Annotated in this window: 163 protein-coding genes, 2 tRNA genes and 1 pseudogene; 95 read left to right on the top strand and 71 right to left on the bottom strand. The window is 72.2% G+C overall.

The features are described from left to right. Positions 1–66: 66 nt before the first annotated feature. From ABT232_RS13915 to ABT232_RS13930, 4 genes are all read right to left on the bottom strand, one after another. A complete protein-coding gene (locus ABT232_RS13915) occupies positions 67–2,559 on the bottom strand; it encodes a transglutaminase TgpA family protein (RefSeq protein WP_351839904.1) in 2,493 nt (830 codons plus the stop codon). Continuing rightward, positions 2,559–3,944: a DUF58 domain-containing protein gene (locus ABT232_RS13920; RefSeq protein WP_351839906.1), complete on the bottom strand. Its 1,386-nt coding sequence runs from the start codon at positions 3,942–3,944 to the stop codon at positions 2,559–2,561. The genes ABT232_RS13915 and ABT232_RS13920 overlap by 1 nt, the downstream gene beginning before the upstream one ends. After that, positions 3,944–4,972, bottom strand: coding sequence for an AAA family ATPase (locus ABT232_RS13925; RefSeq protein WP_351839908.1), 1,029 nt, complete (start codon positions 4,970–4,972; stop codon positions 3,944–3,946). The genes ABT232_RS13920 and ABT232_RS13925 overlap by 1 nt, the downstream gene beginning before the upstream one ends. A 247-nt stretch (positions 4,973–5,219) precedes the next feature. Further along, the gene (locus ABT232_RS13930; protein ID WP_351839910.1) at positions 5,220–5,831 is read right to left on the bottom strand and encodes a beta-class carbonic anhydrase; all 612 of its coding nucleotides are present in this window, start codon (positions 5,829–5,831) and stop codon (positions 5,220–5,222) included. 359 nt (positions 5,832–6,190) lie between these two features. Here ABT232_RS13930 and rsmH point away from each other — a divergent pair, with 359 nt between their 5' ends. From rsmH to ABT232_RS14015, 17 genes are all read left to right on the top strand, one after another. Further along, on the top strand, positions 6,191–7,147 hold the full coding sequence (gene rsmH, locus ABT232_RS13935; RefSeq protein WP_351839912.1) for a 16S rRNA (cytosine(1402)-N(4))-methyltransferase RsmH: 957 nt from the start codon (positions 6,191–6,193) through the stop codon (positions 7,145–7,147). Positions 7,148–7,174: 27 nt separating this feature from the next. After that, entirely contained in the window at positions 7,175–7,756 is a 582-nt protein-coding gene (gene ftsL, locus ABT232_RS13940) for a cell division protein FtsL (protein ID WP_351839914.1), read from the top strand. A gap of 5 nt (positions 7,757–7,761) precedes the next feature. Beyond that, on the top strand, positions 7,762–9,729 hold the full coding sequence (locus ABT232_RS13945) for a peptidoglycan D,D-transpeptidase FtsI family protein (protein ID WP_351839916.1): 1,968 nt from the start codon (positions 7,762–7,764) through the stop codon (positions 9,727–9,729). Positions 9,730–9,901: 172 nt separating this feature from the next. Then, the gene (locus ABT232_RS13950; RefSeq protein ID WP_351839917.1) at positions 9,902–11,422 is read left to right on the top strand and encodes a UDP-N-acetylmuramoyl-L-alanyl-D-glutamate--2,6-diaminopimelate ligase; all 1,521 of its coding nucleotides are present in this window, start codon (positions 9,902–9,904) and stop codon (positions 11,420–11,422) included. A 4-nt stretch (positions 11,423–11,426) separates the two neighbouring features. Next, positions 11,427–12,848, top strand: a complete 1,422-nt coding sequence (locus tag ABT232_RS13955; RefSeq protein WP_351839919.1) for a UDP-N-acetylmuramoyl-tripeptide--D-alanyl-D-alanine ligase — start codon at positions 11,427–11,429, stop codon at positions 12,846–12,848. Continuing rightward, positions 12,848–13,918, top strand: coding sequence for a phospho-N-acetylmuramoyl-pentapeptide-transferase (gene mraY, locus ABT232_RS13960; protein ID WP_351840197.1), 1,071 nt, complete (start codon positions 12,848–12,850; stop codon positions 13,916–13,918). The genes ABT232_RS13955 and mraY overlap by 1 nt, the downstream gene beginning before the upstream one ends. Then, positions 13,900–15,339 carry a UDP-N-acetylmuramoyl-L-alanine--D-glutamate ligase gene (gene murD / locus ABT232_RS13965; protein ID WP_450871778.1) on the top strand — a complete coding sequence of 480 codons (1,440 nt, stop codon included), beginning with the start codon at positions 13,900–13,902 and terminating at the stop codon, positions 15,337–15,339. Before mraY ends, murD begins: the two co-directional genes overlap by 19 nt. A 109-nt stretch (positions 15,340–15,448) precedes the next feature. Further along, positions 15,449–16,795 (top strand): putative lipid II flippase FtsW, encoded by a 1,347-nt coding sequence (gene ftsW, locus ABT232_RS13970; protein WP_351839923.1) that lies wholly within the window; start codon positions 15,449–15,451, stop codon positions 16,793–16,795. Between the two features lie 6 nt (positions 16,796–16,801). Next, positions 16,802–17,899 carry an undecaprenyldiphospho-muramoylpentapeptide beta-N-acetylglucosaminyltransferase gene (gene murG / locus ABT232_RS13975; protein WP_351839925.1) on the top strand — a complete coding sequence of 366 codons (1,098 nt, stop codon included), beginning with the start codon at positions 16,802–16,804 and terminating at the stop codon, positions 17,897–17,899. Positions 17,900–17,934: 35 nt separating this feature from the next. Beyond that, on the top strand, positions 17,935–18,729 hold the full coding sequence (locus ABT232_RS13980) for a cell division protein FtsQ/DivIB (RefSeq protein ID WP_351839927.1): 795 nt from the start codon (positions 17,935–17,937) through the stop codon (positions 18,727–18,729). Positions 18,730–19,012: 283 nt separating this feature from the next. Further along, the gene (ftsZ, locus tag ABT232_RS13985) at positions 19,013–20,227 is read left to right on the top strand and encodes a cell division protein FtsZ (RefSeq protein ID WP_351839929.1); all 1,215 of its coding nucleotides are present in this window, start codon (positions 19,013–19,015) and stop codon (positions 20,225–20,227) included. Beyond that, positions 20,224–20,955, top strand: a complete 732-nt coding sequence (gene pgeF / locus ABT232_RS13990) for a peptidoglycan editing factor PgeF (RefSeq protein ID WP_351839931.1) — start codon at positions 20,224–20,226, stop codon at positions 20,953–20,955. Before ftsZ ends, pgeF begins: the two co-directional genes overlap by 4 nt. 6 nt (positions 20,956–20,961) lie before the next feature. Then, the gene (locus ABT232_RS13995) at positions 20,962–21,681 is read left to right on the top strand and encodes a YggS family pyridoxal phosphate-dependent enzyme (RefSeq protein WP_351839933.1); all 720 of its coding nucleotides are present in this window, start codon (positions 20,962–20,964) and stop codon (positions 21,679–21,681) included. 129 nt (positions 21,682–21,810) lie between these two features. Next, the gene (locus ABT232_RS14000) at positions 21,811–22,452 is read left to right on the top strand and encodes a cell division protein SepF (RefSeq protein ID WP_351839935.1); all 642 of its coding nucleotides are present in this window, start codon (positions 21,811–21,813) and stop codon (positions 22,450–22,452) included. A gap of 74 nt (positions 22,453–22,526) precedes the next feature. Beyond that, positions 22,527–22,811, top strand: a complete 285-nt coding sequence (locus tag ABT232_RS14005) for a YggT family protein (protein WP_016435858.1) — start codon at positions 22,527–22,529, stop codon at positions 22,809–22,811. A 53-nt stretch (positions 22,812–22,864) separates the two neighbouring features. Further along, positions 22,865–24,040, top strand: a complete 1,176-nt coding sequence (locus ABT232_RS14010) for a DivIVA domain-containing protein (protein ID WP_351839937.1) — start codon at positions 22,865–22,867, stop codon at positions 24,038–24,040. Positions 24,041–24,189: 149 nt separating this feature from the next. Then, positions 24,190–24,263, top strand: a tRNA-Ala gene (locus tag ABT232_RS14015). 112 nt (positions 24,264–24,375) lie between these two features. Here ABT232_RS14015 and ileS read toward each other — a convergent pair. Further along, entirely contained in the window at positions 24,376–27,513 is a 3,138-nt protein-coding gene (gene ileS / locus ABT232_RS14020; RefSeq protein ID WP_351839939.1) for an isoleucine--tRNA ligase, read from the bottom strand. Positions 27,514–28,102: 589 nt separating this feature from the next. Here ileS and ABT232_RS14025 point away from each other — a divergent pair. From ABT232_RS14025 to ABT232_RS14045, 5 genes are all read left to right on the top strand, one after another. Next, positions 28,103–29,200 carry a TraR/DksA family transcriptional regulator gene (locus ABT232_RS14025; protein ID WP_351839941.1) on the top strand — a complete coding sequence of 366 codons (1,098 nt, stop codon included), beginning with the start codon at positions 28,103–28,105 and terminating at the stop codon, positions 29,198–29,200. 61 nt (positions 29,201–29,261) lie between these two features. Continuing rightward, on the top strand, positions 29,262–29,894 hold the full coding sequence (gene lspA / locus ABT232_RS14030; RefSeq protein WP_351839943.1) for a signal peptidase II: 633 nt from the start codon (positions 29,262–29,264) through the stop codon (positions 29,892–29,894). Positions 29,895–29,937: 43 nt separating this feature from the next. Next, entirely contained in the window at positions 29,938–30,882 is a 945-nt protein-coding gene (locus ABT232_RS14035) for an RluA family pseudouridine synthase (protein ID WP_351839945.1), read from the top strand. After that, positions 30,879–31,349, top strand: coding sequence for a GNAT family N-acetyltransferase (locus ABT232_RS14040; RefSeq protein ID WP_351839947.1), 471 nt, complete (start codon positions 30,879–30,881; stop codon positions 31,347–31,349). Before ABT232_RS14035 ends, ABT232_RS14040 begins: the two co-directional genes overlap by 4 nt. 139 nt (positions 31,350–31,488) lie before the next feature. Beyond that, positions 31,489–33,075 (top strand): Na+/H+ antiporter, encoded by a 1,587-nt coding sequence (locus tag ABT232_RS14045; RefSeq protein ID WP_351839949.1) that lies wholly within the window; start codon positions 31,489–31,491, stop codon positions 33,073–33,075. Positions 33,076–33,097: 22 nt separating this feature from the next. Here ABT232_RS14045 and ABT232_RS14050 read toward each other — a convergent pair whose 3' ends face one another. Then, a complete protein-coding gene (locus tag ABT232_RS14050) occupies positions 33,098–34,222 on the bottom strand; it encodes a mechanosensitive ion channel family protein (RefSeq protein ID WP_351839951.1) in 1,125 nt (374 codons plus the stop codon). Between the two features lie 107 nt (positions 34,223–34,329). Between ABT232_RS14050 and ABT232_RS14055 the strand changes: the two genes are divergently transcribed. Continuing rightward, a complete protein-coding gene (locus ABT232_RS14055; RefSeq protein ID WP_351839953.1) occupies positions 34,330–34,899 on the top strand; it encodes a dienelactone hydrolase family protein in 570 nt (189 codons plus the stop codon). A 19-nt stretch (positions 34,900–34,918) separates the two neighbouring features. Here the strand turns inward: ABT232_RS14055 and ABT232_RS14060 are convergent, their stop codons facing one another. From ABT232_RS14060 to ABT232_RS14080, 5 genes are all read right to left on the bottom strand, one after another. Beyond that, positions 34,919–35,914: a zinc metalloprotease gene (locus ABT232_RS14060; protein WP_351839955.1), complete on the bottom strand. Its 996-nt coding sequence runs from the start codon at positions 35,912–35,914 to the stop codon at positions 34,919–34,921. 330 nt (positions 35,915–36,244) lie between these two features. After that, a complete protein-coding gene (locus ABT232_RS14065) occupies positions 36,245–37,903 on the bottom strand; it encodes an alkaline phosphatase D family protein (RefSeq protein ID WP_351839957.1) in 1,659 nt (552 codons plus the stop codon). 96 nt (positions 37,904–37,999) lie between these two features. After that, the gene (locus ABT232_RS14070) at positions 38,000–38,800 is read right to left on the bottom strand and encodes a DsbA family protein (protein ID WP_351839958.1); all 801 of its coding nucleotides are present in this window, start codon (positions 38,798–38,800) and stop codon (positions 38,000–38,002) included. A gap of 109 nt (positions 38,801–38,909) precedes the next feature. Continuing rightward, positions 38,910–39,614 (bottom strand): hypothetical protein, encoded by a 705-nt coding sequence (locus ABT232_RS14075; protein WP_351839960.1) that lies wholly within the window; start codon positions 39,612–39,614, stop codon positions 38,910–38,912. 72 nt (positions 39,615–39,686) lie between these two features. Beyond that, positions 39,687–41,039, bottom strand: a complete 1,353-nt coding sequence (locus tag ABT232_RS14080; RefSeq protein WP_351839962.1) for a DUF2252 domain-containing protein — start codon at positions 41,037–41,039, stop codon at positions 39,687–39,689. 192 nt (positions 41,040–41,231) lie between these two features. Between ABT232_RS14080 and dnaE the strand changes: the two genes are divergently transcribed. Continuing rightward, entirely contained in the window at positions 41,232–44,771 is a 3,540-nt protein-coding gene (gene dnaE, locus ABT232_RS14085) for a DNA polymerase III subunit alpha (protein WP_351839964.1), read from the top strand. Positions 44,772–44,898: 127 nt separating this feature from the next. On the opposite strand, the gene ABT232_RS14090 is transcribed toward dnaE, so the two are convergent. Then, positions 44,899–45,063, bottom strand: a complete 165-nt coding sequence (locus ABT232_RS14090; protein WP_351839966.1) for a hypothetical protein — start codon at positions 45,061–45,063, stop codon at positions 44,899–44,901. Between the two features lie 246 nt (positions 45,064–45,309). Here ABT232_RS14090 and ABT232_RS14095 point away from each other — a divergent pair, with 246 nt between their 5' ends. From ABT232_RS14095 to ABT232_RS14110, 4 genes are all read left to right on the top strand, one after another. Beyond that, on the top strand, positions 45,310–46,527 hold the full coding sequence (locus tag ABT232_RS14095) for an NYN domain-containing protein (RefSeq protein WP_351839968.1): 1,218 nt from the start codon (positions 45,310–45,312) through the stop codon (positions 46,525–46,527). A 231-nt stretch (positions 46,528–46,758) separates the two neighbouring features. Continuing rightward, entirely contained in the window at positions 46,759–47,733 is a 975-nt protein-coding gene (locus ABT232_RS14100; protein ID WP_351840199.1) for an ABC transporter ATP-binding protein, read from the top strand. A gap of 76 nt (positions 47,734–47,809) precedes the next feature. Beyond that, positions 47,810–48,631, top strand: a complete 822-nt coding sequence (locus ABT232_RS14105) for an ABC transporter permease (RefSeq protein ID WP_351839970.1) — start codon at positions 47,810–47,812, stop codon at positions 48,629–48,631. A 34-nt stretch (positions 48,632–48,665) separates the two neighbouring features. Then, positions 48,666–49,361, top strand: coding sequence for an AAA family ATPase (locus tag ABT232_RS14110; protein WP_351839972.1), 696 nt, complete (start codon positions 48,666–48,668; stop codon positions 49,359–49,361). Positions 49,362–49,409: 48 nt separating this feature from the next. On the opposite strand, the gene ybaK is transcribed toward ABT232_RS14110, so the two are convergent. The 3 genes from ybaK to ABT232_RS14125 all read right to left on the bottom strand — a co-directional run bounded on the left by ybaK (position 49,410) and on the right by ABT232_RS14125 (position 52,365). Then, positions 49,410–49,913, bottom strand: a complete 504-nt coding sequence (gene ybaK / locus ABT232_RS14115) for a Cys-tRNA(Pro) deacylase (protein WP_351839974.1) — start codon at positions 49,911–49,913, stop codon at positions 49,410–49,412. 39 nt (positions 49,914–49,952) lie between these two features. Then, entirely contained in the window at positions 49,953–50,693 is a 741-nt protein-coding gene (locus tag ABT232_RS14120; protein WP_351839975.1) for an LON peptidase substrate-binding domain-containing protein, read from the bottom strand. Positions 50,694–50,784: 91 nt separating this feature from the next. Next, a complete protein-coding gene (locus ABT232_RS14125; protein WP_351839977.1) occupies positions 50,785–52,365 on the bottom strand; it encodes an oxidoreductase in 1,581 nt (526 codons plus the stop codon). Positions 52,366–52,567: 202 nt separating this feature from the next. Between ABT232_RS14125 and hisD the strand changes: the two genes are divergently transcribed. The 8 genes from hisD to hisF all read left to right on the top strand — a co-directional run bounded on the left by hisD (position 52,568) and on the right by hisF (position 58,366). After that, a complete protein-coding gene (gene hisD / locus ABT232_RS14130) occupies positions 52,568–53,893 on the top strand; it encodes a histidinol dehydrogenase (protein ID WP_351839978.1) in 1,326 nt (441 codons plus the stop codon). After that, positions 53,890–55,002, top strand: a complete 1,113-nt coding sequence (locus ABT232_RS14135) for a histidinol-phosphate transaminase (RefSeq protein WP_351839980.1) — start codon at positions 53,890–53,892, stop codon at positions 55,000–55,002. The genes hisD and ABT232_RS14135 overlap by 4 nt, the downstream gene beginning before the upstream one ends. Continuing rightward, positions 54,999–55,592, top strand: a complete 594-nt coding sequence (gene hisB, locus ABT232_RS14140; protein ID WP_351839982.1) for an imidazoleglycerol-phosphate dehydratase HisB — start codon at positions 54,999–55,001, stop codon at positions 55,590–55,592. Before ABT232_RS14135 ends, hisB begins: the two co-directional genes overlap by 4 nt. An 85-nt stretch (positions 55,593–55,677) precedes the next feature. Beyond that, positions 55,678–55,842, top strand: a complete 165-nt coding sequence (locus tag ABT232_RS14145) for a CG2302 family histidine operon protein (RefSeq protein WP_351839984.1) — start codon at positions 55,678–55,680, stop codon at positions 55,840–55,842. Beyond that, positions 55,833–56,483 (top strand): imidazole glycerol phosphate synthase subunit HisH, encoded by a 651-nt coding sequence (gene hisH, locus ABT232_RS14150; RefSeq protein ID WP_351839986.1) that lies wholly within the window; start codon positions 55,833–55,835, stop codon positions 56,481–56,483. Before ABT232_RS14145 ends, hisH begins: the two co-directional genes overlap by 10 nt. A 4-nt stretch (positions 56,484–56,487) precedes the next feature. Continuing rightward, the gene (gene priA, locus ABT232_RS14155) at positions 56,488–57,213 is read left to right on the top strand and encodes a bifunctional 1-(5-phosphoribosyl)-5-((5-phosphoribosylamino)methylideneamino)imidazole-4-carboxamide isomerase/phosphoribosylanthranilate isomerase PriA (protein ID WP_351839988.1); all 726 of its coding nucleotides are present in this window, start codon (positions 56,488–56,490) and stop codon (positions 57,211–57,213) included. Continuing rightward, positions 57,210–57,614 carry a RidA family protein gene (locus ABT232_RS14160; protein WP_351839990.1) on the top strand — a complete coding sequence of 135 codons (405 nt, stop codon included), beginning with the start codon at positions 57,210–57,212 and terminating at the stop codon, positions 57,612–57,614. The genes priA and ABT232_RS14160 overlap by 4 nt, the downstream gene beginning before the upstream one ends. Continuing rightward, positions 57,611–58,366, top strand: a complete 756-nt coding sequence (gene hisF, locus ABT232_RS14165) for an imidazole glycerol phosphate synthase subunit HisF (RefSeq protein ID WP_351839992.1) — start codon at positions 57,611–57,613, stop codon at positions 58,364–58,366. The genes ABT232_RS14160 and hisF overlap by 4 nt, the downstream gene beginning before the upstream one ends. A 39-nt stretch (positions 58,367–58,405) precedes the next feature. Here the strand turns inward: hisF and ABT232_RS14170 are convergent, their stop codons facing one another. After that, on the bottom strand, positions 58,406–58,804 hold the full coding sequence (locus tag ABT232_RS14170; protein ID WP_351839994.1) for a VOC family protein: 399 nt from the start codon (positions 58,802–58,804) through the stop codon (positions 58,406–58,408). 11 nt (positions 58,805–58,815) lie between these two features. Further along, positions 58,816–59,451 carry a TIGR03085 family metal-binding protein gene (locus ABT232_RS14175; protein WP_351839996.1) on the bottom strand — a complete coding sequence of 212 codons (636 nt, stop codon included), beginning with the start codon at positions 59,449–59,451 and terminating at the stop codon, positions 58,816–58,818. 84 nt (positions 59,452–59,535) lie between these two features. Between ABT232_RS14175 and hisI the strand changes: the two genes are divergently transcribed. The 11 genes from hisI to lgt all read left to right on the top strand — a co-directional run bounded on the left by hisI (position 59,536) and on the right by lgt (position 68,455). Then, entirely contained in the window at positions 59,536–59,931 is a 396-nt protein-coding gene (gene hisI / locus ABT232_RS14180) for a phosphoribosyl-AMP cyclohydrolase (RefSeq protein WP_351839998.1), read from the top strand. An 11-nt stretch (positions 59,932–59,942) separates the two neighbouring features. Continuing rightward, positions 59,943–61,421 carry an anthranilate synthase component I gene (locus ABT232_RS14185; protein ID WP_351840000.1) on the top strand — a complete coding sequence of 493 codons (1,479 nt, stop codon included), beginning with the start codon at positions 59,943–59,945 and terminating at the stop codon, positions 61,419–61,421. A 52-nt stretch (positions 61,422–61,473) separates the two neighbouring features. Beyond that, positions 61,474–62,124, top strand: a complete 651-nt coding sequence (locus ABT232_RS14190; protein WP_351840002.1) for a TIGR02234 family membrane protein — start codon at positions 61,474–61,476, stop codon at positions 62,122–62,124. 139 nt (positions 62,125–62,263) lie between these two features. Then, on the top strand, positions 62,264–62,545 hold the full coding sequence (locus ABT232_RS14195; protein WP_351840004.1) for an HGxxPAAW family protein: 282 nt from the start codon (positions 62,264–62,266) through the stop codon (positions 62,543–62,545). An 86-nt stretch (positions 62,546–62,631) separates the two neighbouring features. After that, positions 62,632–63,063: a DUF2752 domain-containing protein gene (locus ABT232_RS14200; protein ID WP_351840005.1), complete on the top strand. Its 432-nt coding sequence runs from the start codon at positions 62,632–62,634 to the stop codon at positions 63,061–63,063. A 138-nt stretch (positions 63,064–63,201) separates the two neighbouring features. After that, the gene (gene trpC, locus ABT232_RS14205; protein ID WP_351840007.1) at positions 63,202–64,011 is read left to right on the top strand and encodes an indole-3-glycerol phosphate synthase TrpC; all 810 of its coding nucleotides are present in this window, start codon (positions 63,202–63,204) and stop codon (positions 64,009–64,011) included. A gap of 21 nt (positions 64,012–64,032) precedes the next feature. Next, on the top strand, positions 64,033–64,248 hold the full coding sequence (gene trpM / locus ABT232_RS38450) for a tryptophan biosynthesis modulator TrpM (RefSeq protein ID WP_450871779.1): 216 nt from the start codon (positions 64,033–64,035) through the stop codon (positions 64,246–64,248). Positions 64,249–64,305: 57 nt separating this feature from the next. After that, complete coding sequence (gene trpB, locus ABT232_RS14210) at positions 64,306–65,589, top strand: tryptophan synthase subunit beta (protein ID WP_351840009.1); 1,284 nt, start codon at positions 64,306–64,308, stop codon at positions 65,587–65,589. Next, entirely contained in the window at positions 65,586–66,401 is an 816-nt protein-coding gene (gene trpA / locus ABT232_RS14215; protein ID WP_351840011.1) for a tryptophan synthase subunit alpha, read from the top strand. Before trpB ends, trpA begins: the two co-directional genes overlap by 4 nt. An 86-nt stretch (positions 66,402–66,487) precedes the next feature. Next, a complete protein-coding gene (locus ABT232_RS14220; RefSeq protein WP_351840013.1) occupies positions 66,488–67,264 on the top strand; it encodes a DsbA family protein in 777 nt (258 codons plus the stop codon). A 78-nt stretch (positions 67,265–67,342) separates the two neighbouring features. Further along, positions 67,343–68,455, top strand: coding sequence for a prolipoprotein diacylglyceryl transferase (gene lgt / locus ABT232_RS14225; protein WP_351840014.1), 1,113 nt, complete (start codon positions 67,343–67,345; stop codon positions 68,453–68,455). Between the two features lie 82 nt (positions 68,456–68,537). Here lgt and ABT232_RS14230 read toward each other — a convergent pair whose 3' ends face one another. The 7 genes from ABT232_RS14230 to ABT232_RS14260 are packed head-to-tail and all read right to left on the bottom strand — an operon-like array spanning position 68,538 to position 76,661. Continuing rightward, entirely contained in the window at positions 68,538–69,362 is an 825-nt protein-coding gene (locus ABT232_RS14230) for an HpcH/HpaI aldolase/citrate lyase family protein (RefSeq protein WP_351840016.1), read from the bottom strand. Further along, the gene (locus ABT232_RS14235; protein ID WP_351840018.1) at positions 69,359–70,639 is read right to left on the bottom strand and encodes a CaiB/BaiF CoA transferase family protein; all 1,281 of its coding nucleotides are present in this window, start codon (positions 70,637–70,639) and stop codon (positions 69,359–69,361) included. The genes ABT232_RS14230 and ABT232_RS14235 overlap by 4 nt, the downstream gene beginning before the upstream one ends. After that, positions 70,636–71,529 (bottom strand): ribokinase, encoded by an 894-nt coding sequence (gene rbsK / locus ABT232_RS14240; RefSeq protein WP_351840019.1) that lies wholly within the window; start codon positions 71,527–71,529, stop codon positions 70,636–70,638. Before rbsK ends, ABT232_RS14235 begins: the two co-directional genes overlap by 4 nt. Beyond that, a complete protein-coding gene (locus tag ABT232_RS14245; RefSeq protein ID WP_351840021.1) occupies positions 71,526–72,896 on the bottom strand; it encodes an ADP-ribosylglycohydrolase family protein in 1,371 nt (456 codons plus the stop codon). Before ABT232_RS14245 ends, rbsK begins: the two co-directional genes overlap by 4 nt. Continuing rightward, a complete protein-coding gene (locus tag ABT232_RS14250; RefSeq protein WP_351840022.1) occupies positions 72,884–74,059 on the bottom strand; it encodes an ADP-ribosylglycohydrolase family protein in 1,176 nt (391 codons plus the stop codon). The genes ABT232_RS14245 and ABT232_RS14250 overlap by 13 nt, the downstream gene beginning before the upstream one ends. 8 nt (positions 74,060–74,067) lie before the next feature. Beyond that, positions 74,068–75,651: an ADP-ribosylglycohydrolase family protein gene (locus ABT232_RS14255; protein WP_351840024.1), complete on the bottom strand. Its 1,584-nt coding sequence runs from the start codon at positions 75,649–75,651 to the stop codon at positions 74,068–74,070. Next, positions 75,648–76,661: an ADP-ribosylglycohydrolase family protein gene (locus ABT232_RS14260; protein WP_351840026.1), complete on the bottom strand. Its 1,014-nt coding sequence runs from the start codon at positions 76,659–76,661 to the stop codon at positions 75,648–75,650. The genes ABT232_RS14255 and ABT232_RS14260 overlap by 4 nt, the downstream gene beginning before the upstream one ends. Positions 76,662–76,923: 262 nt before the next feature. Between ABT232_RS14260 and ABT232_RS14265 the strand changes: the two genes are divergently transcribed. The 3 genes from ABT232_RS14265 to ABT232_RS14275 all read left to right on the top strand — a co-directional run bounded on the left by ABT232_RS14265 (position 76,924) and on the right by ABT232_RS14275 (position 84,073). Continuing rightward, positions 76,924–77,655 carry a VIT1/CCC1 transporter family protein gene (locus ABT232_RS14265; protein ID WP_351840028.1) on the top strand — a complete coding sequence of 244 codons (732 nt, stop codon included), beginning with the start codon at positions 76,924–76,926 and terminating at the stop codon, positions 77,653–77,655. Positions 77,656–78,018: 363 nt separating this feature from the next. Next, positions 78,019–82,617, top strand: coding sequence for a glutamate synthase large subunit (gene gltB, locus ABT232_RS14270; RefSeq protein ID WP_351840201.1), 4,599 nt, complete (start codon positions 78,019–78,021; stop codon positions 82,615–82,617). Further along, the gene (locus tag ABT232_RS14275; RefSeq protein WP_351840029.1) at positions 82,610–84,073 is read left to right on the top strand and encodes a glutamate synthase subunit beta; all 1,464 of its coding nucleotides are present in this window, start codon (positions 82,610–82,612) and stop codon (positions 84,071–84,073) included. The genes gltB and ABT232_RS14275 overlap by 8 nt, the downstream gene beginning before the upstream one ends. A gap of 108 nt (positions 84,074–84,181) precedes the next feature. Here ABT232_RS14275 and ABT232_RS14280 read toward each other — a convergent pair whose 3' ends face one another. Together ABT232_RS14280 and ABT232_RS14285 are read right to left on the bottom strand one after the other, a co-directional pair. After that, on the bottom strand, positions 84,182–85,102 hold the full coding sequence (locus tag ABT232_RS14280) for a chitosanase (protein ID WP_351840031.1): 921 nt from the start codon (positions 85,100–85,102) through the stop codon (positions 84,182–84,184). Between the two features lies 1 nt (position 85,103). Further along, positions 85,104–86,027 (bottom strand): rhomboid family intramembrane serine protease, encoded by a 924-nt coding sequence (locus ABT232_RS14285; protein WP_351840033.1) that lies wholly within the window; start codon positions 86,025–86,027, stop codon positions 85,104–85,106. A 158-nt stretch (positions 86,028–86,185) separates the two neighbouring features. Between ABT232_RS14285 and ABT232_RS14290 the strand changes: the two genes are divergently transcribed. Beyond that, a complete protein-coding gene (locus ABT232_RS14290) occupies positions 86,186–86,908 on the top strand; it encodes a vWA domain-containing protein (protein ID WP_351840035.1) in 723 nt (240 codons plus the stop codon). Between the two features lie 52 nt (positions 86,909–86,960). Here the strand turns inward: ABT232_RS14290 and ABT232_RS14295 are convergent, their stop codons facing one another. Beyond that, positions 86,961–87,824, bottom strand: a complete 864-nt coding sequence (locus ABT232_RS14295) for an aldo/keto reductase (RefSeq protein WP_351840037.1) — start codon at positions 87,822–87,824, stop codon at positions 86,961–86,963. 69 nt (positions 87,825–87,893) lie between these two features. Here ABT232_RS14295 and ABT232_RS14300 point away from each other — a divergent pair, with 69 nt between their 5' ends. Next, positions 87,894–88,235 (top strand): MerR family transcriptional regulator, encoded by a 342-nt coding sequence (locus ABT232_RS14300; RefSeq protein ID WP_351840039.1) that lies wholly within the window; start codon positions 87,894–87,896, stop codon positions 88,233–88,235. 200 nt (positions 88,236–88,435) lie between these two features. Here the strand turns inward: ABT232_RS14300 and ABT232_RS14305 are convergent, their stop codons facing one another. The 6 genes from ABT232_RS14305 to ABT232_RS14330 form a co-directional block, all read right to left on the bottom strand. Beyond that, complete coding sequence (locus tag ABT232_RS14305) at positions 88,436–89,458, bottom strand: hydroxyacid dehydrogenase (protein ID WP_351840040.1); 1,023 nt, start codon at positions 89,456–89,458, stop codon at positions 88,436–88,438. Next, entirely contained in the window at positions 89,455–90,369 is a 915-nt protein-coding gene (locus ABT232_RS14310) for a carbohydrate ABC transporter permease (RefSeq protein ID WP_351840042.1), read from the bottom strand. Before ABT232_RS14310 ends, ABT232_RS14305 begins: the two co-directional genes overlap by 4 nt. A gap of 3 nt (positions 90,370–90,372) precedes the next feature. Continuing rightward, positions 90,373–91,293 carry a carbohydrate ABC transporter permease gene (locus tag ABT232_RS14315; protein ID WP_351840044.1) on the bottom strand — a complete coding sequence of 307 codons (921 nt, stop codon included), beginning with the start codon at positions 91,291–91,293 and terminating at the stop codon, positions 90,373–90,375. A 238-nt stretch (positions 91,294–91,531) separates the two neighbouring features. Continuing rightward, a complete protein-coding gene (locus ABT232_RS14320) occupies positions 91,532–92,842 on the bottom strand; it encodes an ABC transporter substrate-binding protein (protein ID WP_351840046.1) in 1,311 nt (436 codons plus the stop codon). Between the two features lie 161 nt (positions 92,843–93,003). Beyond that, positions 93,004–94,785, bottom strand: coding sequence for a glycoside hydrolase family 35 protein (locus ABT232_RS14325; protein ID WP_351840048.1), 1,782 nt, complete (start codon positions 94,783–94,785; stop codon positions 93,004–93,006). A gap of 230 nt (positions 94,786–95,015) precedes the next feature. After that, positions 95,016–96,119, bottom strand: a complete 1,104-nt coding sequence (locus ABT232_RS14330) for a LacI family DNA-binding transcriptional regulator (protein WP_351840050.1) — start codon at positions 96,117–96,119, stop codon at positions 95,016–95,018. Positions 96,120–96,330: 211 nt separating this feature from the next. Between ABT232_RS14330 and ABT232_RS14335 the strand changes: the two genes are divergently transcribed. Then, complete coding sequence (locus ABT232_RS14335; RefSeq protein WP_351840052.1) at positions 96,331–98,781, top strand: polysaccharide lyase 8 family protein; 2,451 nt, start codon at positions 96,331–96,333, stop codon at positions 98,779–98,781. 34 nt (positions 98,782–98,815) lie between these two features. Here ABT232_RS14335 and ABT232_RS14340 read toward each other — a convergent pair whose 3' ends face one another. Further along, positions 98,816–99,712 carry a hypothetical protein gene (locus tag ABT232_RS14340; RefSeq protein WP_351840054.1) on the bottom strand — a complete coding sequence of 299 codons (897 nt, stop codon included), beginning with the start codon at positions 99,710–99,712 and terminating at the stop codon, positions 98,816–98,818. Positions 99,713–99,912: 200 nt separating this feature from the next. Here ABT232_RS14340 and ABT232_RS14345 point away from each other — a divergent pair, with 200 nt between their 5' ends. From ABT232_RS14345 to ABT232_RS14380, 8 genes are all read left to right on the top strand, one after another. Continuing rightward, entirely contained in the window at positions 99,913–100,680 is a 768-nt protein-coding gene (locus ABT232_RS14345; RefSeq protein ID WP_351840203.1) for a S1 family peptidase, read from the top strand. Positions 100,681–100,781: 101 nt separating this feature from the next. Continuing rightward, positions 100,782–101,327 carry a GNAT family N-acetyltransferase gene (locus ABT232_RS14350; RefSeq protein WP_351840056.1) on the top strand — a complete coding sequence of 182 codons (546 nt, stop codon included), beginning with the start codon at positions 100,782–100,784 and terminating at the stop codon, positions 101,325–101,327. Positions 101,328–101,361: 34 nt separating this feature from the next. Beyond that, positions 101,362–101,712: a chorismate mutase gene (locus ABT232_RS14355; RefSeq protein ID WP_351840058.1), complete on the top strand. Its 351-nt coding sequence runs from the start codon at positions 101,362–101,364 to the stop codon at positions 101,710–101,712. A gap of 163 nt (positions 101,713–101,875) precedes the next feature. Then, positions 101,876–102,406 (top strand): response regulator, encoded by a 531-nt coding sequence (locus ABT232_RS14360; protein ID WP_351840060.1) that lies wholly within the window; start codon positions 101,876–101,878, stop codon positions 102,404–102,406. Between the two features lie 70 nt (positions 102,407–102,476). Next, on the top strand, positions 102,477–104,966 hold the full coding sequence (gene pepN, locus ABT232_RS14365) for an aminopeptidase N (protein ID WP_351840062.1): 2,490 nt from the start codon (positions 102,477–102,479) through the stop codon (positions 104,964–104,966). A 99-nt stretch (positions 104,967–105,065) separates the two neighbouring features. Further along, positions 105,066–105,899 (top strand): NmrA family NAD(P)-binding protein, encoded by an 834-nt coding sequence (locus tag ABT232_RS14370; RefSeq protein ID WP_351840064.1) that lies wholly within the window; start codon positions 105,066–105,068, stop codon positions 105,897–105,899. Between the two features lie 103 nt (positions 105,900–106,002). Further along, positions 106,003–107,373, top strand: coding sequence for a pyridoxal phosphate-dependent decarboxylase family protein (locus ABT232_RS14375; RefSeq protein WP_351840065.1), 1,371 nt, complete (start codon positions 106,003–106,005; stop codon positions 107,371–107,373). Continuing rightward, complete coding sequence (locus ABT232_RS14380; protein WP_351840067.1) at positions 107,370–108,794, top strand: lysine N(6)-hydroxylase/L-ornithine N(5)-oxygenase family protein; 1,425 nt, start codon at positions 107,370–107,372, stop codon at positions 108,792–108,794. Before ABT232_RS14375 ends, ABT232_RS14380 begins: the two co-directional genes overlap by 4 nt. A 59-nt stretch (positions 108,795–108,853) precedes the next feature. Here ABT232_RS14380 and ABT232_RS14385 read toward each other — a convergent pair whose 3' ends face one another. After that, positions 108,854–110,659 carry a 5'-nucleotidase C-terminal domain-containing protein gene (locus tag ABT232_RS14385; protein ID WP_351840069.1) on the bottom strand — a complete coding sequence of 602 codons (1,806 nt, stop codon included), beginning with the start codon at positions 110,657–110,659 and terminating at the stop codon, positions 108,854–108,856. A gap of 164 nt (positions 110,660–110,823) precedes the next feature. On the opposite strand from ABT232_RS14385, the gene ABT232_RS14390 reads away from it, so the two are divergent. Together ABT232_RS14390 and pyk are read left to right on the top strand one after the other, a co-directional pair. After that, positions 110,824–111,540 carry an SIMPL domain-containing protein gene (locus ABT232_RS14390; protein WP_351840071.1) on the top strand — a complete coding sequence of 239 codons (717 nt, stop codon included), beginning with the start codon at positions 110,824–110,826 and terminating at the stop codon, positions 111,538–111,540. A 229-nt stretch (positions 111,541–111,769) separates the two neighbouring features. Further along, positions 111,770–113,206: a pyruvate kinase gene (gene pyk / locus ABT232_RS14395; RefSeq protein ID WP_351840073.1), complete on the top strand. Its 1,437-nt coding sequence runs from the start codon at positions 111,770–111,772 to the stop codon at positions 113,204–113,206. A gap of 84 nt (positions 113,207–113,290) precedes the next feature. On the opposite strand, the gene ABT232_RS14400 is transcribed toward pyk, so the two are convergent. After that, positions 113,291–113,363: transfer RNA gene (locus ABT232_RS14400), tRNA-Leu, on the bottom strand. A 102-nt stretch (positions 113,364–113,465) separates the two neighbouring features. On the opposite strand from ABT232_RS14400, the gene ABT232_RS14405 reads away from it, so the two are divergent. After that, the gene (locus ABT232_RS14405) at positions 113,466–114,119 is read left to right on the top strand and encodes an ANTAR domain-containing response regulator (protein ID WP_351840075.1); all 654 of its coding nucleotides are present in this window, start codon (positions 113,466–113,468) and stop codon (positions 114,117–114,119) included. Between the two features lie 66 nt (positions 114,120–114,185). On the opposite strand, the gene ABT232_RS14410 is transcribed toward ABT232_RS14405, so the two are convergent. The 7 genes from ABT232_RS14410 to ABT232_RS14440 form a co-directional block, all read right to left on the bottom strand. After that, complete coding sequence (locus tag ABT232_RS14410; protein WP_351840077.1) at positions 114,186–114,902, bottom strand: ABC transporter ATP-binding protein; 717 nt, start codon at positions 114,900–114,902, stop codon at positions 114,186–114,188. Continuing rightward, positions 114,899–115,765, bottom strand: coding sequence for an ABC transporter ATP-binding protein (locus tag ABT232_RS14415; protein WP_351840079.1), 867 nt, complete (start codon positions 115,763–115,765; stop codon positions 114,899–114,901). Before ABT232_RS14415 ends, ABT232_RS14410 begins: the two co-directional genes overlap by 4 nt. A gap of 5 nt (positions 115,766–115,770) precedes the next feature. Further along, positions 115,771–117,597, bottom strand: coding sequence for a branched-chain amino acid ABC transporter permease (locus ABT232_RS14420; RefSeq protein WP_351840081.1), 1,827 nt, complete (start codon positions 117,595–117,597; stop codon positions 115,771–115,773). Between the two features lie 5 nt (positions 117,598–117,602). Next, positions 117,603–118,532 carry a branched-chain amino acid ABC transporter permease gene (locus ABT232_RS14425; RefSeq protein ID WP_351840083.1) on the bottom strand — a complete coding sequence of 310 codons (930 nt, stop codon included), beginning with the start codon at positions 118,530–118,532 and terminating at the stop codon, positions 117,603–117,605. Between the two features lie 115 nt (positions 118,533–118,647). After that, complete coding sequence (locus ABT232_RS14430; RefSeq protein WP_351840085.1) at positions 118,648–119,880, bottom strand: branched-chain amino acid ABC transporter substrate-binding protein; 1,233 nt, start codon at positions 119,878–119,880, stop codon at positions 118,648–118,650. Between the two features lie 655 nt (positions 119,881–120,535). Continuing rightward, on the bottom strand, positions 120,536–121,024 hold the full coding sequence (locus tag ABT232_RS14435; protein ID WP_351840087.1) for a PaaI family thioesterase: 489 nt from the start codon (positions 121,022–121,024) through the stop codon (positions 120,536–120,538). 47 nt (positions 121,025–121,071) lie between these two features. Next, positions 121,072–123,351, bottom strand: a complete 2,280-nt coding sequence (locus ABT232_RS14440; RefSeq protein ID WP_351840089.1) for an FdhF/YdeP family oxidoreductase — start codon at positions 123,349–123,351, stop codon at positions 121,072–121,074. Positions 123,352–123,616: 265 nt separating this feature from the next. On the opposite strand from ABT232_RS14440, the gene polA reads away from it, so the two are divergent. After that, a complete protein-coding gene (polA, locus tag ABT232_RS14445) occupies positions 123,617–126,343 on the top strand; it encodes a DNA polymerase I (protein WP_351840091.1) in 2,727 nt (908 codons plus the stop codon). Between the two features lie 410 nt (positions 126,344–126,753). Beyond that, complete coding sequence (locus tag ABT232_RS14450; RefSeq protein ID WP_351840093.1) at positions 126,754–127,215, top strand: hypothetical protein; 462 nt, start codon at positions 126,754–126,756, stop codon at positions 127,213–127,215. On the opposite strand, the gene ABT232_RS14455 is transcribed toward ABT232_RS14450, so the two are convergent. After that, positions 127,136–128,035, bottom strand: a complete 900-nt coding sequence (locus tag ABT232_RS14455; RefSeq protein WP_351840095.1) for a DUF4184 family protein — start codon at positions 128,033–128,035, stop codon at positions 127,136–127,138. The genes ABT232_RS14450 and ABT232_RS14455 overlap by 80 nt on opposite strands. Positions 128,036–128,284: 249 nt before the next feature. On the opposite strand from ABT232_RS14455, the gene ABT232_RS14460 reads away from it, so the two are divergent. Next, a complete protein-coding gene (locus ABT232_RS14460; RefSeq protein ID WP_351840097.1) occupies positions 128,285–130,045 on the top strand; it encodes a lytic transglycosylase domain-containing protein in 1,761 nt (586 codons plus the stop codon). Between the two features lie 90 nt (positions 130,046–130,135). Here ABT232_RS14460 and hrpB read toward each other — a convergent pair whose 3' ends face one another. Together hrpB and ABT232_RS14470 are read right to left on the bottom strand one after the other, a co-directional pair. Continuing rightward, on the bottom strand, positions 130,136–132,691 hold the full coding sequence (gene hrpB, locus ABT232_RS14465) for an ATP-dependent helicase HrpB (protein ID WP_351840099.1): 2,556 nt from the start codon (positions 132,689–132,691) through the stop codon (positions 130,136–130,138). Between the two features lie 94 nt (positions 132,692–132,785). Further along, positions 132,786–133,694, bottom strand: a complete 909-nt coding sequence (locus ABT232_RS14470) for a class I SAM-dependent methyltransferase (RefSeq protein ID WP_450871812.1) — start codon at positions 133,692–133,694, stop codon at positions 132,786–132,788. A 307-nt stretch (positions 133,695–134,001) separates the two neighbouring features. Between ABT232_RS14470 and rpsA the strand changes: the two genes are divergently transcribed. The 4 genes from rpsA to ABT232_RS14490 all read left to right on the top strand — a co-directional run bounded on the left by rpsA (position 134,002) and on the right by ABT232_RS14490 (position 137,914). Continuing rightward, positions 134,002–135,492 carry a 30S ribosomal protein S1 gene (gene rpsA, locus ABT232_RS14475; protein WP_351840103.1) on the top strand — a complete coding sequence of 497 codons (1,491 nt, stop codon included), beginning with the start codon at positions 134,002–134,004 and terminating at the stop codon, positions 135,490–135,492. Between the two features lie 208 nt (positions 135,493–135,700). Further along, on the top strand, positions 135,701–136,639 hold the full coding sequence (locus ABT232_RS14480) for a PAC2 family protein (protein WP_351840105.1): 939 nt from the start codon (positions 135,701–135,703) through the stop codon (positions 136,637–136,639). 131 nt (positions 136,640–136,770) lie between these two features. Continuing rightward, entirely contained in the window at positions 136,771–137,388 is a 618-nt protein-coding gene (gene coaE / locus ABT232_RS14485) for a dephospho-CoA kinase (protein WP_351840107.1), read from the top strand. 148 nt (positions 137,389–137,536) lie between these two features. Continuing rightward, a complete protein-coding gene (locus ABT232_RS14490; protein WP_351840109.1) occupies positions 137,537–137,914 on the top strand; it encodes a tetratricopeptide repeat protein in 378 nt (125 codons plus the stop codon). Positions 137,915–137,949: 35 nt separating this feature from the next. On the opposite strand, the gene ABT232_RS14495 is transcribed toward ABT232_RS14490, so the two are convergent. Next, the gene (locus ABT232_RS14495) at positions 137,950–138,216 is read right to left on the bottom strand and encodes a DUF6343 family protein (RefSeq protein ID WP_351840111.1); all 267 of its coding nucleotides are present in this window, start codon (positions 138,214–138,216) and stop codon (positions 137,950–137,952) included. A 143-nt stretch (positions 138,217–138,359) separates the two neighbouring features. On the opposite strand from ABT232_RS14495, the gene ABT232_RS14500 reads away from it, so the two are divergent. Together ABT232_RS14500 and ABT232_RS14505 are read left to right on the top strand one after the other, a co-directional pair. After that, a complete protein-coding gene (locus ABT232_RS14500) occupies positions 138,360–139,058 on the top strand; it encodes a class I SAM-dependent methyltransferase (protein ID WP_351840113.1) in 699 nt (232 codons plus the stop codon). A 66-nt stretch (positions 139,059–139,124) separates the two neighbouring features. Then, positions 139,125–139,652, top strand: a complete 528-nt coding sequence (locus ABT232_RS14505) for a DoxX family protein (protein ID WP_351840115.1) — start codon at positions 139,125–139,127, stop codon at positions 139,650–139,652. A gap of 165 nt (positions 139,653–139,817) precedes the next feature. On the opposite strand, the gene ABT232_RS14510 is transcribed toward ABT232_RS14505, so the two are convergent. After that, positions 139,818–140,465, bottom strand: a complete 648-nt coding sequence (locus ABT232_RS14510) for an RNA-binding S4 domain-containing protein (protein WP_450871813.1) — start codon at positions 140,463–140,465, stop codon at positions 139,818–139,820. A 210-nt stretch (positions 140,466–140,675) separates the two neighbouring features. Between ABT232_RS14510 and ABT232_RS14515 the strand changes: the two genes are divergently transcribed. Then, a complete protein-coding gene (locus ABT232_RS14515; RefSeq protein ID WP_351840117.1) occupies positions 140,676–141,407 on the top strand; it encodes a uracil-DNA glycosylase in 732 nt (243 codons plus the stop codon). 145 nt (positions 141,408–141,552) lie between these two features. Here ABT232_RS14515 and ABT232_RS14520 read toward each other — a convergent pair whose 3' ends face one another. From ABT232_RS14520 to ABT232_RS14530, 3 genes are read right to left on the bottom strand one after another with little or no spacing between them, the layout of a single operon-like run. After that, complete coding sequence (locus ABT232_RS14520) at positions 141,553–142,023, bottom strand: GNAT family N-acetyltransferase (protein WP_351840119.1); 471 nt, start codon at positions 142,021–142,023, stop codon at positions 141,553–141,555. Next, a complete protein-coding gene (locus ABT232_RS14525; protein WP_351840121.1) occupies positions 142,020–142,448 on the bottom strand; it encodes a RidA family protein in 429 nt (142 codons plus the stop codon). The genes ABT232_RS14520 and ABT232_RS14525 overlap by 4 nt, the downstream gene beginning before the upstream one ends. 46 nt (positions 142,449–142,494) lie before the next feature. Next, the gene (locus ABT232_RS14530) at positions 142,495–142,911 is read right to left on the bottom strand and encodes a hypothetical protein (protein WP_351840123.1); all 417 of its coding nucleotides are present in this window, start codon (positions 142,909–142,911) and stop codon (positions 142,495–142,497) included. Between the two features lie 246 nt (positions 142,912–143,157). On the opposite strand from ABT232_RS14530, the gene ABT232_RS14535 reads away from it, so the two are divergent. Beyond that, positions 143,158–144,036 (top strand): nucleotidyltransferase domain-containing protein, encoded by an 879-nt coding sequence (locus tag ABT232_RS14535; protein WP_351840125.1) that lies wholly within the window; start codon positions 143,158–143,160, stop codon positions 144,034–144,036. Between the two features lie 211 nt (positions 144,037–144,247). Next, complete coding sequence (locus ABT232_RS14540; RefSeq protein ID WP_351840127.1) at positions 144,248–146,143, top strand: FUSC family protein; 1,896 nt, start codon at positions 144,248–144,250, stop codon at positions 146,141–146,143. A 227-nt stretch (positions 146,144–146,370) separates the two neighbouring features. Here ABT232_RS14540 and ABT232_RS14545 read toward each other — a convergent pair whose 3' ends face one another. Further along, on the bottom strand, positions 146,371–147,309 hold the full coding sequence (locus tag ABT232_RS14545) for an endonuclease/exonuclease/phosphatase family protein (protein WP_351840129.1): 939 nt from the start codon (positions 147,307–147,309) through the stop codon (positions 146,371–146,373). 137 nt (positions 147,310–147,446) lie between these two features. Between ABT232_RS14545 and ABT232_RS14550 the strand changes: the two genes are divergently transcribed. From ABT232_RS14550 to ABT232_RS14560, 3 genes are all read left to right on the top strand, one after another. Continuing rightward, complete coding sequence (locus ABT232_RS14550) at positions 147,447–148,865, top strand: amidohydrolase (protein WP_351840131.1); 1,419 nt, start codon at positions 147,447–147,449, stop codon at positions 148,863–148,865. An 87-nt stretch (positions 148,866–148,952) separates the two neighbouring features. Further along, a complete protein-coding gene (locus ABT232_RS14555) occupies positions 148,953–149,642 on the top strand; it encodes a DUF899 domain-containing protein (RefSeq protein WP_351840133.1) in 690 nt (229 codons plus the stop codon). Positions 149,643–149,797: 155 nt separating this feature from the next. Continuing rightward, complete coding sequence (locus ABT232_RS14560) at positions 149,798–149,974, top strand: DUF8839 family protein (RefSeq protein WP_502975394.1); 177 nt, start codon at positions 149,798–149,800, stop codon at positions 149,972–149,974. 91 nt (positions 149,975–150,065) lie between these two features. Here ABT232_RS14560 and ABT232_RS14565 read toward each other — a convergent pair whose 3' ends face one another. The 3 genes and pseudogenes from ABT232_RS14565 to ABT232_RS14575 all read right to left on the bottom strand — a co-directional run. Further along, positions 150,066–151,928: an ABC transporter ATP-binding protein gene (locus ABT232_RS14565; protein WP_351840207.1), complete on the bottom strand. Its 1,863-nt coding sequence runs from the start codon at positions 151,926–151,928 to the stop codon at positions 150,066–150,068. 534 nt (positions 151,929–152,462) lie between these two features. Beyond that, complete coding sequence (locus tag ABT232_RS14570) at positions 152,463–152,891, bottom strand: hypothetical protein (RefSeq protein WP_351840135.1); 429 nt, start codon at positions 152,889–152,891, stop codon at positions 152,463–152,465. Positions 152,892–153,052: 161 nt separating this feature from the next. Further along, a pseudogene (locus ABT232_RS14575) lies at positions 153,053–153,691 on the bottom strand (ATP-binding protein); the annotation flags it as partial. A 241-nt stretch (positions 153,692–153,932) separates the two neighbouring features. On the opposite strand from ABT232_RS14575, the gene ABT232_RS14580 reads away from it, so the two are divergent. The 3 genes from ABT232_RS14580 to ABT232_RS14590 all read left to right on the top strand — a co-directional run bounded on the left by ABT232_RS14580 (position 153,933) and on the right by ABT232_RS14590 (position 156,047). Beyond that, positions 153,933–154,793, top strand: a complete 861-nt coding sequence (locus tag ABT232_RS14580) for a Sco1979 family transcriptional regulator (RefSeq protein ID WP_351840137.1) — start codon at positions 153,933–153,935, stop codon at positions 154,791–154,793. Then, the gene (locus ABT232_RS14585) at positions 154,794–155,069 is read left to right on the top strand and encodes a DUF397 domain-containing protein (RefSeq protein WP_351840139.1); all 276 of its coding nucleotides are present in this window, start codon (positions 154,794–154,796) and stop codon (positions 155,067–155,069) included. Between the two features lie 165 nt (positions 155,070–155,234). Continuing rightward, positions 155,235–156,047: an SAM-dependent methyltransferase gene (locus ABT232_RS14590; RefSeq protein WP_351840141.1), complete on the top strand. Its 813-nt coding sequence runs from the start codon at positions 155,235–155,237 to the stop codon at positions 156,045–156,047. Positions 156,048–156,144: 97 nt separating this feature from the next. On the opposite strand, the gene pdxR is transcribed toward ABT232_RS14590, so the two are convergent. Then, positions 156,145–157,587 (bottom strand): MocR-like pyridoxine biosynthesis transcription factor PdxR, encoded by a 1,443-nt coding sequence (pdxR, locus tag ABT232_RS14595; RefSeq protein WP_351840143.1) that lies wholly within the window; start codon positions 157,585–157,587, stop codon positions 156,145–156,147. A 167-nt stretch (positions 157,588–157,754) separates the two neighbouring features. On the opposite strand from pdxR, the gene ABT232_RS14600 reads away from it, so the two are divergent. After that, entirely contained in the window at positions 157,755–158,246 is a 492-nt protein-coding gene (locus tag ABT232_RS14600; protein WP_351840209.1) for a carboxymuconolactone decarboxylase family protein, read from the top strand. Between the two features lie 180 nt (positions 158,247–158,426). Here ABT232_RS14600 and ABT232_RS14605 read toward each other — a convergent pair whose 3' ends face one another. The 3 genes from ABT232_RS14605 to ABT232_RS14615 form a co-directional block, all read right to left on the bottom strand. After that, positions 158,427–159,914 carry a glutamate synthase subunit beta gene (locus ABT232_RS14605; protein WP_351840145.1) on the bottom strand — a complete coding sequence of 496 codons (1,488 nt, stop codon included), beginning with the start codon at positions 159,912–159,914 and terminating at the stop codon, positions 158,427–158,429. A 133-nt stretch (positions 159,915–160,047) separates the two neighbouring features. Next, positions 160,048–160,554: an anthrone oxygenase family protein gene (locus ABT232_RS14610; RefSeq protein ID WP_450871811.1), complete on the bottom strand. Its 507-nt coding sequence runs from the start codon at positions 160,552–160,554 to the stop codon at positions 160,048–160,050. Between the two features lie 296 nt (positions 160,555–160,850). After that, on the bottom strand, positions 160,851–161,549 hold the full coding sequence (locus tag ABT232_RS14615; protein ID WP_351840149.1) for a DUF2293 domain-containing protein: 699 nt from the start codon (positions 161,547–161,549) through the stop codon (positions 160,851–160,853). Between the two features lie 74 nt (positions 161,550–161,623). Between ABT232_RS14615 and ABT232_RS14620 the strand changes: the two genes are divergently transcribed. Both ABT232_RS14620 and ABT232_RS14625 read left to right on the top strand, forming a co-directional pair. Then, positions 161,624–162,265 carry a nucleoside/nucleotide kinase family protein gene (locus ABT232_RS14620; protein WP_351840151.1) on the top strand — a complete coding sequence of 214 codons (642 nt, stop codon included), beginning with the start codon at positions 161,624–161,626 and terminating at the stop codon, positions 162,263–162,265. Between the two features lie 157 nt (positions 162,266–162,422). Beyond that, positions 162,423–162,842, top strand: coding sequence for a CBS domain-containing protein (locus ABT232_RS14625; RefSeq protein WP_351840153.1), 420 nt, complete (start codon positions 162,423–162,425; stop codon positions 162,840–162,842). 93 nt (positions 162,843–162,935) lie between these two features. On the opposite strand, the gene ABT232_RS14630 is transcribed toward ABT232_RS14625, so the two are convergent. Next, a complete protein-coding gene (locus tag ABT232_RS14630) occupies positions 162,936–164,063 on the bottom strand; it encodes a magnesium and cobalt transport protein CorA (protein WP_351840155.1) in 1,128 nt (375 codons plus the stop codon). Between the two features lie 196 nt (positions 164,064–164,259). Between ABT232_RS14630 and ABT232_RS14635 the strand changes: the two genes are divergently transcribed. After that, a complete protein-coding gene (locus tag ABT232_RS14635; RefSeq protein WP_351840157.1) occupies positions 164,260–165,054 on the top strand; it encodes a methyltransferase domain-containing protein in 795 nt (264 codons plus the stop codon). 255 nt (positions 165,055–165,309) lie between these two features. On the opposite strand, the gene ABT232_RS14640 is transcribed toward ABT232_RS14635, so the two are convergent. Next, the gene (locus tag ABT232_RS14640) at positions 165,310–166,260 is read right to left on the bottom strand and encodes a carbohydrate kinase family protein (RefSeq protein WP_351840159.1); all 951 of its coding nucleotides are present in this window, start codon (positions 166,258–166,260) and stop codon (positions 165,310–165,312) included. 112 nt (positions 166,261–166,372) lie between these two features. Continuing rightward, positions 166,373–167,281: a pseudouridine-5'-phosphate glycosidase gene (locus ABT232_RS14645; protein WP_351840161.1), complete on the bottom strand. Its 909-nt coding sequence runs from the start codon at positions 167,279–167,281 to the stop codon at positions 166,373–166,375. A 103-nt stretch (positions 167,282–167,384) separates the two neighbouring features. Between ABT232_RS14645 and ABT232_RS14650 the strand changes: the two genes are divergently transcribed. Further along, positions 167,385–167,813: a VOC family protein gene (locus tag ABT232_RS14650; RefSeq protein WP_351840163.1), complete on the top strand. Its 429-nt coding sequence runs from the start codon at positions 167,385–167,387 to the stop codon at positions 167,811–167,813. Positions 167,814–168,047: 234 nt separating this feature from the next. Here ABT232_RS14650 and ABT232_RS14655 read toward each other — a convergent pair whose 3' ends face one another. Together ABT232_RS14655 and ABT232_RS14660 are read right to left on the bottom strand one after the other, a co-directional pair. Then, positions 168,048–168,602, bottom strand: coding sequence for a methylated-DNA--[protein]-cysteine S-methyltransferase (locus ABT232_RS14655; protein WP_351840165.1), 555 nt, complete (start codon positions 168,600–168,602; stop codon positions 168,048–168,050). Between the two features lie 51 nt (positions 168,603–168,653). After that, positions 168,654–169,529 carry a glycerophosphodiester phosphodiesterase gene (locus tag ABT232_RS14660; RefSeq protein ID WP_351840167.1) on the bottom strand — a complete coding sequence of 292 codons (876 nt, stop codon included), beginning with the start codon at positions 169,527–169,529 and terminating at the stop codon, positions 168,654–168,656. Between the two features lie 278 nt (positions 169,530–169,807). Here ABT232_RS14660 and ABT232_RS14665 point away from each other — a divergent pair, with 278 nt between their 5' ends. The 6 genes from ABT232_RS14665 (at position 169,808) to ABT232_RS14690 (ending at position 178,379) form a co-directional block, all read left to right on the top strand. Beyond that, on the top strand, positions 169,808–170,674 hold the full coding sequence (locus ABT232_RS14665) for an MHYT domain-containing protein (protein ID WP_351840169.1): 867 nt from the start codon (positions 169,808–169,810) through the stop codon (positions 170,672–170,674). 40 nt (positions 170,675–170,714) lie between these two features. Then, positions 170,715–172,859 carry an excinuclease ABC subunit UvrB gene (gene uvrB / locus ABT232_RS14670; RefSeq protein WP_351840171.1) on the top strand — a complete coding sequence of 715 codons (2,145 nt, stop codon included), beginning with the start codon at positions 170,715–170,717 and terminating at the stop codon, positions 172,857–172,859. Between the two features lie 192 nt (positions 172,860–173,051). Next, complete coding sequence (locus ABT232_RS14675; RefSeq protein ID WP_086172259.1) at positions 173,052–173,630, top strand: TerD family protein; 579 nt, start codon at positions 173,052–173,054, stop codon at positions 173,628–173,630. Positions 173,631–173,691: 61 nt separating this feature from the next. Beyond that, positions 173,692–175,686, top strand: coding sequence for a TerD family protein (locus ABT232_RS14680; RefSeq protein ID WP_351840174.1), 1,995 nt, complete (start codon positions 173,692–173,694; stop codon positions 175,684–175,686). A gap of 272 nt (positions 175,687–175,958) precedes the next feature. Then, positions 175,959–176,957 (top strand): TerC/Alx family metal homeostasis membrane protein, encoded by a 999-nt coding sequence (locus tag ABT232_RS14685; protein WP_351840176.1) that lies wholly within the window; start codon positions 175,959–175,961, stop codon positions 176,955–176,957. A 321-nt stretch (positions 176,958–177,278) separates the two neighbouring features. After that, positions 177,279–178,379, top strand: coding sequence for a calcium:cation antiporter (locus ABT232_RS14690; RefSeq protein WP_351840178.1), 1,101 nt, complete (start codon positions 177,279–177,281; stop codon positions 178,377–178,379). Here the strand turns inward: ABT232_RS14690 and ABT232_RS14695 are convergent. After that, positions 178,369–179,643: an MFS transporter gene (locus ABT232_RS14695; RefSeq protein WP_351840180.1), complete on the bottom strand. Its 1,275-nt coding sequence runs from the start codon at positions 179,641–179,643 to the stop codon at positions 178,369–178,371. The genes ABT232_RS14690 and ABT232_RS14695 overlap by 11 nt on opposite strands. 95 nt (positions 179,644–179,738) lie before the next feature. Then, positions 179,739–180,785: a S66 family peptidase gene (locus ABT232_RS14700; RefSeq protein ID WP_351840182.1), complete on the bottom strand. Its 1,047-nt coding sequence runs from the start codon at positions 180,783–180,785 to the stop codon at positions 179,739–179,741. 105 nt (positions 180,786–180,890) lie between these two features. Between ABT232_RS14700 and aroQ the strand changes: the two genes are divergently transcribed. Continuing rightward, complete coding sequence (aroQ, locus tag ABT232_RS14705) at positions 180,891–181,364, top strand: type II 3-dehydroquinate dehydratase (protein ID WP_351840184.1); 474 nt, start codon at positions 180,891–180,893, stop codon at positions 181,362–181,364. Positions 181,365–181,397: 33 nt separating this feature from the next. On the opposite strand, the gene ABT232_RS14710 is transcribed toward aroQ, so the two are convergent. The 5 genes from ABT232_RS14710 to ABT232_RS14730 all read right to left on the bottom strand — a co-directional run bounded on the left by ABT232_RS14710 (position 181,398) and on the right by ABT232_RS14730 (position 185,580). After that, positions 181,398–182,150 (bottom strand): amino acid ABC transporter ATP-binding protein, encoded by a 753-nt coding sequence (locus ABT232_RS14710; RefSeq protein WP_351840185.1) that lies wholly within the window; start codon positions 182,148–182,150, stop codon positions 181,398–181,400. Beyond that, positions 182,147–183,028, bottom strand: coding sequence for an amino acid ABC transporter permease (locus ABT232_RS14715; RefSeq protein ID WP_351840187.1), 882 nt, complete (start codon positions 183,026–183,028; stop codon positions 182,147–182,149). Before ABT232_RS14715 ends, ABT232_RS14710 begins: the two co-directional genes overlap by 4 nt. Then, positions 183,025–183,909 carry an ABC transporter substrate-binding protein gene (locus ABT232_RS14720; protein WP_351840189.1) on the bottom strand — a complete coding sequence of 295 codons (885 nt, stop codon included), beginning with the start codon at positions 183,907–183,909 and terminating at the stop codon, positions 183,025–183,027. The genes ABT232_RS14715 and ABT232_RS14720 overlap by 4 nt, the downstream gene beginning before the upstream one ends. A 277-nt stretch (positions 183,910–184,186) precedes the next feature. After that, positions 184,187–184,843, bottom strand: coding sequence for an MBL fold metallo-hydrolase (locus ABT232_RS14725; protein ID WP_351840191.1), 657 nt, complete (start codon positions 184,841–184,843; stop codon positions 184,187–184,189). A gap of 50 nt (positions 184,844–184,893) precedes the next feature. Next, positions 184,894–185,580 carry a maleylpyruvate isomerase family mycothiol-dependent enzyme gene (locus tag ABT232_RS14730; protein WP_351840193.1) on the bottom strand — a complete coding sequence of 229 codons (687 nt, stop codon included), beginning with the start codon at positions 185,578–185,580 and terminating at the stop codon, positions 184,894–184,896. A gap of 232 nt (positions 185,581–185,812) precedes the next feature. Here ABT232_RS14730 and uvrA point away from each other — a divergent pair, with 232 nt between their 5' ends. Beyond that, on the top strand, positions 185,813–188,839 hold the full coding sequence (gene uvrA, locus ABT232_RS14735) for an excinuclease ABC subunit UvrA (protein WP_351840195.1): 3,027 nt from the start codon (positions 185,813–185,815) through the stop codon (positions 188,837–188,839). The last annotated feature ends 161 nt before the right edge of the window (positions 188,840–189,000 follow it).

The following is a 189,000-nucleotide window of genomic DNA, read 5'->3' on the forward strand; positions in this document are numbered from 1 at the left end:
CTTGGTCGGGGTGCCCCCCCCCCCCCCCACCACCCCAAAACCCAATGTCCTGTTCCGGTCGGTCCCTCAGCCGCTCCGCTGACCGGACGGCCTGCGCAGCAGCGCCGCCCAGCGCTCCGCCCAGCGGGCCCGCACGGCGGACCAGCGGTCGGCGGCGTCCCAGACCAGGCGGACGGCCGAACGCGGCGCGAGCACCGCCCGCACCCGGGTCCGCCGGCCGGCCCGGGACCGCAGGGCCAGCCGCACCTCGCGGACATCCGCCGCCAGCCCCGTCGCCGTCCGCGGCCGCGGCGCGAACAGCACCTGCTCGACCGCCCCGGCCACCCGGTGCACCGCCCCCGCCGCCGGCTCGTCCAGCTCTCCCAGCCGGACGATCCGCGCCGCCGCCTTGCGGGGCGTCAGCGCGTCGTCCGGAGAGATGCCGTAGTCCCACGCCGTGTCCGTCAGCTCCCGCCAGATGGCGAGCACATGCCCGGCGGCCACCTCGGCGGCCCACCGCTCCTCCTCGCCCGGCAGGGCCTCCACCTCGACACCGTCCGCGCGGCCGGCACCTTGGGGTCGGCCCTTGCCGAGCGTGCCCGGCGCCCCGGACGGGGAGTGCCGGGTCGAGGTCAGGCGCACCGACCGCCGGCGCAGCCGCCACAGCATCGGCAGCAGCGGCAGTATGACCACCAGGAGCCCGAGGGCCACCCAGCCCGTCGTCCGGTACCAGGGCGTGCCCTCGTCCTGCGGGCCGCCCAGGTCCACCGGCACCGCCGCGCCGCACTCCTGGAGCTTCTTCTGCGCCACCGAGCAGCTGGTGCTCGCCGAGGGCTCGGCCGACGGGGCGTCGGCCGTCGGCCGGGACGCCTCCGGCAGCTCCGGAAGGGTGCTGCCCGGGATCTCCGGCACGGTCCACGACGGGGTGGTGCCCCGGTTCGGGGTCGGCTCGAAACGGGTCCAGCCCACGCCCTCGAAGTACAGCTCCGGCCAGGCGTGCGCGTCCCGCAGGCCCACCGAGACCGAACCGTCGGCCTGTGGGGTGCCGGGCGCGAAGCCCACCGCCACCCGGGCCGGGATGCCGAGGGTGCGCGCCATCGACGCCATCGCGAACGAGAAGTGCACGCAGAAGCCCTGCTTGTCCCGCAGGAACCGGGCGATGCCCTCGGAGCCGCTGCCGACCTCGACCTCGGTGTCGTACTGGAACCCGCCGGTCAGCGCGAAGTACTCCTGGAGCTTCACCGCCTGCTCGTAGGGGTTGGCCGCGCCGTCGGTGACCTCGCGGGCGGTCCGCGCGACCACCGCCGGCAGCGAGGACGGCACCTCGGTGAACTCGCGTCTGAGGGCCGCCGGAGCCTCCGGCGCCGTGGCCAGCTGTCGCGCGGTGGGCTGCACGTCGAGGCTGGTGACCGTGTACCGCACGCCGCGCGTCTTCTGGCCGTGGTCGCCGACCAGGGTCATGCCGACCGGCTCGTACCGCCATCTGCCGTCGACGTCCACGGCGCTCGGCGGGTAGGGCATCGGCAGCCAGTCCTGCGCGTACCAGTCCGCTGCGCTGATCTGGGTCCGCACCTCCGTGCGCCGCACGTCCGGGCCGAGGCCGATCGGGGTGGGCAGCTCGTCCGGCACCTCGACGATGTCGCGCCGGGACGGCTTCCAGGTGGTGCCGTCGAAGTCGTCCAGGGAGACGATCCGCAGATACAGGTTGGAGAGGTTGTTCGTCTCGGTGCGCAGCGAGAGCACCTGGCGGTCCTCGTCCACGTTCAGGCTGTCGCGCAGCGACACCAGCGGGTTGACCGCGGAGATCGTGCCGCCGCCCCCGGTGCCGGTGCCGACGCCGGTCCCGACGCCGTCCAGCAGCCCGCCGTCCATCGCGGGCAGGGCGAGCGGCACCACCAGGGCGACGCCCAGCGCCACCGCGCCGATCCGCCGCCCGGTGCGCACCGGCGCCACCGCCCCCGGCTCGTCGCCCGGCGCGCGCGGTGTGCCGCCGAAGACCCGGCCCCACTGCGACAGCCGCTCCCGCCCTTCGGCGAGCAGCATCATCAGATAGCCGACCGCCGCGATCAGGAACCACAGCCAGTCGGCGCCGCCGTCGGACAGCCCGGCGGCGACCGAGTACAGCGCGAGCAGCGGCAGACCGGCCGGGGCGGCGCTGCGGAAGGTCACCGCGAGCAGGTCCACGGCCAGCCCGATCAGCAGCACGCCGCCGATCAGCAGCAGCCGGATGCCGTCGGACAGCGGTGCGGGGATCGCGTACCGCCCCACGTCCTCGGTGCCCTGCTGGAGCAGGTCGCCGAAGCGGAGGAACGCCTCCGGGCCAGGGATCAGCCCGCCCAGCGCCTGCTGCCGGGCGAAGACCAGGGTGAGCAGCATCAGGGTGACCACGAGCTGCGCCAGGACGGTCAGCGGCCGGGCCAGCGGCACCCGGCGGGTCGCCGCGCCCACCGCACTCTGGATCACCAGCAGGATGGCCGCCTGGAGGTACCAGGTGGCCGGGTCCACCAGCGGCAGCAGGGCGCACGAGGCCATCAGCGTGGCCGCCGCCGCGCAGATCGCCATCCGGGCCCGTCCGCTCATCACCGCGTCTCCCCACCGCTCGGGCTCGCCGTGACCACGCCACCGCGGTCTCGGTCCGCCTGCCGCCACATGTCGTGCAGCGACGCCCCGCGCGGGACGCTCACCGCCGTCCAGCCCGCCTCGCGCAGCAGCCGCAGGCGCTCAGAGGCGCGGTGCGCCGCGCCCGGCCCGTCCGGCGACTCGCGCACCCAGGCGTCACTGTCCAGCAGGAACGCCACCGCGGCCCCGCTGCGCTGCCGCATCCGGGCGGCCACCGCGGCCTGCTCCTCGTCGAGGTCGCCGAAGAAGGCCACCAGCAGCCCCTCGTTCCCGCCGCGCAGCACGTCGTAGGCGCGCGAGAGTCCCGTGCCGTCGGAGTGGTCGATCACCGCGAGGGTGTCCATCATCAGTCCGGCCGCGTCCGCCGACTCCTGGCTGGCGCCCGCGAAGCCGTCCGCGCCCTCGCCGGGCACCGAGCTGCCGGTGTCCGTCAGCAGACGTACCGAGAAGCCGCGCTCCAGCATGTGCACCAGCACCGAGGCGGTGCCCGCCACCGCCCATTCGAAGGCCGAGTCCGGGCCGGCGCCCTGGAAGGCACCACCGCGGGTGTCCAGCAACACCGTGCAGCGGGAGCGCTGCGGCTGCTCCTCGCGGCGCACCATCAGCTCGCCGTAGCGGGCGGTGGAGCGCCAGTGCACGCGGCGCAGGTCGTCGCCGTAGCGGTAGCCGCGCGGGATCACGTCGTCCTCGCCGGCCAGCGCCAGCGAGCGCTGCCGTCCGTCGCCGTACCCCTTGGCCTCACCGGTCAGCCGCACCGGCGGCAGTGCCTCCACGCGCGGGATCACGGTCAGGGTGTCGTACGCCATGAAGCCCCGGGTCAGCTCGCACATGCCGAACGGGTCGGTCAGGCGCAGCTGGAGCGGGCCCAGCGGATAGCGGCCGCGCAGGTCGGAGCGGACCCGGTAGGACACCTCGCGCCGCCCGCCCGCCTCGACCCGGTCCAGCACGAACCGGGGACGCGGGCCGAGCACGTAGGGCACCCGGTCCTGGAGCATCAGCAGGCCGGTGGGCAGCCGGGAGACGTTGTCGACCCGCAGGTGGACGCGGGCCTCGCTGCCGGCCGGCACCCGCGCGGGGGAGAGGCGGCGGCTGCCCGCGACCCGGTAGCGGGTGCGGTAGAGCACGCCCGCGCAGACCAGCGGCAGCACCGAGAGCAGCAGGCCGACCCGGAGCAGATCGCTCTGCCCGAGGACGTACGCGCAGATCGCCGCCGCCACTCCGGCGGCGAGGAAGGAGCGCCCGCGGGTGGTCAGACCGGCCAGGGCGGTGCGCAGCCCGCCCCGCTCGCCCCGGTCGGCCTCCGCCGGACCGGACTGCCCGGGCTGCCCGGGCTGCGCCGAGCTCATCACAGCCTCCGGGGCGGCTGCCGGCCGAACACCGGGGCGCCGAGGCCGTAGGCGTTCTGCTGAGGTGCCGAGGGCACCGGGGTGTGCTGGAGGATCTCCTGGACGACCTGCTCCGAGGTGCGCCGGTTCAGCTGGGCCTGGGCGGTGGGCAGCAGGCGGTGGGCGAGCACGGCCACGGCGAGGGCCTGTACGTCGTCCGGCAGCGCGTACTCCCGGCCGCTGAGGGCGGCGGACGCCTTCGCCGCGCGCAGCAGGTGCAGCGTCGCGCGCGGGGAGGCGCCGAGTCTGAGGTCGGGGTGGTTGCGGGTGGCCGAGACCAGGTCCACGGCGTACCGCCGGACGGTGTCGGCGACGTGGACGCCGCGCACGGCCTCGATCAGCTTCACGATCTCGTGCGCGTGGGCCACCGGCTGGAGGTCGTCCAGCGGGTTGACCCCGCCGTGCACGTCCAGCATCTGGAGCTCGGCCTCCGGGCTCGGGTAGCCGATGGAGACCCGGGCCATGAACCGGTCGCGCTGGGCCTCGGGCAGCGGGTAGGTGCCCTCCATCTCGACCGGGTTCTGGGTGGCCACCACCATGAACGGGCTCGGCAGCTCGTAGCTCTGCCCGTCGGTGGTGACCTGGCGCTCCTCCATCGACTCCAGGAGCGCCGACTGGGTCTTCGGCGAGGCGCGGTTGATCTCGTCGCCGATCACGATCTGCGCGAAGATCGCGCCCGGCTTGAACTCGAAGTCGCGGCGCTGCTGGTCCCAGATGGACACCCCGGTGATGTCCGAGGGCAGCAGGTCGGGCGTGAACTGGATCCGCCGCACCGAGCAGTCGATGGACCGGGCCAGCGCCTTGGCCAGCATCGTCTTGCCGACGCCGGGGACATCCTCGATCAGAAGATGTCCCTCGGCGAGCAGCACGGTCAGCGAGAGCCGTACGACCTCGGGCTTGCCCTCGATCACGCCCTCCACCGACCCCCGCACGCGCTCGACCACGGCGGTCAGATCAGTGAGGCTCGCTCGATCGTCATAGGTCGTCACCCGGCCCTCCTCGGCCCGTTCATGAGGGCCTCCGCACTGGCGTGCGAAACCGGCCCACCCCGAAACACGGACACCGCGCATGGATGGTTCCGCGCGACGTCACCACCGCATTCTTGTTGCCGTTACCGGTTCGTGTCACTCGCCTGTGGACAACTGCCCGCGTTATGTCGGCTTTGATGCCTTTTGCGGCGTCCGGAGTGCGAATCGAAGTGCGAATCGACAGCGAATCGACAGCTGTGCGACGGGGTTACGCCGGGTCGATCTCCCGCAGCAGGCCGGTCTTCACATCGAAGACGAACCCGCGCACGTCGTCGGTGTGCAGCAGGAACGGCGAGGTACGCACCCGCCGCATCGACTGCCGCACGTCCTGGTCGACGTCCCGGAAGGACTCCACCGCCCAGGACGGGCGCTGCCCGACCTCCTGCTCCAGCTCGGTGCGGAAGTCCTCGGTGAGGCTCTCCAGACCGCAGCCGGTGTGGTGGATGAGGACCACGCTGCGCGTGCCCAGCTTGCGCTGGCTGATGGTCACCGAGCGGATCACGTCGTCGGTGACCACGCCGCCCGCATTGCGGATGGTGTGGCAGTCGCCCAGCTGGAGGCCGAGCGCCGCGTGCAGGTCCAGACGGGCGTCCATGCAGGCCACCACGGCGACCCGGAGCACCGGACGGGCGTCCATGCCGGGGTCGGTGAAGTCGGCGGCATACCGCTCGTTGGCCTCGACGAGCCGGTCGGTGACCGTACCGGGGCGGTGTATGGCGTCCTGGGTTTCGGCGGGAACCGATGCAGAAGTCGTCATGGGTATGACGGTAGTGGTCACCGGTGATCCGGTCCTGCTGTGAGGCGGGACAAAGAACGTCATCGGGTCGTTGTGTGAGGTAACCCACAAGCGCGACGCGGACACGCCCGGACGAGTGATCCATTCCCTCGTACGGCTTCCCGCCCACCGCCCCCGGGCGACGCGCAGGCCGGTTGATTGACCGGGCGACAGGGTGGACTAAAGTGACGCGAAGCGGGAGGCGAGGCGCGTCCTCCCCGCAGGACTGAATTCCCCCGGAGCCCCGGCGACGTACCGGAGATCCCCCACGTGCGCGGCGCGTACGTACGGCTCGGCCTCCACCCGCTCCGGCCGGCCGACGCCTCGGGCGCCGGCCGGCCTCCCCTTCACGAGCGGGCGGGGACCCGGCGGTGCGTACCGCCCGCCGGACCTGAGAGGGCCCCTTGAGCCAGAGTCGACACGTCCCGGTGATGCTCCAGCGGTGCCTGGACCTGTTGGCCCCCGCCCTCCAGGAGCCCGGAGCGGTGGTCGTCGACTGCACCCTCGGCCTCGGCGGACACAGCGAGGCGCTGCTGACCCGCTTCCCCGAGGCGCGGCTCGTCGCCCTCGACCGCGACAAGGAGGCGCTGCGCCTGTCCGGCGAGCGGCTCGCGCCGTACGGCGAGCGCGCCACCCTGGTGCACGCTGTCTACGACGAACTGCCCGAGGTGCTGGCCCGGCTCGGCATCCCGCGCGTCCAGGGCGTCCTGTTCGACCTCGGCGTCTCCTCCATGCAGCTCGACGAGGCCGACCGCGGCTTCGCCTACGCCCAGGACGCCCCGCTCGACATGCGGATGGACCAGACGACCGGCATGAGCGCCGCCGAGGTCCTGAACACCTACCCGGCCGGCGAACTGGTGCGGATCCTGCGCGCGTACGGCGAGGAGAAGCAGGCCAAGCGGATCGTCGCCGCCGTCGTGCGCGAGCGGGAGAAGGAGCCGTTCAGCAACAGCGCGCGGCTGGTGGAGCTGATCCGGGACGCGTTGCCGCAGGCCGCCAAGCGCACCGGCGGCAACCCGGCCAAGCGCACCTTCCAGGCGCTGCGGATCGAGGTCAACGGCGAACTGTCGGTGCTGGAGCGGGCGATCCCGGCGGCGGTCAAGGCGCTCGCCGTGGGCGGGCGGATCGCCGTGCTGTCGTACCACTCGCTGGAGGACCGGCTGGTCAAGCAGGTCTTCGCGGCCGGCGCCGCCAACACCGCGCCGCCCGGCCTGCCCGTCGTCCCCGAGCGTTACCAGCCCCGGCTCAAGCTGCTCACGCGCGGTGCCGAACTTCCCACGGAGGAAGAGGTCGCCGAGAACCGCCGTGCCGCCCCGGCCCGGCTGCGCGGCGCCGAGCGCATCAGGGAGGACGTCGAGTGAGCGAACCCGGACGCACCGGGAGGGCGAGTGAGTAGGAAACCCGAACTGAGGGGCCGCGCGGCGCGGCTCGCCCGGCTCTTCCCCACCGCCCCGGGCCAGGCGGCCCGCACCCCCTTCGTGCTCCTCGTCGTCCTGCTCCTCGGCGGCGGCCTCATCGGTCTGCTGGTGCTGAACTCGGCGCTCAGCGAGGGCTCGTTCCAACTGGACGACCTCCAGCGCGAGACCAAGACCCTCACCGACGAGGAACAGGCCCTCCAGCGCGACATCGACGCCTACTCCGCCCCCGACGCCCTCCAGCGCCGCGCCCGCGAGCTGGGCATGGTCCCCGGCGGCGACCCCGCCTTCCTGGGCCCCGACGGCACGGTCAAGGGCGTCCCCTCACCCGCTCCGGCCGCCGCCCGCTCCCCGGGCCGCACACCCCTCGTGCTCGCCCCCGAGGCGATGACCGGCGCCGCGGCCCCCGCGCCCGCCCCCACGACCCCCACGGCCGCAGCGCCCGCCCCCACCACCCCGGCGGCCTCCGCGCCGGCCGCCACGACCCCGGCGGCCCCCGTGCCCGCCACCACCCCCGCGGCTCCCGAGCCCACGCCCACGACCCCCGGCAGGTGACGGAAGTGACCGACAGGGAACCGCCGCGTCGCCGCGTGCCCGGACCCGCGCGGCCCGCGCGCCCCGGCCAGCAGCGGCGCCCCGGCACCGGCGCCCGACCGGCCCGGCGTCCGGCGCGTCCGGCACCGCCGCGCGCCACCGCCCCGCGGGTCATCCGGCTCGGCAGCCCCCGGCCCCGGCTGCGCCTGGTCGGTGTCGCGCTCACCCTCGTGCTGCTCGTCTTCGTCGTACGCCTGCTCCAGGTGCAGGCCGTCGACGCGAGCGCGTACGCGGCCAAGGCCGAGCAGAACCGGTACGTCGGCCAGGTGCTGGCCGCCGAGCGCGGCGAGATCACCGACCGCGCGGGCGTGGCCCTCGCGACCAGCGTGGCCGCCTACGACATCACCGCCGACCCCACGCTGTTCACCCGCGAGCAGCTGAAGATCGACGACGGCCCCGAGCAGGCGGCCGCCCTCCTCGCGCCGATCCTCGGCCAGGACCAGGAGGAGATCGTCGCCAAGCTCCGGCCGGAGAACGAGCAGCTCCGCTACGTCAAGCTCGCCGACCGCCAGACCCCGCAGGTCTGGAAGCAGATCAAGGACCTGAAGTCGGCGCTCACCAACAAGCAGCAGACGGACGGCGCCACCGTGAACGTCCTCGCGGGCGTCCTCGCCACCCCCAGCAGCAAGCGCGTGTACCCGAACGGCGAGCTGGCCGCCGGGATACTGGGCTGGGTCAACGCCGAGGGCAAGGGCGGCGGCGGTGTCGAGCAGCAGCTGGAGAAGCAGCTGGCCGGCAAGGACGGCGAGATCCGCTACGCCCAGTCCGGCGGCCGCCAGGTGCCGACCGTCGGCTCCACCGAGAAGCCCGCCGTGCCCGGCTCCGACATCGAGCTGACCATCGACCGCGACATCCAGTGGGCGGCGCAGAACGCCATCGCCGAGCAGGTCGAGAAGTCCGAGGCGGACCGCGGCTATGTGATCGTGCAGGACACCCGGACCGGCGAGATCCTGGCCATGGCCAACTCGCCCGGCTTCGACCCCAACGACCTGTCCCGCGCCACCTCCGCCAACATGGGCAACGCGGCCCTCCAGGACGCCTACGAGCCCGGCTCCACCGCCAAGGTCATGTCGATGGCCGCCGTACTGGAGGAGAACGCCGCGACCCCCGGCACGCACGTCGTGGTGCCCAACCGGCTGCACCGCGGCGACCGGCTCTTCCAGGACGACATCGACCACCCGACCTGGTACCTGACGCTGAACGGCGTGCTCGCCAAGTCCAGCAACATCGGCACCATCCTCGCCACCGGCCAGCTGGGCAAGACCCAGTCGGAGGCCAACCGGGTCCTCTACTCCTACCTGCGCAAGTTCGGCATCGGCGAGGAGACCGGCCTCGGCTTCCCCGGCGAGACCAACGGCATCCTCGCGCCGCCGGACAAGTGGTCGACCTCGCAGCAGTACACGATTCCTTTCGGCCAGGGCATGTCCATCAACGCGATGCAGGCGGCGTCCGTCTACTCGACCATCGCCAACGGCGGCGTCCGCGTCGAGCCCACCCTGATCCGCGGCAGCAAGGGCCCCGACGGACGCTTCACCCCGGCGCCGGAGCCCGAGAAGACACGCGTGATCAGCGCGAAGACCGCCAAGACGCTGGCCCGGATGCTGGAGTCGGTGGTCGACGACGAGGAGGGCACCGGCACCAAGGCGCGCATCCCCGGCTACCGGGTCGCGGGCAAGACGGGCACCGCCAACCGCGTCGATCCGGCCACCGGCAAGTACCGCGGCTACACCTCGTCCTTCGCCGGTTTCGCCCCCGCGGACCAGCCCCGCGTCACCGTCTACTGCGCCATCCAGAACGCCACCAAGGGCAGTTACTTCGGCGGCCAGATCTGCGGACCCGTCTACAAGCAGGTGATGGAGTTCGCCCTGAAGACCCTCCAGATCCCGCCCACCGGCGCGCGGCCCGCCAACCTGCCGGTGACCTTCGCGCCCTGATCAGTCCTGACCAGCACCGAGCAACCAGGAACCACCCGTGACAACGATCACCCCGGATTCCGGGAACCAAGGCGCCCCCCGCCCCTCACTTCGCTCCGGAGCGGGTGCGCCCGGTACGCTCACCGCCGTGCCACACGCTGATCAGTCCCAAACCACCCAGAAGGGCCATCCCGTGACATACCCCGGGCCGCCCCGGCCGGCGCAGATCTCCGCCACACCACTCGCGGAACTCGCCGGACAACTGGGTGTCGCAGCGCCGGAGAGCGCCGTCGAGGTCACGGGCATCACCCATGACTCGCGCGCCGTCCGGCCCGGCGACCTGTACGCCGCCCTGCCCGGCGCCCGCGCGCACGGCGCCGACTTCGTCACCCAGGCCGCCGGCCTCGGTGCCGCGGCCGTGCTGACCGACCCGGCCGGCGCCGAGCGCGCCGCCGCCACCGGTCTGCCGGTGCTCACCGTCGACGACCCGCGCGCGCGGATGGGCGAACTGGCCGCCACGCTCTACGGCCGGCCGGGCCGGGACCTGCTCCAGATCGGCATCACCGGCACCTCGGGCAAGACCACCACGGCCTACCTGGTCGAGGGCGGCCTGAAGACGGCCCGGTCCACCGGGCTCATCGGCACGGTCGAGATGCGCATCGGCGACGAGCGCATCAAGTCCGAGCGCACCACCCCCGAAGCCACCGACCTCCAGGCCCTGTTCGCCGTCATGCGCGAGCGCGGCGTCGAGGCGGTCGCCATGGAGGTCTCCAGCCACGCCCTGGTCCTCGGCCGGGTCGACGGCTGCGTCTTCGACATCGCCGTCTTCACCAACCTCAGCCCGGAACACATGGAGTTCCACTCCGACATGGAGGACTACTTCCGGGCCAAGGCGCAGTTGTTCACGCCGAAGCGCAGCAAACTCGGCGTGGTCAACGTCGACGACGAGTACGGCCGCCGGCTCGCCAGGGAGGCCACCGTCCCGGTCGTCACCTACTCCGCCGAGGGCCACCCCGACGCCGACTGGCGCGCCGAGGACGTCCGGGTCGGCCAACTCGACTCGACCTTCACCGTGATCGGCCCGAACGGTGAGCGGATCGCCGCCAAGTCCCCGCTGCCGGGCCCCTTCAACGTGGCGAACACCCTCGCCGCGCTGGTCGCCCTCGCCGCCGCCGGCCTCGACGCGCAGAGCGCCGCCGACGGCATCGCGGCCGTGCCGGGCGTCCCGGGCCGGCTGGAGCGGGTCGACGCCGGACAGCCGTACCTCGCGGTCGTCGACTACGCCCACAAGACCGACGCCGTCGAGTCGGTGCTGAAGGCACTGCGCAAGGTCACCAAGGGCCGGCTGCACGTCGTCCTCGGCTGCGGCGGCGACCGGGACACCACCAAGCGGGGCCCGATGGGCGCCGCCGCGGCGAGGCTCGCCGACATCGCCGTACTCACCTCGGACAACCCCCGCTCCGAGGACCCTCTCGCGATCCTCGCCGCCATGCTCCAGGGCGCGGCCTCCGTGCCGGTGCACGAGCGCGGCGAGGTGCTGCTGTTCGAGGACCGCGCCGCCGCGATCGCCGCCGCCGTGGACCGGGCGCAGCCGGGCGACACCGTGCTGGTCGCGGGCAAGGGTCACGAGCAGGGCCAGGACATCGCCGGCGTGGTCCGTCCCTTCGACGACCGCCAGGTGCTTCGCGAAGCTATCCAGAAGACCCAGGGATGAACTTGTGATCGCCCTCTCTCTCGCCGAGATCGCAGAAGTCGTCGGCGGGCAGACGTACGACATACCGGATCCGTCGGTCATGGTGACCGGGCCGGTCGTCCGGGACTCCCGTGAGGTGGAGCCCGGCAGCCTCTTCGTCGCCTTCGTCGGCGAACGCGTGGACGGCCACGACTTCGCGCCACAGGTGGTGGAGGCGGGTGCCGCGGCCGTGCTCGGTTCGCGGCCGGTCGGCGTGCCCGCGATCGTCGTGGCCGACGTCCAGGCGGCACTCGGCGCCCTCGCCCGCCATGTCGTGCGCAAGCTCGGCACCACCCTCGTCGCGCTCACCGGATCGGCGGGCAAGACGAGCACCAAGGACCTCATCGCGCAGGTGCTCCAGCGCAAGGCGCCCACGGTGTTCACGCCCGGCTCGCTCAACAACGAGATCGGGCTGCCGCTGACCGCGCTCAGCGCCACCGCGGAAACCCGGTTCCTGGTCCTGGAGATGGGCGCCCGCGGCATCGGGCACATCCGCTACCTCACCGAACTGACCCCGCCGAAGATCGGACTGGTCCTCAACGTCGGCTCCGCCCACATCGGCGAGTTCGGCGGACGCGAGCAGATCGCCCAGGCCAAGGGCGAGTTGGTCGAGTCCCTGCCCGAGGACGGCACCGCGATCCTCAACGCCGACGATCCGCTCGTACGGGCCATGGCGTCCCGTACGAAGGCGAAGGTGATCTACTTCGGCGAGTCCGACGAAGCGGACGTACGGGCCGAGAACGTGCGGTTGACGGACACCGGGCAGCCCGCCTTCACCCTTCACACACCCTCCGGGTGCAGCGATGTGACCATGCGCCTGTACGGTGAGCACCACGTGTCGAACGCGCTCGCCGCGGCCGCCGTCGCCCATGAGCTGGGCATGTCCGCGGAAGAGATCGCCACCGCACTCTCCGAGGCGGGCTCCCTCTCCCGCTGGCGGATGGAGGTCACCGAGCGCCCGGACGGCGTGACGATCGTCAACGACGCCTACAACGCGAACCCCGAGTCCATGAAGGCCGCGCTGCGCGCGCTGGCCGCCATGGGCGAAGCCTCACGGGCAAAGGGGGGTCGTACGTGGGCGGTGCTCGGCAAGATGGCCGAGCTCGGGGACGAGGCGCTCGCCGAGCACGACGCGGTCGGACGGCTCGCCGTCCGGCTCAATGTCGGCAAGCTCGTCGCGGTCGGTGGCATGGAAGCCGCCTGGCTGCAACTGGGCGCATATAACGAGGGTTCGTGGGGTGAGGAGTCGGTGCACGTGTCCGACGCACAGGCGGCGGTCGACCTGTTGCGCAGCGAGTTGCGCCCGGGGGACGTCGTGCTCGTGAAGGCGTCCCGTTCGGTCGGCCTCGAAAGCGTTGCCCAGGCGCTGCTCGAGTCCGGTGCCGAGGGTGAGGTTGCCGCCCGATGATGAAGCAGATCCTGTTCGCAGGAGTCATTGGCCTCTTCCTCACCCTGATCGGCACCCCGCTGCTGATCAAGCTGCTGGCCCGCAAGGGCTACGGCCAGTACATCCGTGACGACGGCCCGCGCGAGCACGCCAGCAAGCGCGGTACGCCGACCATGGGTGGTATCGCCTTCATCCTGGCGACCGTCGCCGCCTACTTCCTGTCCAAGGTCATCACCGGCTACCCCCCGACCTACTCGGGTCTGCTGGTCCTCGGCCTGATGGTCGGCATGGGCCTGGTCGGCTTCCTCGACGACTACATCAAGATCGTCAAGCGGCGTTCGCTGGGCCTGCGGGCCAAGGCGAAGATGGCCGGCCAGCTGATCGTCGGCATCGCCTTCGCGGTGCTCTCGCTCCAGTTCGCCGACAACCGCGGCAACACCCCGGCCTCCACCAAGCTGTCGTTCATCACCGACTTCGGCTGGACGATCGGCCCGGTGCTGTTCGTGGTCTGGGCGCTGTTCATGATCCTCGCCATGTCCAACGGCGTGAACCTGACGGACGGTCTGGACGGTCTGGCCACCGGCGCCTCCGTCCTCGTCTTCGGCGCCTACACCTTCATCGGCGTCTGGCAGTTCCAGGAGTCCTGCGCCAACGCGGGCACCCTCACCAACCCCGGCGCCTGCTACGAGGTGCGCGATCCGCTGGACCTCGCGGTCGTCGCCTCCGCCCTGATGGGCGCCTGCCTCGGCTTCCTGTGGTGGAACACCTCGCCGGCCAAGATCTTCATGGGCGACACCGGTTCGCTGGCGCTCGGCGGTGTGCTCGCGGGCCTCGCGATCTGCTCCCGCACCGAGCTGCTGATCGCCATCCTCGGCGGTCTGTTCGTCCTCATCACCATGTCGGTGGTCATCCAGGTCGGCTCGTTCCGGCTGACCGGGAAGCGCGTCTTCCGGATGGCGCCGCTCCAGCACCACTTCGAACTCAAGGGCTGGTCCGAAGTGCTCGTGGTGGTCCGCTTCTGGATCATCCAGGGCATCTGCGTGATCGTCGGACTCGGCCTCTTCTACGCGGGATGGGCAGCGGAAAAGTGACCTCAACGGCCGGCTCGGAGTTCCAGGGCAAGCACGTCACCGTCGCCGGACTCGGCGTCTCCGGCGTCCCGGCGGCCAAGGTGCTGCACGGGCTCGGCGCGATCGTCACGGTCGTCAACGACGGCGACGACGAGCGCGCCCGGGCGCAGGCCGCCGAGCTGGCCGAGCTGGGTGTCACCGTCCGCCTCGGCGACGGCGCCACCCTGCCCGAGGGCACCGAACTGATCGTCACCGCGCCCGGCTGGCAGCCGGACAAGCCGCTCTTCACCGCGGCCGCCGCGGCCGGCGTCCCGGTCTGGGGCGACGTCGAGCTCGCCTGGCGGCTGCGCGGACCCGACGCCGCGCCCTGGCTCTGCGTCACCGGCACCAACGGCAAGACCACCACCACGCAGATGCTGGCGTCCATCCTCAAGGCCGCCGGCCTGCGCACGGCCGCCGTCGGCAACATCGGTGTCTCGCTGCTGGACGCGGTGCTCGGCGACGAGGAGTACGACGTGCTGGCGGTGGAGCTGTCCAGCTACCAGCTGCACTGGGCGCCCTCGCTGCGCGCCCACTCCGCCACCGTCCTCAACCTCGCCCCCGACCACCTCGACTGGCACGGCTCCATGGAGGCGTACGCCAAGGACAAGGGCCGCGTCTACGAGGGCAATCGGGTCGCCTGCGTCTACAACGTGGCCGACAAGGCCACCGAGGACCTGGTGCGCGAGGCCGACGTCGAGGAGGGCTGCCGGGCCATCGGCTTCACCCTCGGCTCCCCGGCGCCCTCCCAACTCGGCGTCGTGGACGGCATCCTGGTCGACCGCGCCTTCGTCGAGAACCGGCAGAAGAACGCCCAGGAGCTCGCCGAGGTCGCCGACGTCGACCCGCCGGCCCCGCACAACATCGCCAACGCCCTCGCCGCCGCGGCCCTCGCCCGCGCCTTCGGCGTGCCCCCGCAGGCCGTACGCGACGGTCTGCGGGCCTTCCGCCCGGACGCCCACCGGATCGCGCACGTCGCCGACGTGGCCGGGGTCGCCTACGTCGACGACTCCAAGGCGACCAACACCCACGCCGCGGAAGCCTCTTTGGCGGCGTACGAGTCGGTCGTGTGGATCGCGGGCGGGCTGGCCAAGGGCGCGGCCTTCGACGAACTGGTCACGAGGTCGGCGAAGCGGCTCCGCGGGGTCGTGCTGATCGGCGCCGACCGCGCGCTGATCCGTGAAGCGCTCGCGCGACACGCCCCGGAAGTACCCGTCGTCGACCTCGACCGGACCGACACTGGGGCGATGCTCGCGGCTGTCCAGGAGGCCCAGCGCCTCGCCGAGCCCGGCGACACGGTGCTGCTGGCCCCGGCCTGCGCCTCCATGGACATGTTCGCCAACTACAACAAGCGCGGTGACGCGTTCGCGGAGGCGGTTCGCGCGCTCGGCGCGGACGCCTGACGGCGCGTCTCGGCCACTGCGGGTGCTTCGGGACCCTTGGAGGGACGGGTGACGCGGATGTGGTGGACCCCCGGCGGGACGTGCTCCCACGGCGAGGGGGGACGCGCCGATGCCCGGTAGCCGTACCGGGCGTCCGCCCGTCCAGCGGCGGGTGGTGCGGCCCGTCGCCCCGCCCCGGGAGAACCGCGTGCTGCGGCTCTACACACGGGCGCACAAGGCCTGGGACCGGCCGCTGACCGCCTACTACCTGATCCTCGGCGGCAGCCTGCTGATCACCGTGCTCGGTCTGGTGATGGTCTACTCGGCCTCCCAGATCACCGCGCTCCAGATGTCGCTGCCCGGCTCGTACTTCTTCCGCAAGCAGCTCCTGGCCGCCGTGATCGGCGGCGGACTGCTGTACGCCGCCTCGCGGATGCCGGTGAAACTGCACCGGGCGCTGGCCTACCCGATCCTCGCGGGCGCCGTCTTCATGATGGCGCTGGTGCAGGTGCCGGGGATAGGGATGGCGGTCAACGGCAACCAGAACTGGATCTCGCTCGGCGGCTCCTTCCAGCTCCAGCCCAGCGAGTTCGGCAAGCTCGCCCTGGTGCTGTGGGGCGCCGACCTGCTCGCCCGCAAGCAGGACAAGAGGCTGCTGGCGCAGTGGAAGCACATGCTGGTGCCGCTCGTTCCGGTGGCGTTCATGCTGCTCGGGTTGATCATGCTCGGCGGCGACATGGGCACCGCGATCATCCTCACCGCGATCCTGTTCGGCCTGCTCTGGCTGGCCGGGGCGCCCACCCGGCTGTTCGTCGGGGTGCTGGCGGTCGCCGCGGTGATCGGCGCCGTACTGATCAAGACCAGTGCCAACCGGCTGGACCGCTTCGCCTGCATCGGCGCCACCGAGATGGGCCCCGACGGCTCCTGCTGGCAGGCCGTGCACGGAATCTACGCCCTCGCCTCCGGCGGACTCTTCGGATCCGGGCTCGGTGCGAGTGTGGAAAAATGGGGTCAACTCCCCGAAGCGCACACCGACTTCATCTTCGCCGTCGCCGGTGAGGAGCTGGGTCTGGCGGGGACGCTGTCGGTGCTCGCCCTGTTCGCCGCTCTAGGCTATGCGGGTATCCGCGTGGCCGGACGCACGGAGGACCCCTTCGTGAGGTATGCCGCGGGAGGCGTGACCACCTGGATCACGGCCCAGGCCGTGATCAACATGGGTGCGGTGCTCGGCCTGCTGCCGATCGCCGGCGTCCCACTCCCGCTGTTCTCCTACGGGGGATCCGCCCTGCTGCCGACCATGTTCGCCATCGGGCTGCTGATCGCCTTCGCACGCGACGAGCCCGCTGCGCGGGCGGCGCTTGCGATGCGGCAACCCCGCTTTGGTAGAAAGCGGGGGGCTGGGGGCTCTGCGGGGCCTCGGAGATGGAACACGATGCGACGGCGCACCTCGGCGGTGCGTACGTCCGGAGAGCGGTGAATTTCGGTGCATGTCGTACTCGCCGGCGGGGGTACCGCGGGCCACATCGAGCCCGCGCTCGCCCTCGCGGACGCCCTGCGCAGGCAGGACCCGACCGTGGGCATCACGGCCCTGGGCACGGAGCGCGGGCTGGAGACCAGGCTGGTCCCCGAGCGGGGCTACGAGCTGGCGCTGATCCCGGCCGTACCGCTGCCCCGTAAGCCCACGCCCGAGCTGATCACCGTCCCGGGCCGGCTGCGCGGCACCATCAAGGCGGCCGAGCAGATCCTGGAGCGCACCAAGGCGGACGCCGTGGTGGGCTTCGGCGGCTATGTCGCGCTGCCCGGCTACCTGGCCGCCAAGCGCCTCGGTGTGCCGATCGTCATCCACGAGGCCAACGCGCGCCCCGGTCTGGCCAACAAGATCGGTTCGCGGTACGCCGCGCAGGTCGCCGTCGCCACCCCGGACAGCAAGCTCCGGAACGCGCGCTACATCGGCATCCCGCTGCGCCACTCCATCGCCACCCTGGACCGGGCCGCGGCCCGCCCCGAGGCGCGCGCGATGTTCGGCCTCGACCCCAACCTGCCGACGCTGCTCGTCTCCGGCGGCTCACAGGGCGCCCGCCGCCTCAACGAGGTCGTCCAGCAGGTCGCCCCCTGGCTCCAGCAGGCCGGGATCCAGATCCTGCACGCGGTCGGCCCGAAGAACGAACTGCCGCAGGTGCACCAGATGCCGGGGATGCCCCCCTACATCCCGGTAAGTTACCTGGACCGGATGGACCTCGCGTACGCCGCGGCCGACATGATGCTCTGCCGCGCGGGCGCGATGACCGTCGCCGAGCTCTCCGCCGTCGGACTCCCGGCCGCCTACGTCCCGCTGCCCATCGGCAACGGCGAGCAGCGGCTGAACGCCCAGCCGGTGGTCAAGGCCGGCGGCGGTCTGCTGGTCGACGACGCGGAACTCACCCCGGAGTGGGTGCAGCAGAACGTGCTGCCCGTGCTCGCCGACCCGCACCGGCTGTACGAGATGTCCCGCTCCGCCGCCGAGTTCGGCCGCCGGGACGCCGACGAACTGCTCGTCGGCATGGTGTACGAGGCGATCGCCGCCCACCGTGCACACCGTTAGGAACCGTATTCCCAGGTAAGCGGAAGGCAGGGAGCGTGGCCGGACCGACCACCGCCGAACGCGGTGTACGCCAGCAGGAGTCGTCCGGCCCGCCCCGCCCCACCCGGCCCCGACCACCACGGCTTCGTACGATCATCATCTTCACCGTCGCCCTGGCGCTGCTCGGCGCAGGCGGCGGCTGGGTGCTGTACGGCTCGCAGTGGCTGCGCCTGGAGCGCGTCTCCGTCTCCGGCACCTCGAAGCTCACCCCCGAGCAGGTGCGCGAGGCGGCCGACGCCCCCGTCGGCGCGCCGCTGGTCTCCGTCGACACCGAGGCGATGGAGAGCCGGCTGCGCCGGAAACTGCCCCGGATCGACTCGATCGACGTGGTGCGTTCCTGGCCGCACGGAATCAGCCTGAAAGTGACCGAGCGGACGCCGGTTCTCCTCGTCGAAAAGGGCGGAAAGTTCGTGGAGGTGGACGAGGAAGGTGTCCGTTTCGCCACGGTTTCCTATGCCAGAAAAGGCGTACCCCTCCTGGAATTGACGGTTTCCCGGTCCCGTTCGGCCGCGGCCAGTCTGCGGCGCTTCGGCGAGCCGCGGCTGGTGCGCGAGGCGGTGCGGGTGGCCGGTGCCCTGCCGAAGGAGGTCGCGCACCGGACCCGGGTCGTCAAGGTCCGTACCTACGACGACATCTCGCTGGAGTTGAGCGGCGGCCGGACCGTGGCCTGGGGGAGTGGCGAGAAGGGAGCCGCGAAGGCCCGTACGCTCACCGCACTGCTGAAAGCGGCTCCGCGCGCACGGCACTTCGACGTGAGCGTCCCCACCGCCCCTGCGTCAGCCGGGAGTTGACGCACATCAGCGCAGGCCAGCACCCTGGTTGGGCACTGCTACGGCTGATCACATAGGGTGAAAAGAAAAACGGGAGGTTCGGCGTGTTCGTTGAACGTGCGCCACTTGTCGACTTAGTGTCCTGTTCAGAAGACTCCAGAGAACAGACACACTGGTAACCCTAAACTTCAACGTTAGGGTTCGGGTCGGCGCTACGGACCGTCCCAATCGGCATCTGTCGTCGGACCACGGGTTCACCCCCGTGAGGCGGCGGCAACGTAATTCGAGGCGAGAGGCCTTCGACGTGGCAGCACCGCAGAACTACCTCGCAGTCATCAAGGTCATCGGTGTCGGCGGCGGTGGTGTCAATGCCATCAACCGGATGATCGAGGTCGGTCTCAAGGGCGTCGAGTTCATCGCCATCAACACCGACGCACAGGCGCTGTTGATGAGCGACGCCGACGTCAAGCTCGACGTCGGCCGCGAACTCACCCGCGGACTCGGCGCCGGAGCCAACCCGGCCGTCGGCCGCAAGGCCGCCGAGGACCACCGCGAGGAGATCGAGGAGGTCCTCAAGGGGGCCGACATGGTCTTCGTGACGGCCGGTGAAGGCGGCGGCACCGGCACCGGCGGCGCGCCCGTCGTGGCCAACATCGCGCGCTCGCTGGGCGCCCTCACCATCGGCGTGGTCACGCGCCCGTTCACCTTCGAGGGACGGCGCCGCGCGAACCAGGCCGAGGACGGCATCGCCGAGCTCCGTGAAGAGGTCGACACCCTCATCGTCATCCCGAACGACCGGCTGCTGTCCATCTCGGACCGCCAGGTCTCGGTCCTCGACGCCTTCAAGTCGGCGGACCAGGTCCTGCTCTCCGGTGTTCAGGGCATCACCGACCTCATCACCACCCCCGGTCTGATCAACCTGGACTTCGCCGATGTGAAGTCGGTCATGTCCGAGGCCGGTTCGGCCCTCATGGGCATCGGCTCGGCCCGCGGCGACGACCGCGCGGTCGCCGCCGCCGAGATGGCGATCTCCTCGCCGCTGCTGGAGGCGTCCATCGACGGCGCCCGGGGCGTCCTGCTCTCCATCTCCGGCGGCTCCGACCTCGGCCTGTTCGAGATCAACGAGGCCGCCCAGCTGGTCAGCGAGGCCGCCCACCCCGAGGCCAACATCATCTTCGGCGCGGTCATCGACGACGCCCTCGGCGACGAGGTGCGGGTCACCGTGATCGCGGCCGGCTTCGACGGCGGCCAGCCGCCGGCCCGCCGGGACAACGTCCTCGGCTCGACCTCCTCCTCCGCCGCTCCCGCCCCGGCCCGCCGCGAGGAGCCCGCTCCGCCGGTACGCCAGCCGGAGAGCCGTCCGTCCTTCGGCTCGCTCGGCAGCGTCACGCCGAAGGAGGAGCCGGAGCCCGCGCCCGAGCCGGTGGCCGACATCCCGGTCGCCCCGCCGGTCCCGCCGTCGCGGAGCTACACGGACAGCGCGGCCGAGGAACTGGACGTCCCGGACTTCCTGAAGTGATAGGACGGCGCGAGAGCGTGAGCGGCGCGCACTTCGCCTTCACCGACCGGTGGGGCGGGGTGAGCGCCGCTCCGTATGCGGAGCTGAACCTCGGCGGCGCGGTCGGCGACGACCCCGGCGCCGTGCGGACCAACCGGGAACTGGCGGCCAAGTCGCTCGGTCTCGACCCGGACCGGGTGGTCTGGATGAACCAGGTGCACGGCGACGACGTGGCGGTGGTCGACGGACCCTGGGGCGCCGACGCCGAGATCCCCTCGGTGGACGCGCTGGTCACGGCCCGTCCCGGTCTCGCCCTCGCCGTCCTCACCGCCGACTGCACGCCGGTGCTGCTCGCCGACCCGGTCGCCGGCGTCGTGGCCGCCGCCCACGCGGGCCGGCCCGGCATGGTCGCCGGGGTCGTCCCGGCCGCCGTACGGGCCATGACCGAACTCGGCGCCGAACCCTCCCGGATCGTCGCCCGCACCGGACCCGCCGTCTGCGGCCGGTGCTACGAGGTGCCGGAGCACATGCGCGCCGAGGTGGCCGCCGTCGAGCCGGCGGCGCACGCGGAGACGAGCTGGGGCACGCCGGCGGTCGATGTGACCGCCGGGGTGCACGCGCAGCTCGAACGGCTCGGGGTGCACGACCGGGCGCAGTCGCCGGTGTGCACGCGGGAGTCGCAGGACCACTTCTCGTACCGCCGCGACCGCACCACCGGGCGGCTCGCCGGCTATGTCTGGCTGGACTGATGGGGCATGACGGACCGTAAGGGCGAACTCGCCGTAAATCTGGCACGGGTCGAGGAGCGGATCGCCGCGGCCTGCGCGGCGGCCGGGCGCAAGCGCGAAGAGGTGACCCTGATCGTGGTCACCAAGACCTACCCCGCGAGCGATGTGCGGATCCTGTCGGAACTCGGTGTGCGCCATGTCGCCGAGAACCGCGACCAGGACGCCGCACCCAAGGCCGCGGAATGCTCGGATCTGCCGCTTTCCTGGCACTTCGTCGGGCAGCTCCAGACCAACAAGGTCCGCTCCGTGGTCGGTTACGCGGATCTGGTGCAGTCCGTCGACCGCGCCAAGCTGGTGACGGCTCTCTCCCGGGAGGCGGTGCGGGCCGAACGCGAGATCGGCTGCCTGCTCCAGGTCGCGTTCGACGCGGGGGCGAGCGGCCGGGGCGAGCGGGGCGGCGTGGCGCCCGAGGCGATCGAGGAACTGGCCGGTCTGGTCGCCGGGTCCCCCGGGCTGCGGCTCGGCGGGCTGATGACGGTCGCGCCGCTGACCGGGGAATACGCCGGGCGCCAACAGGCCGCGTTCGAGCGGTTGATGGATTTGTCGACCTCGCTGCGCCGAGTCCATCCGGCTGCGAACATGGTCTCCGCAGGGATGAGCGCGGACCTCGAACAGGCCGTGGCCGCCGGAGCGACACATGTACGCGTCGGCAGCGCGGTACTCGGAGTCCGCTCCAGGCTCGGGTAACGTCGCCAGGAAGTCGGACCACAGCAGAAAATATGGTCATTACCGTCGAAGGGCGGGCTTAACGACCTCGTGGATCGCGGGCACTTGGCAGTCGTCAGCCGATCCACCACAGAGCGGAGGACTCAGAGCATGGCCGGCGCGATGCGCAAGATGGCGGTCTACCTCGGCCTCGTGGAGGACGATGGGTACGACGGCCGGGGATTCGACCCCGACGACGACTTCGAGCCCGAGCTGGACCCGGAGCCGGAGCGGGATCACCGACGGCATGAACCGTCCCACCAGTCACATGGTTCGCATCAGCCCCAAAGGGACGAATCGGTCAGAGTGGTGCATCCTCCGGCTCCCCGTGAGCCGGTCGCCCATTCCGCTTCGCTACCCGCGGAATCCGGCCGCCCGGCGCGCATCGCGCCCGTGGCGTCCATCACACAAGAACGCGCAAGTCTGGAGAAGAACGCACCGGTGATCATGCCCAAGGTTGTGTCGGAGCGGGAGCCTTACCGGATCACCACGCTTCACCCGCGGACCTACAACGAAGCCCGTACCATCGGGGAACACTTCCGTGAGGGCACCCCGGTGATCATGAATCTGACTGAGATGGATGACACAGACGCGAAGCGACTTGTCGACTTTGCGGCCGGTTTGGTGTTTGGTCTTCACGGCAGCATCGAGCGGGTGACGCAGAAGGTGTTCCTGTTGTCGCCTGCTAACGTCGATGTCACGGCGGAGGACAAGGCCCGTATCGCAGAGGGCGGGTTCTTCAACCAGAGCTGAGACGCACGACCGGAATTCGCGGTACAAAGCAGTACCTACGCAGCACGGAAACAGGGGAGAGGGAAGCACGGGTCATGAGCGTGGTCCTGGATGTCATCTACATCGCGCTGATGTGCTTCCTCATCGTGCTCATCTTCCGGTTGGTCATGGACTACGTCTTCCAGTTCGCCCGCTCGTGGCAACCCGGCAAGGCGATGGTGGTCGTTCTGGAGGCCACCTACACTGTCACTGATCCACCGCTCAAGCTTCTGCGGCGGTTCATTCCGCCGCTGCGTCTCGGGGGCGTGGCGCTCGACCTGTCCTTCTTCGTACTGATGATCATCGTCTACATCCTGATCTCGATCGTGAGCCGGCTGTGAGCGATGTGACCTACCGTCTTGCCGAATGCCGACGACTACGTTGAGGTGAAGAGATGCCGTTGACCCCCGAGGACGTGCGGAACAAGCAGTTCACGACCGTCCGCCTCCGAGAAGGCTATGACGAGGACGAGGTCGATGCCTTCCTCGACGAGGTCGAAGCCGAGCTGACCCGTCTGCTCCGCGAGAACGAGGACCTGCGCGCCAAGCTGGCCGCGGCGACCCGTGCCGCTGCCCAGAACCAGCAGAACATGCGCAAGCCGCAGGAGCAGCAGGACCAGCAGCAGCCGCAGCAGGGTATGCCCCAGCAGGGTATGCCCCAGCAAGGTATGCCGCAGCAGGGAATGCCGCAGCAGGGTATGCGAGGACCCGGCGCACCGGTACCCGCCGGGATATCGGGCCCGCCGCAGCAGCAGATGGGTGGCCCCATGGGTGGCCCGCCCCAGCTGCCGAGCGGTGCTCCTCAGCTGCCCGCCGGCCCCGGCGGCCAGGGTCCGCAGGGTCCCGGCCCGATGGGTCAGGGTCCCATGGGTCAGGGTCCGATGGGCCAGGGCCCGATGCAGGGACAGATGGGTCAGGGTCCGATGGGCGGCCCCATGGGCGGTCCGATGGGCGGTCCCGGTCAGGGCCCCGGTGGCGACAGCGCCGCCCGTGTCCTGTCGCTGGCCCAGCAGACCGCCGACCAGGCGATCGCCGAGGCCCGTTCCGAGGCCAACAAGATCGTCGGCGAGGCGCGTTCGCGGGCCGAGGGTCTGGAGCGCGACGCCCGTGCCAAGGCCGACGCCCTGGAGCGGGACGCGCAGGAGAAGCACCGTGTCGCGATGGGCTCGCTGGAGTCCGCCCGCGCCACGCTGGAGCGCAAGGTCGAGGACCTGCGCGGCTTCGAGCGCGAGTACCGCACGCGACTGAAGTCGTACCTGGAGTCGCAGCTGCGTCAGCTGGAGACCCAGGCCGACGACTCGCTCGCCCCGCCGCGTACTCCGGCCACCGCGTCCCTCCCGCCGTCCCCGTCGCCGTCCATGGCTCCGGCCGGCGCGAGTGCCCCGTCCTACGGCGGCAACCAGACGATGGGTGGCGCTCCGAGCCCGTCCGCTCCGTCCTACGGCGGCCAGCAGCAGATGTCCCCGGCGATGACCCAGCCGATGGCTCCGGTCCGGCCGCAGGGTCCCTCGCCGATGGGCCAGGCTCCCTCGCCGATGCGCGGCTTCCTCATCGACGAGGACGACAACTGACGGTTCCCAGTACGGCGTAGACGTCGGCAGCGTTCAGGGCGGGGCCCCGGATTTCCGATCCGGGGCCCCGCCCTTTCGGCGTCCTCGCCGCCCGCGGCGAAATCGGTTGGGACGTGCGGGGCCGCGGGAGGTAGGGTGCTCGCGGCGCCGGGACGCGTAGCGCAGGGGTTGTCGCGTCTCGATGGCATCGAGGAGGACGCCGGTTCGAATCCGGCCCGTCCCGGCGTCCTCGTCGCCCTTCCGTGACCTGTGACGACGTGACGCCGAAGGCCCGGCCCCTCGGGGGGACCGGGCCTTCGGTGTGTCCGCCGGCGCTCGGTGCGCCGGCGTGTGCCCTACGCCTTGCGCAGGCGGAACGTCAGGGACAGGCCCTCGTCGGTGAACGGCTCGCCGTACCCGGCGTCCGCCTCGCCCTGGGCGAAGTCCGTGGCCAGCACCTCGTCGGCGATCAGCGCGGAGTGCCCGGACAGGGCGTCGATCACCGCCGGGTCCGTGGCCGTCCAGCGCAGCGCGATCCGGTCGGCGACGTCCAGGCCGCTGTTCTTGCGGGCCTCCTGGATCAGCCGGATCGCGTCCCGGGCGAGGCCCGCCCGGCGCAGCTCCTCGGTGATCTCCAGGTCCAGGGCGACCGTGGCACCCGCGTCGGACGCCACCGACCAGCCCTCACGGGGCGTCTCGGTGATGATCACCTCGTCGGGGGCCAGGCTGATCTTCTCGCCGTCGACCTCCACCGAGGCCGTGCCCTCGCGCAGCGCCAGCGACAGCGCGGCCGCGTCGGCGTTCGCGACGGCCTTGGCGACGTCCTGGACGCGCTTGCCGAACCGCTTGCCCAGGGCGCGGAAGTTGGCCTTCGCCGTGGTGTCGACCAGGGAACCGCCGACCTCGGAGAGCGACGCCAGCGACTCGACGTTCAGCTCCTCGGTGATCTGGGCGTGCAGCTCGCGGTCCAGCGTCTCGAAGCCGGTGGCCGCGATCAGCGCGCGCCTGAGCGGCTGGCGGGTCTTCACGCCCGACTCCGCGCGGGTGGCCCGGCCGAGCTCCACCAGGCGGCGCACCAGCACCATCTGGCGCGACAGCTCCGGGTCGATCGCGTCGAGGTCCGCCTCCGGCCAGGACGCCAGGTGCACCGACTCCGGCGCGCCCGGGTCGACCGGGACGATCAGGTCCTGCCAGACCCGCTCGGTGATGAACGGGGTCAGCGGGGCCATCAGCTTGGTGACCGTCTCGACCACCTCGTGCAGGGTGCGCAGCGCGGCCTTGTCGCCCTGCCAGAAGCGGCGGCGCGAGCGGCGGACGTACCAGTTGGAAAGGTCGTCGACGAACGCGGACAGCAGCTTGCCGGCGCGCTGGGTGTCGTACGCCTCCAGCGACTGGGTCACCTGGTCGGTGAGCGCGTGCAGTTCGGACAGCAGCCAGCGGTCCAGCACCGGGCGGTCGGCCGGGGCCGGGTCGGCCTCGGACGGCGCCCAGCCCGACGTACGGGCGTACAGGGCCTGGAAGGCGACCGTGTTCCAGTAGGTGAGGAGCGTCTTGCGGACGACCTCCTGGATGGTGCCGTGGCCGACGCGGCGGGCCGCCCACGGGGAGCCGCCGGCCGCCATGAACCAGCGCACCGCGTCCGCCCCGTGCTGATCCATCAGCGGGATCGGCTGGAGGATGTTGCCCAGGTGCTTGGACATCTTCCGGCCGTCCTCGGCGAGGATGTGGCCGAGGCAGACGACGTTCTCGTACGACGACTTGTCGAAGACGAGGGTGCCGACGGCCATCAGCGTGTAGAACCAGCCGCGGGTCTGGTCGATGGCCTCGGAGATGAACTGCGCCGGGTAGCGGGACTCGAACAGTTCCTTGTTCTTGTACGGGTAGCCCCACTGCGCGAACGGCATCGAACCCGAGTCGTACCAGGCGTCGATGACCTCCGGCACGCGCACCGCTTCGAGGGAGCAGCCCTCGTGGGAGCAGGTGAAGGTGACGTCGTCGATGAACGGGCGGTGCGGGTCGAGGGCCGACTGGTCGGTGCCGGTCAGCTCGGCCAGCTCCGCGCGGGAGCCGACGCAGGTGAGGTGGTCCTCCGCGCAGCGCCAGATCGGCAGCGGGGTGCCCCAGTAGCGGTTGCGGGACAGCGCCCAGTCGATGTTGTTGTTCAGCCAGTCGCCGAAGCGGCCGTGCTTGACCGTGTCCGGGAACCAGTTGGTCTTCTCGTTCTCCTGGAGGAGACGGTCCTTGACGGCGGTGGTGCGGATGTACCAGGACGGCTGCGCGTAGTACAGCAGCGCGGTGTGGCAGCGCCAGCAGTGCGGGTAGCTGTGCTCGTACGGCAGGTGCTTGAAGAGCAGGCCGCGCGCGCCGAGGTCCTCGGTGAGCTTCTCGTCGGCCTTCTTGAAGAAGACGCCGCCGACCAGCGGGACGTCCTCCTCGAAGGTGCCGTCCGGGCGGACCGGGTTGACCACCGGCAGGCCGTAGGAACGGCAGACCTTGAGGTCGTCCTCACCGAAGGCGGGGGACTGGTGGACCAGACCCGTGCCGTCCTCGGTGGTGACGTACTCGGCGTTGACCACGAAGTGGGCCTCGGCGGGGAACTCGACCAGCTCGAAGGGGCGCTGGTAGGTCCAGCGCTCCATCTCGGCGCCGGTGAAGGACTGGCCGGTGGCCTCCCAGCCCTCGCCGAGCGCCTTGGCGAGCAGCGGCTCGGCGACGACCAGCTTCTCCTCGCCGTTCGTCGCGACGACGTAGGTCACCTCGGGGTGCGCGGCGACCGCGGTGTTGGAGACCAGGGTCCAGGGCGTGGTCGTCCACACCACGAGCGCGGCCTCGCCGGCCAGCGGGCCGGAGGTCAGCGGGAAGCGGACGTAGACCGACGGGTCGACGACCGTCTCGTAGCCCTGTGCCAGCTCGTGGTCGGACAGGCCGGTGCCGCAGCGGGGACACCACGGGGCGACGCGGTGGTCCTGGACGAGCAGGCCCTTGTCGAAGATCTGCTTCAGCGACCACCAGACCGACTCGATGTACTCGGGGTCCATCGTGCGGTAGGCGTCGTCGAGGTCGACCCAGTAGCCCATGCGGGTCGTCAGCTCGGCGAAGGCGTCGGTGTGGCGGGTCACGGACTCGCGGCACCTGGCGTTGAACTCGGCGATGCCGTACGCCTCGATGTCCTGCTTGCCGCTGAAGCCCAGCTCCTTCTCGACCGCCAGCTCCACCGGCAGGCCGTGGCAGTCCCAGCCCGCCTTGCGGGCCACGTGGTAGCCGCGCATGGTGCGGAAGCGGGGGAAGACGTCCTTGAAGACGCGCGCCTCGATGTGATGGGCACCGGGCATGCCGTTGGCGGTGGGCGGGCCCTCGTAGAACACCCATTCGGGGCGGCCCTGGGACTGCTCCAGGCTCTTGGCAAAGATCTTCTGCTCGCGCCAGAAGTCGAGCACGGCGTGCTCAAGGGCGGGCAGGTCGACCTGGGCGGGCACCTGGCGGTACGTCGTCATCGATCTTCCTCCGGCGGACTTGCTGCCTTCCGTCGGAGGGACGAGAGCTGCGTCTGCCTTGCGCCGCCTTCGGCGCGCTCCCGCGGTACCACCCTCCTTGGCTCTCCGACGCAGGTCGTGCCTCGGCGAGCCCCCTCATTGGGGTCGCGATGCCGGGTCTACTCGCCGCGGCTCGCTGGCTGCGGCTTTCTTCCGGCGGCTCCGGGGTGATCTTCACGTCGCGCTCGCCCCCGGGCTCCCACCGTCCCCGGGTCGCTCTGGGCTGCGTACGCCGCTACTCGTCCCCATCCACGCTTTTCGCTCCGCCCAGTGTACGGCGCCGCACGGACAGCGGCCGACCGGTTTGCGGGGCCGGGGCGGGCCCGGTGCGCGCTGACCCGAATGGCCAGGTGGGCGGGTGCGGGATCCGGGGATGTCCGGCTCGGCGGATTACCGGGCGGGGAGCTGGGCACAACGCATGCATGCCGGTCGCGCGGGGGGTGCGGGGCGGGCGAATCGGGCGGCGTGCCCCGTTGCCGCGGGACTCAAGTCGATTTATCGTCCCAGCACGATTCGCGCGCAAGATCACAATATGTGAAGGGGCCGCGGCATGGTGGCGAAGAAGACCGCCGTACAGCAGTCGGCGTCCGGCAGGTCCACAGACGCCTCCGGCGGTGCGGCCAAGGGTGTGAGCGGCACCGGGAGCACCCGGGGAGCGGCGACGAAACGCGTGGTGAAGACCGTGCGGGCGGCTCCCGAGGAGGAGCCCGCGAGAAAGCGCGCGCCCGCGAGGAAGCCGGCCGACGGCGAGACGGTGGCCGGCGGCGGGTCCGCCGCCGTGCGCAAGACCGCCGTACGGAAGACCGCCGTACGCAAGACCGCCGAACGGAAGACCTCGGTGAAGAGGGCCGACGCCGTCGAGGATGCCGACGCGGTCGAGAAGGCCGAGAAGGCACAGAAGGCTGACGCGGTCAAGGAGACCCACGCCAAGACGCCCGCCAGGAAGGCGCCAGCCAAGAAGGCCGCGGCGAAGAAGGCGGCGTCCGCGAAGGCCGAGGGAGCGGCGGCGAAGAAGGCGTCCTCCGGCAAGGCGGCGCGGGCGTCCGAGGCCGGGGACGGCGCCGAGGGCGGTGCCGCGGGTGCGGAAGGTGCCGGGAAGGGCACGGCCGGGAAGAGAGCTGCCAGGACGGCGGGTGCGGCGCGGGCCGCTGAGCAGACGGGAGCCACGACGGTGGTTGCGAAGAAGACTTCTGGAACGGCCCCGGCGGCCCAGACCGCCGTACCCAAGGCACGCGCCGGCGCGGTGGAGCCCGGCGAGCTCGCGGTCCGCCCCGGCGAGGAGCCCTGGACCTCGGACGAGGTCGAGGAGGCCCGCACGGAGCTGACGGGCGAGATGGAGCGGCTGAGCGCCGAGATCGCCTCCTCGGAGGCGTCCCTGGTCGGTCTGATGCGGGACTCCGGGGACGGCGCGGGCCACGACGAGGCGGACACCGGCAGCAAGAACATCACCCGCGAGCACGAGCTGGCGCTGGCCGCCAACGCGCGCGAGATGCTGCTCCAGACCGAGCACGCCCTGCAACGCCTGGACGCGGGCACCTACGGCCTGTGCGAGAACTGCGGCAACCCCATCGGCAAGGCGCGGATGCAGGCCTTCCCGCGGGCCACGCTGTGCGTGGAGTGCAAGCAGAAGCAGGAACGCCGGTACTGATGGCCGCCTGAGGCGTGTCGTACCCTCGTCGTCAGTCAGGTACCTAGGTTGAGGGACTCACGTGGCAGAGGCGGAGCGCATCATCGGTACGCCGGACAACCCGGACGCGGCGCGGGCCGAGGAGCCGGAGCGGCCCGGCGGCGGGACGGACGACGGCGTCGCCGGCGACGGCGGCTCCGAGCCGGGCGCCGCCCCCGCGCCCTCCCGCGGCAGGCGGCGGATCGCCGTGCTGTTCGCGGTGGCGACCTTCGCCTACGTCCTGGACCTGGTCAGCAAGATCATCGTGGTCGAGAAGCTGGAGCACCAGGAGCCGATCGAGATCATCGGGGACTGGCTGCGGTTCGAGGCGATCCGCAACGCGGGCGCGGCCTTCGGCTTCGGCGAGGCCTTCACCGTGATCTTCACGGTGATCGCCGCCGCCGTGATCGTGGTGATCGCCCGGCTGGCCCGCAAGCTGTACAGCCTGCCCTGGGCGATCGCGCTCGGCCTGCTGCTGGGTGGCGCGCTCGGCAACCTCACCGACCGGATCTTCCGCTCGCCGGGCGTCTTCGAGGGCGCGGTGGTGGACTTCATCGCTCCCAAGCACTTCGCGGTCTTCAACCTCGCCGACTCGGCGATCGTGTGCGGCGGCATCCTGATCGTGCTGCTCTCCTTCCGCGGCCTGGACCCGGACGGGACGGTCCACAAGGACTGAACGCGTGTGCAGGGTCGTCCGACCCGTCCGGCATACTCGACGGGTGAGCACGCTTCCCGAGATCCGTACCCTGCCCGTGCCCGACGGCCTGGAGGGCGAGCGCGTCGACGCCGCCATCTCCCGCATGTTCGGCTTCTCCCGTACGAAGGCCGCCGAGCTGGCCGCGGCGGGCAAGGTGCTGGTCGACGGCACGGTGGTCGGCAAGTCCGAGCGGGTGAGCGGCGGCGCCTGGCTGGAGGTCGAGATGCCGCAGGCCGCCGCGCCGGTGCAGGTGGTGGCCGAGCCGGTCGAGGGCATGGAGATCGTGCACGACGACGACGACGTGGTCGTCATCGTCAAGCCGGTCGGCGTGGCCGCCCATCCCAGCCCCGGCTGGACCGGTCCGACGGTCATCGGCGGGCTCGCCGCGGCCGGGTACCGGATCTCCACCTCCGGCGCCGCCGAGCGCCAGGGCATCGTGCACCGCCTGGACGTCGGCACCTCCGGCCTGATGGTGGTCGCGAAGTCCGAGTACGCGTACACCTCGCTGAAGCGCCAGTTCAAGGAGCGCACGGTCGACAAGCGCTACCACACCCTGGTCCAGGGCCACCCGGACCCGACCAGCGGCACCATCGACGCGCCGATCGGCCGCCACCCGCAGCACGACTACAAGTGGGCGGTCACCGCCGAGGGCAAGCCCTCGGTCACGCACTACGACCTCATCGAGGCCTTCCGCGCCGCCTCCCTGCTCGATGTGAAGCTGGAGACCGGACGCACCCACCAGATCCGCGTCCACATGGCCGCCCACCGCCACCCCTGCGTCGGCGACCTGACGTACGGAGCCGACCCGACGCTCGCCAAGCGGCTGCGGCTGACCCGGCAGTGGCTGCACGCCGTGCGGCTGGGCTTCGAGCACCCGGGCAGCGGCGACTGGGTCGAGTTCGCGTGCGACTACCCCGAGGACCTCCAGCGGGCGCTGGAGCAGGTCCGGGAGGAGACGTACGGATGACCTCGCCGTCGTACACGGTCCGGGTCGCGGAGGAGTCCGGCGACCGTGAGGCGTGCTTCGCGGTGCGCAAGGAGGTCTTCGTCGCCGAGCAGGGCGTGCCGGAGGACCTGGAGTACGACGCGTACGACGCCACCGCGCTGCATGTGCTCGCCGTCCGTGCGGACGGGGTGCCGCTCGGCACCGGGCGGCTGCTGTACGGCGCGGGCGCCGCGGAGCGGACCGGGGGCGATCTGGGGCTCGGCTCGCTGGGGCGGCTGGCGGTCACCCGCGAGGCGCGCGGACTGGGCGTCGGCGTGGCGCTGGTGCGGGCCATCGAGGACGCGGCCCGCGCGCGTGGTCTGACGGCGGTGGACCTGCACGCGCAGACGCACGCGCTGGGGTTCTACGAGCGGCTGGGCTACACGGCGTACGGACCGGAGTACCTGGAGGCGGGCATCCCGCACCAGGCGATGCGCCGCGCGCTGTAGCGCGGCACGCGGCCGGACGGCACCGGGCCGGATGGCACGGGCTCGGACGTGGCGGTGGCGCGGCCGGGGTGAAACGGCGGGCGCGTGGCAGGCTGGAGGCGGGGAGTCTTGATCGCCTAGACCAGTCGGAGCGCTGAGCGTGGATCAGTTGGCCCTGTTGTTCGTGCTGTTGCTCGGGGCCGTGGTGAGTGTCCCGGTCGGGGACCGGCTGGGACTGCCGGCGCCGGTGCTGATGACGCTGCTCGGCATCGTGCTGGCGCTGCTGGAGTTCGTTCCGAACGTCGACATCCCGCCGGATCTGATCCTGCCGCTGCTGCTGCCCCCGCTGCTCTACGCGGCCGTACGGCGCACCTCGTGGCGGCAGTTCGCGGCGAACAAGCGGCCGATCTTCCTGCTCGCGGTGGCGCTGGTGTTCGTCACCACGTTCTGTGTGGCCGTGGTCGCCCACACCATCGTGCCGGGCCTGCCGATCGCCGCCGCCGTGGCGCTCGGCGCGCTGGTGGCGCCGCCCGATCCGGTCGCCGCGACCGCCGTCGCCGGACAGCTGGGACTGCCCCGCCGGCTGGTGTCCATCCTGGAGGGCGAGGGGCTGTTCAACGACGTGACGGCCATCGTGCTCTACCACGTGGCGATCGCCGCCGCGGTCAGCGGCACCTTCTCGCCCTGGCAGGCCGGGTTCGACCTGGTGCTGTCCGCCGTGGTCGCCGTCGCCGTGGGCCTGGCGCTCGGCTGGGGCGCCAACAAGCTGATGGACCTGCTCGGGGACGCCACCCTCCAGATCGGCCTCACCCTGCTGGTGCCGTACGCGTCGTACGTGCTGGCCGAGGAGCTGCACGGCTCCGGAGTGCTGGCGGTGCTCACCGCCGCGATGTTCCTCGCCGAGTACGCCACCGACGCCGACGACGTGATGACCCGGCTCGCCGGGCACACCTTCTGGGACGTCGTCGACACCCTGGTCACCGGGGTCGCCTTCGGGCTGATCGGCCTGGAGCTGCACAACGCGATCCGGACGGCCTCCGGGCGCTGGGGGGAGATGCTGGGCTGGGCGGCCGCGGTCGCCGGGGTCGTGGTCCTCGTACGGCTGCTGTGGCTGCTGCCGGCGACCTGGCTGACCCAGCGGCTGCACGCGCGGCGGGACTACGACGAGGAGATCCCGACCAGCTGGCGGGAGACCGTCGTCATGTGGTGGTCCGGGATGCGGGGCGTGGCGTCGGTGGCGCTGGCCCTGGCCGTACCGCTGGAGACCGACGACGGCTCGGCCTTCCCCGACCGCGACGAGATCATCTTCATCGCCTTCGGTGTGATCATGACCACACTGGTGCTCCAGGGGCTGACCCTGCCCCGGCTCGTGAAGTGGCTCGGGGTGCGCGCGGACACCGAGGAGGAGCAGCGGTTCGAGCGGACGCTGGCGACGCGGGCGGCGAAGGCGGCCCGGCGGCGGCTGCGGGAGATCGAGGAGGTCGAGGAGCTGCCCGAGGAACTGTCCGAGCGGATGCTCCGGCGGGCCTACGAGATCGGCGTGCGGATCAGCCCGGAGCTGGGCGAGGAGGAGCGCATGCAGGCGCACGCCAAGCGGGTGGAGCGGCTGAAGCGGCTGCGCCGTATCGAGGCGGAGATGCTGAGCGCCGCCCGCCACGAGGTGCTGGCGGCGCGCAGCGAGCCGGGAGCGGACCCCGAGGTGGTGGACCGGGTGCTGCGGCACCTGGACGTGCGCAGCCTGCGCTGAGCCCGGGCCCGGCTCGCCTGCCCTACCCCCGTTCCGCCCTCGGCGTCTGTATCGCGCGGCGGGACGAGGAGCCGTCCGGGGAGGTGCGCTGGCGGGGCGGGAAGCCCGGCGGCAGCAGCGCGTCGGCGGTGTTGACCCGCGGCAGCGCGTACGGGTGCTCCCGGACCAGCCAGGCGATCATCCGCTCGCGGACGCTCACCCGGACCGTCCAGACGTCGTCCGCGTCCTTCGCGGTCATCAGCGCCCGCACCTCCATGGTGCTCGGGCCGGTGTCGGTGACGGACAGGTCGTAGGCGCGGCCGTCCCACGCCGGGCACTCGCGCAGGATGTCGCGCAGCTTCTCGCGCATCTCCTCCACCGGGGCGGAGTGGTCGAGGTGCCAGAAGACGATTCCGGTCATCTGCGGGGTGCCGCGCGACCAGTTCTCGAAGGGCTTGGACGTGAAGTACGACACCGGCATGGTGATCCGGCGCTCGTCCCAGGTCCGCACCGTGAGGTAGGTCAGCGTGATCTCCTCGACGGTGCCCCACTCGCCGTCCACGACGACCGTGTCGCCGATGCGCACCATGTCGCCGAAGGCGATCTGGAACCCGGCGAACATATTGCTCAGCGTCGACTGTGCCGCGACACCGGCGACGATGCCGAGGATTCCGGCCGAGGCCAGCAGGGAGGCGCCCGCCGCGCGGAACGCGGGGAAGGTCAGCAGCATCGCCGCCACCGCCACCACGCCGACGACCGCCGCGACCACCCGCATGATCAGCGTCACCTGGGTGCGCACCCGGCGGACCCGCGCGGGGTCGCGCTGGGCACGGGAGTGGGCGTAGCGGGTGTAGGACGTCTCGACGACCGCCGCCGCGATCCGGATCACCAGCCAGGCGGCCGAGCCGATCAGCACCACGGTCAGGGCGTGGCCGATGCCGGTCCGGTGGTTCTGGAACAGCTGTGCCTCGTGGTACGAGCCTCTCAGCAGGGCCGCGCACAGCACGAGCTGGTAGGGGATGCGTCCGCGGCGCAGCAGCCCCCACAGCGGGGTGTCGCCCTGCCGTCCGTCGGCCCTGCGCAGCAGCAGGTCGGTGGCCCAGCCGATCACCACGGTGAGCAGGACCGAGCCGCCGACCACGATCAGTGGGCGGAGTATGTTCTCCATGCCCTCGAACGTAACCGGCCTCGGCCGGGCCTGAACATGTGTATTCGCCACGCTGCTGGGTACGGCCCCGGACCTGCGGTGTCACGGCCGGCTGGCACCATGGCCCCATGAACATCATGCTCTTTCACTCGGCCTACGGACTCAGGCCCGCGGTGCGCGCCGCGGCGGACCGGCTGCGCGCGGCGGGGCACGAGGTGTGGACGCCGGATCTCTTCGAGGGGCGCACGTTCGACACGGTCGAGGAGGGCATGGCCGCCAAGGACGGGATCGGCAAGGACGAGCTGCTGAAGCGGGCCGTCCTGGCCGCCGCGCCCTACTCGGCGCGCGGCCTGGTGTACGCCGGGTTCTCGTTCGGCGCCTCCGTCGCGCAGACCCTGGCGCTGGGTGACGAGAAGGCGCGCGGGCTGCTGCTCCTGCACGGCACCTCGGACCTCGCGCCGAACGCGTCGGTGGACGAGCTGCCGGTGCAGCTGCATGTCGCCGAGCCGGACCCGTTCGAGACGGAGGACTGGCTCGGCTCCTGGTACCTCCAGATGCGCCGGGCGGGCGCCGACGTGGAGGTCTACCGGTACGCCGGGGCCGGTCATCTGTACACCGACCCCGAACTGCCGGACTTCGACGCGGAGGCGGCCGAGGCCACCTGGCGGGTGGCACTCGGCTTCCTGGACTCCCTGTAGACGCTCGGGCCCGGCCGGCTCAGCCCGCCGCGCGGTAGGCGGCCCAGCTCTGCTGCATGCGGGTCACCTGGCCGGAGGTGAACTGGTACATGCAGGCGTCGTACGTGTAGTCCATGAAGTTGTGGATGGGGTCGGCGCCCGCCTTGCGGGCGCAGGTGTCCCGGCCCTCGGGGCACTCGTAGGCCGGGCTCTTCTCGGCCGGGGTGTCCTCGACGTAGTCGCCGTTGCCGTTGCAGCCGCCCTGGAAGGTGTGGTAGAGCCCCAGCCAGTGGCCGACCTCGTGGGTGCCGGTGTCGCCCTCGTCGTAGTTCTCGGCCGAGCCGCCGGGCAGCGAGGCGTCCAGCAGGACCACGCCGTCCATGGACGGGCTGGACCTGTAGGAGCTGGGGAAGGTCGCCCAGCCGAGCAGGCCGTCGCCGATGTTGGCGGTGTAGATGTTGAGCGCGCCCGCGCCGCCCTTGCGCAGGGCCGACTTCATCGCCTTCTCCTCGGCCGAGCCGGAGGCGACGTTGTACCAGGCGGCGTTGTCCGTGTAGTCGGTGCCGGCCAGTGCGAACTGGAAGCCTGAGTCGACGTTGCCGGTGCCCTGGCCGCCGAACGCCGCGTTCAGCACGCTCATCTGGGCGCTGATGTCCGCCGAGCTGAGCTGTCCGGCCGCGCCGTCGTGCACGACGTGGAAGTAGACCGGGACGGTGGTCGTGGCGGCGGCCGTCAGAGTGCGGCCGTTCGCGGGCAGCTTGTCGAGCCGCTTGCGCAGATCGGCGTCCATCGCCTGGGCCTTGGCGGCGCTCACCTCGTTGGGCTCGGCGGCGTGTTCGCCGGCCCCGGGGCGGGCCTCTCGGGCGGTGGCGTGGGTGTGCTCGGTGGTGTCCTCGACGCACTCGGCGGTGGGGGTGCCGGCGGCGGCGACGCCGGTGGGCGCCGACAGAGGGCTGAGCATCAGGGTTCCGGCCACGACGGCGGTGGCGAGAACACGTCTGCGCGTCGAGGGGGATATCCGGGCAAGCGCACGCATGCTGGCTCCTAGCGGATGCGGTGGGGAGTGGGGCGCAGGGGTCTTCCTGGCCGCCGCCCGGAGATTACGTGGACATGCCCAGACGGGAAGAGCAGTGATCAAGCCCAATCAAATTCCGGGCGAATGGGGAAAATTGGGGAACTTGATTGATGTCTTGTCCGAAGTGCGAGATCCCGGCGTAACGAGCGCCGTCACCAGGGCGGGTGGTGTGTCCGGTTTCGGCCACGACACGCACCACCCGCCGTAGCGATGTGCGGAGCGATGTGATCTCGCCTTAACGACGCGTCGAAGGGCCGCAGATGGCCGAAAATCGCTCCTCGGTCACAGCGGTCACACCGGGTCGTAGGCGCGCTCGACCTTCTGGGTGCCGCTGCGGGTCCGGTACGACCGCGCCCAGGCCGAGGTCGCGTCCGCCTTGGTGCGGTCCGACAGGACGTAGTAGTCCATCTGCGCGCGCTCGGCGGTGAGGTCGAGGACGCCGTAGCCGTGCCGGTCGGTGTCGACCCAGTGGACGTGCCGGTTGGCGGCGCGGATGACCGGGGCGGCCACCGCCGAGACGGTGCCTTCCGGGACCTTCACCAGGTCGTCGAGGTTGTCGGAGCTGACCGAGGTGACCACGAACTCCGTCGCGGCCGAGGCGGACAGCGGATACGTTCCCGCGTTCACCGGCACGTCGTTGGCCCACGCCATGTGGATGTCACCGGTCAGGAAGACGGTGTTGCGGATGGCGTTGGCGCGCAGATGCGCCAGCAGTTCCCGCCGGTCGTCGGTGTAGCCGTCCCACTGGTCCGGGTTGATCGCGAGCCCCTCCTGCGGCAGCCCCAGCAGCTTCGCCAGCGGCTTGAGCAGCTCGGCGGAGAGCGAGCCGATCGCGAACGGCGCGATCATCACCGGGTTGCCGACCAGCCGCCAGGTGGTGTCCGAGGCGGCCAGCCCGGCCTTCAGCCAGTCCAGCTGGGCCCGCCCGGTGAGGCTGCGCTCCGGGTCGTCGACCTCGCCGTCGCCGAGGGAGACCTGCTGCGAGCGGAACGAGCGAAGATCGAGCAGGGAGAGATCGGCCAGCTTGCCGAAGCGCAGCCGCCGGTAGGTCGTGCCGGCGATCGCCGGGCGGACCGGCATCCACTCGAAGTAGGCCTGCTTGGCGGCGGTCTGCCGCGCGGCCCAGGCGCCCTCGGTGCCCTCGGTGTGGTTCTCGGCGCCGCCGGACCAGGCGTCGTTGGCCATCTCGTGGTCGTCCCAGATGGCGACGACCGGGGCGGCGGCGTGCAGGGCCTGGAGGTCCGGGTCGGTCTTGTAACGGCCGTGCCGTACGCGGTAGTCGGCGAGGGTCAGGATCTCGTGCGCCGGGGCGTGCGGGCGGACGACCGTGCCGCGCGTGCCGTACTGGCCGGTGCCGTACTCGTAGATGTAGTCGCCGAGGTGCAGCCAGGCGTCCAGGTCGCCGCGGGTCGCGAGGTGGCGGTAGGCCGAGAAGTGCCCGGCCTCCCAGTTGGCGCACGAGACCACGCCGAAGCGGAGGCCCGCGACCGCGGCGTCGGCGGCCGGAGTGGTGCGGGTGCGGGCGGCGGGGGAGTCGGTGCCGCCGGCCGAGAAGCGGAACCAGTAGTCGGTGGCGGGCGCGAGGCCGCGGACGTCGGCCTTGACGGTGTGGTCGGAGGCGGCGGTCGCGGTGACGGACCCCTTGGCGACGACGTTCGTGAACGCCTTGTCCAGGGCGACGGTCCACTCGACCTCCAGGTCCGGGCCGAGCCCGGAGCCGGGAACGGCCTCCGGAGTGGGCGTCACCCGGGTCCAGAGCAATATGCCGTCGGGGAGCGGGTCGCCGGAGGCGACACCGTGCAGGAAGGCGGGGGCCTCGGCGGCCTGCGCCGGGAGCGCCGCGGCGAGCGGGGCGGCGAGAACGGCCCCGGCCGCGGCGACCTTGACGACCGTACGACGGCTCGGCGCGGGCGAGACGGGGCTGATGTGGGATCTGATACGACTGGTCACGGCCGATCAGATTACTGATCGGTAAGGGGCTTGGTAAGCCGACGGACATGAAGAGCGGGCGAACCCCGGGGAGTTCGCCCGCTCCGGTACCCCGCGTTACTTGGTGACGCCCGCGTCCTTGAGCGCGGTCTCCCACTCGGCGACGGTGCTCGGGTTGGTGACGACCTTGTCGTTGATCTTGATGGTCGGGGTCGACTCGACGTCCTTGGTGTTGTTGAAGGAGTCGCTCATCTTCATCGCCCAGGCGTCGTACGTGCCCTTCTCGACCGCGTCCTGGAACTTCTTGTTGTCCTTCAGCGCGTCCACCGTGTTCGCCACCTTGATCAGGTAGCTGTCCTCGCTGAAGTCGTCGGTCGACTCCGAGGGGTGGTACTTCTCCGAGTACAGGGCGGCCTTGTAGTCGAGGAACGCGTCGGTGCCGACGTTCAGCGCGGCGCCGAGCGCGCTCAGTGCGTTCTTGGAGCCCTCGCCGCCGAGGTTGCCGTCCAGGAAGGTGCCGAGGGTGAAGGAGAGCTTGTAGTCGCCGTCCTCCATGCCCTTGTTCACGGTCTCGCCGACGGTCTGCTCGAAGGAGGCACAGGCCGGGCAGCGCGGGTCCTCGTAGAGGTGGACGACGTTGTCGCTCTCGGAGTCGCCGACGAGGATCGTCGTGCCGTTCTTGCCGGAGGTGTTCGCCGGGGCGACCACCTTGGCGTCGGCGGCCGCCTCCCACGCGGAGGGCTGGTTGGTCTGGACGACCGCGTAGCCGATGCCGCCGGCTATCGCGAGCACCGCGACCATCGAACCGGCGACGATCAGCTGCCGCCTGGTCTTCTCCTTCTTGGCCTGGAGCTCGCGCTCCTGGCGCAGCCGCTCCCGGGCCGCGGTCTTCGACGCCTGGCTGTTCCGCTTGCTCATCTTCGTGATCTCCATGGGGGTCGCGCACCGGCGGGCGCGCGGATGACGGACGGTGGACCGATCGTGATCGCGGGTGCCGCTCCGGATGTCGTTCCGGATGTCGTTCCGCTCAGGCGAAAGCGACAGCGACAGGCTTCGACCACGGCGGTCCACGCCGTCCCAGGGAGTGCGAGAGCAGGAGGTCGCGGGCGGGGGCGGTGCGGTGCGCGAGGCGCGGCAGCGGGCGGACCGCCGGGGCGAGCCGGACCGTGACCGCGGCGACCGCCAGCAGCAGCGGGCGGAAGGTGGTCGCGGTCATCGCGTGCAGCAGCTGCTCCAGGGCCCGCTCGCCGCGGCGCAGCCAGGCCGCCGCCAGCAGCCCCACCCCGACATGCGCGCCCAGCAGCAGCCAGGCGGTCTCCGGGTGGGCGTCGGCGAGCAGCGCGGCGACCCGGTCGGTGCCGCTCGTCCCGGCCATCCGGGCCAGCGAGGTGCCCACCTCGCCGCCGCCGCACAGCACGTCGAAGCCGACCGAGCGCAGCGGGCCGGCGACCGGGCCGCCGGTGCGGCCGTAGCAGGCGTGCTGGCCGGCGGTGAAGACGGTGTCGGCGGCCAGCTCCAGCGGGATCAGCAGCGCGGCGATCCGGCCGAAGCCGCGCTCGCGGCCGGCCAGCGCGTAGGCGAGCACGAACACGGTGGCGGCGATCGCCGCCACCGTGCCGAGCGGCAGCGGGACCCGTGACAGCAGCACGTGCGACGCGGTGCTGAGCGTCACGACGATCGCCGTGAACAGCGCCGCGCGTACGGCTCTGAGCGGGGTCCCGGATATGTCCATCGTCCGCAGAGTCTGTCACGGGCTCCCGTAAGAGACCCCTAAAGGGTTGCTGTGAGGGAGCGGGCCGACGGGTCAGAGGCCGGGGATCCGGCCGTTGCGGAACAGGTCGACGAAGATCTGGTGGTCGGCACGCGCGCGTGCGCCGTAGCTGTGCGCGAAGTCGACCAGGAGCGGCGCGAAGCCCTCCTCGTCGGCCGCCAGGGCCGCGTCGATGGCCCGCTCGGTGGAGAACGGCACCAGCTCCGAGTGGCCGCTCTCGTCGTCCGCGGCGGCGTGCATGGTGGCCGTGGCCCGGCCCAGGTCGGCGACGACGCCGGCGATCTCCTCCGGGTCGTCGATGTCACCCCAGTCCAGGTCCACCGCGTACGGCGAGACCTCGGCGACCAGCTGGCCCGCGCCGTCCAGCTCGGTCCAGCCGAGCCACGGGTCGGCGTGCGCCTGGAGGGCGCGCTGGGAGATCACCGTGCGGTGGCCCTCGTGCAGGAAGTAGCCGCGGATCGCCGGGTCGGTGATGTGCCGGGAGACGGCCGGGGTCTGGGCCTGCTTGATGTAGATCACGACGTCGTTCTCCAGGGCGTCGCTGTTGCCCTCCAGGAGGATGTTGTACGACGGCAGCCCCGCGGACCCGATGCCGATGCCCCGGCGCCCGACGACGTCCTTCACGCGGTAGGAGTCAGGGCGGGTCAGGGACGACTCCGGAAGGGTCTCCAGGTAGCCGTCGAAGGCGGCCAGCACCTTGTACCGGGTGGCGGCGTCCAGCTCGATGGAGCCGCCGCCGGGGGCGAAGCGGCGCTCGAAGTCGCGGATCTCGGTCATCGAGTCCAGCAGCCCGAACCGGGTCAGCGAGCGGGCGTCGCGCAGGGCGTCCAGGAGGGGGCCCTCGGCGGTGTCCAGGGTGAAGGGCGGCACCTCGTCGCTCTTGGCGCCGGTGGCCAGCGAGTGGATCCGCTCCCGGTACGCCGCCGCGTAGACCGTCACCAGCTCGGTGATCTGCTCGTCGCTGAGCGCCTTGGCGTACCCGATCAGCGCGATCGAGGCCGACAGGCGCTTGAGGTCCCAGGTGAAGGGGCCGACGTAGGCCTCGTCGAAGTCGTTGACGTTGAAGATCAGCCGGCCGTTGGCGTCCATGTACGTGCCGAAGTTCTCGGCGTGCAGATCGCCGTGGATCCACACCCGGGAGGTGCGCTCGTCCAGGTACGGCCCGCGGCCTATCCGGGCGTCGCCCCGCCCGGCGCGCTCCGCGTCCAGGTCGTGGTAGAAGAGGGCCGCCGTGCCCCGGTAGAACGCGAAGGCCGACGCGGCCATCTTCCGGAACTTCACCCGGAACGCGGCCGGGTCGGCGGCCAGGAGCTGGCCGAAGGCGGTGTCGAAGACGGCGAGGATCTCCTCGCCGCGGTGCTCGTCGCTGAGCTGCGGGAACGACATCGCTGGGTGCCTCCTGGTACGGGTGGTGCCTGACCTGCGCGGACGCGCCGTCCGTCATCTTCCAACGTCCGAAGGTACGCCGGAGTGCCCGTCGGTTGTCAGTCCCGCGGCATAGACTTCGACGCTGTCCCCCAGACTGTCCGCAGCCTGTCGGACCCCCGTCGACCCACGTTTCCCCTGGAGGCCGCAGCCGTGTCCAAGCCGCCGTTCACGCACCTGCACGTCCACACCCAGTACTCGCTGCTGGACGGTGCCGCGCGGCTGAAGGACATGTTCAACGCGTGCAACGAGATGGGCATGACCCATATCGCCATGTCCGACCACGGCAACCTGCACGGGGCGTACGACTTCTTCCACACCGCGAAGAAAGCCGGAATCACCCCGATCATCGGCATCGAGGCGTATGTCGCGCCCGAGTCCCGGCGCAACAAGCGCAAGATCCAGTGGGGCCAGCCGCACCAGAAGCGGGACGACGTCTCCGGTTCCGGTGGCTACACCCACAAGACGATGTGGGCCGTGAACCGGATCGGCCTGCACAACCTCTTCCGCCTCTCCTCCGACGCCTACGCGGAGGGCTGGCTGCAGAAGTGGCCCCGCATGGACAAGGAGACGATCTCCAAGTGGTCCGAGGGGATCGTCGCCTCCACCGGCTGCCCCTCCGGCGAGGTGCAGACCAGGCTGCGCCTCGGCCAGTTCGACGAGGCCCTCAAGGCCGCCGCCGACTACCAGGACATCTTCGGCAAGGACCGCTACTTCCTGGAGCTGATGGACCACGGCATCGACATCGAGCACCGGGTCCGCGACGGCCTCCTGGAGATCGGCCGCAAGCTCGGCATCCCGCCGCTGGTCACCAACGACTCGCACTACACGTACGCGCACGAGGCGGGCGCCCACGACGCGCTGCTGTGCATCCAGACCGGCAAGAACCTCTCCGACCCGGACCGCTTCAAGTTCGACGGCACCGGCTACTACCTGAAGTCCACGGAGGAGATGTACGCCATCGACTCCTCGGACGCCTGGCAGGAGGGCTGCGCCAACACGCTCCTCGTCGCCGAGATGGTCGACACCGACGGCATGTTCGAGAAGCGCGACCTCATGCCCAAGTTCGACATCCCCGAGGGCTACACCGAGGTCACCTGGTTCAAGGAGGAGGTCCGCCGCGGCATGGAGCGCCGCTACCCCGGCGGCATCCCCGAGGACCGCCAGAAGCAGGCCGACTACGAGATGGACACCATCATCTCGATGGGCTTCCCCGGCTACTTCCTCGTCGTCGCCGACTTCATCATGTGGGCCAAGAAGCAGGGCATCGCGGTCGGCCCCGGCCGAGGCTCCGCGGCCGGCTCGATCGTCGCCTACGCCATGGGCATCACCGACCTCGACCCGATCCCGCACGGCCTGATCTTCGAGCGGTTCCTCAACCCCGAGCGCATCTCGATGCCCGACGTCGACATCGACTTCGACGAGCGTCGGCGCGTCGAGGTGATCAGGTACGTGACCGAGAAGTACGGCGCCGACAAGGTCGCCATGATCGGCACCTACGGCACCATCAAGGCCAAGAACGCGATCAAGGACTCCGCGCGCGTGCTGGGCTATCCGTACGCGATGGGCGACCGCATCACCAAGGCCATGCCCGCCGACGTCCTCGGCAAGGGCATCCCGCTCTCCGGCATCACCGACCCGCAGCACCCGCGCTACTCGGAGGCCGGCGAGGTCCGGTCGATGTACGAGAACGAGCCGGATGTGAAGAAGGTCATCGACACCGCGCGCGGTGTGGAGGGCCTGGTCCGGCAGATGGGTGTGCACGCGGCCGGCGTGATCATGTCCAGCGAGACCATCACCGAGCACGTCCCGGTCTGGGTGAGGCACACCGACGGCGTGACCATCACGCAGTGGGACTACCCGAGCTGCGAGTCGCTCGGCCTGCTGAAGATGGACTTCCTGGGCCTGCGCAACCTCACGATCATGGACGACGCCGTCAAGATGGTGAAGGCCAACAAGGGGATCGACATCGATCTCCTGAGCCTCCCGCTCGACGACCCGACGACCTTCGAACTGCTCCAGCGTGGCGACACCCTCGGCGTCTTCCAGTTCGACGGCGGCCCCATGCGCTCGCTGCTGCGGCTGATGAAGCCGGACAACTTCGAAGACATCTCCGCCGTCTCGGCCCTGTACCGCCCGGGCCCGATGGGCATGAACTCCCACACGAACTACGCGCTGCGCAAGAACGGGCAGCAGGAGATCACGCCGATCCACCCGGAGCTGGAGGAGCCGCTCAGGGAGGTCCTGGACGTCACCTACGGCCTGATCGTCTACCAGGAGCAGGTGCAGAAGGCCGCCCAGATCATCGCCGGCTACTCGCTCGGCGAGGCCGACATCCTCCGCCGCGTGATGGGCAAGAAGAAGCCCGAGGAGCTGGAGAAGAACTTCGTCATCTTCCAGGCCGGCGCCCGCAAGAACGGCTACAGCGACGCGGCCATCCAGGCGCTCTGGGACGTGCTGGTCCCCTTCGCCGGCTACGCCTTCAACAAGGCGCACTCCGCCGCGTACGGCCTGGTCTCCTACTGGACCGCCTATCTGAAGGCGAACCACCCCGCCGAGTACATGGCCGCGCTGCTCACCTCGGTCAAGGACGACAAGGACAAGTCGGCGATCTACCTCAACGAGTGCCGCCGCATGGGCATCCGGGTGCTCCCGCCGAACGTCAACGAGTCGGAGGCCAACTTCGCCGCCCAGGGCGACGACGTGATCCTCTTCGGCCTGTCCGCGGTCCGCAACGTCGGCACCAACGTCGTCGAGTCGATCATCAAGTGCCGCAAGGCGAAGGGGAAGTACTCCTCCTTCCCTGACTACCTCGACAAGGTCGAGGCGGTCGTCTGCAACAAGCGGACCACGGAGTCGCTGATCAAGGCCGGCGCCTTCGACTCCATGGGACACACCCGCAAGGGCCTGACCGCGCAGTACGAGCCGATGATCGACAACGTGGTCGCGGTCAAGCGCAAGGAGGCCGAGGGCCAGTTCGACCTCTTCGGCGGCATGGGCGAGGACGACAGCAGCGAGCCCGGCTTCGGCCTCGACGTGGAGTTCTCCACCGACGAGTGGGACAAGACGTACCTGCTCGCCCAGGAGCGGGAGATGCTGGGCCTGTACGTCTCGGACCACCCGCTCTTCGGGCTGGAGCACGTGCTGTCCGACAAGGCCGACGCGGGCATCTCCCAGCTCACCGGCGGTGAGCACGCGGACGGCGCGGTGGTCACCATCGGCGGCATCATCTCGGGCCTCCAGCGCAAGATGACCAAGCAGGGCAACGCCTGGGCGATCGCCACCGTCGAGGACCTGGCCGGCTCCATCGAGTGCATGTTCTTCCCGGCCACCTACCAGCTGGTCTCAACCCAACTCGTCGAGGACGCGGTGGTGTTCGTCAAGGGCCGCCTCGACAAGCGGGAGGACGTGCCGCGGCTGGTCGCGATGGAGCTGATGGTCCCCGACCTGTCCAACGCGGGCACCAACGCGCCCGTGGTCCTCACCATCCCGGCCACCCGGGTCACCCCGCCCATGGTCAGCCGCCTCGGCGAGATCCTGACCCACCACAAGGGCGACAGCGAAGTGCGGATCAGGCTCCAGGGCCCGACCAGGACCACCGTCCTGCGCCTCGACCGGCACCGGGTGAAGCCGGATCCGGCCCTCTTCGGCGATCTGAAGGTGCTGCTCGGACCGTCCTGCCTGGCGGGCTAGCGGCGCTCGTACCGGCGGCCGGACCCGTGAGGGCCGGCGGCGGGGAAGCGGTACGACGAGGGGCGCACCCCGCGCGGGGTGCGCCCCTCGTCCGTGTGCCGGGCCTCAACAGCCCGCCGTACGGACGTCAGTTGTGGCCGAAGCGCTTCTGACGGCCCTTGCGGGCTATGTCGCCCGGCGTCACCTGCGTGGTGTGCTGTTCGTCCTGCGGCTCCATCGTGGACTGCGCGGACTGCTGGCGCCCGCGCTCGGACTGCGGCTGCTTACGCTCACGGTTCTTGTTCTTGGCCATGGTGATCTGCCTCCTGTGGGGGATCTGAGGGCCAGAGCCGGGACCAGATTCACATAGGCTGACACAGGGCGCATGTCGGATAATTACCGTCTGTGACAGGGCTCGTCGGCGCGCGCCCGGGGCGCGGCCGCGGCGGGAATTGCACAAACGCCACGCCGAAGATCGAGTTCGGGCCGTTAACCCTCGCGCGGTCGGGCAGACTCGAAGGAAGCCCGAAGCAAACCTCCCGGGAAGAGGGTGAGTCGTGTGGACCGCTGCATCGTCCTGGTGGACGCCGGGTATCTGCTGGGGGCCGCGGCCAGCCTCCTCGCCGGAGAACCCTCGCGGTCCCGGATCACCGTGGACCACCATGCCCTCATCCAGGGACTGCGGGAACGCGCCGAGTCCGACACGCAGCAGCCGCTGCTGCGCATCTACTGGTTCGACGGCGCCCCCGACCGCGTCCCGCAGCCCGAGCACCGCCGGTTGCGCGTGATGCCCCGGGTCACCGTCCGGCTGGGCGCGCTGACCCGCAGCGACGGCCGCTGGGCCCAGAAGGGCGTGGACGCCGCGATGCACGCCGAACTCACCGAACTCGCGCGCAACCGGGCCTGCTCGGACGTGGTGCTGGTGACCGGCGACGGCGATCTGCTGCCGGGCATGATGGCCGCCAAGGAGCACGGCGTCGCCGTCCATCTGTGGGCCGTGCAGGCCGCCGACGGCGACTACAACCAGTCCGAGGACCTGGTCGCCGAGGCCGACGAACGCCGGGTGCTGGACCGGGTGTGGATCACCAAGGCGGTACGCGCGAAGGAGCTGGGCGGGGTGTGCGCGCCGCCGCCCGCGCCCCGGCCGGAGATCGCCGCGATCCTGTCCGCGCCGCTGCCCGAATCCGCGCCCGGCGGTGCGGAGCGGACCGCGGAGGAACCGCCGCACCCGGCGCCGGCCGCCTCGCGGAACGGCTCCGAGGAGCGGGTCCCGGCGCCCAAGGGGGTGCCGACGCCCAAGGACCTCGCCGCCCTGAAGACACACGGCACACAGGCGCCCGCACCGCACCCCGCCACCGCGACCCTGCGCTGGTCCTCCGACAAAGGGTGGGTCGACCGGCCCGGAACCGCCCCGGAACCGGCCGAGGCCGTCGCCATGCCGACGCTGGCCCAGCTGACCACGGCGGAGCAGCGGTGGGCCGACCGCGAGGAGGACATCACCACGGTCGGCGGCGATCCGTACGAGGTGGGGCAGGTCTTCGCCCGGCGCTGGATCTCCCGGCTGGGTGACCAGGGCCATCTGCAACGGCTGTCGGGGATGTACCCGCGCATCCCGCACCGCGTCGACGGCGAGCTGCTGCGCTACGCCGCGCGGTTCGGGCTGCTCGCCCACAAGGACGACCAGATCGACGAGCACGACCGCTATGCCATCCGGGCCGGCTTCTGGCGCGAGGTGGACGCCCGGACGGGCGCCGAGCACGCGCCGGTGGGGGAGTAGCCGCGGAGTAGCCGGGGCGGAGCCCAGGAGGTCGGGGGCGGTGTCCCCGGCGTGCCGGGTGCCGTTCCGCGGGGGTTTCGGGGGCGCCCCGCGGGGGCGCGGCGCACGGCGGGCGCGGGGGTTTTCGGGGTGCGGTGCGCGCCCCGGACGTGAGCGCGCCTTCCCGACCCCGTAGTCTCGTCCCTTGTGAGTACGCGCGCGGCACAGGGCTTCCGGGACAGTGGTGAGGTCGTGTGCGCGGTGCGCGGGCTGACCAAGACCTACCCGGCGGGGCGTGGACGGCGTGGGGTGCCCGCCACTCCCGAGGTGCGGGCCACCGACGACGTACGGCTCGATGTGCGCCGGGGTGAGATCTTCGGGCTGCTCGGGCCGAACGGCGCCGGCAAGTCCACCCTCGTACGCCAGCTCACCGGGCTGATGCGGCCCGACCGCGGCAGCGTCGAGATCCTCGGCCACGACATCGTGCGCCACCCCGAACGCGCTTCCCGCATCCTCGCCTACCTCGGCCAGGAGTCCACGGCCCTCGACGACCTGACCGTCTCCCTGGCCGCCGAGACCACGGGGCGGCTGCGCGGCCTGGACGTGCGCCGGGCGCGGGCCGAGCGCGACGCCGTGCTCGACGAGCTCGGGCTCACCCCGATCGCCCAGCGGCCGCTGAGGAAGCTGTCCGGCGGACAGCGCCGGCTCGCCTGCTTCGCCGCCGCGCTGGTGGGCGAGCGGCCGCTGCTGGTGCTGGACGAGCCGACCGCCGCGATGGACCCGGTGGCGCGGCGGGCCGTGTGGGCCGCCGTCGACCGGCGGCGGGCCGAGCGGGGCACCACCGTCGTCCTGGTCACCCACAACGTGATCGAGGCGGAGACCGTCCTCGACCGGGTCGCCGTCCTCGACCAGGGCCGCGTGATCGCCTGTGACACGCCGGCCGGGCTCAAGGAGCAGGTGGCCGGCGAGGTGCGGGTCGACCTGGTGTGGCGGGAGCGGGCGCCGTTGGAGGTGCCCGAGGTCGCCGCGCTGCGGGACCGGGCCGAGCAGGCCGGGCGGCGCTGGACGCTGCGGCTGGCCCCCGAGGAGGCCCGCGCGGTGGTCTCCACCGTCACCGGCGGGGCCGCCTTCGCCGCGTTGGACGACTTCACGCTGACCACACCGAGCCTGGAGGACGTGTACATGGCGCTCGGCGGGGCCGCACGGCAGGGACTGGTGAAGGCATGAGCATCCGGGCTGCCGCGTCCGTACGGAACAGGGCCACCGCCACAGCGGACGCCGGACTGAAGAGGAGCACCGCGACGTGAGTGTCGTACCCGCAGAGGTTCTGCCGGGCAGTGCCGTGGCCGGTGAACGGCCGGTCCGCGCGGCCGCCGAGCTGGCGCCCGCGGCGCGGCTGTGGCCGGCGCTCGCGGCCGTGTACCGGGCGCAGCTGTCGCGGGCGCGGGTGGCGCGGATCCCGCTGCTGTTCGTCGCCACCTTCCAGTCCGTCGGCATCATGATCATGATGCGCGGAGTGGTGGACGGCGGCGGCGAGGCGCAGTCGGTGGTGGCCGGCTCCTCCATCGTGGTGGTCGCCTTCGTCGCGCTGAACCTGCTCGCCCAGTACTTCGGGCAGCTGCGGGCCACCGGCGGGCTCGACCACTACGCCACGCTCCCCGTGCCGCCCGCCGCGGTGGTGCTCGGGGCGGCCGGGGCGTACGCCTCGTTCACCGTGCCCGGGACCTTCGTCACCGCCGCCTTCGGATGCCTGCTGTTCGGGCTGCCGCTGACCCATCTGTGGATCCTCCTCGCGGTCATCCCGCTGGCCGGCGCCGCGCTCGCCGGGCTCGGCGCGGTCTGCGGGCTGCTCGCGCCGCGGCCGGAGCTGGCCACACTGCTCGGACAGCTCGGCATGTCGGCGGCGCTGCTGCTCGGGGTGCTGCCGCCGGAGCGGATGCCGGAGATCGTGCGGCTCGCCCGCGATCTGCTGCCGTCCACCTACGGTGTGGAGGCGTACGCGCGGACCTTCTCCGCGCACCCCGACTGGGCCGTCGTCGCCGGCGACCTCGCGGTGTGCGCCGGGGTCGGAGTGATCTCGCTGGCCGCCGCGACCTGGGCGTACCGCCGGGCCGCCGTCCGGTGACGCGCCGCGCGGGCGGGCCTGGCACGATGTCAGGGTGACAGCACCGTTTTCGCCGCCTCCGCCGCCGCACGAACAGTCCTCGGACCGCACGTGGCCGCCCTCGGCCGCCGCCGGGTACGGAGGACCGGTGTCGCGGGGTGCGGGTGCGTACGGTGCGGACGGCGGGCAGGGACAGGACGGCCCCGACATGAGGACCGAAGTGCGGCAGGCCGTGGTGATCACGGTGGCGCTGGCGCTCGGCGGAGTGCTGCTGGGAGTGCTGTGGACCTGGCTGGCGCCCCGGGTGCCGCTGATCGGTGACGTGCTGGACGGCCGCTGGGTCGTGTACGTCAAGGACACCGAGGGCGAGCAGGCGGTCGGGGTCGACGGAACGTTCACCCTGCTCGCGTCGGCGTTCGGCGCGGTGAGCGGTCTCGTGGTCTTCCTGCTGCGGCGGCGCGGCGGCGTGCCGCTCGTGGTCGCGCTGGGCGTCGGAGGACTGCTCGGGTCGCTGCTCGCCTGGCGGGTCGGGGTGTGGCTCGGCCCGGCGCAGGACGTGCTCGCGCACGCGAAGGACGTGGGCCGCGGGGTGACGTTCTCCGCGCCGCTGGAGCTGGGCGCCAAGGGGGCCTGGCTGGCCTGGCCGGTGGTCGGGCTGCTGGTCCACCTGGGGCTGACGGCGGTGTTCGGCCCCCGGGACCCGGAGCTGCCGCCGTACGGTCACGCGCCGCAGGCGGAGAAGACCGTCTGATCCGGGCCCGCGGTCGATCCGGGCCCGCGGTCAGAGCCGTCAGAGCCGTCAGGTCCGTCCGATCGAGGCCACCGTCGCGTCGGTGAGCGCTGCCAGTTCCGTCGGCGAGAGCTCGACCTCCAGGCCTCGGCGGCCGGCGGAGACGCAGATGGTCGGGTGGGCGGAGGCCGAGGCGTCGAGGACCGTCGGGAGCCTCTTGCGCTGGCCGAGGGGCGAGATGCCGCCGCGCACGTAGCCGGTGGTGCGTTCGGCGAGGGCAGGGTCGGCCATGGCCGCGCGTTTGCCGCCGACCGCCGCCGCGAGAGCCTTGAGGTCGAGCGAGCCGGCCACCGGGACGACCGCCACGGTCAGGGCCCCGTCGACGTCCGCGACCAGGGTCTTGAAGACCCGGTCGGGGGAGACGCCCATCGCCTCGGCCGCCTCCTCGCCGTACGACGGGTGGGACGGGTCGTGCTCGTAGGCGTGGACCGTGTAGTCCACGCCCGCCGCCGTGAGGGCGACCGTCGCGGGCGTGCCGCCGGACTGCTGCTGCTTCTTCGACTTCTTCGCCATCCGGGCTGTACCCCGTCCGCTTCCGTACGTCTCTTCGGTTCAGTTCAGGCTCGTCGGCCCGCGCGTGAGGTCCGCACCGGGCAGTGACGGCAGGGTACGGATGATCGCCGTCTCCGAGCGAAGCAGTTTCAGCTCGTCGCGCAGCCTCGACGCGGTGTCCGGCGCCTGGAGGAGGCGCTGCTTGGTCGGGATGTCCAGCATCATCGCCGCGGCGACCAGGTACGACACCACCGACGGCTCGTCCGGCAGGTCCCCGCCGGTCGCCAGCGACCGCTCCCGCGCGCCCGCCAGCCGCTTCTGGTACTGCCGGAACGCCCGCAGCACCCCTTCGGCCAGCGCGCCCGCCTCGTCGCCGGGCTCCTCGGGCAGCTCCTCCAGCTCGGCCGTCAGATACGGCCCCGAAGCGTCCACGGAGAGCAGCCGCACCCGGGTCGTCCCGGTCGCCAGCACCTCGAAGGTGCCGTCGGCCCGCTCACGGATCGTCGCGGCGTCGGCGACGCAGCCGACGCCGTGGAAGGCCTTGGCGGGGTCGGGGCCGAACCCGGCGGCGGGCCCGGTCTCCGGCAGCGAGGTCGGGTCGGGCATGCCGGGCGCGCTCGGAGCCACCTCGTGGCCGTCGCGGATCGCCACGACGGCGAACCGGCGCGGATCGTCCTCGGGGGTCTTGGCCAACGCGCGCATCATGGCGCGATAGCGCTCCTCGAAGACGTTCAGCGGGAGGACGAGCCCCGGGAACAGCACCGAGTTCAGGGGGAAGAGCGGCAGCCGGACGGTGGTCACGGCGCAGAAGCCTAATGGTCGCGGCGGCCGGCGCGTCCGCCGCGCCCACCACATGGGCGGGCCGGGAGCGCCGGCCGGCCCCGTGATCCGGTCAGTTGCGGCGCAGCAGCCGGGTCGTCCCGGCCGCCACGGTCGTCGCCAGCACCCAGCCCAGAAGGATCAGCGCCGCCCCGAGCCACTGCCAGGCACCGTCCAGCTGCCAGACACCGGCCTGGCCGAGATCGATCACGGGCAGGAGCAGGTCGAGGGCGAACAGCGCCGGGTTCCACTGTGGCTGGCCGCTGCCGCCGCCCGCCCGGGGCGGCCCGGCACAGGCGAAGGCGAGCGAGCCCGCCGCCCACAGCACGGCCATCCACACGGCGGCGCGCCCCGGCCGGTAGCCGTAGGCCACGGTCCAGTCCTGGGCGTAGCCGACGAACTTCGCGGCCGGCGGCAGGGTCTCCCGGCGCCGGCGCTGCTTGGCGAGCAGCACCTCGCGGGCGTCCTCGTCCTCGCCGCCCGCCCGCAGCACGGCGGCGAGACGTTCGTACGGGTCCGGGTTGTACTCGGCGGTCGCCGCCGCCACCCACTCCAGCCGCTCGGCCAGCGGGAAGGGGCCCTGCGGGATGAGGTTCTCGTAGGTGAAGCCCGGCATGTGGATGCTGCCGGGGCCGGGCCAGCTGCTCGCCCGGTCGACGAGGTTGACCACCCGCGCGCCGGACAGCACCACCGTGCCGAGCCCGGGCCGCTCCCCGAGGAAGCGCAGTTCGGGCACCTGGATGCGGCGCAGCGACAGCTCCTGCTCGTCGGTGAGGACCAGGCGGGCGCCGTCCAGGTCGACGGCGTCCCCGAACCGGCCGTCGTCCAGCCGCAGCCCGCCATGGCACTCGAACCGCTGGACGCGTGTGCCCTGCGCCGGGGTGCGGCCGCTGAGCTGGAGCCCGCCGACACCGGCCGGGGTGAGGTACAGGGTGCGTTCGACGGTCAGCTGCGGGGCGTTCAGCGCGAGACGGCCGTAGGGGTTGCGCAGCCGGGCGCCGCGCAGGCTGAGCGAGACGCCGACAGTGGCGCTGCGCAGGCTCAGCTCGCCGTGCGACTCCAGCAGCTCGGCCTGGAGGTCCTGTCCGACGTTCAGGCCGTCCCCGGCGATCGAGCGGCCGCTGCGGTCGCGGTGCACGACGGCCTGGTTGAGCAGCAGGTCGGTGCCTATCTGGGCGTCGGTCAGGCGCATCCCGCCGAGGAACCGGCAGCGCGGCAGATGGAGATCGCCCTCGGTGTGCACCCGGGCCGCCTCCAGCCGGGGCAGCGAGCAGTTCACCAGCCGCACGGTGGTGAAGCGGGCCTCCGGCAGCCGCACCTCCTGCTCGAAGCGGCAGCCGTGCAGCTCCAGGTACGGCCCGACGATGCCGCCGGACAGGTCCATGGAACCGCTGATCTGCACCCCGGCCAGCTTCAGCGAGGACACCCGGCCGGCCAGCGCGGGCGGTCCGTCGAGCAGCAGCCAGCACACGATGCGCGCCCGCACGGTCCGCTCCGGGCCCCAGGGGTGCCCGCCGTGCGGATCGTCGGCGACCGGATCGCCGCTGCGCAGGTCGTACATGCTGCCGTTGCGGAAGGCCTGCCACATGCCGGCCTCGGCGGCGGTCAGATCGTCCGGTATGTCGTCGGCGCGCGTCGCGGCCCCCTCGGTCACAGCAGTGTCCTCCCTCCTCGGATACTCGCGGGTACTCCCGTTCGTACAGCTGTTCATGCCCGTTGTGTGACACGCCGAACACAAAACGTGAGGGGCGATCCGGGGATTCGCGCGGGCCTCGCGGGCCACCGCGCGCCGGGTTCTGTATCAGCCATTGATACGCGCGAACGACCGCCGACCGCGGTCTGCGAGAATTGAGCCTGTGATCTCCCGAATCGATCTGCGCGGCGACGCCCTCCCGGAGGGTCCCGCCCTGCGCGACCTGCTGCCCCGAGCCGACTTCGACGTTCAGGCCGCCCTGGAGAAGGTGCGTCCGATCTGCGAGGCCGTGCATCATCGGGGCGACGCGGCGCTGATCGACTTCGCCGAGAAGTTCGACGGCGTCACGCTGACGCAGGTCCGGGTGCCGGCCGAGGCGCTCACCCGCGCCCTCGACGAGCTGGACCCGGCCGTCCGCGCGGCCCTGGAGGAGTCCATCCGCCGCGCCCGCCTGGTCCACCGCGAACAGCGCCGCTCCACCCACACCACCCAGGTGGTGCCCGGCGGCTCGGTGACCGAGAAGTGGGTCCCGGTCGAGCGCGTGGGGCTGTACGCGCCGGGCGGCCGCTCGGTCTACCCGTCGTCCGTGGTCATGAACGTGGTGCCCGCCCAGGAGGCCGGCGTCGAGTCCATCGCGCTCGCCTCCCCGGCGCAGGCCGAGTTCGACGGCCTGCCGCACCCCACGATCCTCGCCGCCTGCGCGCTCCTCGGCGTCGACGAGGTGTACGCCGCGGGCGGCGCCACCGCCGTCGCGATGTTCGCGTACGGCACCGAGTCCTGCGCGCCGGCCAACATGGTCACCGGCCCCGGCAACATCTGGGTCGCCGCCGCCAAGCGCTTCTTCACCGGCAAGATCGGCATCGACGCCGAGGCGGGCCCGACCGAGATCGCGATCCTCGCGGACGCCGGCGCCGACCCGGTGCACGTGGCGGCCGACCTGATCAGCCAGGCCGAGCACGACCCGCTGGCCGCCGCCGTCCTGGTCACCGACTCCGTCGAGCTGGCCGACGCGGTGGAGCGCGAACTGGAGCCGCAGGTCGCGGCCACCAAGCACATCGACGACCGGATCGTCCCGGCCCTCAAGGGCAGGCAGTCCGCGATCGTCCTGGTCGACGGGGTCGAGGAGGGCCTGCGGGTGGTCGACGCCTACGGCGCCGAGCACCTGGAGATCCAGACCGCCGACGCCGCCGCCGTCGCCGACCGGGTGAAGAACGCCGGCGCGATCTTCATCGGCCCCTGGGCGCCCGTCTCGCTCGGCGACTACGCCGCCGGGTCCAACCACGTGCTGCCCACCGGCGGCTGCGCCTGCCACTCCTCGGGCCTGTCGGTCCAGTCCTTCCTGCGCGGCATCCACATCGTCGACTACACGAAGGACGCGCTGGCCGAGGTCGCGCACCACGTGGTGACGCTGGCGGAGGCGGAGGACCTGCCCGCGCACGGCGCGGCGATCAAGGCGCGGTTCGACTGGAAGGTACCCGAGGGCAAGTGAGCGACGTACGCATCGACGATCTCCCGGTCCGGGACGAGCTGCGCGGCAAGTCCCCCTACGGCGCGCCCCAACTCGACGTGCCCGTCCGGCTGAACACCAACGAGAACCCCTACCCGCTGCCCGAGCCGCTGGTCGAGCGGATCACGGAGCGGGTGCGCGAGGCGGCCCGCCACCTCAACCGCTACCCGGACCGGGACGCGGTGGAACTGCGCACCCAGCTCGCCAAGTACCTGACGGACACCTCCGGCCACGAGGTCGGCCCGGCCAACGTCTGGGCCGCCAACGGCTCCAACGAGGTCATCCAGCAGCTGCTCCAGACCTTCGGCGGACCGGGCCGCACCGCCATCGGCTTCGAACCGTCGTACTCCATGCACGGTCTGATCGCCCGCGGCACCGGCACCGGCTGGATCTCCGGGCCGCGCAACGCGGACTTCACCATCGACCCGGCCGCCGCCGAGAAGGCGATCGCCGAGCACCGGCCGGACGTCGTCTTCATCACCACGCCCAACAACCCCACCGGCAACGCGGTCCCGGCCGAGACGGTCCTCGCGCTGTACGAGGCCGCCCAGGCGGCGAAGCCGTCCATGGTCGTGGTCGACGAGGCGTACGTCGAGTTCAGCCACGGCGACTCCCTGCTGCCGCTGCTCGACGGCCGCCCGCACCTCGTCGTCTCCCGCACCATGTCGAAGGCGTTCGGCGCGGCGGGCCTGCGCCTCGGCTACCTCGCCGCGCACCCGGCGGTCGTCGACGCCGTCCAGCTCGTCCGGCTGCCGTACCACCTGTCCGCCGTCACCCAGGCGACCGCGCTGGCCGCCCTGGAGCACACCGGCACCCTGCTGAAGTACGTCGAGCAGCTGAAGTCGGAGCGGGACCGGCTGGTGAGCGAACTGCTCGCCCTCGGCTTCGAGGTCACCGCCTCCGACGCCAACTTCGTGCAGTTCGGCCGGTTCGCGGACAGTCACACCGCCTGGCGGCAGATCCTGGACCGGGGCGTCCTGGTCCGGGACAACGGCGTCCCGGGGTGGCTGCGGGTCACCGCCGGTACCCCTGAAGAGAACGACGCGTTCCTCGACGCGGTCCGTGAAGTGAAGAAGGAGCAGAGCGCATGAGCCGCGTTGGACGCGTACAGCGGACGACCAAGGAGACGTCCGTCCTGGTCGAGATCGACCTCGACGGCACCGGCAAGACCGACATCTCCACCGGCGTCGGCTTCTACGACCACATGCTCGACCAGCTCGGCCGGCACGGTCTGTTCGACCTCACCGTGAAGACCGAGGGCGACCTGCACATCGACTCCCACCACACCATCGAGGACACCGCCCTCGCGCTGGGCGCCGCCTTCAAGCAGGCCCTCGGCGACAAGGTGGGCATCTACCGCTTCGGCAACTGCACGGTCCCGCTGGACGAGTCCCTCGCCCAGGTCACCGTCGACCTCTCCGGCCGCCCCTACCTGGTGCACACCGAGCCGGAGAAGATGGCGCCGATGATCGGCGAGTACGACGTGACGATGACCCGGCACATCCTGGAGTCGTTCGTCGCCCAGGCCCAGATCGCCCTGCACGTGCACGTGCCCTACGGGCGCAACGCGCACCACATCGTCGAGTGCCAGTTCAAGGCGCTCGCCCGGGCCCTGCGCTACGCCTCCGAGCGCGACCCGCGCGCGGCCGGCATCCTCCCCTCCACGAAGGGCGCGCTGTGAGCGGCGCACGCGCGGCCACAGGGCCGCGGACGACGATGGCCGCACCGCCGCGCCGCGCGGGCTCAGAAGCGAACGGAGGGGCACAGTGAACGGCCTGTCGACCGTCCTGATCGTCGTCGGTCTCTTCCTCGTCGGCGGGATCATCTCCTTCGCCAGGCAGCAGATGCCGAAGGGCCTGATCGTGCTGCTGTCCATCGGCGCCGCGATGTGCCTGGTCGCCGGCGTCATGAGGCTGGAGGTGTGGAATTGAGCACCGGAAGCAAGAAGGTCGTCGTCTTCGACTACGGCTTCGGCAACGTCCGCTCCGCCGAGCGTGCCCTCGCGCGCACCGGGGCCGACGTCGAGATAACCCGTGACTTCGACACCGCGATGAACGCGGACGGCCTGCTGGTCCCCGGCGTCGGCGCCTTCGCCGCCTGCATGCGCGGCCTGCGCGAGGCGCGCGGCGACTGGATCATCGACCGCCGCCTCTCCGGCGGACGGCCCGTGATGGGCATCTGCGTCGGCATGCAGATCCTCTTCGCGCGGGGCATCGAGCACGGCGTGGAGACCGACGGCCTCGACGAGTGGCCCGGCAGCGTCGAACCGCTCCAGGCCGACATCGTGCCCCACATGGGCTGGAACACCGTCGAGGCACCCGCCGGCTCCGAGCTGTTCGCCGGCCTCGACACGGACGCCCGGTTCTACTTCGTGCACTCCTACGCCGTCCACGACTGGTCCCTGGAGACCGCCAACCCGGCGATGACCGCACCGCTGGTCACCTGGTCGACGCACGGCAAGCCCTTCGTGGCCGCCGTGGAGAACGGCGCCCTGTGGGCCACCCAGTTCCACCCCGAGAAGTCCGGCGACGCCGGCGCGCAGCTGCTCACCAACTGGATCGGAACCCTGTAGAGACATGGCCAAGCTCGAACTGCTCCCCGCCGTCGACGTCCGCGACGGCCAGGCCGTCCGCCTCGTGCACGGCGAGTCCGGCACCGAGACCTCCTACGGTTCCCCGCTGGAGGCCGCCCTGGCCTGGCAGCGGGCGGGCGCCGAGTGGCTGCACCTGGTCGACCTGGACGCCGCCTTCGGCACCGGCGACAACCGCGAGCTGATCGCCGAGGTCGCGGGGGCGATGGACATCAAGGTGGAGCTGTCCGGCGGCATCCGCGACGACGCCTCGCTGGCCGCCGCGCTCGCCACCGGCTGCACCCGCGTCAACCTCGGCACCGCCGCGCTGGAGACGCCGGAGTGGGTCGCCAAGGTCATCGCCGAGCACGGCGACAAGATCGCGGTCGGTCTCGACGTACGCGGCACCACGCTGCGCGGCCGCGGCTGGACCCGAGACGGCGGCGACCTCTACGAGACGCTGGACCGCCTGAACAAGGAGGGCTGCGCGCGGTACGTCGTCACCGACATCGCCAAGGACGGCACCCTCCAGGGCCCCAACCTGGAGCTGCTGAAGAACGTCTGCGCGGCCACCGACCGCCCGGTCGTGGCGTCCGGCGGCGTGTCGTCCCTGGACGACCTGCGCGCGATCTCCGGGCTGGTGCCCCTCGGCGTCGAGGGCGCCATCGTCGGCAAGGCCCTGTACGCGAAGGCGTTCACCCTGGAAGAGGCCCTGGAGGTCGTGGCGTCATGACGTCCGGAGCCGTACGGCGCGTGCAGAGCGGAAGCCCCTGGGAGGAGTCCTTCGGCTTCGCACGCGCCGTCGCGGCGGGCGACCGCGTCCTGGTGGCGGGCACCACGTCCTTCAAGGGCACGGTGCTCCATGGGGAGGGCGACCCCTACGAACAGGCCAAGGTGGCCTTCACCAGCGCGATCGAGGCGATCGGCGAGTTCGGGCTGGACATCGGGTCCGTGCTGCGCACCCGGACGTACCTGACCCACGCGCGCGACGTCGACGCCGTGGGCCGGGCCCACAAGGAAATCTTCGACACGGTGCGGCCGGTGTCCACCCTCCTGGTGGTCCAGGGCTTCGTCGATCCCCGCATCCTGGTCGAAGTCGAAGTAGAGGCATTCAGAGGAGCCGAGCAGTCATGACCCTGGCGGTCCGAGTCATCCCCTGCCTGGACGTGGACAACGGCCGGGTCGTCAAGGGCGTCAACTTCCAGAACCTGCGCGACGCGGGCGACCCCGTCGAGATGGCGAAGGTGTACGACGCCGAAGGCGCCGACGAGCTGACCTTCCTGGACATCACCGCGTCCTCCGGCAACCGCGAGACCACCTACGACGTGGTGCGCCGCACCGCCGAGCAGGTGTTCATCCCGCTGACCGTCGGCGGCGGCGTCCGCACCGCCGAGGACGTCGACAAGCTGCTGCGCGCCGGCGCGGACAAGGTCGGCGTCAACACCGCGGCCATCGCCCGCCCGGAGCTGATCCGCGAGATCGCCGAGCGGTTCGGCCGGCAGGTGCTGGTGCTGTCGGTGGACGCGCGGCGCACCCCGTCCGGCTCCTTCGAGGTGACGACGCACGGCGGCCGCAAGGGCACCGGCATCGACGCCGTCGAGTGGGCGCACCGCGCGGCCGAGCTGGGCGCCGGCGAGATCCTGCTGAACTCGATGGACGCCGACGGCACCAAGGACGGCTACGACCTGGAGATGATCCGCTCCGTCCGCAAGCACGTCACGGTCCCCGTCATCGCCTCCGGCGGCGCCGGCCGGCTCACCGACTTCCCGCCGGCGATCGAGGCGGGCGCGGACGCGGTCCTGGCGGCCTCGGTCTTCCACTTCGGCGACCTGCGCATCGGCCAGGTGAAGGACACCCTGCGGGAGGCGGGCCACCCCGTCCGGTGACACCCCGCCGGGTAAGCCGGGTCAGCGGGGTCAGCCGGCTCAGCCCTTCGGCTGGGCCAGCTGGACCAGGTTGCCGACCGTGTCGTCGAGCACGGCCGTGACGAAGGTGCCCTGCACCCGGGGCGCCTGCGCGAACTCGACGCCGAGCTCCCGCAGACGGGCGTGTTCGGCCCGGACGTCGTCGACCGAGAACACGATGCAGGGCAGGCCCGCCGCGCGCACCGCCCTGCGGTAGGGGTCGGCGATGGGGCCCTGGCCCGGTTCCAGGAGGAGCTGGAGATCGGGCTGGGCGCCCTCGGGAGCGCCCACGGTGACGAACGCGCTGCCGTTGCCGAGGTCCACATGGGTGCGGGTCTCGAAGCCGAGGACATCGGTGTAGAAGGCGTGCGCCTTGGCCACGTCGTCGACGTACACGCTGGTCACGGCGACCTTGATCATGGCGTGGCCTCTCAGATCCCCAGCTGCTTGCCGTCGCTGAGCCTGGCGATGGCGTCCGCGTCGCCCTCGAGGTCGACCCGCGCGGCGCTCTGCCGGCCGTAGAGGAACAGCAGCAGCTCGGACGGCTCACCGGTCACCGTCACCACCGGGGTGCCCCGGTGCGCGACGACCGTCTGCCCGTCGGGACGGCGCAGCACCAGACCGGTGGGGACGCCGCGGCCCATGAGACGGGCGGTGCGTTCCGTCCGGGACCACAGGGTGTCCTGGAAGACGGGGTCGAGCACCCGGGCCGTCCAGTCGGGCTGGGCGCGGCGGACGTCCTCGGTATGCACATAGAACTCGACCGTGTTCGACGCCTCGTCGAGCTGTTTGAGGGCGAAGGGGGAGAAACGCGGCGGGCCGGTGCGGATGAGCTGGAGCAGCTCCTCGTAGGGCTTCGCCGTGTACTCCTCCATCACCTTCTCCAGGCGGGAGGCGAGCTGTTTGATCAGGACCCCGCCGGCGGCGTCCGGGCGGCGCTCGCGCACCACCACGTGCGCGGCCAGGTCCCGGGTCTGCCAGCCCTCGCACAGAGTGGGGGCCTCGGGACCGAGGGCTTCCAAGAGGTCGGCGAGCAGGAGCCGTTCACGCTTGGCGAAGGTCGACATGCGATTCAGCCTACGACCGGCTCCCGCGTCCGCCCAGTGGACGCCGCGCCGTGCGTGTCAGTGGCGCGCGGCACAATGGCACCCATGAGCAGCACGCCTTCGCCCAGCAGGCCCAGCGGCCTGGACCCCGAGATCGCCGCGCGCCTCAAGCGCAGCGCCGACGGTCTCCTGCCCGCCATCGCCCAGCAGTACGACACCGGAGAGGTGCTCATGCTGGGCTGGATGGACGACGAGGCGCTGCATCGCACGCTCACCACCGGACGCTGCACCTACTGGTCGCGCAGCCGCGGTGAGTACTGGGTCAAGGGCGACACCTCCGGCCACTTCCAGTGGGTGAAGTCCGTCGCGCTGGACTGCGACGCCGACACCGTGCTGGTCAAGGTCGACCAGGTCGGCGCCGCCTGCCACACCGGCGCGCGCACCTGCTTCGACGAGGACGTGCTGCTCGGGGACGCCGGCGCGCCGGCGCGGGATCAGTAGGGTCGGCCGCCATGGACCTCGACACCTTCCGCAAGCTCGCCACCGACCGCCGCGTCGTCCCGGTCACCCGCAAGCTCCTCGCCGACGGCGACACCCCGGTCGCGCTCTACCGCAAGCTCGCCGCCGAGCGCCCCGGCACCTTCCTCCTGGAGTCCGCGGAGAACGGCCGGTCGTGGTCCCGGTACTCCTTCGTCGGCGTCCGCTCCGCCGCCACCCTGACCGAGCGCGACGGCCGGGCCCACTGGCTCGGCACCCCGCCGGTCGGCGTCCCCACCGACGGCGACCCGCTCGCCGCGCTGCGCGCCACCATCGAGGCGCTGCACACCCCGCACCAGGACGGCCTGCCGCCGTTCACCGGCGGCATGGTGGGCTATCTGGGGTACGACATCGTGCGCCGGCTGGAGAAGATCGGCCCCGGCGACCGCGACGACCTGCGGCTGCCCGAGCTGACCATGCTCCTCACCAGCGACCTCGCGGTGATGGACCACTGGGAGGGCTCGGTGCTGCTGATCGCCAACGCGATCAACCACAACGACCTGGACACCGGCGTCGACGAGGCGTACGCGGACGCGGTCGCCCGCCTCGACGCCATGGAGGCCGACCTCTCCCGCGCGGTCGCCCAGCCGCCCGCCGTGCTGCCGCCCTCCGAGCTGCCCGAGTACACCGCGCTGTGGGGCGGCCCCGACTACCAGGAGGCCGTCGAGGACATCAAGGAGCGCATCCGGGCGGGCGAGGCCTTCCAGGTGGTGCCCTCCCAGCGGTTCGAGACGCCGTGCACGGCGAGCGCGCTCGACGTCTACCGGGTCCTCAGGGCCACCAACCCGTCGCCGTACATGTACCTCTTCCGGTTCGACGGCTTCGACGTCGTCGGCTCGTCCCCCGAGGCCCTGGTCAAGGTCGAGGACGGGCAGGCCATGGTCCACCCCATCGCCGGCACCCGGCACCGCGGCGCCACCCCGCAGGAGGACCAGGCGCTCGCCGACGAACTGCTCGCCGACCCCAAGGAGCGCGCCGAGCACCTGATGCTCGTCGACCTCGGCCGCAACGACCTCGGCCGGGTCTGCGAGCCGGGCTCGGTGGAGGTCGTCGACTTCATGTCCATCGAGCGGTACTCGCACGTCATGCACATCGTCTCCACGGTCACCGGCAAGGTCGCCGCCGGCCGCACCGCGTTCGACGTGCTGACCGCCTGCTTCCCGGCGGGGACCCTCTCCGGCGCCCCGAAGCCGCGCGCGATGCAGATCATCGACGAGCTGGAGCCGTCCCGCCGCGGGCTGTACGGCGGCTGCGTCGGCTACCTCGACTTCGCGGGCGACTCCGACACCGCCATCGCCATCCGCACCGCGCTCCTGCGCGACGGCACCGCCTATGTGCAGGCGGGCGCGGGTGTCGTCGCCGACTCCGACCCGGTCGCCGAGGACAACGAGTGCCGCAACAAGGCCGCCGCGGTCCTGCGGGCCGTGCACACCGCCAACCGGCTCGGCGAGTAGGGCGCGGATCACGTCGGCCCCGGGTGACGGTTCGCCCGGGGTTCAGGCGATAGTGGAGTACGTGACTGCCCTACCGCACCCCCGAACCGAAGCCGCACGACCCGCGCGCGCCGGACGCCGGAGTCTCGCCGTGGCCCTGCTGTGCGGCGCGCTCGGCGCGGCCGTGACGCTGCTGGCCACCCGTCAGCAGTGGTCGCAGGGCACCGCGACCGTGGCCGGCGGCTCCTTCCCGCTGACCGCCAGGGGCAGTGACGTGACCGGCGTCCCGGCGGCCCTGGCCATAGTGGGCCTCGCCGCGCTCGTCGCCGTCTTCGCCGTCCGCCGCACCGGCCGCCTGCTGGTCGCGGCGCTGCTGACGCTCTCCGGCGCCGGCATCGTGGCGGCCGCCCTGCTCGGCGCCTCCGACACCGGCGCCCTCGACGAGCAGGCCGCGCGGGCCTCCGGCGACACCTCCGCCACCGTGGGCGCGCTCAGCCACACCGCGTGGCCGTACGTCGCGGCCGTCGGCGGGGCCCTGCTGCTGGTGGCGGGCCTGCTCGCGCTGCGCTACGGCCGGCTGTGGCCCGCGATGTCCGGCCGCTACGAGCGCTCCGGCGCCCCGCGCCCGCGCCGTGCCGCCCCGGCCGTCGACCCGGACCGGCCCGAGGACCTGTGGAAGGCCCTCGACCGCGGCGAGGACCCGACCGGCACCGGCCCGGCCTGACGCGAAGACCCGGTCCTTCGGGCCCCGGTCCGGATGTGGCGCATCAGACGCCACCCCCGCGCACGACGGGCATGCGCGTACGGGACAATGGACGACGAGCGTCAGGCTCACACACGTACACGGCTTCGAGGAGCAAGCAATGGCGGACAGCAGCCACGGGCACGGTCACACCCCGGCCGCCTGGACCGGTGTCATCATCTCCTTCATCGGTTTCACCGTCGCGGGTGCCTTCATGGTGATGGCGAACCCGGTGGGCTTCTGGGCGGGCATGGCCATCGTGGTCCTCGCCGGTGTCGTGGGCGGTGTGATGCGCGCGATGGGCCTGGGCATGCCGAAGGCGGAGCCCCTGAAGATGGTCCAGGGCGCCACCACGGCGAAGCGCGTCACCGCGACCCGCGAGCCGGTCGCCGTCGAGGGCTGATCCCGCGGCGCGCACCACAGCGACCTCGACGAGGGGCGGTCCGGCCGGGCCGCCCCTCGCGCGTGTCCGGGCACCGGCGGTGCACAATGCGAGGCGTGACCGCCGACACCCGCCGCACCACGCCGACCGCGGCCCGGCTGGCCGTGCCCGCCGGCCTCCTGGCGGCCGTGGCCGCCGCCTTCGCCTACGTCGGGACGGTCGACCCCAACGAGCCCGGCCACTACCCCGTCTGCCCGCTGCTGCGCCTCACCGGCCTGTACTGCCCCGGCTGCGGCGGTCTGCGCAGCGCGCACGCCGTGGTGCACGGCGATCTGGCGGCGGCCCTCCAGGCCAACGCGGTGGCGGTCGCCGGTTACGCGCTGTTCGCCGTGGTGTGGACCGTCTGGGTGGTCCGCGCGGCGCGCGGCCGGCCGCTGCGGCTCGACCTGCGGTCCGCGCATCTGTGGGCCGTCGGCGCGTTGGTGCTGGTCTTCACGGTTGTCCGGAACCTGCCGTTCGGCGGCTGGCTGCATCCTTGATCATCGAACAGGTGTCCAGGTAGTGGGACCGGCGTCAACCGGATGCGAGGCCTTCGCCCACCTCCGGATACCATCGCTATGACCATAGGTTTCGACCGACCGCTGTGACAGTCAGCCGACTGGAAGGGGGCCGCTCGCGTGAGTGTGCTCGACGAGATCATCGACGGAGTCCGTGCCGACCTCGCGGAACGGCAGGCGCGCGTCAGCCTCGACGAGCTCAAGGAGCGCGCGGCGAAGGCTCCCGCCGCCAAGGACGGGGTGGCCGCGCTCAAGGGCGACGGCGTCAAGGTGATCTGCGAGGTCAAGCGCTCCAGCCCCTCCAAGGGCGCGCTGGCCGCGATCGCCGACCCCGCCGGGCTCGCGGCGGACTACGAGGCGGGCGGCGCGGCCGTCATCTCCGTCCTCACCGAACAGCGCCGCTTCGGCGGGTCGCTCGCCGACCTGGAGGCGGTCCGCGCGCGCGTGGACATCCCCGTGCTGCGCAAGGACTTCATCGTCACCTCGTACCAGCTGTGGGAGGCCCGGGCCTACGGCGCCGACCTCGCGCTGCTGATCGTCGCCGCCCTCGACCAGTCCGCGCTGGAGTCGCTGATCGAGCGTGCGGTCTCCATCGGTCTCACCCCGCTCGTCGAGGTCCACGACGAGGAGGAGGTCGACCGCGCGGTGGACGCGGGCGCCAAGATCATCGGCGTCAACGCGCGCAATTTGAAGACCCTGGAGGTCGACCGCGGCACCTTCGAGCGGGTGGCGCCGGAGATCCCCGGAAACATCGTCAAGGTCGCCGAGTCCGGCGTGCGCGGCCCGCACGACCTGATCGCCTACGCCAACGCCGGCGCCGACGCGGTCCTGGTCGGCGAGTCGCTGGTCACCGGCAAGGACCCGCGCACGGCCGTCTCCGACCTGGTCGCGGCGGGCGAACATCCCGCATTGCGGCACGGCCGCAGCTGATCACCCGATAGAGTTGGCCCGATGACGCCCACGACGACGACCACCGACCGGTACGCCCGCCTCGCGCGCGGCTGCCGCCCGCGTGGTTGCCGCGCGCCCGCCCGCCGGGTGCACGGCCGTCGGGTGCGGTACGTCATCGGTGACGAACCCGGCCAGGTGAACGGCCGTCGATGGCAGCGCCCCCTCGGGGGCGCGGGTAACTGTGCGAGCGACCAGGGACGGCCCACGGCCGCCTGACGAGCCCCGCCCCCACGGCGTTGAGTGCATTCCACGATCACACCGTGAGGTTTTCGCATGCCCAGCCAGTTCTTCATTCCCGACCCGGAAGGGCGGACCCCGAACGCCGAGGGCTACTTCGGCGCCTTCGGCGGCAAGTTCATCCCGGAGGCCCTCGTCGCCGCCGTGGACGAGGTCGCCGTCGAGTACGACAAGGCCAAGGCCGACCCCGAGTTCGCCCGCGAGCTCGACGACCTGCTGGTGCACTACACCGGCCGGCCCAGCTCCCTCACCGAGGTGCCCCGGTTCGCCGAGCACGCCGGCGGTGCCCGGATCTTCCTCAAGCGGGAGGACCTCAACCACACCGGCTCGCACAAGATCAACAACGTGCTCGGCCAGGCCCTGCTCACCAAGCGCATGGGCAAGACCCGTGTCATCGCCGAGACCGGCGCCGGCCAGCACGGCGTCGCGACGGCGACCGCCTGCGCCCTGTTCGGCCTCGACTGCACCATCTACATGGGCGAGATCGACACCCGGCGCCAGGCCCTGAACGTGGCCCGGATGCGCATGCTCGGCGCCGAGGTCATCGCCGTGAAGTCGGGCTCGCGCACCCTCAAGGACGCCATCAACGAGGCGTTCCGCGACTGGGTCGCCAACGTCGACCACACCCACTACCTGTTCGGCACGGTCGCCGGCCCGCACCCGTTCCCGGCCATGGTCCGCGACTTCCACCGGGTCATCGGCGTCGAGGCCCGCCGCCAGCTGCTGGAGCGCGCCGGACGCCTGCCCGACGCCGCCGTCGCCTGCGTCGGCGGCGGCTCCAACGCCATCGGCCTGTTCCACGCCTTCATCCCCGACGAGTCCGTCCGCCTGATCGGCTGCGAGCCCGCCGGGCACGGCGTCGAGACCGGCGAGCACGCGGCCACCCTGACCGCCGGCGAGCCCGGCGTCCTGCACGGCTCCCGGTCCTACGTCCTCCAGGACGACGAGGGCCAGATCACCGAGCCGTACTCGATCTCGGCCGGACTGGACTACCCGGGCATCGGCCCCGAGCACTCCTACCTCAAGGACAGCGGCCGCGCCGAGTACCGCGCGGTCACCGACGACGCGGCGATGCAGGCCCTGCGGCTGCTGTCGCGCACCGAGGGCATCATCCCGGCCATCGAGAGCGCCCACGCGCTGGCCGGCGCCCTGGAGCTCGGCAAGGAGCTGGGCAAGGACGGGCTGATCGTGGTCAACCTGTCCGGCCGCGGCGACAAGGACATGGACACCGCCGCCCGCTACTTCGGCCTGTACGACACCGACGCCGAGGTCGCCGAGGACGCCTCCGGCACCGCCGAGATCGAGGGGGACGCCAAGTGAGCGGGAACATCCAGCTGTTGACCGACACCCTGGCCGCGGCGAAGGCGGAGGGCCGTTCCGCGCTCATCGCCTACCTCCCGGCCGGGTTCCCCACTGTGGACGGCGGCATCGACGCGATCAAGGCCGTCCTGGACGGCGGCGCGGACGTCGTGGAGGTCGGGCTGCCGCACAGCGACCCGGTCCTCGACGGCCCGGTCATCCAGACCGCCGACGACATCGCCCTGCGCGGCGGCGTCAGGATCGCCGACGTGATGCGCACGGTCCGCGAGGCCCACGCGGCCACCGGCAAGCCGATCCTCGTCATGACGTACTGGAACCCCATCGACCGCTACGGCGTCGAGCGGTTCACCGCCGAGCTGGCCGAGGCCGGCGGCGCTGGCTGCATCCTGCCCGACCTGCCCGTGCAGGAGTCCGCGCTGTGGCGCGAGCACGCCGAGAAGCACGGTCTCGCGACCGTCTTCGTGGTGGCGCCCAGCAGCAAGGACGCCCGCCTCGCCGAGATCACCGCGGCCGGCAGCGGCTTCGTCTACGCCGCCTCGCTGATGGGTGTCACCGGCACCCGCGAGTCGGTCGGCGCCCAGGCGCAGAACCTCGTCGAGCGCACCCGCGCCACCACCGAGCTGCCGGTCTGCGTCGGCCTCGGCGTCTCCGACGCGGCGCAGGCCGCCGAGGTGGCCGGCTTCGCCGACGGGGTCATCGTGGGCTCGGCCTTCGTCAAGCGGATCCTGGACGCCCCTGACCACGCGGCCGGCATCGAGGCCGTCCGCGCTCTCGCGGGCGAGCTGGCGAAGGGCGTGCGCCGACAGGCGTAACGGACACGATCTTCATACAGGTCGCTCGAACGGGTGGTCCTGGAGCCGGGGAGGCGCGCTGCGCCTCCCCGGTTCGTTCTGCGGATGTGAGCGAGAAGAACCGTGACGGAAAGCGCACTGCCCGGGAGCGGCTGGCGGCGGAGCGCGAGAAGCAGAAGAGCGCGGAGAAGCGGCGCCGCGCGTTGATCGTGGGCGCGAGCATCGTCTGCGTCCTGGGCCTCGCGGCGGTGATCGGCGTCGTCGCCGCCAACGCCGGCAAGGACGACGGCGACGACACCGCCGGCCCGGTGGTGGCCCCCTCGGGCGCCAACGGCGAGGACAGCCTGGTCATCCCGGTCGGCGAGAGCGGCGCCAAGTCGACGCTCACCGTCTGGGAGGACTTCCGCTGCCCGGCCTGCAAGGCCTTCGAGACGGCCTACCGGCCCACCATCCACGAGCTGTCCGAGGCCGGCCAGCTGAAGGTGGAGTACCGCCTGGCCACCATCATCGACGGCAACATGGGCGGCACCGGCTCCCAGACCGCCGCCAACGCCGCGGCCTGCGCCCAGGACGCCGGCAAGTTCGTCGACTACCACGACGTGCTGTTCGACAACCAGCCTCCCGAGACCGACGACTCCTTCTCCGAGACCGGCAAGCTCATCGAGCTGGCGGGCAAGGTCGACGGCCTCGACACACCCGCGTTCAGGAAGTGCGTCGAGGACGGCACCCACGACAGCTGGGTCGACAAGTCCGCCCAGGCCTTCAGCAGCGGCGGCTTCAGCGGCACCCCGACCGTGCTGCTCAACGGCAAGAACATCTACCAGGACCAGACGATGACGCCGGCGAAGCTGAAGCAACTGGTGCAGGAGGCCGACGCGGCGTGACGCCGGGCGCCCCGTTATGGACCCGTAGCCGGGCTGCCCGCCGCCCGGCCGGTCCGGCACGATAGCGTCGACCTTGCCATGGAACTTGCCTACATTCCCAGCCCGTCGCGCGGGGTGATCCACCTCGGACCCGTTCCGCTGCGCGGCTACGCGTTCTGCATCATCATCGGCGTCTTCGTTGCCGTCTGGCTCGGCAACAAACGCTGGATCGCCCGCGGCGGGCGGGCCGGCACGGTCGCCGACATCGCGGTCTGGGCGGTGCCGTTCGGCCTGATCGGCGGCCGGCTGTACCACGTGATCACGGACTACGAGCTGTACTTCAGCGAGGGCCGTGACTGGGTGGACGCCTTCAAGATCTGGGAGGGCGGTCTCGGCATCTGGGGCGCGATCGCGCTCGGCGCGCTGGGCGCGTGGATCGGCTGCCGCCGCCGCGGCATCCCGCTGCCCGCCTACGCCGACGCCGTCGCGCCGGGCATCGCCTTCGCACAGGCGATCGGCCGCTGGGGCAACTGGTTCAACCAGGAGCTGTACGGCAGCGAGACCGATCTGCCGTGGGCGCTGCACATCACCTCCACCGCGGACGGCCGGATGCCCGGCTACTACCACCCGACGTTCCTCTACGAGTCGTTGTGGTGCGTGGGTGTGGCGCTGCTGGTGATCTGGGCGGACCGGCGCTTCAAGCTGGGCCACGGCCGGGCGTTCGCCCTGTACGTCGCGGCGTACTGCGCGGGCCGGTTCTGGATCGAGTACATGCGTGTCGACGACGCCCACCACATCCTGGGGCTGCGTCTGAACAACTGGACCGCGCTGTTCGTCTTCCTGCTCGCGGTGGTCTACATCGTGGTGTCGGCGAAGAAGCGGCCCGGCCGCGAGGACGTGGTGGAGCCGGGCGCCCAGCCGTCGGACGGCGGCGACGAGGCCGCGGCCAAGACGGACGACGGTGACGCCGAGGACACGGACAAGACCGGGGACGCCGGCAGCGCCGAGAAGACCGGGGACGCGGCGAAGGCCGAGGACTCCGGTGACGCCGAGGGCTCCGAGGGCTCCCCTGATTCCGAGGGCTCCCGTGACGCCGAGGGCTCCCGTGACGCCGAGGGCTCCCGTGACGCCGAGGGTTCCGGCGGGTCCGGCGGGTCCGGGGCGGTGGACGAGGACGTCGTGGACGGGGCCGAGTCCGCCAAGAAGGGCTGACGAGAAGGGCTGACGCGCTTCCTGTGCCGCCGAGGGCGCCCGGAGATCTTCCGGGCGCCCTCGGCGTGTGGAGGGCGAGAGGTCAGCGGCGGCGGGCCAGGGACAGGGTCCGCTGGGCGGCCACCACCACCGCCGCGTCGATGAAGGTGCCGTCCTCCAGGGCCTGCGCGCCCCGCTCCAGGGCAGCCGCCTTCACCACCGTCTCCGCCTGCTCGATCTCCTCCGGGGTGGGGAGGTAGGACCGCTCGATGATGGGCAGTTGGCGGGGATGGATGGCGGCGCGGCCCAGGAAACCGAGGCCGCGCCCGTGGGCGCAGGAGGCGGCCAGGCCCTTCAGGTCCCGGGTGTCGGGGTGGACCGACTGGGCCGGCGGCGGCAGCCCGGCCGCGCGGGCGGCGACGATCACGCGGGAGCGCGGCCAGGCGAGACCCGCGTCGTCCCGTACCCCGAGGTCGGACCGGAGGTCGGCCTCGCCGAGGGAGATACCGCGCAGGGCCGGGTGGGCGGCGGCGATGGCGTAGGCGTTCTCGATGCCGAGGGCGGATTCCAGCAGGGCGTACAGGGCGGGGGAGCCGCTGTCGGCGGGTGCGGTGTGCTCGGCGATCCGGACGATCTGCCGCGCCGAGGTCACCTTCGGCAGCCGCAGCCCGGCCACCCCGGGCAGACCGGCCATCGCCCGGAGGTCGGCCGCCGCGAGCGGGCCGTCCAGGGCGTTGATCCGGACGTGGACCGGGACCGGCTGCGGCTCGGTGAGGAGTTCGGCGGTGGCCGCGCGGGCGTACTCCTTGCGGTCGGGGGCGACCGCGTCCTCCAGGTCGACGATCACCACGTCGGCCCCGCTGGTGAGGGCCTTGGCGACGGTCCTGGGATGGTCGCCGGGGGCGTACAGCCAGGTCAGCGGGATCACAGCGCGCCTTCCGAGCGCAGTGCCGTCAGCTCCTCGGCGGTCAGGCCGAGTTCGGTGAGGACGGTGTCGGTGTCCGCGCCGTGCGGGCGGCCGGCCCAGCGGATCGCGCCGGGGGTCGCGGAGAGCCGGAAGAGGACGTTCTGCATGCGCAGCGGGCCCAGTTCGGGGTCGTCGACGGTGGTGACGGTGTCGAGGGCGGCGTACTGCGGGTCGGTCATCACATCGCGTACGTCCTGGATCGGGGCGACGGCTGCCTCCGCCTTCTCGAAGGCCTCCAGGACCTCGGCGCGGGTGTGCCGCAGGATCCAGGAGCCGACCGCCGCGTCGAGGACGTCGGTGTGGCGGGCGCGGTCGGCGCCGGTGGCGAACCACGGTTCCTCGATCAGGTCGGGGCGGCCCACCAGCCGCATCACCCGCTCGGCGACCGACTGGGCGGAGGTGGAGACCGCGACCCAGGTGCCGTCCGCGGTGCGGTAGGTGTTGCGCGGGGCGTTGTTCTGGGAGCGGTTGCCGGTGCGCGGCTGGACGTGGCCCAGCTGGTCGTACCAGAGCGGATGCGGGCCGAGGACGGTCAGGATCGGCTCGATGATCGCCATGTCGACCACCTGGCCCTCACCGGTCCGCTCGCGGGCGGCGAGCGCGGTCATCACGGCGTACGCCGTCGCCAGCCCGGCGATGGAGTCCGCGAGGCCGAACGGCGGGAGCGTCGGCGGCGCCTCCGGTTCGCCGGTGATCGCGGCGAAACCGCTCATCGCCTCGGCGAGGGTGCCGAAACCGGGGCGGCGGGCGTACGGGCCGAACTGGCCGAAGCCGGTGACCCGGGCCAGCACCAGCCGCGGGTTCGCGGCGGACAGCTCCGGCCAGCCCAGGTCCCACTTCTCCAGGGTGCCGGGGCGGAAGTTCTCCACGACGACGTCGGCGGTGGCGGCCAGGCGCAGCAGGGTGTCACGGCCGCCGGGCTTGGACAGGTCGAGGGTGATGGTGCGCTTGTTGCGGCCGAGGAGCTTCCACCACAGGCCCACCCCGTCCTTCGACGGGCCGTGGCCGCGGGAGGGGTCGGGCCGGGTGGGGTGTTCCACCTTCACGACCTCCGCGCCGAAGTCGCCGAGCATGGTGGCGGCGAGCGGACCGGCGAAGAGGGTGGCGAGGTCGAGGACGCGCAGACCGGCCAGCGGTGCCGGGCCGAGCGGTGCCCGGTCGAGGGGTGCCGGGTCGAGGGGTGCCCGGTCGAGCGGTGCCGGGTCGAAGGGTGCCGGGTCGAGGGGTGCCTTGGTCATGAGGTGAACCGCGCCTCGATCTCCGGGCGGGTGGGCATCGAGGCCGACGCGCCCTCACGCTGCACGGACAGGGCGGCCGCCGCGCCGGCCCAGCGCAGCGCCTCCGGCATCGGGCGGCCCTCGCCGAGCGCGACGGCGAGGGCGCCGACGAAGGTGTCGCCGGCGCCGGTGGTGTCGACGGCGGTGACCCGCGGGGCGGGGACCACGAGGGGTTCGCTGCCGCGGGCGGCGTAGAGGCTGCCCGCCGCGCCCAGGGTGATCACCACCTCGGGCACCCGGTCGAGCAGCGCGGTGGCCGCCTCCCGTGGGTCGGTGATGCCGGTGAGTGCGGCGGCCTCGTGCTCGTTGGGCACCAACAGGTCGATGGCGGCCAGCAGTTCGGGTGGCAGAGGGCGGGCCGGGGCCGGGGTGAGGACGGTGCGCACGCCGTGCGCGCGGGCCGCCTCCGCTCCGGCGACGACCCCGGCCGGCGGGATCTCCAGCTGGAGCAGGAGCGCGTCGGCGGAGGCGATCACGCTCTCGTCGCCGGGGGCCAGGTGGTCGACGGTGCCGTTGGCGCCGGGGATCACCACGATCGCGTTGCCGCCCTCGTCGTCCACGACGATGTGGGCGGTGCCGGACGGGCCCTCGTTGGTGCGCAGGTGGTCGGTGTCGACTCCGGAGTGTTCGAGGGTGGAGCGCAGCCGGGTGCCGAAGCCGTCGTTGCCGACGGCGCCGATCATCGAGACGGTGGCCCCGGCGCGGGCCGCGGCGATGGCCTGGTTGGCGCCCTTGCCGCCGGGGATCGTGCGGAACTCCCGTCCCGTCACGGTCTCACCGCGCTGCGGGGCCTTCTCGACGTAGGCGACGAGATCCATGTTCGTACTGCCGAGGACGGCGATGTCGGTCATGGGCGGGTTGCCTCCTGGAGGGTGAGCTGGGCCAGGGTGTCGAAGCCGGAACCGTCGAAGCCGGCGAGGGAGGTGGCCAGGCGGTTCTTCAGCGGGGCCGTCCACCGCTCGGGCAGCGCCTCCGGGCCGCCGGCGAGCAGGCCGGCGACGCTGCCGGCCGTGGCGCCGTTGGAGTCGGTGTCCCAGCCTCCGGAGACGGCGCGGCAGATGGAGCCCGAGAAGTCGCCGTCGGCGTGGGTGAGGGCGGCGGCGATCAGGGCGGTGTTGGGGACGGCGTGCACCCAGTGACAAGTGGCGTGGACGGAGTGGAGTTCGTCCACGACCGCGTCGAAGTCGGGAGTCTGTTCGGCCAGCCGGATGGCGTGCCGGACGGCCTCGGCGAGGCGGGAGCGCGGCGGGACGACGGAGAGACCGGTGCGCAGACAGGCGTGCACGTCGTGCGTCCCGGTCGCGGCGCCGGCGATGACGGCCGCCGTGAACATGGCCGCGTAGACGCCGTTGGCGGTGTGGGTCAGGGTGGCGTCGCGGTACGCCTGGGACGCGGCGGCCGCCGGGTCGCCCGGGTTGGTCCAGCCGTGCACGTCGGCGCGGATCAGCGCGCCGATCCATTCGCGGAAGGGGTTGCGGTGGCGGGCCGCGCGCGGCGGCTCCAGGCCGGACAGGAGGTTGCGGTAGGCGATGCGCTCGGCGGTGAAGGCGCGGCCCGCGGGCAGTTCGGCCAGCCAGAGGGCGGCGACGTCGACGGTGGTGAAGTGCCGGCCGTGGCGGCTGAGCAGGAGCAGGTTGAGCAGCGGGTAGTTGAGGTCGTCGTCCTCGGGCATGCCGTCGATGTTCTCGGCGAGCGAGGTGGTGGCCGAGCGGCGGTTCCACGGGTACTTCGCGGCGAGGTCGGCGGGCAGGCCGCGGGCGGTGAAGTACGTGGTGAGCGGCCAGTTGCCGGTGGCGTGGGCGAGGAGGCGGATGCCGTCCAGGGGCAGCTTCTCCACGGGTTTGCCGAGCAGACAGCCGACGGCCCGGCCCAGCCAGGCGGCGTGCAGCCGGGGCAGCAGGCCGGCCGGGGGAGCGGGGGCCGCGGGCGGGGCGGACGGCCACTGCGGGCACAGGGAGACGATCCGCGCCAGGTCCGTCGGCTCGTGTTCGGCCAGCCTGCTGGGCAGGTCGGCCAGTTCGTCCAGCAGATCCTCCGCCAGCAGGCGCAGATAGCGCGAGGCCGGTTCGGGGGACGCGCCCGCGCGGACCGGGGCCTCGCAGCCGCCCGCCGCCTTCCAGCGTTCGGCGATCGCCGACGGCTCGCGGCCGTCCTGGACGGCCTGGCGCAGTTCGTGGCCGAGCAGGTCCTCGGGCTGGACCCAGGTCAGTCGGAGCATCCGGCGCCTCCCAGCGCGGTGAACGCCCGCTCGTGGGCGCGGCGGCGGCGTACGTCCCGGGCGAAGATCTCCCGGGCCACCTCGGTGAGGGCGCGGGCCGGTTCGTGCAGGTCCAGGCGGCTGGCCTCGGCGACCGTCTTCGCCCAGTCCTCAGGGACCGGGGAGCCGAGGGCGCCGGCGAGCGCGCCGGCCATCGTGGCGATGGAGTCGCAGTCCCGGCCGTAGTTGACCGAGCCGAGGACCGCGTGCCGGTAGTCGCCGCGGGCGACCAGCAGCATGCCGAGGGCGACGGGCAGTTCCTCGATGGCGTGCAGCCGGGACGGGCGGCGGGCGCCCAGCGAGGGGGCGCGGTAGTCGGGGCCCACCGTGTCGTACGGGGCCACCGCCTCGCGCAGCGGCACCAGGGCCGACTCGAAGTCCGAGTGGCGGGCGGCGGTCTCGCGGACCCGCTCGATCGCCGTCCGGGTGCCGTCCTTCGCCAGCGACAGACAGGTGTCGACCACGGTGTCCGGGGTGGCGTCCGGGGCGCAGGCCGCGGCCACCGCCGCCGCGAAGACCCCGGCCGCCTCCCGGCCGTACGACGACTGGTGGGCGCCCGCGACGTCCAGCGCCTCGGCGTACGCGCCTTCCGGGTTCGCCGCGTTGACCAGGCCGACCGGGGCCATGTACATCGCGGCACCGCAGTTGACGATGTTGCCGACGCCGGCCTCGCGGGGGTCGACGTGGCCGTAGTGGATCCGTGCGACGAGCCACTTCTCCGCGAGGAAGACGCGGTGCAACGGCAGCGCCTCCGCCTCCAGTTCGGGGATCCAGCGCGGGGTCGTCATCAGATCCGGCACCAGGTGGTCGGCGATCGCGTAGGCGTCCAGATGGTCGCGGACCTTCGCGTAGACCCGGACCAGGGCGTGGGTCAGCAAGGTGTCGTCGGTGACGTGGCCGTCGCCCTTGTGGTACGGGGCGATGGGGCGGGCGGTGCGCCAGTCGTCGCCGTTCCAGGGGCCGACGACACCGTGCACGCGGCCGCCGTGGCGTTCGAGGATCTGGTCGGGGGAGTAGCCCTCCACGGGGCCGCCGAGGGCGTCGCCGACGGCGGCGCCGACCAGTGCGCCGGTGATCCGTTCGGCCAGGGACTCCGCTCGGCTTTCTTCTCCTTTGGGCGTCATGCCCCGAATCATCCTCCTGGTGGGGCCGGTTGTGTGGCTTCCAGGAGTCCGGCGAGTTCCACCAGGTCGGTGTCGGTGAGCCGGGGCAGGACACAGCCGGGGAGGGTGCGGCAGGCGTCCCGCCAGGACGCCGGGATCGCCGCGCCGCCGCCGAGCGCGCCGGTCAGGGCGCCCACCAGCGCCGGCGCCGAGTCGGCGACCCGGGACAGACAGGCCGCCGCCGGGATCGCCTCGGCGACCTCGCCGTGCGCGGCGACAGCGAGCGCCAGCGCCACCGGGACGGTCTCGGCGGCGGCGATGCCGTAGCTGTAGACGTGGTCGACGATCTCGTGCTCCAGCAGCGGGATCAGCGCGAACGCGCTCTCCGCCCGCTCCGCCAGCCGAAGCGCGTGCCGGGCGTTGCGGCCGATCTCCGTCTCCGCGGGCAGCTCGGCGAGCGCGGCCGTGGCGCACGCCCGCGCGTCGGCGCCGGACAGCGCCAGCGCCACCGCCGCCGCCATCGCGCGGGCGCCGTGCACGCCGTCGCCGTCCTGGGTGTAGCGGGCGTCGAACTCGGCGAGGTCGGCGGCGCCGCGTGGGTCGCCGGAGTACGCCACGGCCAGGACGCAGGCGCGGACGCAGGCCGCGTCGTCGAAGTAGTGCGGGTTGTCGTGGCCGGTGGCGGGCGGGCGCAGACCGGCGGCGAGATTGCCCAGACCGGCCCGTACGGAGATACGGGCGCGCAGCGGGAGCACGGCGGACTCGATCTCGGGGGCGCGTTCGGCTGCCGCCGCGACCTCGCCGGCGACCGCGTTCCAGGTCAGGTCGATCGCCGCGCGCATCCGGCGGTCCCGGCTCAGGTCGCCGAGGACGCTGTCGTCGCCGGCCAGCAGCACCGCCTCCGCGGCGAACGCCGCCCACTCGGCGTCGTCGGAGGGACCCAGGCGGAGGGGTTCCGGGGGCTGGTTCAGGGCGATGGGGACGGGGAGGGTCGTCGTGGCGTTGTGCTCGGCGAAGGTGTCCAGCTCGCGGGTGAGGCGGCGGGTCCACTCGGGCATCCGGGCGGCGCGGTGGCGCGCGGCGGGCCAGCCGGCGGCGTCGCCTGCGGCGAGGCCGAGGAGCAGGCCCTCGACGCGGGTCGCTGCGCGGTGGGGCGCTGCGGGGCGGGGCGGGGCGGCCTCGGCTTCGCCTTCGGCCGGGAGGTGTTTCCCACCCGCACCGCCCGTGCGGGGTTCGATGCCGGATGCGGGTGGCCCCGGTGCGGGGTTCTCGCCGTCGGCGGGTGGGGGTGGGGGTGGGGGTTGGAGAGGCTGATCTCCGTCTGCCGGTGCCGGTGCGAGTGGCGGTGGGGTGAGCAGGGCCTGGGCGATGTCCGCGGGTGCCGGAGGGGTGAGCAGGGCCTGGGCGGTGTCCGCGGGTGCCGGTGGGGTCAGCGGGGCTTGGGCGGTGTCCGCCGGTGCCGGGGGTGTCAGCAGGGCTTGTTCCGCGTCCGCGGGGGCCGCGTCCGCGGGGGCCGCGTCCGCGGGGGCCGCGTCCGCCGGGGCCGGGGGTGTCAGGGGTGGGAGGTGGTCCGGGACGGTCGGGGTCTCGTCCCAGGGGGCCGGTGGGGTCATGCCCGCACCTCCGTCGCGTGCGGGGTCAGCAGGTCCGCCACGTCCAGGATGTGGTGGCCGGCCATCGAGGGCAGGCAGCTGCCGCGCGCCGGGCCGATGGCCGCCGCCCAGTCGGCGGGGATCGCCGAGGCGCCCTGGGTGGCGCCGGCCAGGGCGCCCGCGACGGCGGCGGTGGTGTCGGCGTCGCGGCCCATGTTGACGGCCGTCAGCACCGCCTCCTTGAAGTCGCCGTCGGCGGCGGCGTACGCGCCGAAGGCCAGCGCCACCGCCTCGGGGGCCAGGTCGGTCCAGGGGTAGCCGCCGATGACGACCGCGGAGCGGACCGCCCGCTCGCCGTGGTGGGCCACCGCCGCCGCCCGGCGCAGCGAACGGGCGGTCCAGGAGTCGTCGGGGACCACGGCGAGCGCCGAGGCGACGACGGCGGCGACCGGCGCGCCCGCCATCGCGGCCGCCACTCCCGCCGCGACCGCCTGGCCGCCGTAGATGCCCTCGCCGTCGTGGCTGACCGAGCCGTCGATCGCGACCAGGCGGGCGGCCTCGGCCGGGCGGCCCGCGGCGAAGACGCCGAAGGGGGCCGCGCGCATGGCGAGGCCGTCGCTCCAGGCGTGCCGGTGCTGGGCGGAGATGGGGGCGGCCAGGCCCCGGCGCAGGTTCTCCAGGGTGCCGCGCTCGCTGAACCCGGCACCCCGGAAGGGGCCCTCGGCGCGGTCGGCGATCCACTCGTGCCAGGCGGCCTCGACATGGGCGGGGGTGAGCGCGGAGCCGTGCCGGGCGAGCAGCAGGCCGGAGAAGATCGCGTACTCGGTGTCGTCCGTGCCGGAGGGCTTCTCGCTGACGTATCCGGTGATGCGGCCCCAGCGGGCGCGGATCTCGGACGGCTTCAGGTTCTCGGCGGGGGCGCCCAGGGCGTCGCCGACGGCGAGGCCGAGCAGTGCGCCGCGTGCCCGTCCGCGGAGTTCGGCGGCGTCCTCGGGCGCCGGGACGGAGGGAATGCAGGCGATCGATGCCATACGGGCCTCTCCTCTCAGGAGCGCCGACGACGGCGCGGAGCCCTTTGCCGGAACTGTCCCCGGTGCGGCGTCCGGCGCAGCCTCACGGACCGCAGCGTCACCCGGTCGACATCTGTGCAGTACCTCGCACGGATGAGCGAAAAAAGGTAAAGCCGCAGGTTAGCCCAGCCTTTCCTTGCTGGCGGGCGGGAATGTGGAGACGTACTCTGGCTGTTGTCGAAAAGTAGAAGCAGTCCAAAGAAGCTCTTCTGGGGGACCCCTTATGGCCATCATCGAGACCGAGGCGCCGCTGCACGAGGCGCACCGTGACAACCACACGCACCGGGATGTGAACGGCGGCTGGCTGCGCCCCGCCGTGTTCGGCGCGATGGACGGCCTGGTCTCCAACCTCGCCCTGATGACCGGTGTGGCGGGCGGCGCCGCCGGTCAGCACACGGTGGTGCTGAGCGGGCTGGCGGGCCTCGCCGCCGGCGCCTTCTCCATGGCGGCCGGCGAGTACACGTCGGTGGCCTCCCAGCGCGAGCTGGTCGAGGCGGAGCTGGACGTGGAGCGCCGCGAGCTGCGCAAGCACCCGAAGGACGAGGAGGCCGAGCTGGCCGCCCTCTACGAGGCGAGGGGGGTCGAGCCGGGGCTGGCCCGTGAGGTGGCGCGGCAGCTGTCGAAGGATCCCGAGCAGGCCCTGGAGATCCACGCCCGCGAGGAACTGGGCATCGACCCCGGTGACCTGCCGTCGCCGACCGTCGCCGCGGTGTCGAGCTTCGGCTCCTTCGCGCTGGGCGCGCTGCTGCCGGTGCTGCCGTATCTGCTGGGCGCGAGCGCGCTGTGGCCGGCCGTGCTGCTGGCGCTGCTGGGGCTGTTCCTGTGCGGTGCGGTGGTGGCCAAGGTGACCGCGCGCAGCTGGTGGTTCAGCGGTTTGCGCCAGCTTGCCCTGGGTGGTGCCGCCGCCGGTGTGACGTACGCCCTGGGCATGCTGTTCGGAGTGGCCGTAGGATAGCGCGACTGGAACTTATGCGTTGGGCCGCATAAGTAGCCGTTACCCGCTGGTTTCGAACGCTTAACCACGGGGCATGAGCCGTAAGCGCTGCGGGCAATGAGGCCTGTGGCGCGCCGCGGGGTGGGCGACGCTGCTCCCCCCGGCCCAGGGCCGCCGGACACCGATCTGTCCGTAGCGAACCCCTCATACTTCGCCGCCGAGCGCGGCACCCGCCGTAACTGCGGCGTCCGCATGCTGGAACGGAGTATCCGGTTCCCGAGAACCGCTCCATCATGTAACCTGCACGAAATTTTGCGCTCACGCAGAGGGCCAACGTCGTCCCTCGGCAATTGCACACGCCACATGACGACGACGGGAGAGCCGATGCGTACGCCGCGCCAGCCGTCCCAGCACTCCGCGAATGGCCAGAACTGGTCCTTCATGGATGCTCGCCCTGCTGCGCAGGGTATGTACGACCCCCGCAACGAGCACGACGCCTGCGGCGTCGGCTTCGTCGCCACCCTCACCGGCGAGGCGTCTCATACGCTGGTCGACCAGGCCCTCACCGTTCTGCGCAACCTCGAGCACCGCGGTGCCACCGGTTCCGAGCCGGACTCCGGCGACGGCGCGGGAATCCTGTCCCAGGTGCCCGACGCCTTCTTCCGTGAGGTGGCCGGATTCCAGCTGCCCGAGGCCGGCGCCTACGCCGTCGGCATCGCCTTCCTGCCGGAGGACGGCACCGCCGACGCCGTCTCACACATCGAGACGATCGCCGGCGAGGAGGGCCTGGAGGTCCTCGGCTGGCGTGAGGTCCCGGTCGCCCCGGAACTGCTCGGCGCCACCGCCCGCTCCACGATGCCGGTGTTCCGCCAGATCTTCGTCACCGACGGCACGTCGACGGGCATCGTCCTCGACCGCAAGGCGTTCGTGCTGCGCAAGCGCGCCGAACGCGAGGTCGGCGTCTACTTCCCCTCGCTGTCCGCGCGGACCATCGTCTACAAGGGCATGCTGACCACCGGCCAGCTGGAGCCCTTCTTCCCGGACCTGTCCGACCGCCGCTTCGCCTCCGCGATCGCGCTCGTGCACTCCCGGTTCTCCACGAACACCTTCCCGTCGTGGCCGCTCGCACACCCGTACCGCTTCGTCGCGCACAACGGTGAGATCAACACCGTCAAGGGCAACCGCAACTGGATGGTGGCCCGCGAGTCCCAGCTGGCCTCCGACCTGTTCGGCGCCGGCGACAAGGCCCTGGAGCGGATCTTCCCGATCTGTACCCCGGACGCCTCCGACTCCGCCTCCTTCGACGAGGTCCTGGAACTGCTGCACCTCGGCGGCCGTTCGCTGCCGCACTCCGTGCTGATGATGATCCCGGAGGCGTGGGAGAACCACGACTCCATGGAGCCCGCCCGGCGCGCCTTCTACCAGTTCCACTCCACGATGATGGAGCCCTGGGACGGCCCCGCCTGCGTCACCTTCACCGACGGCACCCAGGTCGGCGCCGTGCTCGACCGCAACGGTCTGCGCCCCGGCCGCTACTGGGTCACCGACGAGGGCCTCGTCGTCCTCGGCTCCGAGGTCGGCGTCCTCGACATCGACCCCGCCAAGGTCGTCCGCAAGGGCCGCCTCCAGCCCGGCAAGATGTTCCTCGTCGACACCGCCGAGCACCGCATCATCGAGGACGACGAGATCAAGGCGCAGCTCGCCGCCGAGGCGCCCTACGCCGAGTGGCTGGAAGCCGGCGAGATCGAGCTGAGCGACCTGCCCGAGCGTGAGCACATCGTGCACACCCACGCCTCGGTCACCCGCCGTCAGCAGACCTTCGGCTACACCGAGGAGGAGCTGCGCGTCATCCTGGCCCCCATGGCCAAGGCCGGCGCCGAGCCGATCGGCTCGATGGGCACCGACTCGCCGATCGCCGCCCTCTCCGAGCGCCCCCGGCTGCTCTTCGACTACTTCACCCAGCTGTTCGCGCAGGTCACCAACCCGCCGCTGGACGCCATCCGTGAAGAGCTGGTCACCTCGCTGCGCTCCTCGCTGGGCCCGCAGGGCAACCTGCTCGACCCGACCGCCGCGTCCTGCCGGTCCGTCGTGCTGCCCTTCCCGGTGATCGACAACGACGAGCTGGCCAAGCTCATCCACATCAACGCCGACGGCGACATGCCGGGGATGAAGGCCGCCACCCTCTCCGGTCTCTACCGGGTCTCCGGCGGCGGTGACGCCCTCGCCGCGCGCATTGAGGAGATCTGCGCCGAGGCCGACGCCGCCATCGCCAACGGCGCCCGCCTGATCGTCCTGTCGGACCGCCACTCCGACGCCGAGCACGCGCCGATCCCGTCGCTGCTGCTCACCGCGGCCGTCCACCACCACCTCATCCGCACCAAGCAGCGCACCGAGGTGGGCCTGCTGGTCGAGGCCGGCGACGTCCGCGAGGTCCACCACGTCGCCCTGCTCATCGGCTACGGCGCCGCCGCGGTCAACCCGTACCTGGCCATGGAGTCGGTCGAGGACCTGGTCCGCGCGGGCACCTTCCTGCCCGGCATCGAGCCCGAGCAGGCCATCCGCAACCTGATCTACGCCCTCGGCAAGGGCGTGCTGAAGGTCATGTCCAAGATGGGCATCTCGACCGTCGCCTCCTACCGCGGCGCCCAGGTCTTCGAGGCCGTCGGCCTCGACACCGCCTTCGTCGAGAAGTACTTCAACGGCACCGCCACCAAGATCGGCGGCGTCGGCATCGACGTCATCGCCAAGGAGGTCGCCGCCCGCCACGCCAAGGCCTACCCGGCCTCCGGCATCGCTCCCGCGCACCGCGCGCTGGAGATCGGCGGCGAGTACCAGTGGCGCCGCGAGGGCGAGCCGCACCTGTTCGACCCGGAGACGGTCTTCCGCCTCCAGCACTCCACGCGCACCGGCCGGTACGACATCTTCAAGAAGTACACCGAGCGCGTGAACGAGCAGTCCGAGCGCCTGATGACGCTGCGCGGCCTGTTCGGCTTCACCTCGGACCGCGCGCCGATCTCCATCGACGAGGTCGAGCCGGTCTCCGAGATCGTCAAGCGCTTCTCCACCGGCGCCATGTCGTACGGCTCCATCTCCAAGGAGGCGCACGAGACCCTCGCGATCGCCATGAACCGGCTGGGCGGCAAGTCCAACACCGGTGAGGGCGGCGAGGACCCGGAGCGCCTGTACGACCCGGCGCGCCGCTCCTCGATCAAGCAGGTGGCCTCCGGCCGGTTCGGCGTGACCTCCGAGTACCTGGTCAACGCGGACGACATCCAGATCAAGATGGCCCAGGGCGCCAAGCCCGGCGAGGGCGGCCAGCTGCCCGGTCACAAGGTCTACCCCTGGGTCGCCAAGACCCGTCACTCGACGCCGGGTGTCGGCCTGATCTCTCCGCCGCCGCACCACGACATCTACTCCATCGAGGACCTCGCCCAGCTGATCCACGACCTGAAGAACGCGAACCCGCAGGCGCGGATTCACGTCAAGCTGGTCTCCGAGGTCGGTGTCGGCACGGTCGCCGCGGGTGTGTCCAAGGCGCACGCGGACGTGGTGCTGATCTCCGGCCACGACGGCGGCACCGGCGCCTCCCCGCTCACCTCGCTCAAGCACGCGGGCGGCCCCTGGGAGCTCGGCCTCGCCGAGACCCAGCAGACCCTGCTGCTCAACGGCCTGCGCGACCGCATCGTCGTACAGACCGACGGCCAGCTGAAGACCGGCCGCGACGTCATCATCGCCGCGCTGCTCGGCGCCGAGGAGTTCGGTTTCGCGACCGCGCCGCTCGTCGTCTCCGGCTGCGTCATGATGCGCGTCTGCCACCTGGACACCTGCCCGGTCGGCATCGCCACCCAGAACCCGACGCTGCGCGACCGCTTCTCCGGCAAGGCCGAGTACGTCGTCAACTTCTTCGAGTTCATCGCGCAGGAGGTCCGCGAGCTCCTGGCCGAGCTGGGCTTCCGCTCCATCGAGGAGGCCGTCGGCCACGCCGAGATCCTCGACGTCACCCGCGCGGTGAGCCACTGGAAGGCCCAGGGCCTGGACCTGGCCCCGCTGTTCCACGTGCCCGAGCTGCCCGAGGGCGCGGTCCGCCACGCCCTGATCGCGCAGGACCACGGCCTGGAGAAGGCGCTCGACAACGAGCTGATCAAGCTCGCCGCCGACGCGCTCGCCGCGAACTCCGCCACCGACGCCCAGCCGGTGCGCGCCCAGGTCGCGATCCGCAACATCAACCGCACGGTCGGCACCATGCTCGGCCACGAGGTGACGAAGAAGTTCGGTGGCGCGGGCCTGCCCGACGACACCATCGACATCACCTTCACCGGCTCCGCCGGCCAGTCGTTCGGCGCCTTCGTCCCGCGCGGTGTCACGCTGCGCCTGGAGGGCGACGCCAACGACTACGTCGGCAAGGGCCTGTCCGGCGGCCGGATCGTGGTCCGCCCGGACCGCGGCGCCGACCACCTCGCCGAGTACTCGACGATCGCGGGCAACACCATCGCCTACGGCGCGACCGGCGGCGAGCTGTTCCTGCGCGGCCGTACCGGTGAGCGGTTCTGCGTCCGCAACTCCGGCGCGCTGGTGGTCTCCGAGGGCGTGGGCGACCACGGCTGCGAGTACATGACCGGCGGTCACGCGGTGGTGCTCGGCGAGACCGGGCGGAACTTCGCGGCCGGCATGTCCGGCGGTGTCGCCTACGTCATCGACCTGAACCGCGACAACGTCAACGCCGGCAACGTCGGTTCCATCGAGGCCCTCGACGACGCGGACAAGCAGTGGCTGCACGACGTGGTGCGCCGCCACCACGAGGAGACGGGCTCGACCGTCGCCGAGAAGCTGCTCGCCGAGTGGGACAGTGCCGCGGAGCGCTTCAGCAAGATCATTCCCAGCACGTACAAGGCAGTGCTCGCCGCCAAGGACGCCGCCGAGCGAGACGGTCTCTCCGAGTCCGAGATCACCGAGAAGATGATGGAGGCGGCGATCAATGGCTGACCCGAAGGGCTTTTTGAACCACGGCCGCGAGGTCGCCAAGTCCCGCCCCGTCGAGGAGCGCGTCAAGGACTGGAACGAGGTCTACGTCCCCGGCTCGCTGCTGCCGATCATCAGCAAGCAGGCCAGCCGGTGCATGGACTGCGGCATCCCGTTCTGCCACAACGGCTGTCCGCTGGGGAACCTGATCCCCGAGTGGAACGACTACGCCTACCGCGAGGACTGGGCGGCGGCGCAGGAGCGACTGCACGCCACCAACAACTTCCCGGAGTTCACCGGCCGCCTCTGCCCGGCACCCTGTGAGTCGGCGTGTGTGCTCGGCATCAACCAGCCGCCGGTCACCATCAAGAACGTCGAGGTCTCGATCATCGACAAGGCGTGGGAGACCGGGGACGTCGCCCCGCAGATCCCCGAGCGCCTGTCCGGCAAGACCGTCGCGGTCGTCGGCTCGGGCCCGGCCGGCCTGGCCGCCGCCCAGCAGCTCACCCGGGCCGGTCACACCGTCGCCGTCTACGAGCGCGCGGACCGCATCGGAGGCCTCCTCCGCTACGGCATCCCCGAGTTCAAGATGGAGAAGCGGCACATCAACCGCCGTATCGAGCAGATGCGCGCGGAGGGCACCCGCTTCCGTACCGGTGTCGAGATCGGCCGCGACCTGAAGGCCACGGACCTGAAGAAGCGCTACGACGCGGTCGTCCTGGCCGTCGGCGCGACCACGGCCCGCGACCTGCCGGTGCCGGGACGCGAGCTCAAGGGCGTCTACCAGGCCATGGAGTACCTGCCGCTGGCCAACAAGGTCCAGGAGGGCGACTTCGTGGCGCCCCCGATCTCCGCCGAGGGCAAGCACGTCGTGGTCATCGGCGGCGGCGACACCGGCGCGGACTGCGTCGGCACCGCCCACCGCCAGGGCGCGGCGTCCGTGACCCAGCTGGAGATCATGCCCCGCCCGAACGAGGAGCGGAACGGGGTCTCGCAGCCCTGGCCGACCTTCCCGATGCTCTACAAGGTGACCTCCGCGCACGAGGAGGGCGGTGAGCGGGTCTACTCCGTCTCCACCACCCACTTCGAGGGCGACGAGGACGGCAACGTCCAGTGGCTGCACCTCACCGAGGTGGAGTTCGTCGAGGGCAGGCTGACGCCGAAGCCGGGCACCGAGCGCAAGATCCCCGCCCAGCTGGTGACGCTGGCGATGGGCTTCACGGGGACCGACCGCGAGAACGGCCTGGTGGAGCAGTTCGGCCTCGACCTCGACGAGCGGGGTAACATCGCTCGCGACGCCGACTGGCAGACCAACGTGCCGGGCGTGTTCGTCGCCGGTGACGCGGGCCGCGGCCAGTCGCTCATCGTGTGGGCGATCGCCGAGGGCCGCTCCGCCGCCCGCGGCGTGGACCGCTTCCTCACCGGAGCCAGCGACCTGCCGGCCCCGATCCGCCCGACGGACCGCGCCCTGATGGTCTGACGGTCCGCACAGAACGTCCCGTACAACGGCGTACGGAACACAGACGGCGCCTGCCCCAGTCCCCGACCGGACGATGGGGCAGGCGCCGTCGCCATGTTCAGCGGGTGGCTACGGCACCCGGTACGTCTCCCCGTACATGGACCACTCCAGCGGTGTCCGCAGCTCCAGGTTCCCGGCGTTCAGGAAGCGGCGCTGGGCCGTGTCGATGCGGGAGGTGTCGGCCGTGGACTTCCTGGCCAGCATGGCGTCGCGGCGGATGTCCAGGAAGGCGTTCAGGTACGCCCGCTCGTCGCCGCCGGCGGCCGGGGTGTCGGCCTTGCGCAGGGCCTGCTCGCGCATGCCGTAGAAGCCGTTCGGGTCGGTGTCCGGGCCGTGCAGGACCATGGCGTCGTAGTAGATGAACTGGCCGAGCGTGCCGAGGCCGTCGAGCTTGGCGAGGCGGACCGCCGGGGCGAAGTAGACGCGGTCGCGCTCGCGCACCTGGGCGCGCTGGAAGGCGGGGAGCTTCGCCTCGGCCCGCCAGGCGGAGGTGAAGCGGGGGTCCAGGCCCTCGTGGGAGTCCGTGCCGTCGACCTCGCGCAGGGCGGGCAGATAGCGGGCCAGCCCGTTGCCGGGGTGTTCCTCGGTGTAGCGCTCGACGAGGGCGAGCAGGTCGTGGGTGCCGGTGCAGAACCCGGCGATGCCCGCGGTGTAGCCCTGGCCGTCGTCCAGGTCCTCGATGTAGCCGTAGGAGCTGCGCCAGTCGAGGGTGGAGGTCTCGGCGGTGGAGAGGATGCGGTGGGCGAGTTCCTTCTTGTCGGGTGCGGCGAGACCGGGCGGCAGTCCGGCGATCACCTTGTCGTCGGCGGCGCGTTCGGCCGCCGCCGAGGACTCGGCCTTGGCCTTGGCGTCCTCCCGCGACAGCTGGGAGACGGTCGCCGGGTCCTTCGCGGCGGGCGCCTCGGAGGAGTCGCCGGGGACGAGGAAGTAGGCCGCCGCCGTGATGAGCACGGGGACGGCGGCGAGGTAGAGACAGCCGGTGCGCCTCATGTCAGATCGCCCCTCCGGTCAGCTGGCTGACCTTTCCGTAGGTGAGCAGCAGGAGCAGCACCAGCAGCCCCGTGCAGGCGGTGGCCTGGAGCAGGGTCCGGCGCGGCCCGCGGGGCACGAACGCGTACGCCGCGGTCACCGCGCCGCCCGCCAGCAGCCCGCCCAGGTGCCCCTGCCAGGAGGTGAGCCCGGCCGAGATCAGCAGCCAGGCCAGCAGCAGCGCGGTGTCGCGGTTGACGCCGCGCATGTCGCCGCCGAAGCGCCGCGCCATGACGTAGTGGGCGGCGCCGAGGCCGAAGAGCCCGCCGGACGCGCCGACGAAGACGGCCGACGGCTCGGCGAGGAGCAGTTCGGCGACCGAGCCGCCGAGCGTCGCCAGCAGGTAGAGGGCGAGATAGCGGGCCCGGCCGAGCTGGGTCTCCAGCATCCGGCCGAGGTGCCACAGGGCGACCATGTTCATCACGATGTGGGCGATCCCGAAGGTGCCCTCGGTGGGCGCCAGATGCAGGAACCCGCTGGTGAGCAGTCGTTCCCACTCCCCGCCGGCCACGCCCTCGGCCTGGAAGCCCGCCGGGTACGGCTCCTGGAAGACGTAGAGGGCGCCGTCCGGCCCCACCAGCCGGGCGCCCAGCATCGCGAACCGGTCCTGGAACTCCGGCCGCACCAGCTGCACCAGGTAGGCCAGCACGTTCAGCGCCACCAGGACGTACGTCAGGACGGGCGTCCCTGACACCTTGCCACCGACGACCGTCCTGGCCTGCCGGACGGACCGGGCGCCCTCCTTGACGCACTCCGGGCACTGGTGGCCGACGGAGGCCTCGCGCATGCAGTCGGGGCAGATGTAGCGGTCGCAGCGCACGCAGCGGACGTAGCACTCGACCTTGGGATGGCGATAACAGGTCGTGACGGTGGATTCGGGTTCCATGGACCGGCTCCTCGGTGGGTCTGGGGACGGGCTGAGCCGGTGGGGACGGCGGCGAACAAAATAACGAACGCCTGGGCTGCGAGGGAGAGTCGGGGCCCGGCTGCCGGGAGGTGCCGTACGCTCGGCAGCCGATGTGGTGATCACAAGGGGGGCGGAAGATGGCCGCGATCAGTCTCAGCAAGGTTCAACAGACCGCGCCCGCGCTGGTCAGCCTGTACAAGAGCGCCGGGGTGTCACTCGCCAGGCACGGCATGGACGGCCGGCGGGCCGCGGTCTACCTGGTCGTCGACTACTCGGGGTCCATGAAGCCGTACTACAAGGACGGCAGTGTGCAGGCGCTCGCCGACCGGGTGCTCGGGCTCTCCGCCCATCTCGACGACGACGGCCGGGTGCCGGTGGTGTTCTTCTCCACCGACGTCGACGCCGTCACCGACATCGCGCTCGAAGGCCACCAGGGGCGGATCGAGCGGATCGCGGCGGGCCTCGGGCACATGGGCAAGACCAGCTACCACCTGGCCATGGACGCCGTCATCGACCACTACCTCGACAGCGGCGCCACCGCCCCCGCCCTGGTCGTCTTCCAGACCGACGGCGGCCCGATCAACAAGCTCGCCGCCGAGCGGTACCTGTGCAAGGCGTCCAAGCTGCCGCTGTTCTGGCAGTTCATCGGCTTCGGTGATCCGCACAGCAGGCAGTTCGACTTCCTGCGCAAGCTCGACGAGCTGCCGGTGCCGGGCAAGCGGGTGGTGGACAACGCCGGGTTCTTCCACGCGGGCGAGGACCCGCGGGCGGTCTCCGACGCCGAGCTGTACGACCGGCTGGTGCGCGAGTTCCCGGCGTGGCTGGCGGCCGCACGGGCCCAGGGGATCGTGCGGCCGTAGCCGTCTTCACGGCAGCCGCCGTTCCGAGAGCCGCCGTTCCGAGAGCCGCCGTTCACGCGAGCCGCCGGAACTGCTCCCCGGTGAGGGTCAGACGCAGCGCGTCCGCGTTCTCCGCAAGATGCTCCGGCGACGAGGTGCCGGGGATCGGCACCACGTTCGGGGCACGGTGCAGCAGCCACGCCAGCGCGGTCTGCGAACGGGTGGCACCCAGCTCCTTCGCGACGCCGGCGAGCGGACCGTCGTCCGCCGCGTGCCCGCCCGCCGCGATCGGGAAGTACGGCACGAAGGCGATGCCCCGCTCCGCGGTGTGGTCGACGACCGGGTCGTGGCCGCGCTCGGCCAGGTTGTACAGGTTCTGCACGGCCGCGACCGGCGCGATCCGCGAGGCCTCCTCGATCTGCGCCACCGTCACCTCGGACAGCCCGATGTGCCGGATCTTGCCCTCCTCCTGGAGCCGCCGCAGCGCACCGACCTGGTCGGCGAGCGGATAGTCGGGGTCGACCCGGTGCAGATAGAGGAGGTCGATGCGGTCGGTGCCCAGCCGGCGCAGGCTCAGCTCCGCCTGCTGGCGCAGATAGGCGGGATGGCCGTGGGTGACCCACTCCGCCGGGCTCGGCCGCAGCACCCCCGCCTTGGTCGCGATCACCACCTCGTCGCGGTGCGGGCGCAGCGCCTCGGCCAGCAACTCCTCGCCCGCGCCGAGGGCGTAGGCGTCGGCGGTGTCGAAGAGGTTCACGCCCAGACCGACCGCCGCGCGCAGCAGGGCGACCGCCTCGGCGCGGTCGGTGGGCGCGGTCCAGACGGGCGCGGTCAGGCTGGCGCGCTCGTGCGGGGCGTCCGCCAGGCGCATCGCGCCGTAGCCGATCCGCCGTACGCCGAGGTCGCCACCGATGCGGAATACCGTCGAGTTCGTCATGGCTGTGACGCTATGAGCTCACATGGATGTGAGGTTCAAGGTCATGTGACGTGCTTCACAGGGGGATGTGTGAGGATCGGGGAGCTGGCCCGCGAGACCGGTGTGAGCGTGCGGCTGCTGCGCTACTACGAGGAACAGGGCCTGCTGGCCGCCGAGCGCACCCCCGGTGGCCAGCGCGTCTACGCCGCCGACGCGCCCCGCACCGTGCGCCGCATCCGCACCCTCCTCGACGCCGGGCTGCCCACCCGCGTCATCCGCGAGGTCCTGGACTGCGTCTGCGGCGGCGACACGGAGGTCGAGCCCTGCCTGACCCCGCTGCTCGTCGAGCAGCTGGAGGGCATCGAGGAGCGCATCGCCCGCCTTGAGGGAGCGCGCACCTCGCTCGCGCTGCTGCTCGCACCGCTGGCCTAGCGGGGGCGTCGTGCCACCCCGAGGGCGATCCGGCGGCGAGGCGGGCGGCGTACGGACGACGGCGCACGATCGGTGAACTGTGCGGCGGCGGGCCGCCGTTCGCGGGCCGGCCGCAGCGGGCGGCCGGCGCCTGGGTCGAGGCCGGCCACAGCGGGCGGCCCGCGCCCGGGTCGAGGCCGGCGCCTGAGCCGGGTCGTCTTTCACGCCGAGCGGGCCAGCTCCTCCGCGCGCACGCCGGACACGAACGGCAGCCCGCGCGCGTACCGCTCCAGCTCGTCCAGGGCGGCCTGCGTCATCCGGTGCAGCTCGTTGCCGAGGGAGCCCGCCACATGCGGCGTGAGCAGCACGTTCGGCAGGTCGTACAGCGGGGAGTCGGGCGGCAGGACCTCCGGGTCGGTGACGTCGAGCACCGCGTTCAGCCGGCCGCAGACCAGCTCCGCGGTGAGCGCGGCGGTGTCCACCAGGCTGCCCCGGGCCGTGTTGATCAGCGTGGCGCCGTCCGGCAGGAGCGCCAGGCGGGCGCGGTCGAACAGATGCCGGGTCTCGGGCAGTTGCGGGGCGTGGATCGTCACGATGTCACTGGAGCGCGCGAGTGTCTCCAGCGACACCGCGCGGGCACCGAGCCGCGCCGCCTCCTCGGCGTCCACATAGGGGTCGTACAGCAGGACCCGCAGGTCGTACGGCCGCAGCAGGTCCAGCACCCGGCGGCCGATCCGGGACGCCCCGACGACGCCCACCGTGCGCCCGTAGTTGCCGCCCGCGCCGATCACCTCGATCGGGCTCACCCAGGACCGCCGCTCCCGGTAGACCCGCGCCGCGTGCAGGACCCGCTTGCCGGAGAACAGGATCGCGGCGACCGTGAACTCGGCCACCGGGACCGCGTTCGCGTCGGCAGCCGAGGCGACCGTGAGACCGCGCTCCCAGCAGGCGTCGGTGATGTGGTGCTTGACCGAGCCGGCCGCGTGCACCACCGTGCGCAGCCTCGGCATCCGGGCCAGCGCCTGCTCGGTGAGCGGCGGGCAGCCCCAGCCGGTGAGCAGCGCCTCCGCCGCGGCGAGGGCGTCGGCCGCGGCCGGGTCGGCGAAGTCCCCGACGACCAGCGTCGGATCGGTGTCGGCGACCCGTGTCAGCCGGTCCAGGGCCGCCGCGTCGAACAGCGCCTCCCGGACGGGCCCGTCCATCGCGAGGACGGTGCGCGGGCGGCGGGGCGAGGGGGATGTCATTTGACGGCTCCCGCGGTCAGGCCGGAGCGCCAGTGGCGCTGCAGCGACAGGAAGGCGACGGCGAGCGGGACGACGGACAGCAGCGAGCCCGTGATCACCAGGGCGTAGAGCTGCGGCTCCTGCGGGAGCACCGCGTTCCAGCCGAACAGGCCGAGGCCCACCGGGTACAGGGACGAGTCGTTGAGCATCACCAGCGGCAGGAAGAAGTTGTTCCAGCTGGCGGTGAAGGTGAACAGGAAGATGGTCACGAAGGCGGGGGACAGCATGGGCAGGGCCACCGCGCGGAAGGTGCGCAGTTCGCCCGCGCCGTCCATCCGCGCCGCCTCCAGGGTCTCCGGCGGCACATAGGCCTCGGAGAAGACCCGGGCCAGGTAGACGCCGAACGGATTGACCAGGCCGGGTATCAGCACCGCCCAGTAGGTGTTGACCAGGCCGGCCTCCGAGGCGAGCAGATACATGGGCAGCGAGATCACGGTGTGCGGCACCAGGATGCCCAGCAGCACCAGGCCGTACAGCTTCTCCTTGCCCAGGAAGGCGTACTTGTCGAACGCGTACCCGGCGAGCAGCGAGATCAGAGTGGAGGCCAGGGCGCCGACGCCCGAGTACAGCAGGCTGTTGGCGAGCCAGCGGCCGAAGATGCCGTCCTGGTGCGTGAACAGCGCCGCGATGTTGGTGAACAGGTGGAAGTCGCCGAGGCGGAAGCCGGGGCGGCCGAACAGATCGCCGTTGTCCTTGGTCGCGTTGAGCAGCAGCCAGCTCAGCGGCATCAGGGTGTAGAGGGCGACGATCGCCAGCACGGTGTTGACGGCGGTCCGGGAGGACCAGGAGGTGCCGGTGGTGCGCGGGCGCACGGCACGGGCCGGCGTCCGGGGCGTCGCCGCGCGGGGCGGGGCGGCGGTGTCGACGGCCATGGCTCAGGCCTCCTTCCAGCGGTTGCCCAGCGAGGTGATGACGAACGACAGGGCGGCGCCCAGCACCGCGAGCAGCAGGGAGGCCGCGGCGGCCAGCCCGTAGTCGTGCTCGGTGAAGGCGGCCTGGTAGATGAACATCACCGGGCTCCACTCGGGGGAGATCGCGGACGAGCGGGCGCGCAGCACCTCGGGCTCGTTGAACAACTGGATCGAGCCGACCGCCGTGAACAGACAGGTGAGCACGATCGAGGAACGGATCATCGGCAGCTTCACCGACCAGGCGGTGCGCAACTGGCCGGCGCCGTCCACCACGGCCGCCTCCAGCGTCTCGCGCGGCACGGCCTGGAGCGCGGCGTAGAAGATCACCATGTTGTAGCCGAGCCACTGCCAGGTGGCCGCGTTGACCATGGAGAACAGCACCGCGTCCGGGCCCAGCAGGTCCCAGTCCGAGCCGAACACCGACAGGAAGTCGATCACCGGGCTCAGTCCCGGGGTGTACAGGAAACCCCAGACGATCGCCGCGATCAGGCCCGGCACCGCGTGCGGCAGGAAGTACGCCAGCTGGAAGAACCGCTTCGCCCGCGCCAGCGCCGAGTCCAGCAGCAGCGCCAGCGCCAGCGCGCCGCCCACCATCACCGGGATGTACACCGCGCAGTACAGCGCGATGTGCGCGAAGCCGCGCCGGAAGCCCGGGTCGGTCAGGGCGCGCAGGTAGTTGTCGGCGCCGACGAAGAGCGTCTTCGTCCCGCCGAACCCCAGCCCGGACGCCGCCTGCTCACGGAACAGGCTCATCCAGACCGCGTAGCCGACGGGGGCGAGGAGGGTGAGGAGGAAGAGGAGGAGGAACGGGGCGAGGAACAGCGCGGGCGCGAACGCGGCGCCACGCCGTCTGCGGGGCCCGGGGGCGGGCCGGGTGGATGCCATGGGAACTCCTGGGGCTGTGGCCAGGGCTGGGGCCGGGGCCGGCTGCCGCGGGGGAGAGGGGAGGAGCCGGGACGGGGCCGGGTAGGGGCCCGGTTCGTGTACGGGGCGGGGTGCGGGGCCGGTTCGAGTACGGGGCGGGGTGCGGGGCCCGGTTCGGGTACGGGGCCGGGTACGGGCCCGGTACGGGTCGGTCGGTCGGGCGGCGGTGCGGGCGCCGCCCTGGGCGGCGCCGGTGGGGTCAGTCGGCCAGCTTCAGGCCGCGGTCCTTGATCGCCTTCTCCGCCGCGCGCTGGCCCGCCTGGAACGCCGCCCAGAACTCGCCGGTCTTCTGGACCTTGCCGAACTCCGTCTGGAGCGTCAGCGTCGTGGAGTTGTGCACCGGGCTCCACACCCAGCCCTCGGCGATGGCCGGCACCTGCGCGCCCGCGACCTCGTAGATGTCCTGGCCGCCGAAGTAGGCGGCGTCGAAGGACTCCTTGGCGGTGGCGCGCAGCTTCTCGGCGGCGGGCAGCGCGCTGGAGGTGCCCGCGGCGAGACGGGACTTCACCGCGGCCGGGTCGGTGGTGGCCCACAGGGCGAACTCGGCCGCCGCCGCTGCCTTGCCGGTGTCCTTGGTGAGCGCGAACGAGGAGCCGCCGACCGCGCCGGTGGCGGGCGTGCCCCAGTTCGGCAGCGGCGCCTCGGCCCACGCGCCGGACTGCTTCGGGTACGTCGTCTTGATGCCGCCCGCGCTCCAGGAGGCGCCGATCAGCGCGATCGCCTTCCCGTCGGTGACCGCCTTGGTGGCCTCGGGGCTCCACGCCTTGTGGTTGAGCACGAGGTCGTCCTCGACCAGGTCCTTCCAGTAGTCGGCGACCTTCTTGGTGGCCGGGTCGGTGATGTCCACCGTCCAGGCGTCCCCGGTCGAGCCGTACCAGCGGGCACCGGCCTGCTGGGCGAGCCCGGCCCAGGTGGCGGTGTCGTCGCCCCAGAAGTCCAGGATGCGGGCCGTGCCCTTGGAGGCGGTCTTCACCTTCCGCGCGGCGGCGCGGAACTCGTCCCAGGTGCCGGGGACCTCGACGCCGTACTTCGCGAACAGGTCCTTGCGGTAGTAGAGCGTCTGCGGCGCCACGTCGTAGGGCGCGGCCCAGGTCTTCCCGCCGAGGGTGACCAGGCTGCGGACGGACTCGGGGGCGTACGAGCCGACCGGCTCCGCCAGTTCGGCGGTGGAGTCGCGCAGCAGGCCCTGGGTGACCAGGTCGGGCAGCGCCTGGTACTCGACGTTGACCACGTCCGGGGCGTTGCCCGCCTTGACCGCCTTGGCGAGCTTGTCGTAGCCGCCGTTGAGACCGGCCGGTATCTCGGAGAACGTCACCTTGATGTTCTCGTGGGTCCGGTTGAACTCCTGGGCCATCTCCTTGGTGCCGGGCATCCACGACCAGTAGGTGATCTCGACGGGCTGCCCGGCGGTGCCGGTGCCCGACCCGGACTCGTCGGAGCCGCCGCACGCGGTGGCGAGAAGGGCGAGGGACGCCACCGCGGCGGCGAGGGCGGGCGAGGACGGCTTCATTGCACTGACTCCTACCGATGGGGCGAGGCGAATGACGGACATCATTCGTGCAGGATCGATCAGAGTCAATAGAAACGAGCAAGCGATCAGAGAAAGCAACAGAATCGATCTGCTCGCTGTTCGTTTGATGTGGCTGCCCACCCGCCGGGATTCCCCAGGAGTCAGCCCAGCTCCGGTGTCTCCCGTGTCTCCACGACCCTCGGAACCGTCCCGGCGTCCGCGTCCAGCTCCAGCACCACCAGCTCGTTGCGCCCCGCCCGCAGCAGCGGCCACGGCAGGTACAGCGTCCGCTGCGGGCCGCGCGACGGCCAGTAGCGGCCCAGGCAGAAGCCGTTCACCCAGAGGTAGCCCTTGCCGGCGCCGGGCAGCGCGAGGTACGCGTCACCGGGTTCGGCCACGTCCAGGAAGCCCCGCAGGAACACCGGGCCCCGCGCGGTGCCGGGCCCTCGCGCGGTGTCCCACGGCAGCCGTTCCGGCGTCCCGTGCCCCAGCTCCACACCCCGCGCGGACCAGCCGTGCAGCAGCTGCTGGGTGTGCAGGACGCGGCGCACGCCCTTGCGGTCGCCCAGCCCCGCCCCGTAGTTGACCCGCCCCATGGACTCCACCAGCAGCTCCACCCGGGCCCCCGCCGCCGGCACCGGCACGTCCGGGACCGTCTCGGCCCCGTCCCGCTCCAGCACCCCGGCGTAGGCCCCGTCCAGGTAGACATGGGCCCGGTCGCCGAGCCCCTGCACCGTCAGCGGGTACGGCCCGCGCGGTCCCGGCACCCGGCCGGTGTAGCGCACCAGCCCGTGCCCGACGCCCAGCTCCTCGAAGGACGGCGGCAGCGGGGCGTGCGTCTCGGGCCCCGCGAGCGCGTCGAAGACGTCGAACAGCCGCAGCGACTCGGTGAGCCGCGCGCGGCCGGGCGGCAGCAGCGGCGCGGGCGGCTCCGGCTCGGGCAGCGGGCCGTCGGCGTACGGCCGCAGCACCTCCCGGAACGCCCGGAACTTCGGCGTGACGCCGCCCCGTTCGTCGATCGGCGCGTCGTAGTCGTAGGAGGTCACCGTCGGCTGGTAGCGCGCTCCGGTGGCCGGGTCCTCGGTGTTGGCGCCCGCCCAGGTGGAGAAGTTGGTGCCGCCGTGCGCCATGTAGATGTTGACCGACGCCCCCGCCCGCAGGATCTCGGCGAGCGTGCCGGCGGCGTCCTCCGGCTCCCGCACGACGTGCCTCTCGCCCCAGTGGTCGAACCAGCCGCACCAGAACTCCATGCACATCGGCGGGTCCTGCGGCCGCAGCCGCGCCAGCGAGGCGAACGCCTCCCCGGCCCGGCTGCCGAAGTTCACCGTGGCCAGGGTGCCCGGCAGGGTGCCGCCGGTGAGGAAGAAGTCGTCCGGCCCGTCGGAGGTGAACAGCGGTACGTCGATGCCGCGCGAGCGCAGCCCCGCGGCCAGGTGCTCCAGATGGCCGGTGTCGGTGCCGTAGGAGCCGTACTCGTTCTCCACCTGCACCATCAGCACGTTCCCGCCGCGGGTGACCTGGTGGGCGGCTATCACCGGGATCAGCCGGTCGTACCAGCGGTCCACGTGGGCCTGGTACGCCGTGTCCCGGCAGCGCAGCGACCGCACCTCGGGGTCGGCGAGCAGCCACCAGGGCAGCCCGCCGTTCTCCCACTCGGCGCAGATGTACGGCGAGGGCCGCACGATCGCGTGCAGACCCTCCGCGCGGGCGGTGCGCAGAAAGCGGTCCAGGTCGGCCGGGCCGGTGAAGTCGTAGACGCCGGGACGTGGCTCGTGCAGGTTCCACGGGACGTACGTCTCGACCGTGTTCAGCCCCATCGCGCGCAGCGTCCGCAGCCGGTGCGGCCACTGCTCGGGCAGGACGCGGAAGTAGTGCAGCGCGCCCGAGAGCAGACGCAGCGGACGGCCGTCGAGGGAGAAACCCTCGGCTGACATCTCGAACATGAGGGTTCTCCGGTTCGGGCGTGAACGTCGTGCGTGAACGGGGAAACGCGGGAGTGCGGGGGGTGGGGCCAGGGGGCGTCTCGCCGATCATGCCGGGCTCCCGGCGTCTGGCACCGCGCCTCGCCGCGTTGTCGTCGGTTGCCATGGCTCCGCCATGCCGCCCTCCTCCGCCTTGCGATGCACGGCACCAGACGCCGCTCGCTGATCCGGCCTGATCGACGAGACACCCCCTAGGAACCGGACTCGGAACTGGACTCCCGCACGTGCAGCTCCGGCAGGATCGCCAGCCGGTGGAGCGGGCGGCCCGGATCGGCCAGCCGGCGCGCCAGCAGGTCCACCGCGGCCGCCCCGACCGCGTGCTTGGGTGGGGCGATCGCGGTGAGCGGGATGTCGGCGAGAGCGGCGACCTCGTCGTCGTAGGCCACGAGCGCCACCGCGCCCGGTACCTCGACGCCCCGCGCGCGCAGCCGCTGGAGGACGACGATCGCGTCGTGGTCGTTGTGCACGATCGCCGCGTCGAGCTTCCCGGCGGCGACCGCGTCGGTGAACGCGCCGAGCACCCCCTCCCGTTCCGCGGCGTCGCCGCCCGGAGGCGGCAGCCGGAACAGCGCGGAGTCCGCCTCCCGCAGCCCGACCGCGGCCAGCCCGGCCCGGTAGCCCTCCAGGACCAGCGCGCCGTGCGGGCTGTCCTCGCGCAGCAGCAGCCCGATCCGCTCGCGGTCCCCCTCCGCGAGATGCCGTACGGCGATCCGGGCGCCGTAGGCGTGGTCCGTGACCACCCGCTCCGCTCCCCAGGCGTCGTCGTCCGGCCGCCGCTCCACCAGCACGTACGGCACGCCCAGCCCGGCCGGCCAGGCGCGCGCCCCGGCCGGTCCGCACGGGGTGATCAGCAGGCCGTCGATGCCGTCGGCCAGCATCCGCTGGGCCTGGGCCCGCTCCTCCTCGGGGTCGTACTGGGAGATGCCGAGGACGAGGCGGACGCCGCGCTCCGCGGCGGCCTCCCGAGCGCCCTTGATCACTTCCGGGTAGTAGTAGTCGGCGGCGGGCACGATCAGGCCGAAGACCACCTCGCGGCCGCCCCGGCCGGGCGCCGCCGTGACGGCCGGTGCCTGCTGGACCGGGCCGCTGGGGCCGTGCGGGCCATCCGCGCGGTGCTCGGGCAGGACCGCCCCGCCGTGCACCCGGGTGACCAGGCCGCGCTCGGCCAGTGCCTCGACGTCCCGGCGGACGGTGATGGGGGAGACGTTCAGCTCGGCGGCGACGTCCGTGACCCGGATCGATCCCCGCTCGCGCAGCCTGTGGAGAATCTCCTGGTGCCTCTCTTCGGCGTGCACGTGACCGGGCTCCCCTCGTGTTGTCGACCGGGCCGACCTGGAGTCTAGCGTCCGTCTGATCGAATGTGAACGTTTATGCTCGAACAATCAATTGAGCGATGCAATGCGCATTTCATTGCCGCTGTCTGTGCGCTTGTGTTAGAAACCGCTCACCCTAGCGCGGAACCCGGGCCCGACGACGCACCCCTTCCCTCCTCGGAGGTACCTCCGCATGCCCTCCTCCCCCTCCTCCCCCTCCTCCCCCTCCTCTTCCTCCCGCCGCGGCCTTCCCCGCCGCACCGTTCTGCGCGCCGCTCTCACCGCGGCCGCCCTCGTGCCCCTGCCGCTCACCGGCACCGCCCACGCCGCCGACGCCTACGACACCCTCCGCCTCAGATGGCGCGACCTCCTCCTCGGCACCGGCTTCGACCCCGCGGCCGAGCCCTACGCCGGCCGGCTCGCCGCCCTCGGTACCACCGCGGCCGCACTGCGCGCCACCATGAACCCCACCACCGGCTCGCTCTGGCCCGACCTGGGCTACGCCGACCCCGAACCGGACACCGACAGCGAGTCCTACACCTACTCCGGCAACCTCGGCACCAGCTACAACCGGCTGCGCACCCTCGCCGAGGCCTACGCCCAGCCCGGCACCGGCCTCACCGGCGACACCGGCCTGCTCGCCGACCTGCTCACCGGCCTCGACCACCTCCACGACGAGGCCTACCAGGCCGGCCGGACCCGCTACGGCAACTGGTACAACTGGCAGATCGGCATCCCGCAGGCCCTGCTCGACATCTGCGTCCACCTGTACGACCACCTGGGCGCCACCCGCATCGCGGACTACACCGCCGCCGTCGACCACTTCGTCCCCGACAGCGCCGTCGCCTCCTACACCGGCACCTCCACCGGCGCCAACCGCGTGGACCTGTGCCGGGTGCTCGCGCTGCGCGGGGTGATCGGCAAGAACGCCGCGAAGATCGCCCTGGCGAGGGACGCGCTGAGCCCGGTCTTCCCGTACGTCACCTCGGGCGACGGCCTGTACGCCGACGGCAGCTTCATCCAGCACACCTACGTGCCCTACGCCGGTTCCTACGGCGCCGTGATGCTCGGCGGGCTGTCCCTGCTGTTCGCCCTGCTCAAGGGATCGGCCTGGGAGGTCACCGACACCGGCCGGCAGGTCGTCCTCGACTCGGTCGAGAAGGCCTACGCACCCTTCCTCTTCAACGGCCTCGCCATGGACGGCGTCTCCGGCCGGGCGATCAGCCGGGGCGTGCAGAAGAGCGACACGCGCGGCATCCTCCAGGACGATCATCTGCGCGGTCATTCGATCATCGCCTGTGTCGCGCTGCTCGCCCAGAGCGCGTCGGCCGCCGAACGCACCCGCTGGGAGGGCATGGTCAAGGGCTGGATCGCCCGCGACTACTACCGCCCCCTGCTCGCCAGCGGCGCCCTCGGCGTCGCCCAACTCGCCCGCCTCAAGGCGATCGCCGACGGCCCGACCGCCGCCACCCCCGAACCCACCGGCCACCGCCTCTTCGCCGGCATGGACCGGGCCGTGCACCGCCGGCCCGCCTGGGCCGCAGCGGTGTCCATGGCCTCCCAGCGCATCACCTACTACGAGAACGGCAACGGCGAGAACCTGCGCGGCTGGCACACCGGTTCCGGAATGCTCTACTGGTGGGGCGACACCTACGGCAACGGCCAGTACAGCGACGCCTTCTGGGCCACCGTCGACCCGGCCCGGCTGCCCGGCACCACCGCCTCCCGCAAGGCCCTGGCCGACGGCGAGGGCGGCACCTGGGGCGCGGCCCGGCCCGACGTGCGCTGGGTCGGCGGCGCCACCGACGGCACGTACGCCGCCGTCGGCCAGTACCTCAAGGGCCTGTCCTCCACCCTGCTCGCCAAGAAGTCCTGGTTCTTCCTCGACGACGCCGTCGTCTGCCTCGGCGCCGGCATCCACGGCCGCGACGGCACCGGCGTCGAGACCGTCGTCGACAACCGCAACCTCGGCGCGAGCGGCACCCACGTCCTCACCACCGACGGCACCGCCCAGCCCGCCGCCCTCGGCTGGAGCGCCACCCTCAGCGGCAGCAGGTGGGCGCACATCGCGGGCTTCGGCGGCTACGTCTTCCCCGGCGGCGCCACCGTCAAGGCGCTGCGCGAGGCCCGTACCGGCGCCTGGTCGGACATCAACACCGGCGGTACCGCGGATCCGGTCACCCGCCGCTACCTCACCCTCTGGTTCGACCACGGCACCGACCCGACCTGGGCCGGCTACGCCTATGTCCTGATGCCGGGCGCGAGCACCGCGCAGACCTCAGCCCGCGCGGCCGACCCCGGGTGGCTGACGATCCTCGCCAACACCAACGACCAGCAGGGCGTCCACCTGCCCTCCCTCGGTCTCACCGGTGTGAACTTCTGGCTCGGCGGCACGGTCGGCGACGTCACCGCGAGTGCCCCGGCGAGCGTGCTGATCCGCCGGACCGGCACCACCGCCACCGTCTGCGTCTCCGGGCCGCTGCGCGACGGCGCGACGATCGACGTGACCTGGAACCGCGCGGTGTCCGCGGTGACGTCCAAGGACTCCTCGGTGCAGGTGCTGTCGACGGGGACGGCGCTGTCGCTGCGGATCACCCCGGGGACGCTGGGCGCGGTGCACAAGGCGGTGGTCACCCTCGGCTGACGCGACGACCAGGCCCCGTGGACACCACGTCACCTCAGGTGTCGCACTCCAGCACCGTCCGGCACAGCGCGCACCGCGCCCGCACCCGTCCGCGCACCGGCACCCCGATCCGCTGGTGGCAGGTCGGGCAGGGGAACGACACCCGCAGCGGCCCCTGGGCGTCGGCCTGGAAGGCGTACGGCGTGCCCGGGTCGGTGGCGGCGGGCGGCCGGTCCTGGGCGTGCCGCCGGTCGCGGGCGTAGCGGCGGCGGCCGGCCCAGCCGGCCGCCGTGAGCGGTGGCTGCCGGCCGTCCCGGCGGGCCAGCGTCATGCCCTCGGTGTACGCCGTGTACGCCTGCGGGCTGGTGAACCAGACCGACGGGTCCTCGCCGAACACCAGGGCGCGCTTGGCGAGCACGTACCCGAACTCCTCGGGGGTCAGGTAGCCGAGCTTCTGGCTGGACGCCGCGTCCTCCCGGTAGGCGTCGAGCAGCAGCCAGCCGGCGCCGAGGTAGGTCGCCGCGGTGTCGGTCAGGATCTCGTTCTCGCGGGTCCCCCGGAACTCCAGGCCCAGGCGGTGCAGCCAGACGTGCATCACCTCGTGGGCCAGCGCCGCGCCGATGTCCCGGCGATGGGTGCGGAAGCGGTCGTTCAGCTCGACGAAGTACTCCGGACCCGCGGTGAGTTCGACATTCGCCGCGTGGGTCATCTCGCGGAAGCTCACGATGAGCCGGGCGTCCGGCAGCCCGTAGTGCCGCACCAGTTCGCGGGCCACCCGCTGGGCGCCCAGGTGCAGGTCGTCGGTGTCGACGAAGGCCACGTCGGCGGGAGCGACGCTGGCCGCGTAGGTCCGGACGGTGTCGTACGACAGCCGCTTGTACAGTGCGGTGATCGCGGCCCGCACCGTCTCCAGGTGCGGGTAGCCGTGCTCGACCGGTCCGCCGTTCGCCACGCCGACCCCCAGGACGCCTTGAACCCGGTTTCCACTCTACGAGCAGGGGAGCGGATTTTCGCCCGACGGGTTCCCTCCGGCCGGCGTGAGATCCGTCCTTGTCACGCACGCCCCGCGATCACATACTGCGAGCCGCCCAACCCCCCACGAAAGGACATACGTTGACCCTTATCTCGACGACCGCCGCCAAGAGAGGCGGCCTGGCGCTGGCGAAGAAGGCCGCCGCGGCCGGAGCCGTCGCCCTCGCGGTCGCCAGCCTCCAGCCGGTCAGTGCCGCGCACGCCGCCGACGCGCGCGTCATCGGCGGAAAGCCCGCCGCGCAGAACGAGTTCCCCTTCATGGTCCATCTCTCGATGGGCTGCGGCGGGGCGCTCTACAAGAAGGACATCGTCCTGACCGCCGCCCACTGCATGGACGGCTCCGGCAACAACACCCGCATCACCGTGACCGCGGGTGTCGCCGATCTGAACTCCTCCGCCGCGATCAAGGTCAAGTCGACCAAGGTCAAGGTGGCGCCCGGCTACGACGGCACGGGCAAGGACTGGGCGCTGATCAAGCTCGCCAAGCCGATCGACAAGCCCACGCTGAAGATCGCCACCACCACGCGCTACAACCGCGGCACCTTCACGATCGCGGGCTGGGGGGACGTCCAGGAGGGCGCCGGCACCGGCACGACCAAGCTCCAGAAGGCGAACGCCCCCTTCGTCAGCGACCGCGCGTGCAAGTGGCACTACGGCAACCGGCTGGTGCCGAAGGAGGAACTGTGCGCCGGCTACGCCAGCGGCGGCATCGACACCTGCCAGGGTGACTCGGGCGGCCCGATGTTCCGCAAGGACGACGCGGGCAAGTGGATCCAGGTCGGCATCGTCAGCTGGGGCGACGGCTGCGCCCGCACCGGCGTGCCCGGCGTGTACACCGAGGTCAGCCACTTCGCGAAGGACATAGCCAAGGCCGCCTCCGCGCTGTAGGCCGGCCCGCTCGGCAGCCGGCGGAGCCGCCCGCCTCCAGGGGCGCGGCTCCGCCGGAAAACCGTTCGGCGCCCGGGGCGGCCGCTGGCAGAATCCGGGCGGTGACCGCCGAAGAGCACACCCCCAAAGAGCTCACCGCCGAACAGCACCCCACCGCGCCCGCCCAGTCCGCCCCGTCGGTCCCGTCCGCCACGGGCTCCTCACCCGCCCCGCCCGCCTCCGGCACCCCGTTCACCCTGCGCACCGCCGGCCAGGACGACGCCCTGGAGAACCTGCTCGACCAGCGGCTCACCGCCTTCAACGGCGAGGTCTGCGGCGCCGGCACCCCGGAGGAGTTCAGCGTCCGCGTGACCGACGCCGAGGGCGGCACCGCCGGCGGGCTCACCGGCTCGACATGGGGCGGCCTGTGCTCCGTGCACCTGCTGTGGGTGCGCGAGGATCTGCGCGGCACCGGCTGGGGGAGCCGGCTGATGCGAGCCGCCGAGGCGGAGGGCGTGCGGCGCGGCTGCACGGACATGGTCGTCTCGACGTACACCTTCCAGGCCCCGGAGTTCTACCGCAAGCTCGGTTTCCGGGAGACCGGACGCACTCCGGGCGTTCCCGGCGGCCACGCGGACGTCTCGTTCCACAAGGTGATCGGCACATGAACGGCCCCGGTGCCGACCCGTAGGGTGAACCCTCATGACCATCAGCAACACCGGTAACGGTGACGTCGACCCGGCCGTCGGCGAGGAGCTCGCCCGGCTGCGGGACAGCATCGACAACATCGACGCGGCCGTCGTCCACATGCTCGCCGAGCGTTTCAAGTGCACCCAGCAGGTCGGCCGGCTCAAGGCCGTCCACCAGCTGCCGCCGGCCGACCCCGCGCGGGAGGCACGGCAGATCGAGCGGCTGCGGACGCTCGCGGAGAGCGCCAAGCTGGACCCCGGCTTCGCTGAAAAACTGCTGAATTTCATCATCGCCGAAGTGATCCGCCACCACGAGCGAATCGCCGAGGGCGCCGTCGACGGCGAGGCCCCGAAGGCCGGTTGACCTGCGCGGACACCTCCGGGGCGAAGTGCGGGGGCCCGCGCGGGACGCACGGGAGCGAGCACGCGTTGTCAGCCAACGCGCACCGTCCGTCAGCACCGCGGCTCTAGTCTGGTGGGGTACGCCTGGGCCGGACCGCCGTCCGCGCGGGAGGGGAGGAACGGGCATGCCGTCGGATGCCGAGATCCTCATCGTCGACGACCACGAGGACACGCTGTACGCCCTGGAGAGCGCCCTCGCCCCGCTCGGCCACCGGGTCGGGCGGGCCACCAGCGGCGACGCCGCGCTCAAGCGGGCGCTGCGCGGGCAGGTCGGCCTGCTCCTGCTCGACGTCCGCATGCCCGGCGTCGGCGACCTGGAGGTGGTGCGCTACCTGCGCCGCCTGGAGCAGACCCAGCACATCCCGGTCGTGCTGCTCACCGGCTTCGGCCCGGACCGGGAACTGACCGCCGCCGCCTTCGACCTCGGCGTCGCCGACGTGATCGGGCAGCCCGTGGACCCCCGGGCGCTGCGCACCAAGGTCCGCTACCTCTACGACGCCCACCAGCGCCAGCTGGCCCTGCAACGGGAGGTCCGGGACCTGCGCGCCCTCCTGCACGGCGCCCCCGCCGCCGCTCCCGCCGCCCCGGCCGCCCGGGTCCCCGGCCCGCGCGACGCCTGCGAGCCCACCACCGCGCGGGACGGGACACCGCCGTAGGACTTCCGCTCCCGCACGCGTCCCCATCCGCCTCTGTCCCGCGCCGATGCCATCAGGCAGCATGTTCCGCATGTCCGTACTCACGCGCGACGAAGCGCAGACCCGTGCCCAGCTCATCGACGTCCACCGGTACACGATCGCCCTCGATCTGACGACCGGGGACGAGACCTTCGACTCCCTCACCGTCATCCGGTTCACCACCCGCACGGACGCGGACACCTTCGTCGAGCTCAAGCCCGCCGAGCTGCGCTCCGTCACCCTCGACGGACAGCCCCTCGACCCGGCGACCCTGGCCGGGAACCGCCTGCCCCTCAAGGGCCTGGAGGCCGGCGAGCACGAGCTGCGCGTGGACGCGTCGATGCGCTACTCCCGCACCGGGGAGGGCATGCACCGCTTCACCGACCCCACCGACGGCGAGACGTACCTCTACACCCAGCTGTTCATGGACGACGTCCAGCGCGTCTTCGCCGCCTTCGACCAGCCCGACCTCAAGTCCGTCTTCGAACTGTCGGTCAAGGCCCCCGAGGGCTGGACCGTCCTCGCCAACGGCGTCACCGAACCCCTCGGCGACGGCCGCTGGCAGGCCGCCCCCACCCCGCTGATCTCCACCTATCTCGTCGCCGTCGCCGCCGGCCCCTGGCACTCGGTGCGCACCGAGCACCGCGGCCTGCCCTTCGGCATCCACTGCCGCCGCTCCCTCGCGCCCTACCTGGACGCGGACGCCGACGAGATCCTCGACATCACCAAGCAGTGCTACGACCGCTACCACGAGAAGTTCGAGGAGCCCTACCCCTTCGACTCCTACGACCAGGCGTTCGTCCCCGAGTTCAACGCCGGCGCCATGGAGAACCCCGGGCTGGTCACCTTCCGCGACGAGTTCGTCTACCGCTCCGCCGTCACCGACACCGAGCGCCAGACCCGCGCGATGGTCATCGCCCACGAGATGGCCCACATGTGGTTCGGCGACCTCGTCACCCTCAGGTGGTGGGACGACATCTGGCTCAACGAGTCCTTCGCCGAGTACATGGGCTACCAGACCCTCACCGAGGCGACCCGGTTCACCGACACCTGGACCGACTTCGGCGTCGTCCGCAAGGCCTGGGGCTACGACGCCGACCAGCGCCCCTCCACCCACCCCGTCGCACCCGAGGCGGTCGAGGACACCGCCTCCGCCCTCCTCAACTTCGACGGCATCTCCTACGCCAAGGGCGCCTCCGCGCTGCGCCAGCTCGTCACCTGGCTCGGCGAGAAGGACTTCCTCGCCGGCATCAACACCCACTTCGCCCGGCACCGGTTCGCCAACGCCACCCTCGCCGACTTCATCGACTCCCTGGCCTCCGCCACCGACCGCGATGTGCACGCCTGGGCGGACGCCTGGCTGCGCACCACCGGCGTCGACACCCTCACCCCGCGCGTCACCGCCGGCACCGACGGCACCTGCGCCCTCACCGTCGACCGCACGGGCAGCCGCCCGCACCGGATCGCCGTCGGCCTGTACGACCTGGACGTCGCCGACGAGGGCCGCCTCACCCTGCGCGAGCGCGTCGAGCTCGACGTCCCGCAGACCGCGCCGCAGCCCATCGGCAAGCGCCCCACCCTGCTGCTGCCCAACGACGGCGACCTCACCTACGCCAAGGTCCGCTTCGACGCGGAGTCCTTCGAGGCGGTCCGCTCCGGCCTGTCCGGACTGCCCGAGCCGCTGAGCCGCGCGGTGGTGTGGAACGCGCTCCGCGACGCCGTCCGCGACGGTGAACTGCCGCCGACCGCCTACCTGGACACCGCCCGCGCCCACCTCCCGCGCGAGACCGACCTCGCCGTCGTCCAGGGCGTCCTCGGCTTCGCCGGCGGGCAGATCGCCGACCGCCTGCTGGCGCCCGAGGCCCGCCCGGCGGCCCTCGCCACCCTCACCGGCCTCTGCCGCGACCTGCTGCGCCGCACCGAGGACGGCGACCACCCCGGCCTGCGGCTGATCGCCGTACGCCACTTCATCGACGTCGCCGCCCACCCCGAGACCATCGCCGCCTGGCTCGCCGACGGCACCGTGCCCGGCGGCCCCGAGCTCGACCCGGAGCTGCGCTGGCGCATCCTCGGCCGGCTCGCCGTCCTCGGCGCCACCGACGAGGCCGCCATCGCCGCCGAACTCGACCGCGACCCGAGCGCCACCGGCCAGGAGGGCGCCGCCCGCTGCCGCGCCGCGCTGCCCGACCCGGAGGCCAAGGAGCGCGCCTGGGAGTCCATGTTCGCCCGCGACGACCTGTCCAACTACCTGTTCACCGCCACCGCCCAGGGCTTCTGGCAGCCCGAACAGGCCGACCTCGTAAGGCAGTACGTGCCGCGCTTCTACGACGACGCCGTCGCGGTGGCCGCCCGGCGCGGGCCCGCCATCGCGGAGGCCGCCGGCCGCTGGGCGTTCCCCGCGCACGCCGTCGACCGCGAGACCCTGGACCTCGGCGAGCAGTGCCTGCGCGACGCCGATCCCATCCCCGCCCTGCGCCGCAAGCTCGCCGACCAGCTCGACGACCTGGCACGGGCGCTGAAGGTGCGCCGGACGGCGGCCTAGTCCCCAGCTCGCAGACCCGGCCGGCCGGTCCGAGGACACGGACGTCTCCCGGGCCCGGCCGGGCCGCACCGATCGGTCCAGCACCCCAGGAGGCAGCACGTGATCGTGGTGACCGGAGCCACCGGCAACGTCGGCCGCGCCCTCGTCGGACGTCTGGTGGCCGCCGGCCGCCCGGTCCGGGCGCTGACCCGGGACCCGGACCGGGCGGCGCTGCCGGCCGGGGCCGAGGTGACGCGCCTCGACCTCGGCGACCCCGCGGCGCTGTTCACGGGCGCGGCCAAGCTGTTCCTGTACGTCCAGGGCGCCGGGGACCGCACCGGCGCCTTCCTCGCCGCCGCGCGAGAGGCGGGCGTGCGGCACGTCGTGATGCTCTCCTCCGGGATCATCCGGGAGGGCGCCGACGAGACCCATCCGATCCACGCCATGCACGCCCGCGTCGAACGGCAGGTCCGCGACAGCGGCCTGGAGTGGACCTTCCTGCGCCCCGACGCCTTCGCCACCAACGCCCGCCAGTGGATCCCGCAGATCCGCGCCGGCGACACCGTGCGCGGCGTCTTCGCGGACGCGGCCACCGCGCCCCTGCACGAGGACGACATCGCCGCCGTCGCCGAACGCGCCCTCCTCGACGACGGCCACGAGGGCGCCGTCCACCGGCTGACCGGACCCGAGGCGGTCACGCACGCCGGCCAGGTCGCCGTGATCGGCCGGGCCCTCGGCCGCGAGCTGCGCTTCGTGGAGGTCCCGCCGCACGAGGCCGGCCCGGAGCTGTTCCCGCACGTGCCGCCCGGCATGCTGGACCGCCTCCTCGCGACCTTCGAGTCGCTCGTCGGCACCGAGCCGGAGATCACCGCGGCCGTGGCGGAGATCACCGGCGTCCCGGCCCGCACCTTCACGGCCTGGGCGCGCGAGCACCGGGCCGACTTCGAGGGCTGAACACTGCGCGGCGCCCCGTCCCGGCAGCCCGCGGTACCCCCTTTCGAGTGCTGATCCCGGCTCTTGGGGACCCGGGGCCACCGCCCCGGCCAAGCTGGGGGGCATGAACACGCCGCCTCTCGCCTCGGGCCCCCAAGGGCCGGGCGCGCTGCGGGCGTTGACCGCCACCGTGCTGGACGCGCTGGCCGCCGGTGCCCTCGTCCGCGGCGGTCCGCTGCCGGCGGGCGGGCCGGAGTCGGTGGCCGCCCGGGTGCGGGCGGCCGTCGGTGACGTCCTCCCCGCCGAGGGGGACCCCGGCGCCCTGCACCGCCTGGTACGGGTCCTCGCGGAGGGCGCCGCCGACCCCGCCGACCCGCTGTGCGCCGCCCACCTGCACTGCCCGCCGCTCGCCGTCGCCACCGCCGCCGACCTCGCCGCGAGCGCGCTCAACCCGTCCCTCGACTCCTGGGACCAGGCCCCGTCAGCCTCCGCCCTGGAGGCACTGGTGACCGCCGCGCTGGCCACCGAGGTGTACGGCCACGCGGCGGACCCCGACTGCCTGGTCACCACCGGCGGCACCGAGTCCAACCACCTCGCCCTGCTGCTGGCCCGCGAGGCCCTCGGCGACGGCGTCCGGCTGGTCCTCGGGGCCAACGCGCACCACTCGCTGCCCCGGGCCGCCTGGCTGCTCGGCCTGCCCGACCCCGTCGTCGTCCCCGCCCCCACCGGCGTCCTCGCCCCGGCCGCCCTCGACGACGCCCTCACCGGTCTGCGCGGCCCGCTGCTGGTCGCCGCCACCGCCGGCACCACCGACGCCGGGCTCGTCGACCCGCTGCCCGAGATCACCGCCCGCTGCCGGGCCCACCGCGCCCGGCTGCACATCGACGCCGCCTACGGGGGCGGGCTGCTGTTCAGCGACCGCTACCGGCCCCGGCTCGCCGGACTCGACGCCGCCGACACCGTCACCCTCGACCTGCACAAACTCGGCTGGCAGCCGGTCGCCGCCGGACTGCTCGCGGTCCGCGACGCCCACGACCTGGCCGCCCTGCACCAGCGCGCCGACTACCTCAACGCCGACGACGACACCGAGGCCGGCCTGCCCGGCCTCCTCGGCCGCTCCCTGCGCACCACCCGCCGCCCCGATGTGCTCAAGATCGCCGTCACCCTCAAGACCCTCGGCCGCACCGGACTCGGCGCCCTGGTCGAGCGGGTCTGCGACCGCGCCCGCGCCTTCGCCGACCTCGTCGCCGCGCACCCCGGATTCGAGCTGTACGACCGGCCCGTGATCAGCACGGTCCTGTTCCGGCCCGCCCGGGCCACCGACGACACCGTGGCCGCCGTACGCCGCCGCCTCCTCACCGACGGCCGCGCCGTCCTCGGCCGGGCCCGCCTGGGCGGCCGGCTGTGGCTGAAGGCCACCCTCCTCAACCCCCACGCCCGGCCCGACGCGCCGGCCGCGCTCCTGGAACTGGTGGAAGGACACACCCCCCGATGACCCCGGCCCCCACCCCCGACGTCCCCCGCACCGCACCCGAGGCGCCCCGCGACCTGGTCGGCGTCGGCATCGGACCGTTCAACCTCTCCCTCGCCGCCCTCGCCCACCCGCTCGCCGAACTCGACGCCGTCTTCTACGACCAGCGCCCGGCCTTCGACTGGCACCCCGGCCTGCTCCTCGACGACGCCACCATCCAGGTGCCGTTCCTCGCCGACCTGGTGACCCTCGCCGACCCCGCCAGCCCCTGGTCCTTCCTCAACTGGCTCAGGACCCGCGACCGGCTCTTCCCCTTCTACTTCGCCGAGCGCTTCCACATCCGGCGCGCCGAGTACGAGGCCTACTGCCGCTGGGTCTCGGAGAGCCTGCCCGGACTGCGCTTCGGCCACCAGGTGGACGCCGTCCGCTGGAACCCGGAACGGGACGTCTTCGAGGTCGACTTCACCCAGCTCGACGCCGACGGCGAGGCGGAGGCACTGGGCCGGACCCACACCCGCAACGTCGTCCTCGGCATCGGCAGCGAGCCCTACGTCCCCGACCCGCTGCGCCCCCTCGTCGACCTGCCCGGCGTCCCCGTCGTGCACGCCGCCGACTATCTCGACCACCGCGAGACCCTGCTCGCCGCCGGGCACGTCACGGTCATCGGCGCCGGACAGTCGGGGGCCGAGATCTTCCTCGACCTGCTGCGCGGCCGCCCGGCCGGCCGGGAGAGGCTGCACTGGCTCGCCCGCACCGAGGCGTTCGCGCCCATGGAGTACTCCAAGCTGGGCCTGGAGCACTTCACCCCCGACTACGCCCGCTACTTCCACGCCCTGTCCGAACCCGTCCGCGACGGACTGGTCGCCGCCCAGTGGCAGCTCCACAAGGGCATCGACGCCGGCACCATCGCCGCCATCCACGACGAGCTGTACCGCCGCAGCCTGCACGGCGGCTGGCCCGACGCCGTGCTCACGCCCGGCGTCCGGGTCCGCACCGCCGGGCGGATCGCCACCACCCAGGTGGAACTGCACCTGGAGCACAGCCGGCAGGGCACCCGCTCCCGGCTCACCACCGACGCGGTCGTCCTCGCCACCGGCTACCGCGAGCGCCCCCTGGACCGCCTCCTGGCCGGACTCGACCCCTATCTGCGCCGCGACAGCCGCGACCGCCCGCGCGTCGACGCGGACTTCAGGCTCGTCCTCGACCCGTCCGTCACGGGCGCGGTGTACGTGCAGAACGCCGGACTGCACTCCCACGGCGTCGGCACCCCCGACCTCGGGCTCGCCGCCTGGCGCAGCGCCACCGTCCTGAACTCCGTCACCGGCAAGGAGCCCTACCCGCTGCCCGACCGCACCGCCTTCACCAGCTTCGGACTCCAGCAGCCCGACCGGGTCCCGCCCGCCCGGCGGCCGCGGACCCTCACCCCGCTCGTCGACAACCGCTGACGCCGACGGCGCCGGCGGGAGAACCCCGCCGGCGCCGTCGACACGTCACTTCCGGACCGCTAGAAGACGGGCGTGCCGTCGCGGGTCAGCTTCCAGTCCACCGACGCGAAGTCCTTCGGGTCGAGGACGCCCTTCGCCGTCACCCACTCGGCGATCCGGGTGCGGATCTCCGTGGACTCCGACCACAGCTCCTGCGCCGAGGCGACGTGCGGGAACGCGCCGCCGCCGTTGGCCCGGTAGTTGTTGACCGCGAGCACGAACCGCTGCGCGTCGTCCAGCGGGGCACCGCCGTAGGTCAGGTTCTTGATCCGGGAGCCGGCCGGCTGGGCGATGTCGATGTCGTACGACAGGCCGGAGACGTAGTCGTAGTTGTAGTCCGGGCGGCCGCCGGCGTTGGTCAGCTTGTCCACGTCGACCGCCGCGTCGGCCGCCGTCTGCGTGAAGTACGCCGCCGAGTACTCCAGGTACGCCCGCACCTGCGCGCCCGTCATCACCTTCGCGACCAGCGTGTTGTCGTACACGTACAGGCTGGACAGGTCCCGGATCGTCACCTCGCCCGCCGGGATCTCGCTGGTCCGCGAGAACGGCGAGGCCTGTGCGATCACCGGCAGCGAGGCATGCTCGGTGCCCGCCAGGGCCGCCTTGACGACGTCCTCCTGGACCTTGGTGATCAGGTCGATGATCGGGGCGTCCTTGTAGCGGGCGTCGACGGTGGTCAGGGTCTCGGTGGCGGTGCCGACGACCTGGTTGACGTACGCCACCACCTTGGCGTGCTCGTCGTCGAGCAGCCTGCCGATGTACGGGTGGTCCTCGACGGTGTTGGAGTTGCGCAGCGAGGCCTTGACCGACTCCACCTGCCAGCGGCCCTTGTGGAACGCCAGCTCGAAGTCGAACAGGGTGAGCCGCTCGGCGTAGCACAGCGGCTCGGACAGCACCACGGTCCTGCCGGTCCGCTCGTTGGTGACCAGCAGCTCCTCGATCTCCACATGCGCGTGGCCGACCAGGATCGCGTCGATGCCCGGCACCTGCCTGGCCACGTCGGCGGCGGCGTTCTCCACGTGCGGCAGCTGGTCACCGTAGGAGGAGGTGCCCGAGGAGCCGCTGTGCGCGGAGACCACGACCACGTCCGCGCCCATCGACCGCAGCTTCGGCACCCACTTCGCGGCCTGCTCCTCCAGCCCCGGGAAGGCCAGCTTGCCCTGGACGTACGCCTTGTCCCAGATCGCGATGCCCGGGTTGGTCAGCCCGAGCACGGCCACCTTCACCGGCGGCAGGCCCGGCACCTTGAACGTCTTCATGAAGTACGGCGGGAAGGCGGGCTTCAGCGTCTTCGCGTCCACGGCGTTGGCGCCGAGCAGCGGGAAGTCGCACTGCTCCTCGAACTTGCGCAGGGTCTCGATGCCGTAGTTGAACTCGTGGTTGCCGAGCGCCACGGCGTCGTACCCGATGGCGTTCATCGCCTGCGCCATCGGGTGCACCGGGCCGCCCTCGGCGGTGATCGGGTCGACCTTGGCGTAGTAGTAGGTCAGCGGGGTGCCCTGGATGGTGTCACCGGCGTCCAGCAGCAGGGTGTTGCGGCGGCCCTTCTCCTCACGGACCTGCTCCACCAGCGTGGCGATCCGCGCCAGGCCCTTGGCGTTGCCCTTGGCGTCGGTGTACTCGGCGTCCTTGAAGTAGTCCCAGTTGAAGACGTTGCCGTGCAGGTCGGTGGTGCCCATCACGGTGAAGGAGTACCGCTTGGCCGGCTTCGCGCCCTTCGCCGTCTCGGCGGCCTGCGCCGACGGCGCCGCCATCGAACCGGCGACCGCGACACCGGCTCCGGTCACGGCGGACTTCTTCAGGAACTTCCGGCGGTTCAACGGCATGTCGTGCTCTCCTCGGTGCCACGGTCGATGACGCGCGTAGACGAACGCGCGTAGATTCTGACCCGGCCATGACCGACGGCAACAGGTCCGCGAGGTTGCGATCTGGTGACCTCACCTGTGAATCCAGGGCGTTGACCGGCGAAAGGGGTGACAGAGTGGGACGTATGACCACCCCTGCCGCCGAAGCCCAGCCGGCCGTCCCCTACGGCACCCCCGACGCCCCGCGGATCGCCGTGCGCGGCGAGGCCCGCCTCGAAGTCGACCCGGAGATCGCCCGGATCGGCATCACCGTCAGCGCCCGCGGCCGCGACCGACGAGCCGCGCTGGAGGACCTGACCCGCCGCAACGCCACCGTGCTGGAACTGGTCAAGTCCTACGGCGCGGCGGTGGAACGGCTGGAGACCGGCGCCTTCTCGATCACGCCGGAACTCAAGCAGGGCAAGGAGGAACGCGTGCGCGCCTACCACGGCGCCGTCCGCGTCACCGCCGAGCTGTCCGACTTCACCGCGCTCGGCGAACTCACCACCCGGCTCGCCGATCTGGAGCTGACCCGCGTCGACGGCCCTTGGTGGTCGCTGCGGCCCGACTCGCCCGTCCACCGCCGGGCCCGCCAGCAGGCCGTCCGGGAGGCGGTGCAGCGCGCCCGCGAGTACGCCGAGGCGCTGGACACGACCCTCGTGGCCCTGGTCGAACTGGCCGACATCGGCGCCGAGGCGCCGGTGGCCGCGGTCCGTCCGGCGGCACCGGGGCGGGCCCGGTCGGCGGCGTTCGGCGGCGCGGCGCCGGACGCGGTGGCCCCGCCGCTGGAGCTGGAGCCGCAGCGGCAGCAGGTGTTCGCCGCCGTCAACGCCCGCTTCACCATGGCGCCGCCCGCGCTGTAGGAAATGCCACGCACCAGCGAATGCCGAATGCGCGGCCGAGCGGGAAAGGCGTATCGCGAAGGGAAGTAAAGGGAAAGGGTGTTCTGAATGCGGTGGCGGGACACCCGGAATGCTCATCAGAGCGGCCCGCCGCACAATTCAACACTTGTCAACACCCCTTCATGCAAAGGACGTTGAGTCGTCATGCCCGGCCAATTGTCTACCCGCCGGTAAGCCCTAGGCTCGAACCATGCGCCGAGCAAAGATCGTCTGTACCCTGGGACCCGCCACCGACTCGTACGACCAGATCAAGGCACTGGTCGACGCCGGAATGGACGTGGCCCGATTCAACCTCAGTCACGGCGGCCACGCCGAACACGAGGAGCGCTACCAGCGGGTGCGCAAGGCCGCCGACGAGACCGGCCGCAGCGTCGGACTCCTCGCCGACCTTCAGGGCCCGAAGATCCGGCTCGGCCGTTTCACCGAAGGGCCCGTACTCCTCGAACGCGGAGACACCTTCACCATCACCGTCGAGGACGGCGCCGAGGGTGACCGGCACGCCTGCGGCACCACCTACCGGGGCCTCGCCTCCGACGTCACCCCCGGCGAGCGCATCCTCGTCGACGACGGCAAGGTCAGCCTGGAGGTCATCGAGGTCGACGGACCCCGGGTGCGCACCACCGTCGTCGAGGGCGGCATGGTCTCCGACCACAAGGGCCTCAACCTCCCCGGAGTCGCCGTCTCCGTCCCCGCCCTCTCCGAGAAGGACGAGGCCGACCTGCGCTGGGCCCTGCGCACCGGCTTCGACGTCATCGCGCTGTCGTTCGTCCGCAGCGGCCGCGACATCGAGGACGTGCACCGCATCATGGACGAGGAGGGCCGCCGCCTCCCGGTGATCGCCAAGGTCGAGAAGCCGCAGGCGGTGGAGAACATCGACGACATCGTCGCCGCCTTCGACGGCATCATGGTCGCCCGCGGCGACCTCGGCGTGGAAATGCCGCTGGAACAGGTGCCGATCGTCCAGAAGCGCGCGATCAAGCTGGCCAAGCGCAACGCGAAGCCGGTCATCGTCGCCACCCAGATGCTCGACTCGATGATCGAGAACTCCCGTCCGACGCGCGCCGAGGCCAGCGACGTCGCCAACGCCGTGATCGACGGCACGGACGCGGTGATGCTCTCCGGCGAGACCAGCGTCGGCAAGTACCCCGTGGAGACGGTCAGGACGATGGCCCGGATCGTCGAGGCCGCCGAGGAGGACATCCTCGCCAAGGGCCTCTCGCCGCTCACCGAACGGAACAAGCCCCGCACCCAGGGCGGCGCGGTCGCCCGCGCGGCCGCCGAGATGGGCGACTTCCTCGGCGCGCGCTTCCTGGTCGCCTTCACCCAGTCCGGCGACACCGTCCGCCGCCTGTCCCGCTACCGCTCCCCGATCCCGCTGCTCGCCTTCACCCCCGACCCGGCCACCCGCTCCCAGCTGAGCCTGTCCTGGGGGGTGGAGACCTTCCTCGGCCCGCACGTCGACTCCACCGACGCCATGGTCGCCCAGGTGGACGAACTCCTCACCGCCTACGGCCGCTGCCGGAAGGGCGACATCGTGGTCATCACGGCCGGCTCCCCGCCCGGGGTCTCGGGAACGACGAATCTCGTCCATGTACACCACATCGGCGAGGGACGCGGCGCCGAGTAGCCACGGGGTGCGGGAACGAAGAAAGCGGATGTTCACCAGAGGTGGACATCCGCTTTTGGCGTGACCTTGGACTTTAAGGAAAAGTACCCCGGGTCGGATTCGAACCGACGCTGGATGGTGTTTGAGACCATTGCCTCTACCGCTGGGCTACCGGGGCTTCCTTCAAAAGGAAGGTTGGCGGCTACCCGCCGTGTCCCCACCTTACCGTAGCTAGGTAGGCTCTTGTCAGCAGTACCCCTGCCCTGAACAAGGAGCCCCCGTGACCGCCGAGTCGCCCCAGCCCGTAGACGCGCCCGACGACGACAAGTCGCACGTGCCTCCGCTGACGACCCGAGTCGTCATCGCCGAGGACGAGGCCCTGATCCGGCTCGACCTCAAAGAGATGCTGGAGGAAGAGGGCTACTCCGTCGTCGGCGAGGCCGGTGACGGTGAGCAGGCCGTGGAGCTGGCCCGCGAGCACCGGCCCGACCTCGTGATCCTCGATGTGAAGATGCCCAAGCTCGACGGCATCTCCGCGGCCGAGAAGATCACCGAGGAGTCCATCGCGCCGGTCCTGATGCTCACCGCCTTCTCCCAGCGCGACCTGGTCGAGCGGGCCCGCGACGCCGGTGCCATGGCGTACCTGGTGAAGCCCTTCAGCAAGAGCGACGTCGTACCGGCGATCGAGATGGCCGTCTCGCGGTACACGCAGCTCAAGGAGCTGGAGAAGGAGGTCGCCGACCTCAGCCAGCGACTGGAGACCCGCAAGCTGGTCGACCGCGCCAAGTCGATCCTCCAGACGGAGTACGGCCTGACCGAGCCCGCCGCCTTCCGCTGGATCCAGAAGACCTCGATGGACCGCCGGATGTCGATGCAGCAGGTCGCCGAGGCCGTCATCCAGGACGCCGAGGAGAAGAAGGCCGCCAAGGGCTGACCGCCCCGAGCGCATGAACGAGGCCCGCGTCCCCTTCCGGGGGCGCGGGCCTCTTCGTGCGAGTGATCAGTCCTCGCCGAGGTACGCCTTGCGCACCGACTCGTCGTGCAGCAGGTCCCGGCCCGTGCCCGACAGGACGATCTTGCCGACCTCCATCACATGGCCGTGATCGGCCAGCGAGAGCGCGGCCTGGGCGTTCTGCTCGATGAGCAGGATGGTGGTGCCCTGGGACTTCAGCTCCTGGATGGTGGCCATGATCTTCTGCATCATGATCGGCGACAGACCCATGGACGGCTCGTCGAGCATCAGCAGCTTCGGCCGGGACATCAGCGCCCGCCCCATGGCGAGCATCTGCTGCTCACCGCCGGAGAGGGTGCCGGCGGCCTGCTTCCGCCGCTCCCCGAGGATGGGGAACAGGTCGTAGGCGCGCTGGATGTCCTTCTCGATGCCCTCCTTGTCGTTGCGCAGGAACGCGCCGAGGCGGAGGTTGTCCTCGATCGTCATCCGGGGGAAGATGTGCCGCCCCTCGGGGGAGTGGGCGAGACCCAGCGAGACGACCTTGTGCGCGGGGACCTTCTTCAGGGACTTGCCCTCGAACCTGATCTCGCCGGAGACCGGCTGGAGCAGTCCGGACAGCGTCCGCAGCGTCGTGGTCTTGCCGGCGCCGTTGGTGCCGATGAGGGTGACGACCTCGCCCGCGTCGACCTTGAACGAGATGCCCTTGACGGCCTCGATCTTGCCGTAGGCGACCCTGAGGTCCTCGACCTCCAGCAGTGCGGTCACTTGTCGTCCCCTTCTGTGGTGCTCTGCGCCTCGGCGGCCTCGACCTCGGCGGCCTCCTCCGTGCCCGGCGCACCTTCGAAGGGCTCACCGAGGTAGGCGGCGATGACGCGCTCGTCGGCCTGGACGACCTCGGCGGGGCCCTCGACGATCTTCTCGCCCTGGACCAGCACGGCGACCCGGTCGCAGAGGTTCATGATGAACCGGATGTCGTGCTCGATGACGAGGACGGCGATGCCCTTGTCCCGGATCGCGAAGATCAGCTCCTCGGCGGCCCGGGTCTCCTGCGGGTTCATGCCGGCGGTCGGCTCGTCCAGGAGGAGCAGCCCCGGCTCGCTCGCCAGCGCCCGGGCGATCTCCAGCTTGCGCTGCTCGCCGTAGGGCAGGTTGCGGGCGAGGTGGTCGGCCTTGGCGGCGAGACCGGTGAACTCCAGGAGTTCCATGGCGCGTTCCCGGGACGCCTGCTCGGCCTTCTTGAAGGAGGGCAGCCGCAGCAGGGCCGACCAGAGGCCTTCCTTGGTCCGGGTGTGCCGTCCGACCAGCACGTTCTCCAGAACGGTCATGTTGGCGAAGAGCCGGATGTTCTGGAACGTGCGGGCGATGCCGGCCTGGGTGACCAGGTGCGGCTTGGGCGGCAGGACCGTGCCCTTGTAGGCGACCTTGCCCTCGGTCGGCACGTAGAGACCGGTGAGGCAGTTGAAGAAGGTCGTCTTGCCGGCGCCGTTGGGGCCGATGAGTCCGACGATCTCTCCGGTGTTCACGGTGAGGTCGACGCCGCGGACGGCGGTGAGGCCGCCGAAGCGCATCGTGACGCCGCTGGCGTCGAGCACCGTGGTGGTGGTGGGTGCGGTCGTGGTGGTGGTCATGGCCGTCACGCCCCTGCCTTGGCGACGCCGGTCGCGCCGTCGGGCAGCGACTTGTCCTCCGGTACGTCGAGCTGTCCGGTCTCGTGGAATTCGAGCTGCTTCCTGCGGTCGGCGACCAGGCCCTCCGGGCGGAAGCGCATCAGGAGCATCAGCGCGATGCCGAAGAGGAGCAGCTGGTACTCCGCCATGAACTGGAGCTTGGCCGGGATCAGGTAGAGCAGCGCGGCGCCGATCAGCGGACCGCTGATGGTGCCCATGCCGCCGAGGATGACGGCGGCGAGCAGGAAGGCCGAGTTGGGCGGCACGGAGCCGGCGAACTGGTACTGCTCGGGGGTGACGCTGTAGGACACGTGCGCCTGGACGGTGCCGGCCAGGCCGGCGAGGGAGGCGCCGAGCGCGAAGGCCAGCAGCTTCAGGCGGAAGCCGTTGATGCCCATCGCGGTGGCGGCGGTCTCGTCCTCGCGGATGGCGACCCAGGCGCGGCCGATGCGGGACTCCGCCGAGCGGCGGAAGACCATCACGACGATCGCCGTGCACACCAGCATCAGCAGGTAGTAGTTGCCGGAACGGGTGAGTTCGGTGCCCAGGACGTCGTGCGGCAGCCCGAGGTTGAACCCGAAGATCTCCAGGTCGGGGATGTTCGGGATGCCGTTGGAGCCGTTGGTGACGTCCGGTCCGCTGTTGCCGTTCAGGTTGTTCATGGTGATGCGGAAGATCTCACCGAAGCCGAGCGTCACGATGGCGAGGTAGTCGCCGCGCAGCCGCAGGGTCGGGGCACCGATCACCACGCCGAAGATCAGCGAGGCGGCGGCACCGGTGAGGACGGCCGCCCAGAACGGGAACTCGACGCCGATGCTGGACTGCGGGGAGCCGGAGACCAGGGCGGCGGCGTAGGCGCCGACACCGAGGAAGGCGACGTAGCCGAGGTCGAGGAGGCCGGCGAGGCCGACGACGACGTTCAGACCCAGGGCGACCGTGGCGAAGATCAGGATGTTCGCGCCGATGAGGGCGAACTGGTCGTTGGTCTGGGTGAAGGGGAAGCAGATCGCCGCGACGAACGCCGCCGTGAGGGCCACGTTGCGGTGCTTGGCGGTGAGCGCCGAGAGCCGCTTCAGCAGGCCCGCGCGCGTCAGGGCGGTGAAACCGAAGCCGGTGACGACCAGGAAGCCGATGAACAGCTCGGAGTACTCGGTGCCGATGCCGTACGAGAAGACGGACAGGCCGATTCCGAAGCCGGCGGCGATGATCAGGATCTCGGCCCAGGAGGGGAGTTCCTTGGCGCGGCCGGGCTCGGGGGCGGTGAAGGCGTGACGGATCCGGCCCCAGAGGTTCGGGTCCGGGTCGTGGGCGCCGTAGGGCTGGTCGGCCGGGAGGCCGAGGGCACCGATGACGGCGAGCAGGGCGCCGATGCCGGAGACCCAGGCGCCGGGCTCCAGGTTGACCAGGCCGTCCAGCTCGTAGGCGATGGCGCCGATGGCGTAGCCGGTGGTGCCGAGGACGCCGAGGGCGCTCAGCAGGACCGGGCTGTTGGTGCCGCCGGGCGTCAGCCAGCGCAGACCCCGCACGCCGTAGCCGGAGACGGCGAACAGCAGCGTCAGCAGTGCTCCCACGAGCGTGAGCACCTGGAGGCCGCCGGGGTAGCCGGTGACGGTGAGGTTGCCCGGGAACTCGTCGGTCCAGGTCCAGGCGAGGAAGGTGCCGACGAAGGCGACGGCGGAGCCGGCGACGGTGATCGCACGGGCCGCGGCCTGCGGCAGCGGGATGATCGCGGCGGCCGGGTCGGTGGTGACCTTGGTGGTGCCGAGGGTGGTGTCGGTGGTGTTGGTGGTCATGGGTATCACGCCCGATCCGCGACGCGTTCGCCGAGCAGGCCCTGTGGCCTGAAGAGCAGGACGAGGATGAGCAGGCTGAACGCCCAAACGTCCTTCCAGGCGCCGCCGCCGAACAGTTCCATGCCGGGGATGTCGCCGATGTAGCCGGTGGCGAGGGACTCGGCGACGCCGAGGACGATGCCGCCGAGCATGGCGCCGTAGATGTTGCCGATGCCGCCGAGAACCGCGGCGGTGAAGGCCTTGAGGCCGAGCAGGAAGCCCATGCGGAAGCCGACCTGACCGTTCTTCAGGCCGTAGGCGACCGCGGCGATGGCGGCGAACGCGGCACCGATGGCGAAGGCCATCACGATGATGCGGTCGGTGTTGATGCCCATCAGCTTGGCGGTGTCGGGGTCCTGGGCGGTCGCCTGCATGCCGCGGCCGGAGCGGGTCTTCGTGACGAAGAGGCCGAGGGCGACCATGCACAGCGGGGCGGCTATCAGCACGAAGAGGTCACCGCGCTGGATGTTGGCGCCGAGGAACTCGATCGGGCCGCCTTCGAACTGCGGGAAGGGGTGGTCCTTCTTGGCGTCCGGGTACCACATCCACACGACCTGCTGGAGGACGATGGACAGGCCGATGGCGGTGATCAGGGGGGCCAGCCGTGGCGCGGTGCGCAGAGGCCGGTAGGCGAACCGTTCCGCCGCGGTGGCGACGGCCACCGAGACGAGGATGCCGCCGAGGATCATGAGGGGGACGGCCGCGCCGAGGCCGAAGCCGTCGGGCAGCACGAGCCAGACGGTGAGGGCCCCGAAGCCCCCGACCATGAAGATCTCGCCGTGGGCGAAGTTGATGAGCTGGACGATGCCGTAGACCATCGTGTAGCCGATCGCGATGAGTCCGTACATCGCGCCGAGGATGAGTCCATTGGCCAGCTGTTGCGGCAGTTCGTTCACCGCAGGGCCTCCGTGGAGTGGTTCGGATATGGCGCCGCGCGGGAGCGCTGGTGGGCGCTCCCGCGCGGCCTGGATCAATGTGTGAGGGGGAAGCTCTCTCTACTCGTCCCCTGCTCTAGTCCACCTTGGGAGAGGCGCTGTACTCCGGCGCCCAGGCGTTGGACTTGACCTTGTACGCGGTCATCAGCGTGTTGGTGGTGTCACCGAACTCGTCGAAGGAGATGGTGCCGGTGACGCCGTCGAACTTGACCTTGGCCATGGCGTCCAGGACCGCCTTGCGGCCGTCGGACGGGACCTTGCCGTCGTTGCCGTCGACCGCCAGCTTGACGGCCTCGATGATCGACCAGGTGGCGTCGTAGGTCAGACCGCCGTACGCCTCGTAGGCGTCCTCGAAGTTCTCGGCCTCGTAGTTCTTGATGAACGTCTTGGCGGAGTCGAGCTGCTCGACCGGCTTGCCGACGGAGGTGGCGAGGTCGCCCTCGGCCTTCTTGTTCAGCTTCGGGTACTCGCCGGAGTAGATGCCGTCGCCGCCCATCAGCGGGATGCTCTGGCCGCTGTCCTTGAGCTGCTGGCTCAGCGGAGCGGCGGCCGGGTACTCGCCGCCGTAGTACAGGGCCTCGGCGCCGGTCTTCTTGATCTTCGCCACGACGGCGTTGAAGTCACGGTCGTCGGGGTTGATGTGGTCGCTGCCGACGATCTTGCCACCGAGCTTGGTGAAGTTCGCCTTGAAGGAGGCGGCCAGGCCGGCGCCGTAGGTCTTCTGGTCGTCGATCAGGTAGACCTTCTTGATGCCGGCCTTGGAGTACAGGTACTCGGCGGCGAAGGCACCCTGGATCTCGTCCGTGGTGGCGGTACGGAAGAAGGTCTTGAACTGGCGGACCGAGTTGCCGGTCTTCCAGCCGTCGCCCTGGGTCAGCTCGGTGCCGGTGTTGGCCGGGGAGACCTGGGTGAGGCCGGCGTCGTTGAACGGCTTCTGCATCTGCTGCGAGACGCTGGAGTTCAGCGGGCCGACGACGCCGAGGACGTCCTTGTTGCTGATGAACTTCTGGGCGTTCTGCTGGCCGACGGAGGGCTGAGCCTGGTCGTCCAGGGCCTCCAGCTTGAACTCGACGCCCTTGACGTACTCCTCCTTGTTGGCCGTCTTGACGGCCAGCTCGGCGGAGTTGCGGATGCCGAGGCCGAGCGCGGAGAGGTCACCCGTCAGAGGGGCGTCGACACCGATCACGACGGTGGTCTTGTCGTCGCCACCGCTGCCGTTGCTGCTGTCGTCGCGCGACCCGCATGCGGTGAGGGTGAGCGATCCCGCCGCGAGAGCGGCGGTGATGGCGATGAGCGAACGTTGACGCACGAATCAGGTCCTTTCCCTGGCACGGCGGCTCCCGGTGGAGCACGTCGAGTCGAGCGCGGGACCGAAGGAACTTCGAATCCTTTGGCGCGGTGACTGGGCGTGACTCTAAGCGTGTGTGGGGAACGTGGAGGAGGGTCTGTCCAAGGCTGTGACGCTCTTGTTATGACACGACGTAATGCAGAGCGGTACCAGGCGGGTGGAAGCGCGGAATTCCGGCCGATTCGCCCGGTCCATATGGTGAGACTCGCAGGCCTTGCCCGACTCTTATCAGCAGTGTTCTTGCTTTTTGCTGATGTCTTGACACCGTTGCCGCGGGCTACTTGCGAGCCTTGGGGGAGCGGGCCGACGGGCTTGCGGGCCGGTGCCGGAGCGGGCTGCGCAGTATTGCGCGCGTATTACGAAGAGTTACGTCCAGGAAAGGGAATCCGACGTTCCGCGACACTCGGGTGATCGATCATTTCCCGAGGCGGTGATCTTGCGGGGTAATCCGGTCTTCGGCCGCTCTTCGTCCGGATAGAGGGGCGAAATCGCTGTTACGGAAATACGTGGTGAGTGCATGCGTGGTGGGTGCATGAAAAAGCCGCCGCGCGCCGGCCCGGTCCCACGGGCGGCTGCGCGACGGCTCTCGGCGCGGATGACGGAAGGTCAGCAGGCGTCAGCCCAGCGACTGCACACGCTTCTCGTCGCTCGGGGTCACCTCGCGCAGCATGCACGTCAGCCGCGCGGTGCACACCCGCCGGTCCTCCTCGTCGCTGATCACGATCTCGTACGTCGCCGTCGACCGGCCCCGGTGCACGGGCGTGGCCACACCGGTGACCAGGCCCGAGCGCGCCCCGCGGTGATGGGTGCAGTTCAGGTCGACGCCTACGGCGATCTTCGAGACGCCGCCGTGCAGCATCGAGCCGACCGACCCCAGCGTCTCGGCCAGCACCGCCGAGGCCCCGCCGTGCAGCAGGCCGTACGGCTGGGTGTTGCCCTCGACCGGCATCGTGCCGACCACCCGCTCCGCCGAGGCCTCCAGGATCTGCACGCCCATCCGCGTGCCCAGATGCCCGGCGGAGAACAGGGCGGGCAGATCGACGCCCAGCGCCGCGTACTCGTCGATGACCTCTTGCGGGAACTTCACGGTGTGCTGCTCGCCCATGGGGCCCGGCTCCGTTCGTCTGTCGGTCGTTCCGGCTGAGCAAACGCTCAGTCGGTCGCCGATTGTTCCAGACGGACCACGACGGACTTGCTGGCCGGGGTGTTGCTGGTGTCCGCGGTCGCGTCCAGCGGCACCAGGACGTTGGTCTCCGGGTAGTAGGCGGCCGCGCAGCCCCGCGCGGTCGGGTAGTGCACCACCCGGAAGCCGGGGGCCCGCCGCTCCACGCCGTCCTTCCACTCGCCGACCAGGTCGACGTACGACCCGTCCGCGACCCCCAGCTCCCGCGCGTCCTGCGGGTTGACCAGGACCACCCGGCGTCCGCCCCGGATGCCCCGGTAGCGGTCGTCCAGGCCGTAGATCGTGGTGTTGTACTGGTCGTGCGAACGCAGGGTCTGCAGCAGCAGCCGGCCCGCGGGCAGTTCCGGGAACTCCACCGGCGCGGCGGTGAAGTTGGCCTTGCCGGTCGCCGTCGGGAAACGCCGCTCGTCGCGCGGGGCGTGCGGCAGGGCGAAGCCGCCGGGGTCGGCCACGCGCGCGTTGAAGTCCTCGAAACCGGGGATCACGCGCGCGATGCGGTCGCGGATCGTCGCGTAGTCCTTCTCGAACTCCTCCCACGGCACCCTGCTGTCCGCGCCCAGCACCCGCCGCGCCAGCCGGCACACGATGGCCGGCTCGGACAGCAGCTGCCGGCTAGCCGGCTCCAGGCGGCCCCGGGAGGCGTGCACCATGCCCATCGAGTCCTCGACGGTCACGAACTGCTCGCCGCTGCCCTGGAGGTCGCGCTCGGTGCGGCCGAGGGTCGGCAGGATCAGCGCCCGCGCGCCCGTGACGACATGACTGCGGTTCAGCTTCGTCGACACGTGCACGGTGAGCCGGGCACGCCGCATGGCCGCCTCGGTGACCTCGGTGTCCGGAGAGGCGGACACGAAGTTGCCGCCCATCGCGAAGAAGACCTTCGCCTCGCCGTCGCGCAGCGCGCGGATGGCCCGCACCACGTCATAGCCGTGCTCGCGCGGCGGAGCGAAGCCGAACTCCTTCTCCAGGGCGTCCAGGAAGGCCGGGGCCGGACGCTCGAAGATGCCCATGGTGCGGTCGCCCTGCACGTTGGAGTGGCCGCGCACCGGGCACACGCCCGCGCCCGGCCGCCCGATGTTGCCGCGCAGCAGCAGGAAGTTGACCACCTCGCGGATGGTCGGCACCGAGTGCTTGTGCTGGGTGAGGCCCATCGCCCAGCACACGATGGTGCGCCGGGAGGCGAGCACCATCCGCAGCGCCTCCTCGATCTCCGGCCGGGTCAGACCGGTCGCGGTGAGCGTGGCGTCCCAGTCGGCGGCGCGGGCGGCCGCGGCGAACTCCTCGTAGCCATGGGTGTGCTCGCGGACGAACGCGTCGTCCACGGCCCCCTCGGTCTCGATGATCAGCTTGTTGAGCAGCCGGAAGAGGGCCTGGTCACCGCCGATGCGGATCTGCAGGAAGAGATCGGTGAGCGTGGCGCCCGCGGTCAGGCCCTTCGGGGTCTGCGGGTTCTTGAAGCGCTCCAGGCCCGCCTCGGGCAGCGGGTTTACGCTGATGATCCTCGCGCCGCCCGCCTTGGCCTTCTCCAGCGCGGACAGCATGCGCGGATGGTTGGTGCCCGGGTTCTGGCCGGCCACGATGATCAGATCGGCCTGGTGCAGATCGTCGAGGAGGACGCTGCCCTTGCCGATGCCGATGGTCTCGCCGAGGGCCGAGCCGGAGGACTCGTGACACATGTTCGAGCAGTCCGGCAGGTTGTTGGTGCCCAGCTCGCGGGCGAAGAGCTGATAGAGGAACGCCGCCTCGTTGCTGGTGCGGCCCGAGGTGTAGAAGACGGCCTCGTCCGGGGAGGAGAGGGCGGCGATCTCCTCGGCGACGATATCGAAGGCGCGCTCCCAGGTGACCGGCTCATAGCGCTCGCCGTCCTCGGGGAGGTACATCGGGTGCGTGAGCCGGCCCTGCTGGCCGAGCCAGTAGCCACTGCGGGTCGCGAGGTCGGCGACCGGGTGCGCGGCGAAGAACTCCGGGGTGACCCGGCGCAGCGTGGCCTCCTCCGCGACCGCCTTCGCGCCGTTCTCGCAGAACTCCGCCTTGTGCCGGTGCTCCGGCTCGGGCCAGGCACAGCCAGGACAGTCGAAGCCGTCCTTCTGGTTGACGCTGAGCAGCGTCAGCGCGGTGCGCCTCAGCCCCATCTGCTGCTGGGCCATGCGCAGGGTGTGACCGATGGCCGGCAGCCCCGCCGCCGCGTGCTGCGGCTCGGCGACCTGCGGCGCGTCCTGAACCGGGTCGGCCTTGGGCGGCTTCGATGCCATCGCACGCTCTCCTTGTGACCGCGGGCTGCCGGCGGTCACCGGCCCGGGCGCCGGCGTACCGCCTCGCTTGTGTGAGGTACGTCTCCGATCCTCGCACGCCGCACCGACAGCGACCGTGTCCGGGCGTGCGCGGGCCGCCAGCAATGCTTGCGGCGGCGGTCCGGGTCCGCGCCGCGCGCCCCAGCCGCCGCGGCCGGCCGCCCCAGCCGCCGCGGCGGCCCCGGCGTGGGGCCGACTGTCAGTGGGGCGTGGCAGGATCGGGGACGTGGCAGAGACAGCATCGAAGAAGACCGACAACCCTTCCGGCGGGAGCCGTCCCCGGCTGATGCTCATGGACGGGCACTCCCTGGCCTACCGCGCGTTCTTCGCGCTCCCCGCGGAGAACTTCACGACCGCTTCGGGCCAGCCCACCAACGCGATCTACGGCTTCGCGTCGATGCTCGCCAACACCCTGCGTGACGAGGAGCCCACGCACTTCGCGGTGGCCTTCGACGTCTCCCGGAAGACCTGGCGCTCGGAGGAGTTCACCGAGTACAAGGCGAACCGCTCCAAGACCCCGGACGAGTTCCGCGGCCAGGTCGAGCTGATCGGCGAACTGCTCGACGCGATGCACGTCTCGCGCTTCGCCGTCGACGGGTTCGAGGCCGACGACGTGATCGCCACCCTCGCCACCCAGGCCGAGGCCGAGGGCTTCGAGGTGCTGATCGTCACCGGCGACCGCGACTCCTTCCAGCTGGTCAGCGAGCACACCACCGTGCTCTACCCGACCAAGGGCGTCTCCGAGCTGACCCGGTTCACCCCGGAGAAGGTCGTCGAGAAGTACGGGTTGACGCCCGCCCAGTACCCCGACTTCGCGGCCCTGCGCGGCGACCCCTCCGACAACCTCCCGGGCATCCCCGGCGTCGGCGAGAAGACGGCCGCGAAGTGGATCAACCAGTTCGGGTCCTTCGCCGAGCTGGTCGAGCGGGTCGACGAGGTCAAGGGCAAGGCCGGGCAGAACCTGCGCGACCACCTGGAGGCGGTCAAGCTCAACCGCCGCCTCACCGAGATGGTGCGCACCGTCGAGCTGTCCAAGACCGTCACCGACCTGGAGCGGGCGGCCTACGACCGCAAGGCCGTCGCGATGATCCTCGACACCCTGGAGATCCGTAACCCCTCGCTGCGCGAGCGGCTGCTCGCCGTCGACCCCGGCGCCCAGGAGGCCGAGACCATCCCGGTCGTCGCCGACGGCGTGGAACTGGACGGCACCGTCCTCGGCACCGGCGAACTGGCCGGCTGGCTCGCCGCGCACACCGGCGGCCCGCTCGGCGTCGCCACCGTCGACACCTGGGCGCTCGGCACCGGCTCGGTGGCCGAGGTCGCCCTCGCCACCGCCGAGGGCCCGGCCGCCTGGTTCGACCCCTCCCAGCTCGACGAGGCCGACGAGACGGCGTTCACCGGCTGGCTGGCGGACGCCGCGCGGCCCAAGGTGTTCCACAACGCCAAGAGCGCGATGCGGGTCTTCGCCGAGCACGGCTGGAGCGTCGCCGGGATCACCATGGACACCGCGCTCGCCGCCTACCTGGTCAAGCCGGGCCGCCGCTCCTTCGACCTGGACGCGCTCTCCCTGGAGTACCTGCACCGCGAGCTGGCCCCCGCCGCCGCGGCCGACGGCCAGCTCGCCTTCGGCGCGGACGACGGCGCGGAGGCCGAGGCGCTGATGATCCAGGCCCGCGCCGTGCTCGACCTCGGCGAGGCCTTCGAGGAGCGGCTCCAGGAGGTCGGCGCCGCCGATCTGCTGCGCGACATGGAGCTGCCCACCTCCGCCCTGCTCGCCCGGATGGAGCGGCACGGCATCGCCGCGGACCGGGCGCACCTGGAGGCCATGGAGCAGATGTTCGCCGGCGCGGTGCAGCAGGCCGTCAAGGAGGCGCACGCGGCAGCCGGGCACGAGTTCAACCTGGGCTCGCCCAAGCAGCTCCAGGAGGTCCTCTTCGGCGAGCTGGGCCTGCCCAAGACCAAGAAGACCAAGACCGGCTACACCACCGACGCCGACGCCCTGGCCTGGCTCGCCGGCCAGACGGACAACGAGCTGCCGGTGATCATGCTCCGCCACCGCGAGCAGGCCAAGCTCCGGGTCACCGTCGAGGGCCTGATCAAGACCATCGCGACCGACGGCCGCATCCACACCACCTTCAACCAGACCGTCGCCGCCACCGGCCGGCTCTCCTCGACCGACCCGAACCTCCAGAACATCCCGGTCCGCACCGACGAGGGCCGGGCGATCCGGCGCGGCTTCGTGGTCGGCGAGGGCTTCGAGTCCCTGATGACCGCGGACTACAGCCAGATCGAGCTGCGCGTGATGGCCCACCTCTCCGAGGACGCCGGCCTGATCGAGGCGTTCACCTCCGGCGAGGACCTGCACACCACCGCCGCCGCGCAGGTCTTCTCCGTCGAACCCGGCGCGGTCGACGCGGAGATGCGCCGCAAGATCAAGGCCATGTCGTACGGCCTGGCGTACGGTCTGTCGGCCTTCGGCCTCTCCCAGCAGCTCAACATCGAGGCCGCCGAGGCCCGCACCCTGATGGACGCCTACTTCGACCGCTTCGGCGGCGTACGCGACTATCTGCGCCGGGTCGTCGACGAGGCGCGCGCGACGGGGTACACGGCGACGCTCTTCGGCCGCCGCCGCTACCTGCCCGACCTCAACAGCGACAACCGGCAGCGCCGCGAGGCCGCCGAGCGGATGGCGCTGAACGCCCCGATCCAGGGCACCGCCGCGGACATCGTCAAGATCGCCATGCTGAACGTCGACCGTGCGCTGGTGGAGGCGGGCCTCACCTCCCGCATGCTCCTCCAGGTGCACGACGAAATCGTCCTGGAGATCGCCGCGGGCGAGCGGGAGACCGTGGAGGAGATCGTCCGCCGCGAGATGGCCGGCGCCGTGCAGCTGCGCGCCCCGCTGGACGTCTCGGTGGGCGTCGGACCGGACTGGGAGTCGGCGGCGCACTAGCCGGCCGCTCCCGGTCGACCCGGCCGCTCCCGGTGGGCGGGGTCTGCCACGGAGTCCGTCACCGCTCTCGGTGGGCGGGGTCTGCCACGGAGTCCGCCCACCGCTCGCGGCCGGCGGGGTCTGCCACGGAGTCCGCCACCGCTCCTGGTCGGCGGCGCACCAGTCGGCCGCTCTCGGTCGGCGGCGCGCCAGTCGGCCGTTCGGAAACCCTCGGTCCGCTCGCCGGGCCGGGGGTCTTCCGAGGTGAGCGCCCGCGCCGCCGGCCGAGGGCTCCGGCGCGGGCGGCGCGTCCACACTTCCTGCACGGGCCACGCACACCCCGGGCACACCTCGCCACTCCGGCGGGATCCGTCACCCGCACGGCCCCCGCGAAAACGCCCCGCGGGCGCCGGGCCCGTCAGGATGCCGCCATGGGTATACGCATGCTCCACCTCCGCCGGGCGGCCTCGCCGTTCCCGTCGGTGCCGGCCTTCTCGGCCCGTGCAAGCACCGCCCGTAGCCTCGCCGGCCCGGCCACCGTCGTGCGGCACACCACCGTGGACCTCGGCCGTCGAATCGGTCGCCGCGCCCCCTCGCTCGTCCGCGTCCGCTCGCTGCTTCGCGCGCCCGCGCTCGTGCGAGCCCGCTCACTCGTCCGCGCGCCCTCGGTCGTACGCCTGCGCGAGAGCGCCGCGGCCTGGCGGCTGTGGGCCGACCTGGCCCGGGGCTGGCTGGCCCTCCTCCTGGCCCTGCTCCCACGGCCCCGGCCGTCCTACACCGTCACCGTGTTCACCGCGGCCCTGCCCGCCGCCCTCAGCGAGCCGCCGAACGGCTCCGCTCCACGTCGTCCGCGCCCGCACCGCCGGGCACCGGAGCCGGGCGCCACACCCTGACGGCCACGGCGTACAGCAGCACGCCCACCACCAGCCCGGCGCCCGCGCCGAAGCACACCGTCGGAATCAGCTCGTACGGCTTGGCCACGGAACCCCAGTGGTCCCACCACCGCACCGCCCGGCGCACCGCCGCCACCCCCGCGCAGCCGCCGATCAGCGCCGCCGCCCACCACCGGTCCCGCACCGAGAGCACCGGCACCCTGAGCACCGGCGTCGGCGCCGGCACCGATCCGAGCACCCGTGTTCCCGCGGGCTCGCCACCGGGCGTCCGCCGCAGCGCCCGCAGCAGGAACACCGCGATGACGACCGCCGCCACCGCGGAACCGCCGTACTGGAGGTACCAGTACAGCGGCGAGCCGGCGATCTCCCGGCCCAGCACCGGGAACACCCGCATGCCCCACCGGTCGAGATGGGTGAAGGCGTCCCACACCACATGGGTCAGCGCACCGAGGGCCGCGGAGGCGTACCAGCGCAGGACCAGACCGGCCTCCACGCGCGCGTGCGGCATCCCGCACCGCAGCAGTGACGCCACGCGGTGCTGCCGTGCCCGGGGCAGCAGGGCCACCAGCGGCTCACGGAGCAGCAGCCACAGCCCGACCAGCGCCCACGCCAGGGCCACATCCACGGTGAACACCCCCGGGAAGCCGTGGGTGACGTCACCGAAGGCCATCGCCTCGGGCACGGCGCTCGCCGCGTAGTACGTCACGTCGGGCGCGAACGACCCCGCGACCAGCACGGCCGGCACCAGCCGTGCCCGGCCGGTCCCATCGGTGCGTACGGCGGGCAGCACGGCTGCCGCATGGCTGAGTGTGAACGGCAACGGAGCCCCCCGGGATGAACGTTGACGCCCAGTATGCGTAACCCCGGGAACCGGCCGGGGTGACAGCGCGTGCCAAGTAGGGGAAATCGGGCCTCAACGGGTGCCCGCGCGCGACAAGTTGTCGTAGGGTCACCAGGGTTGACGTGCGGGGAGCGCGTCGAAACGACCAACAAAACCACAAAAACAGAACAATGCCAACAGACCGGGTAGACGCGGGCGCCAGGACGTCCGCTGGGAGGGGTTCACTTCATGGCGGCGCATTTCGGCAGTCGGCTGCGCAAGGGAGCGGCGAACACCGCCGTGGCCGCGGCAGTCGTCGCGGCTCTGGCCGCGTCCCAGGCTCCGGGAGTGACGACCGACGACGCCGGCGGGCAGACCTCCTCCGGCGCGCCGTCACCGGACGCGCCCGCCGACGACAGCGCGACCGGCAACTCGCCGTACTACACGGACCTGCCGCCGCTGAAGAGCCCCGCTCCCTCGCCCTCCTCCAGCGCCTCCGGCACCCCGGTCGTCACCGGTGAGGCCGCGGCCGGCATACCGGCGACCGTCCTCGACGCCTACAAGAAGGCCGAGGCCAAGCTGCGCGAGACCAAGCCGGGCTGCAACCTGCCCTGGCAACTCCTCGCCGCCATCGGCAAGGTGGAGTCCGGTCAGGCCCGCGGCGGCCAGGTGAGCGCCGACGGCACCACGGTCAGCCCGATCCTCGGCCCCCAGCTCAACGGCAACGGCTTCGCGAGCATCAGCGACACCGACGACGGCGCCTACGACGGGGACGCCTCCTACGACCGCGCCGTGGGCCCCATGCAGTTCATCCCCTCCACCTGGGCGTGGGCGGGCCGCGACGGCAACGGCGACGGCAAGAAGGACCCCAACAACATCTACGACGCCGCCCTCGCGGCCGGGAACTACCTGTGCCGCTTCGGCTGGGACCTGTCCACCGCGAGCGACCTGCGCAGCGCGATCCTCAGCTACAACAACTCGACGGAGTACCTGAACACCGTCCTGTCGTGGCTGGAGTACTACCGCAAGGGCACCCATGAGGTCCCCGACGGCACCGGTCAGCTGCCCTCGGACCGCAGCGACGACTCCACCGGCGCGAGCCCGACGCCGACGCCGACGCCTACGCCGCCCGCGACCCCGCACACGCCGTCGCCCAAGCCGACTCCGCCCGCCTCGGGCGGCGGTTCCCAGACGCCGAACCCTCCGACCACCCCGCCGACCACCCCGACCACACCGCCGCCCACCACCACCCCGCCGACGCCGACCGACACCGTGCACCACCTGGAGGACGCGGGCACCGCGAAGCTCAGCGCCATGGCGGGCGACGCGTTCGCCGAGCGGATCGCCGCCCGCGCGGAGACCAAGTCCGGCGACGGCGTCGGCAAGGTCCGGGTGCGCTTCACCATCGTCGGCGACACGGACACCACCTTCACCGGCGGCGAGAGCGTGGCCACGGTCGTCACCGGAAACGCCGGTGTGGCCGTCGCGCCCGCGCTCCAGGCCGGGGAGAAGACCGGCTCGTTCACCGTCCGCGTCACCGTCGTGGGCCGCTCCCTCACCGGCCTCGACTACACCGCCTCGGTCACCCCGCGAGCCGCCGACGCCCTCGCCCGCACCACCGACACCGCGCTGACCTGCGTCGCGGGCGGCGAGTTCGCCGAGCAGGTCCAGGTGAAGGCGACCTACAAGGGCGCCGTCGCCGACGGGGTCGCGGCCACCGCGACGCTCATCACCTCCGCGGACGACGCCACCGCCAACGACAAGGGCCCCTACTTCAAGGACGCGGACGGCAAGGCCGTACGCGCCCTCACGGGCCTGAAGACCGACGCGAACGGTCTGCTGACGCTGCCGAAGCTGTACGCGGACGGCACCTCCGGCACCTTCCTGCTGCGCCTCACCACGACCGGCGGCGCCACGCTGACGGTGGAACTGACGGTGACCGCGCCGGCGTCGACGCCGGAGGCCTCGCCCAGCCCGTCGGCGAGCGAGTCGGCCCCGGCGGCCGAGTGACCGCAGCTCCCGCGCGGGCGCCCCTCCGCCTCGGCGGGCGGGCGCCCGCTCGCTTCTCCGCACCCGCCCGGTCCGCGACGCGCACCCTTCTCACCGTCGGAGCCGCGCGTTGGTGTGCCGGGTCGGCTCCGCGGAGGCCGGGTCCTCGGGCCACGGATGCTTCGGATACCGGCCGCGCAGCTCCGCGCGGACACCCCGGTAGCCGTCCTTCCAGAACGAGGCGAGGTCGGCGGTGACGGCGGCCGGGCGGCCGGCGGGGGAGAGCAGATGCACCAGCACCGGCACCCCGGCCAGGGACGGCGACTCCTGAAGGCCGAACATCTCCTGCAACTTCACCGCGAGCACGGGCCGCTCGGGATCCGTGTAGTCGACCCGTACGGCGGACCCGCTCGGCACGGTGATCCGCTCCGGCGCCAGCTCGTCGAACCGGGCGGCCTCCCCCGAGGCCCACGGCAGCAGCCGCGCCAGGCACCGCCCGGCGTCGATCCGTGCCAGATCCGCCCGCCGCCGCGCCCGGCCCAGCTCCGGTTCCAGCCACTCCGCCACGCGCGCGTGCAGCGCCCCGTCGGAGACGTCGGGCCAGGGCTCGCCGAGGTGCAGCCGCAGGAACGCGAGCCGCTGCCGCAGCGCCTCGGCCTCCCGCGACCACCGCAGCAGCCCGAACCCCTCCCGCCGCAGCCCCTCCAGCAACGCCTCCCGTACGAGACCGGGGGCGGGCTCCCGCAGCGGCCGCACCGCCAGCTCCACCGCCCCCAGCCGCTCGACCCGCCGCGCCACCACGTCCCCGTCGGCCCACCGGATCTCGTCGCCCTCCGCCAGCAGCGCCCCCGCGGCCCGCCGCGCGATCTCCTCGTCCACGACCGCCGCGAGCTGCACGCGCGCGTGCCCCTTGCCCACCGGCCGGTCCGCCACGGCGACGGCGATCCACGGGGCACCGCGCAACGCCGTGCCCTCGCCGGTCTCGGCCCGCGTCCCGGACACCATGAGGTACGACCCGCCGTCGGCCCGGGCGACCCGCTCCGGATACGCGAAGGCGGCCACCGTCCCGGCCAGCCGGTCCTCCCCTCCGGGCCCCGAGCCGTCCCGGGCGTCCGGGGCCCCGGGCGATCCGCTCCTCCGGTCGGGCCCGCCTTCCCCGGCAGCCTCTCCCGCCAGGGCCCGCAGCCGGCGCACCTCCGTGCGCCACCGGCCCGCGTAGGCGTCACCGCCCCGCCGGGCGTCCCGCAGCGCCCCGGCCAGGTCGTCGCCGTGATCGCGCGGCGGCTCCTCGCTCAGCAGGGCCACCACCTCGGCGGCGCGATCGGCGCCGACCAGCGGGGCCGCGTCCAGCAGGGCCCGCCCGAGCCGCGGATGCAGGCCCAGACGGGACAGGCGCGCGCCCCGCTCGGTGGCCCGCCCGGCCGCGTCCACCGCGCCGATCGCGGACAGCACCCGCCGCGCGGCCGCCATCGCACCGCCCGGCGGCGGATCGAGCAGCGCCAGACCGGTCGCCTCCGGATCGCCCCAGCAGGCGGCCTGGAGAGCGAACGCCGTCAGGTCGGCCACCTGGATCTCCGGAGCCGGGAAGCGCGCCAGACGGGCCTCCTCGGCCTCCGTCCAGCAGCGGTACACCACGCCCGGCGCCTCCCGCCCGGCCCGGCCCGCCCGCTGCCGCCCCGCCGCCTGCGAGGCCCGTACCGTCGTCAGCGCGCTCAGCCCGCGCGCGTGGTCCACCCGCGGCTCCCGCGCCAGCCCGGAGTCGACGACCACCCGGACCCCGGGAACCGTCAGCGACGACTCGGCCACGGACGTCGCCAGCACCACCCGGCGGCGCACACCCGGCGCCAGCACCGCGTCCTGCACGGCGGCCGGCGCCCGCCCGTGGACCTGGAGCACCTCGATGTCCCCGAGATCCCCCAGCTGCCCGGCGACCCGCGCGATCTCCCCGACGCCGGGCAGGAAGCACAGCACGTCCCCCGGCCGCTCGGCCAGCGCCCGCCGCACCACGGCGGCCACATGCGTCAGCAGCGCCGGATCCACCCGCATCCCGTGCGGCGGCCGCACCGGACGGGCCGGCGGTGCCCAGACGACCTCCACCGGGTACGAGACACCCGCCGCCTCGATCACCGGCGCCCCGCCGAGCAGCCGTGCCCACCCCTCGGCGTCCGTCGTCGCCGACGCGGCCACCAGCCGCAGCTCCGGCCGCAGCGCAGCCCGCACGTCCCACAGGAACGCCGCCGCCGTGTCCGCGTCCAGATGCCGCTCGTGGCACTCGTCGAGCAGCACCACGTCGACACCGCTCAGTTCCTGGTCGCGTTGCAGCCGCTGCACCAGCACACCGGTCGTCACGACCTCCACGCGCGTGTGCCGACCCACCACCCGCTCCCCGCGCACGGTGTAGCCGACGCTCTCGCCGACCTTCTCGCCGAGGAGCCACGCCATCCGCCGGGCCGCCGCCCGCGCCGCGATCCGGCGCGGCTCGGCGACCAGCACCCGCCGCGCGGGACCCTCGCCCAGCAGCCCCGCGAGCGCCGGCGGCACCAGCGTCGTCTTGCCGGTGCCGGGCGGCGCGACCAGCACCGCGGTGCCGGGCCCCTCCAGCGCGTCGCGCAGCGCGGGCAGGGCACCACGTACGGGCAGGGCGTCCAGAGCGTCGTAACGGATCACGCCCCTAGTGTCGTACGACGGGAAAAGCGGCCCCTACGCGCGCGTGCCTTCCTTCCGGCCTTCTACGCGCGCGTGCCTTCCTTCTGGTCGGCGCTCAGTCCCGCTCGCACACGAAGATCGCCGTGCCGGGGATCAGGTTCCCGCGCAGCGGCGACCAGCCGCCCCACTCCGCCGTGTTCCAGGCGGGCCACTCCGGCTCGACCAGGTCCACCAGGCGGAAGCCGGACGCCACGACGTCCCGGACCCGGTCGCCGAGGGTCCGGTGGTGCTCGACGTACACCGCGCGGCCCTCGTCGTCCTGCTCGACGTACGGCGTGCGGTCGAAGTAGGAACCGGACACCGACAGACCCTCCGGGCCCGGCTCGTCCGGGAAGGCCCAGCGGATCGGATGGGTCACGGAGAAGACGAAGCGCCCGCCCGGCCGCAGCACCCGGCGCACCTCCCGCAGCACCAGCCGCGGGTCGGCCACGAACGGCAGCGCCCCGTACGCCGAGCACGCCAGGTCGAAGGAGCCGTCCGCGAAGGGCAGGGCGCTCGCGTCGGCGCAGACCAGCGGGAACGTTCCGCCGATCCGCAGGGCGTGCTGGAGCTGGCGGTGGGAGAGGTCCAGGGCGACCGGGCGGGCGCCCTGGCCGGCCAGCCAGCGCGCGCACTGCGCCGCGCCGGCGCCGATCTCCAGGACGTCCTTGCCCTTCAGCTCCTCCGGCGGGCCCAGCAGCTCGGCCTCGACCTCGTCCAGGCCCTCGGGGCCCCACACGAACCGGTCGTCGCCGAGGAACGTGCCGTGCTCGACCTGGTACTCGTCCGCGTTGCGGTCCCACCAGCCCCGGTTCGCCCGGGAACTCTCGGTGACTCCGGCGGCACGCCGGGTGGCCTCCGGTTCGGCGGGCACGGCCGCCTCCGGATCGAAGGCGGGATCGGCGGATACGGGCTCTTGGATGATCGGCTCCCTCGTCGTACTCTTCCGTCCAACCCGTCCCGGCGGTGTCACCAAAGGGGTCATCGAAGGCCCGCGTGGCCTCAGGAGACAGGTTTTGTGCCGGGAATGCGGTGATCCGCCCCGGGTGTGCGCCTTCGCGCATTGACCCTGCCCGGCTGCCCCCGTATGCTACAAGTTGCGCTGCGGGCCTGCGCGCCTCAGACATAGCAGGCTGCGCTCGCATCTGTTGTATGTCCCCTCGGTTCTCGAGGCGCCACCACCGGTTCGCCGGTGAGGTGCTTCCTTGGCTGTCCGGCTTCTGCAGAGCGAAACGGGCTCCCGGCGTAGCAGTACCTACGACTTCAATGTCCGTACCGGAGCCCTTTCCCACATGACGAGCAGCACCGAGACCACCGCCACCACCCCGCAGGTTGCGGTCAACGACATCGGTAACGAGGAAGCCTTCCTCGCCGCGATCGACGAGACGATCAAGTACTTCAACGACGGCGACATCGTCGACGGCGTCATCGTGAAGGTCGACCGGGACGAGGTCCTGCTCGACATCGGTTACAAGACCGAAGGTGTCATCCCGAGCCGCGAGCTCTCGATCAAGCACGACGTCGACCCGAACGAGGTCGTCGCCGTCGGTGACGAGATCGAGGCCCTTGTCCTCCAGAAGGAGGACAAGGAAGGCCGCCTGATCCTCTCGAAGAAGCGCGCCCAGTACGAGCGTGCCTGGGGCACCATCGAGAAGATCAAGGAAGAGGACGGCATCGTCACCGGTACCGTCATCGAGGTCGTCAAGGGTGGCCTCATCCTCGACATCGGCCTCCGTGGCTTCCTCCCGGCCTCGCTGGTCGAGATGCGCCGCGTCCGCGACCTCCAGCCCTACGTGGGCAAGGAGCTCGAGGCGAAGATCATCGAGCTGGACAAGAACCGCAACAACGTGGTCCTGTCCCGCCGTGCCTGGCTGGAGCAGACCCAGTCCGAGGTCCGCCAGACGTTCCTCACGACCCTCCAGAAGGGTCAGGTCCGTTCCGGTGTGGTCTCCTCGATCGTCAACTTCGGTGCCTTCGTGGACCTGGGTGGCGTCGACGGTCTGGTCCACGTCTCCGAGCTGTCCTGGAAGCACATCGACCACCCCTCCGAGGTCGTCGAGGTCGGCCAGGAGGTCACCGTCGAGGTCCTCGACGTCGACATGGACCGCGAGCGCGTCTCCCTGTCGCTGAAGGCGACCCAGGAAGACCCGTGGCAGCAGTTCGCCCGCACCCACCAGATCGGCCAGGTCGTGCCCGGTAAGGTCACGAAGCTGGTTCCGTTCGGTGCGTTCGTCCGCGTGGACGAGGGCATCGAGGGTCTGGTCCACATCTCCGAGCTGGCCGAGCGCCACGTGGAGATCCCGGAGCAGGTCGTCCAGGTCAACGACGAGATCTTCGTCAAGGTCATCGACATCGACCTCGAGCGTCGCCGGATCTCGCTGTCCCTGAAGCAGGCCAACGAGTCCTTCGGTGCCGACCCGGCGTCGGTCGAGTTCGACCCGACCCTGTACGGCATGGCCGCGTCCTACGACGACCAGGGCAACTACATCTACCCCGAGGGCTTCGACCCCGAGACCAACGACTGGCTCGAGGGCTACGAGAAGCAGCGCGAGGAGTGGGAGCGCCAGTACGCCGAGGCGCAGTCCCGCTTCGAGCAGCACCAGCAGCAGGTCATCAAGTCCCGCGAGGCGGACGAGAAGGCCGCTGCCGAGGGTGGCGAGGCCGCGGCTCCGGCCGCGACCGGTGGCTCGTACTCCTCCGAGGGTGGCGACACCTCCGGCGCCCTGGCGTCGGACGAGGCGCTCGCCGCGCTGCGCGAGAAGCTGGCCGGCGGCCAGAGCTGAGCGCAGCCCGCTGAGGGCTAGCTTGTGACCGAAGGCCCGCATCCCCTCCGGGGTGCGGGCCTTCGGCGTGTTCGGTCCCTGTGAGGGGACGTGTCCCGATGTCGTACGGCGACGCCGTATGACTGGGCGTCACGAAGTGTCCGCCGGGTGGGAATGCCCGTGTCCCGTGCGGTGTTGTGACGTACGAACACGAGGAGGAGCGGTCACTGTGCTTGATCCGCAGGGTTTGTACACGTGGGAGCCGAAGGGCCTGGCCGTCGTCGACATGGCGCTCGCCCAGGAGTCCGCCGGCCTTGTCATGCTCTACCACTTCGACGGATACATCGACGCGGGCGAGACCGGCGACCAGATCGTCGACCGGCTCCTCGACTCGCTGCCCCACCAGGTCGTGGCCCGCTTCGACCACGACCGGCTCGTCGACTACCGCGCCCGCCGTCCGCTGCTGACCTTCCGGCGCGACCGCTGGGCCGGTTACGAAGAGCCCACACTCGCCGTCCGGATCGTCCAGGACGCCACCGGCGCGCCCTTCCTGCTGCTGTCCGGCCCCGAGCCGGACGTCGAATGGGAGCGCTTCGCGGCGGCCGTGGAACAGATCGTGGAACGCCTGGGCGTCCGGCTGGCCGTGAACTTCCACGGCATCCCCATGGGCGTCCCGCACACCCGCCCCGTGGGACTCACCCCGCACGGCAACCGCAGCGAGCTGGTCCCCGGCCACCGCAGCCCCTTCGAGGAGGCGCAGGTTCCGGGCAGCGCCGAGTCGCTGGTCGAGTACCGCCTGATGGAGGCCGGACACGACGTCCTGGGCGTCGCCGCGCACGTCCCCCACTACATCGCCCGCTCCCCGTACCCGGATGCGGCACTGACCGTCCTGGAGGCCGTCACAGCGGCCACCGGACTGGTCCTGCCCGGCATCGCCCATGCCCTGCGCACGGACGCCCACCGGACGCAGACCGAGATCGAGCGGCAGATCCGGGAGGGCGACGAGGAGCTGACGGCGCTCGTCCAGGGGCTGGAGCACCAGTACGACGCGGTGGCCGGGGCCGAGACCCGCGGGAACATGCTCGCCGAGCCCGTCGAGATTCCGTCGGCGGACGAGATCGGGCGGGAGTTCGAGCGCTTCCTCGCGGAGCGCGAGGGCGACGGCTGAGGCGGGCGCAGACGGATGGACAGACGGAGACGGGTGGACAGACGGAGACGGGTGGACGGGCGGGGGCCGGGGACAGAGGCAGGGGTGGGCCACGGCTGACGGGGGCCGGGGCAGGGCCTAAGCTTCCGCTCATGCTGACAGTGGGCCTGACCGGCGGGATCGGCGCCGGCAAGAGCGAGGTGTCGCGGCTGCTCGTGGAGTGCGGCGCCGTACTGATCGACGCCGACCGCATCGCGCGCGAGGTCGTCGCACCGGGCACCCCCGGGCTCGCCGCGGTCGTCGAGGCGTTCGGCGAGGGCGTGCTCGGTCCCGACGGCGGCCTGGACCGGCCCAAGCTGGGCTCGATCGTGTTCGCCGACCCCGAGAAGCTCGCGGTCCTGAACGCGATCGTGCACCCCCTGGTCGGCGCCCGCTCCCGTGAGCTGGAGGCCGCGGCGGCCGAGGACGCCGTCGTCCTGCACGACGTGCCCCTGCTCACTGAGAACGGCCTGGCACCGCTGTACGACCTCGTCATCGTGGTCGACGCCGCTCCCGAGACCCAGCTCGACCGGCTGGTCCGGCTGCGCGGCATGAGCGAGGAGGACGCCCGCGCGCGGATGGCGGCACAGGCCACCCGTGAGAAGCGCCGGGAGATCGCGGACATCGTGATCGACAACGACGTACCGCTGGCGGAGCTGGAACGACAGGTCAAGGACGTGTGGGCCGAGCTCGTACGGCGGGCGGCGGCTGGGGGAGAGCGGACCTCTTAGCGCGCTCACGGCGGAGCGGCGGCGGGTACGACAGGGGCGGCTCCGGTGTACGGCAGGGCCGGTTCTGGGTGTACGGCAGGGGCGGCTTCCGGGAATAGCGGTTCGGCTTTCGCGCGTTGAACGGGTGCAGCGAGGGAAGGACTTTGCCGTGCCCGAGACCAATGGTGGGACCGGACGTACCCCGGAGACGCACGTCATCGACTTCCGTGCGGCCGAGCAACTGCTCGCCGCGCGGGACCCGCGGGGCGCGGTGAAGCTGCTCGACGGTGTCATCGCCGTGCACCCCGAGAACACCGCCGCCCGCCTGCTGCGGGCCCGCGCGTTCTTCGCCGCCGCACAACTTCGGCCCGCCGAGCTGGAGTTCACCATCGTCTTGGAGCGCGAGCCGGACAACGCCTTCGCGCACTTCGCGCTGGGCCGCACCTACGAGCGCCAGGGCCGCCCCGACCAGGCCAAGCGCCACTTCCGTCTGGCCGCCGCGCTGGACCCCAACCCGGAGTACCTGAAGGCCGCTCGCTTCGAATAGGGCCGAGCAGGGCCTCGCCGTCCGGTGCCGCGTCCTCAGCGCGTGGGTTCGTCCGGCGGGGGGTACGGCGGGACGTCGCGGCCGGGCTGGTAGTGCGGGCCCTGGCGGATGTGCCGGAGGATCACGATCAGATCGACGGTGGCCACCAGACACAGCGCGCCACAGGCGGCCGCCCAGCCGACCCGCCCCGCGATCGCGAACGCGGCCGTGCCGAAGATCGCCCAGACCAGTCCCCACAGGGTCAGCCACACGCGCGCCCGCAGTGCACTGCGCGCGGTCCTCGGCTCACTGCCTGTACGCATCGAGGTCATCACTCCTTCTTGCAACGTACTCCGGGGACGGGCGGACGGGTAGTCGCTCCCCGTGTCGCTCGAACGGGTGAAGGCAGGGTGGGGTGGGAGCGGGCTTGCGGCGGTGGGCCGTTGGTTCGGGCATGGAGCTGAAGATGCGAGCGGGACATCAAGGGACGGGGCCCGGGGCGATCACCCCCGACGGCTGCGCGGTCGAGCTCTACTCACGGCTTCCGGTCGGACCGGAGCCGGACATCATCGCTTCCGCCGTGCCCGCGGGCGCGCGGATCCTGGAGCTGGGCAGCGGGGTGGGACGGATGACGCATCCGCTGCTGGAGCGCGGCTATCGGGTGACGGCGGTGGACGAGTCGCCGGAGATGCTGGAGCGGGTCCGCGGCGCGCGGACGGTCCTCAGCCCCATCGAGGACCTGGACCTCGGAGAGACCTTCGACGTGGTGCTGCTCGCGTCGTTCCTGGTGCACACCGGGGACCCGGAGGTGCGCAGAGGGCTGCTGCGGACCTGTGCACGGCACACTGCGGAGGGCGGCTGTGTGCTGATCCAGCGGGAGGGCGAGGACTACCACACCGCTGTGCCGCGCGAGCGGGTCGACCCCAGCGGTTTCACCGTGCGGATCGTGTCCTCGGAACCGGTCGAGGACGGAGTGCGCGCGGTGCGCGCGGAGTACGAGTTCCCGGACGCCACCTGGACCCAGACCTTCCGGGCCCGGCCGCTGACGAAGGAACAGTTCGAGGAGGCGCTGGGGGAGGCGGGACTGAGGGTGGAGAAGTATCTGACGGAGGACCGGATATGGGTGCGGGCGGTGCCGACGGAACAACCCGGCCGGCGGCGATGAGTTCGCGGGCGGGCGGGGGTCTATCCCGGTGACAGCAGTAGCGACCGCTCACCGCAGGAGAACCCGATGTCAGAGGCCACCGCTTCCGTCACCACCGCTTCCGTCACCACAGCGTCCGTCACCTCTTCGGACACGGCCTCCGATGTCCCCTCTGCGGCCACCGGGCGCGGCGGCCGTGGGGCCCGTCTCGGGGCCGGTATCGGGTTGCGAGCCCTCCAGGTGGTGCTCGCTCTCTTCTTCGGGATCGCGAGCGCGCTGCCGAAGCTGATCGCACACTCCTCGGCCGTCGAGCCGTTCGAGGAGATGGGCTGGGGCGACGCGGGGATGTACACGATCGGCGCGCTGGAACTCGCCGGGGCCGTCGCCCTGTTGGTGCCGGTGCTCCAGTCGGTGGCGGCAGCGTCGCTGGGAGGGTTGATGGTCGGCGCGTTCGTGGTCCAGCTCACCGTCTTCGACGGGGAGAACGCGGCGACACCGCTCGTCCTCCTCGCTCCGCTGGCCCTCATCGCCTGGGCGCGACGCGGGCACAACGCGGAACTGCTGCGGTCGCTGGGGCGGCTTCGGCTGACTCTGTCGGCGGGGCGGCGGGCCTGACGGGGCGGGGGCCTGACGGGCGGCGGGCCTGACTGGCGTCGCGCGCTGGGACGGCCGTCGCCGTCGCCCGGAGAGCAGGGGATGTGCGCTCTCCGGGCGAGTCGTTCACCCATCGAGAAGGTCGCCATCGAGAGGGTCACGATCGAGAGGGTCACTGTCGAGACGTCAGCGCCCTCCCGGGTGGCCGCCAAGGCGTCCGGGGCCCTTGGCGCCCCTCGGGGTGCCAACGCCTCCGGGGCCTGCCGGGCCGCCCAACCCTCCGAGGCCGCGGAGGCGTTCCAGCTCTCGGCGGTCCCGCTTGGTCGGGCGGCCGGCGCCGCGGTCACGGATTCCGGCGGGGGCGACGGCCTCGCGGGGCGGGGGCGGCGGGCTGTTGTCGATGTAGCACTGGACGGCGATCGGGGCGCCCACCCGCTTGCGGATCAGTCGCTTGACGATGACGATCCGCTCCCGGCCCTCGTGCCGCAGACGCACCTCGTCGCCGATCTTCACCGAGTGCGCGGGCTTGACCCGCTCACCGTTCACCCGGACATGTCCGCCCTTGCAGGCGGTGGCTCCGAGCGAGCGGGTCTTGATCAGCCGTACCGCCCAGATCCAGCTGTCGATCCGCACGGTCTCCCCGCTCGCGGGCGCGGCGGCCTCGGCGGCGGCGATCGCGGCGGCGACCTCTGCGGTGACCTGGGCGGTGACCTGGGGGCCGGGCGCACCAGGGGCGTCGGCTCGGGATGCGTCGGTGTCGGCCGGCGCGGTGCCGGTGTCCGGAGCGGCGGCGTCCGTGCCAACCGGCTGCCCGCCGGCGCGCGGCGGCCCCACCTGCCCCTCGTCGTACTCGTCGTACTCTTCGTCGACCGGCCCCGCGGGCTGCTTCCAGGCCACGGCCTCGGCGGCACCGTGGTCCTCGACGTTCCGCCGGCGGTCCCCGTGGCGGCCGTCGCCTCTGCTCTTGTCGGTACGCTCGGAAGCCATGCCCCGACCTTAACGCCGTGCCCGTCCGTGGCGGCGTGGCACCCGTACGGTTGAGGGATGGACAGCCTGGCCGACCTGGACGCGCGGATCGCCGGATGCGACGCCTGCCCGAGACTGGTCGCCTGGCGGGAGGAGGTGGCCCGCACCAAGCGCGCCGCCTTCGCCGACTGGACGTACTGGGGACGGCCGGTCCCCGGGTTCGGGCCGGGGGACGCCCGGATGCTCATCGTGGGTCTCGCCCCGGCCGCGCACGGCGGAAACCGCACCGGCCGGATGTTCACCGGCGATCGCTCGGGCGACGTGCTGTACCAGGCGCTGTACGACGTGGGGCTCGCCTCGCAGCCGACCGCCGTCAGCGCCGACGACGGCCTGGAGCTGTACGGGGTCCGCGTCACCGCACCCGTGCACTGCGCCCCGCCCCTCAACAAGCCCACCACCGACGAACGGGACACCTGCCGCGCCTGGCTGGTCCAGGAGCTCGGGCTGCTGCGCCCGACGCTGCGGTCAGTGGTGGTCCTCGGCGCCTTCGGCTGGCAGGCGGCGCTCCCCGCGTTCGCGGCGGCGGGCTGGACAGTGCCGAGGCCACGGCCCGCCTTCGCGCACGGCGGTCATGTCCGCCTCGACGCGCCCGGCGGAGGCGAGGGGGCCGGTGACTTCGACGGCCTCGACCTCTTCGGCTGCTTCCACGTCAGCCAGCGCAACACCTTCACCGGACGGCTGACGCCGGAGATGCTGCGGGAGGTGCTGCGCGGGGCGGCGGCCGCGGCGGGGCTGCCGTACCGGGCGTAGGCGACTGCGGCGGGACCGCGTACCGGGCGTAGGCGCGACCGCGGCGGGGCTGCCGTACCGGACGTACGCGACTGCGGTGGTGGCCGCGCCCGCCGTGTCAGTGGAGCCCACGATGCGCCTGCCGTGTCTGCCGCGCCCCCTGCGCCTACTGTGCCCGCCGCGGCCGCCACACGTACCGCACGTCCGGCTCCCGCTCCTCGTTCGCACGGCCGTCCGTGCGCTCGACGGCGACGAAGCCATGACGCTCGTAGAAGCGGTGGGCGGGCGCGTTGACCTGGAAGGTCCACAGCCCGAGGCCCTGTGGCCGGCGCTCCTTGGCCAGCGCGACGAACCGGTCCCCGAGGCCGAGTCCCCGCCAGTCCGGGGCGAGGTACAGCTGCGACAGCTCCGCCTCGTCGAGCACCATGAGCCCGACGACCCCCGCACCGCCCGCCGCCTCGGCCACCCACGTCTCCTGCCGCGGCACGACGACGTCCTGGAACCAGCCGCGGACCTCGTCGTCGGAGTGGGCCCGGGAGACGGTCGGCAGCGCGGCGGCGAAGGATCGCAGCCAGACGTCGGCGGCGGGGCGGGCGTCGGCGGAGGTGGCCCGGCGGAGGGCGACCGCCGGAGTCACGGGCGTATCACCTCGGAGGCGTCGGCCTCGGGGACGACAGCCGTCACCGTGATCTCCACGAGCTGCCCGGTGTAACCGAGGCAGGCCACGCCGAGCAGGGTCGAGGAGTGCTGCCCGATGCCGAGACCGGATGCCTCCACCACGTCCCACACGGCCGAGAGCACCGCGGTCTCCGTGCTCACCACATACACGTCCGAGGCGACGACATGCTCCAAGTCGCTGCCGACCGCGCGCAGTTGCTCCTCAAGATTGGCGATCACCTGCCGGGCCTGCCGCACCGGATCGCCCTCGCCGACCAGCTTCCCGTCGGCGTCGAGCGGAACGGCCCCGGCGAGAAAGGCCAGCTTGGTCCCGGCCTCGACCACGGAGGCGTGGGAGTACGTCGGGGGCGGGAAGAGGGAAGGGACGGTGACACGCTGGATCACGAGCGCTCCCGAGGGTGTGGGGACGGGCGGCGGCGTCGAACGGGCATCAGCCGATCATCCGGCCCGCCCGCCGCGCCCGCATCCGAATTTGCCCGCCTCCGCGGCAGAGGCGTAATCCGTCGTCCCCGAGGCCGGGCCCACCGGGCCGACGGGGCGTCCGCCGTCGGCGCAGAGCGGCGGTCCGCGCCGCACCGGAGCGCCGCGCGGCGGCCGCGGCGAGTGCCCGGAACTCGTCACCGCGCTCGGCGGCCTCGACGCGCTCGACCCGGTACAGCCGGATCGGCCGGGCGGTGCGCAGCAGCGGATGGGGCCGCAGCAGATCGGGCTCGCCCAGCAGCTGCCGCACCATTCCGGCGGTCCATCCCCGGGCCCGCAGCCCGGCCACGGACACATGCGCCCGCGGCGACCGCGCCTCCAGCCGCTCGCGCCCCCGGCGCTCCTGAGGTGTGCCCTGCGTCGCCATCACCGACCCCCGTCGTCATCACACTGCGTAACTGCTTCATTGATAACGCGGGGCACTGACAATCGAGTCCCCGGTCGGCTCGCAGAGCCGGAAACGCGGTGCGGGGAGCTGTGGGCCGCGCGTAGTCTCACGGCCCGCGCGTGGTCTCACGGCCCGCGCGTGGTCTCACGGCCCGTCCCTGCCCGTGTCGCGGGCCTCGCCGCCTCGTGCCCGCCTGCCCGACGTACGACCGCCTGGAGCCGCCGTATGCCCGCCCTCACCGATTCGGCGTTCCTCGACGCCGTCGCCGACCGCCTCGCCGCCCTGCCCACGGTGCAGGCCGTCTCCCTCGGGGGCTCCCGCGCGCAGGGCGGTCATCGCGCCGACAGCGACTGGGACCTCGGCGTCTACTACCGAGGGCCGTTCGATCCCGCCGACCTGCGAGCGGTCGGCTGGGAGGGCGAGGTGTCGGAGGTCGGGGGCTGGGGCGGGGGAGTGTTCAACGGGGGTGCCTGGCTGACGGTGGACGGCCGGCGGGTGGACGTCCACTACCGCGACCTCGATGTCGTGGAGCACGAACTCGCGCAGGCGCGGGAGGGGCGTTTCCGGGTGGAGCCGCTGCTCTTCCATCTCGCCGGCATTCCCAGCTACCTCGTCGTCGCCGAGCTGGCCGTCAACCGGCCTCTGCGCGGTACGCCGCCACGCCCCGACGGCTACCCGGACGCGCTTCGCCGCTCCGCCGCCGACCACTGGTACGGCACCGCCCGCGCCACCCTCGCCTACGCCCGGGCCAACCACGTCCCCGCCGCTCGTCTCACCGAGCTGGTCGGCGCTCTTGCCGTCGCCGCGACCCAGACTGCGCACGCCGTGCTGGCGGCCCGAGGGGAGTGGGTGACGAACGAGAAGCGGTTGCTGGAACGGGCCGGGCTGCGCGAGGTGGACGGCATCATCGCGTCGATCGGGACGCAGGCGGGGGAGGCCGCGGGGACGGATGCCATGGGGGCGGGCGCCATGGGGGCGGACGTCGCGGGGACGGGCGTCATGGAGGCGGGCGTCGCGGGGACGGGCGTCATGGCGGCGGCGGTCCTCGCGGCGGAGTCGCTGTTCCACGCGCGCGTGGAGGACGCGCGCGGCACGCCCGCCTAGGTGCCCGCGCGCCCGGGTGCCCGCGTTCGCCTCGGTGCGGGAGCGATCTTGCTTCGGGTCGGTGTGGAACGTCCATCTCGGCGCACCCGTCACAGCGCCGAAACACGCCCGTCCCATCCCCTCCACCCGCGCCCCGTACCGTGGAACCACGTCCACCGCCCGGCCACCGTCGCCCGAAGGCACACCCCGCCCTCGTCCCGACAGGAGCCTCGTGTCACGTCGTGTCGCTTCCGCGTTGCCGCCCTGGTTCGTTCATGCCCTGCGCGCCCAGCGAGGGCCCGTGCCGTGGAACGCGGTGGCACGGGGCGCGTTGGCCGCGGGCCCGGTGATGGCGGTGGCCCTGATGGCGGGGCGGGCCTCGCTCGGGGTGGTGGCCGCGATCGCGGCGATGCTCGCGGGGATCAACGACCGGCCCGGGAGCCGGCGGGGGTCGGTGAGGCGGCTCGGGGTGCCGGCCCTCGCCGGAGCGGTCGGGATGGCCGTCGGGACGTACGCGGGGCAATGGGGCGGAGCCCTGGCGCTGACACTGCTGCTCACCGGGCTCGGGCTGCTCGCCGGGTGTGTGAGCGCGGTGGGCCCGGTCGCGTCCGGGGCGGGTACGCAGTTGCTGGTCGCCTGCGCGGTGGGGGCGGGGATGCCGCTGCCGGAGCCGGGGTGGCTGCGGGCGGCCGTCTTCCTGGGCGGTGCCGGGTGGCTGCTGGCGCTGCGGCTGGTGCTGCCGACGCCCGGCGCGCTCGCCGGTGACTTCCGCTTCGACGGCGAGCGGGCGGCCGTGGCCGCCGTCTACGGCGCGATCGCCGACCTGCTGGACGCCGCCGGCACCCCGCGCGCCACGGCTCGCCGTGCCGCGCTCACCGCCGCCCTCGACCACGCCCAGGACGCCCTCGCCGGGCCCCGGCTGCGCCGGTACACGGGCTCCGCCGCCGAGCGGCGGCTGCACGCGCAGTACGCCGCCGCGCTGCCGCTCGCCGAGGCCGCCACCGCGCTGGCCTGGGCCGGGGAACCGGTCTCCGCGCGGGCGGCCGACGCACCCCGGCGGCTCGCCGCGGCCGTCCGTGGCAACACCCACACCGGACCGCTGCCCGCGCCCGCCCGCTCCGCGCCGGCCCTGCGCGCTCTCGACGAGGCGCTGCTGTGCGCGGCGGAGGCCTTCGACCACGGCGACGGCGGTGATCTGCACACCCGTCGGCGTACCGCCCGGCAACTGCTGCGTACCGCCTTCGGGACCGGCGGGCGCGAATACGGGATGCGGGTCGCACTCTCCTTCGGGACCGCCGCGGCAGTCGCCCAGGCACTGCACCACGCCCACTGGTACGGACAGCACACGCACTGGTACTGGCTCCCCGCCACCGCCGTCTTCCTGGTGAAGCCCGATCTCGGGCCGCTGGCTTCGCGCGTCCTGTGCCGGGCCGCCGGGACCGTCCTCGGGGCCCTGCTGTTCGCCGGGCTCGCGGCCGTGCTGCCGCGCCCGGCCGGACTGGTGGCGGTGGTCGCGGTCTGCGGGGCGCTCATACCCGTCGCCACCCGGCACTTCGCCGCGCAGACCGCCGTCGTGACCGTGCTGGTGCTCGGCCTGGTGATGCTCGGCGGGGAGCCGCAGGCCTCCGGGAGCCGCATCGGCGAGACGCTGCTGGCCTGCGCGATCGTGCTGCTGGTCGGGCATCTGCCGATGCCGGGGGAACGCGGCGGCGGAGTGCGGGCCCGACTCGCCGCGGCGGCCGGCGCCACGCACGCCTACCTCGCGCAGGTGCTCGGCGCGAGCGACGACCGTCCCGCGCGGTGGGTGCTGCGCCGCGAGGCCTACCGCGCCCTCGCGGAGGCCCGTACGGCCATCGGTGTCGCCGCCGCGGAACTGCCCGCGCTGGCCCGGCACAGCGAGGGCGCGGACCGGGTGGCCCGTGCCCTCGAACGGCTGGTCGACGCCACCACCGCCTGCGCCGTGCACCTCGACGACACCGGCCGGCTCACGCCGCGGCAGCTGCGCCGGCTGGCCCGCCTCCTGGACGAGGCGGAGGAGGCCGACGTGCTCGGCGTGCTGGGCGCCCGCGAGCTGGCCGACGTACGCGCGGGGCTGCGGGCCGCCGACCGGTCGCCGGTCGCCGTCTAGCCGGTCGCCGTCTAGCGGAAGGGCGCGTGAGTCGACGCGCGGCACCGGCCGAGGTACGCAGCGGCCGGAGGCGAGCAGCGGCTGATGCGCGGTTCCGGTCGGCGCCTGTCAGCCGACGCGCACTTCCAAGCGGCACGCACTTCCAAGCGGCACGCACTTCCAAGCGGCACGCACTTCTACGCGGCACCCACTTCTACGCGGCGCGCCCGTCCAAGCCACCCGTGCGTCTAAGCGACGCGCACCCACACCGGTGCGTGGTCCGAGCCGGGGGCGTCCCAGCGTGTGGCCGGGTCCGGGCCGACCGAGGGCAGCCGGGGGGCGGCCTCGCCGGGGAGGCCGGTGCCCGCGAGGGTGACCCGGTGGACCAGGCGATGGCTCAGCAGGATGTGGTCGATCAGCTCGGGGCGTCCGGCGTGGACACGCGAGTAGCGCTGGTCGTCGGGGATGAGCGGCGCCACGTTCCACAGCCGTGCCGCGTCGCCCTTGTCCTCCCGGTCGAAGCCGCCCGTGCCGATCTCCGATCCGGGCGGGCCGAGCAGGATCTGCGTGGTCGCCGCCCGCACCTCGTCGTTCAGGTCACCCAGCACCACCACGTCCCGCTCCCGGCCGTCGTCCGCGAGCAGCGTGTCGGCCAGCGCGCGCAACGCCGTCGCCTCGGCGGCCCGGCGGTACAGCGCGTAGGCGCCGTAGCGGGCGCGTTCGCCCTCGTCGTGCGGCTGGAAGCGTTTGACCGGATAGGTCAGCAGTTTCGACTTCAGATGCGCGACGGCGAAGCTCGCGCCCTCCGTCTCCACGGCGAGCAGACCGCGCCCCGCCGACATGGTGTCGCGGCCCTCGTCGTCCGTCTGCACCGGGCGCAGCTGGTCCGGCAGGGCCTGCGTGTCGGCCAGCAGGCGCAGCGGCGTACGGCTGAGGAAGCCGACGCGGATGCCCCGGCTGTCGGGGTGCGTGGAGACCGCGGTGTGCCAGTCGCCGTCCAGCAGCCCGACCAGGTCCTCCAGCGCCGCGGGCTCACCGACCTCCTGGAGGCCCAGCAGGTCCGGATCCAGTTCGGTGATCACGGCGGCGAGGGCGGCGAGCTTGGTCCCGTACGCGGCCTCGTCCTTCGGGCCGAACGGGCCGCCGGGCCGGTAGAGGTTCTCCAGATTCCAGGTGCCTACGAGCATTCCGGGCCCCTTTCCCAGAGCCGGGAGGCGGGCTGTGGTGGGGTCAGGGTGCGCGCCCGGACCACTTCGCGACAGGGCCGGAACCGGATGCGCGGTTCCGCTCACGTCGCGGTACCACCCCGCCGTACGTTGGCGTGATGACGACTTCTCCCGCCGACCTCATCATCACGGGATGCACCGCCCTCGTGCATGTCGAGCGGGACGAAGGGCTCGCCGGGCCTTCCGCCTCCGGCGGACCCCTCGCGTCCGGTGGCCCCGGCGACGACCGGGAGGTCGCCTTCCTGGAGGACGCCGCGATCGTCGTCCGCGACGGGGTCATCGAGTCCGTCACCGCCGCCGCGGACGTCGCCGGGACGGCCGCCCTGGAGCGCGTCGACGCGCGCGGCCAGGCCGCCCTGCCCGGCCTGATCAACTGCCACACGCACGCCCCGATGGTCGCCCTGCGCGGGATCGCCGAGGACCTGCCCACCGAGGAGTGGTTCAACGACGTGGTCTGGCCCGTCGAGTCCAACCTCACCGCGCGGGACGTCGAACTCGGCGCCAGGCTGGCCTGCGCCGAGATGATCCGCGGCGGTGTCACCTGCTTCGCCGACCACTACTTCGCCATGGACGCGGTCGCCGCCGTCGTCGAGGAGTGCGGGATCCGGGCCCACCTGGGCGAGGCCTTCTTCTCGTCCCAGGGACCGCGAGGACGCGAGCGGTCCCTGGAGTTCGCGCTGCGGCACCGGGGCGGCGCCGGCGGCCGTATCACCACCGCCCTCGCCCCGCACGCCCCCTACACGGTCGACGACGCCGACCTGGCCGCCACCGCCGGACTGGCCCTGGAGCACGGGCTGCCGGTACATCTGCACGCCGCCGAGAACCGCGACCAGACCGACACCGGCCTCGCCCGGCACGGCGTCACCCCGATCGGCGTCCTGGAGCGCACCGGCCTGCTGGACACCGATGTCCTCATCGCACACGGCACCGGCATCGCCGACCGCGACCTGCCGGTCCTTCAGCGGGCCACCGGGCGGATCGCCGTCGCGAGCGCACCGCGCGGATACCTGAAATTCGCCTGGCCCACCACGACACCGATCCGGGCCCTGCGCGCCCTCGGCATCCCGGTGGGGCTGGCCACGGACGGCGCCGCGTCCAACAACTCCCTCGACGTGTGGGAGGCCATGGCGCTCACCGCCCTCGTCCAGAAGGCGACCGAGGGCGACCCGCGATGGCTGACCTCCCGTCAGGCCCTGCACCACGCCACGCTGCAAAGTGCCCGCGCGGTGGGCCTCGACGGCGTCGTCGGCTCCCTGGCGCCCGGTCACCGCGCGGACATCGTGCTCGTCGACCTCACGGGCCCGCACACCCAGCCCGTCCACGACCTGGCCGCCACCCTGGTGCACAGCGCCCGCGCCTCCGACGTCCGCACCACGATCGTCGACGGCCGGATCCTGATGCGGGACCGCGAACTGCTGACGCTGGACGTGCCGTCGGTGGTCCGCGAGCTGGAGGAGCGGCTGCCCTCCCTCCTCGACCGGAGGCACGGACGGCGCATCCAGCACTACGACACCTGACGGAGAGGAAACTCCTCGCGAGCCGGCGATGAGTTCCGCCTCTGCCGTCGGTCATCCCTCCGAACGAACCGTTGCCCAGGAGGGGTCATGTCGCTGCCGGAGATCGTCTCGCGGGAACAGTGGCGCGAGGCGCGCGAGGAACTGCTGGTCAAGGAGAAGGCGGTCACCCGCGCGCGGGACGCGCTGAACGCGGAGCGGCGCGGACTGCCGATGGTGGAGATCGACAAGGAGTACGTCTTCGAGGGCGGTGACGGCAAGGCCACCCTGTCCGACCTCTTCGAGGGCCGCCATCAGCTCGTCGTCCACCACTTCATGTTCGCCCCTCAGTGGGACGCCGGCTGCCGAGGCTGCTCGGCCTTCCTCGACCAGGTGGGCCATCTGGCGCACCTCCACGCGCGCGGGACGTCGTTCGCGGTCGTGTCCCGGGCGCCGTACACCAAGCTGCTGCCGTTCAAGGCGCGGATGGGCTGGACCCTGCCCTGGTACTCCTCGTACGGCGACGGCTTCAACCACGACTTCGAGGCGACCCTGGAGCACGAGGGTGCGTCCGTCGAGCGGGCGGGCATCAGCTGCTTCCTGCGCGACGGCGATCGGGTCTTCCACACGTACTCGACGTACGGGCGGGGCCTGGACGGCCTCGGTTCGACCACCAGCCTCCTCGATCTGACGGCCCTGGGGCGGCAGGAAGAGTGGGAGCGGCCCGAGGGGCGCGCGTCGGCGTACGGGGCGCCTGCGGGCAGTGAGAGCATCCGGTATCACGATGAGTACGAGGACTGAGAGGTCACGTAGCCGACAACCGGTGTTTCCTCTGAGGCGTCTCACTCTTAGGGATGAACGAGTGTCAACTACGTCTCAGTCGCGTCACCGAACGAGGTGTATGACCTTCGACGGGCGTTAACTCGTACATGTACGACGCTCTCTGGAGGTGCAGGGTGAACGGGCGAACGGTGCTCGAGTGTTTTCCCGCCGGTGGTCCGCGCGGATCGTGGCCGGCGGAGGAGTTCGCTGACGCGCGGCGTCAGGAGGGCATGGCGGCGGAGGTCGTCATGGACCTCGAGACGGACCGGTTCCTGGTGATCGTCCGCGAGGCCGTGGTCGAGGCCGCGTGAGGTGTGGGGTGTGCGGTGCCCGGTGTGAAGTGCCCCGTGCGAGGTGCCCCGTGCGAGGTGCGCCGAGTGAGGTGCGCGGTGAGGTGTGCGGTCAGCCCGCCTTCGGGGCGGGCACCCGCGCGGTGAACTGTTCCGCCTGGAGCGCGTACAGCTCCGCGTAGACACCGCCCTCGGCCAGCAGCTCCTCCGGCGTTCCGGACTCCACCAGCCGCCCCTGGTCCAGGACGTGCACCAGGTCCGCGTGGCGCACGGACGCCAGCCGGTGGGTGATGAGCACGACCGTCTGCCCGGTCCCCGCCAGCGCGCGGATCTTCTCGAAGACCTCCAGCTCCGCGCGGGCGTCCAGCGCCGCGGTCGGTTCGTCCACGATCAGGATGCTGCCGCGCCGGTACGCCGCGCGGGCGATGCCGAGCCGCTGCCACTGCCCGCCCGACAGTTCGTGTCCGCCGCTGAAGTTGCGGGCCAAGAGGGTGTCCAGACCCCGCGGCAGGTCCTCTACGACCTCCTCCGCGCCGGCCTCGCCGATCGCGGCGGACAGCCGGTCCTCGGACACCGGCGCGGACGGGCGGCCCACCGCCACGTTCACCCGCGCGGTGAACGGCCAGCGCTTGAAGTCCTGCGCCACCATGGCGATCCGCTCGGCCAGCCGGTGCCGGTCCGCCGTCGCCGCGTCCACGCCGTCCCACAGGACCCGGCCCCGGTCCGGCGTGTACAGCCCGGCGAGCAGTTTCACCAGGGTCGTCTTGCCCGAGCCGTTCTCGCCGACCAGGGCGATGATCCGCCCGAGCGGCAGGGTGAGCGTGACGTCGTCGAGCGCGGGGCGGGCCCCTTCGCCCGGATAGCTGAACGTGACGTTCTCGAAGCGGATCTCGCGCGGATCCTCCGGCAGGGCCGCGCCGCCGACCGGGATCGCCCGTTCGGCCGCCTCCGCGTACAGCCGTTCCAGATCACCTACGAACAGCGCCTCCTCGTGCAGCTGGTTCACCTCCAGCACCAGGGAGTCCAGGCTCTGGGAGCCGGTGCGGATGGCGATCACGGCCGTCCCGGCCACCGACAGGGACATCGCGCCGGCGAGCAGCAGCCCGCCGAGCGTCGCGTACGTCGCCACCGACGCGAGGCCCGTCCAGGCCGCCGCGATCAGGCCGGTCCTGGCCGCCAGCCGGGCCAGCCGGGCCTGCTCCGCCTCCGCCGTCTCCGACATCGCCCGGTAGTGCCGCAGCAGGAAGGGGCCGACGCCGTGCACGCGGATCTCCGGGGCGGCGGCCGGTTCCGTGAGCAGGCTGCCGATCAGATGCCCCGCGCGGACGTGCTGCACCCAGGTGTGGAAGGACTCGTAGTGGCGCCGGGCGATCGTGAGCGCGCTCCAGGCGCTGGGCAGCGTCATGGTCACCAGGAGCGGGAGCAGGACGGGGTGCAGGACGGTCAGTACGCCGGCCGCCGCGATCAAGGAGATCGCCGCGTTCACCACGCGGGTGCCGTACACGATCATCTGGCGGGTGGCGGAGGCGCCGTACTGGGCGGTGTCCAGCAGCTTGTGGAAGGCGTGGTCCTCGATCGCGGCCAGTTCCACGGCCGCCGCCCGCTCCAGGTACAGCTCGGTCGCCACCCGCTCGACCTTCGGCTCCAGCCGGCCCGTGGCGTACGTCGACGCGGCCCGCAGCAGGGCGGCGACCAGGAGGACGGCGGTCATGGTGACCAGCGCGGGGGCGATGCCGCGCAGCCGGTCCTCGATCGGGCCGCCGCCCATCAGGCCGCCGAGCGCGCTGTTCACCGCCAGCAGGCTCACCGCCTGGGCCACGCCCCGGCCCGCCTCGGCGGCCAGCACCGTCCGCGCGGCCCGCCGATCGGCCCGGTGGGCCAGGCGGAGGCTGGAGGCGAGCAGGGCGGGCAGCCGTCTCACCATCGCGCGGAAGGTCAGTTCCAGGAACGCGTCGGCGTGCTGGTTCCAGCCCATGTCGTACCGCAGCGGCCCGCCGAACAGCAGTTGCTCCGACTCGGACAGCCCCGGCTGCGCCCCTTCGCCCTTCGTCCCCACCGCTCGCCTCCCCCGATCAGGCGGAAAGGGCCACTATCGCGGCGCGGCGGGCGCCGGGGCAGGGCGCAGCGGGCCGGGGCGGGGGTGCGCGGGCGTGCGCGGGGGAGGGGTGGCGCGGGGCCGGGGGGCCGGTGCGGGGTCGAGGGGCCGGTGCGGGCCGGGTGGGGGTGCGCGGGCCGAGGGGTTCGTGCGGGCCGGGTGAATGTGCGCGGGGCCGGTGGGCGTGTGCGAGGCGCAGGGGTCTGTGCGGGGCCGGTGGGCGTGTGCGAGGCGCAGGGGTCTGTGCGGGGCCGGTGGGCGTGTGCGGGGTGGGCCCGATGGCTTGGCGTTGGGCCGAGTGCTCGGGTCGACGGCGTGGGCCGATGGCTTGGGCCGACGTCGGGCCGGTTTACGCGGACCGTTCTCGCGGCCGCGGTACGCGGACGGTTCCCGCGGTCGCCTTACGCGGCCGGTCTACGCGGTGACCGTCCGCGACCATGTCGGTGCCGTTCCCGTGAGCCGGCACAGGGTCAGGTAAAGGGGGATCGGCGGGGTGTACGGAAGCTCGCCGTCGGGCCGGTGGATGAGGCGCGGCGCGTCGGACACGATCGCGCCTCTCGCGTACCGCGTGGGGGCGGGCCACTCCAGGTCGTGGTCGGAGTCGGACGGGACCAGCCACCACCAGTGGGTGTCGTCGGCGTACACACAGCCCACGCGCGGCAGCCGGGGCAGCACCAGCGGTCCGAAGCGGGCGGGCACGGCGACCGCGTCGCAGCCCAGCGGGGCCGTCATGCCGTCGGGGACGGACAGCCGGCGGGCCGCGTCGGACGCACGCCGCTCGCGGCCCAGGCGGACCAGCGTGTCCAGGTTGCGCACCCGCCCGAGGCCGGACGGGCGCGTCACACGGCCCCCCAGCCCGGGCCGCGCCCGAACGGAGGGACTCCCGTGGCCCCCGTTGCCTGGTGCGACTCGGGCCGTGCGAGCGGGGGTTCCGGCTCGGCGCGGCGGTGCGGCAGGTGCGGCTCGTACGCGTCGCCCGGCATGAGCACGGTGCGCGGGTCGGTGCGGCCGGGTTCCTCGGCGGATATCAGGTCCTGCGCCTCCGCCTCGTCCTCCTCGCCCGGTCCGCCGTCCGCCGGGCCCGGCTGAGGGCGGGCGCCCCAGCCGAGGTCGGCGCTGGGCGCGTCTGCCTGGCGGGGCAGCTCGGCCCAGACCAGCAGACCGGGGCCATGTTCCTGGGCACCCCAGGCATGGCTCAGGGCGTCGACGAGAAGCAGTCCCCTCCCGTGCTCCTCGTCCGGCCGCTGCGGGGACGGTTGCGGCTCGCCCGGCGCGCACCCCTGGTCGCGTACGGCTATGCGCACGAGTTCGGCGCCGTCGTGCAGCTCGCAGACGACCATCTCGCTCGCGGTGTGCACTATGGCGTTCGTGACCAGCTCGGACACCACGAGGGCGGCCGAGTCACAGGTGTCCTCGCTCACCGACCAGCCGGTCAGCCGAGCCCTCGTCAGGCGTCTGGCCTGCGCGGGGGAACCCGGGTGTGCGGCCAGTTCGAAGCGGAACCGGCGCTCGGCAGCGCCCCCCGAGGGGACGGCTCCCGTGGTGGCGCCGAGGCCGAACGGGCGGCCGCCGGCGGCGTCTGTTCCTAAGGGCGCGGACGGAATCACGCTTGCCACTATCTCCCCGGCGTGAACACTTGGCAAGTGTCACTCTGAAAATTGCAGAGTGCGGTGTGACTCTCTGAACGGTCATGGCACACTGCACGCAACAGCACGTCGAGCGGCGCCACTTGGGACTGCCGAAGGTCTGTATCACCCGGTTCTGACCGATTTGAAACTATTCCGGGTGGTCGTTGGTCGGATGATTTCCGGCCAAGAGCAGATCTTCGAACGGTCTTCGATTGGCGCCGCCGGGCTGTCCGGAATTCTTCGCTGGAGGTGGAGCGTGAGCGAGCCGCGGTCCGCGCCGACGGTCGGCCAGGTCGTCCTCGGTCGGCGCCTGCTCGACCTGCGGGAACGCGCGGGTCTCAAGCGCGAGGAGGCCGCCCGCGTCCTCCATGTCGCGCCCGCCACGATCCGCCGGATGGAGACCGCCGAGGTCGCCCTCAAGATCCCGTACCTCCAACTGCTCCTGAAGGCCTACGGTGTGCCCGACGCCGAGGCCGACGCCTTCGTGCGGCTGGCCGAGGACGCCAACAAGCCCGGCTGGTGGCAGCGTTTCCACGACATCCTGCCCGGCTGGTTCTCGATGTACGTCAGCCTGGAGGGCGCGGCCAGCCTCATCCGCAGCTACGAACCCCACTTCGTCCCCGGCCTCTTGCAGACCGAGGACTACGCGCGCGGGGTCATGACCTCGGGAGCCGTCGGCCAGACCCGGCCCGAAGACACCGAGCGCCATGTCGCCCTGCGCATGCAACGCCAGGAACTGCTCACCCGCCCGGACGCCCCCCGGCTCTGGATGGTGATGGACGAGACCGCGCTGCGCCGCCCCGTCGGCGGCCCGGAGGTGATGCGTGCGCAGATCGACAAGCTGCTGGAGGCCGCGGAGCTGCCCCATCTGACGTTGCAGGTCGTCCCGTTCTCCACCGGGCCGCACCCCGGCACGTACGGGCCCTTCGTGCTGTTCCGATTCGCCATGCCGGAACTCCCGGACATGGTCTACAGCGAGTACCTGACCGGCGCCGTCTACCTCGACGCGCGCGCCGAGGTGGCGACCCACCTGGAGGTCATGGACCGCATGGCGGCGCAGGCCGCTACGGCACAACGCACGAAGGAGATCCTGCGGGATCTCCGCAAGGAGCTGTGAATGGATCGCATCACGTCCCAGACGGGGCCGAGGAACCGCACCGAGCGGATCTACAACGGCATGCCCGCGCGGGAACTGGGCAGCGAGGGCTGGCACAAGCCGTGGAGCGGCGGCAACGGGGGCAACTGCCTGGAGGCGATGAAGCTCGCCGACGGCCGGATCGCCGTACGGCAGTCCACCGATCCCGACGGGCCGGCGCTGATCTACACCTCCGACGAGATGACCGCGTTCATCGAGGGGGCGAAGGCGGGGGTGGCGGATTTCCTGCTGTCGTGAACCGATCTGATTGATGCTGCTGCTCTGCTGTCCCGCCGTTCCGCTGTCCCGCCGTTCCGCTGTCCCGCCGTTCCGCTGTTCGCTGATCTGCTGTTCTGGCTAACTTCTGCGTTCGAATCCCCTCGTGCTGTTCCTCCTCACCCCTTCCTCTCCATGGAGTGCCGTATGACCGGGCAGGACCCCGCCGGCGCCATCCGCATCGACACCGCGAAACCGCATCCCGCGCGGATGTACGACTGGTATCTCGGCGGCAAGGACAACTACCCCGTCGACGAGGAGCTGGGGCGGCAGATGCTGGCTCTCGACCCGCGGGTACCGGTCATGGCACGTGTCAACCGCGCGTTCATGCACCGGGCCACCCGCTGGCTGGCGCAGCACGGCGTACGGCAGTTCCTGGACATCGGCACCGGCATCCCGACCGAGCCGAACCTGCACCAGGTCGCCCAGGCCGTCGCACCCGGCACCCGCGTCGTGTACTGCGACAACGACCCGATCGTGCTGGCCCACGCCGCGGCGCTGCTGCGGGGTACGCCGGAGGGCGCGACCGAGTACCTCCAGGCGGACGTGCGCGATCCGGCCGCCATCCTGGACGGGGCCAGGAAGGTCCTGGACCTCGATCGGCCGGTGGCGCTCTCCCTGGTGGCGCTGCTGCACTTCGTCCCCGACGAGGACGGCGCGCACGAACTGGTGGACCGGCTGCTGGCCGAACTGCCCTCCGGCAGCCACCTGGTGATGACCCACGCCACCGCCGACTTCACCCCGCAGGAGTCGGCCGCGGCGACCGCGAAGCTCAAGGCGGCGGGCGTCACCCTGGCGCTGCGCTCCCGCGCGGAGTTCACCCGCTTCTTCGACGGCCTCGACCTGGTCGATCCCGGTGTCGCGGTGGTCAACGCCTGGCGTCCCGAACTGGGCGAACCGGTGCCCGGCGAGGACGACGGGGTGATTCCGGGGTACGGGGCGGTGGGCCGCAAGCCGTAGAGCGACGCGGACGGCCCCCGCACGCCGCCTCATGGCGGCGAGCGGGGCCTCTGATCGCCCCTTCACGGCGGCGAGCGGAGCCTCTTACCCCGCCCCTTCACGGCGGCGGGAGGACCCCGCACAGCGCCTCCAGGGCCGCCCCGTAGGCGTGCTCCGACGGTGTGGCGTACCCGACGACCAGGCCGTCCGCCGCCGCAGTGGTGGCCTCCGGATGCCGGAACCCGGCCAGGCCGTCGAGGGCGATGCCCTGCCAGGTGGCGGCCTTCACCACGGACCGCTCGGTGCCGGGCGGCAGCCGCAGCACGGCGTGCAGTCCCGCCGCGACACCGGTGACCTCGATGTGCGGCGCCTGTTCGGCGAGGGCGGCGACCAGCCGGTCCCGGCGGCCCCGGTACCGCTGCCGCATCCGCCGCACATGACGGTCGTACGACCCTCGGGAAATGAAGTCGGCCAGGCTCAGCTGCTCCAGCACGCCGGCCCACGCCTCGCGCTCGCCCTTGGCGGCGAGGACGCCGTCCACGTACCGCTCCGGCAGGACCATCCAGCCCAGCCGCAGCGCCGGTGACAGGCTCTTGCTGACCGAGCCGATGTAGACGACCCGCTCCGGGTCGAGGCCCTGGACGGCGCCTACGGGCTTGCGGTCGTAGCGGAACTCCCCGTCGTAGTCGTCCTCCAGGATCACGCCTCCACGCGCGCGTGCCCAGTCGACGACGGCGGCGCGGCGGGTGGGGTGCAGGGGGCCGCCGGTCGGGAACTGGTGCGCGGGGGTGAGCAGGACGGCCCGCTCGCGCGCCAGCAGGTCGACCCGTGCGCCGTCCTCGTCCAGCGGGAGCGGGACCGTACGGACACCCGCGGTCGTCAGCAGGTCGCGGTGGAAGCCCAGCCCGTACGCCTCGACCGCCAGCGGGCCGCGCAGGACGGCCGTGTCGCCGCTGTGGCCGCCGGTGCCGCCCGGGTGGAAGAGGAGGCGCAGGGCGTGGGCGAAGCCGGAGCAGATGACGATGCGGTCCGGCTCGGTGCGCACACCACGCGCGCGTGCCAGGTACTCGGTCAGCGCCTCGCGCAGCTCCCGGCGGCCGGCCGGATCACCCGGCCCGAACACCTCGTTGGGCGCCTGCTGAAGGGCCCGCCGGTAGGAGGCGAGCCAGTCCGCGCGGGGGAACGCCGATGCGTCCGGGGTGCCCTGCCGCAGGTCGTGCCGTGGTCCACGCGCGCGTGGCGGTGCCTTTTTGGCGACCCGCGCTGTGCGCTTGAGGGGCTCGGCGCGGTCGGCGACCCGGGTGCCGGAGCCCTGCCGCGCGGTCAGCCATCCCTCGGCGACGAGTTCCGCGTAGGCGTCGGCCACCGTGTTGCGGGCGACGCCGAGGTCCGCGGCGAGCGAGCGGTACGGCGGCAGCCGCGTGCCGGGTGCCATCCGGCCGCTGCGCACGGCCTCCCGCAACGCCCGGATGAGCGCGGCCCGCCGCCCGCCCGGACCCGACAGCTCGAGGTGCAGATCGGCACCGATCCGCTCCGCCGCATTGACCCATGAATCAGTCACGGAAATGAACCCTACAGCCGGTCTTTGCGGGCCGTAGCGTGAAGCACATGACGACGACCACGGCGAACGCGACGACCACGGCGGACGCGACGACCACGGCGGACGCAACGGCCACGGCGACCCCGGGGACCCCGATGACGGCGACGGACGCGGCGATCACGACGGCGATGCACACGACCGGCGCCTCCGCCGGGACGGCCGGCAAGCAGCCCCGGCTCGACTTCGCCCGGACCGCGCCGAAGGCCTTCCGCGCCCTGGTCGGCTTCGACGCCGCCGCCCGCGCGAGCCTGGACCCGGCCCTGGTGGAGCTGATCCAGATCCGCGCCTCGCACCTCAACCACTGCGCGTACTGCCTGCACATGCACACGAGTGACGCGCGCCGGGCCGGTGAGAGCGAGGAGCGGCTGCACATGGTCGCCGTGTGGGGCGAGGCCCGGCACTTCTTCACCGAGCGGGAGCAGGCCGCCCTCGCCCTGACGGAGGCCGTGACCCTGGTGGCCGACCGAGGCGTCCCGGACGACGTCTACGCCGAGGCCGCGGCCCACTTCGACGAGGAGGAACTCGCTCAGGTCCTCGCCCTGATCTGCGCGATCAACACCTGGAACCGGGTGGCCCTGGCCACGGCGAAGCGCGCCGGCACGGACGAACGCCGCCGCTGAACCACTCACTCCGCGGACGACGGCGCCGGCACCCGCGCATCAGGCTGCCCTACGGCCCGACCGGCGTCGGCACCGGCGCCAACAGGCTCATCAAGCGGCCCTACTGCCCGACCGGCGCTGGCACCCGCGCCTATAGGCTCATCGGCCGGTCGTAGGACCGACCGGCGCCGACCCCCGCGCCTACAGGCTCATCGGCCGGTCGTACGGGCCGATCGGCGCCGGCAGGCGGGAGGTGCCCGCCAGATGGCGGTCGACGGCGGCGGCGACCGCCCGTCCCTCCGCGATCGCCCAGACGATGAGCGACTGCCCCCGTGCCGCGTCCCCGGCGGCGAACACGCCGGGCACGTTGGTCGCGAAGCCTTCGTCGCGGGCGAGCGTGCCGCGCGGCTCGACACCCAGCCCGAGCTGATCGATGAGCCCGTCTTCCGGATCCGGCCCCGAGAAGCCCAGGGCCAGCAGCACCAGGTCGGCGGGGAGGCGGCGGTCGGTCCCTGGCAGCGGGTTGCGCCGCTCGTCCACCTCGACGAGATGCAGAGAACGCACCCGTCCGTCGGCGTCGCCCGTGAGGCGCAGCGTCGACGCGGCGAACAGCCGGGCGTCGGCGTCCGCCGCCGGAGCCGTCCGCAGCTCGCCGGCCTCCTCGTGCGCGGCGGACAGCCGGTAGATCCGCGGATACGTCGGCCAGGGCTCGGTGTCCTCGTCCCGTCCGGGGTCCGGCCGGCCGTAGATGTCCAGCTGGCTCACGGACGCGGCACCCTGCCGTACCGCCGTGCCCAGACAGTCCGCCCCGGTGTCGCCGCCGCCCACGATCACCACGTGCTTGCCGGCGGCGGACAGCGGGGACGTCTCCAGGTCGCCCTCGCAGACCCGATTGGCCAGCGGCAGGTACTCCATCGCCTGGTGCACCCCGGCCAACTCGCGTCCCGGCACCGGCAGTTCCCGCCACGCGGTCGCGCCGGTGGCGATCACCACGGCGTCGTAGCGGGCCCGCAGTTCGGCCGCGTCGACGTCCCGGCCGACCGCCGTCGAGGGGCGGAACTTCGTGCCCTCGGCCCGCATCTGCTCCAACCGCCGCTCCAGATGGTGCTTCTCCATCTTGAACTCGGGGATGCCGTACCGCATCAGCCCGCCGAGCCGGTCGTCCTTCTCGTACACCGCGACCGTGTGCCCGGCGCGGGTCAGCTGCTGTGCCGCCGCCAGCCCGGTGGGGCCCGAGCCGATCACCGCGACCGTGCGGCCGGAGAGCCGGTCCGGCGGGCGGGGCGGGGAGAAACCTTCCTCCCAGGCGCGGTCGGCGATCGCGCACTCCACGTTCTTGATGGTGACGGCCGGCTGGTTGATGGCGAGGACACAGCCCGCCTCGCACGGCGCCGGGCACAACCGGCCGGTGAACTCGGGGAAGTTGTTCGTCGCGTGCAGCCGCTCCGCCGCCGCTCGCCAGTCCTCGCGGGAGACCAGGTCGTTCCAGTCGGGGATCAGGTTTCCCAGCGGACAGGCGTGATGGCAGAACGGGATGCCGCAGTCCATGCAGCGGTCGGCCTGCTTGCTGATGATCGGCAGCAGCGCGCCCGGGACGTACACCTCGTTCCAGTCCCGCACCCGCTCCTCGACGGGCCGGCGGGGCCAGTCCTGGCGGGGCGTGGTCATGAATCCCTTGGGATCGGCCATGGCCGTCTCCCTACGCTTCCTGGCGTACGTACCTCGCGCACGCGTGCGGCGGGCCGGGCGTCGTCGGCGGCACTCTTTCGGACACGATACGTCCCCTTTGTCGGGTGTGCAGAGTGGCCGGACGGCGCTTTGCTCAGGTCAGCGCCAGTACGTACGCGAGCGCGGCGGCGGCCGAGGCGACCGTCCGCACGTGGTTCCACGCCGTCCACTCACGCACATACGCCGTCCAGTACGCGGCCGCCTGCGGTGCGCCCGGGTCCAGCCGGCGCAGGGCCTCGTTACGCGGCACGTTGGCACCCGCGGTCACCCCGAACGATCCGACCAGGAACAGCCCGCTGCCCACCAGCAGCTCCACCGCGCCCGCCTCCGGCCACCGCACGAACGTCACCACGGCGATCACCGCGCTCAGCACCGCCGACCCGAGGAAGACGGTCATGAAGGCGGGCCGCACCGCCGCCGCGTTGACCGCCCGCATCGCCGCGATCCCCTGTGCGGGCGGCAGTGCGGCGAGCCCGCGCATCACGAAGGCCGAGAAGGCGCAGAAGACACCGGCCGTGAGGCCGGTCCCGAGCACGGCCAGCACCGTCAGCGCGAAGTACGGTCCGTCGATGTCGATCACGCCGCCACCCCCATCTCCCATCTCCCCGCGGAGCCGTCCGGCCGTCCCGCGTGCCGTCAACCGGCGGTGCAGCCGTCCGGCCGTGCGGTCATCGGGCCGACCCGCGGTGCGGTCACCCGACCGGGCAGCCATCCGTCCGTGCAGCCGTCCAGCCGGCCCGGAGTCCGCCACTGCCGTCCCCGGGCGCCGTCGCCGCCTCTGTTCCCACCAGTCAAGCCGGGAGCGCCGCCGCGGACCATGCTCGAACGCCGCACGCGCATGACCGAGCGTCCAGCCCACCGCCGGCGGCGACGTCGTTCCTCCCTCACCCCGCCACCTCACCCCGCCGAGTCGACCCCGGCCTCCCGCCACCCCCGCAGCACCGTCTCGGCCGCCGCCGCGATCCGGCGCCGGGCCTCGTGCCGCGGCACCCCGGCCATCAGCAGCCGGTCGTACGGCGTGTCCACATGCCGCACGGAGGCCACGACCGCCGACGTCACCGCGCTCTCGCTCAGCGCCCGCCCCGCCGCGCTGCGGCCGACCCGTCCGCTGCCCCGTGCCGAGGCATGCTCGGCGATCTCCCGTGCCCGCGCACCCGGGCACCCGGGGAAGAGCCGTCGTATCTCGGCCGCGAACGCCTCGGCGAACCGCACGTCCTGCTCGGCACGCCGCCGCGCGTCCCGCATCCGCCGACGGCGCCGCGCCTCCGCGTCCGCCAGACACCGCCGCTCGGCCCGGGCCAGCCCGGCACCCTCCACCAGGACGCCCTGCCGCTCGTACCGCCCCTTGCGCCGGTTGAACCGCACGACCACCACCGACAGCCCGCTCTCCTCCCGCGCCCTGCGGGTCAGCGCCGTGTCGCCGCGCGGCAGGAACACCAGGTGTCCGAGGTCGGCGCAGTCCAGGCAGCGTGCCACCCCTTCCTCCAGGACGAGCAGCGACAGCGGCCCGCGCCGGCACGCAGCACAGCGTCTGCGCTTCAGCGGCTGGACGGCGAGAAGTCCGGTGGGGATCGGGGGAGTCGCGGGTACGGCCATACCCCGTTCATGCCCTCGGGCCCCCGTGGGCCACGCCACCACAGGGACGCGTCGCGACCGTGCGTTGTCGCATCATGGGCCCTGTGCGACTCGAAGCGATCACCTGGGACCGGCTCGGCGATCTCCTGGCCGAGCGGCTGCTCGACCTGAAGCCCGGCGACGGCAGCCCCTGGCCACGCATCGCCTTCGACGGCGCCCCCGCGGCCCGGCCCGGGGACCTCGCCGAGCGGGTCCACGAGGCCCTGCGGCTGCGCGGCCGCCCTTCCCTGGTGGTGGGCGCGGAGGGCTTCCTGCGGCCCGCCTCGCTCCGGCTGGAGTACGGCCACCAGGACGTGGATGCCTACTACGACGGCTGGTTCGACACCGGCGCGCTGTGGCGCGAGGTGTTCGGCCCGCTCGAAGCCGGCGGCGACGGCCGCGTCCTGCCCGACCTCTGGGACCCGGCCACCGACCGAGCCACCCGCAGCCCGTACGTCCAACTCCCGCCGGGCGGCGTCCTCTTGCTGCACGGTCCGCTTCTGCTGAGGCACTGGTTCCCCTTCGACCTGACCGTCCACGTCCTCCTCTCCCCGCCAGCCCTGCGCCGCCGCACCCCCGAGGCCGAGCGCTGGACGCTGCCCGCCTTCGACCGCTACGACGACGAGACTGATCCCGCCGGCACGGCAGACGTCCTCGTGCGCGCCGACGATCCGCGCCGCCCGGCGTGGAGCGGCTGACCCACTCCGATTCCGGGGGTGCTGGGCCGGAGGCCGCCAGGCCCGGGCTGAGCCCGCCCAGGTGCGGGTGCGAGAGGGCGCGACGAGAATGGAGTTGCCGCCGGGACCAGCGGTGCCCCCTGTGCCGCATCGGCCGTCCGGCACCGGGAGGTACACCATGACCACTGCCGGAGACATCATGCACCGCGGAGCCCAGTGGATCCCGGCCCACGAGACCCTGGACCGCGCCGCTCAGCTGATGCGCGAACTGGGCGTCGGAGCCCTGCCGATCAGCGACGAGAACGAACGGCTGTGCGGCATCCTCACCGACCGCGACATCGTCGTCGGCTGTGTGGCGGTGGGGCACGATCCGTCCAAGGTCACCGCGGGCGACATGGCCCAGGGGACACCGCGCTGGATCGACGCGGACGCCGACGTCGGCGAGGTGCTCCAGGAGATGGAGGACCACCGGATCCGCCGACTGCCCGTCATCGAGAACAAGCGGCTGGTCGGCATGATCAGCGAGTCCGACCTGGCCCGGCACCTGTCCGACGACCAGATGGCCGGCTGGGCGGAGCGGGTCTACGCCAGGGGCTGACACCCTTCGGTCACGGCTGCCGTGGCGACTCGGCTGCCGTGGCGACTCGGCGCTCGCCTCGGCGTGAGGGCCTCATGACCCCACGTGGTCGGCTCAGAGCCAGCCGTTGCGCCGGAAGCCCCGGTACAGCACCAGACAGGCCACCGTTATGACCCCGATGACCATGCCGTAGCCGTACCGCCAGTGCAGCTCCGGCATGTGCTCGAAGTTCATGCCGTACATCCCGCACACCATCGTCGGCACGGCGACGATCGCGGCCCACGCCGTGATCTTCCGCATGTCCTCGTTCTGCGCCACGGTGACCTGCGCGAGGTGGGCCTGGAGGATCGAGTTGAGGAGTTCGTCGAAGGCGGCGAGCTGCTCGGTGGCCCGGATCAGATGGTCGGAGACATCGCGGAAGTACGCCTGTATCTCCGGGTCCACCACCCGGGTCGGCCGGTCGGCGAGGTCCTTCAGCGGCCGGCCCAGCGGGACGACGGCGCGCTTGAGCTCCAGCAGCTCCCGCTTGAGCTGGTAGATCCGACCGGGGTCGGCCCGCGCGCCGTTCTCCGCGAAGACGTCCGTCTCGACCTGCTCGATGTCCGCCTGGACCGCGTCGATGACGTGCAGGTAGTCGTCGACGACGTGGTCGGCGATCGCGTGCAGCACCGCCGACGGGCCCTTGGCGAGCTGGTCCGCGCGGGACTCCAGCTCCTCGCGCAGCGGCCCCAGTGAGCCGTGCCGCCCGTGCCGCACGGTGATCACGAAGTCCTGGCCGACGAACACCATGATCTCGCCGGTGTCCACCACCTCGCTGGTGGCCGTCAGCTCCTCGTGCTCGACATAGCAGACCGTCTTGAACACCGCGAACAGCGTCTCGCCGTACCGCTCCACCTTCGGTCGCTGGTGGGCCTCGACGGCGTCCTCGACGGCGAGCGGATGCAGGTCGAACAGCTCGGCGACACCCACGAACTCCTGGTTCGTCGGCTCGTGCAGACCGAGCCACACGAAGCCGTCGCGGTTCTTGCGGACCCGCTCCACCGCGTCCACCAGGTCGCCGCCGAGCGGCAGCCGGGACCCTTCCGCGTACGCCACGCAGTTCACGACGGAGGAGCCCAGCGGGGACCGGGCGGGGTGACTGAGGTCGACGCGCGGCCGCCGCCGGGTCAGTCGTGCCACCTTGCGGAGGCCGCTGACCCTGCCGAGACTCGTGACCTTCCGCAGATTCCCTGCCATGGACATCTGGATCTCCTTGCGTGGATCCTCTCGCGCCGCGTTTCCGCGCCTGTCGCGCCAGTGTGCCAGGACGGCGCGAACGGTGGGAAAGCCTGTGGGAGGCATGAGTTCCGCTTTGTTCCCGCCTGTGGACAACGGGACTTCACATGCCGCCGGAGCGTCGACCGCGCTGGACAAGTCGGGCAACTGGGATGATCGCGCCATGACGCTAACGGACGGAAACCCCCTCGACCATCGGCAGGCGGGGTCGGCCGAGCGCTCCGGAGCCCTCGCCGCCCTCTTCGACCCCACGACCTTCCGTCACCTGGAAAAGTTCGGCGTCGGACCCGGCTGGCGCTGCTGGGAGATCGGCGCGGGCGGCGGCACGGTCGTCTCCTGGCTGGCCAAGAGGGTCGGCCCGACCGGGAAGGTCGTCGCCACCGCCGCCGACGCCTCCTGGGCCGCCACGCCCTCCCGGCCGCCGGTGGAGCTGCGCGTCCACGACGTGAGCGCTCAGGAGCCGCCGGGGGAGGGATTCGACCTCGTCCACGCCCGGCTGGTGCTCGCCGGGGTGCCCGACTGCGCGGGAGCGTTGCGGTCGATGGCCAAGGCCCTGCGTCCGGGCGGCCGGCTCCTCGTCGAGGACATCGACCTCGCTCTGCAACCGCTGGTCTGCCCCGACCAGTACGGCCCCGAGCAGCAGCTGGCGAACCGGCTGCGGGAGGCGCTGCGCCGGCTCCTGTCCGGCAGCGGCGCCGACCTCGCCTTCGGCCGCGGACTTCCGCGCCTGCTGCGCGCGGCCGGACTGCGCGGCGTCGAGGCCGACGCGTACTTCCCCGTCACCGCGCCTGCCTGCGCCACCCTGGAGTCCACGACGATCCGTCAGATCCGCGCCGAACTCGTCTCCGCCGGCCTCGCCACCGCCCAGGAGATCGACCACCACCTGACGAACGTCGCCTCCGGCGACATGGACCTGGCCGCACCACCCATGATCTCGGCATGGGGGCGCAAGCCGTAGGAACGGGCGGCCTCCGCCCGGGCGACCCACCAACGGGGCGTCACCCCGCCGACCCACCACCGGGCCACCGCTCCGACGGCCCGCCCCCGGCGGCGTACCGCTCCCGTCGGCCCGCCGCTGCGGTGCGCCCCGTCGATCCGCCACCGGCGTACCGCCTCGCCTGCCCGCCACCGGCGTACCGCCAGGCCTGCCCGCCACCGGCGTACCGCACCCCCCGTCGGCCCGCCGCTGCGGTACGCCCCGCGCCCTCTCGGTTCAGTCCGCCGCCGGAGGCCTGCCGCCCACCCGCTCGACGGCCAGGGCCCCCGCCGCACACCCCGCCCGCGCCGCCGCCTCCGGTTCGGCACCGGCGAGTACGGCCGCGAGGAAAGCGCCCGTGAACGCGTCACCGGCGCCGGTGGTGTCCCGAGCGGTCGCCGCCACGGCGCCGACGTGCGCGGTCACGGAACCGGACCGGGCCACCAGCGCACCGTCGGCACCCAGCTTGGCGACCACCAGCGGGACGCGTCGGCTCAGTTCCGCCGCCGCCTGCGCCGCGTCGGGCAGCCCGGTGAGCAGCCGGGCCTCGTCGCGGCTGGGCAGCAGGACGTCTACGTCCTCGGCCAGCGCCAGGAAGCGGTCCGCTCCCAGATCCTTGAGGAACCCGGCCGACGCCGGATCCAGGCTCACCGGCACGCCACGCGCGCGTGCCGCAGCCACGGCCACCGCCACCAGCGCCCGGCTCGGCTCGGAGAACAGCAGATAGCCCGACAGATGCAACCACGCGACCCCGTCGAGCAGCGCGTCCGACCAGTCACCGGGATCGAGCCGCAGGGAGGCCCCGCTGTCGGTCAGGAAGGTCCGCTCGGCCGCCGCGCCCGTGTCGACCAGGCAGATCACCGTTCCGGTCGGCGCCCGCGGATCGACGACCAGCCGCGCCCGCACCCCCCGGGCCGCCAGCTCCCGCTCGTGCCACGCGACCGCTTCCGCACCCACCCGTCCGAGCAGCCGCACGTCCGCGCACCCCGAATGAGCCGCCCAGCAGGCCACGTTGGCGCCGGCGCCGCCGGGAACGGTACGGATCGAGGCAGCCGTGTCGGTGCCCGGTGCCAAGGGGCCGCCGTGCCGTGCGACGACGTCCGTGATCACGTCCCCGACGACCAGCAGCGCGCCCGGAGCCCGCACCTCCACCTCGCCGAGAGCCGACCCCTGCGTCAGGCTCCCCACGGTGCTCCCGGCCGACCCTTGCGTCAGGCTTCCCACCCCGCCCCCCGCCGCCCCCTGCCTCGGGCTCCCCGCCGTGCCCCCAGCCGCACTCCCCGCCTCGCTCACTCCGCGCTCACGCCTCGGCCCAGGCCGCCGCGATCCGCCCCGCCAGCCGTACGTTGCCCCGCACCGCCGCCAGATTGGCGCTCAGCGAGGCGCCGTCGGTGTGCCGCACCAGATGGTCGAGCAGGAACGGTGTCACCGCCTGACCGGTGACCCCCTCCTCCTCGCAGGCGCGCAGCGCGTCGGCGAGCACGCGCGCGTGCAGCTCAGGGTCCAGCTGCTCCGCCCGCGGCACCGGGTTGGCCACGATCAGCGCCGACTCCGGCATGGTGAGCGCGTCCTGAGCACGCATCACCTCCGCCACCTGCGCGGGGCTGTCCAGCGTCCAGTCCACCGGATGGCCCGAGTCGGACAGGTAGAAGCCGGGGAACCGGTCCGTGCCGTACCCGGCCACCGCCACGCCCAGCGTCTCCAGCCGCTGCAAGGTCGCCGGCACGTCCAGGATCGACTTGACTCCCGCGCACACCACGGTGATCCGGGTGCGGGCCAGCAGTCCCAGGTCGGCCGACTCGTCCTGCGTCACCGTCCACTGCCGGTGCACCCCGCCCAGCCCGCCGGTGGCGAACACCCGGACACCGGCCCGCGCCGCGAGCAGCGCCGTCGCCGACACCGTCGTCGCGCCGCTCGCCCCGGCGGCCACGGCGAGCGGCAGGTCCCGGTGGCCGAGTTTGCGGATGCCCTCCTCGTTGGCGATCCGCTCCACCTGGCCCTTGTCCAGCCCGACGTGCGGCCGCCCGTCCAGGACGGCGATCGTCGCCGGGACGGCGCCTTCCCGTCGTACGGCCTCCTCCAGCTCCAGCGCCACCTGGAGATTGCGCGGGCGCGGCAGCCCGTGCGCGATGATCGTGGACTCCAGCGCCACCACGGGCCGACGCGCGTCGACGGCCTCCCGCACCTCTTCCGACACCACCAGCGTCACGCGCCTGCCTCCTGTCCGTCGGCCCCCTTCCCTCATCTCTGGCGGGCGGCGCGCCGGGTCAAACCCCTTGCGGCCCACGGGGCACACCAGCAGCCTGGGGCCCATGACCGACAACTCGACACGTCTCGACCACGTCGTCCTCTGGGTGCGCGATCCGATCGCCGCGGCGGACTTCTACGAGCAGGCCGTCGGCCTGGAACCCCTCAGAGTCGCCGACTTCGCCGCGGGCGAGGTCTCCTTCCCGTCCGTCCGCGTGAACGAGGAGACGATCCTCGACCTGGCCCCGCCGGCCATGGCGCAACGCATGAACATGCTCCCCGGCGCCGCCGACAGCGCGGGCCATCTCGTCAACCACGTCTGCCTGTCGCTGACCTCCGACGCCTTCGACGCGCTCCGCGCCCGGCTGCGGGAGCACGCGGTGCCCGTGTCGGACATCGGGCACGACTCCTATGGCGCCCGCGGCCCGGCCCGGCGCAGCTTCTACTTCCGCGACCCCGACGGCAACATCTTCGAGGCACGCCACTACGCGTGACGGAGCACGCCCGCCCCGGGAAGCACGGGCCCACTACGCGTGACGGAGCACGCCCGCCCGGGGACGCTAACCACTACGCGTGACGCTGCGCACCCGCCCCGGGAGCACGGGCCACTACGCGTGACGGCGCACGCCCGCCCGGGAAGCGCGAACCACAACGCCTGACGCGGCACACCCGCCCCGGAAGCCCGCGCCGCTACGCGTCACGCCGCACGCCCGACCGCAAGCGCGCGCTCAGAACAGCGGCTCGGGCAGGACGCCCTCCAGGGCCAGCAGCCTCCGCTTGGTCTCCAGGCCCCCGCCGAACCCGCCGATGCCGCCGTCGCGCTCGACCACCCGGTGACAGGGGACGACGACCGGCAGCGGGTTGGCGCCCATCGCCGCGCCCACCGCCTGCGCCGCGCCGGGCTGGCCGACCCGGTCGGCCAGATCGCCGTAGCCCACGACCGTGCCGAAAGGGACACCGGAGGCCAGAGCATGCAGCACCTGGCGGTTGAAGCCCGAGATCAGCGACCAGTCCAGCGGCAGCTCGAAGTCGTGCCGGGCGCCCTCGAAGTAGGCCTCGACCTGGCGTATCGCCTCGGCCAGCAGCGGGGAGCCGGGCGCCTCGACGGGCTCGGTCCCCAGCCGGGACGCCAGCCGCTCAAGTGCCTTGTCCCGCACGGCGTCGGTGGCGTGGAAGACCACGTTGACCAGGCCCTCGCGGGTGGCGGCCAGCAGCAGCGGACCGATGTCGGTGCCGACGACGGTCCACACGACCTGCCGCTCGTACTGCCCATCGCTGTTCATGCGATCCACCGTACGGCCCGCCACTGACAACGCCCGCCACCCGCGGAGCCGTCATACCTCGTCCAGCGCCTCCCGCACCACGTCGGGCCGGTTGCTGATGATGCCGTCCACCCCGGAGCCGGCGACGGTCCGCGCGATGTCCGCGGTGTCGACGGTCCAGGTGGATACCTGCAGCCTGAGGTCGTGCGGCCCGGTGAAGGCTTGGACGGCGGCGACGTAGCCGACCGAGACGGAGCTGTACGGCGGGTTGACCTGATCGACGAACCGCGCGTACTCCGGCAGCTCCGCGACCGGCGGTGTCCCGAGGAAGCCGGTGCGGACGCCGGGGCGCAGTGCGTGGACGGTCCGCATGCTGTCGGCGCTGAAACTCTGCACGACCAGCCGGCTCGCCACATGCCGGCGGTCGAGCCAGCCCTCGTTGGCGAGGACCTTGAGCGTGTCCCGCTCGATGCCCGGGTACAGCTCCGGCTTCTTGATCTCCAGCAGCAGTTTCTGGTCGTGGGACTCCACCCGCCGCAGATACTTCTTCAGCGTGGGCACGCGCGCGCCCGCGTACGCGGGACCGAACCAGCTGCCGGCGTCCAGGCGGGCGATCTCGGCGGCGGTGAAGTCCTTCACCTGCCACGGCGCCCGGTCCGGGAAGACCGCCTCGACATCCGTGGTCCGCCGCAGACTGTCGTCGTGGATCACCACGAGTTCACCGTCCTTGGTCCGCTGGACGTCGTTCTCGACCCAGTCGATGCCCAGCTCGGCTGCCTTGTCGACGGCGGCCAGGGTGTTCTCGGGCGCGTAGGCGGAGGCCCCTCGGTGGGCGATCACCACGGGCCGGGCCACCGCGGCCCCGGCCGGGGCGTGGGAGGTCGGGAAGATCAGGGCGGCGGTGCCCAGGAGGGCGGTGGTCGTGGCGGCGGCTGCGCGTGGGTGCATGCGTACTCCTCGCGTCGGGCGATCACGGTCAGCACCACTGTGACAGCAGAGGGTCAACACGCGGGGCATGCGGGATGACCACGGATGGAATGGCGTTGCCGGGGGGCGTCACGAGGGCCGCACAACTGGGGCGGGGACGTGTTTCTTTGCCGGAAAGTCGTTCGACCATTCCGGTGGGGGTCATACTCTCTGCCTCAACCCTGACCGCTCGGGCGGTCCTGGGAGGGGGCGTATTTCAGGAAATTCCGGGACGGAAGAGGGCGGAAAGGCAGCCGCGCATGCAAGGCACGGTCGACGGATTCAGCTACGGCCTCGTCACGCCGCTGGTGGCCTATTTCATGGCCTGCCTCGGCGGCGCGCTCGGGCTGCGCTGCACCACCAGATCCATGCTGGTGGCCGGCTCCTGGCGGCCCGGCTGGCTCGCCCTCGGCTCGGCGGCCATCGGCTCCGGCATCTGGACCATGCACTTCATCGCGATGATGGGCTTCTCGGTCCAGGAGGCCCCGATCCACTACGACAAGCCGATGACGTACGCCAGTCTGGGCGTCGCCATCGTGATGGTGGGCATCGGGATCTTCATCGTCGGCTATCGGGGCGCACAAGGAACCGCCCTGTTCACCGGCGGCACCATCACGGGACTGGGCGTCGCCTCGATGCACTACCTGGGCATGGCCGGCATGCGACTGAACGGCAGGCTGGACTACAACACCTTCACCGTCGCCGCCTCCGTCGTCATAGCGATGGCCGCGGCCACGGCCGCCCTGTGGGCGGCCGGACAGGTGCGGGGATTCCTGTGGAGCATCGGCGCGAGCCTGGTCATGGGCCTCGCCGTCACCGGCATGCACTACACCGGCATGGCCGCCATGAGCGTCCATCTGCACGGCACCGCCGACCCCGCCACCGGCGACTCGCCCGCCGCGCTGCTGGCGCCGATGCTGATCGGCCCGCTGGCCTTCCTGTGCCTCGCGGGCGTCGTGGTGATGTTCGATCCGCTGATGGTCATGGGCAAGCCGGAGTGGCCCCGGCCGGAGGACAAGCCCGGCGTCCCGGCCCACGCCGCCGTCCACCACCCGGGCACCGGCTTCCCGCTCCGCACCCGCCGGCCGCCGGTCGGCCGCCGGTCCCGCACCCCGCAGAACCGCTGATCCGAGCCCGTTGTCAGTGGCGGGTCGTACGGTGGATGACATGCGGCCCGTTTCCCAGATCGAACGTACGGTGGCGCCCTTCGAGGTCGTCAGCCCCTACCAGCCCAGCGGCGACCAGCCGGCGGCCATCGCCGACCTGGCCAAGCGCATCGAGGCCGGTGAGAAGGACGTCGTCCTCCTCGGCGCGACCGGCACCGGCAAGTCCGCCACCACCGCGTGGATGATCGAGAAGCTCCAGCGGCCCACCCTGGTGATGGCACCGAACAAGACCCTGGCCGCCCAGCTGGCGAACGAGTTCCGCGAGCTGCTGCCGAACAACGCCGTCGAGTACTTCGTCTCGTACTACGACTACTACCAGCCCGAGGCCTACGTCCCGCAGTCGGACACCTACATCGAGAAGGACTCCTCCATCAACGAGGAGGTCGAACGCCTGCGCCACTCCGCGACCAACTCGCTGCTCACCCGCCGCGACGTCGTCGTGGTCGCCTCGGTGTCCTGCATCTACGGCCTCGGCACCCCGCAGGAGTACGTGGACCGCATGGTGCCCCTCAAGGTCGGCGAGGAGATCGACCGGGACCAGCTGCTGCGCCGCTTCGTGGACATCCAGTACACGCGCAACGACCTGGCCTTCACCCGAGGCACCTTCCGGGTCCGTGGCGACACCATCGAGATCTTCCCGGTCTACGAGGAGCTGGCCGTCCGCATCGAGATGTTCGGCGACGAGATCGAGGCGCTGTCCACCCTCCACCCGCTCACCGGCGAGATCGTCAGCGACGACCAGCAGCTGTACGTCTTCCCGGCCTCCCACTACGTCGCCGGCCCCGAGCGCCTGGAGCGGGCCGTCAACGACATCGAGAAGGAGCTGGGCGAGCGCCTGGCGGAGCTGGAGAAGCAGGGCAAGCTCCTGGAGGCCCAGCGGCTGCGCATGCGCACCACCTACGACATCGAGATGCTGCGCCAGATCGGCTCCTGCTCCGGCGTGGAGAACTACTCGATGCACTTCGACGGCCGCTCGCCCGGCTCCCCGCCCAACACGCTGCTGGACTACTTCCCGGACGACTTCCTCCTCGTCATCGACGAGTCGCACGTCACCGTCCCGCAGATCGGCGCCATGTACGAGGGCGACGCCTCCCGCAAGCGCACCCTCGTCGACCACGGCTTCCGGCTGCCCTCCGCCCTGGACAACCGTCCCCTGAAGTGGGAGGAGTTCCAGGAGCGCATCGGGCAGACGGTCTATCTCTCCGCGACCCCCGGCGCCTACGAACTGTCGCGCGGGAACGGCGTCGTGGAGCAGATCATCCGCCCGACCGGCCTCATCGACCCGGAGGTCGTCGTCAAGCCCACCGAGGGGCAGATCGACGACCTGGTGCACGAGATCCGCACCCGCGTCGAGCGCGACGAACGCGTCCTGGTCACCACACTGACCAAGAAGATGGCCGAGGACCTGACCGACTACTTCCTGGAACTCGGCATCCAGGTCCGCTACCTGCACAGCGACGTCGACACCCTGCGCCGTGTGGAGCTGCTGCGCGAACTGCGCGCCGGCGAGTTCGACGTCCTGGTCGGCATCAACCTGCTGCGCGAGGGCCTCGACCTGCCGGAGGTCTCCCTGGTCGCGATCCTCGACGCCGACAAGGAGGGCTTCCTGCGCTCCGGGACCTCCCTGATCCAGACCATCGGCCGCGCGGCGCGCAACGTCTCCGGCCAGGTCCACATGTACGCCGACAAGATGACCCCGGCGATGGAGCGGGCCATCGACGAGACCAACCGCCGCCGCGAGAAGCAGGTCGCCTACAACAAGGCGAACGGCATCGACCCGCAGCCGCTGCGCAAGAAGATCAACGACATCGTCGCGCAGATCGCCCGTGAGGACCTCGACACCGAGGAACTGCTCGGCACCGGCTACCGGGCCAAGAAGGACGGCCGCGGCACCAAGGCCCCCGTCCCCGCGCTCGGCGAGCACTCGGTCAAGGGCACCAAGACCAAGGCCGCCAGGGCCAAGGCCAAGGAGACCGTGCCGACCGACCGTCCGGCGGCCGAACTCGCCGAGCAGATCGAGGAGCTGACGACGCGGATGCGGGCGGCCGCCGCCGACCTCCAGTTCGAGATCGCCGCCCGGCTGCGCGACGAGGTCTCCGAGATGAAGAAGGAACTGCGGCAGATGAAGGAGGCGGGCCTGTCCTGACGGCCCGCGCGGGCGCCGGGGCCACCGCCACCGGCGCCCCGCCGGTCCCGGCGGCCCCACCCCTGCTGCGCTGTGTTGCAAGACCGACACAAAGTCGGGACCGGGGTACGGCACTGTCAGTGCCCCTGCGTAGGGTTCTGGTCATCCGCGGCATCGCGGCAACAGGGGAATGTCCGAGAGGGGAAACAGCGCGTGACCGTCAACATGACCAAGGGTCAGGCCATCAGTCTGCAGAAGAACGACGGCGGCAGCCTGACCGCGGTGCGCATGGGTCTCGGCTGGCAGGCGGCTCCGCGGCGCGGCCTGTTCGGCTCGCGCACCCGCGAGATCGACCTCGACGCCTCCGCCGTGCTGTTCGCGGACAAGCAGCCGGTCGACGTCGTCTTCTTCCGTCACCTGGTGAGCGACGACGGCTCGGTCCGCCACACCGGCGACAACCTCGTCGGCGGTGTCGGCCAGGGCGGCGACGACGAGGCGATCCTCGTCGACCTCCAGCGCCTCCCGGTCCACATCGACCAGATCGTCTTCACCGTGAACTCCTTCACGGGCCAGACCTTCCAGGAGGTGCAGAACGCGTTCTGCCGCCTGGTCGACGAGACCAACGGCCAGGAGCTGGCCCGCTACACCCTCGCGGGTGGCGGCGCCTACACGGCCCAGATCATGGCCAAGGTGCACCGCGTGGGTACCGGCTGGTCGATGACCGCCCTCGGCACCCCGGCCAACGGCCGCACCTTCCAGGACCTGATGCCGTCCATCCTGCCGCTGCTCTGATCCGAACCGCACGGCGAGCGGCACACCACACCTACACAGCGACAACAGGGGGACGAAGGCGATGACGGCCGAGCTGGTGCGGGGGCAGAACCACCCGCTCTCCCAGGCCCGTCTCGAGATCCGGGTCTCGGCCGGCACGCCGATCGTGGCCGCCGCCACACTCGGCGACGAGCACGGGAAGATCCATGGCGTCGAGGGGGTGGCCCACCCGGGCGCATCCACCTTGCCCGGCCTGGAGGTCTCCCGGCAGGCGGCCGCCGACCACCGTCTCGCGGTGGACCTGGACGCCATGCCGGACGCCGTGCACCGGGTCACCGTGCTGCTCGCGCTGCCCGTCGGCACCGCGGGCGGCCCCGGCCGCTTCGGTGCCGTCGCCGCCCCCTTCGTCGCGGTGACCGGGCTCGACGGCGGCGAGATCGCGACCTTCACGCTCACCGGCCTGGAGGCCGAGACGGCCGTCGTCGCCCTGGAGCTGTACCGCCGGCAGGGTGCCTGGAAGGTGCGCGCGGTCGGCCAGGGCTACGCCGGCGGACTCGCCGACCTCTTCGCCGACCAAGGCCTGCCCGAGGCCCGGCAGCTCGCCGCCGCCATCAACGACGCGGTGGCCCAGGGCGTGGCCCGCTCGGTGGCCGCGCCCCCGCCGCGCCCCGCGGACGGCGACCGCACCCGGCAGACCGCCGCACCCACCCTCGGCCCCGAGCCGACCGGATCGCCCTACGGCGCGCCGGACCCCCAGGGCGCCACCGACCCGCTGCCCGGCTACCCGGTGGACCCCGCCGCGTCGGACCCCTCCGCGCCCCTCACCCAGCCGGCCGCGCCCGCCGGCGGCCCGATCGACTACAGCCACCCGCGCCGGCAGAACGCCGCCCCGCCGCCCCCGCCGCCGGCCGCGCCCCCGGCGGCGCCCGGCCAGCCCGCTCGGCCCGTCGCGGGCGACGCGACCGGCTGGTCGATGGACGAGCGGCTGTACAACCAGGTCTGGGGCATGTTCGAGGACCTGGCCCGCACCATGGCCGCCTACCGCAGCGCCGTGGACTTCGCCGACTCGCGCATGGAGAAGGAGCTGGAACAGGTCCTCTCCGACCCGCGCAGCCGGATCGGCGGACAGGCCGACGCCGCCCGCGCGGCGGCCCGCGCCAAGCACACCCAGCTCGTCGACCAGGCCCGGCAGGCCCTCGACCGCGACGTCGCCCAGCTCACCGCCGAGTCGGACGTCGTCGAACCCGCGCTGCCCGCCGCCTACGCCCGCTGGGACAACCCCGTCTGGCACGGCTACCGGGTGCCGATGGAGCTGCCGATGGCTCTGCGCCTCGGCGACCTGCACCTGTCCGAGTGCCCCCAGCTGCGCATCCCGCTGCTGGTGCGGCTGCCGCTGGAGCGCGGCCTGTGGATCGACAGCGGACGGGCGGGCTCCCTCGACGGCTCCTTCGCCGACGCCCACGACATGCGCCGCCTCGCCATGGAGACGGCGGTCGCGCACGCGGCCCGGCTGCTCGCCGTGCATCCGGCGGGCGAGTTCACCGTCTACGTCATCGACCCGGCCGGGTCCGGGGCGCAGGCGCTGGCCCCGCTGGTGCAGACCGGTGTGCTCGCCGCCCCGCCCGCGCTCGGTGCCGCCGGGGTGACGGACGTCCTGGGCAAGCTGACCCAGCGTGTGGACCTGGTGCAGATGGCCCTGCGAGGCGGTGCCACCGACGCGCTCCCGCCGGGCCTCGACACCGCCCAGCACCTAATGGTGGTCAACGACTTCCCGCACGGCTTCGACGACCGGGCCGTCACCCAGCTGAGGTACCTCGCGGACGAGGGACCCGCCGTGGGCGTCCATCTGATGATGGTCGCCGACCGCGAGGACGCCGCGGGCTACGGCCCGCTGCTGGACCCGCTGTGGCGCTCGCTGCTGCGCCTGACCCCGGTCCCGGACGACCACCTCGCCGACCCGTGGGTCGGGCACGCCTGGACTTACGAGCCGTCCCTGGTGCCGCCCGGCAGCCAGGTGCTCCAGCAGGTGCTCACCCAGGTCGCGACAGCCCGCCGCGCCTGGCGGCCCGGAGGCTGAACCAAGCCCGAGTAAAGCGCTCTGAACTGGGCTTTTAGCTGTTTCTTTACCTACCTCTTTACCGTTCCTTGGTGATTGAGGTAGTCTTTTCCGCACGGAGGGGAGTACTCCCTGTCTGCTGCGGCGTACCCGTCAATACGGATCAGGCCAGATCCCGGGGCGTCGGCCCGTGGACTCCTTGCGCGTCAGGCGCGCCGGGAGTCCGGGGTGGAAGAGACCTCCGGCAGCGACGACGCTGACTGATTTGGCCGTTACGTACTGCCGGAGGCGCAGTGGATGTTTCCGTGACCCTTTGGGTCCTCACGATCGTGGGCCTCGCCGCCCTCATCGCGGTCGATTTCTTCATCGGCCGCAAGCCCCATGACGTATCCATCAAGGAAGCCGGGATCTGGACGGCCGTCTGGATCGCCCTGGCCGGGCTCTTCGGACTCGGCCTGCTCCTCTTCGGCGGCGGACAGCCCGCCGGGGAGTTCTTCGCCGGCTTCATCACCGAGAAGTCGCTGAGCGTCGACAACCTCTTCGTCTTCGTCCTGATCATGGCGAAGTTCGCGGTTCCGTCGCAGTACCAGCAGCGCGTGCTGCTCATCGGTGTCCTCATCGCCCTGGTGCTGCGCGCGATATTCATCGCCGCCGGCGCCGCGATCCTCGCCAGCTTCTCGTGGGTGTTCTACCTCTTCGGCGCCTTCCTGATCTGGACCGCCTGGAAGCTCATCCAGGAGGCCCGGGCCGACGAGGAGGACGAGGAGTTCGAGGAGAACAAGCTCCTCAAGGCCGCCGAGCGCCGCTTCGGCGTCGCCGACCGGTACCACGGCACCAAGCTGTGGATCCAGGAGAACGGCAAGCGCGTCATGACCCCGATGCTGGTCGTGATGCTCGCCATCGGCACCACTGATGTGCTGTTCGCCCTGGACTCCATCCCGGCGATCTTCGGCCTCACCCAGGACCCGTACATCGTCTTCACCGCCAACGCCTTCGCCCTGATGGGACTGCGGCAGCTGTACTTCCTCATCGGCGGCCTGCTGAAGAAGCTGGTCCACCTGTCGTACGGACTGTCGATCATCCTGGGCTTCATCGGCGTCAAGCTGGTGCTGCACGCCCTGCACGAGTCCGGGGTCCATGTCCCGGAGATCAGCATCCCGGTCTCCCTCGGCGTGATCTGCGCCGTACTGATCGTCACCACGATCACCAGCCTGCGGGCCTCCAAGAAGCAGGCCGCGGCCGAGGCGGCGCAGACGCAGGGCACGACCCCGAAGGACAGCATCGACGCCTGACCGCGTCGTCCTCATCCAGCGCACCCGCACCGGGAGCGGCCCTCGGCACCTCGCCGATCGCCGCTCCCGGTGCCGCGTTCTGCCCGCGTTCCGCACCCGTTCCGCCCACGTTCTGCCCGCGGCCCGCCGAGGCCCCCGACGTCTGACCCCCCACCGAGAGGAGAGCGACTGACGCAGCCGACGAGACCGAGCGACGAGCCACGAGCCTCAGGAGGAGATGTGGAAGCCGGCCGGAAGGACCAGGTGACCAGCCGGAGCGGGACCGCCGAGCGGCCCACGGACCGGAATGCGAAGCCCCAGACCGTCTGCGACGATCGGCCCATGATCGCTCGGCTCAGGTCGCTCACGAACCAGTGGACCTACCTCGTGCCGGTGCTCGCGGTGATCCTGCTGGTCTTCACCTGGGGACGTGATCTGCCCGGGCTGGTCGTCGCGGTCGTGACGATCGTGCTGGCCGGGGCGGTCCTCGCCGCCGTGCACCACGCGGAGGTGGTCGCCCACCGGGTCGGTGAGCCCTTCGGCTCCCTCGTCCTCGCCGTCGCCGTGACGATCATCGAGGTGGCCCTGATCGTCACCTTGATGGCGGACGGCGGCGACAAGAGCTCCACCCTGGCCAGGGACACGGTCTTCGCCGCCGTGATGATCACCTGCAACGGCATCGTCGGCATCTCGCTGCTGGTCGCCTCGCTGCGGCACGGCACGGCCGTCTTCAACCCCGAGGGCACCGGCGCCGCCCTCGCCACGGTCGCCACCCTCGCCACGCTCAGCCTGGTGCTGCCGACGTTCACCACCAGCAAGCCCGGCCCGGAGTTCTCCGCAGTGCAGCTGACCTTCGCCGCGCTCTCCTCACTCGTGCTGTACGGCCTCTTCGTCGCCACCCAGACGATCAGACACCGCGACTACTTCCTGCCCATCACCCGGCAGGGCGAGGTGATGAGCGAGGAGGACCACGCCGACGCGCCGTCCTCCCGCACCGCCTGGATCAGCCTGAGCCTGCTCGGCCTCGCCCTGATCGGCGTGGTCGGCCTGGCCAAGGGGGTGTCGCCGACCATCGAGTCCGGTGTGGCGGCGGCGGGGCTGCCGCACGCCGTGGTCGGCGTCATCATCGCGCTGCTGGTCCTGCTCCCCGAGACCATCGCCGCCCTGCGCTCCGCCCGCCGCGACCGGGTGCAGACCAGCCTCAACCTGGCGCTGGGCTCCGCGATGGCCAGCATCGGCCTGACCATCCCGGCCGTCGCGCTGGCGTCCGTCTGGCTCTCCGGCCCGCTCGTCCTCGGCCTCGGCGCCACCCATATGGTGCTGCTCGCCCTGACCGTGGTCGTGGCCTCGCTGACGGTCGTCCCGGGCCGGGCCACCCCGCTCCAGGGCGGCGTCCACCTGGTGCTGTTCGCCGCCTATCTGGAGCTCGCGATCAATCCATGACCGGCTTCGGCGCCACCGCCGCCGGCACCGGACGCGTCTCCGGCAGCAGCGCGAAGCAGCCCAGACTGAGCAGGGCGATGCCGGTGAGATACGCCCCCACCCCCCAGGGCACCCGGCCGCCCTGCTCGGCCAGCGCGGTCGCCGCGAGCGGGGTCAGCGCGCCGCCGAGCACCCCGCCGAGGTTGTAGCCGACGGCGGCACCCGTGCAGCGCACACGCGGCTCGTACAGCTCGGGCAGATAGGCGGCGATCACCGCGAACATCGTGATGAACGCCAGCATCGCCCCCAGGAACCCGAGGAACATCAGCAGCGGCGCGCCGGTCGCGAGCAGCGCGACCAGCGGGAACATCCACAGGGCGGCGGCCGTGCAGCCGGCCAGGCACAGCGGCCGCCGCCCGTACCGGTCGCCGAGCACCGCGGCCAGCGGGGTGAGCGCGCCCTTCACCACCACGGCGGCCATGATGCAGGCCAGCATGACGCTCCGGTCCACCCCCAGCCGCTCGGTCCCGTAGGCGAGGGACCAGGTGGTCACGGCGTAGAAGAGCGCGTAGCCGACGGCCAGGGCGCCGGCCGTCAGCAGGACCAGCCGCCAGTGGTCACGGACGACCTCGGCCAGCGGCACCCGCGCGGGGTCCTCGATCTCGAGGAACCGCGGGCTCTCCGCGAGCGAGGAGCGCAGCCAGAGCCCCACCGCGGCCAGCACCCCCGCCGCCCAGAACGGCACCCGCCAGCCCCACTGCGCGAACTGGGCGTCCGAGAGGGTCGCCGACAGCACCAGCATCGAACCGTTGGCGAGCAGGAATCCGACCGCCGGTCCGACCTGCGGGAAGCTCGACCACAGCGCGCGCCGCTCGGCCGGGGCGTGCTCGGCGGTCAGCAGCACGGCCCCGCCCCACTCCCCGCCGAGCCCCAGCCCTTGCAGAAAGCGCAGGAGGACGAGGAGCAGGGGAGCGGCCACGCCGATCGAGCCGTAGGTCGGGACACAGCCGACGGCGACCGTGGAGGCGCCCGTCAGCAGCAGCGAGGCGACGAGGACCGGGCGGCGTCCGTGCCGGTCGCCGATGTGCCCGAACAGCACCGAGCCCAGAGGCCGGGCCACGAACCCCACGCCGAAGGTGGCGAACGCGGCCAGTGTCCCCGCCAGCGGCGAGACGGTCGGGAAGAACAGCGGCCCGAGGACCAGCGCCGCCGCGGTCCCGTAGACGAAGAAGTCGTAGAACTCGATGGCGGTGCCGGCCAGGGCGGCGGACGCGAGCCGCAGCATGGAGGGCGTCCTAACGGTGCGTACGTCGTGCATGCCGCGTCAACTACCCACCGTGACGGGGAGTTACGGGGGCGCGTGGAGGTGGCCGGTCCCCGTCAGTACGTGACCGTAATGCGCCGGGCCGGTCCGTCGACCCGTACGGTGCCGCCGTACGGAAGGACCACCTGCGGGTCGGTGTGGCCGAAGTCCACGTCGAACACGATCGGGGTGCCGGGCGCGTACACGCGCATGGCCCGCAGTACGGCCTCCCGCTGTTCGGCGGCGTACCGGGCGCCCTCCTCGGGGCTGTTCGGGTGCTCGAAGGACCAGGTCTTGGGCCGGGCCATGAGCAGGGCCGAGAAGCGCCGCAGCAGCCCGCGCTCGCCCATGTTGCGCAGCGTGCGGAAGACCTCCGTGGCGCTCGGCAGCTCCTCCGAGGTCTCCAGGAACAGCACATCGCCGTCGTACTCCGCCGGATCGCGGGCGATCTCGCGGTCGGCCATCAGCAGCCAGCCGAGGATCTCCAGATTGCCGCCCCAGCCGCGGCCCTCGGCCACCCGGTCGGCGTTCACCCAGGTCCAGCCGGTGCCGGGCCGGGACTGCGGTTCCGTGTCGAACGTCGCCGGGTCCGCCCAGTCGCGGTCCACGTCGTTCCAGCGCTCGGCGGGCCGCAGCTCGTAGGGGCCGGAGGTGAAGAGCGCCGCGCGCAGCGACTCGGCCGTCTGCGGGTGCAGGGCGCCGGGGCGGCCCAGCTCGACCATCACACTGCCGCCGTGGTAGCCGACGATCCCGTTGTTGCGCAGACAGGCCAGCAGGTTGGTGTTGTCGCTGACCCCGAAGAACGGCTTGGGGTTCGCCCGGATCAGCTCCCGGTCCAGCAGCGGCAGCACGGTGATCTGGTCGTCGCCGCCGATGGACGCGAACACCGCCTTGATGTCCGGGTCCGCGAACGCGGCGTGGATGTCGTCCGCCCGCTCCCGCGCCGTCGAACCCATCCTCCGGGTCGCCGGGTACTCGACCGGTTCGAGGCCGAACTCCTCGCGCAGCCGCTGAAGACCCAGTTCGTAGGGGAGCGGGAAGAGCCCGGGCAGGCCGCTGGACGGCGAGATGACGGCTATGCGGTCGCCGGGGGAGGGCTTGGGCGGCTGGACGGGAGTCATCATGCCGGGAGGGTACGGCTGGTCACGGCCTCGGCGCACCGTGATAAACCGGGTGCGAGCAGTGGTGGTCCCGGCCGGACCGCCCCATCCGAACGGACCGGAGGAACAGTGCCCCGCACCCTGGCCAACGCCCCGATCATGATTCTCAACGGCCCCAATCTGAACCTCCTCGGGCAGCGCCAGCCGGAGATCTACGGCTCCGAGACGCTCGCCGACGTCGAGGCGCTGTGCAGCAAGGCGGCGGCCGCGCACGGCGGCACCGTGGACCTGCGCCAGTCCAACCACGAGGGCCGGCTGGTCGACTGGATCCACGAAGCGCGGGAGAACCACTGCGCGATCGTCATCAACCCCGGCGCCTACTCGCACACCTCCGTCGCGCTCTACGACGCGCTCAACACCTGTGACGGCATGCCGGTGCTGGAGGTCCACATCTCCAACATCCACCGGCGCGAGTCGTTCCGGCACACCTCCTACGTCTCGCTGCGCGCCGACGGTGTCATCGCCGGGTGCGGCGTCCAGGGCTACGTCTTCGGCGTGGAGCGCGCCGCCGCGATGCTCGGGGCGACACGGGCGGACGCGTAGAGCGACGGCTCCAGGAGGGGCGCGCGGGCGCCCTCAGAGGCGCCCGGCCTCGACGATGCGCCGCAGGAAGCGCTGGGTGCGCTCCTGCTGCGGGTCACCGAAGACCTGCTCGGCGGTGCCGCGCTCCCGCACCACCCCTCCGTCCAGAAAGCAGACCTGGTCGGCGACCTCCCGCGCGAACCCCATCTCGTGCGTCGCCAGCACCATCGTCATGCCGTCGTCCTTGAGGTCGCGCACCACGGCCAGCACCTCGCCCACCAGCTCCGGGTCGAGCGCTGCGGTGATCTCGTCGAGCAGCAGCAGCCGGGGCCGTACGGCCAGCGCGCGGACGATGGCCACCCGCTGCTGCTGACCGCCGCTGAGCCGGTCCGGGTACGCGCCGGCCCGGTCGCCGAGCCCGAGCCGCGCCAGCAGCTCACCGGCCCGCTCCTCGGCCTCCGCGCGGGACACCCCGTGCACCCGGCGCGGCGCGAGCGTGATGTTCTCCAGGACGGTCATGTGCGGGAAGAGGTTGTACGCCTGGAAGACCACCCCGATCCGGCGCCGGACCGCGTCCTGGTCCACGCGCGGGTCGGTGATCTCCTCGCCGTCCAGCCAGATGGCGCCGTCGTCGATCTCCTCCAGCAGGTTGGCGCACCGCAGCAGGGTCGACTTCCCGGACCCGGAGGCGCCGATGAGCGCGGTCACCGTGTGCGGCGCCACCTCCAGGTCGACGTCCCGCAGCACGACGGAGTCGCCGAAGGCCTTGCGGACGGACTCCATCCGCAGGACCGGGGCCTCGCTCATGTGGTCCCTCCCTGGGCCCGGCGGCGGTCCATGCGGGCCGTCACCCAGTCCGTGAGGCGGGTCATCGGGATCGTCAGCGCGACGAAGACCAGACCCGCGACGATGTACGGCGTGTAGTTGAGGCTGCGGCCCGCGATGATGTCCGCGGCCCGTACGGCGTCCACCGCACCGCCGATCGACACCAGCCCGGTGTCCTTCTGGAGCGACACCAGGTCGTTCAGCAGCGGCGGCACCTGGCGGCGCACCGCCTGCGGCAGCACCACGTGCCGCAGCGCCTGCCGGCTGGTGAGGCCGAGCGAGCGGGCCGCCGCGCGCTGGGAGGGGTGCACGGACTCGATGCCCGCGCGGAACACCTCGGCCACGTACGCCGAGTACGTCAGCGTCAGCGCCGTACCGCCCAGCAGCACCGGGTCGACGGTCACCCCCTGGAGCCGCAGCGCGGGGACGCCCAGGACCACGATCATCAGGTTGATGATCAGCGGCAGTCCGCGGAAGAAGTCCGTGTACGCGGCGGCCAGCACCCGCAGCGGGAAGAACACCGGCCCGCGCAGCGTCCGCGCGACGGCGATGAGCATGCCGAGGACCAGCACCGCCGCCCCGCACACCAGCAGCAGCCGGACGTTGAGCCACAGCCCTTCCAGGACCTTCGGGAACGCCTCCCGCGCGTACCCCCGGTCGAAGAACGTCTCCTTGGTGCGCGGCCAGCCCGGCGCGTCGACCACGACCAGGTACAGCACGACACCGGTGACCAGGGTGGACAGCGCGGCGATCGCGGTGGCGCGGCGCGCGCGGGCTCGCTTGTACCGCTCGCGGTCCAGCCGCCGCGTCGAGGGGACGTAGGAGTCCGGCGCGGTCTCGGTGTCCTTGGTGACGGTCACTTCAGCACCGGGGCGTCGACGGCGTCGGACAGCCACCGCTGCTCCAGCTTCGCCAGGGTGCCGTCACGGCGCAGGGTGTCCACGGCGTCCGTGACGCACGCGGTGAGCGCGCTGCCCTTGTCGAGCACCAGCCCGAACTGCTCCGGAGCGGCACCCTGGTTCTCGAACTGGCCGACGATCTCGGCGTCGGTCACCTCGGCCGCGGTGATGTAGAAGGCGGTGGGCAGGTCGGTGACGACGGCGTCCACCTGGCCGTTCTTCAGGGCCGACTTGGCCTGGTCGTTCTTGGCGTACACGGCCGGGTCCCGCTCGGGGCGCACCACATTCTGGATGTAGTCGAGGCTGGTGGTGCCGACCTGGGCGCCGAGCCTGACGTCCTTGAGGTCCGCGAGGCTCTTCGCCTTCGCCGCCTTGGTGCCCTTCAGCGCGATGACGGCCTGGCGCACGTCGTAGTAGCCGGAGGAGAAGTCCACGGCCTTCTTGCGCTCGTCGCTGATGGAGACCTGGTTGATGTCGAAGTCGAAGGTCTTCTCGCCGGGCGCGAACGCCTTGTTGAACGGCACGCGCTGCCAGACCACGGCGGCCTTGTCGTAGCCGAGCCGCTCGGCGACGGCGTAGGCGACCGCCGACTCGAAGCCCTTGCCGTTGGCCGGCTCGTCGTCCTTGAACCACGGCTCGTAGGCGGGCTCGTCGGTGGCGATGGTCAGCTTGCCCGCGGTCTCGGTCCTCAACTCGCCCTTGGCGCAGGCCTGGGCGGACCCTTCGGACGGCTTGGCCGAGGTGTCCTCCTCGGGCTGCGGAGCGCAGCCGACGGCGGCGGCGAGCAGGGCTGTGGTGACGGCGGCGACGGCGCGGCGCGGGGCGCGAGGGGCAGCATGCATGGCGGGAGACTGGCAGTGAACCTCCGCGATTGTCGAGGTCACACCAGTGAATTCCGCATACTGGGAGCGGGTGTTGCGGTCGTGTGAACGGCTGCGCGTGCTTGCGCCGGGGCCGCCGGCCGAGGGCGGGGATCGAAGGGCCGGCGGCCCGTGCCACGCGGGTGCCGTCCTTCCGCGCGGGGCTGCCATCAGTTGACCGCGCGCCCGCGCGCGCCGGGAGCGTGCGCGGGGCACCGACGCGTGCGGAGCGTTCACACGGGGCGCATGCGCCCGTCGTTCACCACCCTCGCGCGCGCCACTCCGGCAGCTGCGGACGCTCCGCGCCCAGCGAGGTGTCGTCGCCGTGCCCGGGGTAGACCCAGGTCTCGTCCGGCAGCACGTCGAAGATCTTGGTCTCGACGTCGTGGATCAGGCTGGCGAACGCCTTGGGGTCCTTGTGGGTGTTGCCCACGCCGCCCGGGAAGAGGCAGTCCCCGGTGAACACGTGGGGGTGGCCGTGCGGGTCGTCGTAGACGAGGGCGATCGACCCCGGGGTGTGGCCGACGAGGTGCCGCGCGGTGAGCTCCACCTGCCCCACCCGGATGACATCGCCGTCGTCGACCGGGACGTCGGTCGGTACCGGGATGCCCTCGACGTCGTCCCGGCCCGCGTACGTCCGGGCTCCGGTGGCGGCCACCACCTCGGCGAGCGCCTGCCAGTGGTCCCCGTGCCGGTGAGTGGTGACGACGGACGCGATGCCGTCGTCACCGATCATGCCGAGGAGGGTGTGCGCCTCGTTGGCCGCGTCGATCAGCAGCTGCTCGTCGGTGGCCCGGCAGCGCAGCAGATAGGCGTTGTTGTCCATCGGGCCGACCGCGATCTTCGTGATCATCAGGTCCTTGAGCTCGTGCACGTCCGCCGGGCCGCCGACCGTCACCTGTCCGCTGTACGTCATGGCCGCCAGTCTAGGGCGGGACCCCTGCCGGGAGCAGGTCGTCGCCGTGGCTACAGCGGCGGCAGGGACGGCAGCGGCCCGCCCGTCACGGTCAGCCCGGCGCCGTCGCGGCGGCCGGCGAGCCAGCCCAGCAGCTCGGCCGGGGCGCCCTCGACGGTGATCTCGGGCTCGTCGGCCTCCCGGCCGGTGCTCCACGCGCGCGTGCCGTCGGTCAGGCGGGTCGGCGGCACCTGCGGGGCACCCGTGAACCGCGCGGCCAGGAAGGCGGTCTCCCGCTCGGTGAACTCCGCCGGCAGATCCTCCAGCTCGTGGCCGATGCCGAGGTCCACGTGGTGCAGCTCGACCTCGGCCCACCGCCGGAAGGGCACCCGGGACGCGGTGTCGGTGACCCCGTTGCGCAGCTCCACGGTCCGTGCCCAGTCGGCGGGCGCGGCCCCGGTCTCCTGGAAGCGTTCGGCGCTCGCGCGGACGTCGGCGAGCTGGACGTCCAGCGGGCGCGGGGCGTCCCGCTCGATGTCGGCGTCCCGGACCTCCGCGGAGGCGTACATGGGACGGCCCTCCAGGACGTTCACGAGGGCGTCGGCGTTGCGGGCGAGGTGGGCGAGGACATGGCCGCGGGTCCAGCCGGGCAGCCGTGACGGTTCGCTCACAGCGGCGTTGTCCAGCTTGCCCGCTGCGGTGAGCAGCCGCTCGGTCGCCTCGTGTACAGACGCCAGGTCACGCGCGTGATCAATCATGACGCCGACCCTAGTCCCGCCACTCGTTCGGGTGAAGGAGGCGGACCGCGGCCGGAAATCGAATACACGTGCTATAGGGTCGAAGGCGGCGTCGGGCATGCTGGAAGGCCGGGGATTGTTGAACCGGCCAGGGCATCCGGAAATCCGACCGGCGCTGTCAGTGGCTCCCCCTAGTCTGAGGAAGACGGGGGCCCCGCCCCTGTCACTTCTCTCAAGAAAGGTGCGGACCGGCGTGGCCGACCGTCTCATCGTCCGTGGCGCGCGCGAGCACAACCTGAAGAACGTCTCGCTCGACCTGCCTCGTGACTCGCTCATCGTCTTCACGGGCCTGTCCGGGTCGGGCAAGTCCTCCCTGGCCTTCGACACGATCTTCGCCGAGGGCCAGCGGCGCTACGTGGAGTCCCTCTCCTCGTACGCCCGCCAGTTCCTCGGCCAGATGGACAAGCCGGACGTCGACTTCATCGAGGGTCTGTCCCCGGCCGTCTCCATCGACCAGAAGTCGACCTCGCGCAACCCGCGCTCGACGGTCGGCACCATCACCGAGGTCTACGACTACCTGCGGCTGCTCTTCGCCCGCATCGGCAAGCCGCACTGTCCCGAGTGCGGCCGCCCGATCTCGCGCCAGTCGCCGCAGGCCATCGTCGACAAGGTCCTGGAGCTGCCCGAGGGCAGCCGCTTCCAGGTGCTCTCGCCGCTGGTGCGCGAGCGCAAGGGCGAGTTCGTCGACCTCTTCGCCGACCTCCAGACCAAGGGCTACTCCCGCGCGCGCGTGGACGGCGAGACCATCCAGCTGTCCAACCCGCCGACGCTGAAGAAGCAGGAGAAGCACACCATCGAGGTGGTCATCGACCGCCTCACGGTGAAGGACTCCGCCAAGCGCCGCCTCACCGACTCCGTCGAGACCGCCCTCGGCCTGTCCGGCGGCATGGTCGTGCTCGACTTCGTCGACCTCCCCGAGGACGACCCCGAGCGCGAGCGGATGTACTCCGAGCACCTGTACTGCCCGTACGACGACCTCTCCTTCGAGGAGCTGGAGCCTCGCTCCTTCTCCTTCAACTCGCCCTTCGGCGCCTGCCCCGAGTGCACCGGCATCGGCACGCGCATGGAGGTCGACCCGGAACTGATCGTCCCGGACGAGGACAAGTCCCTCGACGAGGGCGCCATCCACCCGTGGTCGCACGGCCACACCAAGGACTACTTCGGCCGCCTGATCGGCGCCCTCGCCGACGCGCTCGGCTTCCGCACGGACATCCCGTTCGCGGGCCTGCCGCAGCGCGCCCGCAAGGCACTGCTGTACGGCCACAAGACCCAGATCGAGGTCCGCTACCGCAACCGGTACGGCCGCGAGCGGGTCTACACCACGCCCTTCGAGGGCGCGGTCCCGTTCGTCAAGCGCCGGCACGGCGAGGCCGAGAGCGACGCCAGCCGGGAGCGCTTCGAGGGCTACATGCGCGAGGTGCCCTGCCCCACCTGCGAGGGCACCCGCCTCAAGCCGATCGTCCTCGCGGTCACCATCATGGAGAAGTCGATCGCCGAGGTCTCCGCGATGTCCATCAGCGACTGCGCGGAGTTCCTGGGCGAGCTGAAGCTCAACGCCCGTGACAAGAAGATCGCCGAGCGGGTCCTGAAGGAGGTCAACGAGCGGCTGCGGTTCCTGGTCGACGTCGGCCTGGACTACCTCTCGCTGAACCGCGCGGCCGGCACCCTCTCCGGCGGCGAGGCCCAGCGCATCCGGCTGGCCACCCAGATCGGCTCCGGCCTCGTCGGCGTCCTGTACGTCCTCGACGAGCCGTCCATCGGCCTGCACCAGCGGGACAACCACCGGCTGATCGAGACCCTGGTGCGGCTGCGCGACATGGGCAACACGCTCATCGTCGTCGAGCACGACGAGGACACCATCAAGGTCGCCGACTGGATCGTCGACATCGGCCCGGGCGCCGGTGAGCACGGCGGCAAGGTGGTGCACAGCGGCTCCCTGAAGGAACTGCTGCGCAACGCCGAGTCGCAGACCGGCCAGTACCTGTCCGGCAAGAAAGCGATCCCGCTCCCCGACATCCGGCGCCCCCTCGACCCGTCCCGGCAGCTCACCGTGCACGGCGCCCGCGAGAACAACCTCAGGGACATCGACGTCTCGTTTCCCCTGGGCGTCTTCACCGCGGTCACCGGCGTCTCCGGCTCCGGCAAGTCGACGCTGGTCAACGACATCCTCTACACCCACCTGGCCCGCGAGCTGAACGGCGCGCGGAACGTCCCCGGGCGGCACACGCGCGTGGACGGCGACGATCTCGTCGACAAGGTGGTGCACGTCGACCAGTCGCCCATCGGCCGCACCCCGCGGTCCAACCCGGCGACCTACACCGGCGTCTTCGACCACGTCCGCAAGCTGTTCGCCGAGACCACCGAGGCGAAGGTCCGCGGCTACCTGCCCGGACGGTTCTCCTTCAACGTCAAGGGCGGCCGCTGCGAGAACTGCGCGGGCGACGGCACGATCAAGATCGAGATGAACTTCCTCCCGGACGTGTACGTCCCGTGCGAGGTCTGCCACGGCGCCCGGTACAACCGGGAGACCCTGGAGGTCCACTACAAGGGCAAGTCCATCGCCGAGGTCCTGAACATGCCGATCGAGGAGGCGATGCACTTCTTCGAGGCCGTCCCGGCGATCAACCGTCACCTGAAGACCCTCCACGACGTCGGTCTCGGCTACGTCCGCCTCGGCCAGTCCGCGACCACCCTGTCCGGCGGTGAGGCCCAGCGCGTGAAGCTCGCCAGCGAGCTCCAGAAGCGCTCCACCGGCCGCACGGTCTACGTCCTGGACGAGCCGACCACCGGTCTGCACTTCGAGGACATCAGCAAGCTGCTGAAGGTCCTCTCCGGCCTGGTCGACAAGGGCAACACCGTCATCGTCATCGAGCACAACCTCGACGTGATCAAGACCGCCGACTGGGTCGTCGACATGGGCCCCGAAGGCGGCGCCGGCGGCGGTGTCGTGGTCGCCGAGGGCACGCCCGAGCAGATCGCCGCGGTCCCCGCCAGCCACACCGGCAAGTTCCTGCGGGAGATCCTCGGCGCCGACCGGATCAGCGACGCCGAGCCGGTGCGGGCGCCCGCGCGGGCGGCCAAGCGGACCGTCGCGGCCAAGTCGACGGCGAAGAAGACCGCCACCGCCAGGACCGCCAACAGCACGGCGACCAAGAAGGCGGCCGCGGCCACCAAGAAGGCGGCACCCGCGAAGAAGACGACGCGGGCCCGCAAGGCCTGAGTCATGGCGCGCCCGGACACCGGTCCGGCGCGCGCCGCGTACGAACGAGCGGTGGCCCGCGGGACGTCCCCCGGGGCCCCCCAAGTTACCCGTCAGCCCACCATGCCCCCCGGCTAGACCTAAAGCCTGTCCAGCTGGTTATTGTACAACTAGCCCCGGAA

The sequence above is a fragment of the Streptomyces sp. NPDC001532 genome, assembly GCF_040298625.1.
In the GTDB taxonomy this organism is placed as follows: domain Bacteria; phylum Actinomycetota; class Actinomycetes; order Streptomycetales; family Streptomycetaceae; genus Streptomyces.

Coding starts and splice junctions, on each gene's coding strand:
- trpM (WP_450871779.1), top strand. CDS start 64,033: ATGACGCCCACGACGACGACCACCGACCGGTACGCCCGCCTCGCGCGC.
- murD (WP_450871778.1), top strand. CDS start 13,900: ATGGGCAGCGGAAAAGTGACCTCAACGGCCGGCTCGGAGTTCCAGGGC.
- ABT232_RS14305 (WP_351840040.1), bottom strand. CDS start 89,458: ATGACATCCCCCTCGCCCCGCCGCCCGCGCACCGTCCTCGCGATGGAC.
- ABT232_RS14160 (WP_351839990.1), top strand. CDS start 57,210: ATGACGTCCGGAGCCGTACGGCGCGTGCAGAGCGGAAGCCCCTGGGAG.
- ABT232_RS14500 (WP_351840113.1), top strand. CDS start 138,360: ATGCGAGCGGGACATCAAGGGACGGGGCCCGGGGCGATCACCCCCGAC.
- ABT232_RS14255 (WP_351840024.1), bottom strand. CDS start 75,651: ATGACCCCACCGGCCCCCTGGGACGAGACCCCGACCGTCCCGGACCAC.
- ABT232_RS14730 (WP_351840193.1), bottom strand. CDS start 185,580: ATGATTGATCACGCGCGTGACCTGGCGTCTGTACACGAGGCGACCGAG.
- ABT232_RS14665 (WP_351840169.1), top strand. CDS start 169,808: ATGCAAGGCACGGTCGACGGATTCAGCTACGGCCTCGTCACGCCGCTG.
- ABT232_RS14025 (WP_351839941.1), top strand. CDS start 28,103: ATGGTGGCGAAGAAGACCGCCGTACAGCAGTCGGCGTCCGGCAGGTCC.
- ABT232_RS14170 (WP_351839994.1), bottom strand. CDS start 58,804: ATGATCAAGGTCGCCGTGACCAGCGTGTACGTCGACGACGTGGCCAAG.
- ABT232_RS14175 (WP_351839996.1), bottom strand. CDS start 59,451: ATGTCGACCTTCGCCAAGCGTGAACGGCTCCTGCTCGCCGACCTCTTG.
- ABT232_RS14280 (WP_351840031.1), bottom strand. CDS start 85,102: ATGAGGCGCACCGGCTGTCTCTACCTCGCCGCCGTCCCCGTGCTCATC.
- ABT232_RS14550 (WP_351840131.1), top strand. CDS start 147,447: ATGACGACTTCTCCCGCCGACCTCATCATCACGGGATGCACCGCCCTC.
- ABT232_RS14585 (WP_351840139.1), top strand. CDS start 154,794: ATGGATCGCATCACGTCCCAGACGGGGCCGAGGAACCGCACCGAGCGG.
- ABT232_RS14265 (WP_351840028.1), top strand. CDS start 76,924: ATGGCCATCATCGAGACCGAGGCGCCGCTGCACGAGGCGCACCGTGAC.
- ABT232_RS13930 (WP_351839910.1), bottom strand. CDS start 5,831: ATGACGTTCTTTGTCCCGCCTCACAGCAGGACCGGATCACCGGTGACC.
- ABT232_RS14355 (WP_351840058.1), top strand. CDS start 101,362: ATGACCATCAGCAACACCGGTAACGGTGACGTCGACCCGGCCGTCGGC.
- ABT232_RS14710 (WP_351840185.1), bottom strand. CDS start 182,150: ATGAGCGAGGCCCCGGTCCTGCGGATGGAGTCCGTCCGCAAGGCCTTC.
- ABT232_RS14080 (WP_351839962.1), bottom strand. CDS start 41,039: ATGTCGTTCCCGCAGCTCAGCGACGAGCACCGCGGCGAGGAGATCCTC.
- mraY (WP_351840197.1), top strand. CDS start 12,848: ATGAAGCAGATCCTGTTCGCAGGAGTCATTGGCCTCTTCCTCACCCTG.
- ABT232_RS14250 (WP_351840022.1), bottom strand. CDS start 74,059: ATGACGCCCAAAGGAGAAGAAAGCCGAGCGGAGTCCCTGGCCGAACGG.
- ABT232_RS13920 (WP_351839906.1), bottom strand. CDS start 3,944: ATGAGCTCGGCGCAGCCCGGGCAGCCCGGGCAGTCCGGTCCGGCGGAG.
- ABT232_RS14290 (WP_351840035.1), top strand. CDS start 86,186: ATGGCCGCGATCAGTCTCAGCAAGGTTCAACAGACCGCGCCCGCGCTG.
- ABT232_RS14040 (WP_351839947.1), top strand. CDS start 30,879: ATGACCTCGCCGTCGTACACGGTCCGGGTCGCGGAGGAGTCCGGCGAC.
- gltB (WP_351840201.1), top strand. CDS start 78,019: ATGCGTACGCCGCGCCAGCCGTCCCAGCACTCCGCGAATGGCCAGAAC.
- ABT232_RS14505 (WP_351840115.1), top strand. CDS start 139,125: ATGTCAGAGGCCACCGCTTCCGTCACCACCGCTTCCGTCACCACAGCG.
- ybaK (WP_351839974.1), bottom strand. CDS start 49,913: ATGGCGAAGAAGTCGAAGAAGCAGCAGCAGTCCGGCGGCACGCCCGCG.
- ABT232_RS14605 (WP_351840145.1), bottom strand. CDS start 159,914: ATGGCCGATCCCAAGGGATTCATGACCACGCCCCGCCAGGACTGGCCC.
- ABT232_RS14050 (WP_351839951.1), bottom strand. CDS start 34,222: ATGGAGAACATACTCCGCCCACTGATCGTGGTCGGCGGCTCGGTCCTG.
- ABT232_RS14195 (WP_351840004.1), top strand. CDS start 62,264: ATGGCGGACAGCAGCCACGGGCACGGTCACACCCCGGCCGCCTGGACC.
- priA (WP_351839988.1), top strand. CDS start 56,488: ATGGCCAAGCTCGAACTGCTCCCCGCCGTCGACGTCCGCGACGGCCAG.
- ABT232_RS14325 (WP_351840048.1), bottom strand. CDS start 94,785: ATGTTCGAGATGTCAGCCGAGGGTTTCTCCCTCGACGGCCGTCCGCTG.
- ABT232_RS14245 (WP_351840021.1), bottom strand. CDS start 72,896: ATGCTCCGACTGACCTGGGTCCAGCCCGAGGACCTGCTCGGCCACGAA.
- ABT232_RS14385 (WP_351840069.1), bottom strand. CDS start 110,659: ATGCCGTTGAACCGCCGGAAGTTCCTGAAGAAGTCCGCCGTGACCGGA.
- ABT232_RS14415 (WP_351840079.1), bottom strand. CDS start 115,765: ATGACCACCACCACGACCGCACCCACCACCACCACGGTGCTCGACGCC.
- ABT232_RS14000 (WP_351839935.1), top strand. CDS start 21,811: ATGGCCGGCGCGATGCGCAAGATGGCGGTCTACCTCGGCCTCGTGGAG.
- rbsK (WP_351840019.1), bottom strand. CDS start 71,529: ATGACCGACATCGCCGTCCTCGGCAGTACGAACATGGATCTCGTCGCC.
- ABT232_RS14725 (WP_351840191.1), bottom strand. CDS start 184,843: ATGACGTACAGCGGACAGGTGACGGTCGGCGGCCCGGCGGACGTGCAC.
- ABT232_RS14420 (WP_351840081.1), bottom strand. CDS start 117,597: ATGACCACCAACACCACCGACACCACCCTCGGCACCACCAAGGTCACC.
- coaE (WP_351840107.1), top strand. CDS start 136,771: ATGCTGACAGTGGGCCTGACCGGCGGGATCGGCGCCGGCAAGAGCGAG.
- ABT232_RS14320 (WP_351840046.1), bottom strand. CDS start 92,842: ATGAAGCCGTCCTCGCCCGCCCTCGCCGCCGCGGTGGCGTCCCTCGCC.
- ileS (WP_351839939.1), bottom strand. CDS start 27,513: ATGACGACGTACCGCCAGGTGCCCGCCCAGGTCGACCTGCCCGCCCTT.
- rpsA (WP_351840103.1), top strand. CDS start 134,002: ATGACGAGCAGCACCGAGACCACCGCCACCACCCCGCAGGTTGCGGTC.
- ABT232_RS14360 (WP_351840060.1), top strand. CDS start 101,876: ATGCCGTCGGATGCCGAGATCCTCATCGTCGACGACCACGAGGACACG.
- ABT232_RS14655 (WP_351840165.1), bottom strand. CDS start 168,602: ATGAACAGCGATGGGCAGTACGAGCGGCAGGTCGTGTGGACCGTCGTC.
- ABT232_RS14235 (WP_351840018.1), bottom strand. CDS start 70,639: ATGACCAAGGCACCCCTCGACCCGGCACCCTTCGACCCGGCACCGCTC.
- hisF (WP_351839992.1), top strand. CDS start 57,611: ATGACCCTGGCGGTCCGAGTCATCCCCTGCCTGGACGTGGACAACGGC.
- ABT232_RS14620 (WP_351840151.1), top strand. CDS start 161,624: ATGGGCCCTGTGCGACTCGAAGCGATCACCTGGGACCGGCTCGGCGAT.
- ABT232_RS14590 (WP_351840141.1), top strand. CDS start 155,235: ATGACCGGGCAGGACCCCGCCGGCGCCATCCGCATCGACACCGCGAAA.
- ABT232_RS14545 (WP_351840129.1), bottom strand. CDS start 147,309: ATGCTCGTAGGCACCTGGAATCTGGAGAACCTCTACCGGCCCGGCGGC.
- ABT232_RS14515 (WP_351840117.1), top strand. CDS start 140,676: ATGGACAGCCTGGCCGACCTGGACGCGCGGATCGCCGGATGCGACGCC.
- ABT232_RS14680 (WP_351840174.1), top strand. CDS start 173,692: ATGACGGCCGAGCTGGTGCGGGGGCAGAACCACCCGCTCTCCCAGGCC.
- ABT232_RS14690 (WP_351840178.1), top strand. CDS start 177,279: ATGATCGCTCGGCTCAGGTCGCTCACGAACCAGTGGACCTACCTCGTG.
- ABT232_RS13995 (WP_351839933.1), top strand. CDS start 20,962: ATGACGGACCGTAAGGGCGAACTCGCCGTAAATCTGGCACGGGTCGAG.
- ABT232_RS14650 (WP_351840163.1), top strand. CDS start 167,385: ATGACCGACAACTCGACACGTCTCGACCACGTCGTCCTCTGGGTGCGC.
- ABT232_RS14695 (WP_351840180.1), bottom strand. CDS start 179,643: ATGCTGCGGCTCGCGTCCGCCGCCCTGGCCGGCACCGCCATCGAGTTC.
- ABT232_RS13915 (WP_351839904.1), bottom strand. CDS start 2,559: ATGAGCGGACGGGCCCGGATGGCGATCTGCGCGGCGGCGGCCACGCTG.
- ABT232_RS14200 (WP_351840005.1), top strand. CDS start 62,632: ATGCGAGGCGTGACCGCCGACACCCGCCGCACCACGCCGACCGCGGCC.
- ABT232_RS14275 (WP_351840029.1), top strand. CDS start 82,610: ATGGCTGACCCGAAGGGCTTTTTGAACCACGGCCGCGAGGTCGCCAAG.
- ABT232_RS14450 (WP_351840093.1), top strand. CDS start 126,754: ATGGGTATACGCATGCTCCACCTCCGCCGGGCGGCCTCGCCGTTCCCG.
- ABT232_RS14390 (WP_351840071.1), top strand. CDS start 110,824: ATGACCACCCCTGCCGCCGAAGCCCAGCCGGCCGTCCCCTACGGCACC.
- ABT232_RS14630 (WP_351840155.1), bottom strand. CDS start 164,063: ATGTCCATGGCAGGGAATCTGCGGAAGGTCACGAGTCTCGGCAGGGTC.
- ABT232_RS14600 (WP_351840209.1), top strand. CDS start 157,755: ATGCACACGACCGGCGCCTCCGCCGGGACGGCCGGCAAGCAGCCCCGG.
- hisI (WP_351839998.1), top strand. CDS start 59,536: ATGAGCAGCACGCCTTCGCCCAGCAGGCCCAGCGGCCTGGACCCCGAG.
- ABT232_RS14495 (WP_351840111.1), bottom strand. CDS start 138,216: ATGCGTACAGGCAGTGAGCCGAGGACCGCGCGCAGTGCACTGCGGGCG.
- ABT232_RS14010 (WP_351839937.1), top strand. CDS start 22,865: ATGCCGTTGACCCCCGAGGACGTGCGGAACAAGCAGTTCACGACCGTC.
- ABT232_RS14565 (WP_351840207.1), bottom strand. CDS start 151,928: ATGGGCTGGAACCAGCACGCCGACGCGTTCCTGGAACTGACCTTCCGC.
- ABT232_RS14530 (WP_351840123.1), bottom strand. CDS start 142,911: ATGGCGACGCAGGGCACACCTCAGGAGCGCCGGGGGCGCGAGCGGCTG.
- ABT232_RS14090 (WP_351839966.1), bottom strand. CDS start 45,063: ATGGCCAAGAACAAGAACCGTGAGCGTAAGCAGCCGCAGTCCGAGCGC.
- ABT232_RS14610 (WP_450871811.1), bottom strand. CDS start 160,554: ATGGGAGATGGGGGTGGCGGCGTGATCGACATCGACGGACCGTACTTC.
- lgt (WP_351840014.1), top strand. CDS start 67,343: ATGGAACTTGCCTACATTCCCAGCCCGTCGCGCGGGGTGATCCACCTC.
- ABT232_RS14185 (WP_351840000.1), top strand. CDS start 59,943: ATGGACCTCGACACCTTCCGCAAGCTCGCCACCGACCGCCGCGTCGTC.
- ABT232_RS14625 (WP_351840153.1), top strand. CDS start 162,423: ATGACCACTGCCGGAGACATCATGCACCGCGGAGCCCAGTGGATCCCG.
- trpB (WP_351840009.1), top strand. CDS start 64,306: ATGCCCAGCCAGTTCTTCATTCCCGACCCGGAAGGGCGGACCCCGAAC.
- ABT232_RS14380 (WP_351840067.1), top strand. CDS start 107,370: ATGACCCCGGCCCCCACCCCCGACGTCCCCCGCACCGCACCCGAGGCG.
- pyk (WP_351840073.1), top strand. CDS start 111,770: ATGCGCCGAGCAAAGATCGTCTGTACCCTGGGACCCGCCACCGACTCG.
- ABT232_RS14295 (WP_351840037.1), bottom strand. CDS start 87,824: ATGACGAACTCGACGGTATTCCGCATCGGTGGCGACCTCGGCGTACGG.
- ABT232_RS14435 (WP_351840087.1), bottom strand. CDS start 121,024: ATGGGCGAGCAGCACACCGTGAAGTTCCCGCAAGAGGTCATCGACGAG.
- ABT232_RS14635 (WP_351840157.1), top strand. CDS start 164,260: ATGACGCTAACGGACGGAAACCCCCTCGACCATCGGCAGGCGGGGTCG.
- uvrB (WP_351840171.1), top strand. CDS start 170,715: ATGCGGCCCGTTTCCCAGATCGAACGTACGGTGGCGCCCTTCGAGGTC.
- ABT232_RS14720 (WP_351840189.1), bottom strand. CDS start 183,909: ATGCATGCTGCCCCTCGCGCCCCGCGCCGCGCCGTCGCCGCCGTCACC.
- ABT232_RS14615 (WP_351840149.1), bottom strand. CDS start 161,549: ATGGCCGTACCCGCGACTCCCCCGATCCCCACCGGACTTCTCGCCGTC.
- ABT232_RS14055 (WP_351839953.1), top strand. CDS start 34,330: ATGAACATCATGCTCTTTCACTCGGCCTACGGACTCAGGCCCGCGGTG.
- ABT232_RS14375 (WP_351840065.1), top strand. CDS start 106,003: ATGAACACGCCGCCTCTCGCCTCGGGCCCCCAAGGGCCGGGCGCGCTG.
- ABT232_RS14335 (WP_351840052.1), top strand. CDS start 96,331: ATGCCCTCCTCCCCCTCCTCCCCCTCCTCCCCCTCCTCTTCCTCCCGC.
- ABT232_RS14660 (WP_351840167.1), bottom strand. CDS start 169,529: ATGCACCCACGCGCAGCCGCCGCCACGACCACCGCCCTCCTGGGCACC.
- ABT232_RS14555 (WP_351840133.1), top strand. CDS start 148,953: ATGTCGCTGCCGGAGATCGTCTCGCGGGAACAGTGGCGCGAGGCGCGC.
- ftsW (WP_351839923.1), top strand. CDS start 15,449: ATGCCCGGTAGCCGTACCGGGCGTCCGCCCGTCCAGCGGCGGGTGGTG.
- ABT232_RS14260 (WP_351840026.1), bottom strand. CDS start 76,661: ATGGCATCGATCGCCTGCATTCCCTCCGTCCCGGCGCCCGAGGACGCC.
- ABT232_RS14535 (WP_351840125.1), top strand. CDS start 143,158: ATGCCCGCCCTCACCGATTCGGCGTTCCTCGACGCCGTCGCCGACCGC.
- pepN (WP_351840062.1), top strand. CDS start 102,477: ATGTCCGTACTCACGCGCGACGAAGCGCAGACCCGTGCCCAGCTCATC.
- ABT232_RS14070 (WP_351839958.1), bottom strand. CDS start 38,800: ATGAGCAAGCGGAACAGCCAGGCGTCGAAGACCGCGGCCCGGGAGCGG.
- ABT232_RS14470 (WP_450871812.1), bottom strand. CDS start 133,694: ATGACCCCTTTGGTGACACCGCCGGGACGGGTTGGACGGAAGAGTACG.
- ABT232_RS14440 (WP_351840089.1), bottom strand. CDS start 123,351: ATGGCATCGAAGCCGCCCAAGGCCGACCCGGTTCAGGACGCGCCGCAG.
- ABT232_RS14310 (WP_351840042.1), bottom strand. CDS start 90,369: ATGGCCGTCGACACCGCCGCCCCGCCCCGCGCGGCGACGCCCCGGACG.
- ABT232_RS14700 (WP_351840182.1), bottom strand. CDS start 180,785: ATGATGACTCCCGTCCAGCCGCCCAAGCCCTCCCCCGGCGACCGCATA.
- ABT232_RS14460 (WP_351840097.1), top strand. CDS start 128,285: ATGGCGGCGCATTTCGGCAGTCGGCTGCGCAAGGGAGCGGCGAACACC.
- ABT232_RS14315 (WP_351840044.1), bottom strand. CDS start 91,293: ATGGCATCCACCCGGCCCGCCCCCGGGCCCCGCAGACGGCGTGGCGCC.
- ABT232_RS14285 (WP_351840033.1), bottom strand. CDS start 86,027: ATGGAACCCGAATCCACCGTCACGACCTGTTATCGCCATCCCAAGGTC.
- ABT232_RS14075 (WP_351839960.1), bottom strand. CDS start 39,614: ATGGACATATCCGGGACCCCGCTCAGAGCCGTACGCGCGGCGCTGTTC.
- hisB (WP_351839982.1), top strand. CDS start 54,999: ATGAGCCGCGTTGGACGCGTACAGCGGACGACCAAGGAGACGTCCGTC.
- ABT232_RS14060 (WP_351839955.1), bottom strand. CDS start 35,914: ATGCGTGCGCTTGCCCGGATATCCCCCTCGACGCGCAGACGTGTTCTC.
- ABT232_RS14005 (WP_016435858.1), top strand. CDS start 22,527: ATGAGCGTGGTCCTGGATGTCATCTACATCGCGCTGATGTGCTTCCTC.